The following is a 230,686-nucleotide window of genomic DNA, read 5'->3' on the forward strand; positions in this document are numbered from 1 at the left end:
TTGACCGATGACCCCGGTTCCGCATTTGCCACAGTGTGGAGCGCCGTTGTCTCCGAACTCAACGGGGAGCCCAGCACCGGTACCACCCTCACCACCCCCCTGACCCCGCAGCAAAGAGCTTGGTTGAATCTTGTGCAACCGCTCACCATTGTCGAGGGATTTGCTCTGTTGTCGGTGCCGAGCAGCTTTGTGCAAAACGAGATCGAACGTCATCTGCGCACTCCGATCACCGACGCGCTGAGCCGACGACTCGGTCACCAAATACAACTTGGGGTCCGCATCGCTCCGCCCTCGACCGACGACAGCGCGCTCTCCCAAGACAGCTCTTTGTCGCAATCCGACGCCTTCACCGCTACCGATGACGTCGGCATCGACCTGTCGACAGACACCGACGAGTTTGACGACGGGGGTGACACCTTCGGCGGTCCTCACCAGAGTTGGCCCACCTATTTCACCGAACGCCCGCAGAGCGCCGACACCGCGGCTGCCGGCGGAACCAGCCTCAACCGCCGCTACACCTTCGACACGTTCGTCATCGGCGCATCCAACCGGTTCGCCCACGCGGCTACCCTGGCCATCGCCGAAGCACCGGCCCGCGCGTACAACCCGCTGTTCATCTGGGGCGAATCCGGCCTCGGTAAGACCCATCTGCTGCACGCGGCTGGTAATTACGCCCAGCGGTTGTTCCCGGGGATGCGGGTCAAGTACGTCTCCACCGAAGAGTTCACCAACGACTTCATCAACTCGTTGCGCGACGATCGCAAGGTCGCCTTTAAGCGCAGTTACCGCGACGTCGATGTGCTGCTCGTCGACGACATCCAGTTCATCGAGGGCAAGGAAGGTATTCAGGAAGAGTTCTTCCACACCTTCAACACGTTGCATAACGCCAACAAGCAAATCGTCATCTCCTCCGACCGACCACCAAAACAACTCGCCACCCTCGAAGACCGCCTCAGAACCCGGTTCGAGTGGGGCCTGATCACCGACGTCCAGCCGCCAGAGCTCGAGACCCGGATCGCCATCCTGCGCAAGAAAGCACAGATGGAACGCCTCGCCGTGCCCGACGATGTCCTCGAACTGATCGCCAGCAGCATCGAACGCAATATCCGCGAACTCGAGGGCGCCCTCATTCGGGTCACCGCCTTCGCGTCACTGAACAAGACGCCGATCGACAAGGCGTTGGCCGAAATCGTGCTGCGCGATCTGATCGCCGACGCCAGCACGATGCAAATCAGCTCGGCGACGATCATGGCGGCCACCGCCGAATACTTCGACACCACGGTCGAAGAGTTGCGTGGCCCCGGCAAAACCCGGGCACTGGCCCAGTCGCGACAGATCGCGATGTATCTATGCCGCGAACTCACCGATCTCTCGTTGCCCAAAATCGGACAGGCATTCGGTCGTGACCACACCACGGTCATGTACGCCCAACGCAAAATCCTGTCCGAGATGGCCGAGCGCCGCGAGGTCTTCGATCACGTCAAGGAGCTCACCACTCGCATCCGTCAGCGCTCTAAGCGCTAACCCCAGGCCATTTGCCGCACCTCTTTGCAAAACTTCTCTACCTCGCGTCACACCAGTTACATGCACGCTTTGTTGGTGACGCTGTGCACAAACCACACAAACTGCCGTGGACTCCCGCGGTTGCGGTGCATACCGTGATTCATCCCCAACGGCCCAACACCGACCACACAGTTGTCAAGCCAGTCATCCACAACCTGGCGCGCCACCTAGCAGCACTGAGATCTAGCTGTCCCCAAGATCCACACCCCTTATTACTGTTATTGAGATCTCTTCGTTGTATGTTCGTTGAAATACAGCATTGGGGACACGCGTCGCCCAGCGCCGCGAGATGGCCCCACACGCGGTGGTTGTCACCGCGAAGGATTAGCTTTCAAGTTGGCCCCAGAAGCTCTACGGTTGTTGTTCGACTACCGTTACGGTCGTCGTGGCGGACTACACGTCACCGGCGTTCGTCACCGGGAGTCCCCACGCTAGCGGGGGCTAGCCACTGGATTTGATCTCACTGGTAGGTGAAGGGACGCAATGGACGCGGCTACGACACGTGGTCTCACCGACTTGAAGTTTCGTTTGGTGCGAGAGTCTTTCGCCGACGCGGTGTCGTGGGTGGCCAAGAACTTGCCCGCCAGGCCCGCGGTCCCGGTGCTTTCGGGAGTGCTGCTCACCGGCTCAGAAGACGGCCTGACGATCTCCGGGTTCGACTACGAGGTTTCCGCCGAAGTGCAGGTGGCCGCCGAAATAGCTTCTCCTGGAAGTGTTTTGGTATCTGGCAAGTTGTTGTCGGACATCACCCGCGCGCTGCCCAACAAACCTGTTGATTTCTACGTCGACGGCAATCGCGTCGCCCTGACCTGCGGAAGCGCTAGGTTTTCGTTGCCGACAATGGCGGTTGAGGATTACCCGACGCTGCCCACGTTGCCGGAAGAGACCGGGACGTTACCGGCCGAGTTGTTCGCCGAAGCGATCAGCCAAGTCGCTATCGCCGCCGGCCGTGACGACACGTTGCCCATGCTGACCGGTATCCGGGTCGAGATCTCCGGTGAGACGGTGGTTTTGGCCGCAACCGACAGATTCCGGCTGGCCGTTCGCGAACTGACCTGGACCGCGTTGTCGCCCGACATTGAGGCCTCGGTGCTGGTGCCGGCCAAGACGCTGGCCGAGGCCGCCAAAGCCGGCCCCGAAGGTTCCGATGTGCGGCTGTCACTAGGCGCCGGACCGGGGGTCGGAAAAGACGGGCTGCTCGGCATTAGCGGGAACGGCAAGCGCAGCACCACTCGGCTCCTTGACGCGGAATTTCCGAAGTTTCGGCAGTTGTTGCCCGCCGAACACACGGCAGTGGCCACCATCGATGTGGACGAGTTGACCGAAGCAATCAAGTTGGTTGCGTTGGTGGCTGACCGCGGCGCGCAGGTGCGCATGGAATTCGCCGACGGCATGTTGCGGCTGTCGGCCGGCGCCGACGACGTGGGACGAGCCGAGGAAGATCTTGCGGTGGACTACGCCGGTGAGCCGCTGACGATCGCGTTCAACCCGACGTATCTGACGGACGGCCTGGGGTCGTTGCACTCCGAGCGGGTGTCGTTTGGTTTCACGACCCCGGGTAAGCCAGCGTTGCTGCGGCCGGCGTCGGCTGAGGATGCGGTGCCGACAGGTAACGGCCCGTTCCCCGCGGTGCCGACCGACTACGTGTACTTGCTGATGCCGGTTCGGCTACCGGGCTGAGGTGTACGTCCGGCATTTGAGATTGCGTGACTTCCGTTCCTGGGCGCACGCCGACCTCGAATTGCAGCTAGGGCGAACGGTGTTCGTCGGCCCAAATGGCTTTGGGAAGACCAATCTTGTTGAAGCACTGTGGTATTCGAGCACTTTAGGCTCACATCGAGTCGGAACTGATATGCCGCTGATTCGGGCGGGCGCGGACCGCGCGGTGATCTCAACTATCGTCGTCAACGAGGGTAGAGAGTGTGCGGTGGACCTGGAGATTGCCGCGGGGAGGGCCAATAAGGCCTGGCTGAACAGGTCACCGGTACGCAGCACCCGCGAGGTGGTCGGGGTGCTTCGCGCGGTGTTGTTTGCCCCAGAAGACCTTGCCCTGGTCCGTGGCGATCCGGCCGACCGGCGACGTTACCTCGATGACCTTGCGACGGTGCGCCGTCCGGCGATCGCCGCCGTGCGTGCCGATTACGACAAGGTGCTGCGGCAGCGCACCGCGCTATTGAAAGCCGCCTCCAGTGCGCGCTACCGCGGCGATCGGGAGGGGTTGGACACACTCGATGTGTGGGACAGTCGCCTGGCTGAGCACGGCGCTGAATTGATGGCCGCCCGTATCGATTTGGTGAATCAGTTGGCTCCGGAAGTGGAGAAGGCGTATCAACTTTTAGCACCGGAATCACGGTCGGCGTCGATTGGATACCGCGCCAGCATGGACGGGTTCGGTAGCGGAGAATCTGGCGGGGCCGATCGTGAGGCTTTGGAAGCCGGGCTGTTGGCCGCGCTGGCGGCGCGGCGTAGCGCCGAACTGGAACGCGGGGTGTGTTTGGTTGGTCCGCACCGTGACGATTTGGAGTTGCGCCTCGGTGATCAGCCTGCGAAAGGCTTTGCCAGCCATGGGGAGTCGTGGTCGCTGGCGGTGGCGCTACGGTTGGCGGCGTCTGAGTTGTTGCGCGCCGACGGTGCCGAGCCGGTGTTGTTGCTCGACGACGTGTTTGCTGAGCTGGACACGAAGCGCCGGCACGCGTTGGCCACGGTGGCCCAGTCGGCAGAGCAGGTGCTGGTGACCGCCGCGGTGCTAGAGGATGTCCCCGCGAGCTGGGACGCTAGGCACGTGTACATCGATCTACACGACAGCGACAGTGGGCGCATTTCGGAGGTGCGGCGGTGACGCGCGCCGGCGACCAAGCCGGCGAGGATCGCGGTGAGCCAACCGAGCTCCGGGGGATTGATTTGGTCAGGCGGACCCTGGAGGAAGCCCGGGCCGCCGCCCGCGCTCGGGGATTAGATGCCGGTCGCGGTAGGGCGGCACCGCCGCTACCGCGCCGCGTGGCCGGACAGCGGCGCAGCTGGTCGGGACCGGGGCCCGATGCTCGCGACCCTCAACCCTTAGGCAGGCTCACGCGCGAGTTGGCAAAGAAACGCGGCTGGTCCACACGTGTCGCCGAGGGAATGGTGCTTGGCCAGTGGGCGTCGGTGGTCGGCCAGCAGATTGCCGACCACGCCACTCCGACCGCGCTCAACGACGGGACGTTGAGCGTGACGGCGGAATCAACCGCGTGGGCCACGCAGTTGCGGATCATCCAAGCGCAGCTACTGGCCCGCATCGCCGGCGCGGTCGGCAACGGTGTGGTGACAGCGCTGAAAATCACCGGACCAGTGACACCGTCGTGGCGGAAAGGTCCGCGACACATCGCGGGCAGGGGGCCGCGCGACACGTACGGGTAATCGAGCCGACAGCCCCGACCGACCAAAGATCGCGCGGCGGCTCAGAGCCATCAGAACGACCCGGACCCGCATCTCCGACGTCGGGACGCGGCTGGAATAAAGATATCGAGCGCACGGCGCAATCAGATAGGTAGAAACGCGCCCAGAGAATCGGTGCCGCCCTCCGATCACGGTAGAGTGGTGTGGTGCGATCGCTGCGGTGACTGGACCGCTCGCATGCAACCCCAAGGAGAGCATTCCGAACGTGGCTGCCCAAAAGAAGAAGCCCCAATCCGGATACGGCGCGGAACAGATCACCGTTCTCGAAGGGCTGGAGGCCGTCCGCAAACGCCCGGGCATGTATATCGGGTCCACCGGTGAGCGTGGTTTACACCACCTCATCTGGGAGGTGGTCGACAACTCCGTAGACGAGGCGATGGCGGGTTTCGCCACCCAGGTCGATGTGCGACTACTCGATGACGGCAGTGTCGAAGTCGTCGACAACGGCCGCGGTATCCCGGTTGCCATGCATGCCACCGGCGCCCCGACGGTGGACGTGGTCATGACGCAACTCCACGCCGGCGGCAAGTTCGGTGGCGAAAACAGCGGCTACAACGTCAGTGGCGGTTTGCACGGTGTCGGGGTTTCGGTGGTCAACGCGTTGTCGACCCGGCTGGAGGTCGACATCAAGCGCGACGGACACGAGTGGTCGCAGTACTACGACCACGCCGTGCCGGGCACCCTCAAACAGGGTGAGGCCACGAAGAAGACCGGGACCACCATCAGGTTCTGGGCCGATCCCGACATTTTCGAAACCACCGAATACGACTTCGAAACGGTGGCCCGTCGACTGCAGGAAATGGCGTTCCTGAACAAGGGTTTGACGATCAACCTCACCGACGAGCGGGTCAGCAACGAGGAGATCGTCGACGACGTCGTCAGCGATACCGCCGAGGCGCCGAAGTCCGCTCAAGAGAAGGCGGCGGAATCGTCTGCGCCGCACAAAGTTAAGCACCGTACCTTCCACTACCCCGGCGGTTTGGTCGATTTCGTCAAGCACATCAACCGGACCAAGAGCCCGATCCAGCAGAGCATTATCGACTTCGACGGCAAAGGCGCCGGCCACGAGGTCGAAATTGCGATGCAATGGAACGCCGGTTATTCGGAATCGGTGCACACGTTTGCCAACACCATCAACACCCACGAAGGGGGCACCCACGAAGAGGGCTTCCGCAGTGCGTTGACATCTGTGGTGAACAAGTACGCCAAAGACAAGAAGCTGCTCAAGGACAAAGATCCCAACCTCACCGGCGACGACATCCGGGAGGGCCTGGCCGCAGTCATTTCGGTAAAGGTCAGCGAGCCGCAGTTTGAGGGGCAGACCAAGACAAAGCTCGGCAATACCGAGGTGAAGTCCTTCGTGCAGAAGGTGTGTAACGAACAGCTCACCCACTGGTTCGAGGCAAACCCTTCAGAAGCGAAAACGATTGTCAACAAGGCGGTGTCCTCGGCACAAGCTCGGATCGCGGCCCGCAAGGCGCGAGAGTTGGTGCGCCGCAAGAGCGCTACCGATTTGGGCGGTCTGCCCGGCAAGTTGGCCGACTGCCGTTCCACTGATCCACGCAAGTCCGAACTCTATGTGGTGGAAGGTGACTCGGCCGGCGGCTCGGCCAAGAGCGGCCGGGACTCGATGTTCCAGGCTATTCTTCCGTTGCGCGGCAAGATCATTAACGTCGAGAAGGCCCGGATCGACCGGGTGCTGAAGAACACCGAAGTCCAGGCGATCATTACCGCGCTGGGCACCGGTATTCACGACGAGTTCGATATCACCAAGCTGCGCTATCACAAGATCGTGCTGATGGCCGACGCCGACGTCGACGGCCAGCACATCTCCACGTTGTTGTTGACGTTGCTGTTCCGGTTCATGCGTCCGCTCATCGAAAACGGACACGTGTTTTTGGCGCAGCCACCGTTGTACAAGCTGAAGTGGCAGCGCAGCGATCCCGAGTTCGCCTACTCCGACCGCGAACGCGACGGCCTGCTGGACGCGGGGCTTAAGGCCGGCAAGAAGATCAACAAGGAAGACGGCATCCAGCGCTACAAAGGTCTGGGCGAAATGGACGCAAAGGAGTTGTGGGAAACCACAATGGACCCGTCGGTGCGAGTGCTGCGGCAAGTCACCCTGGACGACGCCGCGTCCGCGGACGAGTTGTTCTCGATCCTGATGGGCGAGGACGTCGACGCCCGCCGCAGTTTTATTACCCGCAACGCCAAAGACGTTCGCTTCCTAGACGTTTAACGCGAGGAATACATGACAGACACCACGCTACCCCCAGGTGACGATTCAGTCGACCGGATTGAGCCGGTTGACATTCAGCAGGAGATGCAGCGCAGCTACATCGACTACGCGATGAGCGTGATCGTGGGCCGCGCGTTGCCCGAAGTACGCGACGGGCTCAAGCCGGTACACCGGCGGGTGCTGTATGCGATGTACGATTCCGGGTTCCGCCCGGACCGCAGCCACGCCAAGTCGGCGCGGTCGGTCGCCGAGACGATGGGCAACTACCACCCGCACGGCGACGCGTCCATCTACGACACCTTGGTGCGCATGGCGCAGCCGTGGTCGCTGCGGTATCCGCTCGTGGACGGTCAGGGCAACTTCGGCTCTCCGGGCAACGACCCACCAGCCGCGATGAGGTATTGCTGTACCGGAGATGCGTTGGTGCGCTTGCCATTTGGGCGGTCGGTGCGGATCGGCGATGTCGTTCCAGATGCTCAGCCGAATTCGGACAATGTCGTCGACTTGAAGGTCCTCGGCCGGCACGGCAACCCCGTTGCGATTGACCGCTTGTTCCATTCTGGCGAGCACCAGACCTACACGGTGCGCACCGCCGAAGGCTACGAGGTCACCGGCACCGCGAACCACCCCTTGCTGTGCCTTGTCGACGTCGGCGGTGTGCCCACGCTGCTGTGGAAGCTGATCGAGGAGATCCGCGCTGACGACCATGTTGTCTTGCAGCGCACTCCGCCAACCGAATTCGGGCCCACTGACTGGCACATGACGATGCAGGCCCGGCTGTTGGGTGCGTTCATCAGCGGGGGTTTGGTCTCCGACACGCGAGCTGAGTTGAACAAAACCGACCGTCAAAGCCTGACCGCGCTCGGTGAATTGTGCGGGCAGCGGTCGGCGGACAAGTACGTTCCCGACTGGCTATGGCAGTCCCCCGCCGCTGTCAAGCGAGCGTTTTTACAGGCATTGTTCGAGGGTGACGGGTCGTGTTCTGCGTTGCCGCGCAATACGATTCAGATCTTGTACTCAACACGCAGCGAGCAGCTAGCTGGCGACGTTCAGCAGATGCTCCTCGAGTTCGGTGTGGTATCTCGGCGGTACCTGCACGCCACGGGTGAGCACAAGGTCGTCATCACCAACCGTGCGCAAGCCGAGATGTTTGCAACACAAGTCGGTTTCGGTAGTGCGAAGCAATCCAAGCTAGCCAAGATTCTCGGTGCGATGCCACCGTGTGCCGGTTGCGATGGAGATCACGTTCCTGGACTGTCTTCGTTCATCCGTAACCATGCCAGAGGTTCGTGGGCCGACCGCGATTGGCTCAACCGCAACAACATCGATCGCATCCAGCGCTGGCGCACCCGCGGCGCGGAAATTCTGTCGCACATTGCTGATCCCGACGTGCGTGCCATCGCCACCGACCTCACCGATGGCCGGTTCTACTACGCGCGGGTCGCCTCGGTGACCGAAGCCGGTGTCCAACCGGTCTACAGCCTGCGTGTCGACACCGATGACCATGCCTTCCTGACCAACGGCTTCGTTAGCCACAACACCGAAGCACGGCTGACCCCGCTCGCGATGGAGATGTTGCGTGAAATCGACGAGGAGACAGTCGATTTCATCCCGAATTACGACGGACGGGTGCAGGAACCGACGGTGCTTCCCAGCCGGTTTCCCAACCTGCTGGCCAACGGTTCGGGCGGCATCGCGGTCGGCATGGCCACCAACATCCCGCCGCACAATCTGCGCGAGCTCGCCGACGCGGTGTTCTGGGCGCTGGACAATTACGAGGCCGACGAAGAGGCCACGCTGGCCGCGGTCATGGAACGCGTCAAAGGCCCCGACTTCCCCACTTCCGGACTGATCGTGGGAACCCAGGGCATCTCCGATGCCTACAAGACCGGCCGCGGTTCCATCCGGATGCGCGGAGTCGTTGAGGTAGAAGAAGATTCGCGTGGGCGAACCTCGCTGGTCATCACCGAGTTGCCGTATCAGGTCAACCACGACAACTTCATCACCTCGATCGCCGAGCAGGTCCGCGACGGCAAGCTGGCCGGCATCTCCAACATCGAGGATCAATCCAGCGACCGGGTGGGCTTGCGCATCGTCATCGAACTCAAGCGGGACGCCGTGGCCAAGGTCGTCCTGAACAATCTCTACAAGCACACGCAGCTGCAGACCAGCTTCGGCGCCAACATGCTGTCGATCGTCGACGGGGTGCCACGCACGTTGCGGCTGGACCAGCTGATTCGCTACTACGTGGAACATCAGCTCGACGTCATCGTGCGCCGCACCACCTACCGGCTGCGCAAGGCCAACGAGCGGGCCCACATTCTGCGCGGGCTGGTCAAAGCGCTCGACGCGCTGGACGAAGTCATCGCGTTGATCCGCGCGTCGGAGACCGTCGACATCGCCCGTGCCGGCCTGATCGAGCTGCTCGACATCGACGAGATCCAGGCGCAAGCCATCCTGGACATGCAGCTGCGCCGATTGGCGGCACTGGAACGCCAGCGCATCATCGACGACCTGGCCAAGATCGAGGCCGAGATCGCCGACCTGGAAGACATCCTGGCCAAGCCGGAGCGGCAACGAAAAATCGTGCGCGACGAACTCGGCGAGATCGTCGACAAGCACGGCGACGACCGTCGCACCCGGATCATCGCGGCCGACGGCGACGTGAGTGACGAAGATCTGATCGCGCGCGAGGACGTCGTCGTCACTATCACCGAGACCGGATACGCAAAACGCACCAAGACCGATCTGTACCGCAGCCAAAAGCGCGGCGGAAAAGGTGTGCAGGGTGCCGGGCTCAAGCAGGACGACATCGTGCGGCACTTCTTCGTGTCCTCAACCCACGACTGGATCCTGTTCTTCACCACCCAGGGTCGGGTGTATCGGGCCAAGGCCTATGAGCTGCCGGAGGCGTCTCGAACGGCGCGCGGTCAGCACGTCGCCAACCTGCTGGCGTTTCAACCCGAGGAGCGCATCGCCCAGGTCATCCAGATCCGCGGTTATGAGGACGCGCCGTACCTGGTGCTGGCCACGCGGAACGGCCTCGTCAAGAAGTCCAAGCTGACCGACTTCGACTCCAACCGTTCGGGCGGGATCGTTGCGATCAACTTGCGTGACAACGACGAGTTGGTCGGGGCGGTGCTGTGTTCGGCCGACGACGATCTGCTGCTGGTTTCGGCCAACGGGCAGTCCATCAGGTTCTCGGCGACCGACGAGGCGCTGCGTCCGATGGGCCGCGCCACCTCCGGTGTGCAGGGCATGCGGTTCAACGCCGACGACCGACTGCTGTCGTTGAACGTGGTGCGCGAAGGCACCTACCTGCTGGTCGCAACGTCGGGAGGCTATGCCAAACGCACCGGGATCGAGGAGTACCCGGTGCAGGGCCGCGGCGGCAAGGGCGTGCTGACCGTGATGTACGACCGTCGCCGCGGCAGGCTGGTCGGGGCGTTGATTGTCGACGACGACAGTGAGCTGTACGCGATCACCTCGGGAGGCGGCGTCATCCGCACGGCGGCGCGCCAGGTCCGCAAGGCGGGACGGCAGACCAAGGGCGTTCGGCTTATGAACTTGGGTGAGGGCGACACACTCTTGGCGATCGCCCGTAACGCCGAGGAAAGCGCCGACGACGTCGACAACGAGGGCGAGCCCGATACCCAATAGGCGACAATTTCCGACGGTGGACCGGCCGCGGGAAAGCCCGGGCAATTAGACTCAGCCCGACGACGATGCGAACCGCATCGCGGCCCCAGGCGGAGCCGGGCAATTAGGCTCAGCGGCCTGGGTACATATGTTAGGAGTCGGGGTGACTTCACCGAACGAGCCGGACACCTCCAATTGGTGCGACAACTCGAATGGGGATGGTTCGGTCGAGCGCGCCGGTGCTCACCGGGCGGCGACCGGACCTGGCCGCCTACCGGATGCCGGAGACTCACCGCCATGGCAGCGCGGTGCGACTAGACCGCCCCAACCGGCGCATCGCCCGGCCGCCGATCCGCCTACCGACGTGCGGGCGCCCTCCAGCGTTGATGCGCGGCTTAACCGCTTCATCACCGGCACCTCGGCACCGTCGGCAGGCCCACCCGTGAAGCCGGCACCGCCAGAGCCGGATGCTTCACCGCCGCGGGGCGAGGTCCCGCCCGCAGAGGCCTATGCCAGCGAATTGCCCGACCTGTCCGGGCCAATTCCGCGGGCCACGCTACGCAAGCCGGAGATGTCGTCGGGCCCCGCTCGTCCGGGGAGCCCCGACGCCCGAGAGGCCCGCGAATCCCGGGTCCAGGTGTCGTCCCGACGAGCCCGCGGTCCGGTGCGCGCCAGCATGCAGATCCGGCGGATCGACCCGTGGAGCACGTTGAAGGTGTCGCTGTTGCTGTCGGTGGCGCTGTTCTTTGTGTGGATGATCGCTGTTGCGTTCCTCTATCTGGTGCTTGGCGGCATGGGTGTCTGGGCGAAACTGAACAGCAATGTCGGCGACCTGCTGAACAACACCAGCGGCAGCAGCGGAGAACTTGTCTCCAGCGGAACGATCTTCGGTGGCGCTGTCCTGATCGGCCTGGTCAACATCGTCCTGATGACCGCGATGGCCACGATCGCGGCGTTCGTCTACAACCTGACGACCGATCTGATCGGCGGTATCGAAGTGACGTTGGCAGACCGGGACTAGGTTGGATGCGTGGCGACCCGCTGCGCCCGGCTGCGCCGCGCTCGCGATCGCCACTAGGGTTTGGGTGGCGGGCGGCTGCGCCCGGCTGCGCCGCGCTTGCGATCGCCACTAGGTTGGATGCGTGGCGACCCGCCGCGCCCGGCTGCGCCGCGCTCGCGATCGCCACTAGGGTTTGGGTGGCGGGCGGCTGCGCCCGGCTGCGCCGCGCTCGCGATCGCCACTATGGTTTGGGTGGCGGGCGGCGATTGCGGTAGTCTCGTCGCTCGGCCGTACGCGAGTACGGGCCTATAGCTCAGGCGGTTAGAGCGCTTCGCTGATAACGAAGAGGTCGGAGGTTCGAGTCCTCCTAGGCCCACGACCATGTACCCGTTGAGACGTTGCGTGAAGCTCGCAGTGCCGCTGGCGGCGATCGCTGCGCTGGCGGCGGTAGTGCGATCACGACGCGACGTCGAGGTGTGGCACATGGAGCCAGATCCACCCTCTGTCCATGCACCGAACCATGAAGAGGGGCCTTAGCTCAGTTGGTAGAGCACTGCCTTTGCAAGGCAGGTGTCAGGGGTTCGATTCCCCTAGGCTCCACAAGTTAAAACCGCAGGTCAAGCGCTATCTGCTGGCGGCTGCGTCGCCGTCGAATCGGTCTCGTTGACCGCATTTTGACCACAATCGCGAGTTAATGGGGCGTTGATGGCCGCGTCACCCACTTGCTCAACACCTGATACCGAGCCGCCGAGCTGGCGGATGGTGTGTTCGGGATCGAGTCGGTCAACAACGACGGCACCGTGGGCGGTGTCGCAGCAGGCGCGAGGATGGCCCGCTGGAATGTGTCAATCAACGCGATCGACGCCAGCGCAGGCGCGACGCCCGAAGCCACCACCGAGCAGATCAGCCGCGCACAAGAGATCACCGACAACGCGCGCGACATGAGCGAGTTCATCGCGGCCGTCACGCGCGACGCCGCCCACGCCTCCTGGGGGGAGACCCTCGTACATCAAATAGCCGCCGGAATCGGGGTGTTGACACGGGGATTCGGGGTCCGAAACCGAAGCCTGACGGGCTCGCGCGGCACCGAAACAGACTCGTGCACGAGCGGACCGAGGTGCCAAACGTGCCGTTCACCCGCGGTCCGAAGCTGCCGGCGCAGCGGATCAACGGCCGCCGATGGTAGCCGCGGACCCGGGCGATGTGGGCGGTCTGGTCGTCGATGCCACACTGCGTGTTGTGACCGCGGCCGACGTGGGAGTTCGCGTTCGATACCATCCGGATCGCTGGCTTGGTGCATGACAGTCAAGCGAACTTGGCCGGCGAGCTGTCGGCGCAGGAGCGGGTGTTGGGGACGACCGCCGAAGCACTGCGAGATCGGCGGATCCGCTACGTCAACGCGCCGCCGGCCGACGATTCAATGCGCCTGCAACGTTGTAGTTGGGGCTGGTGGCACGACTGATACTAACGGTCTGCTGAGCTAGGCCCATACCGCGCAGCACTAACAACAAGCAAATAATGTGATCAAAATCACACCATTGTTGGGCCAAATCGGCGGCCGCATGCGCAACAGGCCGGCCTGTAGGCGCCTCTACAAGCGCAACTAAGCGAGCTTTGCACGTTCCGAGGGTCGTTGCTTACCTCGGGACAATGCAGACGTTACTAGGCCTTTTAAAAGTCCGAGGATCGGTAAATCCGCAGGTAGATGCCAAATACGGCGTTGCGTCCATTGCGTTTGCTTCGTATATTGCAGATATGGCCACCACTAAAGAACCCCAGAAAACCAGGAAGGCCCGAGGAAAGCGGTCTAGAGGAATCGAGCAAGAGGACACCACGATCGACGCAGATCTGGCAAACCAGGCGCTGTGCGCTCTAAACCAGATCCTCGATGAGCCTACGCAGTCCGCTGAGGCTGTTGACGTGACTATCGAAGGTCACGCAAAGATTGTCAGGCTACCCCGCGGGCTCGGCGAGATTCTGCGGCAAATTCTTGCAAGCGCAGCGGCCGGCCGAGCGGTCGCAGTAATGCCTGATCACGCCGAGCTGACAACCCAGCAGGCTGCCGACATGCTCAACGTCTCGCGGCCGCACCTGATCAAGCTCGTAGAAGAGGGTGCCATCGAGTACCGAAAGGTTGGTACGCACAGGCGCATTCAGGCGGCATCTGTCCGGGAGTACCTACGACGGATGGAACTCGACACCAAGAAGGCTGCAGACGAACTGACCGAACTGACCGAGGAGTTAGGACTCTACTGACCTTCACAGTCGTCTATGACGCGAACGTCCTGTTCCCATCTGTGCTACGCGATGTCTTGATCCGCGTTGCACGGATGGGACTTAATCGTGCCCGCTGGTCGGAACTGATTTTGGACGAGGTATTCGACTCGATCAGCAAGAAACAACCTGGTTTAGACGCAAACAAGCTCGCTCGTACACGCAAATTGATGTGTCAGGCGGTCCCCGACTGCCTGGTCGAGACACAGGCTATACAAACACTTGTGCCCGCATTGACACTGCCCGACCCGGACGACCGCCATGTACTCGCCGCTGCAATTTTGGCTGGCGCCCAAGTCATCGTCACAACGAACCTCAAGGACTTTCCGCCTGACGAGCTCACGAAGTTCCGGATTGAAGCCAAGCATCCAGACGCCTTCCTGCAAGACATCTATCACCTCGACGGGGCTCTCATGCACCAGGCAGTGAGTGAAGCGGCTGCCGCCTACAAGAATCCGCCCATGACTGTTGGGGAATTGGTCGAGCACCTCGACTCCAAGGGTCTTCCCATTTCGGCGTCGTTGCTACGCCGATGACTCCGTACGACAAGAAACCCTGGCCTCGCAGACTGATGACACGCTGACCACAACTCAACCACAGTTACAGATAACTCTTGTTAACCACGGTTGTGCCCTTTCTCACCTGGACAGGACCGTAAGCGGTTGAACAGCACCATGATTCGCCTTTGCAAGGCAGGTGTAAGGGGTTCGATTCTTATCTGTAGGAAAAGGTGACGAGAGTGGGCCTGGAACAACCTATGATCGCCCTAACGCCCTTGTGGCGCAACGAAATTAACTACACATCGTAACATCCGTGACGGTCCGCCGCGCGTCACGGTGCCGGAGGCGGGCCAGGATCTCGATTCCGTACGAGCGTGCCATGGCCGCAAGGGCGGCCGGCTCCGGCGGTACTTCGTCAGGTGGCGCGGTGGTGTCGGTCGCGGGTGTTCCGACGGCGCGCGTGAATTTTGCAAACCCGGCCGGCGTGTGCAGGGTGAGGAACCAGGCATCGGGGCTGGTTACTACAAAGGCGTGCGGTAGCTGCCGGGGCAAAAAGGCGACCGATCCGGGTCCGGCGGCGTGCGCTTCATCACCCACCTCGACGCGCAGTTCGCCGTCGAGCACGAAAAAGGTCTCCTCCTCGGCCAGGTGCCGATGCAGCGGACTCCCGTAGCCTCGCTCACCCCGCTGTTCCAGCACGTCGAAGGTTCCATCGGTGGCATCCCCGGTGGCGCGGACCTGGACCAGTGCGCCCAGGAACCACACCGCCTGCTGGGCTTCCGGCGTGAGGATTGCGGGCGCACCCGGCGCGTGATGGTTCGTCTGAAAGGTCATGGGCCCAGGATTGACAACGCCTGACAGCCTCAAACGGTATGGCGCAGACGCTCAAGATTCCGTCACGGGCGAGGTTGCACACCCACGCTCGGCGGCAACGGTGACGGCTCCTTGCGCATCGAGCGCCGCACAATGCTGAATGCGACCGCCCCGCCGGCTAGTACCGCGACGGCGGCCCCCGCAATCAGCCAGGGACGCTTGCCGCGGCGCTGCTTCCGACGCGCCTCTTGAAGGACCTGCGGCAGGTTGGCGACTACTTCCTGGGCGGCGGCCAGCTCCTGGGCAATTGTGTCCTGGGCGGTCGCGATGTCACGGGCCAGCCGGCCTTCGCGGTAGCGGCGACGAAGTTGCGACGCGGTCGAGTGCGCCGACTGAACCCCGAGTCCGACAACTCCTCGAGTGATGTCCACCGGACCCACCGCCGAATAGGTCAGGCCGCGGGTCAGTCGTTCCCTTGGCGTCAATCGGGCTTCCGCCTTCTCGCTCATCTGCCGCCTTTCTCCTTCGTCAGGTCCCTCCACGTACCTAGGACAGACTGCCACCATAAAGACGCCCGCGGACCTATTGCGCAAACGCCGCACCCGGTGCGGGCGGGCCGGCGCGTAATGGCAGACTGTGATCCCGTGACTAACAGCCCCATTCAGACCGCAACTGCCACGCTGCACACCAACCGCGGAGACATCAAGGTCGCCCTATTCGGAAACCACGCGCCCAAGACCGTCGCCAACTTTGTCGGCCTGGCGCAGGGCACCAAGGAGTACTCGACCCAAAACGCATCGGGCGGCCCGTCCGGCCCCTTCTACGACGGCGCGGTCTTTCACCGGGTGATCCGGGGCTTCATGATCCAGGGCGGCGACCCGACCGGGACCGGTCGCGGCGGCCCCGGCTATAAGTTCGCCGACGAGTTCCATCCCGAGCTGCAGTTCGACCGGCCCTACCTGCTCGCAATGGCCAACGCCGGCCCGGGCACCAACGGCTCACAGTTCTTCATCACCGTCGGTCCTACCCCGCACCTGAACCGGCGTCACACAATCTTCGGTGAGGTGACCGACCCAGGGTCGCAGCGTGTCGTCGAAGCGATTTCCACGACGGCCACCGACGGCAACGACCGGCCGACCGACCCGGTCGTCATCGAGTCGATCACGATTACCTAGACACCGCGCGCGAAACCCTCACCAGGGTGCGCAAAATGCCGGCTGCGACGGCGAGCCGGCGTGCAGACACGCACGCTCGGCGCCCCGGACACGCACGCTCGGCGCCCGATGCGCCGCGCGCGCCCAAATGGATCAGTAGCCGGCGTCCTTAAGGGCGTCGAGCACCTCGAGTGGATCGGTGCCGAGATCCCAACGGGACAGGATTAACAGTCCCCCGTTGACGGTTTCGATCTCGAGCAATCGGACTTTGCGACCGAAGCGGCGGAACTCGGTGATCCGGATGATCTTGATCTGAGGACGCCGTAATAACTGCGTCTGAAACCACCCCCGGATCGCCAAGCCTTCGGCGGTAATTGCCAGCTTTGGGCGCGCGCGCCACGAGCCGCCCGCAAACAAGATCAGACCCAGCGCGGCAATTCCGGTGATAACACGCCCGGGCGGGTCTGTGACCAGGGTCACACAGGCGATAGCCATCACAACGCCCGCAGCCCCACAACCAGCGATTCCTGCCGTGCGAGGCGCCCATTCTGTTTGCTGCATTCGGTAGCTAGACCCTCCCACCACCGCGGATACAGTTATCCACAGACGCTATCAACAGTGGGGATAAATCACACGCTTGTGATTGTGTGATCTTAAGGTTGCTGCGCCAGTAACGAGCCGACCGCAAAATGAATTCATTACGCTCGCGTCAACCGTCAGTGCCACCGCATCGTGAGCAACAATCCGGTGATCATGAAAGCGAACGCGATCGCGTAGTTCCACGGACCGAGCTCAGCCATCCAATGCAGCGCCGTGGGCGCGTTGCTGCCTACGGCGGCCAACTGAAACACCATCAGCCAGATCAGCCCGATCAGCATCAGCCCGATGAACAAGGCGACGAACCACACACTCGACGGTCCCGCCTTCACCTTCACCGGCGTGCGGCTGACCGCGCTGACGGTGAAATCGTTCTTCTTGCGGACCTTGGATTTCGGCATCTGCTACCTCGGGTTACGGTTGCTGCTGCAGGCATATCTGGTTTCAGGCTTGGCTACGAGACTAACCCACCTGGCACCGTGACCAGGAAACGGAGACGCGTTGACTAGTAAGGGGATCGACCAGCGCCGCTCGCCATGGCGGTTCGGCGTGCCGCTGGTCTGCTTGCTGGCGGGGCTGCTGCTGGCCGCGACGCACGGGGTGTCCGGTGGCGCGGAGATCCGCCGCAGCGACGCGCCGCGCCTGGTCGACCTGGTGCGCCAGGAGCAGTCGTCGGTGGCCCGCCTTAACGCGCAACGCGAAGCGCTGACCCAACGGATCGACGCCGCGCACGGCCGGTCCTCGGATACAGCATTGACGGCGATGCTGCGACGAACCGCCGAACTGGCCGGTAAGGCCGATATGAACCCGGTCCACGGTCCGGGCCTAGTAGTGCGCCTCAATGACGCGCAACGCGACGCCAACGGCCGCTTCCCGCGCGATGCCTCCCCCGACGATCTGGTAGTGCATCAGCAAGACATCGATGGCGTCCTGAACGCGATGTGGAGTGCTGGCGCGGAGGCGATCCAGATGCAGGACCAGCGCATCATCGCGACCTCGGTGGTTCGCTGTGTCGGCAACACGCTGCTGCTCAATGGGCGCACGTATAGCCCGCCCTACACGATCACCGCAATCGGCAATGCCGCCGCCATGCAAACCGCCCTGGCTGCCGCGCCGCTGGTGACGCTCTACAAGCAATACGTGGTCCGATTCGGCCTCGGCTACCACGAGGAAGTCAAGCCCGACGTACAAATCGTCGGCCACTCCGAACCGGTCCAGCTGCATTTCGCAAAGCCGTCGGGGCCCTTGGGGTACTGAGACCCACCACGCTGGACGGTAGCCTGTCACGATGCGGATCCTGGTCGTCGACAACTACGACAGCTTCGTTTTCAACCTGGTGCAGTATCTGGGCCAGCTTGGCGTCGATGCCGACGTGTGGCGCAACGACGACGCCCGGCTCTTTGATGAAGCCGCCATCGCCGCCCAGTTCGACGGCGTCCTGCTAAGCCCCGGCCCGGGCACCCCGGAACGCGCGGGCGCGTCGATCGGCTTGGTCCGCGCCTGCGCCGCCGCGCGCACCCCACTGCTCGGGGTCTGCCTCGGCCACCAGGCCATCGGTGTCGCGTTCGGCGCCACCGTCGATCGCGCGCCCGAGTTGTTGCACGGCAAGACCAGCAGCGTGTTCCACACGAACACCGGTGTGCTGCAAGGGCTTCCGGACCCGTTCACGGCCACCCGATACCACTCGCTGACCATCCTGCCGGACTCGCTGCCGGTGGAGCTGGAGGTCACCGCCCACACCCGCAGCGGTGTGATCATGGCCGTTCAGCACACCGGGTTGCCCATCCACGGTGTGCAGTTCCACCCGGAGTCGATCCTCACCGAAGGCGGGCACCGGATGCTCGCCAATTGGCTGGCCTGCTGCGGGTGGGCGCGCGACGACACGCTGGTGCGTCGGCTGGAAAACGAAGTTCTCACCGCGGTCCGGGCGCAGCTCCCGACCTCAACAAACAACCCAGTCGGGGCTACTGGCCGAACTTCAGCGTGATGATGCCGTCGCGGTTGACGCCGGTACCGGCCGGCGGGCTCTGATAGACAACCCGATTGTGCTGGGAGCCACCGGCGTCCACGTCGGCTCCCTTGTCCAACACCCCGGTCCAGCCCAGAGCGCGCAACCGCGGTTCGGCGTCGGTCCAGAACATGCCGGACAAATCGGGCATGACGAACTGGTTGCCCTTCGAGACCTGCAGTTCGATGACCGAATCGACCGGAACAGTGGTACCCGCCGGCGGGTTGGTGCCGATCACATCACCGGCCGGTTTCGGGCTGTCCACCTGCGACTGACTGAACTTGGTGAAGCCGTAGACGGTGAGGTTTTTCTGGGCTAGGTCGACGGTCTGGCCGCCCACGTCGGGAATCTGCTTAGCCTCTGGCCCAGAGCCGACAATGATCGTGATCACGTTGGTGATCGCCGACGTCTGATTGGCCGGCGGATTCGTACCAATGACCTTGCCCATCAGTTCGGGGGTCGACGGCGAATTCGCCTGCTTGAACTTGCCGAATCCGGCGGCGGTCAACTTCTTGACCGCCTCGGCGTAGCTGAGCGAGGAGACGTCGGGCAGTTCACGTTGCTCAGGCCCAGTGGAAACGTTGATCGTGATCTCGTCGCCCGCACCCACCGACGAATTGGCGCCCGGGTCGGTGCCGATCACGTGGTCCGGTGGGATCGTCGAGTCAGGCTTTTGCAGGGTACGTGTTTTGAAGCCCCGGTTCTGTAGTGCGGCAATCGCGTCGGCGGAGGCTTGCCCTCGTACGTCGGGCACTTGAATATTGCGGGTGTTACCGCCGAACGTGTTAATTGCGATGAAGACGACGATGGTGAGCACCGTCAGTCCGGCGACCGCGGCCACCCACCGGCCGACGGAACCCATAGTGCGCTCGCGGTCGGTGTCGTCATACGCCTGCCGAGGTAGCGGATCGGTCCGCGGACCGCTGAGGTTTCCGGCAGTGGAGGACAGCATTGAGCGGCGCTCGGCACCGGTGAGCACCTTGGGCGCCTCCGGTGGCTCACCGTTGTGCACGCGAACCAGGTCGGCGCGCATCTCCGCCGCGGTCTGATAGCGGTTCTCCGGATTCTTGGCCAGCGCCTTGAGCACGACGGCGTCGAGGTCGGCGGAGATGCCTTCGTGTCGCTCCGACGGCGGAACGGGGTCTTCGCGCACATGTTGGTAGGCGACGGAGACGGGCGAGTCGCCGGTGAAGGGTGGCTCACCGGTGAGGATCTCGTAAAGAACACAGCCCAACGAATAGACATCGGAGCGGGCGTCGACGGTGTCACCGCGGGCTTGTTCCGGTGACAGGTATTGCGCGGTCCCGATCACCGCCGCGGTCTGGGTGACACTGTTGCCGCTGTCGGCAATCGCGCGGGCGATGCCGAAGTCCATCACCTTCACCGCGTTGGTGGTGCTGATCATGATGTTGGCCGGCTTGACGTCGCGGTGGATGATGCCGTTTTGGTGGCTGAAGTTCAATGCCTGGCAGGCGTCGGCGATGACTTCGATGGCCCGTTTGGGCGGCATTGGACCCTCGGTGTGCACGATGTCGCGCAGGGTGACGCCGTTGACGTACTCCATGACGATGTAGGGCAACGGTCCGGCGGGGGTTTCGGCTTCGCCGGTGTCGTATACCGCGACGATCGCCGGGTGATTCAGTGCCGCGGCGTTTTGGGCCTCTCGCCGGAAGCGCAGGTAGAAGCTGGGATCGCGGGCCAGGTCTGCGCGCAGCACCTTGACCGCGACGTCGCGATGCAACCGCTGGTCGCGGGCGAGATGAACTTCGGACATGCCCCCGAAACCGAGGATGTCGCCCAGTTCGTAGCGGTCGGACAGGTGCCGAGGGGTGGTCATTGCGGTGTCTCGTATCGGGCCGGCGACGGGCTGCCGTGCAGCGTCAGTGGGGCGTCGACTGGGCTGAGGTTCTGAAGTCCAGAAATACCTGCTTCTTCGCCATCCGTCCAATTGAGGCGAGGGCCCTGCCCGGCGGGGGTCTTGGTCACTGGTGGGCCGCCGGTGTCGGTAACCGTCGGCGGTGGTGATTGCTGCTGAGTCTCCGCGTTGGAATTGATGACGATAAGCACTGCGATGATGATGGCCAGCGCCCCCAACACGCCTGCGGCCCACAGCAGCGCGCGCTGGCCCGACGAGAACGTGCGCCGTACCGGGGCCTGGCGGCGACCTCCGGTCGTAGGGCGGGACCGCCGGGGCGGCGGGGTCCGGCTACTGGAGGTGGCCGCGATCCTGGCAGGGGCGCCCGAAGGTATCGCCGCCGGGGCGGCCCGGCCGGGCGGCGGTGTCTGGCTGGGCCGCGGCGGGCGGCGTCCGGCTCGGACCGCGGCAACCGCGTCAGCGAACGGGCCGCCACTGCGATAACGCATGGCGGGGTTCTTCACCAGGGTGATCTCGATGAGTTCGCGCACATTGGGCGGCAGGTCTGCGGGCAGTGGCGGCGGGGGCTCCTTGATGTGCTTCATCGCCACCGTCAGCGCACCGTCGCCGGTGAACGGCCGCTTACCCGAAACTGCTTCGTACCCAACAACTCCCAGTGAGTAGACGTCACTGGACGGGCTCGCGTCTTGACCCAGAGCCTGTTCCGGCGCGATGTATTGCGCGGTGCCCATGACCATGCCGGTCTGGGTCACCGGCGCGGCATCGACGGCCTTGGCGATGCCGAAGTCGGTAATCTTCACCTGCCCGGTGGGGGTAATCAAGATGTTGCCCGGTTTGACGTCGCGGTGTACCAATCCGGCCGCATGTGCAACTTGCAGAGCGCGACCGGTCTGCTCGAGCATGTCGAGTGCGTGCCGCAGCGACAGCCGGCCGGTGCGCTTGAGCACCGAGTTCAGCGGCTCCCCGTTGACCAGCTCCATTACCAGGTAGGCGGTGCGGCCTTCCCCGTTCAGCTGGCTTTCGCCATAGTCGTGGACGCCGGCGATCCCGGGGTGGTTGAGCATCGCGGTGGTGCGCGCTTCGGCGCGGAACCGTTCGATGAACTCAGGGTCCTGAGAGAACTCCTGCTTGAGCACCTTGACCGCGACGCGCCGCCCCAGCCGGCTATCCACCGCCTCCCAAACCTGGCCCATGCCGCCGGTGGCGATGAGGCGCTGCAGGCGGTACCTGCCAGACAGCGTCACCCCAACCCTCGGGCTCATGGTCCCCCCTGTAGTGCGGCTTCGATCACGGCCCGCCCGATAGGCGCGGCGAGCGCACCCCCGGTCGCAGACAGGCGATCGCCCCCGTTCTCCACCAGCACCGCAACGGCAACCTTCGGAGCTTGCGCGGGCGCGAAGGCGATATACCACGCGTGCGGTGGAGTGTGGCGGGGGTCGGTGCCGTGCTCTGCGGTACCAGTCTTGGATGCGATCTGCACGCCGGGGATGGCCCCTTTCTGCTGTGCGAATTTCTCGGCGCCGATCATCAGCTCTGTTAGCTTAGCGGCGATCTGCGGCGACACCGCGCGGCGCTGCTGATGAGGGGCTGTGGTGGCGATGTTCGCCAGGTCTGGCCCCTTGAGGCTGTCAATCAGGTACGGCCGCATTGTGATCCCGCCATTTGCGATAGTCGCAGCCACCTGTGCGTTCTCCAGTGGTGTCAGCGCGACGTCTTTTTGTCCGATACTGGACATCCCCAGCGCGGCGGCGTCTGGAAGCCCCCCGACCGTAGATTCGGCGACCTGTAGCGGAATTGGGCTGGGTGGGGTGTCGAAGCCGAACGACCGCGCCATGCTGCGCAGGGCGTCGGCGCCGGTGACGATGCCGAGCTGGACGAACGCCGTGTTGCACGACTTGGCGAAGGCCTCGCGCAGCGACACCGTCGGGTCGGGGCTGCACGGTTCGCCGCCGTAGTTTTCCAACGTGGCCGTGCTGTTGGGCAGCGGAATCGTAGCCGCCGCGGTCAGCTGCTCGGTCTCGCTGGCTCCGGTCGCCAGTGCGGCGGCGGTGGTGATCACTTTGAACGTGGACCCGGGCGGGTACGTTTCGGAGATGGCGCGGTTGATCAGCGGGTTATCCGGATTGTCCCGGAGGCGCTGCCACGCCAGCGCCTGCACCTCGGGATTGTGCGACGCCAGCTGGTTCGGGTCATAGGACGGCGACGACACCAGCGCCAGGATCCGCCCGGTCGACGGTTCCAGGGCCACGACCGCTCCCTTACACGGCGACCCGCCGCAGCCTTGCTGCATGGCGTCCCAGCCGGCCTGCTGGACCCGCGGGATGATCGTGGTGTCCACACTGCCGCCACGTGGGTCGCGTCCGGTGAAAAAGTCGGCTAGCCGACGGCCGAAAAGCCGCTCGTCGGAGCCGTTTAACACCGGATCCTCGGCCCGTTCCAGCCCGGTGCTGGAATAGCGCAGCGAGTAGAAGCCGGTCACCGGTGCATACATCGCAGGGTTGGGATACACCCGCAGGAACCGAAAGCGACTGTCGGTGGCCATCGAATAGGCCAGCAGCTGTCCGCCCGCGGTGATCTGTCCGCGCTGGCGCGAATACTCATCGAGTAGGACGCGCTGGTTGCGGGGGTCAGCGCGTAGTCCGTCGGCGGTGAATACCTGCGTGTATGTGGCGTTGAGCAGTAGCAACACGATCAACACCATCACGGTCACCGAGATCCGGCGCAGCGACGCGTTCATACTTTCTGGATCACCTCGGTGCTGGCCGCCGCGATCGGCGAAGCTTTACGTGCGCGGGTGCGCAGTGGACGTCGGGCACCGTGCGAGATGCGAGCCAGGATAGCCAACAACACGTAGTTGGCCAGCAGCGACGACCCACCGTAGGACATCCACGGAGTGGTCAACCCGGTCAGCGGGATGAGCTGGGTTACTCCGCCGACGACGATGAATAGCTGAATCGCCAGCGTCGAGGCCAGTCCCGCGGCCAGCAGCTTGCCAAAGCTATCCCGGGTGGCGATCGCGGTGCGCAGACCCCGCACGATGACGATCGTGTAGAGCATAAGAATGGCCGCCAAACCCACTAATCCAAGCTCTTCACCAAACGCGGCGATGATGAAATCGGTCGATGCCGCGGGCACGGTGTCGGGTTGGCCGTTCCCGAGTCCGGTGCCGAAGATGCCACCGGTAGCAAAGCTGAACAGCGATTGCACGATCTGATAGCCGCTGCCGTCGGGGTCGGCGAACGGGTCCAGCCACGTCTGCACGCGAACCCGGACATGGGCGAAAAGGTAATACGCGATGACGCTTCCCGCGGCGAACAGCGCCAACCCGATGACGACCCAACTGAATCGCTGCGTGGCCAGGTAGACCACAACCAGAAACGACGCATACAACAGCAGCGAAGTGCCGAGATCCTTTTCGAACACCATCACACCCACCGAGATCACCCAGGCCGCCAGCAGCGGCGCGAGGTCTCGCGGGCGAGGCAGCGTCATGCCCATCAGGTGCTTGCCGGCGCTGGTGAACAGGCCGCGTTTGGCCACCAGCACCGTCGAGAAGAAGATCAGGAGCAGAATCTTGGACAACTCGGCGGGCTGAATTGAAAAGCCGGGCAAGCGAATCCAGATCTTGGCGCCGTTCTGCTCGGAGAGCCATGCCGGCAGTAGCGCCGGAATCGCCAAGAACACTAAGCCGGTGAGTCCACAGATGTAGCCGTAGCGGGCGAGTTGTCGGTGGTCCTTGAGGAACGTCACCACGAGCGCGAACGAGGTCACGCCGACCAGCGTCCACAGCATCTGCTGGTTTGCGCTGGGGTGACCGTGCCGGCCAACTTCCGTGTCGACAAGATCGAGCCGGTGGATCATCACCAGCCCAAGGCCATTGAGCAATGCGACGACCGGAAGCAGGAGCGGATCGGTGTAGGGCGCGAAGCGCCTGATGGCAAGGTGCGCGATCCCGAAGAGGGTCAAGAACGCCAGCCCGTAACTGGCCAGGTCCCAGTGCAAGCCTCGCTCTTGGTTGGCCTCCACGATAAGCAGCGCGGCGATGGTGATCACGGCAGCGAAGCACAACAGCAGCAGCTCGGCGTTGCGCCGAGTCGGCAGCGGGGGTGTCACCGCTACGGGTGGCTGTAGTTGTGTGGTCATGCCGCCGCCCGGCAATCAATGCCCGGCTGCGGTGGAGGTGGCGGGAGTGCGGTCACAGTGGTCGGCGTGGGGGTACCACCCGCTTGCGGGGGACTGGTGGTGGGCGACGTGGAGGAAGGCGAGGTGGGCGAGCCGGGGGCTGCCGGAGAGGTGGTGCCGGGGGCTGTGGGGGTTTCGCTGGGAGAGGTGGTCGGACTGGTGGTGGACGTTGGCGCAGGGGGGACACTGGGTTGGGGCGGGCCGCTGGTGGTGGCCGGAGCCGGTGTTTGGGGCGGAGACGTTGCCCGCGGTGGCGGACAGGGCGGCAACAGGGAGTTGGCCGCCAGTTCCCGCAACTGCCCGATGGCGTCATCCAGGGTGCCGGCCGGAAGCCCGGCCTGCACCTGTGCGCGTTCCGGAGGTCGCAGATCGCCCAGCTTCATCAGATGGCAGTCGAGGTGACCCCCGGATTGGCCGTAACTGATTTGGGATAGTTCATTGCGTGCGTTGAGGCAGCCCAGCAGGTAGGGCTCGTGCAGGGACATACCCAACAACGACCCTTGAATTCCCCGCATGATGGAGACCGTGCCGTTGTATTCGGCGACGTAATAGTTGTTTCGGATGACTGCGCGCCCGATGAACAGGCCCGCGAGCGCTACCAGCACCACCAGCGCAACAACGAGCGCGATCCGTCGCCGCGACCACCGGGCTCGATTGAATGTCTCGACTTGCGGCGGAACGCGTTTGGCGATTTCCTTGCGGGGGCTGATCGCAGAGGCCCGGCCGGCGGCGGTGTTGGGCAGGGTCAGTTGGTCGTCGTCACCGGACACCGCCCCGGCCAGAATCGGCTGGGTCTGGCCGTACTCGTAGTCGACGACATCGGCGACCACGACGGTGACGTTGTCGGGGCCGCCACCGCGCAATGCCAGTTCGATCAGGCGGTAGGCGCTTTCGGCAACGTCGGGAATCTGCAGGGCCTCGTGGATGGTCTCGTCGCTCACCGGGTCGGATAGCCCATCGGAGCACAGCAGATAGCGATCGCCGGCGCGCACTTCTCGCATGGTCAGCGTGGGCTCGACCTCGTGTCCGGTGAGCGCGCGCATGATCAACGATCGCTGCGGGTGGCTGTGCGCCTCCTCGGCGGTGATTCGCCCTTCATCGACGAGGGTCTGGACAAAGGTGTCGTCCTTGGTGATCTGGGTCAGCTCGCCGTCGCGCAACAGGTAGCCACGCGAGTCACCGATATGCACCAGACCGAGCCGGTTGCCGGCGAACAGGATCGCGGTGAGCGTGGTCCCCATGCCTTCAAGGTCGGGTTCCATCTCGACCTGCGCGGCGATGGCCGAGTTGCCGGCTCGGACCGCGGCGTCAAGCTTGGCGAGCAGGTCGCCGCCGGGTTCGTCGTCATCGAGGTGGGCTAGGGCGGCGATGACCAACTGGGAGGCCACCTCGCCGGCCGCGTGGCCGCCCATGCCGTCGGCCAGGGCCAACAGCCGTGCGCCGGCGTAGACGGAGTCTTCGTTATTGGCACGTACCAGGCCGCGATCGCTACGGGCGGCATAGCGCAGGACCAGGGTCACGAGCGCCACTCTCCGCGGGTCACGGGCGCAACTCGATTGCCGTCTTGCCGATCCGAACCGGCGTTCCTAGTGGAACTCGTACCGCAGTGGTCACCTTTGCCCTGTCAAGGTAAGTGCCGTTGGTCGATCCTAGATCTTCGACATACCATTCCGAACCGCGCTTAGACAGCCTGGCATGTCGCGTCGAGGCGTAGTCGTCGGTCAACACCAGGGTCGAGTCATCAGCGCGTCCAATCAACACCGGCTGCCCGCTCAGCGTGATGCGGGCGCCCGTCAGCGCGCCATCGGTGACCACCAGGTAGCGGGCCTCGTCCCGGCGGTGGCGTGAGGGCAGCAGTGTGCCACGCAACGCCAAGCCCCGGCGCACCATGACAGCTCCAGTCGGTGCATAGATGTCGGTTCGCAGGATCCGTAGCACGGACCAGATGAAGATCCACAGCAGCATTAGGAATCCGGCACGCGTCAGTTGCAGAACTAACCCCTGCATCTGGCGTCCTTTCCGTCCTGGCGCTGCCCACCCACGCTCGTCATGACGAGCACATCAGCAAAGTCACGATACTTTGACAGTGGTCGACATGCAGTCAAGCGCGGCTGCTTTTGAGGCCAGAGCGTTCAGTGAATCCGGACGATGATCTCAGAATGGCCCAAACGGATCACGTCGCCGTCGGCCAACTGCCACTCCTGGACCGGTGCATTGTTGACAGTGGTGCCGTTGGTGGAGTTCAAGTCCGAGAGCAGAGCGACCTGTCCGTCCCAGCGGATCTCTAGGTGACGGCGTGACACGCCGGTGTCGGGCAGCCGGAATTGGGCGTCCTGGCCGCGGCCAATGATGTTGGAGCCGTCGCGGAGCTGGTAGGTCCGGCCACTACCGTCATCGAGCTGCAGGGTGACCGCAAGTCCGGGGGACCCATAGCCGCCCTGGCCGTAACCGCCGTAGCCACCACCGGCCGGTTGGCCGTAGTCGGCAGCGGGCGCCTGACCGTAGTCGGGTGCGGCCGGTTGGCCGTAGTCGTAGTCACTTCTGGGCGGCTCGCCATAACCGCCGCCCTGCGGGGGGTACCCGCCTGGCACAGCGGTTTCGGCGTATTGGGTGTAGTCGCTTTGCCCGTAGTCTTGCCGACCATATCCGGGGCCGCCTTGCTGGTAGCCCTGGTCGTACCCGCCGCTCTGGTCCGGGTATGCAGGCTGCTGTGGTTCCGGCGGGGCTGGGGGTGCCGACGGGGCATAGCCGCCATGGTCCTGGCGGGCGGGCTCACGGCCGTAGTCGCCGTAACCGCCGTAGCCGGACTGGCCGCCGCCCGGCGGGGGCGCGTAGCCGCCTTGGCGGTAGCCCTGGTCGTAGCCTTGGCCGCTATAGCCGGGTGGCGGGCCGGCAGGAGCGGGCGGGCGTTGCTCATACGACGGTGGGTAGCCACCACCCGGCCCGTGATCTTGGTAGCCACGCTGGTCTTGGTAGCCACGCTGGTCTTGGTAGCCGCCCTGGTCTTGGTAGCCGCGCTGGTCTTGGTAGCCGCGCTGGTCTTGGTAGCCGCCCTGGTCGGGGTAGCCGCCCTGGTCCTGGCGTGGCGGCGGCGGGTAACCCTGTTGGGGCGGGTAGCCGCCCTCCGGGGGATAGGGGGGTCCGCCTTGCGGGCCCGGGCCGTCGTGCTGGTCCTCTTGCGGACGCGCGTAGCGGTCGTCGTAATACTCGTCGGGCCGCCCCTGCCCCTGACCGCCGCGGTAGCTCGAATTGTCAGTCATTGGTGGTACTCCTGGTTCTGCGCTATACGCATGATTTGATTGTGGCCGGGCGGAATCGGTGACTGTCGGGCGGGGTTCGACATCAGGGTTGACAGCCCCGCGGGCGCGGAACTGGCCAGTATGTAAGTTCGAGGACCGCTCGAACCGGACGACCACATCACCATACGTTTGCCACCCCTGTTCTTGGATATAGTCCGCCAGGTACCGAGCAAAAACGCTGGATGTGAGATCCGGGTCGGCGCCCAACTTCTCAGAGTCGTGCACACTGAGGGTAATGATGTATTCGTTGGGTGCCAAAAGGCGATTTCCCTGGAGCGACTGGACGCCGTCGGCCGCCTCGCGGCGTAACAGGGCCTCAATCTCTTGCGGCACGATCGAACCCCCAAACACTCGGGCAAACGCGTCACCCACGGTCGCCTCAAGTTTGCGCTCGATGCGCTGAACCAGCCCTTTCTGGCTACCCATTTTTCAGCGCTCGCCCCACCCGTCCTGGAATTTTGCGGTCGCAAAACAAACGACTCGCCCGCGTGTCGTGTCAATAAGCATGCTATCGGGACACCGCGCCGGTGCGGCACCGTGAGAATGCTGAGAATCAGGTCGAGGCGGCCTATGGCAGCAGTTGGGGCGCCCGGCTACTACAGTGGTATGGTCCTGCGGTTGTCTCGGGCGAGTGGCGGAATGGCAGACGCGCTGGCTTCAGGTGCCAGTGTCCTTCGGGACGTGGGGGTTCAAGTCCCCCTTCGCCCACAAATTTGATGAGTCGACCCAGCGCTAGTGGCGCCCAGGCTGCGGTCTTTGCGTGATTTCCCGCAGAATGACGCGCTCAGCGCAGGTTCGGCGCTGCCACCGCAGATTCCCATGGCCGGGCTGCGACACCCCGTCGCCCGCAAATGTGATGCGTGCACCAACGCCAGCCTCGTCGGAGCGCGAAAAGTGTGCATATCCGCATCCCCAATCCTGAGGCCGGTTCCTCCTGCGAGCGACGCAACCTGGTGCTACACAGAGTTCGTGCATCGTTTGGATCCGCAGCCAATTCGCGCAGGGCGAAAGTTCCGCCATGTTGGATGCACCGTCGCCGAGGCGCAGATCGGCTGTCTTGATCGGCTCGGCGGTGACTCCGTCGCAGGCGTTGGGGCACCGTCGTGACGCACGGAATGGTGCTGGGGAGGTTTGTGCCGCCGCATGCCGGACACGTTTATCTATGCGAGTTTGCGCGCCGATGGGTGGACGATCTGACGATCGTCGTCTCGGTACAGGACGCAGACCCGATTTCGGGCACCCAACGCTTGGCATGGATGCGGGAGCTGTTCCCCTTCGACCGCGTGGTCCCTCTCGCCATCGAGAATTCGCAGCATCCGTCGGAGCATCGGCCGTCTTGGGACGTCTGGAAGGCGAGGTTGGAGCAAGTCCTCCCAAGGCGTCTCGACTTCGTCTTTGCTTCCGAGCCGTACGGCGCGGACTTCGCCCAAATCCTCGGAGCGCGTTTCGTGTCAGTCGATCAGGCTCGTGCCGTCGTTCCGGTCAGTGCAACGTGCATCCGCGCGGACCCGTTTGCTCACTGGCAGCACATTCCACGCTGCGTGCGGCCCGCCTTCGTGAAGCGGGTAAGCATCCTCGGCGCCGAATCCACCGGGAAGAGCGCCCTCGCAAGGGCGCTCGCGGAAAAGCTCGGAACGAAATGGGTCCCGGACTGGGGACGGACGCTCGGGGCGTTCAATGGCGACTCGCCGGCGGGACTGGATTGGACCGAAATAGTTCGCGGGCAGATCGCTTCGGAGGAAGCCTTGGCTCGTGACGCTGATCGCGTGTTGATCTGTGACACCGATCCGCTCGCCACCGCCGTGTGGGCTGAATTGCTACTGGGGAGCCGCCCTCAGGTGCTTCGCGAATCAGCTTGCCGTCCTTACGATCTCACGCTTCTCGTCGCACCCGATGCGCCCGCGGACGTGGCCGGCGCGCGTTATCCGCTCAGCGAGCGCGGTGATTTTTTCGCGCGTTGCGAGCGCGCTCTCCGCGAGGTGGGACGATCATTCGTGGTGGTCAGCGGCGGTTGGGAGGAGCAGATTGCGATGGTTCTCAACGCTGTCGAAAAGCTTGTACCTTCGCCCCGCCCGACGGGCTTGCCGTGATGCGCCGGGTGCGCGCGTCGCGCCCCGCTTTCCCCGCTCATCCGGTGAGCCCGAACGAATGCAGCTATCCGGACAAACTCGACACCAGGCTGTGGTGGATAGCAGGAGTGTGCGTCCTGGGCTCATTCATGAACCTTTTGGACACCACTGTTGTCACCGTTGCGCAACGCACATTCGTCGTCACCTTTGACTCGACCCAGGCCGTCGTTGCCTGGACGATCACCGGTTACACGCTCGCGTTGGCTGCCGTAATCCCACTGGCGGGCTGGGCAGCCGATCGGTTCGGCACCAAACGAATCTTCATGGGTTCGGTTCTCGCCTTCACACTGGGCTCGCTGCTATGCGCGATAGCGCCCAATATCACCTGGCTGATCGCCTCTCGAGTGGTGCAGGGCCTCGGCGGCGGCATCCTCACAACGCTCACCCTCACCATCGTGAACCGCGAGGCCGGTCCCAAACGGGTTGGCCGCGTGATGGCCGTGTTAGGGATCCCGGTTGTGCTCGCCCCGGCTTTCGGTCCTGTCTTGGGCGGTTGGCTGATCGACTGTTACAGCTGGCAGTGGATCTTCTGGATCAACCTGCCGGTAGGAGTGGCCGCAATCGGCCTCGCCGCGATCGTGTTCCCTCGCGATCACCCGGCACCGTCGGAAACATTCGACGTCATCGGTGTGCTGCTGCTGTCACCGGGCCTGCCGGCGCTGCTGTACGGGATGTCCGAAATCCCCGGCCGCGGCACGATAGCTGATTGGCACGTGTGGATACCCGCGGCCATCGGTATGGCGTTGATCGTCGGGTTCGTGTTTCACGCCCTCTACCGCTCGGATAAGCCCCTCATCGATCTGCGCCTGTTGACCAACCGAGCGTTCACACTCACCAATGCGGCCATGTTTCTTTACATCGTCTCAACTTTCGGCGCCGGGGTGCTGTTTCCGAGCTACTTCCAGCAGCTGCTCAACGAGACACCGTTGCAGGCTGGGATGAGCGTGGTCCCCCGAGGAATCGGTGCCGCGGTCACGATGCCGCTGGCTGGAACGTTGATGGACAGACGTGGCGCTCGCGGGGTTCTTTTCATAGGCGTCACGCTGATTGCGGTGGGCATGGGGGTCTTCGCCTGCGGCGTTGCCAACCAGCGCGAGTCCCTTCCGATGCTCTGGACCGGCCTGACGTTGGTGGGGCTGGGAATGGGCTCTACCAGGATGCCGCTAGTCGCGGTGGCAATGCAGACACTGGCCCCCAATCAAATGGCGAGAGGTTCGACGCTGATCAAAGTCAATCAGCAGGTGGCCGCCGCGGTGGGGACCGCGCTCATGTCGGTGATTCTGACCAGTCAGCTCCAAGAAAGGTCGGCGCGCAGCGGGCTAGCCGATAACCTTTCGCACGCCTACAGCGTGGCGTTTGTGGTCGCAGTCGTACTGGCAGGGTTGATCGTCATACCGCTGGCTTTCTTGTACAGAGGTTCGGGAAGCCACGGCACCGAGGCAAACATGGTCGCGCCGAACACGCCGGAACGGGGTGAGTCGAGCGGTGGGGCCGCGCAGCGCAGCGGGCAGTCGTCGACAGGTGTGCACTGATCGATTGCTGGCCAGTCGCCGCATCCAGTGTCTACCGTCCCGCGTTAGAGAGCGCGCCGATATTCTCATCGACGACTAGCGAAGGAGCCGCAGAGTTGGACATCGATCCCGCCGCCACCGCGTGGCTGCTGGCCGCCACCGCACTCGTGCTGCTGATGACGCCCGGGCTGGCGATTTTCTACGGGGGCATGGTACGCACCACGGGCGTGCTCAACATGATCATGATGAGCTTCATCTCCATACCGCTGGTCACCGTGGCATGGCTGCTGGTCGGTTACACGTTGGCGTTTTCCGACGGCGGCGCGCGCGGATACCCCGGCGGTTTCATCGGCGGATTGGCGCACGCCGGGATGCGGGGCATAGGCCCGGAGACCGCGCACGGATCGGTTCCCGAACTGCTGTACGCCACTTTTCAGTTGAGCTTCGCGATCATCACCGCGGCCCTGGTCAGTGGCGCCATCGCGGACCGTGCCAAGTTCGCGGCCTGGATGGTGTTCGTGCCCGTCTGGGCGGTTGCGGTGTATTCCGTTGTTGCGCACTGGGTGTGGGCGCCCAGCGGCTGGCTGTTCAAGATGGGAGTGCTCGACTACGCCGGTGGACTTGTTGTCGAGATCGTCTCGGGTTCCTCGGCGCTGGCATTAGCGCTGGTGCTCGGTCCGCGCATCGGCTTCAAGGTGGAGGCCATGCGCCCGCACAACCTGCCGTTCGTGCTCCTCGGGGTGGGATTGTTGTGGTTCGGCTGGTTCGGGTTCAACGCCGGTTCCGCGTTGGCCGCCAGCGGATTAGCATCCGCGATCTTCCTCAATACCCTGGTCGCCGGCTGCCTGGGCATGCTCGGATGGCTTTCGGTCGAACAGGTGCGCGACGGCAAGCCGACCACTTTCGGTGCTGCGTCGGGAGTGGTCGCCGGCTTGGTGGCGATCACGCCGTCGTGCGGGACGGTGAGCACCGTCGGCGCCGCTGTCGTTGGACTGGTGGCGGGAATCGTGTGCTCGTTCGCGATCGGTCTGAAGTTCAAACTCAACTACGACGACTCGCTTGACGTCGTGGGCGTGCACTTTGTCGGCGGAGTGGTCGGGGTGCTGTTGATCGGGCTGCTCGCCACTGCGGTGATGACCCATGGCCCGAAGGGACTTCTCTACGGCGGCGGATTGGGCCAGCTCGGCAAGCAGGCTTTGGCGATGGTCGTGGTCGGCCTCTACGCCTTCGCGGTGAGTTATGCGCTGGCCATGTTGATCGAGCGTTTCATGGGGTTCCGGGTCAGTGCCGAGGACGAGGTGAGTGGTGTCGACCTCACCCAGCACGCCGAGACGGCTTACACCGAGGGCGTCTACGGATACCAGCAGGTGCGCCGACCGTCGTTAGGGTTAGGCCAGCGGGACGAGCTTCGCCCGCGCATGAAGGAAATTGAAGACGAAGACGCGTGAATTGCCGCCGTACGTCAGCTCGGCTGCGTCTGTGCCCAGCCGCGGACCTCGGCGGTGACGGGGTCCGTGATGTCGTTGAATTCGGGATGCTTCTTGAGCACCGTGTCGACCATGGAGCACACCGGGACGATGCGTCTGCCGTCGTTGCGGGTGGCGTTGAGCGCCTCTTCGACAAGGATGGTCGCCAGCCCCCGTCCGCCGAACTGCGGATCAATCTCGGTGTGGTAGAAGACCCGCTGAGCGCCACGGTCCGCGTAGTCGGCGAGGCCGACCGTCTTGCCCTCTACGGAGATCGTGTACTTCTGGTGCTCCGCGCGGACGGTGGCTTCTGCGCCGGTCTTGTCGGTAGTCATTCGGGTTCCCTTCTGTTTGGTGACGGTCGAGGCCGCAGCCGTGCGGTGGGCAGCGGTGGGGCGGGTAGTCGGGCGACCGAACCCCGATAGCCCTGGACGGCGCCGAAGCGGTCCTCGAAACTGTCGTTGCCGTCCTGCCACAACCGGCGATAGGTGACGATGTCGTCGTGACTGCGCCCGACGAAGTTCCACCACATCACCAATTCTTCGGTGAACGGTGTGCCGCCCAGCAGCAGCACCCGCGCGGGGCGCTTGCCAAGGTTGTTGAGGCGTAACGACGGACTCCCGGGGCCCTGGTATCCGAGATCGGCCACCGCCAGGGCGATCCCGCACATCTCTATGTCGCCCGCATCGCATAGCACCCCATGTTCAAATGCCGGATCGATATCAATATCCAGCGCGGCACCCGCATCAAGGTCGATCTGGGCGCCCAGCAGCGGGGTGTGGGTCGGCAGCGGCGAGCGGCTTCCGGCAAGCTCGCCGAGAAATACCCGCGCCACCGCGCCTGGCAGCGAAACCACTGGGGGCCGGTAGTGCGCGAAGTCGCGCCCCGTATCGCGATCGGCGTCCGGCAGCGCCACCCACAACTGCGCGCCGTGGAGCACCGCACTTCGATCGGCGTCGATGGACACTTCGGAGTGACAGATACCCGCCCCCGCCGTCATGAGATTGAGCTCGCCGGGCCGGACCATTGCATGGACTCCAGCGCTGTCGCGGTGCTCCACTTCCCCACTGAACAACCAGCTGACCGTTTGCAATCCGGTGTGCGGATGCGGCGGGACGTCCATGTGTGCGGACGTCGGACCGTAATGGTCAACAAAACACCACGCCCCGATCAGCGAGCGCTGCCGCTGGGGAAGTGTGCGTTGTACCCGGATTGCTCTCGGCCCACCCAGCGGGACCTCGCGGGGCCGCAGCACTTCCACCACCGGCGAGATACCCGCATCCCACGAAGCCCTGCAGGCGACTTCGGCCGGCGCGGTCTCCAGGTTGCTCATCGCCTAAGACGCTACGCCTCATCTGCCAGGCGGCCGCAGCGCATGCATGGCGACCCGCATGATCGGTTGGGGAATCCGATCCTTCATGGCCAACGCGGCCCCGGCGGCGCGGGACCGCAGTAGGGTGCCGCGACCGAACACCCGGTTCAGCGGTCCTCCGGAGGGCTCGATCACCACGTGTAGCGGCGGGGCGTCCACGGCGGCGCCCAGCGCGTTCGAGATGACCATCCGCTGAATTTCGCTGGTGCCTTCAAAGATGGTGTACAGCTTGGCATCTCGATACCACTTCTCCACCGGGTGATCGGTGATGTAGCCCCAGCCGCCCATGGTCTGGATCGCCCGCTCGGTGGCCTTGACGGCAACCTCGCTGGCGGCGAGCTTTGCCATCGAACCCTCTGCTCGCTCGAATGCAATGCCGTTAGCCGCCATCCAGGAGGCGCGCCAAGTCAGGAGTCGGGCGGCGTCGATCTGGGTTGCCAGGTCTGCCAACGGAAACGCAATGCCTTGGTTATCGAATGATTGGCGCGCCGAACGCCTCGCGCTCCGTGGCATACGTCGTCGCGTATTCCAATGCGGCGCGCGCGATTCCGATTGCCTGGGCGGCGACCATCGGACGGGTCTGTTCGAAGGTGCCCAATGTCGCCGAGCCGGCACGCTTTCCACCGCCGGACGTTTCGCGGGCCTTGGCGAGTTTGTGTTCGAGCTTTTCTTGTCCGCCAAGTAGATTGGCTGCGGGGATGCGGACATTGTCGAACCGCAACTCGGCTGTGTGGGACCCGCGGCATCCCAGCTTGTCGAGCTTCCGCACCGTTTCCAGGCCGGGTGTACCGCCGGGCACCACGAACAGTGCCTGTCCGCGGTGCCCCAGCTCTTCGTCGACCACGGCGTTGACCACGTGCACGTTGGCGATGCCGCCGTTACCGATCCACATCTTGTGGCCGTCGATGATCCAGTCCCCATTGGCCGAGCCGTCGCGGCGGGCGTGGGTACGCAGGTTGCGCACATCGCTGCCACCTTCGGGTTCGGAAATCGCTAACGCGGCAAGTTTGAGATCGCCTGGCGTTCCGAAACATTCGGGTGCCCATTCCAACATCTGTTCTGGCGTGGCGGCCTGACCGATGGCCGACAGCGCTAATGCCGGCATGACAATCGCCAACCCGATTCCGGCGCAACCCCTAAACAGGTCCTCCATGAACATCGGCAAAGACAGGCCGGTCGGGTCGCCGATCAAATCGCGGTAGAACAGTGCGCTGTAGAACCCACGCTGGGCCGCCTCCTCCAGCACGGGCCAGGGAAATTCCTGGCTTTGGTCGTATTCGAGGGCGACCGGACGAACCACCTCTTCGGCGAACTCGTGCGTGCGCCGGGCCAGATCATGCTGCGCCGCCGTTGGTGTGAGGTCGAACGTCATGGATGTGCCTATGGTTTCCTGCGGCCCGTCTACCCCGTCGGCCGGTGGGGCAAACGAGCCATTTTCAGGCGGCCGAACGTGGGCCAATACATAGGGCTGGCAGGTGCAACACCACCGCGGTCACCGGGACAGAGCTGCTTTCGCTGCGTGCTAGAAGCGCTGCATTCTCGGGAAGTTGCCGTGCATTGATTTCACCGGCGGCGATCCGCCGCAGCACGTCGTGTGCCTGAGCCAGCTGTTCGCGCTTGCGATACTGGCCGCCGGGCAGCTTGACGCCGGCCCATACGCCGTACTCCTCCCGATGTTTGATGGCCCGTTGGGCGCAGATGCGCTGTTGTGCGAGTGGGCACCGACGGAGGCATTGAATTCGGGCCTCGGTGGCTGACCGCTCATAGGCGCGTGCCTTAGCGGCGCCGTCGCCGCCGTCGTCATCGGGGTAGCCGAACCATAGTTCAGGGTTGGCTGCGCAGGGGTTCGCCATGTCTCGGCCTCCTTGTTCGGTGAAACGTAGGCGGAAGCGTATACACAGACCTTGGAAGCGCGCAAGTAAAACGTGACAAAAACGTATATACACCGTGGTGTCATGAGGCCTGTGTAATATCCGCCTATGGCTGGAGCCTGCGGTGAGCCGTGAGTCGGCCGGCGCGGCGATCCGTGCATTGCGCGAGTCACGCGATTGGTCGCTGGCCGATCTCGCGGCCGCGACCGGCGTCAGCATCATGGGCCTTAGCTATCTGGAGCGTGGTGCCCGCAAGCCACACAAAAGTACAGTTCAAAAGGTTGAAAACGGTCTTGGCTTACCGCCCGGTACCTATTCGCGGCTCTTGGTAGCCGCCGATCCCGACGCCGAGCTGGCCCGATTGATCGCTGCGCAGCCGCCCAAGACGACGTCACCGCGACGGGCTGGAGAGGTCGTCGTCGACCGCCACAGCGACACCGATGTACTCGAAGGCTACGCCGAAGCACAACTGGATGCCCTCAGATCGGTTATCGATCGACTACCTGCGACGACATCAAACGAATATGAGACGTATATTCTCTCCGTGATCGCACAATGCGTGAAGGCCGAGATGCTGGCCGCAAGCTCATGGCGGGTGGCGGTGAACGCCGGGGCGGAGTCGACCGATCGGCTCATGGAGCATCTGCGGGCGCTCGAAGCGACGCGCAGCGCCCTGCTGGAGCGGATGCCGACCAGCTTGAGCACGCGGTTTGATCGGGCATGCGCGCGGTCGTCGCTTCCGGACGCGGTCATCGCTGCGCTCGTCGGCGTCGCCACCGATGAATTGTGGGATATCCGCAATCGAGGTGTCATCCCACCGGGGGCGCTCCCCCGCATTCGCGCGTTCGCCGATGCGGTCGAGACGCCGGACCAGGCCGAAACAGCTGAGGGGGGCCAGTGAGTCACAACGAAGTCGAGGCATTGAGCCGTGCGCATCAACTGTTCGCCGGTGGAAGTCGGCCCCCGGCTCTCGATGCGGGTACCTTGGCCTACGACGGGCCGCTGACCAGGCTTGCTGGACTGAATCTTGTTGCGGGACAAGGGCGTTATCAGGAAGTGGCTCACCACAGCCGGGCGACCCTGCTGTCGGCGGGACGCACCGATGCCGCGGTCGCGGCGGTTATCGCGGGTGCTCAACGAGACCGGGCAATGGGTCGGGAGCTAACCGGGAGTGTTCTCGAGGAGGCCCGCGCCGAAGCCGCTGTTAATCCGATGATGCCGATGGCACATCGCGAGGCGATGCGTCGCCGGGTCGCGCGGCTGCGGGCTCAACGGGCCCATGTCTTGACAGCGCGCGGACGGGCGCGACGGCATCTAGCGGTACTGCGCGCGCTGCGTTACCGGATGTCGCGCCACCGTCATGGTTCATGGCCGGTCGGACGACGGCTGCCTCCCGCGAGCGGCCGCGCAGGGATCGCCGTGCGCGCCGCGCTGTCGCGACTGGGCCGCCCGTATGTCTGGGGCGCGACCGGGCCCAATCAGTTTGACTGTTCCGGGCTGGTCCAGTGGGCCTATGCGCAGGCCGGTGTCCATTTGGACCGGACTACCTATCAACAGATCAATGACGGGATCCCGGTGCCCCGCTCGCAAGTGCGGCCAGGCGACCTCGTCTTTCCACACGCGGGCCACGTGCAACTGGCGATTGGCAACAACCTGGTCGTCGAGGCGCCCTACTCGGGTGCTTCGGTCCGGATCAGCCGGTTGGGCAGCAACGTGCAGATCAGACGTCCACTTTGATGAGAAGGTTGAACGCATGTCGGATCAAGCCGGATCGTCGGTAGCTGCCATTCAGGCACGGCAGGCGGCGCTGGCTAGACAGCACGACGCGATTGCTGAGGCCGACCGTGTGCTGGCCGAGGCTCTTGCCAGCGCCCATGCCGCGATGCGAGAGAGCGTCCGTCGGCTGGACGCGATCGCAGTCGAGATCGATCGAGCTGCAGCGGATCACGCTGAGCTGGCGGTCGATACGTCTTTGGGGGCGCGAGAGTTTCAAAAGTTTCTCATTGCTAAGCAGCGTGAGATCGCAGCTGTGGTGACAGAAGCCCAGGAGCTCGATCGCGCGAAAAGCGCAGCGCTGGAAAGCCTGCGGGCGCAGTACGAAACCCCGGCGGTTTCACCAAGCGTAGAAAGGTGAATTGTCGGCGGGACGGCGCCTGGGTACCGTCGCCGGGCATGGAGGGGTCGCGACGTCGCCCGCAGCGGGGCGCAGTGCCGTTGGTCTAGACGATGTCGACGTATGCGGACCTACTCGCCGCCATCAAGACCGTGCGGGACGCCACGGGCGACCCGAACGCGTGGCAGACCGGACTGACACCAAGTGAGGTGGCTGCCGTCGTCACGCCCACGACGCGTGCGGAACAACTGGATGCGATTGTGGCCAAGATCCGCCAACAACATCCGAACCTGTTTACTCCGGCGACCGGAACCATGCCGCAATACCCACCGGGCGCCCCGTCCGATCGACAAGAAGGCGATGCCGCCAAGGCTATTGCAGCCGCGGAAGCTGCTCTGGCGCACCAGAATTCGGTTAGTTCGCAACTTGACCTGCAAGTGATTACGGCGATCTTGAATGCTCACCTGAAGACCGTCGAAGGCCGAGAAGCGCTCAACAAGCTTCAGCAAGAAACCGAGGCCGCGGTACGTACACGATCAGACCTGGACACTCCAGCTGGAGCCCGGGATTTTCAGCGCTTCCTGATCGGCAAGCTCAGGGATATTCGCGAGGTGGTCGCGAACGCGAGCCTCGACGACACATCGAAGTCAGCACTGATGGCGGCGTGGACATCGTTGTACAACGCCTCCAAGAGTGGGTCGGTCGTTCCCAACGAGCGCCCACCGGTCGCAGCCGCCACGGAGACATCAGCACGTGGTGCCAGCCAACAGCCGGCGGTAGCGCCCGACGATTCCTACCTTGATTCGCTGTTGCTCGGCGATCCCGGGCTCCTGGGCGAGGCGCCTCCGGCGCAACCCACGGCTCCAGCGACGATGCCGATAACGCCGGCGATGCCCGGCCTTGGTGGCGCGCCGGTGCCGGGCGGTGGAACCGCACCGGCCTTTGGTCCCGGCTGGAGCGCGCCGGGTGGGCTCCCGCTCTCCGGGCTGCTGCGCGGATCCGAGACAGACCCGGCATCCAGCGGTCTCGAGGAAGGGCGACTGGACCCCAAGGATCCGAAGCCGGACGATGAGGTTTCCGACGAACCGGACGATGACAACGGCGACCGTCAACAAGACAAGGACGACGAACCCCGCAAGCCCGAATCGCCGCCGGCGGGCCCGACGACCGTCACCCTGCCCAACGGTGAAACGGTGACCGCCGCCAGCCCTCAGCTCGCGGCGGCGATCAAGGCCGCGGCCGGTGGAATCCCGATCGCAGATGCGTTCCAACAGCAGGGAATTACGATTCCGCCCCCGGGCACGCCGGTTCCACATCCAATTGACCCGTCGCGCGTCGCACCAGGAGACATCGGGATGCTTACCGAACGGCACGCGCTTGCCCTCGGCCGCAGCAGGGCCCTTCTCGACGGCCAGATCCAACACATCTCTGCCGTGAGCGGACCAAGCTTTCTAGGCTGGGAGCATCCGCCAACGCCGGCGGCCGCGACCGCGCCGGCCAGGACCGAAGTACCGACACCAAGCCGGCCGGCGGCGACGCCGACGACGACGCAAGAGTGATCTCGCCGACAGTAGCGCCGGCGCACAACGAAGGAGGCAGCCGATGGCAGATCGAATCCGTGTGGTGCCGGCGGACCTACGTGAAGCCGCTGCTCATCACCAGGAAACCTCCGACTACCTGCGAACGATGCCGTCGTCGCACGCGGCGATCCAGGAGAGTCTGGACTCACTCGGGCCGATCTTCAGTGAGCTGCGCGACGCCGGGCGCGAACTCCTCGAGCTCAGGCGGCAGTGCTACGAGCAGCAAGCCGACAACCACACCGATATCGCGCAAAACCTCTTGACGTCGGCCGCGATGTGGGAGCAGAACGAGCAGGAGGGCGCGCGCATCCTAGGCAGCGTCGTTGACCAGGACCGATGACCGGTCCCCAACATTCATGACAGACGCTAACCCCGCCTTCGACACCGTTCACCCCAGCGGGCACATTCTTGTTCGGTCCTGCCGCGGCGGATATATGCATAGCGTTGCATTGAGCGAGGCGGCTATGGAGACCGATGCGGAAAGCCTGGCAGAGGGCATCCTGCGGACCGCCGACGTCTCCTGCCTGAAGGCGTTGCTGGAAGTGCGTGATGAGATCGTTGCCGCTGGGCACACCCCCTCGGCGCAGGTTCCAACGGTCGACGATCTTGAGGCGGCGATCGAGAAGCTGCTGGCGCATCAACTGCGTCGACGCAACAGCTAAGAACCTAGAGCAGCCAGGTCTTGGCGCTCTCGGGATCCGGCGCGATATCGGTTGGCGGCTCGATGGGGTTGGCGCCGAACAACTCTCGCGCTCGGTACAGCAGAGCACGTACCTCGTCGAGTTGCTGCTGCAGCGCAGAATCGGCCATAGCCCCACGCTACCGAGGTCGGCCCAGCCACACAATTCACCACCCGCACAGGCCGGTACGCTAGCCCGGTGGCGATCTTCGGTCGGATGACGGCGCGTAGGCGCCTTCGCAGAGCGACGCAGGAATCATTGACGATTCCCACTTTCAGCTCTCCGGTCGATTGCACCCCCTGGGTGATCGGTGGGCTGTGGCCTGCGGAGCTGTCATCAAGCGATGCCGGAATATCAACGCTCGCAGCGCATCTCAACGATGACCTGCAGCGCATAGCTAGGTCTGCCAACGACGAGCTGATGATGATCAGGCGTGCCGGTTTGGTTGAATCTGCCCGCAGAGCCGAAGTGGCCAACGTGATAGACCAAGCGCGGGCGCTAGCTGTGCGACGGGTCGAGTCCGCGATGCGTCAGCGGCGCCGGATCACGCAGCAGGTGTCCCGGGGGTACGGCACAGATCTGGATACGACCCGGGTCATGCCGGCCGTCAAGGAGCCGGCCATCAAGGAGCCGCTCGATGTCGATCCGGAATCCGCCGACGAGCGGTTGCATCGGCTGCTCGCGTTCGTAGCCCGTCAAGAACCACGGCTGAACTGGGCGGTTGGCGACCACGTGGACGGCACAACGATATTGGTCACCGACCTCGCCCATGGTTGGATCCCACCAGGTATCACGCTTCCCGAGGGCGTGCGGTTGTTGGACCCGGAGCGGCGCGGCGGCTCGGCGTCGGCGCTACTGGGCGCCACGACACGCTGCGCGACCTACACTCCCGGCGACTCGACGAGCTGGACGCCACACCTCATCGCCACGAAGGCTTCGATGCGGCCACGCGAGGTGCCGGAAGTCAAAGACTTGGGCCGGGAGCTGGGCAACGCAACGACCACGCGTGACGGATTGCCGCGGATGGTGCACACGCTGGCTACGGCCGCCGCTGCTGGGACCGCCGTTGTGGACGAGGAGCTGGAGCTACTGCGGGTACATCTCGAGACCGCGCGCTACCAGGTGTTGGCCCAGTATCCCGATGTCGCGCCTGTGCTGTTGCTCAACTGCATGTTGTTGGCCGCCACCGAGGGCAGCGTCACGGCGGACCCCGTTGCGGCGAACTATCACTTCGCCTGGTTCCAGAAACTCAGTCGCTGAGTATGTTCTGTGATGAATTGACGCTGGTCGGGGGCGTGGACATACTGTCATGGTGTCGGGGTCGGGCCGCAGCGAACTTGGCGATCTCAGCGACCGGGACCTCGTCGAATCGGTTCTTCGTGAACTGAGCGAGGCAGCCGAGAAGTGGGAAGCACTTGTCGCGCAGGCCGAGACCGTCACCTACAGCGTGGACTTGGGAGATATTCACGCCGTTGCAAATTCCGACGGACGGTTGCTCGAGTTGACGTTGCATCCGAACGTAATGACCAGCTACGCCCATGGTGAGCTGGCGGACAGATTGAACCTCGCACTCGCAGCGCTGCGACAAGAGGCGGAGGCCGAGAACCAGGCACGGTACGGCGGCCCCTTGCATTGACGTCGGTGCCGATACGACAGACCGATGCGTGATCGGCACCGGAAGGAGACTGACCTGTGCCACTCAATCTGTCCAACCGGGACCAGAATTCGGGGCACCTGTTCTACAACCGACGGTTGCGCGCGGCGATCACGAGATTTTCGGTGCGGATGAAACATGACGATCGCAAACAGCAAGCGGCAGTGGCACTGTCGATCGTTCTGGTCCTTCTCGGTATCGGCTGGATGGCTTTGCTCCACTTCATGAAGCCCGCGGGTTTGATCGGTCAGTCGGCTATCGTCGGAAACCGCGACACCGGCGCCGTTTACGCGAAGATCAATGGGCGCCTCTACCCCGCGCTGAACCTGACGTCCGCGCGGCTGGCGGTGGGAAATGCCGCAACCCCGACTTGGGTCACCGCAACCGAGATCGCCAAGTACCCGACCGGACCGATGATCGGTATTCCCGGTGTGCCAGACAGCCTGCCGGTCACATCCAGCGCCATATCGGCTTGGTCGGTCTGCGACACCTCGCAAACTGGGGGAGCCACGAGGGCTAGCGGGACGACTCCGGTGGTAACCGCCATTGCGGGCCAACTCGTGCCGGTGGGCCGCGCCGCCGCGATGGGCCCGAAGCAGGCCGTCCTCGCGACGCACCAGGGTGCGACCTATGTGATCTGGGGCGGGCAGCGGTCCCGCATCGACCCGACCGACCGATCCGTGACGTTCAACCTTGGTCTTGATCCGGGGACGACGTACCCGATCGAGATTTCCAACGCGCTGTTCGACGCGATGCCGTCGACGGAACCCATTGTGCTGCCGGCAATCCCGGAAGCCGGTGCACCGTCACAATGGCTATCCGGCTCAAAGGTGGGCAGTGTGCTGGAATCCCGCGATGCGAACGGAGTCGTCAACGGCTTCTACGTGTTGTTGCCCGGCGGAGTACAGAAGATCACCGGTTTCGTCGCGGACCTGTTGCGCACCGGCGACTCACAGGGCTCGACCACACCAACCCTGATCGCTCCAGACAAGCTGATCCACATTCCCGTCGTCGACGTGCTCAACGTCGACTACTACCCGTCGGGAAAGCTGGAATTCATTGACACCGTGGCTAATCCGGTGACCTGCGTGGGGTGGGAGAAGCAGGCCGGCGACCCGCAGGCCAGGATCACCATCTTCACCGGTCGGGGCCTGCCGGTCCCGATCAGTATGGATTCGCGCCTGGTGCAACTGGTTCGCGACGACCGCAACCCTGACTCGGCCGAAGCACACCAGACGCTGGTGTTGCCTGGAGCGGCCAACTTCATCGCGACGACGAGCGGGGTGGCGACGGCCGACAGTCGGGAAAGCTTGTATTGGCTTTCGCCACAAGGCGTTCGGTATGGCATCCAATCGGATCACCAGACGCTGCAGGCATTGGCGCTGGATCCACGTTTCGCGATGCAAGCGCCCTGGCCGATCGTGCGAGCGTTTGCGCCCGGACCCGCAATCAGCCGCGGCGGGGCACTCGTTGCCCGCGATGTCGTCCCAGGAGGCGGAGTGGTGGCGCCCGTTCCCGATTCCAATCAACTGAGCGTCGGGGGTTAGGCATGTCCAAGCGAGGCTTCGTCCGCGGCAAGCGCACGCCACCGCCAGATGTTCCGCCGGTGCGATTGGCTGTCGCGGCGCCCCTGGCATTGCCAGAACGTGAACCGCGCAACATCCTGTTGATGATCGCGCTTCCAGCGCTGCTGGTGGGCATAGTCGGCACCCTGGTGGTGATGTACGCCTCGGGCATACGGTCGCTACAGTCTGGATTCTTCCCGATGATCGGCCTCGTCGGGTTCGGCGCCCTGATGTTCGGCGGACGGTTTGGCCGGGGCCGCCGAATCAGTTGGGGAGAACAAGAAAAGCAACGCCGTAGCTATTTACGCCAACTCGATGACGATCGCGACGAGGTGCAGCGCGCCGCCCAGCAACAGCGCCGCAGTCAACTCTTCGTCCATGCTGATCCGCAGCAGCTGGACACCGTGATCGGCGGCCCACGAATGTGGGAGCGACGGCCCACCGACCCTGACTTCCTCGACGTCCGTCTTGGGATCGGCGTGCAGCAGGCCAGCGAATCGGCGGTTACCTTGCAGTGGCCCGACGTTCCGATCGGAGAAGAGCTCGAACCGGTAACCGGCGGTGCGCTAAGGGATTTCATCCTCGAGCAGAGCAAGATTCGTGGAATCGGGAAGGTGCTGAGCCTGCGATCCAAACCCGGATTCAGTTTCATTGGCGACGATCCGAGCGAACTACACAGTCTGGCGCGATCGATTTTGTGCGCACTTGCGGTGTACCACAGCCCCAATGATCTCAAGCTGATGGTCGTCACCCGCCATCCCGAGCTGTGGTCGTGGCTGGTGTGGCTCCCGCACAACCAGCACGACGAGATGTTCGATGCCTGCGGACTGCGCCGGCTGGTGTTCGCGTCTCCGACCGAACTAGAAGAGGCGCTCGATGCGGAGCTGCACCGCAAGGGCCGTGGACCGTGGGCGCCGCCGGTCGGAGCCAGCCCGACGTCTATGCCGTCGCCCATGGAGTCGGCTACCGGTCTGGTACTGGGCCCGCACTGGGTGATCGTCGACGACAACGTGGGCACCCCCGAGCAATGGGAGGGCGTGACCGGTCAGAAGGGCATGGCGGGCATTACGGTGTTGCGGCTGGCGACTCGGGTCGGTGTGGGAGTCGGGTTCGCCGACGAGAGCCAGCGCTTCGCGCTGCGCGATGGCCGGCTGATGCATCGCGGCACCTTCTACGCGGTGGCGGATGTGCTCGCCGACAGCACCGCCAACAGATATGCGCGGGCGCTGGCCCGCTGGTCACCGATGAGCGCCGGGGAGTTGTCCGAAACCGACAGTCAAGGCGGCGAATTGCTGCGCGCACTGGGCATCACCGATCCACGGGAATTGGACGTTGACAGACTCTGGGCCGAAAGTCGCGGTCGGGGCGACCCGAAATGGGCGATGGTGCCGGTCGGCGTCAAGCAGGGCGGCGAGCTTCAGTACGTAATCTTGCGCGCCAAGGACTTCGGCGGTTACGGCTTTCACTCGGTAGTGATCGGGACGTCTGGCTCCGGTAAGTCGGAGTACTTCCTGTCGTTGTGCAGCGGGATCGCGCTGACCCACTCCCCGGAAACGTTCATCGTGATCTTTGTGGACATGAAGTTCGAGTCAGCGGCTCAGGATCTGCAAGGTTTCCCGCACGTCGCCGGCTCGCTGTCCAACCTCGGCAAGGACGACCGCCATTTGGCCGAGCGGATGCGCAAAGCCATTAACGGCGAGATCGCCAGGCGCTACCGGCTTTTCAAAGACGCCGGAGCCCGTGACGCCAACGAATACGAGGAGATGCGGCTCGCCGGAAGGGATCTGGAGCCGGTTCCCATTCTGCTGGTGATCATCGATGAGTATCTCGAGTTGTTCATACACCATCCGGAGTGGATCGATCTGGTAATCCACATTGGGCAGGAGGGTCGTGGCTGCAACGTCTTCTTCACCCTCGGAGGCCAGCGCTTGGATCTGTCGTCACTAAGTAAGGTGAAGAGCAACATCGCCTTTCGAGTGGCCCTGCGCGCCGAGACCGCGGAGGATTCTCGAGACGTGATCGGCAGTGACTCGGCGCTGCACCTGCCGTCGAAGGAAAACGGCTACGCACTTCTCAAAGTTGGGCCGCGTGACCTGGAGCAATTCCGGTGCTTTTACGTGTCGGCTCCGTTTGTAGTGCCGAAGCGGGTAGTGGAAGTGAACAAGACTGTGGCCGTGAGCTTTTCTCAGCCGCGTGCATACACCTGGGAGTACCAGCCGCTAAGTGAAGCGGACAGCGCGGCTTTGGCGACGGCCGACGAACCCGAAGAACCCGACGAGTTTCTCTTTCATTCCGATGGCTTCCGAAAAAAGAAGCTCGTCGACGTGATCCGGGACTCCCTTGTTTCGCACCCTGCGCGCCCGCCGCACCAGATCTGGCTTCCGCCTTTAGAAGTCAGCGAGCCGATCGACATGTTGGTGGCCCGTTGGCGCGGAAACACCTGGGATGTCGATTACGGGGAAAATCCCGGTCTGGTGTTTCCGGTGGGAGTTGTGGACATCCCCGAGGAACACACCCAACGGGTGCACGCCCTCGACGCCGAGATGGACAACATCATGGTGGTCGCGACGGCCCAGCGCGGCAAGTCCACCACGTTGATGACGTTGATGACCTCCGCGGCGTTGATGTACCGGCCCGAACGGGTGACGTTCTTCTGTATCGGGGCGTCGCTGTACCCGGTCGAAGAGCTGCCGCATGTGGCGTCGGTGGTTAGCCCGACCGACAGCGAGGGCGTGTCACGGACCATCGCCTCGATCGAGGGGCTGATCCTGGCCCGTGAGGCGTCGTTCAAGAGGTACCAGATCGACATCTCCGAATTCCGGCAACGACGATTCGGCGCAGATGGCGCGGACGGTTCGGGACGCACCGACCCGGGTGACAAGTTCGGCGACGTCTTCCTCGTCATCGACAACTTCAGCGACCTCTACGACAAAGACGCCGTGATGGGAGAGCGTGCGATCGTGATCGCGCGCCAGGGTCTGTCGTATGGGGTGCACATCATGACCAGCGCCACGGCATGGTTGGTAGGGCAGAAGCAGCAACTGGTCAACGTGTCCAACGCACGCATCCAGTTGCGATTGAGCAACCCCGACGAAACGCAGATGGGCGAAGGCTTTGAGCGAAAGAAGGCCGCGCGCAACACGCTGGACCGGCCTGGGTTCGGCGTTACCCGGGATGGCTACGAGCTGCTGGTTGGGGTGCCGGAGATCATCGGTGCTAGTGGCGAACGAGTGGCGACTCGCGAGGTCGGCCCGCTCATCGCGGGCCTGACCGGCGCCGGACGGGTGGAGAGCCTGGCGCGGCTTCCTGGGCGGGTTCAGCTCAGCGAGGTGATGGCCGCATTTGCGGGCGCTGCCGAGGCGGCCGACCCATTGAACCTTCCCTTCGGTATTGGCGAAACCGCTCTGCAACCGGCGGTGCTGCCGGCCCGAGCGGTGCCCAACCTGCTGGTGGTCGGCCGCCAGTTATGTGGGAAGACAACGACTTTGGCAGCTTTCGGCGAGGCGATCATGAGCCGTTTCACGCCCGAGCAGGCCCAGATCACGATCATCGACCCCAAGACCTCGCTCATTGGCAAGATCCAGGGTGATCATGTGCGGGCATACGCCTACACAGCCGACGATATCGACACGGTGATCGGCGAAGTGGCCCAGATTCTGCGCGATCGCCTTCCTCCCTCGGGTCTGAGCCAGGAGGAGCTGCTCAACCGTAGCGACTGGGAAGGCCCGCATCATTTCGTCCTGATCGACGATGAGCAGGAACTGCGACCCCATGGTGTGGTCGGCAAAGGCGCGGCGACGGCCCCATTGTGGGGATTGATAGAACGTGGTCGCGAGATCGGTCTGCATGTCATTGCGACGCGTTTGCCCGGGAACTGGGCGGGGGTGTCGGTGACCAATCCGTTCCTGCAGAAAATGACGGGCTCGCGCGCGCCCACGCTGTTCATGGATAACGACCCGGCCGCGGTGAAGGTGTTCGGCAGGACGAGTGCCCAGCAACTGCCGCCCGGGCGGGGACTGCTGGTCACGACCGATGGCGTGATCGAAGGAGTGCTGGTAGGCGACCCGGGAACCTGAATCGACAGCGGGCGCGGCCGACTTTAGACTCAGACAACTTCGCTTGCGGGGGCAAGCTGCGCAATCAAGTTTGGAGGCAGACATGGGTGGGCTGTTCGGCATGGTTCCAGGCGCCGTCGATTTGTCGGCGGCGGCGGAAGCGGGAATCAGCGAGGAAATGGCGGCAACGACCGCGGCTGGAGCGGCTGCGCTCACCGGGGTGATGCCAATGGCGCCCGACGCTGACTCGATTGAATTTGCGGCCGCGCTGAACGCCGCTGGAGCTGCCTACCTGGCCACGGCTGCCGAGCACGCCGGGCAGCGGGCAGGCTTCGCCGGGGCGCAGGGCCTGGCTTCCGGTGCCACAGTCGCCGCCGAGGGTGCCAACGCAGCCACTCTCGGCCTGTAGGAGGACGGGATGCCCGATCCTCGGTGGACAGGTCCGCCCGAGGTCGTCGCGGCGATCTTCGAGGCCGGTTCGCCTGCCTCGGTAATCGCCAACAACGTCGTATGGGTCACCGAGACCGCTAATAAGGAACTGTCGGCGGGCCTGTCCGCGCTTAACACCTTGGCGACGGCCGCGCAGTGGCAGGGCGTGGGTGCGGTTGCTTCGACCGTTGCGGCTACCGGACTCAACGTCGGCTTGCAGACGCTCGTCGGTTGGACCGCCGAGAAGATCAACATCACGCAAGCCGCCGTCGAAGCCTTCACGATCGCGCGGTCCTCGGTCATCCCGTCAGTGGTTTCCCAGACCAACCGGGATGAGTGGGGAGTTCTGAACGCCACCAACTTCTTCGGCATCAACACCCCGGCGATTGTCGAACGCGACTCCGAATACTTCGGCGAACACTGGCCGCACAACTCAAGCGTCGGCTGGACGTACTCGGGCGCGCTGAGCGCCTTGATCGCGGCCCTGACAGTTCCTCCGCCGATTGCGCCGATGGGTGCCTCCCCGGCCGCGCCGGCAGCTGCCGCGGAGACGGTGGCCCAAGCGGCGGCGCAGACCGGCCTGAACAATGCGGTGCAGGCGTCGAGCCAGGTTGCGCAGACGGCGGGGCAAACGACTTCCTCCCCAGCCGAAGCGACCGGGCAGGTCAGTTCACTGATGCAGCAGCCTATGCAGTTGGTGTCCAGTGCCACCGAACCGCTGAAGCAGTTAGCCCAAATGCCGATGCAAGCGATCCAGGGCTTCAGCAGCTTGCCGCAGAGCATGATGCAGGCGATGGGCGGAATGTTTCCGACGGGCGGGGCGTCGAATGCTGCGGCGGTCGTCGCCGAACCGGTGGCGGCCGTGGGTGGGACGGCAGGCGGCGCGGTGTCCGGCGGGGGTGCGAGTGGGGCCGGTGCTTTTCCCGGCGCTGGGCTGACCAGCTACACGCGCCCCACTAGCAGCTTCGAGCCGGGCGGCCGACCGACCAGCCTGCGCGCCGGTGTGCTCAACGCCGCCGAAGTCCGCGGTCCTACGGCGTCGAGCGCGATGGGCGGTGCGCCGATGCCGATGTCGCCGGCAGGGATGCTGGCCCGCGGAAGCGCCGGCGCTGCCGACAAGGAGGCGGTGGCGCGCGCACGCGTTGTTGTCGACGGCGACCCGAGGGACCAGAGATAACGGTGTTTCAGATCAGTCCGGAGCAGTGGATGCGCTCCGCGGCGCACGTGAGCGGGCAGGGCGAGGAGCTCGCAGCGGGACACTTGTTGTCCGACAAGCGGATTGAAGCTGCGCAGTCCGGATGGCAGGGGGCGTCGGCGCTGGCGATCAACGCCAAAATGGCGGACTGGCTAAAGAAATCGACCGCGCTGGTGACCGGCATCGGCAGTCACGCATATGGCCTGCAGGAGGCTGCCATCCAACATGCCGCAGCTGAGGAGGAACGGGCGCGCGCGCTTGCCAGCGTAGGTGCTGCGGCCGATATAACGGTCAGTTCCAACAAGGTTTAATTCGTGGCGTTGTCGGTGGTCGATATTGATCGGTGGAGCCCGCAAGCGGTGCGCGAGGTGTTTCATGCTGCCACTGGTCGGGCCGAGGTGACTTTCGACGTGTCGCGGGAATTGGCGTCGCTGACGATATTTGCGAACTCAGGCGGAAAGACCGCCGAAGCCGCCGGGCACCAAAATGCCGGGATTCGCCAAGATCTAGATGCACACGGCCACGAGGCGTTAGCTGTGGCGCGGGCGGCTGACAGGGCAGCTGACGGCATCGTGAATGTGCAATCCAAGTTGGCCTCGCTACGCGCGGATGCCGCTGCTGCCGAGCTGGAAGTCGATGCGGCGAGCAACCGGGTGGTGGCGATACCCCGATTGCGGTACAGCGCCGCCGAGTGGGCGCGGATGCTGGACAAGCAAGCTGAGTTACAGCCACGGCTTGACGAGATTGTGGCCGAGGCCAACGCGGTCGATGAAGTGTTGGCCTTGGCGGTCAACATGGCCGATGGCGACGTGCCCATCCCCGCCGACGCTGGCCCGCCGGTTGGCCCCGAGGGGCTAACGCCCACTCAGCGGGCAAGCGACGCCAACGAGGAACGGCTGCGCGAGGAGCGCGCCAGGCTGCAAGCCCACATCGGGCAGCTGCAGGCGCAGCATGACCAGCTAGCGACCCAGGCTGCCACGGACTACAACAATGGCGTTCTCGACGGCGACGTTATGGGCCAACTTGCAGCCCTTAGTGATCAGCTGACCGCCGCAAAAGGCCGAATGGGCGAACTTGACTCGATCGAACAGGCACTGACCAGAGCGCCAGAGACCTATCTGACCCAGTTGCGAATTCCAGATGATCCGGGTCAGCAGGTGCTCGCGGCGGTCGCTGTAGGCAACCCCGACACCGCCGCTAACGTGTCGGTGACCGTGCCCGGAGTTGGGTCTACCACGCGGGGCACGCTACCCGACATGGTCAGCGAGGCGCGGGAGCTGCGGTTGGAAGAACAGACGCAACTTCTCAAAGCCGGTAAGCCGGCGTCCGTTGCCGCGATTGCGTGGATGGGTTACACGCCGCCGCCCAATCCGCTCGACACCGGAAGCGCGTGGGATCTGTGGCGCACCATGACCGACGACCAGGCTAAAGTGGGCGCGGCCGACCTTTCACGGTACTTGCAGGAAGTTCGGGTCAATAACCCCACCGGCCACCTCACGTTGCTAGGGCACTCCTATGGGTCGCTGACCGCTTCGCTGGCATTGCAGGACCTCAATGCCATAGGGGCTCACCCGGTCAACGATGCCGTGTTCTACGGCTCACCAGGTCTGGAGCTATATAGCCCGGCTCAGCTTGGGCTCGATCACGGTGAGGCCTATGTCATGCAGGCACCGCAGGACCTGATCACGAACTTGGTCGCGCCCCTGGCGCCAGTACACGGCTGGGGTCCGAACCCCTATTCGACCCCGGGGCTAATAGAGCTGTCGTCGCACGCCGGCGTCGACGCCGGCGGCATCTGGCGTGATGGGGCTTCCGGCCATGCCGACTATCCCCGTACATTCCTGGATGCCAGCGGCCACCAGCAGTTAAGGATGTCCGGCTACAACCTGGCCGCGATCGCCGCCGGGCTGCCGGGCAACAAGGTGACGCCGTCGCTGGTGCCACCCATTCTGGGCGGCGCTTTGCCGGAATCGCCCGGAGGAGGTCGTTGATGTCGTGGCGGATGATGTTGGTGCTCACTGTGCTGTGCGCCATCATCGTCGGGTGTGGCAACACGAATGGTGGAAATGGGGGTGCTGTGAACGGCAGAGACCGGCCGGTAAGCCCCGAGCGGTTGGCTGCGCTAGAAGACGGATTGCGGTCCAAGCCGCCACTGGAGGACGCGCAGGCACAATACCGGGCTGCGGTGACCCAGATGGCCGACGGGCTCGTGGCTCTCGTCCCCGGATTGACCTGGCGTTTGGAGACAGACAGCTGGACTGGTTGTGGTGGCGACTACGAATGGACGCGCGCCAAGGAGGCCTACCTGAGGGCCGTTTTCAGCGGACCGATCCCCGATGACAAATGGCAGCGGGCGATCGAGATCGTCAATGATGGTGCAAAAAAATTCGGCGCCAACGACTTTGGTGTCTTGAAGGACAAGCCCGGCGATCATGACGTCTACTTCGCCGGCACCGACGACGTCCAATTCCGGGTGGGGACCCAGGTGGCTGCGGTTCTGACGGCAAGGTCGGATTGCCGTATCAGCCAGGCTGATACACCCGCCGCTTCGCCAATACGTCACCCGTGACCTGGACAGCGTATGCGCTGCCGGAATTCTGTGGGCACAACAAACAACGTGAGGCACAACAGAGGAATTTCGCGTTCCATCGTTCAGACCGGCGGGATTGTCGACACGCCTCGACTCGGACCAGTGGTAACCCTGTTATGCGGTGGTCGCTTGTGTGGCCGTTGGCGCTGGTGTGCGTTGTTGCGGTGGGGTGCGCGAGTTTCAAAGATCGAGGCGGAAGCATGGGCCCGTTGAGCCCCGAAAAGATCGCCGAGCTGGAGAACGGATTGCGTTCCAAACCTCCGTTAGAGTTAGAGGCCGCGCAAGCGCAGTACCGGGCCGCGGTGACGGAGATGGCCGACGCCATCAAGGCGCTAGTGCCCGGATTGACTTGGTCGATGGATATCGACAGTTGGCGCGGTTGCGGCGGTGCCTACGAATGGACCAGGGCAAAGGTGGCGTATTTCATGGCCGGTTTCAGTGGACCGATCCCCGACGAGAAGTGGTCGCAAGCCGTGCAGATCGTCAAAAATAGGGCGAAACAGTTCGGTGCTACCGGCTACGGGGTCATGAAAGACAAGCCCGGCGACCACGACGTCTACATCTTTGGTTCTGACGGTGTGGAATTCAAGCTTGGCAGTCAGGTGGCGTCATCGCTGACAGCGAGATCCGACTGTCGGATCAGCCAAACCGACACGGCGACATCGACATCGACGTCACACTCATAGGCCGAGTTGGCCCCGGCTCTCTTCGCGCGCTGGGCGCGCTCATCGCCCGGCGCCGGGCGGCCCCGCGAAGGCTTGCGCGATCGACAGCCACTTCTGCGCATCCTCCCCTACCGCCGTCACATCAAGGGAACTGAGCGCGCGTCGTTGAGTGACCAAAAAGCAGAAGTCCTCGGCTGATCCGCTGACGCGCTGGGCCGCGTCCGACGGCCCCCAGGACCAGGTATCCCCGCCGGGCCCGCGCAGCTCGACCAGGAACGGTTCGGTCGGCGGGCTCAGATTGTTGACGACGAAGGCGTAGTCGCGGGCTCGAACGCCGAGGTGCGCGATCGACCGCAGTCGGTCGGTGGCGGGCCGCGTAACACCGAGACAGTCGGCGACATCCAATCCGTGCGCCCAGGTCTCCATCAACCGCGCGGTGGCCATCGATGCCGCACTCATCGGCGGCCCGAACCACGGCAACTTGCGGCCGTCGGCAACCGTCAGCAGCGCCTCATGCAGCCGCCCCCGCGTGATTCGCCAGTCGTTGAGCAGATCGCCTGTCGGCAAAGCCGCCAACTCTTCGGCGCCGGCGTCGACGAAGCCAGCGGGATTAGCCGCGGCGGCGGTGAGCACTCCGGCGAACGCGGCCTCGTCGGTGACCGCCGTCAGCGCAACTCGGTCGGTCCACAATAGGTGACCGATCTGGTGTGCAATGGTCCAGCCCGGCGCCGGTGTCGATTCCGCCCACCGTGCGGGTGGAAGTGGCGAAACAAGCGCATCCAGGTCGTCGCTTTCGGCTCGCAGATCAGCCACGATAGGACCGGGACCGGCCATGTTTAACCTCCCTAACTATTGTTCGCGGGTTGGCCTCGCCGGCCGACGAGGGCATGAACACCGAGCCCGATCAGGTAGATCAGCGACCCGAACAACACAAACATAGGCGCGCGCCCGTCCGCGGGAATCAACGCCGCAGCAACCGTGACCGAGACGATGTACGCGACCCAGAACAACGCGTCCTGCACCGCGAACACGTGACCGCGCAGCGCGTCATCGACGTCGATCTGCATAGCCGAATCGGCGCACAGCTTGACCACCTGGCCGGCCACACCCAGCAAAAAGCCACACACCACCATCACCGGTAGCAGCAGCGCGGCGCCTGCCGTCTGGATAACGGCGGCCGCCACCAACGCGCCATTGGCCGTCGCGTAGCGCCCCCAACGCCGGATCAGGCCCGGCGTCAGCACGTTGGCCAGGAAGGCCCCTAGTCCGGTCGCGGCGAAGAACACCAGAGCGGTACCCAACCCTTCGACGTCCACATCGGCCATATGGTGGACCAACAGCAAGACGACCAACGAGTTGATACCGACCACCATGCGATGCGCGGCCAATCCCGACAGGGCGGCGCCCACCGTCGGGAGCTGGACGACCGTACGCACGCCGTGCAGCCAGCCGGTGACCACCGCGTAGACGGCGGATCCGTGGATCGCGCGTTTGGTGTCATCCGGGCCAAGCACGCGTGGGCCGAACCGCATCGACAGCAACAATGCAATCGTCACCGGGATGGCGGCGGTGAAAATGACTGCGGCGGCGCCGCGGTCGCCGCCGCCGGCGAGCCAGCGTGGCAGCAACATGAAATTGGCACCCAGAAACGCCGCGACCGCACCCGATGCGGTGGCTACCGAGTTCATCGTGACGACCTTTTCGCGCGGCACCACGTGGGGCAATGACGCCGACAGGCCCGAGGCGACGAACCGGGCCAAGCCGTTGGCCAGCAGAGCGACGCACAACAGCAGCAGATCGCCCGCTCCCAGCGCCAGAATCGTGCCAATCGCAGCGATGAACGCGAGGCGGCCGATGTTGGCACCCACGAGCACCAACCGCCGATCCCAGCGGTCCAACATCGCTCCCGCGAACGGACCCAGCAGCGAATAGGGCAGGAACAGCACCGCGAATGCGCGCGCGATCGCCATCGGATCGGCGGCCCGGTCAGGGTTGAACAGCAGCGCTCCGGCCAAACCCGCCTGGAAGAGGCCATCACCGAATTGGCTCACTATGCGCAGCTGAAGTAGTCGCCAAAAGTCGGGCAAACCACGCACCGACCGCCACAGACTGACGGGTGCGATTGCGTGCATCCGGCTTTGAACCACAGAACCCACTTCCACGATCGGGGCACGCAAGGCTCGCCGTGCTACGCCGACCTCGTCAACATTACAAATATGTATGGGCCACACTCGTTTGCCCCGGACGCAGTTGCAGTGGGTGCGATGATGTTCAGGTGGCGCCGCACGAAGACCCCGACGACTATGTGGTGCCCGCCGCGCAACGGGTGCGGGCGGGGACCTTGCTGTTGGCCAACACTGATCTTCTGGAACCGACGTTTCGACGCAGCGTGATCTACATCGTCGAGCACAACGACGGCGGCACCCTGGGTGTGGTACTCAACCGGCCCAGTGAAACCGCGGTCTACAACGTGTTGCCACAGTGGGCCAAGATCGCGGCCAAGCCCAAGACGATGTTCATTGGGGGCCCGGTGAAGCGCGACGCGGCCCTGTGTCTGGCGACACTGCGGGTCGGCGCGGATCCCGACGGCGTGCCGGGTTTACGCCATGTCGCCGGCCGGATGGTGATGGTCGATTTGGACGCCGAACCCGACCTGATCGCGCCGTTGGTGGAGGGGGTGCGGATTTTCGCGGGCTACTCCGGCTGGACCATCGGTCAGCTCGAAGGCGAAATCGAGCGCGACGACTGGATCGTGTTGTCGGCGTTGCCATCTGACGTCCTGGTTGGGCCGAGGGAAGACCTGTGGGGGCAGGTGTTGCGTCGTCAGCCGCTGCCGCTTTCGATGCTGGCTACCCACCCGATCGACGTCAGCCGGAACTAGGGCACTTCCCCGATTTCGTCGGGTTCCAAGACGGCCGCGGTCCGCGCCAGCCTGCCGGCGAGCAGCGTGCCCGCGATCAGCTGGAATTGGTGGAAAAGCATCAACGGCACCATCACCAACCCGACGGCGCTCGCGGGGAACAGCACCCACGCCATCGGCAGGCCGGACGCCAGCGCTTTGTTCGAGCCGCAGAACAGCAGCACGATCGCGTCACCGCGGCCGAGCCGGGCCATCCGGCCGATGACGGCGGTGTAGGTAAGCACCAGCGCCAGCAGGGCGGCGGCGATAATGCCCACCGAGACCAGATGCCATGGATCGACCTTGCCCCAGACCCCTTCGACCATGCCCATGGAGAAGGCCGTGTACACGGCCAGCAGAATCGACCCGCGGTCAACCAATTTGATCAACACCGCATGCCGGACAAGCACCGGCGTGAGCCACGGGCGTGCCAGCTGACCCAAGCCGAATGGCACCATCAGCTGCAGCAGTATTTCGAGAACCCCGTCGGCTTCGATTAGGTTGCCGCCGTCGGGGTTGATCAGCATCATCACCAACAGTGGGGTCAACACCAAGCCGAGGATGTTGGACAACGACGCCGTGACCATGGCGGCCGAGACGTGACCCCGCGCAATCGACGTAAACGCGATGGCCGACTGCACCGTCGACGGGACTAGGCACATGAACAGCAGCCCGGTGTACAAGTCGGGCGTCAGCACCGAGGGCACCAGCGCTCGAGCGGCCAGCCCAAGCAGCGGAAACACCACGAAGGTGGTGGCCAGCACCAGCAGATGCAGTCGCCACTGGCGCATGCCGTGCCAGGCTTGTTGCGGCGACAACCGGGCGCCGTAGAGGAAGAACAGCAACGCGATGGCCGCCTTGGCGGCGACCGACATCATGTCGGCGCCGAGCCCACGAGCCGGTAGGACGGCGGCAATCGCCAACGTCGCGGCCAAGGCCACTAGGAACGTATCGATCGGGAGCGCCTTCAGCCGCGTTAACACGACGTTCAAAGCGCAGTGTCTTGCACGCCCGCGATAAACATGCGCCCACAATACGAGTTCAGCGGATCGACGTCAGCCGGAATCGACGCACTCCCCTGGTTCGTCGGGCCCCCGCGCTGCGGCGGCCGTGGCCGCGCCGGCATCGTCGGCCGCCTCGCGCCCCAACCGGGTGGCGATCATCGAGCAGACGACCAATTGGATCTGGTGAAAGAGCATGAGCGGCAACATGATCAACCCGACCGTGGCGGCGTCGAAGAACACCCACGCCATCGGAAGCCCCGCGGCCAGGCTCTTTTTGGAACCGCAGAAAAGCAGCACGATCGCGTCGCCGCGGTCGAGCCGCGCCAGCCGTCCGATCACCGTCGTCCAGGTCAGCACCACCGCGAGCAGCACGAGGGCAACGACAGTGACCGAGACCAAATGCCTGGGATCGATGCTGACCCAGATTCCCTCGACGACACCCATCGAAAAGGCGGTGTACACGACCAGCAGGATGGACGCGCGGTCGGCCAGCTTGATCAGCGCCGCACGCTGGGCGACCACAGGTGCGAGCCATGGCCGAACCAGCTGACCCAGCCCGAATGGCACCAACAGCTGCAGCACTATTTCGCTGATCGCACGGTCATCGACGCGCAACCCGGCGCCGGTGTTCATCAGCAGCACCACCAACAGCGGCGTGAGAACGAGACCGACCAGGCTGGACAGGGAAGCGCTGACAATCGCGGCCGAGACATGGCCGCGCGCCATCGACGTAAACGCGACCGAGGACTGCATCGTCGACGCGACGAGACACAAGAACAGCACCCCGTGGTACAGATCGGTCGTGAGCAGCGACGGCACCAGCACCCGAGCGGCCAGTCCGAGTAGTGGAAAAATAACAAAAGTGGTGGTCAGCACCAAAAGGTGCAGCCGCCATTGGCGCACGCCGTGCCACGCTTGCCGCGGCGACAACCGGATGCCGTAGAGGAAGAACAGCAACGCGATGGCCGCTCTGGCTGCGACCGACATAATGTCGGCGGCGCTACCGCGAGCCGGCAGCAGGGCGGCGATGGCGACCGTCACGGCCAATGCCAAGAGGAATGTATCGACCCGGATCGCTTTCAGCCGCTTCAACACGACGAAGTGCGGTTCTAGTGGCAGGACAGGTTGCAGGCTGCGCAGGCGCCGCCGCAGCTGGGCGCGCGCGAGCGCGCCGACTCACGGCGGAGCGCGTATCGCGCGCTCTGCCAAGAGCCCGTGGCCAGTGTGCCGAATGCACCGCCAACACAGACGATCACCAGCACCAAGGCGGTGCGCGGGGAGACGGCCAGCGCCACCACTCCCCCAGCCGCCAGCATGATCGCGGCGGCCAACTGAGTGGGCGCCATCGCGCGCAGCGCCAGCTGGGTTGCGTCCCGGGTGGGTTCGTGAGCTAGCGACCAGACGCCGAATATCGCCGACGCGACCGCCGCGCACATGCACAGTACGCCCGCGATAAACATGCGCTCACAATACGAGCTCAGCGGTGAACTCGCTTGCTTGACTCCACAGATGGGCGGAAGGCTAGCGACCGGGGACAGGCGCCACCGTGGTGAGAGGCGGCGGTGCGGGTGCCAGGCTGGGCACGGGACCGAGGTTGGTCACTGGCTGTTGTCCCGGCAGGGCAAGGGGTGCCGGATGGCTTGGCGTGGCGGGCACCTGGGCAGGCGCCGTCGGTGCGGTGACCCGCGCGGGGGACCGAGCGCCCGCCGCTGGTGCCGCCACCCCGAAGCCGTTGATGATGGCGTCGGTGGCCGGGGCATCGGCAACCGCCTGGGACGCGGCCGTGGTCACCGACAACGACACCAGGTACTTGTCGGGTCCTGAGCTGGCGATGACGTGGCGCCGCGAAGTGTTGAGTGTCATGTCGTTTTCGCGGTAAGTGCCCTCGATGACTGACGACGGGAAGCTGCCGAGGTTGGCCATTGAAGCGTTGGTCGTCTGCCAGGCGAGCAGTTGCTGGCTGTCGACGTAGCCGTGGGTGATGGCCTCGGCGGGATCGAAGTCACCGACCAGCTTGTACACGACCACCTGCGCGTTCGACGTGTAGATGCTGGTGCCGCCGACCCGATCGGCGATCACGGCGAACGCGTCGGGCACGTTGGGGTCGGGCACATGCGTCCAGCGAGGGGGCATCGGCAACGTGATATCGAGCGCCTTGAACCCCTGGGGCCGCTGGGCCTCGAGCTTGACTCCTTTCGCGTGGAGGTAATCCCGCAGCGTCCCGGTGATGGCCGGAGTCATCGTGGGTGGCATCGGCGCCGCCGCGGGCGCGGTCCCGATGCCCGTGGGTGCAAGCGGCGACGTGGCCGGCGCGGGCGCCGGTGCCTGCGCCGGTGCCGGGGCGAACCTGTTGGTATTGACGCCTCCGGGGACCGCCGTAAGGTTCTGGACCGGCGGTGCCACCATCTGCGCGGGGCTTGGGGTAGGGACGGGGGGCAATGGAGGCAATGGAAACCCAGGATCTGCCGATGCTCTACCGCCCGCAATGATCATGACGCCGACGAAACCGGCGGCCATGCCCCCGGCGAACACCCGCCAGGTACGCGCGATGTGAATCATTTTCGTCGGTACCTCCACATAACTCGGGCGCCACTGCCCGCCATAGTGGGTGAATGTAACTAGTGCTCAAAGGCGCCGACCAGGCTTGAAATAGACCTGGGATGAACCTCTGATCGGTGCGCAACCCAACCGATACCAACCCGTGGCCGGCGGATTGGCCACGGCCGTTGCAGGGCCGCCCTTATACCCTGTTGGGCGTGACCGAATCGCCGACCGCACCACCTGACGGCACGTCGGGTGTCATGTCCGGTCTTCAAGACGCGGACTCCGACGCGCCGCGGTATCGCTACACCGCCGAGCTTGCGGCCAAGGTGGAACGCACCTGGCAGGACAATTGGGCCCGGTTGGGAACATTCAACGTGCCAAACCCGGTCGGATCGCTGGCCCCGACGAATGGTCGCACGGTGCCCGACGACAAGCTCTTCGTGCAGGACATGTTCCCCTATCCTTCCGGCGAGGGGCTGCACGTCGGCCATCCGCTGGGCTACATCGCCACCGACGTCTACGCCCGGTACCACCGGATGACCGGCCGGAACGTGTTGCACGCACTGGGGTTCGACGCCTTCGGGCTCCCAGCCGAGCAATATGCGGTACAGACCGGCACCCACCCGCGTACCAGGACCGAGGCCAATATCGTCAACTTTCGCCGCCAGCTGGGCCGGCTGGGCTTCGGCCACGACAGCAGGCGAAGCTTCTCGACGACCGATGTCGAGTTCTACAAGTGGACGCAGTGGATCTTCCTGCAGATCTACAACGCCTGGTTCGACCGCACAGCCAACACGGCCCGTCCGATCTCCGAGTTGATCGCCGAATTCGACTCCGGCACAAGGCGCCTTGAAGATGGACGGGAATGGGCGGAGCTGTCGGCGGGGGAGCGGGCCGACGTTATCGACAGCCGCCGGCTGGTCTACCGCGCAGACTCGATGGTGAACTGGTGTCCGGGGTTGGGCACGGTGCTGGCAAACGAAGAGGTCACCGCCGACGGCCGCAGCGATCGAGGCAACTTTCCGGTATTCCGAAAGCGGTTGCGGCAGTGGATGATGCGAATCACCGCCTATGCCGACCGGCTGCTTGACGACCTCGATGTGCTGGACTGGCCCGAGCAGGTCAAGACCATGCAGCGCAACTGGATCGGTCGCTCGACCGGGGCCTCGGCGCTATTTTCGGCGACTAAGGCCGACGGCTCGCAAGTCGACCTCGAAGTGTTCACCACCCGGCCCGACACCTTGTTTGGCGCCACGTATCTGGTGCTGGCCCCCGAGCACGACATGGTTGACGACCTGGTCGCCGCGACCTGGCCGGACGGCGTCAACCCTTCATGGACGTACGGCGGCGCCGCCCCCGCCGAGGCCGTCGGCGCGTACCGCCGTGCAATCTCGGCCAAATCGGACCTCGAGCGCCAGGAGAGCAGGGAGAAGACCGGCGTTTTTCTGGGCAACTACGCCACCAATCCGGCCAACGGCGAACCGGTTCCGATCTTCATCGCCGACTACGTGCTGACCGGCTACGGCACCGGGGCGATCATGGCTGTCCCGGGGCATGACCAACGGGACTGGGACTTCGCCCGGGCGTTGGGTCTGCCGATCGTCGAAGTCATTGCCGGCGGTGACATTTCAGAGGCGGCATACGTGGGCGACGGCATCCTGGTGAACTCCGGTTACCTCAATGGCATGGACGTCGGTGCGGCCAAGGAAGCCATCACCGCTCGATTGGAATCCGAGGGCCGGGGGCGGGCTCGGATCGAATACAAGTTGCGTGACTGGCTTTTCGCGCGGCAGCGGTATTGGGGCGAACCGTTCCCGATCGTCTACGACAGCGACGGACGCGCGCATGCACTCGACGAGGCCGCGTTACCAGTCGAGCTGCCCGATGTGCGTGACTATTCGCCGGTGTTGTTCGACCCCGACGACGCCGATAGCGAGCCGTCACCGCCGTTGGCCAAGGCGACTGACTGGGTGCATGTCGAGTTGGATCTCGGCGACGGCCTAAAACCCTACAGCCGTGACACCAACGTGATGCCGCAGTGGGCCGCCAGCTCTTGGTACGAACTGCGCTACACCGACCCGGATAACTCAGAGCGGTTCTGCGCCAAGGAAAACGAGGCCTACTGGATGGGTCCGCGGCCCGCCGAACACGGCCCCGATGACCCCGGCGGCGTCGACCTCTACGTCGGCGGCGCCGAACATGCGGTGCTGCATCTGCTGTATTGCCGATTTTGGCACAAGGTCCTGTACGACCTCGGTCACGTCAGCTCACGTGAGCCTTACCGCCGGCTGGTTAACCAAGGCTATATTCAGGCGTTCGCCTATACCGACTCGCGCGGTTCGTATGTGCCGGCCGAGAAGGTGATCGAGCGCGACGACGGGTTCTTCTATCCGGGGGCTGACGGCGAGATCGAGGTATTTCAGGAATTCGGCAAAATCGGTAAGAGCCTGAAGAATTCGGTGTCGCCCGACGAGATCTGCGACAAATACGGAGCCGACACGCTCCGGGTGTACGAGATGTCGATGGGACCGTTGGAGGCCTCACGTCCCTGGGCAACAAAGGATGTCGTAGGCGCGCATCGCTTCCTGCAACGGGTGTGGCGACTGGTGATCGACGAGGTCACCGGCGAAACGCGGGTGGGTGACGAACAACTGGACACCGAGACCCTGCGCGCATTGCACCGCACCATCGCTGGAGTAACCGAAGACTATGCGGCACTACGCAATAACACCGCGACTGCCAAGCTCATCGAGTACACCAACCATCTCACCAAGCAGCATCGTGGCTCGGTGCCCCGGGCCGCGGTTGAGCCGCTCGTATTGATGTTGGCGCCGTTGGCCCCGCACCTAGCCGAGGAGTTGTGGCTGCGGCTGGGCAACACCACCTCGTTGGCGCATGGTCCCTTCCCACAGGGCGATCCCGCGTACCTCGTCGACGACACCGTTGAGTACCCAGTTCAGGTGAACGGCAAGGTGCGAGGCCGGGTGGTGGTTGCCGCCGACGCGGACGATGAGGTGGTGAAAGCTGCTGCCCTGGAAGACGAAAAGGTGCGGGCGTTCTTGGCCGGTGCCACCCCGCGCAAGGTGATCATCGTCCCTGGCCGGCTAGTCAACCTAGTTGTTTAGGGGTGGTTTGGGCCGGATGACCACCTCATGCACCTGGCCATCCGGAGGGGTGGCGACCACGTTGGCGACGACGTTGGCGACGGTTTCGGGTCGGAGGAACTTGGCCGGGTCGTAGTCGCCACCCTCGAAAGCCACGAGTTCACGCTGCATTTCGGTATCGACGCGGCCCGGATGGATCGAGGTCACCCGCAGCGCCGGTTCATCCTGGCGCAGTGTATCGGCGAACGCGCGCAATGCGAACTTGCTGGCTGAGTAGGAAGCCATGCCCGGTGAAACATTGTGGCCCGACCCGGAATTGATGAACACCACCTGACCGCGAGCCTGCCGCAGCGCCGGCAACAGCGCTAATGTAAGAGCCACCGCGCCAAAGACATTGACGTCGAACGTAGCCCGCCACTCGTCGACGTGTGAGTCGGCGAAGTGGCCCGGGATGGACATTCCGGCGTTGTGCACCAGCACGTCGAGTTCGTCGACGACTTCACAAGCGGCCGTGATCGATTCGGTGTCGGTCAGGTCCAGCGGGAACGTTGTGGAGCCCAGCCGTTCTGCGACGGCATCCAGCCGAGCGGAGGGGCGGCCGGCCAACAGCAGGGTATGGGTCGGCGCCAGGGCCGTGGCGATGGCCGAGCCGATGCCACCGCTGGCGCCGGTGACGAATGCGGTTGGCATCACGTCAGATCAGTTGGGAGTCGAGCACTTTCATGCTTGTCTGCGTGCAGCGGAATCTCCCGCACCGCTGGTGGCCGGTTCGCCGAGGGCAAGGCGGTCCAGCGGCGCCAACGCCTTCATCAGGGTGTCCAGATCGGACTGGGGGAGTTGGTTGAGCATCGCGGCCAGGGCGGCGTGCCGGTTGGCAAGCGATTCGGCGTGAACCGCCCGCCCTTGGGGCGTGATGTCCACCAACACCGCTCGCAGATCGGACGGATCGCGCGAGCGTTTCACGAGCCCGATCTTTTCCAGCCGGCGGATCGCCACTGTGGTGGTAGGGGTCCGCACGCGTTCATGCGCCGCCAGGTCGGTCATGCGGATGGGACCGCGATCAAGCAAGGTGACCAAAATTGACAGTTGCGCCAGCGTCAATTCCCCGGCGACCGCACCGTTCGGATCGCCACGTCGCAGTATCGCGAATAGCTTGGACAGCGCACGATGCAGTCCTTCCGCCAGCTCCGTAACCTCCGGCGCAATGGATTCGCTGTCCGCCATAAGTCGGCAGTCTAACCCTACGGACCGGTAGCGGAAGACTTTGCCCAAAGACAACGTTGGATGTCGAACCGGCAAAGCCTAGTGCGTGGGTAACGATTGGTGAATGTGTTTGGCCGCCAATAAATCTTGTAGATCCCGTTCAGAAGACGATCGCCGACGGCTCGCGAGTTTCTGACTGTGGATGCTGAATGTGTGCGCTCAGGGCGGGTACCTCAAACGAGCCGGAATACACGCCATCGGGTGGGGCGAACACTCGGCGCCGAAACAATTCGGCCAGCATGGTCTGGGCCATCAGGTTAGAGCGTCCGATGCAGGCAGCCCGCGCAGCATCGGGGTCGCGCCGGTGGATTGCGGAGGTTTCCTCTTCGTAGTACGGCAGCATGTCCTCGCGGCTGTTTTGGTAAGTCATCCAGAACGTGCGGGGGATGAGGTTTTGCGACGCGCGGATGGTGGCATGTAGCCGCGGTCCCGCGTACTCGTCGTTGACCATGCGTCGGTATTCCCACGCGATCTCGGAGAAATGCCGGGCTTCCTTGGCGGCGCGGAGCGATCGCATGAGCGCGTCGAGCTCCCCCAGGATCCGCGGTGTGGGATTGGCGGCCGCGCGCGCGGAGGCGATGCCGTTGAGCAGGCCGTCGAGTTCGTGGTGCTCGAGGACGGTGGCTTCGTCGAAACGCTCGACGAACGCGCCCCGGTGATAGCGAGTCGAAACGATGCCGTCGTGTTCGAGTTGAACCAGCGCCTCTTGTACGGGGACGCGGCTAACACCCAGTCCCTGCGCGATTTCGTTGCGGTCGACACGGTCGCCGCTGCGCAATTTGCCAGTCAGGACCAGGTTGAGTATGTGCGAAACAACCTGGTCCTTTTCTTTGATCCCATATTTCTTCGGCATTTGCTGTCGTATCTCTCCCGTCGCCGCCATCGGCGATGGGCAAGTTTCTCACGGCGGGGCGGGTGGGTTCAGACATTTCGCAGATGAAGTGAGGCTCAAAGGTGATCGCGCCACCGGCACAGTGCGGCGGCCGCGCTGAGGTCGTAATCCGCGCCGTCGCAGCCGACGGTCAGGATCGTCACGCCCAGGCTGGTGAGGGCTTCAGCGTCAGCGATCAGAGCGCTGCCGTCCTGGACCGCGGCCGAGCGTTCGATGGTGGCCGGGTCCCGGCCGACGTCCTCGCAATGCCGACTGAGCACCGCAGACTTCGCCGGGAATTCGTCAGCCGAAGTGAAGCTGTGCCACATGTCGGCGTGCTCGGCAACCAGCCGCAAGGTCTTGCGTTCGCCACCGCCGCCGATCAGCACCGGGATGTCCCGGGTGGGCGGCGGGTTCAGTTTGGCCAGCCGCGACTTGATGCGGGGGAGCGCGGCCGCCAGGTCGTCGAGCCGGCTGCCTGCGGTGCCGAACTCGTAGCCGTACTCGTCATAGTCCTTGTCTTTCCAGCCCGATCCGATGCCGAGGACCAGCCGACCAGCGGAAATGTGGTCGACCGTACGGGCCATGTCGGCCAGCAGCTCCGGGTTGCGGTAGGAGTTGCAGGTCACCAGGGCGCCGATCTGGATGCGCGAGGTCTGTTCGGCCCAGGCCGCGAGCATGGTCCAGCATTCGAAATGTGGACCGTCGGGATCGCCATAGAGGGGAAAGAAGTGGTCCCAGTTGAAGGCGATGTCCACACCGATGTCTTCACAACGGCGAACCGCATCCCGGATCTGGCTGTAATGCGGGGCGTGTTGCGGCTGGAGTTGAACGCCGATACGGATCGGGAGGTCTGCAGTCATAGGACCACCGTAAGCTCAGCGTCCGTCGATCACCCCGCGCACGATCTCGATCAACGCGCGCGGTTGGTCACTTTGCACGGAGTGGCCCGAATTCTCGACGATGTGCGCGCCACGGAACTGCGTCGCGCGCCGGCTGAGCTCGACGACGTCCTCGTCATTGACGAAGCCCGATGAGCCGCCGCGAACCAGCGTGATGGGCGCGGACAACGCGTCGACGTCGTCCCACAAGCTCGCGAAGTCGGGGAAGGTGCGGATGGCGTCATAGCGCCACACCCAGTTGCCGTTGTCGAGCTGACGGGAGTTGTGGAACACCCCGCGCCGCAACGCCTTCACCTCGCGGTGGGGCGCGGCGGCGATGGTCAGGTCCAGCATGGCCTGAAAGCTGGGGAACTCGCGCTCGCCGTGCATCAACTCCACCGTGCCGCGCTGTTCGGCCGTCATTTCGGCGTGCCGCTGCAACGCCGACGGGGTGACGTCGACGAGGACGAGTTCCGGCACCAGTTCGGATGCCAGCGCGCCGAGGCGTATCGCGGTCAGCCCGCCCAGTGACATGCCGACGACGAATTCGGCGCTGGGCGCCAGCTCGCGCAGCGCCGGCGCCAGGGTGTCCGCGTTGTGCTGCGGCGAGTAGTCGCCGTCCTCCCGCCAGGCGGAGTGACCGTGTCCGGGAAGGTCCACGGCCAGCGCGGGCTCGCCGAGGCCGACGATCACGGTGTCCCAGGTATGTGCGTTCTGACCACCGCCGTGCAGGAAGATCACCCGCGGCGCGGGCCCACCCCAGCGCAGTGCACTGACGGAGCCCGCTTCGACCCGCTCGACGTCGGGAAGCGGACCCGTCACGCCGGCCTGCTCGGCGTTCTCGGCCAGCAGATCGAACTCGGACAGCCCACTGAGATCGTCGTCGGAGATCTCGGTCACGACCCCGACTCTACGGCGCGAGTTAGGTGTCCCTACGTGCCCGAGATGAACTCTTCGAGCTGCGCGCGCGCGATGTCGTCGGGCAGCTGCTCGGGCGGGCTCTTCATCAGGTAGGCCGACGCCGGAAGCACCGGTCCGCCGATGCCGCGGTCCTTGGCGATTTTGGCTGCACGCACCGCGTCGATGATGATGCCGGCGGAGTTCGGCGAGTCCCACACCTCGAGCTTGTATTCCAGGTTCAGCGGCACGTCACCAAAGGCGCGGCCTTCCAGACGCACGTAGGCCCATTTGCGGTCGTCGAGCCAGGCGACGTGGTCGGACGGGCCGATGTGGACGTTCTTGTCCTCGACCTTTCCGGCGAGCGAGCCGGTGAGGTTGGACGTGACGGCTTGGGTTTTGGAGACCTTCTTGGACTCCAGGCGCTCGCGCTCGAGCATGTTCTTGAAGTCCATGTTGCCGCCGACGTTCAGCTGGTAGGTGCGGTCCAGTGTGACGCCGCGGTCCTCGAACAGCTTGGCCATCACGCGGTGAGTGATGGTCGCGCCCACCTGGCTCTTGATGTCGTCGCCGATGATCGGCACGCCGGCATCCTTGAACTTCTTGGCCCATACCGGGTCGGAGGCGATGAATACGGGCAGCGCGTTCACGAACGCCACCCCGGCGTCGATGGCGCACTGGGCGTAGAACTTGTCGGCCTCCTCCGAGCCCACCGGCAGGTAGGAAACCAGCACGTCGACCTTGTTTTCCCTGAGGACCTGCACGACGTCGACTGGCTCGTCATCGGACAACTCGATGGTGTCGGCGTAATACTTGCCGATGCCGTCCAGCGTCGGGCCGCGCTGTACGACCACGTTGGTTGGCGGCACGTCGGCGATCTTGATGGTGTTGTTCTCCGAGGCGAAGATCGCGTCGGACAGGTCGAAGCCGACCTTCTTGGCGTCCACGTCGAACGCGGCCACGAATTTGACGTCGCGAACGTGGTACTGGCCGAAGCGCACGTGCATCAGGCCCGGCACCGTCGAGGTGTCGTCGGCGCTGTAGTAGTACTCGACGCCCTGCACCAGCGAGGACGCGCAGTTACCGACGCCCACAATGGCGACCCTGACCTCTGTCGACGTCTGTGGCGCGTTGTGCTCACTCATTACGGCGTTCTCCTAACCTCATGACTTCTGGGGTGTTCTAGGTGTTCTGTGTCGTGCAGGGTTTACGTCTGTTCCGCGTGGGGCGCTGCCCGTTCCGCGGCGATGAGCTCGTTGAGCCACTTGACCTCGCGCTCGCTGGACTCGAGCCCAAGTTGATGCAGTTGACGGGTGTAGCGATCAAACGAACTGCTGGCCCGCGCGATCGCGTCACGCAGACCTTCCCGTCGTTCCTCGACCTGACGGCGACGGCCTTCGAGAATGCGCATCCGCGCCTCGGCCGGGGTGCGGTTGAAGAACGCCAGGTGCACCCCGAAGCCGTCGTCGGTGTAGTTGTGCGGGCCGGTGTCGGCGACCAGCTCACCAAAGCGCCGGCGGCCCTCGTCGGTCAGCTGGTAAACCCGCCGGGCGCGCCGCACCGGGGTGCCCGCGGGGGCGGCATTCTCGGCGATCAAACCTTCGGCCTGCATGCGCCGCAGCGCGGGATACAACGAGCCGTACGAAAATGCCCGAAAGGCGCCGAGCAAACCCGTCAGCCGCTTGCGCAGCTCGTAACCATGCATTGGCGATTCGATCAGGAGACCCAGGATGGCGAGCTCCAGCATCGAGTCACCTCCTTCTGCCTGGCTGGTTATATGAGTCGTTACGACGGTTCGACGCCTCGCGCCATCGTATCGCCTCGATATATTAGCGACAACACCACCTGGCGTTAGTGCGCTGTTAGTCACAGTTGCGCGAGTTGACCGGCGTCGGCCGACCTACACCGCAGAAGTTACGGGTAGTTCACCTGCTTGATGGTTCCGTCGCCCGCGAATTCGATGTAGCCGCTGCCGTAATCGCTGGAGACATACAGGGTCAGCGACACCGCTCCCGGCGTGGTCGGGTCGGTGGCAGGCTCGACGATCAGGTAGGTGGACTTGACGTCGGGTTGCTTGATGCCGAGGGTTTCCGGGGCACCTCGCAGAATGCCCACGGCCGTCTTCACGTCGAACTTGCTCAGGTCTACCAGGACGCTGTCGACGCTGCTCTTGGCCGAGCTGCTGGGATCGCCCCAGCCGCCGCGATAGGTGTAGTTGAGCACCCGGCGGTCGTCCTTGGGATCCTGGCGGTCCAGCGACGCGTACTCGGGATAGATCACCAGCCGGTAGCCCATGGTGTCGCCGAATCTTTTGCGGGTTTGTTCCAGCAGGCCGGTCAGTCCACCGAGGGATTGCAGTTGCTTGGGCGGGGTGAGCACCACGGGCGCGATACCGTCGGGCTTAGCTCCGGGATCCGTGGTGAAGTCCAGCGGCGATTTGGTGTTGCCGTAGAGGCCCCAGCCAATGCCGACGCCTAGCAACACCGAAACGGCGAAGGCGGCGATCGTGATGCCCAGCCCGGTGCGCTTCGCCCGCGTTTTGAGCGCGGGCATTTGCGCGGGAGCGCTCTCGGACTGCAGATCGGATATCAGGTGTTGCAGCTCGCCCAGAGTCACGGCCTTGGTGGCCGCGCTGACCCGTTCGCGGTGCTCTTCCATCGAGATCTCGCCGTCGCCCAGGGCGTTGTCGAGAATTCGGCACGCGTCTTGCCGGTCGCTGTCTTTTGCCCGCGTCGACGTCGTGCCCGGCCATTTCGCCACGGGGAAGATCGTAGAAGTCCACCGCGCCGTCCAAGCACCCAATACCCCAGTACACGCTCAGCAACAGCGTCGGTTGCGTATCGGTGGTGGGGAAGGGGACGTACTCTGGTCAGCGTGCGACTGCAGCGACAGGTGGTGGACTACGCGCTTCGGCGGCGGTCACTGCTGGCCGAGGTGTACTCGGGGCGCACCGGCGTGTCCGAGGTCTGTGACGCAAATCCCTATCTGCTGCGCGCCGCAAAGTTTCACGGGAAACAAAGCCAGGTGATGTGCCCGATCTGCCGTAAGGAGCAGCTCACCTTCGTGTCCTGGGTGTTCGGCGAGCATCTCGGCCCGGTGTCGGGTTCGGCACGCACCGCCGAGGAGTTGGTCATGCTGGCGACCCGGTTCTCAGAGTTCGCCGTTCACGTGGTGGAGGTGTGCCGAACCTGCAGTTGGAATCATCTGGTTAAGTCCTACGTTCTGGGCGCAGCACGTCCGGCGCGTCCTCCTAGGGTCCCCACCGGTGCCCGTCCCAGGGGCACTCGCACGCGCCCGGCGCGCAACGGCGCCCGCACGGCCAGTGAATAACGAAGGGCGCCACCAGCAGTCGTCTAGTGACGCCCCAGGCGGGTCGACGGCTGACCACGTGGTCCAGCGTCGCCAGGTTCCCCCCGACGACAGGATGACCGCGATCATCCCAGCCGTGGACGATGACCGCGCACCCCGCCAGGTCGACCCCATCGAGGCGGTCAAGGCCGCTCTCGACAGTCCCGGATCGGCGCCGCCGCAGGAGCGCGACCCGCTCGACCAGGTCAAAGCTGCGCTGGACGCGCGGCCCTCCCGCCGCCATCGTTCCGGCGTCGGACGGCGACCACCGGGCGGGCCGCCGCCCGGGCCGCCCGGGCCGATTGGCTTCCGGAGCCCGCGACCGAGGCCGGACTGGACCCAGCAGATCAACTGGAAATGGGTTCGGCGCTCGCTAGTCCTGGCGGCGGCGGTGCTGATCCTGCTACCGATTGTCACCTTCACGATGGCCTACCTCATCGTCGACGTTCCCAAACCGGGTGACATCCGCACCAACCAGGTCTCCACAATCCTGGCCAGCGACGGCTCGGAGATCGCCAAAATCGTTCCACCCGAAGGCAACCGGGTCGATGTAAACCTCAATCAGGTGCCGGTACCCGTGCGCCAGGCGGTGATCGCCGCGGAAGACCGCAACTTCTATTCCAACCCAGGTTTTTCGTTCAGCGGCTTTGCGCGGGCGGTGAAGAACAATCTTTTCGGCGGTGATCTGCAGGGCGGATCGACGATCACCCAGCAGTACGTCAAGAACGCGCTGGTCGGTTCCGCGCAGCACGGGTGGAGCGGTGTGCTGCGCAAGGCCAAGGAGTTGGTCATCGCGACCAAGATGTCGGGGGAGTGGTCCAAAGACGATGTGCTGCAGGCCTATCTGAACATCATCTACTTCGGTAGGGGCGCCTACGGCATTTCGGCGGCTGCCAAGGCTTACTTCGACAAACCCGTCGAGCAGCTCACCGTCTCCGAAGGAGCACTGTTGGCCGCGTTGATCCGGCGGCCATCCACGCTGGATCCGGCCGTGGATCCCGAAGGCGCGCTGGCCCGCTGGAACTGGGTGCTCGACGGAATGGTGGAAACCAAGGCACTGTCTGCGAACGACCGTGCGGCACAGATGTTTCCCAATACCGTGCCGCCCGATCAGGCCCGCACCCAAAACCAAACCAGCGGCCCCAACGGACTGATCGAACGGCAGGTGACCAAGGAACTGCTCGAGCTGTTCAATATCGATGAGCAGACGCTGAACACCCAAGGGTTGCAAGTCACCACCACGATCGATCCCCAGGCGCAGGCGGCCGCGGAAAAGGCGGTGGCGAAGTACCTCGACGGGCAGGACCCGGACATGCGGGCTGCGGTCGTGTCCATCGATCCGCACAACGGTGCGGTGCGCGCCTACTACGGCGGATCCAATGCCAATGGCTTTGATTTCGCTCAAGCGGGTTTGCAGACCGGCTCGTCGTTCAAGGTGTTTGCTCTCGTCGCTGCGCTCGAGCAAGGGATCGGCCTGGGTTACCAGGTCGACAGCTCGCCACTGACGGTCGACGGCATCAAGATCACCAACGTCGAGGGCGAGAGTTGCGGCACCTGTAATCTCGCCGAGGCCCTCAAGATGTCGCTGAACACCTCTTATTACCGGCTGATGCTCAAGCTCAAGGGTGGACCACAGGCCGTTGCCGACGCCGCACATCGGGCCGGTGTCGCGGAGAGCTTCCCAGGTGTGTCGCACACGTTGTCCGAGGACGGCAAGGGTGGGCCACCCAACAACGGGATCGTGTTGGGCCAGTACCAAACCCGGGTGATCGACATGGCGTCGGCATATGCCACGCTGGCCGCTTCCGGCATCTATCACCGGCCGCACTTCGTGCAAAAAGTGGTCAACGCCGAAGGGCAGGTCCTCTTCGACGCCGGCACCGCGGACAGCGGTGGCGACCAGCGCATCCCCAAGGCAGTCGCCGACAACGTCACCGCGGCGATGCAGCCGATCGCCGGCTATTCGCGTGGTCACAACCTAGCCGGCGGGCGGCCGTCGGCGGCCAAGACCGGCACCACCCAGCTGGGCGACACCACCTCCAACAAGGACGCCTGGATGGTCGGGTACACGCCGTCACTGTCCACCGCGGTTTGGGTGGGCACCGTCAAGGGCGACGAGCCGCTGGAAACTGCCTCGGGCGCAGCGGTTTACGGTTCAGGTCTGCCGTCGGACATCTGGAAGGCGACCATGGACGGCGCCCTGAAGGGCACCCAGAACGAGACGTTCCCCAAGCCCACCGAAATCGGCGGCTACGCGGGTGTTCCCGCGCCGCCCCCGCCACCGCCGGTGCCACCATCGGAGACCGTGATCCAACCCACCGTCGAAGTGGCGCCCGGAATCACCATCCCGGTCGGTCCGCCCACTACCATCACCCTCGCGCCGGCGCCCCCAGGGCCGCCGTCGGTTCTGCCGCCCACTGAAAACCCCACGCCGCCGCCGTGACCCGTGCACAGTCGCAGCGCGTCGGCACCTCGCCGGCGCGGTTGGCAGCAGATCGGCGTAGCGCAGATAACCGCGATTGCCCAAGCCGTACCGACGTTTTGGGCGCCGCACTGGCCGGTGTTATCGGGGGGCCGGTCGGCCGGCACGCGTTGATCGGCCGTGCCCGGTCTCTGACCCCGCTGCGCGCGATGTTTGCGATCGCCTTGGTGTTCCTCGCGCTCGGCTGGTCGACGAAGGCGGCCTGCCTGCAAAGCACCGGTACCGGACCAGGCGATCAGCGGGTGGCCAACTGGGACAACCAACGCGCCTACTACGAGCTGTGCTACTCCGACACCGTGCCGCTGTATGGCGCGGAGTTGTTGAGCCAGGGCAAGTTTCCGTACAAGTCGAGCTGGATCGAAACCGACAGCAGCGGCACACCGCAGACCCGCTACGACGGTCAGATCGCGGTGCGGTACATGGAGTATCCGGTGCTGACCGGGGTCTATCAGTACCTGTCGATGGCGGTGGCCAAGACCTACACCGCGTTGAGCAAGCTTGGTCTGGTACCGGTAGTCGCCGAGGTGGTGATGTTTTTTAACTTCGCCGCATTTGGGCTGGCGATGGCCTGGCTGGCCACCGTCTGGGCGACCGCGGGCTTGGCGGGCCGGCGGGTCTGGGATGCGGCGCTGGTGGCCGCCTCTCCGCTGGTGATCTTTCAGATCTTCACCAACTTCGATGCGCTGGCAACGGTTTTCGCGATGGGTGGTCTGCTGGCGTGGGCGCGGCGCAGACCGGTGCTCGCCGGTGTGCTGATCGGGCTGGGTGTCGCGGCCAAACTGTATCCGCTGTTGTTCCTTGGTCCCTTGCTGGTGCTGGGAATCCGGGCGGGACGGTTACGCGATGTTGTCCGCACTACCGTGGCCACCGCGGTGACCTGGCTGTTGGTGAACTTGCCGGTGCTGGTGCTTTATCCGCGGGGCTGGTCGGAATTCTTCCGGTTGAACACCCGCCGCGGCGACGACATGGATTCGCTGTACAACGTCGTGAAGTCGTTCACCGGGTGGCGCGGGTTTGATCCCAGCCTGGGCTTCTGGGAACCGCCGGTGCTGCTGAACGCCGTTGTGACGGTGTTGTTCGGATTGTGTTGCGCGGCAATTGCTTACATCGCGTTAACCGCGCCGCAGCGGCCGCGGCTGGCGCAGCTGACGTTTTTGGTGGTGGCAGCGTTCCTGTTGACCAACAAGGTATGGAGCCCGCAATTCTCGCTCTGGTTGGTGCCGCTGGCCGTGCTGGCCCTGCCGCATCGCCGGATCCTGTTGGCGTGGATGACGATCGACGCGCTGGTATGGGTACCCCGGATGTATTACCTGTACGGCAACCCGAACCGCTCGCTGCCAGAGCAATGGTTCACCACGACGGTGCTGCTGCGCGACATCGCGGTCGTGCTGCTATGCGCATTGGTAGTCCGGCAGATCTACCGCCCCAACGAGGATTTGGTGCGCTGGCAAGGTCGGGTCGACGATCCAGCGGGAGGAGTCTACGATCGCGCGCCGGACGCCGTACCTGGCTGGTTGCCGCACTGGTTGCGTCCGACCGCGCTGAGGCAGCGGGTCGCTACTGTCCCTCTGGAGGCTTGATGCAGGTCGTGATCCCGCTGTTCCCGCGCTTCACCGCTCTGGACGCAATCGGGCCTTATGAAGTCCTGCAACGTATTCCGTCGATGGACGTGGTGTTCGTGGGGCATCAGCGCGGCGAGGTACGCACCGAAAATGGCATGCTCGGCGTGACATGCGATGCCACCTTCGACGAAGTCGGCGCGCCGGATATCGTGGTGTTCCCCGGTGGCATTGGGACCCGCGTGCTCCTCGACAACGAAACCATCCGCGGCTGGCTGCAATCGGTGCATCCGCGAACCACATTCACGACGTCGGTATGTACCGGTGCGCTATTGCTCGGCGCCGCAGGACTTCTCGATGGGCTCACCGCGACGACGCATTGGCGGGCCGCCGACGAGCTCAACCGACTGGGTGCGCGGTATGTGCCGGACCGCGTCGTCGAGCATCTCCCGCAACGAATCATCACCGCCGCCGGCGTGTCCAGCGGCATCGACATGGCCTTGCGGCTGGTTGAGCTGCTCGTCGATCGGGAGGCCGCGCAGGCCGCGCAGCTGCTCATCGAATACGACCCGCAGCCGCCGTTCGACACGGGCGCGCTGGCCAAGGCCGACGTGGCGACAAAGGCCCGGGCCGCCGAGTTCCTGCAATCTCGCAAATGACTGCTGGGAGCGCCATCAGTACGAAACTGTTGCTCACAGGGCCTCTGCCACATGAGCGGCGGTGACCGCGTGGGCTGTACTCGCGAGTTCGTCGTCGAAGAAGGCCCTTACCTTCTCGATAGGCATCAAACCGCGGCAGTAGCTATTTCTCAAGTGGGCAGACCCGGGTGATTCATACTATTTGCGGACCCCGCAGGAGCGTAGTTAGCAGCAACTAAGTGTCAGATGAGGAGTCAGCTCGTGGAGCATGGTGGTGGTGCTGGCCCCGGGTTTGTTGGTGGGTCGGCGGGGTGTGGGGGTGGTGATTTCGTCGCGATTGTGGGGATGGCGTGTCGTTTTCCGGGTGCGTCGGATTTGTCGGGGTTGTGGTGTTTGTTGCGTGATGGTGTGGATGCGGTTGATGTGGTTCCGCGGGGTAGGGGTATTGGTGTGGGGCGGGCGGGTTTGATTGAGGGTTGTGATGAGTTTGATGCGGGGTTTTTTGGGATTTCGCCGCGGGAGGCGGCGTCGATGGATCCGCAGCAGGGTTTGGCGTTGGAGTTGTGTTGGGAGGGGTTCGAGGATGCCGGGATTGTTGTTGATCGGTTGACGCCGTTGTCGGTGGGTGTCTTTTTGGGTGTGATGGCTAATGATTTCGCGGATTTGATGGGGACTGTTCCTGATGAGCAGATTAGTCCTTATTTGCATACCGGTATGGGTCGGAGTTTGATCGCTAATCGCGTTTCTCGCGCGTTGAGTTTGTCGGGGCCGAGTTTGACCGTCGATACCGGCCAGTCGTCGTCGTTGGTGGCGGTTCATTTGGCGTGTGAGAGTTTGCGGCGTCGGGAGTGTGGGGTTGCGTTGGCTGGTGGTGTGAATTTGATTTTGTCGCGCCATCACAGTCTGCGGACGGCGAAGTTTGATGCGCTTTCCCCGGACGGGCGGTGTTATGTCTTCGATTCGCGTGCTAATGGGTATGTGCGTGGCGAGGGCGGTGGGGTGGTTGTGTTGAAATCGCTGGCTGACGCTGTGCATTCGGGTGACCGGATTTATGGCGTTATCCGGGGTAGTGCGATCAATGCGGGTAGCGCTCATGCCGGTATCACGGTTCCTTCGGAATCTGCTCAAGCCGACGTGATCACACGCGCGTTGGCTAATGCCGGGCTGGGTCCTGAGGAGATTGGCTATGTGGAGCTTCATGGGACGGGCACTGCGGTGGGTGATCCTGTTGAGGCGGGCGCGCTTGGCGCTGTTTATGGAAATGCCCGGGGGCGGGGCGCGGCGTTGGGTGTTGGTTCGATCAAAACCAATATCGGTCATCTGGAGGGCGCGGCCGGAATCGCTGGCCTGATCAAGGCGGCATTGTGTGTGCAGCGGCAAGAACTTGTCGCGAGCCTGAACTTCTCGAAAGCCAATCCGCGGATCCCGTTGGATGAATTACGTCTGCGGGTGGTGACCAAGCATGAGCGCTGGCCTGCCGGCAGCGGCTCGCTGTCGGTTGGTGTGTCCTCGTTTGGTATGGGCGGCAGCAATTGCCATGTCATCGTGTGCCCGCCGTCGCGGTCGCCCGAGGCCGATGTTGTCTCGGCGCAGGTGACAGCGGCCCCGGTTGTGGCCGAGGCGGGGTTGGCGCTGGCGTGGGTGGTGTCGGCCAAGACCGAGACCGGGCTTAAAGCGCAGGCGGCCCGGTTGGGCTCGTATGTGGCCGACCATCCCGGGTTGGGGGCCGCCGATGTGGGGTTGTCGTTGGCCACCACGCGGGCGGGGTTGGAGCATCGGGCGGTGGTGGTGGGTGCCGATCGTGGCGAGTTGCTGGCCGGGTTGGCCGGGTTGGCGGCCGGGTCCCCGACACCGGGGGTGGTGACCGGGCGTGTGGCAGACGGTAAGACCGCGTTCGTGTTTCCTGGTCAGGGGGGCCAGTGGCCGGCCATGGCGGTGCAGTTGTGGGATTTCTCGCCGGTGTTCGCCGCGCAGATGCGCGCGTGCGGGCAGGCGCTGGCCCCGCATGTGGGGTGGTCGTTGGAAGAAGTGCTGCGCGGCGGGGATGAGTCGTGGTTGACCCGGGTGGATGTGGTGCAGCCGGCGTTGTTCGCGGTGATGGTGTCGTTAGCGGCGTTATGGCGGGCCTGCGGGGTGACACCTGACATGGTGATGGGCCATTCCCAGGGCGAGATCGCCGCGGCGTATGTGGCCGGCGGGCTGAGTTTAGAAGACGCGGCAAAGGTGGTGGCGCTGCGCAGCCAGGCGATCGCCGAGCTGGCCGGGTCGGGCGGGATGGCTGCGATCGGGTTGCCGGCAGCCCAGGTCGACCAGCGGCTGACGCAGTACGGCCAGCGGGTGTCGGTGGCCGCGCTCAACAGCCCGGCCTCCACGGTGGTCTGCGGCGAGCCGGCGGCATTGGACGAATTGGTGGCCGCCTGTGCGGCCCAAGGGGTGTTCGCCCGGCGTATCCCGGTGGATTACGCCTCGCATTCAGCGCAGGTGGAGGTTGTTGAGCAGCGGCTGGTGGCGCAGTTGTCGGGGATTAGCCCGCGGTCGGGCACGGTGCCGTTTTACTCCACGGTCACCGGTGAGCAGCTAAGCACCGAGGCCCTCGACGGCCGGTATTGGTATGCCAATTTGCGTCAGCCGGTCCAGTTCGAGCGGGCCACTCGCGGGCTGATCGAGCAGGGGTGTCGGGCGTTGATCGAGATGGGTCCGCATCCGGTGTTAGCGGTCGCGATGGCCGAAACGGTTGAGGCCAGCAGCGCGGGTGCGGTGGCGGTGTTGGGTTCACTGCGCCGCGACGAAGGCGGTTGGCCGCGCTTTGTCACCTCACTCGCCGAAGCAAACGTGGCCGGAGTCAGCGTGAACTGGGCAACGATATTTGCCCTGCATCACCCCACGCGAGTGCGATTGCCGACGTATGCATTCCAGCGGCAGCGGTACTGGCTGTCGGGCAGGTCGGTGGGGGATGTCGCGTCGGTGGGTTTGTCGGGGGTGGGGCATCCGTTTTTGGCCGGGGGGGTGTGTTTGGGGGGTGAGCGGGGGTGGTTGTTTAGCGGGAGTTTGTCGGTGCAGACCCATCGGTGGCTGGCTGATTATGCGGTGGCTGATGTGGTGTTGGTGCCGGGGTCGGCGTTTGTGGAGTTGGTGTTGGCTGCGGGGGCTAGGGCTGGTGTGCCGCGGGTAGAGGAGTTGGTGATTGAGGCGCCGTTGTTGTTGCCTGAGCAGGGCGCGGTGGCGTTGCAGTTGTTGATCGGCGGCCCGGATGCCGAGGGTCGCTGCGGGTTTGAGGTGTATTCACGTCCGGAGCACTCTGTTGGGCTAGCTGGTGATGGGGATGTGGGGGTGGGGTGGGTTCATCACGTTAGTGGTGTGTTGGTGGCCGGTGTGGATGGTGGGGAGTTAGAGGAGTGGTCGTCGGTGTGGCCGCCGCCGGGTGCGGTTGCTGTGGCTGGTTCGTTGTATGACCAGCCGGGCGGGGTGGGTGGTTTTCATTATGGTCCGGCGTTTCAGGCGGTGCGTGCGGTGTGGCGCCGGGGTGAGGAGTTGTTTGTTGAGGTGGGGTTGGATGCTGATCTGATCGGTGAGGCGGCGGGTTTTGGGGTGCATCCGGCGTTGTTGAACGCGGCGTGGCATGTGGCCCCGGATTTGTGGGGTGACCAGTCGGCGTCGGGTGGGTTGCCGGTGTCGTTTGCTTGGGGTGGGGTGTCGTTACGGCGCGGGGTGTTTCGGCGTTGCGGGTGGCGATCGGTTCGGTTGAGGGCGGGGGGTTGTGGTTACGGGCGGTGGATGAGGTTTGGGGCGCCGGTGGTGTCGGTGGAGTCGGTGCAGTTTCGGCGGGTGGATGCTGTGGCGTTGGGTCGGGTGGGGGCGCGGCGGCTGGATTGGCTGCATGAGGTGGACTGGGTGGCAGTACAAAGCCCGCCTGAGGGGGTGGTGCCGGGGGTGGCGGTCCTTGATCGCGGCGGGCCGATGGAGTTAGCGGGGGAGGGTGTGCGGTGTTATCCGGATTTGGGGGCGTTGATCGCCGTGGTTGGTGCGGGGGGCAGCGCACCGGAGGTGGTGTTGACCGCGGTGCCGATCGCCGCTGCTGGTGTTGGTGAGGTTCGTGGGGGGTTGTATGACACCTTGGAGCTGATTCAGGCGTGGTTGGGTGAGCCGGTTTTGGGGGGTTCGCGGTTGGTGGTGGTGACTCAGGCGGCGGTGGCGGCTGTTGAGGGTGAGGTGCCTGATTTGGCGGGTGCGCTGGTGGAGGGGTTGTTGCGCAGCGCGGCGTCGGAGCATCCGGGCCGGTTTATGTTGCTCGATCTTGATGGCAGTGCGGCGTCGTGGGCGGCGGTGCCGGCGGCGGTGGCCCAGCGTGGTGAGCCGCGGTTGGCGGTGCGCGACGGTGTGGTGTTGGCGCCTCGGCTGGTGCAGGTGAGCGAGCAAGTCGGGGATCCGGTGGCGGGGTCGGTGTTTGATCCGGCGGCGGCGGTGTTGATCACCGGGGGGACTGGGGTGTTGGGGATGGCGCTGGCCCGGCATGTGGCGGCCCGGTATGGGGTGGGGCATGTGGTGTTGGTGAGTCGGGGTGGTGCGGCGGCGGCCGGGGTTGAGCAGTTGGTTGCGGAGTTGGGCGAGTTGGGGTGTGGGGTGCAGGTGGTGGCCTGCGATGTGGGCGATCGTGAGCAGTTGGCGGGGTTGGTGGACAGCGTTTGTGGTGAGCATCGGCTGGGCGCGGTCATTCATGTTGCTGGGGTGTTGGCGGATGGGGTGATTGAGTCGCTGGATCGTGCGCGGGTGGAGCAGGTGTTGGCGCCCAAGGTCGATGGTGCGTGGCATTTGCATGAGTTGACCCGGGAGATGGGGTTGTCGGCGTTTGTGTTGTTTTCTTCGGCTGCTGCGGTGTTGGGCAGCGCGGGGCAGGCCAATTATGTGGCGGGCAACGCGTTTTTGGATGCGTTGGCGTGCTACCGGCGCGGGCAGGGGTTGGCGGGGGTGTCGTTGGGGTGGGGGTTGTGGGAGCAGGCCAGCGCCATGGCCGGCGAGATGCAGCGGATGGGGTTGGCGGGGATGTCGACCGAGCAGGGTTTGGAGTTGTTTGATCTGGCGTGTGCGCGCGGTGAGCCGGTGTTGGTGCCGGCGCGTCTGGATGTGGCCGCGTTGCGTCGCCAAGCGCGGTTGGGGTTGTTGCCGGCGGTGTTGAGTGGGTTGGTGAGTCTTCCGGTCGCGGCGGCTTCGGCTGGCGGTTCGTTGGCCCAGCGGCTGGCTAGAGCAGCTGAGGCGGACTGGGATGCGGTGTTGTTGGCGGAGTTGCGGGGTCAGCTGGCCGCGGTGTTGGGGCACTCCTCGCCGGAGGCGGTGGCGGCGGAGCGGGCGTTTAGCGATCTGGGGTTGGACTCGCGGGGCGCGGTGGAGTTGCGTAACCGGTTGGCTCAGGCCACGGGTCTGACGTTGCCGGCCACGGTGATTTTCGATCACCCCAACTTGGCTGCGGTGGCTGGGTATTTGCGGGCGCGTTTGCAGGGCGGGGCGACCGGGGTGGTGGTGCGTGCGCGGGTGCGGGCCGATGAGCCGATTGCGGTGGTGGGGATGGGGTGTCGGTTGCCGGGTGGGGTGGATGGCCCGCAGGGGTTGTGGGAGGTGGTTGTGGGGGGTCGGGATGTGATCTCGGGGTTCCCGACCGATCGGGGTTGGGATGTGGAGGGTCTTTATGATCCCGATCCTGATCGGGTGGGGGCGTCGTATACCCGGATGGGGGGGTTTGTTGAGGGGGTGGCCGATTTTGATGCGGGGTTTTTCGGGATTTCTCCGCGTGAGGCGTTGGCGATGGATCCCCAGCAGCGGCTGTTGTTGGAGACGGCGTGGGAGACCTTTGAGTCGGCCGGGATTGATCCGCGTTCGGTGCGCGGCAGTGACATTGGGGTCTTCGCTGGGGCGTATTCCTCCCAGTACGGAGGTGGGGGCGGGGCCGAGGTGGAGGGGTATTTGCTGACGGGCACTGAGGCCAGTGTGGTCTCGGGTCGGATTGCGTATGTGTTCGGGTTGGGGGGTCCGGCGGTGACGGTGGATACCGCGTGTTCGTCGTCGTTGGTGGCGGTGCATCAGGCGTGTGCGGCGTTGCGGGCTGGGGAGTGTTCGTTGGCGTTGGCTGGTGGGGTGACGGTGATGGCGACGCCGAGGATTTTTGTGGAGTTTTCCCGGCAGCGGGGGCTGTCGGTGGATGGGCGGTGTAAGTCGTTTGCGGCTGGGGCGGATGGGACGGGGTTTGCTGAGGGTGCGGGCCTGGTGTTGGTGGAGCGGCTTTCTGATGCCCGCCGCAACGGGCATGAGGTGTTGGCGGTGATCCGGGGTAGTGCGGTCAATCAGGACGGGGCCTCGAACGGGTTGACCGCCCCGAACGGGCCCTCGCAGGAGCGGGTGATCGCCGCGGCGCTGGCCAGCGCGGGGTTGGGGCCCGCGGAGGTGGATGTGGTGGAGGCCCATGGCACGGGCACGGTGTTGGGCGATCCGATTGAGGCCCAGGCGATTATCGCGACCTACGGGCAAGGCCGGGATCCGGATCGGCCGCTGTGGTTGGGGTCGGTCAAATCCAACATCGGCCATACCCAGGCCGCCGCGGGGGTGGCCGGGGTGATCAAGATGATCCAGGCATTGCGTCATGAGGTGTTGCCACAGACCTTGCATGTCGATGAGCCGTCTGCGCATGTGGATTGGTCGGCCGGTGCGGTGTCGCTGCTGACCCAGGCCCAGCCCTGGCCGCATAACGGGCGGGTACGCCGGGCAGCGGTGTCCTCGTTCGGCATTTCGGGCACCAACGCCCACCTGATCCTGGAGCAGGCCCCCGCTTCGGAGCTGCCCGCCGACGGTGAGGTCCAAAGCGTCCCGGTGGACGTGTCGGATTCGGTGCTGGCGTGGGTGATCTCGGCCAAGACCGAGACCGGGCTTAAAGCGCAGGCGGCCCGGTTGGGCTCCTATCTGGCCGACCATCCCGGGTTGGGGGCCGCCGATGTGGGGTTTTCGTTGGCCACGGGCCGGGCCGGGTTGGAGCACCGAGCGGTGGTGGTCGGTGCCGACCGGGGCGAGTTGCTGGCCGGGTTGGCCGGGTTGGCGGCCGGGTCCCCGACACCGGGGGTGGTGACCGGGCGTGTGGCAGACGGTAAGACCGCGTTCGTGTTCGCCGGTCAGGGGGGCCAGTGGCCGGCCATGGCGGTGCAGTTGTGGGATTTCTCGCCGGTGTTCGCCGCGCAGATGCGCGCGTGCGGGCAGGCGCTGGCCCCGCATGTGGGGTGGTCGTTGGAGGAAGTGCTGCGCGGCGGGGATGAGTCGTGGTTGACCCGGGTGGATGTGGTGCAGCCGGCGTTGTTCGCGGTGATGGTGTCGTTAGCGGCGTTATGGCGGGCCTGCGGGGTGACACCTGACATGGTGATGGGCCATTCCCAGGGCGAGATCGCCGCGGCGTATGTGGCCGGCGGGCTGAGTTTAGAAGACGCGGCAAAGGTGGTGGCGCTGCGCAGCCAGGCGATCGCCGAGCTGGCCGGGTCGGGCGGGATGGCTGCGATCGGGTTGCCGGCAGCCCAGGTCGACCAGCGGCTGACGCAGTACGGCCAGCGGGTGTCGGTGGCCGCAATCAACAGCCCGGCCTCCACGGTGGTCTGCGGTGACCCGGCGGCATTGGACGAATTGGTGGCCGCCTGTGCGGCCCAAGGGGTGTTCGCCCGGCGGATCCCGGTGGATTACGCCTCGCATTCAGCGCAGGTGGAGGTTGTTGAGCAGCGGCTGGTGGCGCAGTTGTCGGGGATTAGCCCGCGGGCGGGCACGGTGCCGTTTTACTCCACAGTCACCGGTGAGCAGCTAAGCACCGAGGCCCTCGACGGCCGGTATTGGTATGCCAATTTGCGTCAGCCGGTCCAGTTCGAGCGGGCCACTCGCGGGCTGATCGAGCAGGGGTGTCGGGCGTTGATCGAGATGGGTCCGCATCCGGTGTTAGCGGTCGCGATGACCGAAACAGCCGAAGCCAGCAACGCGGGTGCGGTGGCGGTGTTGGGTTCACTGCGCCGCGACGAAGGCGGTTGGCCGCGCTTTGTCACCTCACTCGCCGAGGCGCACGTAGCCGGAGTAACCGTGAACTGGGCAACGATATTTGCCCCGCATCACCCTAAGCGGGTGGAGTTACCGACGTATGCGTTTGAGCACCAGCGATATTGGTTGACGGGGACGCCGGCGGGGTCTGGGGATGTGTCGGGGTCGGGGTTGGATCGGGCTGAGCATGCGTTGTTGGGGGCGGTGCTAGCCCAGGCGGATTCGGGTGGGGTGGTGCTGACCGGGCAGCTGTCGCTGAGCGCGCAGCCGTGGTTGGCCGATCATGCGGTGGGCGGGGTGGTGCTGTTTCCCGGGACCGGGTTTGTGGAGTTGGCCATCCGTGCCGGCGACGAGGTGGGGTGCGGGGTCATTGAGGAGCTGACATTGGCGGCTCCGCTGGTGCTGCCGACTCAGGGCCAGGTGCGGGTTCAGGTGGTGGTGGGTGGGGTCGGTGAGTCCGGTGGACGCCCAGTGTCGGTGTATTCGCTTGGCGGCGAAGCTGATTCGCAGTGGGTACGGCACGCCGCGGGGATGCTCGGGGCCGGTCACGCTGGCTCCTCGGCCGATCTGTCGGTGTGGCCGCCGGTGGGCGCGCTCAGCGTGGATATCTCGGATGCTTATGCGCGGTTGGCCGAGCGCGGCTATGAGTACGGGCGTGCGTTTCGCGGATTGAGGTCGATGTGGCGGCGCGGCCAGGAAGTGTTCGTCGAAGTTGGTGTGCCTGAGGATGCCGGGGTTGACCTTGGCGGGTTTGGGTTGCATCCGGTGTTATTCGACGCGGCGCTTCATGCGGTGGCATTGGCCGCCGACACCGGCACCGCCCAGACACTGCTGCCGTTCTCCTGGCGCGCGGTGTCGCTACACGCCCGGGGTGCTTCGTGGGTACGGGCCCGCATCGCCCCGGTCGATGCCGACAGTGATGGTGGTGGTGGATTCTCGGTGGAGCTGGCCGACATCACGGGTGGGCCGGTGTTGTCGGTGGGTTTGCTGACCGCCCGCCCGATATCGGCTGAACAGTTGCGGTCGGCGGCGTCGGCCGCTGGCCGTGGCGGGTCTGGTCGGTTGTTTGAGCTGGATTGGGTGACGGCGCCGGTCCCGACCGAACCGCCGGCCGCGGTGTCGGTGCTTTCCTGGGATGGTTTCGAACAATCGGCAATGCCCGCCGACGCCCCGGATGCGCCGGACGTGGTGGTGTGGGAGCTGCCGATCTCGCCCGGTGCGGTGGTGGCGGGAGTGTATGCGGCCACCCATGCCGCTCTTGAGAGATTGCAATCGTGGCTGGCGCGGGATCGGGCGGCAGTGTTGGTGGTGTTGACCCATGGAGCGGTCGGATTGGCCGGGGAAGACGTCACCGATTTGGCGGGGGCGGCGGTGTGGGGGTTGGTGCGTGCGGCGCAGGCCGAACAACCAGGGCGGATCGTGCTGGTGGACACCGACGCGCCGGTGGACGTGGCTGTGCTGGTTGGCCTCGGGGAACCCCAGCTGCTTGTGCGCAGCGGCGGGGTGTATCTGGCTCGGTTGGCCCCAGCGCCGCCGCTGCTGCGGGTACCGCCGGGAGAGACGACGTGGCGGTTGGCCGTTGGTGGTGGGGGCACGTTTGAGGATGTGGTGGTGCAACCGTGCCCGCAGGCGCACGCTCCGTTGGGTGCCGGGCAGGTGCGGGTGGCGGTGCGCGCAGTGGGGGTCACTTTCCGGGATGTGCTGGCGGTATCGGGGATGTACCTAGGCCAGGCGCCGGTGCTGGGTTGTGAGGGCGCTGGGGTGGTGGTCGAGATCGGCCCTGATGTGGCCGGTGTGGCCGTCGGTGATGCGGTGCTGGGGTTGATAGAGGGGGTGGGTCCGCTGGCGGTGGTGGATCAGCGGCTGGTTTTCAGGGTGCCGTCGGGATGGTCGTTTGTCCAAGCAGCGGGTGTGCCGGTGGCGTTTTTGACCGCCTGGTTTGTGTTGGCGGACCTAGCCGCCCTCAGTGCTGGGGAGTCGGTGTTGGTGCACGCCGCGACCGAGGGGGTGGGGATGGCCGCGGTGCAGTTGGCCCGGTTACGGGGGGCCACGATTTTCGTCACCGCCGGCCGCGGTAAGTGGGACACGCTGCGCGCCATGGGTTTTGATGAAGAGCATATCGCTGATTCGCGCACGCTGGAGTTTGAGCAGAAATTCTTGGCGGTCACCGGAGGCCGTGGGGTGGATGTGGTGCTCAACGCGTTGGCCGGTGAGTTCCTCGACGCGTCGCTGCGGCTTTTGGCCGATGGTGGGCGTTTTATCGAAATGGGCAAGACCGACATCCGCGATCCGCAGACGATCGCCAAAACACATCCCGGTGTGTGGTATCGGGCGTTCGACTTGGCTGAGGCCGGACCGGAGCGAATCGCGGCGATATTGGTCGAATTGGGGGGGCTGTTTGAGGCCCGAACGTTACATCGGTTGCCTGTGAAGGCCTGGGATGTGCGTTGCGCCGCGGCGGCTTATCGGTATGTCAGTCGGGCCTGCCATGTCGGCAAGGTGGTGTTGACGATGCCGGGGGTGTTTGCCGATGCGTTGGCCGCGGGCACGGTGTTGATCACGGGCGGTACCGGGATGGCCGGTGCGGTGTTAGCCCGCCACGTGGTGGCTGCCTATGGGGTGCGGCATCTGCTGTTGGTGAGCCGACGTGGGATGGCCGCCGAGGGTGCCGGTGAGCTGGTGGCAGAGCTGACCCGGGCGGGGGCGCAGGTTCAGGTGGTCGCCTGCGACGTTGCTGACCGCGCGGCGGTAGCGGGGCTGTTGGACCGGTTGGCGGGGCAGTGTCCGCCGTTGACGGGGGTGATTCATGCCGCGGGGACCCTCGATGACGCGCTGATCGGTTCGTTGACGCCGGATCGGGTGGATGCAGTATTGCGGGCCAAGGTGGATGCGGCGTGGAACCTGCACGAGGTGACCTGCGACATGGGGTTGCCGATGTTTGCGCTGTGCTCCTCGATCGCGGGTGTGGTGGGCACTGCGGGCCAGGGCAATTATGCGGCCGCGAATGCGTTTTTGGATGGGTTGGCCGCTCATCGGCATGCGGCGGGGTTGGCGGGAGTGTCGTTGGCGTGGGGGTTGTGGGAGCAGGCCAGCGCGATGACCGGGCATTTGACCGATCGTGATAGGGCGCGGATGAGTCGTGGCGGAGTGGCGGCGATGACCGCCGAGCAGGCCGTCGAGATGTTCGATACCGCTCTAACGCTGGATCGCCCCACCGTGGTGGCCGCCCGCATAGACCATGCGGCGCTGGTTAACCGGGCTCAAAACGCTGAACTGGCGCCGTTATTTGGCGGGCTGATCCGCCGCCCGCTGCGACGGCAGGTCAAGGGTGCCGGCTCCGGGCCAGGGCTGATGGGAGGGCGACTGGCCGGGCTAAACGACACTGAACAACTCCGGGTGGTAAGGGAGTTGATCCTTCAGTGCACCGCAGATGTACTCGGGTGGGCGCGCGACGATCGAGCTAAATCGACTTTCGAGAATTCCGGCTTGGACTCATTGAATGCCATGGAGATCAGAAATCTGCTTAATTCGGCCACGGGTTTGAAATTGTCGCAAACGGTTATTTTTGATTACAAAACCCCTGATCTGTTGGCCCGTCACATTGTGGATAGGATCAATGAGCGTAGGAAAAATATTTCGACCGTCGATTCGCGATCCAGCGGATCCATCACCGAGGAATCGCGGTCGATTCTGATTCAGGATTCGCTTGAAGCACTATTCAAGGATGCGGTTGACGCGGGAAAAATGAGCGAAGGAATGCACCTGCTGCGCGCAGCATCGCGGCTCCGGCCGGTGTTCGGACCAGAGTGCGATGCGGACATTTTGCCGACTGCGACGAGGTTTACCGCCGGACCCAGATTGCCGCACCTGGTATTTATATGCACATCGGTATTTACCAGCGGTGTGTATGTTTATGCACGCATTGCGTCCGCATTTGAAAGCGTAAGACCTGTATCGGCTGTCCCACTTTGTGGATTCTCGGCGGGCGAACCTCTACCCAGCTCGCCCGAGGCCGCGGTGAAGTCGCTTGCGCGTGTGGTTATGGAGCTGGTAGGCGATGAGCCTTTTGTTCTTGCCGGCTATTCATCTGGTGGACATTTAGCCTATGCTCTGGGTGATTACTTTGAACACACGGAGAATGTGAGTGTGGCGGGAGTGGCATTACTGGATACCTATTCAATTGAAGATGGTGAACTATTATTGTCAACGAGTAATGATCTTTTTTACACAATGTACGAAAGAACACGCGATTGGGGGTTGTATAACGGTACTAGGCTGACCGCGATGGCGGGGTGGTCTGAACTGATGCCAAGTCTATACAAAGGGCCTCTTGAAGCAGATGTACTATTTGTGCAATGCACCAGGCCTTATCTCAAGGTGCGTTCTGAGTCTGGAAGTTTAGAGTACGCTATAGCCACGCCTTGGGCACCAAAACAGACTGTACGCACTGTACCGGCGCATCATGAATCCGTAGTATTTGAAGGCGCCGAGTTAGTAGCACAAATTCTAGAAGAATGGATTACCAGCCTCGAAATTTCACGGTAGCCCGGAGTTCTGAGGCCCCCGGAAATGGTCGCATTTCATGGCGTTTAAGCTCAGCCCCGGTCTGCAGGGTCCGCCACGCAGTGTAGAGCGGATCGGTTTGCGGCCGCGGTGTCCACAGGTGTCGAGTTGAAGACGGCGCCGGCAGGTATCCAGCGCCTCGCCGGTTAGCTAAGCCACGGACGGTTTGAAATACGGATACCGGCGTTGCGCCGCAATTACGGCAGATACAGTCAAGCAATGCGCCAGGCGGATCGGCCGCGGCGTGAGCCGAAGACCATTGCCAGCACGCACGCCACGGACGGATCGCGCCTGGACGACGACGCCCGTCCCGTCGACTATCCCACCACGCTGGATTCCAGACTCTTGATGACCATCGTGGCGTGCCTGATGCTCACGGTGATGGTCACCCTGGACACGACGGTCGTCAATGTGGCCCAGCGGACGTTCATCGACGAGTTCTCCTCGACCCAGGCTCTCGTCGCATGGACATCTACCGGCTACACGCTGTCGTTGGCCGCGGTGATTCCGCTCACCGGCTGGGCAGCCAACCGGCTGGGCACCAAACGGCTCGCGATAGCTTCGGTGCTGCTGTTCACCTTCGGATCCTTACTGTGCGGAATGGCATCAAACATCACCCAACTGGTGGCCTTTCGGGCGCTGCAGGGGCTTGGCGGCGGGATAGTCATACCGCTGCAGCTCATCATCCTGGCTCGTGCGGCTGGTCCGGCACGGTTAGCCCGCGTGATGACGATCAGCAATATCACCGCCTTGATGGCCCCGATTTTCGGGCCCGTTCTCGGTGGCTGGTTGATCAGCTCATTTGGCTGGCAGTGGATCTTCTTGATCAACATCCCCATGGGGGCGCTCGCCTTGGCACTGGCGGTATTCGTTCTCCCCAGCAATGATTCATTGCCCGCGGAGTCACTGGACGTCCTCGGCATGATCGTGCTGTCCCCGGGGCTCGTGCTGCTTCTTTATGGGCTGTCACTGTTGCCGGAGCGCGGCACGGCCAGCGATCCGCACACCTGGGTACCGATAACCGTTGGAGTGATGCTGACCGGGGCTTTCGTATTACACGCCCTGCGTCGGGCCGATCATGCGCTGATCGATCTGCGTCTATTGAAGAATCGAACAGTCGCTGCGGCCAACGGCACCAGGTTCGTGTTCGCCGTCGCCTTTTTCGGCAGCTGCCTGCTGTTTCCGGCCTATTTCCAGCAGGTCCTCGGAAAGACACCGTTGCAGTCCGGACTAGTTCTCATACCGCAATCCCTGGCCGCGGCCGTCACCGTGCCGATCGTAGGTCGACTGATGGAAACGCGGGGGCCGCGCCGCGTGGTGTTGGGCGGGACGGCCGCGACCGTCGTGGGCATGGGCATGTTTGTCTACGGCATGAGCCAAGAGCACGTACACCTAACGGTGCTGCTGGCCGGGCTCGCGACGTTCGGCGCCGGCTCCGCCTGCATGATGGTTCCGGTTTCCTGGTCGGCGGTGCACACACTCAATTCCAGCGAGGTAGCGCACGGCTCAACGTTATTCAACGTCAACCACACCGTCGCCGCGTCTGTCGGCGCTGCGTTGATGTCGGTGATGCTCACCAGCAGGTTCAACGCGAGTGCCAACATAGCCGCAGCGAGACAAGCAGATTCGATCCGCGCCGAGGCGGCCCGCCGGCTTGCGCCGCTCGACCCGGCCAAGCTGCCTTCCCAGGTTCGGCTCCCCGACTTCACCGAACACCTCACCAACGACTTGTCACTGGCCTATGCCGGGGTGTTCCTGATCGCCACGATCGTGGTCGCGGCAACCGTGGTACCCGCGTCGTTGCTACCCAAGCGGCCCGGCGGCCAGGTCGAGCTGCTACAGGTTGAGCCGTAAGAGCGAAACCGCACGCTATTCGTTGCATGCGCCGCGGGTCATGGCAACCTGCCGCAACTTCGCGATCAGCATTTTCCGGATCGACGGCTAGCAGAACATCCCCACCGGACTAAGCCACCACGCCAGACGCCCGGATCACGCCCTCGCGCTGGTGCTGACCTCAGCGAAATCTGCCAGTCAGAGTCGCTCACCAACCCTTCCGGGACTTTGGCGCCGAACTCCCTTTCTGTCGGAAGAGCCGGTTACGCTTACCAGCAGTTCGGAGAATCCCAGTCGCACACGACGATGGATGCATGAAACCCGGGATGCTGCAAGGAGTTAGCTCATGGACGACCACGCTGACGCCGAACGAGAATCTTTCGCGGATTCGGCGGGGTGTGGGGGTGGTGATTTCGTCGCGATTGTGGGGATGGCGTGTCGTTTTCCGGGTGCGTCGGATTTGTCGGGGTTGTGGTGTTTGTTGCGTGATGGTGTGGATGCGGTTGATGTGGTTCCGCGGGGTAGGGGTATTGGTGTGGGGCGGGCGGGTTTGGTTGAGGGTTGTGATGAGTTTGATGCGGGGTTTTTTGGGATTTCGCCGCGGGAGGCGGCGTCGATGGATCCGCAGCAGGGTTTGGCGTTGGAGTTGTGTTGGGAGGGGTTCGAGGATGCCGGGATTGTTGTTGATCGGTTGACGCCGTTGTCGGTGGGTGTCTTTTTGGGTGTGATGGCTAATGATTTCGCGGATTTGATGGGGACTGTTCCTGATGAGCAGATTAGTCCTTATTTGCATACCGGTATGGGTCGGAGTTTGATCGCTAATCGCGTTTCTCGCGCGTTGAGTTTGTCGGGGCCGAGTTTGACCGTCGATACCGGCCAGTCGTCGTCGTTGGTGGCGGTTCATTTGGCGTGTGAGAGTTTGCGGCGTCGGGAGTGTGGGGTTGCGTTGGCTGGTGGTGTGAATTTGATTTTGTCGCGCCATCACAGTCTGCGGACGGCGAAGTTTGATGCGCTTTCCCCGGACGGGCGGTGTTATGTCTTCGATTCGCGTGCTAATGGGTATGTGCGTGGCGAGGGCGGTGGGGTGGTTGTGTTGAAATCGCTGGCTGACGCTGTGCATTCGGGTGACCGGATTTATGGCGTTATCCGGGGTAGTGCGATCAATGCGGGTAGCGCTCATGCCGGTATCACGGTTCCTTCGGAATCTGCTCAAGCCGACGTGATCACACGCGCGTTGGCTAATGCCGGGCTGGGTCCTGAGGAGATTGGCTATGTGGAGCTTCATGGGACGGGCACTGCGGTGGGTGATCCTGTTGAGGCGGGCGCGCTTGGCGCTGTTTATGGAAATGCCCGGGGGCGGGGCGCGGCGTTGGGTGTTGGTTCGATCAAAACCAATATCGGTCATCTGGAGGGCGCGGCCGGAATCGCTGGCCTGATCAAGGCGGCATTGTGTGTGCAGCGGCAAGAACTTGTCGCGAGCCTGAACTTCTCGAAAGCCAATCCGCGGATCCCGTTGGATGAATTACGTCTGCGGGTGGTGACCAAGCATGAGCGCTGGCCTGCCGGCAGCGGCTCGCTGTCGGTTGGTGTGTCCTCGTTTGGTATGGGCGGCAGCAATTGCCATGTCATCGTGTGCCCGCCGTCGCGGTCGCCCGAGGCCGATGTTGTCTCGGCGCAGGTGACAGCGGCCCCGGTTGTGGCCGAGGCGGGGTTGGCGCTGGCGTGGGTGGTGTCGGCTAAGACCGAGACCGGGCTTAAAGCGCAGGCGGCCCGGTTGGCGTCGTATGTGGCCGACCATCCCGGGTTGGGGGCCGCCGATGTGGGGTTGTCGTTGGCCACCACGCGGGCGGGGTTGGAGCATCGGGCGGTGGTGGTGGGTGCCGATCGTGGCGAGTTGTTGGTGGGGTTGGCCGGGTTGGCGGCCGGGTCCCCGACACCGGGGGTGGTGACCGGGCGTGTGGCAGACGGTAAGACCGCGTTCGTGTTTCCTGGTCAGGGGGCGCAGCGGGCGGCGATGGGCGCCGAGTTGTACCGGTGTTATGGGGTTTTCGCTGAGGCGATCGATGTGGTTTGCGCCGAGTTGGATCCGTTGTTGGGCCGGTCGTTAAAAGAGTTGTTGTTCGCCGCCCCAGGGACTTTCGAGGCGGGATTGCTCGATGAGTCCACTTTCACCCAGCCTGCGTTGTTCGCGGTGGAAGTGGCGCTGTATCGGCTTGTTGAGTCTTGGGGGTTAAAGCCGGATTTCCTGATTGGGCATTCGATTGGGGAGTTGGTTGCGGCGTATCTGGCGGGGGTGTTCTCGCTAGCTGATGCGTGCGCGGTGGTGGCGGCGCGGGGACGGTTGATGGGTGGGCTGCCGGCTGGTGGGGCGATGGTGGCGGTCGCGGCCAGCGAACACGAGGTGGTTGCTTCGTTGGCGGGTTATGAGGGCCGTCTTTGTGTGGCGGGGGTTAACGCTCCGGGGTCGGTTGTGGTCTCTGGTGACGGCGACGCTATCGAGCAGTGGGTCGGGGTGTGGCAGCAGCGGGGCCGCAAGACCACCCGGTTGAAGGTGAGTCACGCTTTCCACTCGGCGCGGATGGAGCCGATGCTCGAGGAGTTCGGCGCGGTCCTTAAGGGCGTGTCCTTCGGGCAGGCGCAGCTTGCGGTGGTTTCCAACCTGACCGGCAGGGTTGCCACCGCCGAGGAGTTGGGCTCTGCGCGGTATTGGGTGCGTCATGCCCGCGAGGCGGTGCGGTTCATGGACGGGGTCGGGTCCCTAGCCGGTATGGGGGTGACCCGGTTCCTTGAGCTTGGCCCGACCGGGCCGCTCAGCGCGATGGTGGCTCAGTGCCTGGCAGAGCACGGCGATGACAAACCGAGCTTGTGTGTTGCGGTGTTGCGTGTCGATCAGCCCGAATCCGAGGCGGTGATGGGGTTTTTGGCGCAGGCGCATGTGGCGGGGGTGGGGGTGGATTGGGCGTCGGTGTTGGGGCCGTGGGGGCCGCGGCGGGTGGAGTTGCCGACGTATGCATTCCAGCGGCAGCGGTACTGGCTGTCGGGCAGGTCGGTGGGGGATGTCGCGTCGGTGGGTTTGTCGGGGGTGGGGCATCCGTTTTTGGCCGGGGGGGTGTGTTTGGGGGGTGAGCGGGGGTGGTTGTTTAGCGGGAGTTTGTCGGTGCAGACGCATCGGTGGCTGGCTGATTATGCGGTGGCTGATGTGGTGTTGGTGCCGGGTGCGGTGTTTGTGGAGATGGTGTTGGCTGCGGGGGCTAGGGCTGGTGTGCCGCGGGTAGAGGAGTTGGTGATTGAGGCGCCGTTGTTGTTGCCTGAGCAGGGCGCGGTGGCGTTGCAGTTGTTGATCGGTGGCCCGGATGCCGAGGGTCGCTGCGGGTTTGAGGTGTATTCACGTCCGGAGCACTCTGTTGGGCTAGCTGGTGATGGGGATGTGGGGGTGGGGTGGGTTCATCACGTTAGTGGTGTGTTGGTGGCCGGTGTGGATGGTGGGGAGTTAGAGGGGTGGTCTTTGTCGTGGCCGCCGGCGGAGGCGGTTGCTGTGGCTGGTTCGTTGTATGACCAGCCGGGCGGGGTGGGTGGTTTTCATTATGGTCCGGCGTTTCAGGGTGTGCGTGCGGTGTGGCGCCGCGACCAGGAGTTGTTTGTTGAGGTGGGGTTGGATGCTGATCTGATCGGTGAGGCGGCGGGTTTTGGGGTGCATCCGGCGTTGTTGAACGCGGCGTGGCATGTGGCCCCGGATTTGTGGGGTGACCAGTCGGCGTCGGGTGGGTTGCCGGTGTCGTTTGCTTGGGGTGGGGTGTCGCTACATGCTCGGGGTGTTTCGGCGTTGCGGGTGGCGATCGGTTCGGTTGAGGGCGGGGGGTTGTGGTTACGGGCGGTGGATGAGTTTGGGGCGCCGGTGGTGTCGGTGGAGTCGTTGCAGTTTCGGCGGGTGGATGCTGTGGCGTTGGGTCGGGTGGGGGCGCGGCGGCTGGATTGGCTGCATGAGGTGGACTGGGTGGCAGTACAAAGCCCGCCTGAGGGGGTGGTGCCGGGGGTGGCGGTCCTTGATCGCGGCGGGCCGATGGAGTTAGCGGGGGAGGGTGTGCGGTGTTATCCGGATTTGGGGGCGTTGATCGCCGTGGTTGGTGCGGGGGGCAGCGCACCGGAGGTGGTGTTGACCGCGGTGCCGATCGCCGCTGCTGGTGTTGGTGAGGTTCGTGGGGGGTTGTATGACACCTTGGAGCTGATTCAGGCGTGGTTGGGTGAGCCGGTTTTGGTGGGTTCGCGGTTGGTGGTGGTGACTCAGGCGGCGGTGGCGGCTGTTGAGGGTGAGGTGCCTGATTTGGCGGGTGCGCTGGTGGAGGGGTTGTTGCGCAGCGCGGCGTCGGAGCATCCGGGCCGGTTTATGTTGCTCGATCTTGATGGCAGTGCGGCGTCGTGGGCGGCGGTGCCGGCGGCGGTGGCCCAGCGTGGTGAGCCGCGGTTGGCGGTGCGCGACGGTGTGGTGTTGGCGCCTCGGCTGGTGCAGGTGAGCGAGCAAGTCGGGGATCCGGTGGCGGGGTCGGTGTTTGATCCGGCGGCGGCGGTGTTGATCACCGGGGGGACTGGGGTGTTGGGGATGGCGCTGGCCCGGCATGTGGCGGCCCGGTATGGGGTGGGGCATGTGGTGTTGGTGAGTCGGGGTGGTGCGGCGGCGGCCGGGGTTGAGCAGTTGGTTGCGGAGTTGGGCGAGTTGGGGTGTGGGGTGCAGGTGGTGGCCTGCGATGTGGGCGATCGTGAGCAGTTGGCGGGGTTGGTGGACAGCGTTTGTGGTGAGCATCGGCTGGGCGCGGTCATTCATGTTGCTGGGGTGTTGGCGGATGGGGTGATTGAGTCGCTGGATCGTGCGCGGGTGGAGCAGGTGTTGGCGCCCAAGGTCGATGGTGCGTGGCATTTGCATGAGTTGACCCGGGAGATGGGGTTGTCGGCGTTTGTGTTGTTTTCTTCGGCTGCTGCGGTGTTGGGCAGCGCGGGGCAGGCCAATTATGTGGCGGGCAACGCGTTTTTGGATGCGTTGGCGTGCTACCGGCGCGGGCAGGGGTTGGCGGGGGTGTCGTTGGGGTGGGGGTTGTGGGAGCAGGCCAGCGCCATGGCCGGCGAGATGCAGCGGATGGGGTTGGCGGGGATGTCGACCGAGCAGGGTTTGGAGTTGTTTGATCTGGCGTGTGCGCGCGGTGAGCCGGTGTTGGTGCCGGCGCGTCTGGATGTGGCCGCGTTGCGTCGCCAAGCGCGGTTGGGGTTGTTGCCGGCGGTGTTGAGTGGGTTGGTGAGTCTTCCGGTCGCGGCGGCTTCGGCTGGCGGTTCGTTGGCCCAGCGGCTGGCTAGAGCAGCTGAGGCGGACTGGGATGCGGTGTTGTTGGCGGAGTTGCGGGGTCAGCTGGCCGCGGTGTTGGGGCACTCCTCGCCGGAGGCGGTGGCGGCGGAGCGGGCGTTTAGCGATCTGGGGTTGGACTCGCGGGGCGCGGTGGAGTTGCGTAACCGGTTGGCTCAGGCCACGGGTCTGACGTTGCCGGCCACGGTGATTTTCGATCACCCCAACTTGGCTGCGGTGGCTGGGTATTTGCGGGCGCGTTTGCAGGGCGGGGCGACCGGGGTGGTGGTGCGTGCGCGGGTGCGGGCCGATGAGCCGATTGCGGTGGTGGGGATGGGGTGTCGGTTGCCGGGTGGGGTGGATGGCCCGCAGGGGTTGTGGGAGGTGGTTGTGGGGGGTCGGGATGTGATCTCGGGGTTCCCGACCGATCGGGGTTGGGATGTGGAGGGTCTTTATGATCCCGATCCTGATCGGGTGGGGGCGTCGTATACCCGGATGGGGGGGTTTGTTGAGGGGGTGGCCGATTTTGATGCGGGGTTTTTCGGGATTTCTCCGCGTGAGGCGTTGGCGATGGATCCCCAGCAGCGGCTGTTGTTGGAGACGGCGTGGGAGACCTTTGAGTCGGCCGGGATTGATCCGCGTTCGGTGCGCGGCAGTGACATTGGGGTCTTCGCTGGGGCGTATTCCTCCCAGTACGGAGGTGGGGGCGGGGCCGAGGTGGAGGGGTATTTGCTGACGGGCACTGAGGCCAGTGTGGTCTCGGGTCGGATTGCGTATGTGTTCGGGTTGGGGGGTCCGGCGGTGACGGTGGATACCGCGTGTTCGTCGTCGTTGGTGGCGGTGCATCAGGCGTGTGCGGCGTTGCGGGCTGGGGAGTGTTCGTTGGCGTTGGCTGGTGGGGTGACGGTGATGGCGACGCCGAGGATTTTTGTGGAGTTTTCCCGGCAGCGGGGGCTGTCGGTGGATGGGCGGTGTAAGTCGTTTGCGGCTGGGGCGGATGGGACGGGGTTTGCTGAGGGTGCGGGCCTGGTGTTGGTGGAGCGGCTTTCTGATGCCCGCCGCAACGGGCATGAGGTGTTGGCGGTGATCCGGGGTAGTGCGGTCAATCAGGACGGGGCCTCGAACGGGTTGACCGCCCCGAACGGGCCCTCGCAGGAGCGGGTGATCGCCGCGGCGCTGGCCAGCGCGGGGTTGGGGCCCGCGGAGGTGGATGTGGTGGAGGCCCATGGCACGGGCACGGTGTTGGGCGATCCGATTGAGGCCCAGGCGATTATCGCGACCTACGGGCAAGGCCGGGATCCGGATCGGCCGCTGTGGTTGGGGTCGGTCAAATCCAACATCGGCCATACCCAGGCCGCCGCGGGGGTGGCCGGGGTGATCAAGATGATCCAGGCATTGCGTCATGAGGTGTTGCCACAGACCTTGCATGTCGATGAGCCGTCTGCGCATGTGGATTGGTCGGCCGGTGCGGTGTCGCTGCTGACCCAGGCCCAGCCCTGGCCGCATAACGGGCGGGTACGCCGGGCAGCGGTGTCCTCGTTCGGCATTTCGGGCACCAACGCCCACCTGATCCTGGAGCAGGCCCCCGCTTCGGAGCTGCCCGCCGACGGTGAGGTCCAAAGCGTCCCGGTGGACGTGTCGGATTCGGTGCTGGCGTGGGTGATCTCGGCCAAGACCGAGACCGGGCTTAAAGCGCAGGCGGCCCGGTTGGGCTCCTATCTGGCCGAGCACCCGGGGTTGGGGGCCGCGGATGTGGGGTTTTCGTTGGCCACGGGCGGGCCGGGTTGGAGCACCGAGCGGTGGTGGTGGGTGCCGACCGGGGCGAGTTGCTGGCCGGGTTGGCCGGGTTGGCGGCCGGGTCCCCGACACCGGGGGTGGTGACCGGGCGTGTGGCAGACGGTAAGACCGCGTTCGTGTTTCCTGGTCAGGGGGCGCAGCGGGCGGCGATGGGCGCCGAGTTGTACCGGTGTTATGGGGTTTTCGCTGAGGCGATCGATGTGGTTTGCGCCGAGTTGGATCCGTTGTTGGGCCGGTCGTTAAAAGAGTTGTTGTTCGCCGCCCCAGGGACTTTCGAGGCGGGATTGCTCGATGAGTCCACTTTCACCCAGCCTGCGTTGTTCGCGGTGGAAGTGGCGCTGTATCGGCTTGTTGAGTCTTGGGGGTTAAAGCCGGATTTCCTGATTGGGCATTCGATTGGGGAGTTGGTTGCGGCGTATCTGGCGGGGGTGTTCTCGCTAGCTGATGCGTGCGCGGTGGTGGCGGCGCGGGGACGGTTGATGGGTGGGCTGCCGGCTGGTGGGGCGATGGTGGCGGTCGCGGCCAGCGAACACGAGGTGGTTGCTTCGTTGGCGGGTTATGAGGGCCGTCTTTGTGTGGCGGGGGTTAACGCTCCGGGGTCGGTTGTGGTCTCTGGTGACGCCGACGCTATCGAGCAGTGGGTCGGGGTGTGGCAGCAGCGGGGCCGCAAGACCACCCGGTTGAAGGTGAGTCACGCTTTCCACTCGGCGCGGATGGAGCCGATGCTCGAGGAGTTCGGCGCGGTCCTTAAGGGCGTGTCCTTCGGGCAGGCGCAGCTTGCGGTGGTTTCCAACCTGACCGGCAGGGTTGCCACCGCCGAGGAGTTGGGCTCTGCGCGGTATTGGGTGCGTCATGCCCGCGAGGCGGTGCGGTTCATGGACGGGGTCGGGTTCCTAGCCGGTGTGGGGGTGACCCGGTTCCTTGAGCTTGGCCCGACCGGGCCGCTCAGCGCGATGGTGGCTCAGTGCCTGGCAGAGCACGGCGATGACAAACCGAGCTTGTGTGTTGCGGTGTTGCGTGTCGATCAGCCCGAATCCGAGGCGGTGATGGGGTTTTTGGCGCAGGCGCATGTGGCGGGGGTGGGGGTGGATTGGGCGTCGGTGTTGGGGCCGTGGGGGCCGCGGCGGGTGGAGTTGCCGACGTATGCCTTTGAGCGGCAGCGGTACTGGCTGTCGGGTAGGTCGGTGGGGGATGTGGCGTCGGTGGGTTTGTCGGGGGTGGGGCATCCGTTTTTGGCCGGGGGGGTGTGTTTGGGGGGTGAGCGGGGGTGGTTGTTTAGCGGGAGTTTGTCGGTGCAGACGCATCGGTGGCTGGCTGATTATGCGGTGGCTGATGTGGTGTTGGTGCCGGGTGCGGTGTTTGTGGAGATGGTGTTGGCTGCGGGGGCTAGGGCTGGTGTTTCGCGGGTAGAGGAGTTGGTGATTGAGGCGCCGTTGTTGTTGCCTGAGCAGGGCGCGGTGGCGTTGCAGTTGTTGATCGGTGGCCCGGATGCCGAGGGTCGCTGCGGGTTTGAGGTGTATTCACGTCCGGAGCACTCTGTTGGGCTAGCTGGTGATGGGGATGTGGGGGTGGGGTGGGTTCATCACGTTAGTGGTGTGTTGGTGGCCGGTGTGGATGGTGGGGAGTTAGAGGGGTGGTCTTTGTCGTGGCCGCCGGCGGAGGCGGTTGCTGTGGCTGGTTCGTTGTATGACCAGCCGGGCGGGGTGGGTGGTTTTCATTATGGTCCGGCGTTTCAGGGTGTGCGTGCGGTGTGGCGCCGCGACCAGGAGTTGTTTGTTGAGGTGGGGTTGGATGCTGATCTGATCGGTGAGGCGGCGGGTTTTGGGGTGCATCCGGCGTTGTTGAACGCGGCGTGGCATGTGGCCCCGGATTTGTGGGGTGACCAGTCGGCGTCGGGTGGGTTGCCGGTGTCGTTTGCTTGGGGTGGGGTGTCGCTACATGCTCGGGGTGTTTCGGCGTTGCGGGTGGCGATCGGTTCGGTTGAGGGCGGGGGGTTGTGGTTACGGGCGGTGGATGAGTTTGGGGCGCCGGTGGTGTCGGTGGAGTCGTTGCAGTTTCGGCGGGTGGATGCTGTGGCGTTGGGTCGGGTGGGGGCGCGGCGGCTGGATTGGCTGCATGAGGTGGACTGGGTGGCAGTACAAAGCCCGCCTGAGGGGGTGGTGCCGGGGGTGGCGGTCCTTGATCGCGGCGGGCCGATGGAGTTAGCGGGGGAGGGTGTGCGGTGTTATCCGGATTTGGGGGCGTTGATCGCCGTGGTTGGTGCGGGGGGCAGCGCACCGGAGGTGGTGTTGACCGCGGTGCCGATCGCCGCTGCTGGTGTTGGTGAGGTTCGTGGGGGGTTGTATGACACCTTGGAGCTGATCCAGGCGTGGCTGGGTGAGCCGATTTTGGTGGGTTCGCGGTTGGTGGTGGTGACTCAGGCGGCGGTGGCGGCTGTTGAGGGTGAGGCGCCTGATCTGGCGGGTGCGCTGGTGGATGGGTTGTTGCGCAGCGCGGCGTCAGAGCATCCGGGCCGGTTTATGTTGCTCGATCTTGATGGCAGTGCGGCGTCGTGGGCGGCGGTGCCGGCGGCGGTGGCCCAGCGTGGTGAGCCGCGGTTGGCGGTGCGCGACGGTGTGGTGTTGGCGCCTCGGCTGGTGCAGGTGAGCGAGCAAGTCGGGGATCCGGTGGCGGGGTCGGTGTTTGATCCGGCGGCGGCGGTGTTGATCACCGGGGGGACTGGGGTGTTGGGGATGGCGCTGGCCCGGCATGTGGCGGCCCGGTATGGGGTGGGGCATGTGGTGTTGGTGAGTCGGGGTGGTGCGGCGGCGGCCGGGGTTGAGCAGTTGGTTGCGGAGTTGGGCGAGTTGGGGTGTGGGGTGCAGGTGGTGGCCTGCGATGTGGGCGATCGTGAGCAGTTGGCGGGGTTGGTGGACAGCGTTTGTGGTGAGCATCGGCTGGGCGCGGTCATTCATGTTGCTGGGGTGTTGGCGGATGGGGTGATTGAGTCGCTGGATCGTGCGCGGGTGGAGCAGGTGTTGGCGCCCAAGGTCGATGGTGCGTGGCATTTGCATGAGTTGACCCGGGAGATGGGGTTGTCGGCGTTTGTGTTGTTTTCTTCGGCTGCTGCGGTGTTGGGCAGCGCGGGGCAGGCCAATTATGTGGCGGGCAACGCGTTTTTGGATGCGTTGGCGTGCTACCGGCGCGGGCAGGGGTTGGCGGGGGTGTCGTTGGGGTGGGGGTTGTGGGAGCAGCCCAGCCTCGCGCCATGGATCCGGCGCGGATGCAGCGGATGGGGTTGGCGGGGATGTCGACCGAGCAGGGTTTGGAGTTGTTTGATCTGGCGTGTGCGCGCGGTGAGCCGGTGTTGGTGCCGGCGCGTCTGGATGTGGCCGCGTTGCGTCGCCAAGCGCGGTTGGGGTTGTTGCCGGCGGTGTTGAGTGGGTTGGTGAGTCTTCCGGTCGCGGCGGCTTCGGCTGGCGGTTCGTTGGCCCAGCGGCTGGCTAGAGCAGCTGAGGCGGACTGGGATGCGGTGTTGTTGGCGGAGTTGCGGGGTCAGCTGGCCGCGGTGTTGGGGCACTCCTCGCCGGAGGCGGTGGCGGCGGAGCGGGCGTTTAGCGATCTGGGGTTGGACTCGCGGGGCGCGGTGGAGTTGCGTAACCGGTTGGCTCAGGCCACGGGTCTGACGTTGCCGGCCACGGTGATTTTCGATCACCCCAACTTGGCTGCGGTGGCTGGGTATTTGCGGGCGCGTTTGCAGGGCGGGGCGACCGGGGTGGTGGTGCGTGCGCGGGTGCGGGCCGATGAGCCGATTGCGGTGGTGGGGATGGGGTGTCGGTTGCCGGGTGGGGTGGATGGCCCGCAGGGGTTGTGGGAGGTGGTTGTGGGGGGTCGGGATGTGATCTCGGGGTTCCCGACCGATCGGGGTTGGGATGTGGAGGGTCTTTATGATCCCGATCCTGATCGGGTGGGGGCGTCGTATACCCGGATGGGGGGGTTTGTTGAGGGGGTGGCCGATTTTGATGCGGGGTTTTTCGGGATTTCTCCGCGTGAGGCGTTGGCGATGGATCCCCAGCAGCGGCTGTTGTTGGAGACGGCGTGGGAGACCTTTGAGTCGGCCGGGATTGATCCGCGTTCGGTGCGCGGCAGTGACATTGGGGTCTTCGCTGGGGCGTATTCCTCCCAGTACGGAGGTGGGGGCGGGGCCGAGGTGGAGGGGTATTTGCTGACGGGCACTGAGGCCAGTGTGGTCTCGGGTCGGATTGCGTATGTGTTCGGGTTGGGGGGTCCGGCGGTGACGGTGGATACCGCGTGTTCGTCGTCGTTGGTGGCGGTGCATCAGGCGTGTGCGGCGTTGCGGGCTGGGGAGTGTTCGTTGGCGTTGGCTGGTGGGGTGACGGTGATGGCGACGCCGAGGATTTTTGTGGAGTTTTCCCGGCAGCGGGGGCTGTCGGTGGATGGGCGGTGTAAGTCGTTTGCGGCTGGGGCGGATGGGACGGGGTTTGCTGAGGGTGCGGGCCTGGTGTTGGTGGAGCGGCTTTCTGATGCCCGCCGCAACGGGCATGAGGTGTTGGCGGTGATCCGGGGTAGTGCGGTCAATCAGGACGGGGCCTCGAACGGGTTGACCGCCCCGAACGGGCCCTCGCAGGAGCGGGTGATCGCCGCGGCGCTGGCCAGCGCGGGGTTGGGGCCCGCGGAGGTGGATGTGGTGGAGGCCCATGGCACGGGCACGGTGTTGGGCGATCCGATTGAGGCCCAGGCGATTATCGCGACCTACGGGCAAGGCCGCCCGGGGGATCGGCCGCTGTGGTTGGGGTCGGTCAAATCCAACATCGGCCATACCCAGGCCGCCGCGGGGGTGGCCGGGGTGATCAAGATGATCCAGGCATTGCGTCATGAGGTGTTGCCACAGACCTTGCATGTCGATGAGCCGTCTGCGCATGTGGATTGGTCGGCCGGTGCGGTGTCGCTGCTGACCCAGGCCCAGCCCTGGCCGCATAACGGGCGGGTACGCCGGGCAGCGGTGTCCTCGTTCGGCATTTCGGGCACCAACGCCCACCTGATCCTGGAGCAGGCCCCCCCCACCCACCACCAGTGCGGGTGCCCCGACACCGGCCCCGACCCCGGTGCTGGCGGAGGCGGGGGTGGTGCTGGCGTGGCCGGTGTCGGCCAAGACCGAGGCCGGGTTGGAGGCCCAGGCGGCCCGGTTGGGTGCCTATCTGGCCGAGCACCCGGGGTTGGGGGCCGCGGATGTGGGGTTTTCGTTGGCCACGGGCCGGGCCGGGTTGGAGCACCGAGCGGTGGTGGTGGGTGCCGACCGGGGCGAGTTGCTGGCCGGGTTGGCCGGGTTGGCGGCCGGGTCCCCCACACCGGGGGTGGTGACCGGGCGTGTGGCAGACGGTAAGACCGCGTTCGTGTTCGCCGGTCAGGGGGGCCAGTGGCCGGCCATGGCGGTGCAGTTGTGGGATTTCTCGCCGGTGTTCGCCGCGCAGATGCGCGCGTGCGGGCAGGCGCTGGCCCCGCATGTGGGGTGGTCGTTGGAAGAAGTGCTGCGCGGCGGGGATGAGTCGTGGTTGACCCGGGTGGATGTGGTGCAGCCGGCGTTGTTCGCGGTGATGGTGTCGTTAGCGGCGTTATGGCGGGCCTGCGGGGTGACACCTGACATGGTGATGGGCCATTCCCAGGGCGAGATCGCCGCGGCGTATGTGGCCGGCGGGCTGAGTTTAGAAGACGCGGCAAAGGTGGTGGCGCTGCGCAGCCAGGCGATCGCCGAGCTGGCCGGGTCGGGCGGGATGGCTGCGATCGGGTTGCCGGCAGCCCAGGTCGACCAGCGGCTGACGCAGTACGGCCAGCGGGTGTCGGTGGCCGCAATCAACAGCCCGGCCTCCACGGTGGTCTGCGGTGACCCGGCGGCATTGGACGAATTGGTGGCCGCCTGTGCGGCCCAAGGGGTGTTCGCCCGGCGTATCCCGGTGGATTACGCCTCGCATTCAGCACAGGTGGAGGTTGTTGAGCAGCGGCTGGTGGCGCAGTTGTCGGGGATCTGCCCCCGCGCGGGCACTGTGCCCTTTTACTCCACAGTCACCGGTGAGCAGCTAAGCACCGAGGCCCTCGACGGCCGGTATTGGTATGCCAATTTGCGTCAGCCGGTCCAGTTCGAGCGGGCCACCCGCGGGCTGATCGAGCAGGGGTGTCGGGCGTTGATCGAGATGGGCCCCCATCCGGTGTTAGCGGTCGCGATGACCGAAACAGCCGAAGCCAGCAACGCGGGTGCGGTGACAGTGTTGGGTTCACTGCGCCGCGACGAAGGCGGATGGCGCCGCTTTGTCACCTCACTCGCCGAGGCGCACGTAGCCGGAGTAACCGTGAACTGGGCAACGATATTTGCCCCGCATCACCCCACGCGAGTGCCATTGCCGACGTATGCGTTTCAGCGGCAACGGTACTGGCTGTCGGGGACGCCGGCGGGAGGTTCGCTGCGGCGGTCGGTGGTCGGGGACCGCGATGCGGCTATGTCGGGGTCGGCGCGAGGGCAGCGATGGGCCGGGCTCTCCGATGAACAGCAACAGTCCATGCTCTTGCAGCTGGTATGCGCCCATGCCGCGACCGTCCTAGGTGCTGATCCCGCCGCCATCGAAGCCGACCGCGTGTTCCAGGATCGGGGTTTTGATTCCCTGACCGCCGTCGAACTGCGCAAGCGGCTGCAAACCGCGACTGGGCTGGCGTTATCACCTACCGTCGTCTTCGACCATCCCACACCGGTCGCCCTCACCCAGCACCTGCGGGAAGAGATCACCAGAACGGCTCAAGAGAATCCACGTGCGCGTACCCTGTTCGACGCGCCGGCGATTGACCAGTTGACATCCCATATCGAGGAGCCAGTTGCGGGGCGGTTCAAGCCCTTGGCGCCTGTTGCGCGACCCGCAGTGGTTCCGTTGTCGTTTGCGCAGAGCCGGCTGTGGTTCATCGATCAATTTGAGGGGCCCTCACCCACCTACAACATCGCGGTCGCTTTGCAGTTGCGCGGTGAACTCAACGCCGATGCGTTAGGCGCGGCGTTGGCCGATGTGGTGGGCCGTCATGAGAGCCTGCGTACGGTATTCCCCGCGGTCGAGGGAATACCGCAGCAGGTGGTTGTCCCCGCCGTGTGGGCAGATTTCGGCTGGGATGTCGTCGACGCGACCGGATGGCCGGCCAGCCAGCTGCGCCAGGCTATCGACTCCGCGGCGCGTTACACATTTAAGCTGGCAACCGAAATCCCGCTGCGGGCAAAGCTTTTCACCGTTGCCGACGGGGAACACCTATTGCTGATCACCGTGCACCATATCGCCGCGGATGGCTCGTCGTTCACCCCCCTGTTCGACGACTTGGATGCCGCCTATGCCAGCCGGTGCGCGGGGCAGGCTCCGGTCTGGGTGGGATTGCCGGTGCAGTATGTCGATTACACACTGTGGCAGCGGGAAAACCTCGGCGATCTAGCGGACAACCACAGCCTCGTCGCCACCCAGCTGGCCTATTGGGAGCATGCCCTGGCCGGGATGCCCGAACGCCTCGAGCTTCCCACCGATCGGCCGTATCCGCTGGTTGAAGATCACCGCGGCGGCACCGTTGCTGTCGAGTGGACGGCGGGACTGCAAGAGCGTGTGGCCCGTGTTGCTCGCGAGCACAATGCGACCAGCTTCATGGTGGTCCAGGCGGCCCTCGCCGTGCTGCTGTCGAAGGTCAGCGCGAGCACTGATGTGGCGGTGGGCTTCTCGACCGCTGGCCGCGGCGATAGCGCACTGGATGGGCTGGTGGGGTTTTTCCTCAACACACTGGTGCTGCGCACCGACCTGTCCGGTGATCCCACCTTCACTCAACTGCTCGCCCAGGTGCGAGAGCGTTGCCTGGAGGCCTACAAACACCAAGACGTGCCCTTTGAGCTGCTCGTTGAACGGCTCCAACCGGCCAGATCGATGACCCATTCACCCCTGATCCAGGTGATGTTGACCTGGCAGAACTTCGCCCGGCAGATCAATGAGCCCGCAGCCGGGGTGGTCTTGGGTGATCTAGAGGTCACGTATACGACAGTGGACACCCAGACCGTCGTGATGGATCTGGTGTTTTCTCTCACTGAACTCTGGACGAGTGCTGGTGAGCCCGCCGGCATTGCGGGAGGGGTGGAATTTCGCACCGACGTTTTCGATACGGCAAGCATTGAGGCGCTCATGGTTCGGTTGGAGCGGGTGTTGGTGGAGATGACCGCTGATCCGGGGCGGCGGTTGTCGTCGGTGGATCTGCTCGACGCCGATGAGCACGCTCGGTTGGACCTGTGGGGCAACAGCGCCGTGTTGTCCGCCGTCTCGTCGGCACCGGTGTCGATTCCGAGCGTGTTTTCCGCGCAGGTGGCGCGCAGCCCGTCGGCGGTGGCACTGAGTTACCAGGGGGACGCGTGGAGTTACCGCGAGCTTAATGAGGCGGCCAACCGGTTGGCGCACCTACTGGCAGGCCATGGTGCGGCCCCGGGCGAGTGTGTGGCGCTGTTGTTGGAGCGTTCCGCGCAGGCCATCATCGCGATCCTGGCGGTATTGAAGACCGGGGCGGCCTATCTGCCCATCGACCCGGCGCTGCCGCCGGCCCGGGTCGCGTTCATGATCGAGGACGCGGGGCCGGTGGCGGCTATCACCACCGCCAGCGTGCGTCCGCAGCTGGACGAGCACAACATGGCGGTGATCGATGTCGACGACCCCCGGATCGACACCCGCCCGTGCACCGAGCTGGCGGTGCCAGCCGCCGACGACATCGCTTACATCATCTACACCTCGGGCACGACCGGCGTACCCAAGGGTGTGGCCGTCACCCACGGCAGCGTGACCCAGCTGTTCGACTCACCGTTCGACGGCCTGCCACCGGGGCCGGAGCAGGTGTGGTCGCAGTGGCACCCCTATAGCTTCGACTTCTCGGTTTGGGAGATCTGGGGTGCGCTGTTGGGCGGCGGACGGCTGGTTGTGGTGCCCGAGTCGGTGGCGCGGTCGGCGACCGACTTTCACAGCCTCCTGGTCTCCGAACGAGTCAACGTCTTAAGTCAAACGCCGTCAGCGCTGGGCATGTTATCGCCTGAGGGTTTGCCGTCGGTGGCGTTAGTGGTGGCCGGTGAGGCGTGCTCGGCCGAGCTGATGGATCGGTGGGCACCCGGACGGGTGATGATCAATGCCTACTGAGACGACGGTGTTTGCGACGATGACCGCGTCGCTGGTGGCGAGTTCGGGGGTGCCGCCGATCGGTTCGCCGGTGCCTCGGGCGGCGTTGTTTGTGCTGGACAGATGGTTGCGGCGGGTGCCGGTTGGTGTTGCCGGCGAGTTGTATGTGGCGGGCAACTTGCTGGGTTGTGGGTATGTGCGTCGGGCTGGGTTGACGGCGTCCAGGTTTGTGGCCTGCCCGTTCGGCGGCGCGGGAGCGCCAGGAGAACGTATGTATCGCACCGGGGACCTGGTGCGCTGGCGCCGCGATGGACAGCTCGAGTTTCTCGGCCGCACTGATGAGCAGGTCAAGATCCGTGGGTATCGCATCGAGCTGGGTGAGGTGGCTGCCGCGCTGGCAAACCTCCCGGGGGTGGGGCAGGCGGTGGCGATCGCCCGTGAGGACCGCCCCGGCGACAAGCGTTTGGTGGGCTATGTCACCGCGGTCACCGGGACAGTGGATGGTGAGGGGATACGCAAGGCGCTGACCGCTGGGCTGCCCGAGTACATGGTGCCGACGGCTGTGGTGGTTTTGGAGGAGCTGCCGTTGACAGTCAACGGCAAACTCGACAAGCGGGCCCTGCCGGCGCCGGAATACCGCGATCGCGGTTACCGGGCCCCTACCACCCCGGTCGAGGAGATCCTTGCCGACATCTACGCCCGGGTGCTGGGTGTGGACAGCGTGGGTGTCGACGCGTCGTTTTTCGACCTCGGCGGTGACAGCATTTCGTCGATACAGGTGGTGGCGCAGGCCCGCGCCGCCGGTGTTGTGTGCAAGCCGCGCGACATTTTTGTTGAGCAGACTGTTGCTGGGGTGGCCCGGGTCGCCAGTTCCACGCGTGGTGATGGCGCGGTGATTGATGAGGGTGTCGGGCAGGTGTTGCCCACACCGATCATGTGCTGGCTGGCCAGTGTCGACGGCCCGGTTGGGCAGTTCAACCAGACGATGACGGTGCAGGCTCCCGCGGGGGTCACAACCGACGACGTCGTGGTCTTGCTTCAGGCGTTGTTGGATCGGCATGCGATGCTGCGGTTGCGGCTTGATGACTACGGTGCCGGAGGTTGGTTGTGGTTTGTGACCGAACCCGGTTCTGTGGATGCGGACAAGTGCCTGCAGCGGGTGGAGGCGTTGTCCGACGACGCTCTAGTGGAGGCCCGGTCCCGATTGGATCCGGCCGCCGGGGTGATGCTGAGCGCACTGTGGGTCGCCCCCGCCGCTCAACTGGTGCTGGTCATTCATCACCTGGCCATCGACGCGCTGTCCTGGCGGATTTTGCTGGACGACCTTAACGTCGCCTGGGGCCAGCGTCGCGAAGGGCGGGACGTGGCGTTGCCGGTGACAGGGACGTCGTATCGCCGGTGGGCGTCGCTGCTGCGTGAACACGCGCGCAGTGCGGCGGTTGTCGACCAGGCGGGCGCGTGGCGGCGGAAGGTGGCGGTTCGGCCGGCGCTGCCCGCGGTGCGTCCCGCGGTGGATACGTTGGCCACCGCCGGGCAGCTGTCGGCGGTGCTGGACGCGGAGACTTCCCGAATGCTCCTTGATGAGGTGCCGGCGGCATTTCATGCCGGGGTGCACGACATCCTGTTGATCGCGTTCGCACTGGCGTGGGCGCAGTTTCTGGACGATACCGCCGAGCCGATCAGCATCGACGTCGAGGGCGATGGGCGCCGCGAGGAACTGTTCCCGGGCATTGACCTATCGCACACCGTGGGGCGGTTCACCGCCAAATACCCGGTGTCGGTAACTGTGGGCGCTATCGGCTGGGAACAGGTGGTGGCCGGTGCGGCGGCGCTGGGGGCGGTGGTCAAGGGTGTTAAAGAGCAGCTTCGAGCCCACCCCGACGGCCTGACGCACGGCTTGTTGCGCTACCTCAACACTCACGTTGAGCTCGCTGGATCCGACCCGCAGATCGGATTCAATTACCTGGGACGTTTGGGCGGACCGGCCGAGTGTTCGGCCGCCGGTGATAGGTGGCGGATCGGTGGCGAAGGCTTGTCGTTGACCGCCTCCAGCGCGGCTGTGCCGATGCCGCTGACGCACACCGTAGAAGTTAGCGCCGTCACCGTCGACACCGACGCCGGTCCACGACTGCACGCCGACTGGATGTGGGCCTCGTCCGCGGTTGATCGTGCCCAGATCGCTCGGCTGGGGCAGCTGTGGTTTGACGCCCTCGGCGGCATCTGCGCTCATGTCCGCCACGGCGGGGGCGGGTTGACCCCTTCCGATCTCAGGCCCGCCCGCTTAAGTCAGGACGAGATCGACGAGTTCCAACTGCGATACCGGATCGCTGACATTTTGCCGCTGACACCCTTGCAGCAGGGACTGCTCTTCCACGCCAGTTGCGCGGAGTCCCCCGCCGATCTGGGCGACCTGTATTCGATGGACCTCAATATCGGCGTGACCGGCCCGCTCGATCACAACCGCCTGCGCGATGCCGTGCAGATGGTGTTCAACCGCCATCCGCAGCTGGTGGCCCGGTTCGTCTATCTGCAGTCGGGCGAACCGGTGCAGATCATCCCGGATGGTCCGGTGGCGCCGTGGCGGTATGTTGACCTGAGTAGCGGCGATCTTGACCCCGATGAGCAGGTCGAGCGGCTGTGTGTCGCCGAACGCGCCGCTGTCTGCGATTTGGCTCACCAGTCACCCAGTCGCGCTGTTTTGATCCGAACTGCTGAAGACCAGCACCGGCTCGTGCTGACCAATCACCACATCGTGCTAGATGGCTGGTCACTGCCGATCCTGCTGCGGGAAATATTCGCCAGCTATAGCGGGGAAGACCTGCCTGCGGTCGGGTCGTATCGCCGATTCTTCGCCTGGCTGGCTAATCAGGATCACCAGGCTGCCCACACCGCCTGGCGTGAGGTGTTCGCCGGCTTTGACGCCCCGACACTGGTCAGCCCGGCGGACCGGTTAGGGCTCGGGCAGCGAGACGTTCAGTCGTTTCTGGTTCCTGCCGAGACCACCTTGGCGCTTACCCAGCTAGCGCGCTCAAGCCAGACCACCGTCAGCACTGTGCTAGAGGCCGCCTGGGCGCAGGTGCTGACGTGGCTGACCGGCCACCATGATGTCGCATTCGGCATCGCGGTCTCGGGCAGGCCAGCCGAATTGGCCGGCGTGGAATCGATGGTCGGCCTATTCATCAACACGGTGCCGGTCCGAGCGAGCATCACGGCGGCAACCACCACAGCAAGCCTTCTCGACCAACTGCAAAGCGCCCACAACGACACCCTCGAGCACCAGCACCTGGCGCTAACCGAGATCCACCGCCTCACCGGCCGAGATGTGCTGTTCGATACCGTTTTCGCTTACGAAAACTTTCCGATCGACACCGTCGTGCCGCAGGGCGCCCACGAACTGACCATCACCGACATCACCAGCCACGTAGCCACCCACTACCCGCTTGTCCTGCAAGCCCTGCCGGGCCGGGAGCTCGAACTTCGCATCCAATTCCGCACCGACGTTTTCGACACGGCTAGCATCGAGGCGCTCATCGAACGGCTAGAGCGAGTGTTGGCTGCGATGACCGCCGACCCGGGGCGGCGGTTGTCGTCGGTGGACCTACTCGACGCCGGTGAGCACGCTCGGTTGGATCTGTGGGGCAACCGAGCGGTGTTGTCCGCCGTCTCCGCGGCACCGGTGTCGATTCCGAGGGTGTTTTCCGCGCAGGTGGAGCGCAGCCCATCGGCGGTGGCGGTCGGTTGGGACGAGTTTTCACTGACCTACCGCGAGCTTGACGAGGCGGCCAACCGGTTGGCGCACTTGCTGTCTGATCACGGTGTGGGCCCGGGCGGGTGCGTGGCCCTGCTGTTTGAACGCAGCGGTCAAGCCGTCATGGCGATGCTGGCGGTGCTCAAAACCGGGGCAACCTACCTGCCCATCGACCCCGCACTGCCGGCGGCGCGGATCGCGTTCATGCTCGCCGACGCAGCCCCGGTTGCCGCGATCACCACTACCCATCTGGCCGACCGGCTGAACGGCCATGACGTGATGGTCATCGACGTAAACAATCCCGTTGCCGACACCCAACCCAATACAACGCCACCGGCGCCAGCCCCAGATGAGATCGCCTACATCATCTACACCTCAGGCACCACCGGGACCCCGAAAGGGGTTGCCATCACCCACCACAATGTCACCCAACTGATGGGATCACTGGACGCACCCGTACCGGTAGGCGGAGTGTGGACACAGTGCCACTCGTATGCTTTCGACATCTCGCAGTGGGAGATCTGGGGGGCGCTCTTGCACGGCGGGCGGCTGGTGGTGGTGCCCGAGTCGGTGACGGGCTCAGCGCAGGATCTTCACGCCCTGCTGGTTTCTGAGCAGGTCAGCTTCTTGTGCCAAACCCCGTCGGCGGTGGCGATGTTGTCGCCCGAAGGTTTGGATTCGGTGACGTTGGCGGTGGCCGGTGAGGCCTGCCCGGCCGAGCTGGTAAACCGTTGGGCACCCGGACGGGTGATGATCAACGGCTACGGCCCAACCGAGACCACGATGTGTGTATCGATGAGTGCGCCGCTGAGGCCGGGGTCGGGGGTGCCGCCGATCGGCTCACCGGTGGCTGGGGCGGCGTTTTTTGTGCTGGATGAGTGGCTGCGGCCGGTGCCGGTGGGTGTGGCCGGCGAGTTGTATGTGGCCGGCGATGCGGTGGGGTGCGGGTATTGGCGCCGCCCGGGTTTGACCGCGTCGCGGTTTGTGGCGTGTCCGTTCGGCGGCGCGGGAGCGCAGGGAAAACGTATGTATCGCACTGCGGATCTGGTGCGCTGGCGCGCTGATGGCCAACTGGAGTATGTAGGGCGGACGGATGAGCAGGTCAAGGTCCGCGGGTTCCGCATCGAACTAGGTGAGGTGACCGCGGCGCTGGCCGGGCTGGACGGGGTGACCCAAGCGGCGGTGGTCGTCCGCGAGGACCAGCCCGGCGACAAACGCCTGGTGGGGTATGTCTGCGGGGCGGTGGATGCGACCGGTTTGCGTGCGGTGCTGGCCGAGCGGCTGCCGGCACACATGGTGCCGGCTGCGGTCGTGGCGATCGACGAGTTGCCGTTGACCGTCACCGGCAAACTCGACAAGCGGGCCCTGCCGGCCCCCGATTACAGTGCCGCTGGCCGGTATAGGGCCCCTGCCACGCCCACCGAGGAGGTCCTCGCCGACATCTACGCCGAGGTACTGGGCTTAGACCGGGTCGGTGTCGACGACTCGTTTTTCGACCTCGGCGGTGATTCGCTGCTGGGGATGCGGGCGATCGCCGCGATCAACGCGTCCCTTGGCGCCCACCTGCCGGTGCGCATCTTGTTCGACGCGCCCACTGTTGCAGGCTTGAGTCAGCAGTTGCGCACACATGTCAGTTCGGTAGATATCGTTCCGGTCGAGACACTCAAGCGCGGTACTGGCGTTCCGTTGTTCTGCATTCACCCCGGTGGTGGCATTAGCTGGGCGTATCGGGCTTTGGGTGATTATTTGGACGGTCCAATCATTGGCATTCAACAAATCTTTCAAAGCGCGGAAATTCAACCTAGATCAATACGTGATATGGCAAAGGCCTATTCGGAGAGGATTAAAGCGAATTACCCTGGCGGACCCTACAAACTCCTCGGCTGGTCTCTGGGAGGTGTAATTGCCCAGGAACTCGCGATTGAGCTTTCTCGCCAGGGATTCGAGATCCAATGCCTGGTGCTCCTTGACGCCGTGCACTTTGCCGATACCGGCGGCGCCGTAAGGGACCAGGCTTTGGACGAGAATGAAGTTGTCCAAGATTTCGCGCGCGAAATGCTGGAACGTTACCTGACGGACGGTCGGACAGATATCGCAGATCAGTCCACGACTCTTGCCGACGACCCTGCAGCGGAACTACATGACCAACGAGAAGAAGAGCTAGGACCTGACGCCGCATCCAAACAGCTCTTGGAGTTCATGGTTGAAAATCTTAAGACTGTTGAATCGTATCTATCAGAGCACACGCCGGGCGTATTCGCTGGTAATGCGATCATATTTTCGGCTGCGCGGAGTGCGGTCGATCGAACTTCGTCTCTATTGCAATGTTGGCGACCTTATGTTGCGGGAGACATTGCAGAATATTCGGTCGACTGCACGCATGACGACATGTTGACTACCGAATCGCTCAGTATGTACGGCGAACAGCTCAGCGGATTGTTAGCGCTGACTTCCGAGGTAGCCGGTTAGGCGCAACCTCCCAGTGTTGGGTCTGGGCGTCGGCACCGACTACTGACCAACCAACTTCCAGTCCTCGAGTCCCTCATAGAGCGGGTATTCCCTGGCTAGCCGTGTCACCCGCTGCCGCAGCGTGGGCAGATCGGCCGCAGCGCCGGCCATCAGGGTGGTGGCGATGATGTCGGCGACCTCGGTGAACTCGGCGTCCCCGAAGCCGCGGGTCGCGAGCGCCGAGGTCCCCACCCGCAGACCAGAGGTCACCATCGGTGGCCGGGGGTCGTTTGGCACCGCGTTGCGGTTGACGGTAATGCCGATCTCTTCCAGTAGATCCTGGGCAACCTTGCCATCCAACGGGGAGTCGCGCAGGTCGACCAACACCAGGTGGACGTCCGTGCCGCCGCTGACCACCGACATGCCTGCCTTGGCGACGTCTGGCGCCATCAGGCGGTCCGCAATGATCTTGGCGCCGGACAGGGTGCGTTGCTGACGTTGCGCGAACTCGGGTGTCGCGGCGATCTTGAGTGAGACCGCCTTGGCGGCGATGACCTGCATCATCGGTCCGCCCTGCTGGCCGGGGAACACCGCAGAGTTGATGGCCTTGGCGAACTCTTGTTTGCCCAGGATCAGGCCCGAACGGGCACCGCCGAGCGTTTTGGTCACGGTCGTGGACACCACGGCGGCATGCGGCACCGGGGATGGGTGCAACCTCGCGGCGACCATGCCCGCGAAATGCGCCATGTCTACCCATAGCGTGGCGCCAACCTCGTCGGCAATCGACCGGAACGCCGCGAAGTCCAGAATCCGGGGGTAGGCGGACCAACCGGCGATGACCACCTTGGGGCGGAATTCAAGCGCCTTCGCCCGCACGGCATCCATGTCGATCAGGTGGGTCGTCGGATCGACGCCGTAGAAGCCAACGTCGTAAAGCTTGCCGGAGAAGTTCAGGTGCATACCGTGGGTCAGGTGGCCGCCGTTGGCGAGATCCAACCCGAGCAGCCGTTCCCCCGGGTTCATCAGCGCTTGCAGCACTGCGGCGTTGGCCTGGGCACCCGAGTGCGGCTGAACGTTGGCGAAATCGGCGCCGAACAGCGTCTTGGCGCGGTCGCGGGCGATGTTCTCCACGACGTCGACGTGCTCGCAGCCACCGTAGTATCGCCGGCCGGGCAATCCCTCGGCGTACTTGTTGGTCAACACGCTGCCCTGGGTTTGTAGTACTGAGCGTGGTACGAAGTTCTCCGAGGCGATCATCTCCAGGGTGTCCCGCTGACGGCGAAGTTCCTGGTCTAACAGGTCTGCGATCTCGGGGTCAACCTCGGCGAGTGGAGCGGACATCACCGAGGGCGCGGTGGGCGCATTAGGGAACGCAGTCACGGCGCACCAGCTTATGGGTTGACCCATGCCGGGGTGAAGCGAGTCCTCGGGTCCGAGGCCGTTCCTGTGGGAGTTCGATGCCCAGAATTTGGGCGAGGAGGACTCGATTGATGGCATGTCGACGGCGTACACCCGAGCCGGTGGTCCGCAAACTGTGATTAGTACGAAGCCGTCGCTTCGAGCGACTCCGCCACGTGAGCGGCCGCGACTTCACGGGCCGTCCTATCGAAATCGTCGTCGAAGAAGCCCCTGTTTTCCAGATGGGCCTCGATCCGCGGTAGCAGGTATTTCTCGAGCGGGCAGTCCTGCAGCACGTGGCTGTCGAAATGGCGCGCGATCGGGCTGGTGTCGCACGGGCCCAGGAAAGGACAGTCGCCGCAGATCGATTCCTTGAGACGTGTCTCCTCGACGATCAGATTGCGGTAGGTGATGCCATCAACGATGTCCTTGATGGGGGTTTTAGTGACATTGCCGAGGATCCCGTGCTCGCGATACGAGTCGCAGGCCAGCGTGCCATCGCGGTCGATAACAAGGACGTCGTTGCCCAGCAGCGCACGGTTTTGCCGTGGGCGCCCCAAGTTCAATCGCTTCAGGATTACCGTTTGCATGCACTGATTAAGAGGATCCACTCGCGGGCCCATACCGGCCGAGAGCCACCGATCGAAGAACACCATAATCGCGTCGAGTATGTCGGGCAGGCCGACCGTGACGCCTTCCATCGAACGCGTCGGCGGACCGCCGAACAACGGAAGCAGCCGCGACGGCTTATTGATTCGAGTGATCTCCTCGAATATCTGCTCAATCTGGCTTACCGTGTGCCCGGCCAGCACGGTAATGAGGCTGAACGGTAAGCCCCTGTCCTGTAGTCGGCGTATGTTCGCACGTACTGCCGATTCGGTCGCACGACCTCCTGCGGTCAAGCGCACGCCCTCGGCGAAATCGACCGAGACGCCAAGTGTGATTCCATGTTCTTCGAATACATCGAGGTGCTCGTCGCGAACGGAGTAGAGATTCGTTTGCAGACAATTTCTCACCCGGCGGCTTTCAATCCATTCGCTAGTACTGCAGCCGTAGATCGAGATCATTGGTGTTCGCGGCGTCGGTAGTGGGATTGTCGGGCTCGGTATTGGTGTCGTCTTCGCCATCGTGACCAGGCCAGCAGGCTTGTTAGGGTGCGGTGGGTGACGAGCAGCAGTGCGTCGAAGAGGCGTCGAAACTCGTTGACGGTCAAGGCGATCAGGCCCTCGGGGGTGGGTGCGGTATCGCGTTCGATCGCTGTGGCTACGGCCAGGAAGGCATGGGCGAGCATGGCCAGGGTGGTCCAGCGGTGCCAGGAGCGCCAGCGCCGCACCTGGTGCTGATCCAGTCCGACCAGTCCTTTGGCGGCTTGGAACGATTCCTCGATGCGCCAGCGCTGACCGGCGATGGTGACCAGGGTGCGCAGCGGAACGGGTCGGGGGCTGTAGCAGCGCAGGTAGGCATGCTCGCCGGTGGCATCGTTGCGGCGGATCAGCAAATGATGGTACCCGGTGTCGGTGTCGTCTTCGGCCAGCAACCGAAACCATGCCCAGGAGTACAGCCGTGGCCCGTGCGCGCCGGCGCCGGCGGAGTGTTTCTGCCAGGCATGTGCCGGGATCAGCGCGGGCAGCGCATCGACGCGGATCGGGCCGGCATGGGTGGGCACGCGCCGGTTGGCCGCAACCGCCATCACGTAGCCCAGTCGGTGGCCTCGAATGGCTGCGCGCAGTCGTGGGTCGGCTCCATAGACTTCGTCGCCGGCCACCCACCCCGCGGGTACTCGGGCGGCCACCGCGCGCTCGATCAGTGTTGCCGCCAGCGTTGGTTTGGTCGCGAAACCCCGCTTGTTGGCGGGGATTCCGGCATCGGCGCAGCGTTCATGGTCGTCGGCCCAGCTGCGCGGAAGGTACAGAGCCCGGTCGATCAGCGCGTGCCCACGCGGGGCCGCATACGTCAGATACACCGCCACCTGGGAGTTCTCGACGCGGCCCGCGGTACCGCTGTACTGGCGCTGCACCCCGACGCTGTGCACGCCCTTCTTGACGTCACCGGTCTCGTCGACCACCAAGATCGCACCCGGGTCACCGAACGCATCGACGACGTAATCGCGCAGATCGTCGCGGACATCGTCGGCGTCCCAGCTGGCCCGTGCCAACAGATGCTGCAACCCATCGGGGGTGGTATCACCGCGGTGCTCGGCGATCGTCCAGCAATTCTTGCGGTCCAAGCCCGAGACCATCCCGGCCATGAGTTCACCGGCACGGCGCAACGGTTCGTACCGGGCGAAACGCGGCGCGATCCGATCCAGCACCGCCGAGAACTCCGACTGCCACCGATCAGGGTCTACGCTATGAGCCGCGGCGACCGCGGCATATTGAGAAGTTGTCACAAACTCCGAACAATGCCGCGGTCACCGCGCCTACCAGCGCAGACACGCCAGCATCAGCAATCCCTATCTACGGCTGCAGTACTAGGAAAGATCTCCCGCTGAAGTGCGAACACGGACTCGAAATAGCTACGCGGTAACAGCGTCGGTTCGCCACCGTGCCAAATGATGTCCACGGGTTGGTCGTACCCGCAGCGCTGGTTCGCCAGCTCGGCGTAGTCGCGGATGGCGACCAAGGCGTCTCTCCAGACGCCCTCCGACATCCTCGTCGGGTCCGACAGGTGCTCCCACTCGTAGCAATACTTGCAGCGCAGATTGCACAGCTTGGTGGTCTTAATTACCCATTGCATCGTGGCAGCACTCCGCCGGTACCTTCCGAGGATTGACGACTTCGTGTTGGGCTATCGAGCCAACTCAAGATCCGATGAGAGCAGGAAGAAGACCCCCCGTGCTGCGGTACTTGGGCTCGCTGACTCCAAGGCCTCTGCGATCACCTTGCGGACGTCTATGTGCGGCTTCTCGAGCAAGATTGTCATATTGCATTCCTTAGATATGTGGCAGCCGTCTTTTTCGGCTGTTCGACACGCGAACGGTACTCGACAACAATTCGCATGGGAACTGTGTGCATTGTCTCATATTGATGCCGGCGTTGGACAATTTGTCTCATCGGCAGATGCCCGCGAGCGACGATCGAGGCGTTGCGATTGCCCGGATTTTCCAGGCCAGCCGGCATCCGGTAGCCTGGGGCGGTTGCCGACGCAGGCGACCCTCCTGCCACGGAACGACCGTGGCCGCGTAGACCAGAGGAGGTGATGAGGTTCCCATGCGTCCATACGAAATCATGGTCATCCTTGACCCCACCCTTGACGAACGCACCGTCGCCCCATCCTTGGAGACGTTTCTCAACGTCGTCCGTAAGGACGGCGGAACGGTCGAAAAGGTCGACATCTGGGGTAAGCGCCGTCTGGCGTACGAGATCGCCAAGCATGCCGAAGGCATCTACGTGGTGGTCGATCTAAAGGCCGCCCCCGCCACCGTGTCCGAACTCGACCGTCAGCTGAGCCTGAACGAGTCGGTGTTGCGCACCAAGGTCATGCGCACCGACAAGCACTAGCTGTCAGCGCTGTTGCGTACGCTCGCTGATGACCATCCACCTGGCGAGGAACAAGCGGAGCAAGGAGAACTATTGTGGCTGGTGACACCACTATCACCGTCGTCGGAAACCTGACCGCTGACCCCGAATTGCGGTTCACACCATCGGGTGCTGCCGTCGCGAACTTCACGGTGGCATCAACACCGCGGATCTATGACCGCCAGACTGGCGAATGGAAGGACGGCGAGGCGCTGTTCCTGCGCTGCAACATCTGGCGTGAGGCGGCCGAGAACGTGGCCGAGAGCCTCACCCGGGGAGCGCGGGTGATCGTCAGCGGGCGGCTCAAGCAGCGTTCGTTCGAAACCCGCGAGGGTGAGAAGCGCACCGTTGTCGAGGTCGAGGTCGACGAGATCGGGCCTTCGCTTCGGTACGCGACCGCCAAGGTCAACAAGGCCAGCCGCAGTGGCGGCGGCGGGGGCGGTTTCGGCGGCGGAGGCGGCGGACCGCGTCAGGCCCCGGCTGCCCAGCCAAGCGGCGGATCCGGTGACGACCCGTGGGGCAGCGCCCCGGCGTCGGGCTCGTTCGGCGGCGGCGACGACGAACCGCCATTCTGATTTCAAGTAGGAAAAGGAAAGAAAGACAACCATGGCCAAGTCCAGCAAGCGGCGCCCGGCTCCGGAAAAGCCGGTCAAGTCGCGTAAATGCGTCTTTTGCGCCAAAAAGGACCAACAGATCGACTACAAGGACACCGCGTTGCTGCGGACCTACATCAGCGAGCGCGGCAAGATCCGGGCGCGCCGGGTCACCGGCAACTGCGTGCAGCACCAGCGCGACATCGCACTCGCGGTAAAGAATGCCCGCGAGGTTGCGCTGCTGCCTTTCACCTCCTCGACGCGGTAATCGCCGGCCCCCCAACGGAAAGTACGTAAACGATGAAGCTGATTCTGACGGCCGATGTCGACCACCTCGGTTCGGTCGGCGACACTGTCGAGGTCAAGGACGGGTACGGACGCAACTTCCTGCTGCCGCGCGGGTTGGCGATCGTCGCCTCACGCGGCGCCCAGAAGCAGGCCGACGAGATCCGACGGGCCCGCGAAACCAAGATGGTGCGCGACCTAGAGCACGCCAACGAAATCAAGACGGCGATAGCCGCGCTTGGTCCAGTCTCGCTACCGGTCAAGACGGCCGGCGATTCTGGCAAGCTGTTCGGCTCCGTCACTGCCGGTGATGTTGTCGCCGCCATTAAGAAGGCGGGCGGCCCCAACCTCGACAAGCGAATCGTCCGGTTGCCCAAGGCGCATATCAAAGCCATCGGCACCCATCCGGTGGTGGTGCATCTGCACCCGGAAATCGATGTCGAGGTTTCACTCACCGTCGTCGCGGAGAGCTAACTTTTAACGTTCGTTACCCTGGTGTGGCCGCGCTCGGCCACACTGGCGGTTCCGGCCGTCCTGACGTGGCTGTGAGCGGACCGTGGTGCTGGCGAACTATTCTGCGCGAATTGTTGCAGAGCCTGCGTAACCAACCCTTTACGCGACGAAAATCTCGGGGAAAACCAACACGCCCGGCGCGGTAACCTGGCCCGACACGCCGAAGAGATTGTTGTCCACACCGAATGCCTCGCGTTGTACGACGATTAGCAGCAGTGATGTCGTAACGCTTCGCATTAATCCACAGGTTCTCCACACCCCGCTCAACACAGGCGTCGACGGTAATGCACACACGATGCACAGCTTCATGAACAACGGCCCTTGGAGTACTCGCCAGCAACGCTTACGGTCGTCCCGGCGCAAGCCGATGTGGGTGATTTCAAACGGCGACGATGCGGGCTGTGCAGCGGCCTCGCGGGGAGCCGGTCCGTTGGGGAGCGGGGTGTCAGAGGCTTGACTTACGCTCTTGATATGGCTTTCGAATGTATGTTCGTATGCTCGTGTCGGAGGAGGTGACAGGCCATGGCGGTTGTCGACGATCTGCCGCACCCAGGTATGGATGCCCCACCCCCCAGTGAAGACTTTGGCCGCCAGCCCCCGCAGGACCTCGCTGCCGAGCAGTCCGTACTCGGCGGGATGCTGCTGAGCAAGGACGCCATCGCCGATGTATTGGAACGGCTTCGTCCAGGCGACTTCTACAAGCCGGCCCACCAGAATGTCTACGACGCGATCCTGGACCTCTACGGGCGGGGGGAGCCGGCCGACGCGGTGACGGTGGCCGCCGAGCTGGACCGCCGCGGACTGCTTCGCCGAATTGGTGGGGCGCCATACCTGCACACCCTGATTTCGACGGTGCCGACCGCCGCCAACGCGGGCTACTACGCGGGTATCGTCGCCGAGAAGGCACTGCTGCGTCGGCTGGTGGAGGCCGGCACGCGAGTGGTGCAGTACGGCTATGCCGGCGCCGAGGGCGCCGATGTCGCCGAGATCGTCGATCGCGCCCAGGCGGAAATCTACGATGTCGCGGATCGACGGCTGTCCGAAGACTTTGTGCCCCTCGAGGATCTGCTGCAGCCGACGATGGACGAGATCGACGCCATCGCCTCCAACGGCGGCCTGGCGAGCGGCGTGCCGACCGGCTTCACCGAACTCGACGACGTGACCAATGGTCTGCATCCGGGCCAGATGATTATCGTCGCGGCGCGTCCGGGTGTGGGCAAATCGACGCTTGGATTGGATTTCATGCGGTCGTGCTCGATCAAGCACCGCTTGGCCAGCGTCATCTTCTCGCTGGAGATGAGCAAGTCAGAAATCGTCATGCGGCTGCTGTCGGCGGAGGCGAAAATCAAGCTCTCCGATATGCGTTCGGGCCGGATGAATGATGACGACTGGACGCGGCTGGCGCGGCGGATGAGCGAAATCAGCGAGGCGCCACTGTATATCGACGACTCGCCAAACCTGACCATGATGGAGATCCGGGCCAAGGCACGCCGGCTGCGACAAAAGGCGAACTTGCGGTTGATCGTGGTCGACTACATGCAGCTGATGACCTCGGGTAAGAAGCACGAGTCGCGGCAGGTCGAAGTATCCGAATTCTCAAGGCATCTGAAGTTGTTGGCCAAGGAGCTTGAGGTTCCGGTGGTGGCGATCAGCCAGCTCAACCGTGGGCCTGAGCAGCGCACCGACAAGAAGCCGATGTTGGCCGACCTGCGCGAGTCGGGATGCCTTACGGCCGCTACGCGAATCCTGCGCGCTGACACCGGCGCAGAGGTCACCTTCGGTGAGCTGATCCGGACCGGCGAGCGCCCGCTGGTGTGGTCGTTGGACGAGCAGCTGCGCATGGTCGCCCGGCCGATGACCAACGTGTTCCCGAGCGGGCGCAAGGAAGTCTTCCGGCTTCGGCTGGCCTCCGGACGCGAGGTCGAGGCCACCGGTAACCATCCCTTCATGAAGCTTGAGGGCTGGGCTCCTTTGGAGGAGCTGAAGATTGGTGACCGGATTGCGGCACCCCGGCGGGTGCCCGAGCCCGTTGACACGCAGCGGATGCACGATTCCGAGGTGATGCTGCTTGCTCACATGATCGGCGACGGGTCGTGTGTGACGCGTCAGCCGATCCGGTATGCGTCGGTGGACGAGGCCAACCTTATCGCCGTGTCGGTCACAGCGGCGCATTTCGGTGTCACCGCGGTCCGCGACGAGTACCCGGCGGCGCGCGTGACCACGCTGCGGTTGCCCGCCCCGGAGCGATTGACACATGGTAAGCGGAATCCGATCGCGGCATGGCTCGATGGACTGGGGCTTTTCGGCAAGCGCAGTCACGAAAAGTTCATACCGGAAGCTGTTTTTCGGGCGCCCAATGATCAGGTGGCGTTGTTCTTGTGTCATTTGTGGGCGACCGATGGTTCTGTTCGGTGGGACGCCAAGCTAGGCCAGGGGCGGATCTATTACGCGTCAACCAGCCGGCGTCTCATCGACGATGTCGCCCAATTGCTGCTTCGGGTTGGGGTTTTTGCGCGGATAAAGCGTGCCCGAAAACTTGGCTACCGCGATTCGTGGCACCTGTACATCTACGGTGCGGAGAATCAGGCGAGGTTCCTTCGCCACGTCGGTGTTCACGGCGTCAAAGCGGTTGCGGTGCAAGAGGTGCTCTCGCACCTTGAGGATCTGGTGCGCAATCCGAACCTGGGCACCGTGCCGAAAGAGGTATGGACCCAAGTCCGCCAGGCGCTGTCCGCGAAGCGGATGAGTCATCGCAAGTTTGCTTCCGCCATGGGTATCCAGTTCTGCGGATCGACGCTTTGGAAGCACTCGCCGAGCAGGTCTCGACTGCATCGTGCGGCGGCGCTGCTTGAAGATCGAGACATTCATGCGCTGGCGACCAGCGACGTATACTGGGACACGATCGTTGAGATAACGAGCATTGGCGAAGATGATGTCTACGACGGAACCGTAAGCGGCACACATAATTTCGTAGCCAACGGTATTGCGGTTCACAACTCGCTCGAACAGGATGCGGACGTCGTAATTCTTTTGCACCGGCCGGATGCATTTGAACGTGATGATCCGCGTGGGGGAGAGGCGGATTTCATTCTCGCCAAACACCGCAACGGCCCGACCAAGACGGTGACCGTTGCGCATCAGCTGCACTTGTCGCGATTCGCGAACATGGCGAGGTGACACGCCCGCCTTGTAGGTTCTCAAGTTTGACTGCATTTTCTCAAGATCGGCTGCATCAAGACTGAATTTGTGCAAGTGAACGTGAGACACACGGACCCGAACCGAAGACATGCGAAGTTCAGGGGCAGCGCGACTGGCGTGGCGGTACCACGCTCGCTACGTCTAGGAAATGCAGCGGTCCGTGAGACAAAGCGAAACGGAATCGGCTGTGAGACAGCCGGAGAAGCGGCAGGTTGGTGGATGTCGGAGATGCAACCGAACGTGAGAACCTACACCGCCGCAACGCAATAACGCCGCAACGATGGCGTCATTGCTACTCCGGCCCGGGCCCCACTTTCAACCTCGGCGCAGCAGCGGTGGCCGGGCCAACGATGCCGTCCACCTTAAGGCCACGGGTCCGGCGCTGGAACTCCCTAACGGCGGCTTCGGTGTTCGGGCCGAAGATCCCGTCGACCACCAGACCTGCGCCTTGCTCGTTGAGCCGGCGCTGAAGTTGGGCGACCTGCGGCCCTTCGGAGCCGCGGAACAGCAGAATGTCGGCGTACTCACCCACCGGCAAGGGCGGTCTCGGCGTCGGGGCCGGCTTGGCAACACGGCCGATCTGGTCCTGGATGTCGCGACGCAGGATGTCCATGTCGATGGCGCCCGGATCCCACTTGCCCTGGGCGCGACCGGCATACTCCTTATGCCCGATCGTGCGGGCAGAAGTCTGGGCCAGCCGACGGTTGATCGCCGCACAGCAATTGACCATTGCGAAATACTGTGCGTCGGGCCAGTTCTGGCGGTGTGGAGCGGTGGGGCTAGTACCGGTGTTGGCGCATTCGATGCCGATCAGGTGCCAATTGCCCATGTTGGTCGGCAACCACGGGTACATGCCAACGCCCGCGTGCCACGCAACGCCGACCGCTACCACGGTCACCGTGCCGTCCCGCGCGATGTGCAGCTGCGACAGCGGCCCCGCGAGGTCAGGACGGCCTTGGGCGATCGAGGCGGCGCTCGCGCTATCCGATCCGGTGTGGTGCACCATGACGCCGCGGATGTCTTTGAAGTCACCATGCCCGCGGTCGCGCCAGCCGGGATATTCGATGGGGTTGACGCCCTCGGCGCGCAGGACGTCGACAAGCCAGACCGGATCGCCGGTCCAAGTTCCTGTCTGCGGCATTGAGGAGTCCTTATCTGTGTCGGGGACCCCCGTAAAGGTGGGGATCCGTTGGTCGTTGTTTTGTGGTTTTGCCTCGTTTCCCATCCCCGGCATTGGTCGGTGGAGCGGAGTCGGGGTCAAGGTGGAGCGCCCGCAGCGCAGCGAGGACGAACGACCTTGAGGCCGAGGAGGATCCGCCGCATACTCCCGGTCGGGTGGGACGAGGCTAAGACGTTGTAGTTCAAGCCATCTGCTGCCTCCCGTGCGTGAATGTGGTGCGCGAGACGACAGTCGGGCGTGCCGGCGCCCAGCCTTATCTGGGTCCACGGACGAGGTCCGGTGACATGATGATTGATGGGGTGCCCGGCGTGCGGGCTGGCGAGGATGTGTGGCCGCTGAGTCGGGTGAGCCCTGCCGCGACAGGTGCCCCGGGGAGCGTTTGGCATCCGAGGAATGCACGGTGACATCCAGCCCGGCGTCGCGCACCAGCTGATCAGAACTGGTGAATCGGCGCGCATCACCGATCTCGGCCCACATGATCGCCGCGCATAACCAGCCGATGCCGTAGTGGCGCTGCAGTGCCCGACATCCGGCTTGGCGCCGGGCGAAGTCCACCAATTGGGTTCGCAGCGCGTCGATCTCCGGAGTCAGCTCATCAATGCGGCGCAGGGCAGCATCGACGTATTGGCGTCCCGCTGGCGATAACGGCGCGCTAGCGAGCGCCTCCCGGCCCCGCGCCGACAGCAGTGCTTTGACCGGCGGGCAGCCCTGATGGAACAACTGGGCATGAATGCGCTGCTGCCAGGCGCGCCGCTCATCCATCAAGGTGCAATACAGCCGTCCCAGATTGCCGATCTCCAACACATGCGCCGGCGGGATCCACGACTCGGGAAACCGGCCCTGCAACAGCAGCGTGCGCAGCAACCGGGCATCGGCACGGTCGGTCTTGGCCCGCTTCTTGCGCCCCCGCAACGCCGCGATCTCGGCCGGATCCCCCACATGCACACGCACTCCCGCAGCCGCCAGCTCCTCGCTGACATACCGCCACCCGGTGCAACCCTCCAACGCGAACTCCGCGTCCCCATCCGGGCACCGCTCGCTCAACCAGCGCCGCAACGTTGACAGGGTCGCCGGCCGGATCTGACCCCAACGCACCAACCCGTCGTCATCGACGTAATCGAAAGTGATCTGCTGCCGATGCACGTCAAAACCGCCTACCATCGTCATCAGCGGGACCTCCTCGAGCTGCTGAAAAATTACCGACGCATAGATCATCGAGCGTCTGTGCCGAGGGGGTCCCCATCACATGTCATCTTTCTCGTGTCACTACCAACAGTGGAATGCAACCTCAGCGCGGTCGAACGCGCGGCGCGGACGCCGAACGCCGGTACGTACCGAATCCTACGTGGGCTCAGACAACGACCGCCGCGGCAACGCCAGCCGTGAGAATGGCTATTACATAAGCCTTTTGCCGACGCGGCATTGGTAAACACGGGCGGTGGCCTGGCGGTGGCAGCGTTTGACCTCGGCGGGATCTTGGAGCGCGATCGCGACCTTAACGCCGCCCGCAGGCGCTTCGAGCAGGTGCTGGTCGGTCGGACACGGCGTGGCTGCAAATTCATCGCGGCGCTCGACGAGAGGTAAGCAAGACAGGGGCAGCGACACAACCACCTCGATGGGCTGCACCTGGCCGCCGAGACCGGCAGGCCCGCCGATTTCAGGATCGTCGGCGCCGGGTCGATACGGAGTGGCAAAGTCCAGGGATGTCTGTAATGCCTTGTAAGTCAATCGTTTCACGCTTTTGCGCGCCTACAATTGGTGGTGTCAGCGCAACCGTCTTCACTAGCGAAAGCTGGCGCCAGTGCGACTGAAGGGGTGAACGCATGGTCAGAACACATACGGTTGTGGCGGGGGACACGCTGTGGCAATTGGCGTTGCGCTTCTATGGTGACGCGGAACTGTATCGGTTGATCGCGACCGCCAGCGGGATCGCCGATCCCGGCGCGATCGATGTGGGGCAGCGGCTGATCATTCCCGACTTCACGAGATACACGGTTGTCGCGGGGGACGCGCTGTCGGCGTTGGCTACGCGTTTCTATGGTGACGCGCAACTGTATCGGTTGATCGCCACTGCCAGCGGGATCGCCGATGCCGGCGCGATCGATGTGGGGCAGCGGCTGATCATTCCCGACTTCACGAGATACACCGTTGTCGCGGGGGACACGCTGTTGGCGTTGGCTACGCGTTTCTATGGTGACGCCTCGTTCTATCCGCTGATCGCCACCGTCAATGGCGTCGCCGATCCCGCCGTCATCGACGTCGGGCAGGTACTGGTCATATTCCTCGGGCGCAGCGACGGGTTCGGGCTGCGTATCGTGGACCGCAACGAGAATGACCCTCGCATGTGGTACTACCGGTTCCAGACCGACGCGATCGGCTGGAACCCCGGCGTCAACGTCCTGCTGCCCGACGACTACCGCACCAGCGGACGCACCTATCCCGTCCTCTACCTATTCCACGGCGGCGGCCCGGACGCGGACTTCCGCCAGTTCGACTTTCTAGGCATCCGAAACCTGACCTCCGGAAAGCCGATCATCGTTGTGATGCCCGACGGCGGGCACGCGGGCTGGTACTCCAACCCGGTGGGTTCGTTCGTCGGCCCGCGAAACTGGGAGACATTCCACATCGCCCAGCTGGTCCCGTGGATCGACGCGAATTTCCGAACGTATGCCGAGTACGACGGCCGTGCGGTCTCGGGGTTTTCGATGGGTGGGTTCGGTGCGCTGAAATACGCAGCCAAGTACTACGGCCACTTCGCCTCGGTGAGCAGCCACTCCGGCCCGGCGAGTCTGCGCCGCGACTTCGGCCTGGTCGTGCATTGGGCAAACTTGACCTCGGCGGTGCTGGACCTGGGCGGCGCCACGGTCTACGGCGTGCCGTGGGACGAGGCCAGGGTCAGCGCCGACAACCCGGTCGAGCGTATCGACAGCTACCGGAACAAGCGGATCTTCCTCGTCGCAGGCACCAGCCCGGACCCGGTCAACTGGTTCGACAGCGTGCAGGAGACCCAGGTGCTTGCCGGCCAGCGGGAGTTCCGCGAACGCCTCGGCGCCGCCGGCATCCCGCATGAATCGCATGAGGAGCCCGGCGGCCACGTCTTCCGGCCCAACATGTTCGTGCTCGACCTCGACGGCATCGTCGCCCGGCTGCGCCCAGCAAGTGCCGGTGTAGCACTATAAGAACTCGCCGATAGCCTGGCACTGCCGCAGGCACTTGCCCGACGGTTAGTTAAGACGGCCTTCTGCATTTTGAGCTTCCACTCACCCGTGACAGTCAAAGGTGCATCGGGAGGCGGATCGGTCAACGCGACGACATCGCCCGCCTGGTGCACGATGCCGCGCCCTTCGAAGCGTGCGACACAGACCTTGCCGTGCAACCGGGACGGAAACTGCACAGCGGCAGCGCCGCGGTCGAACAGATCACTGGCAATCGTCTGTGTGACCTTGCGTCGTTTCGTCGCAATCTCGCTCAGATCGAGATGCTCTAGGCCGCACTCGACCAATAGTGCCGCGTTGCGGTCCTCAAGCTCTTGGCGGGTATCAGCGTCGAACAGGTCAATCACCGGTCCATCCAGCTCCAGCCTTGCCTGGACGAGCACATTTTCCCGACGCCACTTCGCCGTCACAGGCGCGACTGGAAAGTCATCGGCGGCCTCGGGTCCGTAACGTTCGATGTGGCGTTGACGTGCAGCCAGATTCGGCCGGAAGTCCGCTAGCACCTCGCGCAGGCTCGTCACCTCGAACTCGGGTAGATACAGTGTTCGGAATCGCTGGTCGACATCGTCGAACCGGTGCGAGAATCCGTACAGGTCCAGCGGAGTGAAATCAACTGGTGCGCGGTGATATCCGACTCGCCACAATAGGCCGTCGACCGGGCTGCCGCTCACGCCTGAAAGGTAGCCACCTGGCGCGCTGCTTGTATCACCATTGTGAAATCCGCTGTTTCAGTCGCGGCGCCTAGGACCTCGATCGGAGCTTGATCGTCCAGGCGCGTGTTTGTGCCGAACAGCCATGCTTTGGCGGTCTCGTCGTCGTACACGTCGACAAGCATCCGGACTACCTTGTAGCCCTCGCGCAGCCGACGGTCGGTCGTCGCGTGCGGTTGCGGGCCGTCCTCGCGGGTACAGCGGCCTATCTGTTTGGCGTCGGCCAAGCCAGCGATCGCCGCCGAGACGCGCTGGCCAACGGTGTCCTGCAAATACGTGGCGATCTCACGGATCGACATCGAAGCCGCGTCGATTTCGAGCCTGTGTGCAGCTGAAGGGGTCAGAAGGGGCATCCCGCGCCTCCATCGCATGTAAAGCGGAAGATCCATACAAACAACACCGCACTCCATCTGGGGACGCGCGGCGACTGATCAGGCTCAGGCCGGGTACACCAGCCGTTCAGACTATGTGTATATTTGTGTGTATGGCAAGGCTGAATGTGTATGTACCGGATGAGCTGGCGCAGCGTGCTCGGGCGCGGGGGTTGAATATTTCGGCGCTGACGCAGGCGGCAATCAGTGCCGAGTTGGAGAACTCCGCAACTGATGTGTGGCTTGAGGGGTTGGGGGCCAGAAACACTGGTGCTCGGCATGACGACGTGTTGGCCGCGATTGATGCCGCTCGCGATGAGCTTGGCGCGTGAGCCAGGCCGCGTCCTCGCCGCCGGCAGAGCCTGTGGTCGTCGATGCCAGTGTGATGGTGGATTTGGTTGCACGCACTGATGATCGGTTCGCGCCGGTGCGTGCGCGGCTGGCTGGAACGGTGATGCATGCTCCGGCGCATTTCGATGCGGAGGTGCTGTCGGCGCTGGGGCGCATGCAGCGCGCCGGCGTGCTGACTGTTGCGCAGGTTGATGTGGCACTGGATGAGCTGCGTCAGGCGCCGGTGACTCGTCACGGCCTGCCGTCGTTGCTTGCCGGGGCGTGGGCGCGGCGCGAAACCCTAGGTCTGGCCGATGCCCTCTACGTCGAGCTCGCCGATACGGCGGGTCTGGTGCTGCTGACCACGGATCACAGGCTAGGCCGCGCGTGGCCCTCAGCCGAGGTCATCGCCTAATCGCAGCTTTCGCTGGCCGGAAGTAGATGCAGCAGGCCGACTGACGGGCAGCGCTTAACCATATTGGTAATCTATTGGCTCGATAGCCCCAATCCGACGGAATGCCGGGCGCGCAGCGGCGGACCTGGCCCTGTTTGAAGTTCACCGCCCGATCGCTGGCTGAGCCTCGGACCGACCCACGACCCCGCGACATCAAATAGCAACGGCCCTAATGAATTTCCTGCTGCGTTTGATGGTGGATCCGTAGCCAAAGGGCGGACAACTCTGTGCGGTTGATTCGAAATAACCTGTAAGACAGCGTAATTCGTGTCATCCCGTGATGTAGACCAAGAACGCGACCAGCGCAACGTCAACCGCGAATCGCCCGGCACCATGCTCGCCGGGACGACCACCCGGTACCCGTGCCGATCGGGTCGTAAAATGGATCGGCATGCTGCGGCTGGTCTTCACCGCCAACGATTTCGCGTCGACGCAGTTCTTGGCTCAGCCCGCCCCGGCTTTGGAATTGAAGTTCGCGGCGCGTGCGTTGCGCCAAGGCATTTCGACACCGTGGGGTGCGCGGTGGCGATGTAGTGCGCTTGCCGCATCGCCCACGTCGTCAGCATCGGTGCGGACGTTGACGGGCCCCTTCACGTGGTCGATTTCGCCGACCGTGATTGCAGCCGACCTCGACGAGAGTCTGGAGGCGGTGTTGAGGTTGAGTGCACGCCAGCTGCGCGCTGAGCTGAAACAGTTTCGTAGCTGTCCCTACGTCGGAGTTCCGCCATTCCTTCGGTGCGCCCTCGAGGGCGATCGACAAGCCACGTTGTCGTTGTGCCGCGGGACGAGGAACCTGTTCACCGCGGTGCTCGAGCCGCACTGGCCCGATATTCGGGCCAACCACCGCAGCGAGCGTGTCCGGCGCAGTGTCCTCGTGGCAGACCGTGGTCTGCGCACTGCGTTGACCGCCACCGTCCCCGGCTCCCGGTGGAGCGGCGACTGCCTGGAAATCGATACTCCGCCGGAGCGCACGGTGCGCTTGGCCGGCCGGGGTGTGGTGTTGACGCCTGTCGTCTTCTGGACGGGACCACCAGTGGTCGGCGACCTCGGCGATCATCCGGTCGTGCTCGCCTATCCGGCGCCAGCCGAGTTGACCTTTCGCGTCGGCAGCGAATCCGACACGCTCGCCGCCATTCTCGGATCCACCCGCGCGGCAGTGCTGCGCTTGTTGGCCGATGAACACACGACCGGTGACGTCGCGCGAACCCTCGGTATCAGTCCAGCGTCGGCGTCCGAACACACCTCGGCGCTACGGGCCGCTCGCCTGGTCAACAGCCGCCGCGACGGCAAAGCCGTCGTCCATCACGCCACCGGTCTCGGCGTCGACCTGCTCGATGCGAACCGCCGCCAGCCCGGCGTGAGGTTTCGGCCGTCCCCGAAACGATTGCACAACGCCATCGCAAAGTCGCAGAGTCGGCGGTAACGCGTTGCCGGGAGGCGAGTCGTGGTTTCGGATGTAGTGATTGTCGGAGGTGGCCCGGTCGGGTTGATGTTGGCCTGCGAGCTGAGCTTGGCCGGTGTGCGTCCCGTTGTGCTGGAACGGCTCGCCCAGCCACCCGACGAGACCCGTGCAAACGGGTTGGTCGGTCAGGTGGTCCGGATGCTCGACCGGCGAGGCCTGTATCAGCGGCTGACCGGGGATTCCGAGATACCCCAGCCGGCCCCGACGTTTTTCTTCGGGGCCCTGCCTCTGGATCTGGCCGCACTCGACGACAACCCTTTCTATCTTCTGCCGGTGCCGCAGCCACGCATTCAGCAAGTCCTGGACGAGCGTGCCGCCGAGCTGGGGGTGGAAATCCGCCGCGGTCATGAGCTCACGGGCCTGTCACAACGCGCCGATGAGGTGATCATCGACGTCAACGGTCCCGAGGGCCGCTACGAGATGCGCTGCCGCTACGTCGTCGGGGCCGACGGCGGCCACAGCACGACCCGCGAGTTGGCCGGTATCGGCTTTCCGGGCACGACAAACGACGACGTGGTAGCCCGCACCGTCGAGGGTGCGGTGCCCGCCGACCTGGTCGATGCCGCCACCGGTGGGCTGAATGTGCCTGGCCATGGACACATCCCGCCGTTCATCTCGCAACGCACCGACACCGGGCTGTTTGCCTTCGGGAATCTACCGTCACGTCCTCCGTTGATGTTCACGGTTGAGTGGACCGCCGGCGGCGTCGACGAAACGGTGCCGTTCACGCTTGGCGAATTCCGCGAGAGCGTCCGCCGAGTGCTGGGCGTCGATCTGCCCCTACAGCCGCCGGCGCATCGGCTCACCCGCACGACCGGTGTCAATACCCGTCTGGCCGAGCGTTTCTCCGATAACCGCGTGCTCTTGGTGGGCGATGCCGCCCACGTTCAGTTCGTGCTCGGGGGCCCGGGACTGAATCTCGGCCTGCAGGATGCGATCAACGTCGGTTGGAAACTCGCAGCGTCGATACGCGGCTGGGCGCCGCGACGCCTGCTGGACACCTACCACGCCGAGCGCTGGCCGGCCGCGCGCCGGGCCGCCTTACACACCCAGGCACAGCTCGCGCTGCTGGCACCCGGCGCCGAGGTCGCCGCGCTGCGGGAACTGTTCGCCGAATTCCTCGATGACGCGCACAATGTCGCCCACATCGCGAACCTGATGACCGGCGCCGACGTTCGCTACGAGATGGGCGCCGCTGGCGCCCACCCACTCGTCGGCCGCTGCGCCCCGGACCTGGTGCTCGATACCGGCCACGGCACGCTGCGACTGGCCGAGCTGACCAGGACCGCCCGACCACTCCTGCTCGACCTCACCGAAGACGCCTGCTACGCAAGCGAAGTCGACGCGTGGCGGGACCGCGTCGACACCGTCACCGGCAGCACACGCGACTCCGACGCGTGTGCCCTGCTGTTGCGCCCGGACTGCTACGTCGCCTGGGCCACCGACACAGCTCGGCCAGATCGAGCACTTCGGGAATCGTTGCGCGCTGCACTCACCACCTGGTTCGGAGCTGTGGCGTGACCAGTTCGTCGTCAGCTCTCGTGCGCCGCGATCCGGTCGAAATCGATTCCGTACTAGTACTTTTCGCCGGGAATCGGCTATTGGGACACGTAGCCGAGGGTGCCCTTGACCTCCAGGTACTCGTCGAAGCCGAACTCACTCCATTCGCGACCATTGCCGCTGCGCTTGTAGCCACCGAAGGGTGAGTTCAGGTCGAACGCGTGGTTGATCGCGACCTGACCGGCACGAATCCTGCGGGCCACCGCACGCGCCGCCTCCAGGTCGGCGGCCGAAACATAGCCGGCCAGGCCGTAGTCGGTGTCGTTGGCGAGCTCCACGGCGTGATCGACGTCGTCGTAGTCAAGGATGCACAGCACCGGCCCGAAGATCTCCTCGCGCGCGATCGCCATGTCATTGCTGACGTCGGCGAACACCGTCGGCCTGACGTAGTAGCCGGTGTCTAGCCCGTCTGGTCGGCCGAGGCCGCCGGCAACGACGGTGGCGCCCTCGTCAATGCCCGACTGGATCAGGCGCTGGATCTTGTCGAACTGTGCCTTCGAAGCCACCGGACCGATCGCCGATTTGTCATTCGGGTCGCCAACCTTCACTTGTTCGGCGGCGGCCCGGGCGGCGGCGAGGGCCTCGTCCTTGCGCCGCTTCGGCACCAGCATGCGCGACGGCGCGTTACAGCTCTGACCCGAGTTCGGCATCATCGCCTTCACGCCGATCGCGACGTTCCGCACGAAGTCGTCGTCGTCGAGCACGATGTTGGGGCTCTTTCCGCCCAGCTCCTGTGTCACGCGCTTCACCGTCGCCGCGGCGTGCTTGGCGACGTCGATGCCAGCTCGCGTCGAGCCGGTGAACGACACCATGTCGATGCCCGGATGGCTCGACAGCGCGACGCCGACACCGGCGCCGTCACCGAAGATCATGTTGTAGACGCCCGCCGGTACCCCTGCCGCCTCCATCACCTCGGTGAAGATCTGCCCCGAGTACGGCGCGACCTCGGACGGCTTGAGGATCATCGTGCAACCGGTCGCCAGCGCGGGGAACACCTTGCAGGCGATCTGGTTGAGCGGCCAGTTCCACGGCGTGATCAGGCCGCACACCCCGATCGGCTCCTTGGTCACCAGCGTCGACCCGCGCGACTCCTCGAACGAGAAGTTCTTCAGCGCGTCGATCGCATTGCTGAGTTGCCCGAGGCCGAGGTAAACCTGGGTGCCCGAGCCGAGTGACGGCGGCGCGCCCATCTCCTCGGAGACCGCCTCGCCGAGGTCGGCGGACCGCTTCTGATACTCGGCGAGGATCGCCTGCAGCAGGTCAAGGCGCTCTGCCCGGCTGCTCAACGACCAGGTGGCGAACGCCTTCCTGGCGGCTTTGACGGCCTTGTCGACGTCGGCCGCCGAACCCAGCGCGATCTTGCCGCTGACCTGCTCGGTGGTTGGATTGTCGACGTCGAGGGTCTTGGGCTCGACCGGATCGACCCACATGCCATCGATGTAGAACTTCAGATATTCGCGCATGGCTGTACTTTTTCACCACTGCGTGTCGCACACCAGGTTCGGAATTCGGTGAGGGCTTGACAATATACAACCGATCGGTTGTATGTTTGACGAGTGACCGAGCACGACGAGGACCGGGCGGACGCCCTGTTCCACGCGCTTGCCGACCGGACCCGGCGTGACATCATGCGCCGGGTGCTGGCTGGGGAGCACTCGGTTTCCACGCTCGCAGTGAAGTACGAGATGAGCTTTGCGGCGGTGCAGAAACACGTCGTCGTGCTGGAAAGGGCCGGGCTGCTCACCAAGCGACGCAGCGGTCGCGAGCAGCTGGCCAGCGGCGATGTGGCGGCGGTGCGGTCGGTGGCGTCCATGCTTACTGAGTTGGAACAGGTTTGGCGTGGTCGCATCGCACGCATTGACGAACTCATCTCATCCGACTCAATCAAGGAGGACTGAACCATGCCGGTGACCGACGTCCAGCAGGATCTTGACAACCTAACCCTGACCATCACCGCCGACTTCGCGGCGCCGGTGGAGCGGATCTGGCAGGTCTACGCCGACCCGCGTCAGCTGGAAAAGGTGTGGGGGCCGCCGACCTATCCGGCGACCGTGGTCGACCACGACCTCAGGCCAGGTTGCCGCACAACGTATTTCATGACCGGCCCGGAGGGCGACAAGCATGCGGGATGGTGGCAGATCACGGCCGTGGACGAGCCGACGAGCTTCTCCTTCGACGATGGCTTCGCCGACTTGGACTTCAACCCGCTCCCCGGAATGCCGGTCTCCCGGAACGTCTACACCTTCGTCGAGCACGACGGCGGCACTCGCGCGACCTATGTGAGCACCTTCGAGTCCGCCGAGGCGCTTCAGCAGGTGCTGGACATGGGCGTGATCGAGGGCGCCTCAGCGGCGATCAACCAAATCGACGACCTGGTTGCCTCCTGAATCGCGCCGACGGGCGTGCCGGACCAGGGACGCCAGATCAGCGGAAGCGGACGTTCATCGTAGCCAAGCCGAAGATCTTCCGGCCACCGGACTTGGCGGCAAGAACGACGACACCGGTGCGCGTGGCCGGGTCTAGTGACTTGATCCGGCCGCTGAATTCAATGTCGGCGCCGTCGATCGCCGGCACGATTGCGGGCGCGGACAGCCGCACCGCGTAGCGGGTGACCGCGCCGGGGTCGCCCGACCAGGCGGAGGCGAATCCGGCACCCAATCCCATGGTGAGCATTCCGTGGGCGATCACGTCGGGCAGTCCGGCCAGCTTGGCGAGGTTCTCGTCCCAATGAATGGGGTTGGCATCGCCCGCCACGCCGGAATAGTTCACCAGGTCGCCGCGGGAGAGTCGGGCGTGGCGGACCGGTAGTTCGTCACCTACCCGCACGTCATCGAAGGACGGTGTCCCTGGCGTGCGGGTAGTGCCGCCCTCGGCAATCCGAACTTCGCCATCTGGGCGCACCGTCTTGTGATAGGCGGCATCGGATTCGCCAATCGGGAGCGCGTACGCATCGTGCATCATCGCGTTCTGCACGGCGGACTTGATCGCCGGATCGACATCCTCGGCGGTGAGGCCGACGACGGTGGTGTGCAGGGTGTGCACCCGCTCGCCGGCAGTGTCGGTGAAGGTGTTGGTCACGGTGATCAGGTCTCTGCCAGCAATCCTGCGAACCGACGTCAGTTCGACGTCAACGTGCAGCTCATCGCCGGCCAGGATCGGGCGGTGCTGCTCGAAGACCTCTTCGGTCTGCACGTAGGTGTCGTAACCGACGACCACCGACTCGAACATGAGGCGATTGCAGGCCATGCCGGGGACCGACGTAAACGTGAGCGGCGCCACCAGGCCCGAATATCCCAGTTCTGCGGCGGCGGCGACATCCCAATGTGCTGGGTGGCTATCCTGCACTGCCCGGGCGTACTCGCGTACCTTCTCGCGGCCAACCAGGTAGGTGTCATCCATCTGGTAGTAGTGGCCAACCCGCGATTCGATCGCCGACGCTTCTGTTGTGGTCATGAATGTGCTCAACTTTTCTATCCGCCTGTTCACCGAGGCGGACCAAAGCACACTAACGTGCGGACCCCGTAGCCGTATGGCCGACGCTGCGGTACAGCTTGACCGAGACGGCCGTTAGCCACGCCCAGACCACCACGACGGCCGCGGTGAACGCCAAAATCGAAGCGGTGCTGCCGGAGGACATCGCGAGGAAGCTTCCCGCGAACAAAAACCCGGCGATGCGCGAAAACCACGCCCAGTCGGCGCCGCCGGGTCCTCGCGCAAACCATCCGCCAAGCACGAAACACGCGGCGACCAGGCAGATGAAGCCCACCGTAGCGACGGCGAAATGGGTCATGCAGTGCCAGCTCGGATGACCAACGCCCGGCGGTGTGCCGGGCGGGAAACCATCCGACGGGTCGGCGCGGAAAGCCGCCGCGATCATCAAAGCGAGTCCATAGCCACCCAGCAGACCGGCCGCCCACGCTGAGCGACGTCCCGCACCGAGTGCGCGGCGGAACCCCACGGCTGCCGCGATCGTCATCGCGCCGGTGATCAGAAAGGTCGCGATCTGGATCCACCCGAGGTCTCCGTTGGCGAGTTGGCTGGCGGCGTGTCGGGTCGGGTCGAACCCATCACGAGTGGCCGCCTGGGCGCCAACCGACAGCACATAGATCGGGCCAGCGATGACGCCGTATCCGAGAAGCGATTTGGTAATGCGGTCCGAAAGGGGCGGGCAATCGGTGGTGGTCAAAGCGGGCCTCCATGTCACTATGGAACTAGACCGTACAGTACTAAAAACTAGACTGTCCAGTACTCTCCGGAGGTGACATGACCGAGCCACTGGGTCGTTCCGCCCGCAAACGAATGACCATCCTGTCCGCGGGTCGGGAACTGTTCCTGGGCAACGGTTATCAGGGCACCAGTGTTGATGCGATCGCGGCGTCGGCCGAAGTGTCCAAACAGACGGTGTACAAACACTTCGGCGACAAGCATGAACTGCTGATGGCCATCGTGAACGAGGCCTTGGAGACCACGGTCTCCGCGTTCGTGGCCCGCGCGTCGATGCTCGCGGAAACCACCGATCTGGAAAAGGACTTGATCGCACTGGCCGGCGACTACCTGCGCGCGGTCCTACAAGAACCCGTGGTGCAGCTGCGCCGGTTGGTGGTCGGTGAGGCCAACCGCCTACCCGACCTCGCTGCGCTCTACTACGACCGAGCCCCGAGCAGGATGCTGTCGGCGTTCGCCGACTGCTTTGCCCGGCTGGACCAGCGCGGCCTGTTGGAGGTACGTGAACCAGACACTGCCGCAGAGCATTTCGCGTTCCTCGTGGTCGGCCGATGCATCGACCAGGCACTGTTCTACGGCGGCCCACGAGTGGAGTCCGCCATCGACGTCGACCGCCACTCGCAGTCCGCCGTACGGGTGTTCCTCGCCGGTTATCGGCCTGCCGGAAAGGCGCGCCGACGCTAGGTTCCCGACGTGGTCGCTGGGTCGACGCCTTAGCCGGGTATAAGACCTATATGCAATCCGTTAGCGGGATCAATGTCCTAGTCACCGGGGCGGCCATGGGCCTCGGCAAGCTGTTCGCCACCAAGGCCGTCAAGGAGGGGGCCGCGGCGGTGGTCCTTTGGGACGCCAACGAAGCCGCGCTGAAGGAGACCGCTGCCGAGTTAGAAGCCGAGTTGAAAGCTGCTGGGGGCACGATCCATTGCGAGACCGTCGACGTCACCTCGAGGGCCGGGGTGGCCGAGGCCGCCGAGCGGGTCCGCGCCACTGTCGGCACGATTCATGTGCTGTTCAACAACGCTGGGATCGTGCGTGGCAACGGCTACTTCTGGGAGAATCAGCCGCGCGATTTCACGCTCACCATGGAAGTCAATTCCATTGGCCCCATGCTGGTGGCACGGGAGTTCCTGCCGGCGATGATCGAGTCGGGCGCGCAGTGTCGCGTGGTCAATATCGCATCGTCGGCCGGGCTGAACGCCATCCCCCGCATGGCCGCGTACGCCGCTTCCAAGTGGGCGGCGATCGGCTTTTCTGATTCCGTTCGGCTGGAGCTTGAACAGGCCGGTCACGAGGGGGTCAGGGTCACGACCGTCTGCCCTACCTACATCAACACCGGCATGTTCGACGGCGCTAAGGGCATCCTGTTCACTCCGATGCTCAAGCAGGAAGACGTTGTCGAGCAGACATGGACAGCGATGTTGGAGGGCCGGCCGTTCGTCGTCATGCCGTGGACGTCGAAGATGAATAGGGTGCTGTCGGCTGTGCTGCCTACCCGGCTGCGCGATGTGTACCTCCGGCGCGTCGGCGTATACAACTCCATGGACGAGTTCCGCGGGCATTAGGTCCGAGCCGCAACGGGCCACCGCATGCCATGCGGATATCCACCTCCACCGAAGCGAGAAGGCTTGGGCCATAAGTTATTCCGTGACGGCCAGGTCGTCGTGATCCCCTACCGCCGATAGAAGACGTCGCCCGCGACGGTGATCGTCGACTGGTTTACCCATACGACGTTGAAGTAGACCGGGACGGCCGACGTGTTTGGCTGCTTCGACCGCGATGATCACCGTGCCGCGGCGACGGTGTGGGTAGATCGACCTCGTTCATCCGATGAATTTAGTTGGGGTAGCAGATATTCCAGCTGACCAACCTCTTCGATGTTGTGCCTGATCCAGGCATGGAGCATGTCGTCGGGGAAGCGTCTGCAGGCGATGCGGTTGATCGGCGCGAACAGCGGCGTGCGCGCCCCGACGTCGAGCACGGTGACGTAATGGACGCCATCCGGCCCCGCCGACCAGGTGTGTTCGAGCTGAAAGACGATGACGCCGGCAACCCGCTCCACCAGGCGAATGCCCGTCTCGTCCAGCTTTTCTACGCGGTCGACGACGTCGACTTTGAACCCTGGCATAGCGCCGAAGGCTTCGACGATGCGAAAGCGGGCGCCCTCGGCTGCGCCGCCCCCTGGCGCCGGCTTCGCCAATTCCCAGTGAATGTGATCGATCGGGTGCCACGCGAGGTAGCGGGGGATGGTCTCGTCGCCGTACGGCATCGTTCCGTCCAGCTGGGTGAACCAATCGAAAAGCATCGTCGGGGTGACGTTAGCTACTTCGACCTGAAAAAGTCGGCGCGTTGATCCGCGGGTTGATGGTGCTGAACAGGAAAGATGGCCTCAAGCCCTTGTTGCGGAAGGGATTGAGGCCATCGTGTTTCGTACTGTAGGCGATCAGGTGTCGCTTTGGGAGGCAGTGCTTCCCGCGGAGTTGTTGAAGTTGCCCGATGAGTTGGCGCGGGTCGATGGGCTGCTCGATGATCCGGTGTTCTTCGCCCCGTTCGAGCCGTTCTTCGATACACGGATCGGGCGTCCGTCCACGCCGATGGAGACCTATCTGCGGTTGATGTTCTTGAAGTTCCGTTACCGGCTGGGCTATGAGTCGCTGTGCCGAGAAGTCGCGGATTCGATCACTTGGCGCCGGTTCTGCCGGATCGGACTGGATGGGTCGGTGCCGCATCCGACCACGTTGATGAAGCTGACCACCCGGTGTGGCAGTGCGGCGGTCGACGGGCTCAATGAGGTGCTGTTGGCCAAGGCGGCTGAGGCGAAGTTGTTGCGTACTAATCGGATTCGGGTGGATACCACGGTGGTGCCGGCTAATGTGGCCTATCCGACCGATTCGAGTCTGCTGGCCAAGGCGACGCGCCGGATCGCCGGGATCGGCAAGCGGATCCAGGCCGCTGGGGGCGCGGTGCGCACCCAGCTGCGGGACCGCTCCCGCGCGGCGGGCAAGCGCGCGCACGCGATCGCGTCGAAACTGCGCTCTCGCGCCGCGCTGGGCCGCGACGAGGCCAAGGCCGCGGTGCTGACCAGCACCGGGGAGCTGGCTGTGCTGGCCAAAACCGCGGCGCGCGAGGCCGAGCGGCTACTGGTCAACGCCAAGCGGGCGGTGCGCCGGGCCCAGGTCAAAGCTGCCGACCTGCGCGCCCGCGGCGAGCATGATGCAGCAGCCGGCCGGCGACGTGGCCGGCTGGTGCGTGCGGTCAACGACCTGGCCAAACTGCTGGAAGCGACGCGGCAGATCGTGGCGCAGACCCAGCAGCGCGTCGCCGGGCACATCCCGGACGGGGCGAGTCGGCGGGTCAGCCTTCACGACGGCGATGCCCGCCCGATCGCCAAGGGCAGGCTGGGCCGGCCGGTCGAGTTCGGGCACAAGGCCCAGATCGTCGACAACGACGACGGCATCGTCCTGGACCACCGTGTGGAGCAAGGCAATCCACCCGACGCGCCGCAACTAGCGCCCGCGGTCAAACGGGTCACCAAACGCGCCCGGCGTACCCCGGGCACCGTCACCGCCGACCGCGGCTACGGCGAGGAACGCGTCGAAAACGACCTGCACGACCTCGGTGTACGTACGGTCGTGATACCGCGAAAAGGCAAACCCGGCAAGGCTCGGCAAGCCGAGGAACACCGGCCAGCCTTCCGACGAACAATCAAGTGGCGCACCGGCAGCGAAGGCCGCATCAGCACTCTCAAACGAAACTACGGTTGGAGCCGCTCCTCCATCGATGGCACCGAAGGAACCCGAATCTGGACCGGACACGGCGTCCTCGCCCACAACCTAGTCAAGATCAGCGGCCTCGCAGCATGACCCGACGCCCCAAAGCACGGATCTCTGCCTCCACAGTCACGCGGTATTCGCGCACCAACAGCAGACTCAGGGGCCGTCACTTTTTCAGGTCGAAGTAGCTAGCACTCGATGGTCGATGGTGACGCGACGGCGGTGATGCGCAAATCTGGTGAAGCGCACAGTCGCGGTGTCTACCGAGCGCAGCGGGTACAAAACCGGTCGTGCCTGCATGAGGACCTCCAAGATACGGTACCGTTTCTTGCAACAGAGAGTACGAGTCGGGGCTAAGAAACGCAATCGTTTCTTGAAAGGATCTTCGATGCGGCGACGCCACGGTCAGGAACTCGATGCGGCGATCAGGGACGCGGTGCTCCGGCTCGTCGTTGAGCACGGCGCGGCCAGTGTCACCATGGAGGCCGTCGCGAGCGCCGCGGGCACCAGCAAGGCGGTGCTCTACCGGCGCTGGCCCGACAGCCCGGCGCTAGTCCGAGACACTCTGCTACGCATAGCTGTCGCAGCGATCCCACACGAGGACACCGGGAGCTACCGCCAGGACATGCTGGCGGTACTTCGCGGCTGGGCTGACCTATTCACCGGTCCACAAGCCGCCGTCATCCAGGCCGGGATCGCCGCGGCCGCACACGATTCCGAACTCGCCGAAGCCTTCCGCACCGACGTAATCGGCTGGCGCAAAAAGGAGATGGCTGATCTGCTGGCTCGTGGTGTCGCCCGTGGCGACGTGCGCGCAGACGTGCCGGTCGAGATCGCCCGCGAGCTCGGTCAGAGCGTGCTGTGGCACCGGCTGCTGGTGACCGGCGACCCGATCAACGACGAGCTGATCGTGCAACTCGTCGACGAGGTGCTCGTACCGTTCGTCACGCCTCGACCGTCGTGAGGACAATTTTGTTATCGATAACGTATCGTTAATAAACTACGCTGGCGGCATGCACAACCCTGAGGTTCTGGTCGTCGGCGCGGGTCCGACGGGTCTGACGCTGGCCTGTTCACTGCGGTTGCACGGGATTTCGGTAGGCGTCGTCGATCGTGCACCGGGCCCGGCTAGGACGTCGCGGGCGAATTTCATGCACGCCCGCGGGTCCGAGGTGCTCGACCGGCTGGGCGCGCTGGGCACCCTGCCGGGCGAGTCGCTGCGCGCGATGCGGGTCACGACCTACCTCGGCGACCGCCCGATCATGAATCTGAAGTTCGGCGATCCCGGATTGCGAACCGCCGGGCCGCCAATGGTGGTGTCGCAGGCCAGGGTCGAGGCGGCCCTTCGCGCTCGGTTGGCCGAACTCGGTGGCGCCCCGCAGTGGAATAGCCCGCTCGTCGGGGTCCAGCAGGACCACAACGGCGTCACCGCCGTACTGGACAACGGCCGCTCGGTGCGCACCCGATGGCTTGTCGGCTGTGACGGCACGAGCAGCACCGCGCGCGAGCTCGCCGGCATCGGATTTCCCGGCGTCAAACTCACCGAACGCTTCCTGCTGGCTGACCTGCACCTGGACTGGGACCTGGATCGCGGCGGGACCACCGGCTGGATTCATCCGACGGGCATGATTGGCGTGATGCCGATGCCCGACCCGGATGGACGAAACGACCTGTGGCGGGTCATCGCCTATGACCCCGGCTACGACGAAAAGCCGAGCGACCAAGACATTCTCGACCGACTTCGACAGATCCTGCCCGAGCGAACCGAGCGCGATGTTCTCATCGGCGGGGCCGAGTGGGTTTCGCTCTTCTCAGTGCATCGCCGGCTTGCTGACAGCTACCGTCGAGGTCGGATCCTGCTCGCGGGCGACGCAGCCCACGCGCACGCGCCGTTCGGCGGGCAGGGAATGCTCACCGGTGTTGGGGATGCGGAGAATCTGGCGTGGAAACTCGCTCTCGTCGTGCGCGGCAAGGCGACCGAGTCGTTGATCGACACGTACCAAGCCGAACGCCGGCCGCTGGCTGCCGAGGTGCTGCGGGGCACCAGCACGGTGACCCGAATCAACATCGCGAGCAGCTCGGTGGGTCGCTTTCTGCGGGACCGAGTTGTCGCCCGGCTGTTCAACGTCCCCGCAATCCAGCGCTGGGCTACCTACACCACCTCGCAGCTATGGGTGAGCTACCGCAAGGGCCCGCTTGGCGGACGCGGGCGCAAGCCGCGTCCCGGTGATCGGATCGCCGACGTTGAATGCGAACGCGAGGACGGGTCGCCGTCGCGACTGTACGCAGAGCTTGGCGGCCATTGGGCGCTATTGGTTCCGAAGGGCGTCGAGCCCGTCTGCGAACCAGCCGCCCGCCGGCGCATCGGTGAATATCTCGGAGTACTGCGCTACGACGGTAATCAAGCGATGCTGGTGCGTCCGGACTCCCACCTAGCCTGGCGGGGCGAGCCAGACGATGCCGCGGGCCTTGACCGCTGGCTGGCGAATGCCTTGTCGGAACCTTCAGTTCGATGACGCAGAGCCGAAGCCGTGGCCGACCACGGAACCCCGCCACCGATGACGCGATCCTGCGCGCTGGCCTCGAGCTCTTCATCGAACGCGGCATTGACGGTGCCAGCATCGAGCAGATCGCCAAGCGCGCCGGTGTCGGCAAGCTCACCATCTACCGCCGGTGGTCCAGCAAGGAGGAGTTGATTGCCGCGGCCATCGAAACGCAGGTAGCGCACGAGGTTGAGTGGCCCTCACCGGACGTCATAGACCAGGTTTCGCCACATCAACTGGTCGAGGCCGCGCTGCCGAAAGCGGCCGAAACCGGCGCGGCGCTTGAGTTTCGGGCACTCGTCGCACGGATTCTGGGCTCTTCCGTCAGTCATCCATCGCTGATGGCGACCTATTGGAAACATTACGTGCTGCCGCGCCGCGACCTCGTCGCGCGGCTGCTCGAGCGGGCACGCAACGCCGGGACCGTAGCGGCCGAGGCAGATTCAGATGTGCTGATCGACATGATGGCCGGCGCGGTGATGTACCGGGTGCTCCAGCCCGATCCGCCCGATGTACCCGAGATGGTCGCCTACCTCAAGGCGATCTACCGTCAGGTCGGCCTCCTTCCGCCGGCGCAGGACGGCGGGCTGCAAGACTAGATTCCATCAAGCGCGCTTGATATTCTCAAGCAAGAATGAGTCGAAGGTACGGCCAGTACTGCGGTCTCGCTCGGGCGCTCGATGTGGTGGGCGACCGGTGGAATCTGCTGGTCGTTCGCCAGCTCCTGATGGCACCCGCCCGCTTCCGCGAGCTGCTCGACGGGCTCCCCGGCGTGGCCACCAACCTGCTCGCCGACCGCCTCCGCGGCCTCGAGACCGCCGGCGTGGTCGAGCGACGGCTGGCCGAGGAGGGCAATGCCATCGTGTACGCGCTCACCCCGTGGGGCGCTGAGCTGCGTGAGCCGATTGAGGGCCTCATCCGCTGGTCCGCGCCGCTGATGGAACGCGGCCCAGGCGGCGACGTCCTGCAGCCTCGCTGGCTGGCTGTGGCGCTCCCGGCGCTGCTCCGCGGAAGGAGGGCAGAACCTCCGGCTGAGCTCGGTATCGAGGTCGGCGGTGTTTGCATGACACTTCGGATCGGCAAGGACGGTCCCCACGTGAGCGTCCAACCCGCCCGGCGTCCCGACACGGTCCTGGTAGCAGAGCCCGAGGAGGTCCTCGGACTCGCGGCCGGTGCGATCACCATCGATGAAGCCCTGCGCCGATCAAGCGTCGACGGCGACCCGCGAGTCGTTACCGCGGTGCTGGGCGCGGCACAGACATGAGCCGGCTGCTCGATGAGGTCCTAACCGCCCATGGCGGCCTTGAACGCTGGCGCGCTGTGACCGCCCTCACCGCCCATGGCAGATTCCGTGGCCTGCTGCGCTCGCGCTTCCCGGGCAACCGAATGGCCAGCGTGAACGTGCGTGTCCAGCTGGCAGCACAACACACCGTCTTTTATGGCTTCCCACAGCAGGACCAGCAAGCGGTGTTCGATCGCGGCGACGTACGGATCGAGACCCGCGATGGCGAACTGATCAGCGCCCGGCGTAACGCCCGCGCCGCGTTCGCTGGCCTGGGCGCGCTCCGTCGCAACCTCCACTGGGACGCTCACGATGCCGCGTACTTCGCCGGATACGCATGGTGGAACTACCTCTCGCTGCCCCTGCTTCTGACGCGCGACCGAGTGTCCGTCACCGAAGGAGACCCCTGGCTGGAGGCAGGAGAGCGGTGGCGACGCCTCGAGGTCGGCTTCGCACCCGACATTCACACCCACTCCCAACGACAGACGTTCTACGTGGACGACGCCGGCCTCATCCGTCGGCACGACTACGTTGCCCAGCCAATCGGTCGTTGGGCGCACGCCGCCCACTACTGTGACGACCACCGACACTTCGCCGGACTCGTCTTCCCCACCCGCCGCCGGGTGCGCCCGCGAGGACCCGGCGGGCGAACTCTCCCGTATCCGATCCTCGTCGCACTCGACATCGACCAAGTCGAAATCGAGACATGACCGGCAAGCGCGCCGCTGCCCTCATCGGAGGTTCACTAACGAGAGGAGTTCCAATGTCTGTCTCCGGTCCCCCCGCCACTTCCACCTCGGCGATCGCAACGGCGATCACCGCGCTGCGCGCCGCCGGGGAACGCCGCGATCCCGGTGCCGTCGCCGAACTCTTGGCGCCCGACGTCGTCTTCCACTCCCCAATCACAGAGCGATTGCGGTTCGAGGGCAGGGAGGAGGTCGCCGCCCTGCACCGCGACATCTTCGCCGTTCTGGAGGACATCAACACCACCGAACCGCTCGCGCTCGGTGATACGCGATCGTTCTCGTTTCGTGCGCGCGTTCGCGGGGTGGAACTCGAAGCCATAAATCTGGTGCGGTTCAACTCGTACGGGCAAATTGTTGACTTCAAGGTCTTCGTCCGCCCACTCGCGGGCCTCGCGACGTTGTTCGCGGCGCTCCCGCCGAGGGTTGCTGCGCGGCGTCGTGGACGGTTGCATGGCGCGTTCGTGGCAGCCTTCGCCCGGCCTGTCGCCCTTGTTTTGCGCGCCGCCGATCGCCTGACGCCCAGATTGATCTAGCAGCCGGATTGGGTAAAGGTTCGGGCACGTTTCAGGTGTCACGCAGCACGGCACCGCGATATTTGTCGTCCAGTCATTGACGATGCAGGGCGTGACGCAATCTCGGGCGTTGGCGCGTGAAATCTCACGCCAGACGTTTCTGCGGGGTGCCGCCGGAGCGTTGGCCGCTGGCGCGGTTTTCGGCCCGGTCCGGGCTACCGCCGATCCGAATACCTCCGGCTTGGACAGTCTTTCCGCCACCCTCGGCGGACGCGTGCTACAACCGGACGACCCCCAATTCGCAACGGCCAAACAAGTTTTCAACACCAACTACAACGGATTAACACCGGCGGTGATTGTCACCCCCACATCGCCGGCGGACGTGCAAAAAGCGATGGCATTCGCTACCGCCCACAACCTCAAGGTCGCGCCGCGCAGTGGTGGCCACTCCTATACAGGGGCATCCACGGCGAACGGCGCAATGGTGCTCGACCTGCGCCTGCTGCCCGGCGAAATCAACTACAACGCAGGCACCGGGCAGATCACGGTGACTCCCGCGACCAGTTTGTACGCGATGCACGAGGCGCTGGCTGCGGCCGGCCGGGGCATCCCGACGGGTACCTGCCCGTCGGTCGGTGCCGCTGGGCACGCCCTGGGCGGTGGAATGGGCGCCAATTCCCGGCACGCGGGCCTGCTCTGTGACCAATTGACCTCGGCCTCGGTGGTGCTGCCCAGCGGTCAGGCGGTCACCGCATCTCCCGCCAGCAATCCCGACCTGTTCTGGGCCCTGCGCGGCGGCGGCGGCGGCAACTTCGGGGTCACAACCTCGCTGACGTTCGCCACCTTCCCCGCTAAGGACGTCGACGTCGTGAACCTCAATTTCCCGCCGCAGTCGTTCGCCCAGGTCCTCGTCGGTTGGCAAAATTGGCTGCGCACCGCCGATAGAAACAGCTGGGCACTGGCGGACGCCACCGTCGACGCGCTAGGTACGCACTGTCGAATTCTGGCGACCTGCCCGGCCGGTTCGGGGAGCAGCGCGGGGGCCGCCATCGTCTCAGCCGTGGGAGTGCAACCGACCGGTACCGAGAACCACACGTTCAACTACATGGACCTGGTGAGGTATCTGGCCGTCAATAACCTCAACCCGTCACCGCTGGGATATGTCGGCGGATCGGATGTCTTTCCCACCGTCAACTCGGCCGTCGCTGCGGGGATCGCCTCGGCTGTCGATGCCTTCCCCCGCGGGGCTGGCCGCATGTTGGCAATCATGCATGCGCTCGACGGCGCGCTCGCCAGTGTGGCGCCGGGAGCTACAGCCTTTCCGTGGCGTCGGCAGTCCGCGCTAGTGCAGTGGTACGTGGAGACATCCGGTGACCCATCGGCAGCGACCGGCTGGCTCAACACGGCACATCAAGCGGTGCAAGCGTATTCGGTTGGCGGCTATGTGAATTATCTCGAAGCGAATCAGCCGCCGTCGCGGTACTTTGGCCCGAATCTCTCCCGACTTAGCGCGGTGCGGCAGAAGTACGATCCCGGCCGGGTCATGTTCTCGGGGCTGAATTTCTAGCCGCCGTGCTCTTCGAAAACTAGTTGACTCCCCGCCGGCCAGGTGCGACGGTGATCGGTTGCCCTACCACCGACCACGACAAGACCATGCCCCTGACCGACAACGAACTGACCGATCTAACCGCCGGACCGACCGACGGCAATGCCGCACACCGCCGGCCCATCGCCGACATCGGTGCCTGGCTGGATGGCCTCGACTACGGTGTTCGTCCCGCGTTGCGCGCACTCGGCGAATTGCTGGTCGGGGTCGCCGAGCGCGAAAGTGCCGAAAGCGCAGAGCGATTCACCGCCCGCTGCTTGGGTGTGCCGGACGCAGGGCACCTGGTCGATGAGGAACGCGAACTCAATCCAGTATCCCGATTGACCGCTGCGCTAGCGCTGGCGGAGTGGATCGATGAACACGCGCACGTCTGCGAGATTGGCCCGGGCGAGTGCGCCAATCCGCCGAAGTGGACGCAGACCGAGATCGGCGGCCAACGGTACCGGCACCCATTGTGCTTGCGCGTGCATTTCCCCGCCGGGACCCTCCTGGATGACACGGGATGCGTCATCCACATTGAGGCGCGCGAGACCGTCATGCACGAGGCCCTAGTCAGTGCGTACGTGACACCGGACTACCAGGCCCATGCCCGCGCCGTGCTCGACCGGCTCGCCGAACGAGCCAACGAGCTGAACCCGTACCGAGGCCGGGCGGTGCGCGCCGTCAACAACCGCGGATTGAGCTTCACCGTCATCGAGCTGCCGTCGACCGCGACCCGTGACACCGTTATCGTCCCCAACGACGTGTGGACCGAAGTCGACCTCGGCGTCACCGGCGTGCGCGACCGCCACGAGCTGCTCAACGCCCACGGTCTCGGCGCGCGGCGCGGTGTCCTCCTGTGCGGCCCGCCCGGCACCGGCAAGTCGGCGGTGAGCGAGGTCGTGGCCCGGGAGGTCCTCGGGGAGTTCACCGTCATCTACGTCGAGGCCAGGGTGGGGGCCGAATTGCTGACCGTCGTGGTCGAGGAGGCCCAGCGCCTCGGCGGTCCCGTGCTGATCGTGCTGGAGGACGTCGATCTGTGGTGCCGGGACCGCGCTGCCGGCGATGCCGGGCTGTCGGAGCTGTTGCAGGCCATGGACGTCAAGGCCGATGCCCGCATCCTGACTTTGGCGTCCACCAACGACGCCGCGACGTTGGACAAAGCGGCGATCCGCACCGGTCGGTTCGATTCCGTCGTCGAGGTCGGCTACCCCAACCGCGCTGACGCGGCCCGCATCCTGGCGACGCTGATCCGCGACATCCCCGGCGGCCACGCGGTCGACACGGCGGCGGTGGTGGCCGCACTGCCCGAACAGACGAGCGGCAGCGACATCCGTGAAGTCGTGCGCCGCGCGGTGCTGGCGGGGGACGGCGGAACCGTCAGCACGGCAACGTTGCTGGCCGAGGTGAGCAGCGGCCGGTACCAGGCCACAGTTGCGGGAGGGATGTATCTCTGAAATCGACGGCCGTGCGTGACCGTCGGCGCGCGGCGTATGCAACGATCGACGACATGACTGACTCGCTTGTCGAGATGATGAATGCCGGCATGGCATCGACCATTCCGACCGCAGACCAGATGGGTGTGCGGGTGCTCGAGGCGGGACGAGGCTTTGCTGCGGCCAGCGTTCCGGCCGAGGGCAATGGCAACCACTTCGGTGTCATCTACGCCGGCGTTCAGTTCACCGTCGCCGAAATCCTCGGTGGCATCATCGCTTTGGCGACGTTCGACGCAAGCAGGTACTTCCCGTTGGTGAAGAAAGTCGATATCACGTTCGTCGGTATGGCTACCACCGCGCTACGGGCCGAGGCGAGGATGGACGACGAGACGATCGCCCGCGTTGAAGCCGAGGCCGCCGCGCAGGGTAAGTCCGACTACACGCTCGATGCGGTGGTCACCGATGCCACCGGGGCGGTCGTCGCCACCACCCAGGGGCTGTATCAACTACGCGCACACCGTAGTTGAGGCGTTAATGGCAGCGGTTCCAACGCCTAGAATTCGTCGGAGAAATCGGCGCTGAGCCAACGGTCGGGACGGATCGTGAACAGCACGCTTTCCTGGCCGGCGAGACTACGGACGAAGGCGCGTCCACCTTCCTCACCGAGGTATCGGATGGCAATGGCCTCCTGAGCATCTACCGGGGCGGGTGTGATGGTCTCGACGAGGGTGCCCTCCACGACGACATATTGGTATGGCGGCTCTTCGCGTTGCACCACCAACGTCACCGCACCGGCTCGCTCGATGAGCCTGGCCTTGCGTGTTGATGGGCCGGTGTTAATCCGGATGTGCCCACCGGGGGTGTAGTCGTACCAAATCGGGGCGCTGGCCGGTGGGCGGCCGTCGGCGGAATCGATCGATAGCACGGCGACGTGCTGTGCTGCTAGGAACTCTTGACGCTCGGCCTCGGTGAGAGCTTTCATGTGCGGCTCAACACGGCGAGCCTGCAGGGATATTCCCGAGCGCAAAGTTTTACGCGTCGATCAGTCGAAGATGTTGTCGCGCGGAGGTCGCGATGGAGCTGCCGGATCGACGAACCATTCATGGCTGAAGATCAAGCCGAGTACTCGGGGCGGCAGGCGAAGCAACACGCCGAACATCCGCGCATTGAGCCCGTCACCGATCTGCGATCGATGGGCCGCGAAAGCATCGCGCTTCTGCTGCGCGAACCGGCGCACGTCGATCCGATGGGTAATGGTGGCCCGCGGCGTGTATGCGATGCGCAGCACGTCGGGGTCGTAGGGCGCCGGCAGTCGCAGCAGGCGGGCAACATCCCCGATGCGGGTGAGCAGTTCCCGCGGCATGGTCGCTTCGAGTACGCGCGGAGTCGCGGCCAATTCAGCGGCCCGCTTGCCGACATGATGCACCTGCACGTGATCCCGGTGGCCGTACCCGCCGTTGCTCTGATAGCTGAGCAGTAGTTGCGCATCTTCGGCGCGAAGTATCGAGGCGAGCCGCCGGGCCGCCTCGTCGACATCGGCGCGGCCGAACCGGACCCGTCCAGGCGGATTCGGGTAGAAGTCAGGCCCGTAGCCGCTATCGGCGTAGTCAAGGCACTCGAGGCGATGCACTCCGAGAATGCTTGCGCTCGCCCGTAATTCATCCAGCCGCGGGTCGTCGGTTTCGTTTCCCATGCGTCCGTCTGTTGCTGTGACGACAACAACGCGATGCCCCGCGGCCGCCGCTTTGGCGAGCGTGCCGCCGGTGAGGATCACCTCGTCGTCGGGGTGTGCGTGGAAAGCAACGACCGTGGCCATGAATTGCAGTATGCAAGGTTAAGTTAAGCCAGGCCGGCGGCGACCCGCTCCAAGGCAGCGAGGTGGTCGTCGACATTAGCCAGGCCAGCCTTCATGGTGTTCACCGACACATGCGTTGCCCCCGCCGCTTTCCAGGCGGCGATGTCGGCCGCGATCTTGTCCGCATCGCCGGTCCAACTAACCCGGCCCTCCATCCCGAGGTCATTGGCGTCGCGGCCCGAGGCTGTTGCCGCGCGCGCTACCTGCTCGAGGGCGTAGTCGAGGCCGGGTCCGGGCTCCATCATCGGAAACCACCCGTCGCCAAGCCGTCCGGCGCGTTCGTAGGCGCGCTCGGACGCCGCGCCGAACCACACCGGGATGGGTCGCTGCGTAGGTAGCGGGGCTAGGCCCGCTCCGGTCACCGTGTGGTACTTCCCGTTGAAGGTCACCGACCGCTCGGTCCACAGCTTGCGCATGACCGCGACCTGCTCCTCGGAACGCCTGCCGCGGTTGCTGAACGTCTCTCCGAGCGCCTCGTACTCGACGGCGTTCCAACCCAACCCGATACCGAGCCGAAACCGCCCACCGGTGAGCAAGTCAACCTCGGCGGCCTGCTTCGCCACCAACACAGCTTGTCGCTGCGGCAGAATGATGACGCCGCTGACCAGCTCTAGCGAGGTAATGGCGGCCAGGTAGCCGAACATGACAAACGGCTCGTGAAACGTCGAGTCGATGTTATAGGGGCCCCACCAGCCCTGATGGATGTCCGGGTCGGCGCCGACGACGTGGTCGTAGGCGAGGATGTGGGTAAACCCGAGTTCTTCGACGGCCTGCCCATACGCGCGTACCACTGCGGGGTCGCCGCCAAGCTCGGTCTGTGGGAACACAACTCCAATGCGCATTTAGCCTGCAACCATTCGGCACCGCAACTGCTTCCCGCATCCCGTATTCGTGATCACCCAGCGTTACCTTTCAGGCAAGTCGAAAAGGCGTGCAGCGTTGTCGTGGAACACCTTTCGCAGCCACGCGTTCAGAGAAGCGATGTGCCGCAGCATCCGCATGGCGGAATCGCCCGCCCGCAGGGATACTCGCGGATCGGTGCTCATCTTCAGCTGGAACAGTCCACCGCCACCTCGAGGGCGGCGCAGATGTCGCGCATTCGATCATCGCCCAATCGGCCGAGGCGGCTGACCAGGACCGCGACTGAGACGCTCTCCAGAGAGTCGAGGTTGACCGCGGAACGGCGGGGCACCGGGTCGGCATCGGGTTCAAGAACGACCTCGCTGGCCAGTCCCCGGATCGTGGTCGTACATGGCGCGACGAGCGTGCGCCGAAGCCGGGGGATGGCCGTGTCCCGCGACATGACGACGACTGGACGGCGACCGACCTCAGGCAGTTCGCACCACCAGATCTCACCGCGAGCCGGAAGCCCGCTCATGAGGCGCTTGCCGCGCGCCGCCACGATGCCAGGTCGCCCCAGGCGTCCTGCTCCTCAGGGGGGTGCTCGTCATAGGCGGCGTAGCTCGCGTCCACCTCGGCGGATCGGTGACGAGCCAACAGCGCCGCGAGAGCCTCGTCGATGAGGGCGGCGTCGGTGAGCCCAGATCGCAGTCGGCGCGCGCTGCCAAGGAGATCCATGTCGACGGTGGTGCTCAACCGTATGCGATTCATGCCACAACTATGCCACACACGGGATGGGTCCACTCAGCATCCGTGGGCGCTGCCCGGCATCGCGTGAACCCGGCCCGTGCCTGGTCACACGTGAACTTCGGCGAGCCCGGCCAAGGCTTGCGGCAGCGGGCCGAGGTGCAGCACACCCAGGCGCTGCGTCGCGCGGGTGAGCGCGACGTAGAGATCGGCCGCACCGCGTGGGCCTTCGGCGATGATCCGCTCCGGTTCCACCACCAGCACGGCGTCGAACTCGAGGCCCTTGGTTTCCGGACGGCAGCACCGTGCCCGGCACGTCTGCCGGCCCGATGACGACGCTGGTTCCTTGACATCGAGGGGGCCTCGCAGCGCCGCGCTGTAGTTAGCCTGCAATCGCACGCGCTCGGCGTCGAGCCGCGTGTACAGCCCGGCCACATAGCTTCGCTCGGACCGCAATTCGTCTTCATACCATTGAGCTGACACTTCCCCCCATTCCGCAGCTGCTGGCCCAGGTCAGCGATTGTGCAGCATGGCCGGGGTCTTGCCGCAACCCCCCGGGTCCGATATACGGTGGAATGAGAACAATCAGTCCACCGTGTCGCGACTCGTTACAACGTCCACGTGTCATAAGGTGGCAATCCAAATGGATCTCGACCGCATCACCCATCCGTTGCGACTGGCTCGCGGATCCCACCGGCCCGGATCCGCTAAAGGGTGTGCTATGAACGCGATTTCATACATCAACGGCGACGCGCACATCACCGACTTTCCGGCGACTTCGGCGCGCCCGCTGGCCGCGTTCGTTCAGTTGTGCAATGACACGCTGGCCGGGCCCGACGGCTACTTGTCGCCAGCTGATAGCTTGCTGGCACTCGACCTGGGTTGGCTGACGGTGGGAACAGCCGAATTCACCGACCAGGTCATGCACACCTGGGTGGACAAACTGTTGACCAGTCCACCGTGGGGTGTCGTTCGCTACGCCACCAATGCCGCGGCCGAAGCGATCAACGATATTGCCGAACTACATCGCAGGCTTGCCCCCGGCGACATGCCGTCGATCGCCACATGGGACCGCGCCGCCCGCACCGCACGCGACATCAGTGCGAAGCTGCCCGTGGGTGCGGAACGCTATGCCGTCCGAGCGGCATACCAGTCAACCGCACTTGTTGACGCCGACGACTCAGCCACGCTCGATGCCGTAACCGGCAACGCGCTGCGTGCCCACCGACTGGCGGTCGCGGAAACCGATCCCAGGCGGATCGTCGAAGTCACGCGCCAAGCTATCCGCTCGTGGCGCCGCCTGGCCGGCCTCAGCGTGGTCAGCAACACTCCGATACCGGTCACGGGTGCCGTGCGGCGCGTCGGGATCGCGGCATAGTCAACCCTTCCAGCAGATCGCCGGCTGTGGCAACGCTTTTCGCGGGAACGGTCATCTGGGCGGCCACCTCACGGGCCTTAGCCACGCATGCCGGAGCCAAAATGGCACGCAGATCCGCCACCAGTGAATCCTGGGTGGTGGCTGAAAAGGGCCGCCCGGCACCGACTTCCAGTCGTGTGACCGCGGCCGCCCAGATTGGCTGATCGAGCCAGAGCCACAGGATCAACATTGGTATCCCCGCCCGCATGCATGCGGCGGTGGTGCCGGCACCCCCATGGTGGACGACCGCGCGGCACTCCGGAAGGATGGCCGCGTGGTTCACCTCGGCGACCATCTTTACGCTGTCGGAATGCGGGAGCCCGTGGAAGTCGTTCGGCCCGCAGCAAATTAGCGCGCGCTCGCCCAGCCGCGCACAGGCCCCGCTGATCATGGCAACCGTATCAGCGGCCGACGCGATCGGCGTGCTGCCGAAGCCGAAGTAGATTGGCGGCGTTCCGGCGGCAATCCAGGACAGCACCTCATCGTCGGAATCCGTCGGCAACTGCAGCGTCAGCGCACCGACGAAGGGCCGTCGACGGTTCGGTTCCACCCATTCGAATGCCGGTCCCGGCAAGCAGAGTTCGTCATACGCCTGGATCTCCAGCGGTGGTGTCACCGGTCCGGTTGCCTCCGGCAACCCCAGTGCGCGGCGCTGCGCATCTTCAGCCGCCTTCATTATGAGCGTTGCCGGGCCTCCAGATGCCCAAATCCGCGCCGGGAAGAAGTGCAGTGCCGCGAGCGGAATGCCGTGGTACTCAGCAACATTGGCGGCTAGTCCCTGCTCGTTGAAGCTCGTCACTAGCAGATCGGCCCCGTCCGTCAACGACGTCAGCGCCGTGCTCTTCTCCGCGTGGACGTGGCTAACGTGCTCAACAACTTCCGTGAGCACGCTGATCGGGTTCTGGATCTTCGTCGCTAGATTGCGGACTAGATCGGATGCCGGGTTTAGCTGCTCCCGGGAGTCTGGCCCATACGTGGCCGCAGCAAGACCCGCCGATTCGACGAAGCCAACCATGTTGGGCGGCACCGCCATGCGCACGGCATGACCTCGGCGCAGTAGCTCCCGGCCGACGGCGGCGCAGGGTTCGACGTCGCCGCGGCTTCCGTAGCCTGCCAGCACAACTTTCATCGGCTTACGCACACTACAGTGCACGCTGGGCGCGAGCTGGCGCACAAGAAACTGGTCCCGTCCACCGAGCAAGGGCTGCGTTCCATGCGGCCCGATCAGCCGAGTCGCCGGCCCACGCGATATAGCCGTCGGGCCGCACCAGCACCGCCGGTCCGCTGTCGGCCCGCTGCGCCTGCAGCAGCCAGGCGTCAACCGCAGGTGCTCCCTGCTCGCGCACTAGAACGAAGACCGGAGCAAGACGGCCTTGCGCCAAGGGAATCTGGGTCGCACGGGTGCCTACGAGAGAATTTTCGTCCGCTTGGCGAGCATACCTTAGCGTCGTTCCCGCGAAGCTCCCGGCAACGGCGTCGCGCACAATGGGCACACGAAGTAACCTGGGCGCCAAAAGATTTCGCAGCAACCGAGCGCCCCGCGGATGAAGCGTAACGCCACGCGCCATGAGTCCGGACTGCAGCAGCACCCGCTTGCCAATCGGATGACGTTCGTCGTGGTAGCTGTCGAGCACCGCGTCGTCGGCACCCCCGAGCACCGCGTCGATCTTCCACGCGAGGTTCGCCGCGTCCTGAATGCCCGTGTTCATGCCCTGCCCGCCCATGGGGGAGTGGACGTGGGCCGCATCTCCGGCCAAGAACACCCGACCATGCCGGTATTGCGCGACTTGTCGTTCTTCGCAATGGAATCGCGACTTCCATCCCACGTCGCGTACACCAAGATCGGTATCAAACGCCCGCGTCAAGATGCCGACGATCTCGCCTTGATCCACCGGATCGCTGTCGGGCACTTGGTGGTTGCGGTCCCACACCATCGTGCGATGCCATCCGTCGGTGTGGTACGGAGCCAGGAAGGCGAACACGTCGCGAGTGCTACCCAGTGTGAGACCGCCGCCGGACGGCCCGTGCGCCAGGTTGACATCTGCGAGCACGATCGACGAGAGGATGGTCTTGCCCGGAAAATCCGCTCCTACCAACGCCCGAACCGTGCTGTGCGCGCCATCGGCGCCGATCAGATACCGCGCCCACCACCGGTCTGCCTCGCCGGCGGTTATCGTTACCCCGTCAGCATCCTGTTCGAGATCAGTGACCTCGATACCGCGCCGGATATCCGCGCCATGCGCAACGGCGTAATCAGCCAGTGCCCGATCGACATTCGTCTGCGGAGTGATCATTACGAAGCGGTAGGGCGAATCGAGGTGGGTGAGGTCAATGCGGGCGCCGGCGAAGATTGTGACCCCCGGCGCCTGGTGCGAATGCTCTAACAGGTCGTCAGCGAGTCCGCGGGCGTCGAGAACTTCGAGGGTGCGGGCCATCGTGGCAAACGCGCGGCTGGACGGGTTGACCGTCGGCCGGCGTTCCAGGACGGCGACCGAGCGACCCGCCCGTGCAAGGTCACCGGCGGCCGTCAGCCCCGTCGGGCCCGCGCCGACGACAACAACGTCAACTTCGTGTGTGGTCATCGCGTCACCGCCTCCGGATGTGGATACCAGCGGCGGATGTCGTCGGGGGTCGCGGTGGCCGCTCGATTGAAAACGAAGCGGCAGCCGGGCTGAGTGGTGTGCGCGGCGTTGACGATCGACTCGAACAGCAGCGTGTTGCTCGCGACCAGCCGCACGCCGGCGCCGATGAGCACCGCGTCATACCGTCTGGCGCCGAGCCATCGGCGGGCCTTCTCGGCACCCGCTTCGCCGAAGTCGATAAGGCAGTTGTCGACGTGATAGCCGGCCGCGCGCAGCGCCGCGACGTTGTCGTCGTTGGCGGCGCGCAGCTTCTCTTTGGACAGGCCAGGGAATTGGGCGAAGTCGGCGGACGAGTAGTCGATGACGTCGGGGTCGAGGCCGATCTGGATGGCTGTGACGGTCATGATCGACCTCCTGCCAGGGAGTTCAACAATTGTTGAACTCCACCATACGACCCAGGCGACGCGGTGTCAACAGTTGTTGAATACACTGCCCGACATGGCGGCAAAGGTACGTGATGGCGAGACCACCCGAGCGACGATCCTGGCTACCGCGCGAGCGCAGTTCGGCAACCGTGGCTTGGAGCGCACCACCATTCGTTCGGTCGCGTCGGAGGCCGGCGTCGATCCCGCGCTCGTCATGCACTACTTCGGCAGTAAGGCAGAACTGTTCGCGGCGGCCTCTCGATTCGACATCACATTTCCGGATCTCTCCGATGTCGCGCCGGACAGCATTGCCGACGTGCTCCTTCCGATGTTCGTCGGCGTGTGGGGTCCGCAGGGGCCTTTTCTTCCGCTACTACGGGCGGCCGCGACGAACCGCGCCGCGGCAGATGCCCTACTTGCGGTGTTTGTCGACCGGGTAGCCCCCGCGTTGGCCGTGGTCGTCTCCGACCGCGCTGCGGAGCGTGCAGCCCTCGTGGGCTCGCAACTGCTTGGCCTCGCGGTGGCTCGCTACATTCTGTGCATCCCTGCGCTCGCCGAGATGGACGACGCAGCGCTCATTGACTGGCTGCGACCAGTGCTCGCCCACTACCTCGCTGGCCCGGCACCCTAGCGAATCTCAAAATGTCCCAGCCGCTAGCTGCTTTCGGGCTCGGGTCATGATCGTTGCGGCGGTGCTGACATGACGAATGCTTCGCCTGAGTCATGGCGGTGCCGACGTTCGATGACGGTTAGCGCATGTTCGGCCCACCGAATGTTCTCTTGCTCGAACGAGATTCCGCGTTGCAGCGTCAGGTAGGGTCCCACCCGTTCGGCTTGGGCCAAGAAGGCTTGCTCGGTGCGACCGTCGAGCATGCGGTCCCGGATCCGTTCGTAGCGTTGCAGTTTGGCCGTGGCCCATTGCAATCGCTCGGCGATGAACTCGCGGACGGCCTGCTCATCGCCAGCGTCGGTGGCCTGGACTTTGACCAGCAGCTCATCGCGGATCACCGATGGTTTGGGCGGCCGGGCAGTGAACTGCCGGATCGCTTCGTGGCCCGCCTCGGTCAGCGAGAACATGCGCTTGTTGGGTCGGCGTTCTTGGTGAACGACGCGCGCTTGAATGAGTCCTTGGTCGGCAAGCCGGTCGAGTTCGCGATACAGCTGCTGCGGGGTGGCCATCCAGAAGTTCGCCACCGACGCATCGAAGACCTTGGCCAGGTCGTATCCCGACGACTCGCCCTCCAGTAGTGCGGCCAACACCGCGTCTCGGACTGACATCGGCCGATCGTACAACAACACTATTAATCAACAAAGTGATTAAGCATCTATAGACGTAGCCGTGAAAGCCCTCTAGCGTCAATAACGCCTACTCAACAAATTGACTATGCGAGGTGTGCCGATGCATCCCTGCCGCAAGGCTGTCGAGGATCGCGATGGGGCTGCCATCCAGGCCCGATTCGATCGGATCCAGCGAGTAGCCGTGGTACTAGCCCAAGAGTTCGTCCATGCGAAGGCGGGTTGACCATGCGGATCGGATTGGCCATCAACTATGCAGGTGGCTTCAAAGACGTGGCTGCCGAGGTGGCCGAGCTTGAGCGCGCCGGTTTGGATATTGTCTTTGTCCCCGAGGCGTATTCGTTCGACGCGGTGAGTGCGCTGGGCTATCTGGCCGCCAGCACTGAGCGGCTACAGCTGGCCTCGGGCATCCTGCAGCTGTACACCCGAACACCCACGTTGACCGCGATGACCGCGGCCGGGCTCGACTACGTTTCCGACGGCCGCTTTACGCTCGGTCTGGGCGCCTCCGGCCCGCAAGTCATTGAGGGCTTCCACGGTGTGCCCTATGACGCGCCGATCGCCCGCACCCGCGAAGTCATCGAGATTTGCCGTCAGGTGTGGCGCCGCGAGAACGTGCAATACCGGGGCAGGCATTACACGATTCCGCTGCCCGCCGACCAGGGCACCGGCCTGGGCAAACCGCTCAAGATCATCAATCGCCCTGTCCGGGAACGCATCCCGATACTCGTTGCCGCGCTCGGTCCCAAGAACGTCGAGCTGGCCGCTGAGATCGCCGAGGGTTGGCAACCGATGTTCTTTCTGCCGGAAAAGGCGCAGCAGGTGTGGGGCCAGGCGTTGGCCGCAGGCGGGGCCAAACGCGACCCTGCGCTGGGGGAGCTCGACGTGTTTGCCGGACCGGTGCTGGCGATCGGCGAAAACGTCGAGCCGCTACGCGAATTCGTCAAACCACACCTGGCGCTCTATATCGGCGGTATGGGAGCCAAGGGTAAGAACTTCTACCACGCTCTGGCCACCAAGTATGGCTACGGCCCGGAAGCCGACCGGATCCAAGAGCTTTACCTGGCGGGCGATAAGGACGGCGCCGCCAAGGTCGTGCCCGACGAACTCGCGCGAGACGTCAACCTGATCGGCGCGCCGGGGTTCGTCAAGGAACGGGTGGCGGCGTTCCGTGAGGCCGGGGCGACCACGCTGAACGTGGCGCCCATCGCGGCAACACCCGCCGAGCGGGTCAAGCTGATCGGGATGCTGCGCGAACTGATCGACTAAAACGACTGCGAGGCCGCCGCCAGGGCCGTGTTAAACGTCTTGCTAGGCCGCATCACCGCCGCGGTCTTGTCAGGGTCCGGTGCGTAGTAACCGCCGATGTCCACCTTTTCGCCCTGCGCCTCATTGAGTTCGGCCACGATGACCTCTTCGTTCTTGGTCAACTCATCGGCCAGTGCGGTGAAGTGCTTCTGCAGCTCCTCGTCCTCGGTCTGCGCCGCGAGTTCTTGCGCCCAGTACATGGCGAGATAGAACTGGCTTCCCCGGTTATCCAGCTCACCGGTCTTGCGCGACGGGCTCTTGTTGTTGTCCAGCAGCTTGCCGGTTGCGGCGTCTAGCGTCTTGGCCAGGATCTTGGCCCGCTTGTTGTCGGCTTTGATGCCCATGTCTTCCAGGCTGGCGCCCAGAGCGAGGAACTCACCAAGTGAATCCCAGCGCAGATGGTTTTCCTCCACCAGTTGCTTGACGTGCTTGGGCGCCGAACCGCCCGCCCCCGTTTCGTACATGCCCCCACCGGCCATCAGCGGCACGATGGACAGCATCTTGGCGCTGGTGCCCAGCTCCAGAATGGGGAACAAATCGGTGAGGTAGTCACGCAGGATGTTGCCGGTGGCGGCGATGGTGTCGAGCCCGCGCATCAAGCGTTCCAGGGTGTACCGCATGGCGCGCACCTGCGACATGATCTGGATGTCGAGGCCCTCGGTGTCGTGATCCTTCAGGTATGTCTTGACCTTCTTGATCAGCTCGTTCTCGTGCGGTCGATACGGGTCCAGCCAAAACAACACCGGCATGCCCGACAGACGTGCACGCGTAACCGCCAGTTTGACCCAGTCGCGGATCGGCGCGTCTTTGACTATGGGCATGCGCCAGATGTCGCCGGTTTCGACATTCTGTGTCATCAGCACTTCGCCGGTGGCCAGGTCGACGATGTTGGCGACGCCGTCCTCGGGAATCTCGAAGGTCTTGTCATGTGAGCCGTACTCTTCGGCCTGCTGCGCCATCAGGCCCACGTTGGGGACGGTGCCCATGGTGACCGGATCGAAAGCGCCGTTGGTCTTACAGAAGTTGATGAGTTCTTGGTAGATGCGGGAGAAGGTGGACTCCGGCATTACAGCTTTGGTGTCCTTGGGCCGCCCGTCGGCGCCGTACATCTTGCCGCCCGCACGGATCATGGCGGGCATCGAAGCGTCCACGATCACGTCACTGGGCGAATGGAAGTTCGAGATTCCCTTGGCCGAATCGACCATCGCCAGCTCGGGGCGGTGCTCGTGGCACGCGTGCAGGTCCCGGATGATCTCGTCGTGTTGCGACGCGGGCAGTGCCTCGATCTTGTTGTAGAGATCGACCAACCCGTTGTTGACGTTTATGCCCAATTCGTCGAATAGTTCCTGGTGCTTAGCGAAGGCGTCCTTGTAAAAGACCTTCACGGCGTGGCCGAAGACGATGGGGTGGCTGACCTTCATCATGGTCGCCTTGACGTGCAGCGAGAACATCACGCCGGTCTTGCGGGCGTCCTCCATTTGCTCTTCGTAGAACTCGCACAAGGCTTTCTTACTCATGAACATGCTGTCGATGATGTCGCCCTCGTGCAGCGACACCTCCGGCTTGAGCACGATCGTCGCGCCGCTCTTGGTCACCAGTTCCATCTTCACGTTGCGTGCGCGGTCCAGGGTCAGCGACTTTTCACCGTGATAGAAGTCGCCGTGCTTCATGGTCGCCGCGTGTGTGCGCGAAGCCATTGACCACTCGCCCATGCTGTGTGGGTGTTTACGCGCGTATTCCTTTACCGCCTTAGGAGCACGGCGGTCCGAGTTACCTTCCCGCAGTACGGGATTCACTGCGCTGCCCAGGACATTGGCATAGCGCTTGCGGAGCTCTCGTTCTGCGTCGGTCTTCGGATTCTCCGGATAGTCCGGTAGCTTGTAGCCCTTGCCCTGCAGTTCCTTGATGGCAGCCACGAGCTGCGGCACCGACGCGCTGATGTTCGGCAGCTTGATGATGTTGGTGTCGGGTGACTGCGTTAGCCGGCCCAGTTCGGCAAGGGTGTCGGGCACCCGCTGCTCCTCGGTCAGGCAATCGGGAAACTCGGCCAGGATACGGGCGGCCAGCGAGATGTCACTGGCCTCGATCTTGATGCCCGCCGGCTCGGCGAAGGCGCGCACTATCGGCAGAAAGGCGTAGGTCGCCAGCAGTGGCGCCTCGTCGGTCAGCGTGTAGTGGATGGTCGGCTGCTCGGCGCTCATGGTTGTTCTCCCGGCGTCACTGTCGGTCAGATTTCGAAGGGCTCTGTGCTGCGATGACGACTATCTGACATCGATAGGCCATTGCGTACTCGACCTTACTGATGGCGGTGCCGTCGGGCACGTGCGCCGTCGGGTCGGCTTTCAGAGCGGCTTCCCCGAAGGCCGTCGAGGGCGACATCGGTCACCCGCTCGGCTATGTCAGCGTTATAGCCCTGCATCGCTTGACACCCGACCAGCAGTGCCTTGACCTCTTGCACGCCCACGTCCCGCCGCGCGGTGCCGGCATCCTGAGCGGCGTGCAGCAGATCCGCGAGCAGACCCAAGAAGTCGTCCTCAGCCTGGGGGACTGCGGTGCTGACATCGATCCCGACACCAGCCAATGCCTCGACGAGGCCGCGGTCTGCTGCGCCCCACTGCAACACCATCGACTGGAGGAACGTAAACAGCGCCTCACCCGGCAGCTCGGAGTCAAGCAATGCGTAGCCTTCGTCGATAATGCGGCGCATCCGGTCGGCAATCACCGCCTGAAACAGGGCTTCTTTGGTCGGGAAATGCCGGTACACCGTGCCGGCGCCAACTCCTGCACGCCGGGCGATCTCATCGATCGGCACCGATAAACCCTCGGCGGCAAACGTCTCGTAGGCAACCTCTAGCACGCGGGCCCGGTTACGAGCCGCGTCGGCGCGTACCGGCCGATCGCGCTGCACCAAGTCACAACCTCCTGACGCATTGCTAAACGGCGCATTGCTAAACGGGGCGTTCGTTCCGTATAGTCGGGAGTCAAGCGGAGCGCTCGCCCCGTTTAGTGAATCATAGCGAGGAGTCCCTCATGGCCGAATGGACCGCCAACGACATTCCCGACCAAACCGGCCGCACCGCCGTCATCACCGGAGCTAACACCGGCCTCGGCTTCGAAACCGCAGCCGCGCTCGCTGCCCACGGCGCGCGCGTCGTGCTGGCCGTGCGCAATCTCGACAAGGGTAAGCAGGCCGCGGCGCGCATCGCCGCGGCCACTCCGGGCGCCGAAGTGGACCTGCAAGAGCTCGACTTGACCTCGCTGGAATCGGTGCGGGCCGCCGCGGCGCAGCTGCGGTCCGATCATGAGCGCATCGACTTGCTAATCAACAACGCGGGCGTGATGTACACACCAAAGTCGACGACCGCAGACGGTTTCGAGATGCAGTTCGGCACCAATCATTTGGGCCACTTCGCCTTCACCGGACTACTTCTGGATCGCCTGTTGCCGGTTGCGGGTTCGCGGGTGGTGACCGTCAGCAGCATTGGCCACCGCATCCGCGCCGCAATCCATTTCGACGACCTGCAGTGGGAACGCCGCTACAGCCGGGTCGGGGCCTACGGGCAATCCAAGCTTGCCAATCTGCTGTTCACCTATGAGTTGCAGCGCCGACTGGCCCAGGGCGGACGCACCATCGCGGCGGCGGCTCACCCGGGTGGCTCAAACACCGAGCTGATGCGTAACCTGCCCCGCTTCCTCGCCGCGGCGAGCGTGCTCCTGGAGCCCTTGGCTCAAGACCCCGAGATGGGGGCTCTGCCGACCTTGCGCGCCGCCACCGACCCGGCGGTGCGCGGCGGGGAGTACTACGGACCTGACGGATTCGCGGAGATACGCGGCTACCCAAAGGTCGTGACATCCAGCGCCCAGTCTCACGACGCCGGGCTGCAGCGACGGCTGTGGGCCGTCTCCGAAGAACTCACTGGGGTGGTCTATCCCGTCGGGTGACGTCAGGCGGCGGGCCCCGCGTGAATGTTTCGAGCGCCCTTGACGTCCCGTCGTCCCGATTTGGCTCACGGTTCGCAGTTCGGCATCGCTGGAGCCCGCTGACTTGTGAGTCTGCTTCGGGACGCGTCGAGCGTTGCGCACTAAACCCAGACCTGCGGCGCGGCTGCTGGAGTCTTCCTGGCGTGCCAGCCACTCAAGCGCACCTGGACGCGAAGCAGCGAGCCGCGGCTGCTCCGAACTGTGTTGGCGCGCACCATGACTCAAATTTGGCGCGAGGTTCTGCTCTGGCTGTCTGTATTGCTCTGTAGTCACATCTGAAACTCTGGCCTGTGCCGGAGGCTATGGTCTCGCTGCCCATCTAATGGGAATGGATCGGCTGTAGTCGTTGACCGTGCTTTATGGATGGTCATCGGCGAGGCTGATTGGTGAGCCGCCGGCCGGTGAGCACTATTGCCCACCAGGAACGATTGATTCCTTCGGCGTAGACCGTTGCCCCGGTCCGGTCGTGGGTCACTTGTAGCGCTACTGGGATGTTGTGCCATGCGAGCACTGGACCATTAGGCCGCAGCCGGGTGGCTTCAGGCTCGAACAAAGAGTAGTTCGATCCAGTGAGGAGAAGGTGGTGAGGTGATGTTGTTTGTTGGCGATGACTGGGCCCAAGACCATCACGACGTGTATCTGATGGACGAGGCTGGCGCACGTTTGGCCGCAACGCGATTACCTGAGGGGTTGACCGGGATCGGGCAGTTCCACGAGTTGCTCGCCGAGCATGCCGACGATCCCGGCGAGGTGATCATCGGGATCGAGACCGACCGCGGCATGTGGGTGGGTGCGCTGGTCGCGGCCGGTTATCAGGTGTACGCGGTCAATCCGAGGTCGGTGGCCCGGTACCGGGACCGCCATGGGGTTTCGGGCGCGAAATCCGATGCCGCTGATGCGAAGTTACTGGCCGATCTGGTCCGCACCGACCGCCACAACCACCGCCCACTCAGCGCCGATAGTTCGCAGGGCGACGCGATCCAGGTGCTGGCCCGTGCCCATCAGGGCCTGATCTGGACGCGGGCGCGCCAGTCGGCCACACTGCGCGCCAACTTGTTGCAGTACTATCCGGCGGCCCTAGAAGCGTTGCCCAGTCTGGGCGACCGGGATCGCGACCGCGACGCGCTGGCAGTGCTGGGCCGAGCTCCCACCCCCACACAAGGTGCCCGGTTGAGTCTTAGCAAAATCGGATCGGCGCTTAAAGCCGGTGGGCGCCAACGCAACATCGACGAACGCGCTCGCCAGATCCAAGCGGCCCTGCGCACCGAGCAACTGGCCGCCCCCGAGGCCGTCACACAGGCCTGCGGCGCCATCACCAGCGCCACCGTCAACGTGCTGATCGAACTCACCGATCAGATCAGCCAGTTGGAAACCACGCTGGCTGAGCATTGTGAAAAGCACCCGGACGCCGACATCTACCGCTCCCTGCCAGGACTTGGTGTCATCCTCAGCGCCCGGGTGCTCGGTGAGTTCGGGGACGCCCCGAACCGCTACACCACCGCCAAGTCTCGCAAAAACTACGCCGGCACATCACCGTTGACCGTCGCGTCGGGAAGACAAAAACTGGTGCGGGCCCGCTACGTCCGCAACGACCGCCTCTACGACGCCATCGACCGCTGGGCGTTCGCCGCCCTGCAATGCAGTCCCGGTGTGCGCGCCTACTACGACCAACACCGCGCCGCCGGCGACACCCACCACCAAGCCCTACGGGCCTTGGGTAACCGCCTCGTGGGCATCCTGCACGGTTGTCTACGTCACCAAACCCTCTACAACGAAGACACCGCCTGGGCCCACCGACAACTCACCGCCGCTTGACTCTTCCAACGTACCCGCGACAACTGGGGTTTCTGCAGGTCATTCCCGAAAGTTGAGGGCCGCGCGGTCAAGACCCCACGGCTGCGTTTGTTTTTGCTTGTTTTGAAGCTTCCTGGTCCTGGCTGGGCGGCGTCGAAGTCGGCGTCGGGGTCAAGGTTCGGGCGCAGCCCGACCGCGTAGCGGCCGTAGGGCCTTGACGGCGGCGCCGTTCGGCGCATGCTGTTCAGGGCAAGGGAGATCGAGATCGCTTGTGCTGCTTTCGGCTTTTGGGGTTGACGATATTGGTCGTTGACGCTCTTCAGTGCCCGGTTTGCCGGGTTGCGGCCCAAACCGACAACCCACCGCCGCTTGACTCTTCCAACGCTGGGATGTCTACCCGCGACAACGCGGTTTGTGCAGGTCAACGCCACCTTGGGGCCCGCACGGCCACCACCAACGCGGGCACAACACCGCAGCTCAGGAGATTGTCGCTGCGAGCCGGGCGCATCGGGTGTCCACCGGGCACAGCGACACATGTGACTGTTGTGACGCTGCGATGCGCCCGATCTATGGTGCGCACCAATTTAGGCCAAGACAGGTCTCACGACGCCGGGCTGCAGCGGCGGCTGTGGGCGGTCTCCGAAGAACCCACCGGGGTGGTCTATCCCGTCGGGCGACGTCAGGCGGCGGGCTCCGCGTGAATGTTTCGAGCGCCCTTGACGTTCCGTAGTCCGGAACAATTCACGCAGCCAATGCACCCCACACAGTCGGTGCAGCGTACGCACCCGATGCAGGCGACACATCGTGTGCAGGTGACGCATGCCAGGCATGCCACGCATTCGCGGACCATCACGCATAAGACGGTCAGCAGGCTGCCGATCACCGCGACGCTGCCCGCGGTGGCTGCCGAGCCCGCGACCGCGACGCTGCCCGCGGTCGCGATTGAGCCCGCCACCGCGACGCTGCCCGCGGTGCTGGCCGAACCGGCCACCGCGACGCTGCCCGCAGTCGCCACCGATCCCGCGACCGCAAGACTGTCCGCGGTGGCTATGGAGCCCGCGACTGAGTGGCTGTCGACGACGCCAACCGCCGAACCCAACTCCGAATCCAACGCAACTGTCATAGGCCTCATCATCTCAACCGGATGCCGTCTGAGCGGCGTGCGTCCCGGCACGTCGCCCGGCGAAGACGCAGTCGGCCAGCGATAGCCCGCTGACGTAGGAATTCGAGCAGATCCCGATTGCGGTGCGTCCCGCGCTGAATAGGCCAGGAATCGGCGCGCCGGATTCGTTGACCACAGCTCCAGTGGCCTCATCGACTCGGATACCGCCGAGGGTGAGCATCGGCGTGGGATTGAGCAGGCTTCGCCGCACCGAGATGTTCAGGAGCGTATAGGGTGGCTGCGATATCGGGCGAACAAATTCGGCAGGTTTCCCGGCTGGGTCCGGCGCCTCGGAGTCAAAGGCATCGTTGTGCGTTTTGACCGTCGCCGAGAGTCCTTCTGGATCAATGCCGGCAGCCAATGCGACTCCACGCACAGAGGAAGCCTTTACCGAGTCCGCACACATCAGCGCCGCGGACTGCGCGCGCTGAAACCACAATGGCTGCCTGATCATTTGGCGTCGAGCCGCTCGCATCAGCGCGGCATCGGCGAGCAGCCATCCCTTACCGTTGTGGTTTCGCAGCATGGCCTGCCCGACCGCCGCGCCGTATCGGCTCTCGTCGATGATGCGCTGCCCCCGCTCATCGACGATGATGGCGCTGATGAATGCGCTCGGCGGCGTGATGAAGCGCCAAGCCGAAATGTTGTTCATCCGCTCTACGACCGCACCGGCGCTCTGCGCAAGCGCGATGCCGCTGCCATCGTCACCGCTGGTCCCCAATTGGAGCCCATTGACGTATTGCGGCGCAAACCGGTGGATCCATTCGGTGTTTGCGATAAAGCCGCCGGCGCAGATGATTACCGCGCGTCGCGCGTGGACCCGCACCGGCCGCGCGTAGCGTTGCTCGAGCCTACGGAGGCGGTGTTCCATCAACCGGCGCAGCGGTGGGTAGTAGATGCCGGGTTTGGCCGAAAGGGCCGCCAGCTCGGCGTACCACCGGCGGATACGCGGCGGAGCGTAGTTCATTGTGATCGTGTCCACCCCGGTGACCCGGCCGGACGAATCCTGGACCAGCCGCGTCACGACGGTGTGCGGGCGAAACCGAACACCAAGGGCCAGTGCAGATTTAGCCAGCGGCCCGTACAGCTTCTTACCGGAGGTGCCCCTTCCCTTCACACGGTGTCCGCGCTGCACGGGCGGGGTGTGGCAGCGGAATGCTCCGGCATTTTCGTTGCCCGAGTGATACAGGTAGTAGCGATTGTTGGGAAAGGATGTCTTGTAGGGACACAACGTGGAATCGAATGGGACGCCGTATTTGATCAGCCAGTCAATCATTTCCGGGCTGTCGCGCACGAATGCTGCCAAGGTCTCGTCGCTGACGGCGTCGCCCACTTCGAGGCGAAGGTAGGTCAGCATCTGCTCGAAGTTATCGCTGACACCGGCCTGGTTCTGAACTGTCGTGCCGGCGCCGGCGTAGATAATTCCGCCCGACATTGCGGTGGCACCGCCGCCGTTGGCACGGTCTAGCGCGACGACGTCGGCGCCCTGTTCGCGGGCGGCGATGGCCGCGCATGCACCCGCCGCGCCAAAGCCGACCACCACAACGTCGGCGGAATCTTCAACGGTCACGGGGTCTAACTGTAGACCGCTACCTACGCCGGCACCGAGGGTCCGCCGTCGGCCATCCGCTCGGATACGGGTAGGTCGAGGTAACGCTCGAGGTTGCGGTGCATGTTGATCACGCGTCGCTCCTCACTGGACAGCATCAGGTGGGTGAAGCCGGGTTGGTGCAGGCCGCGCTGTAAGCCCGGGAGCACCTGGATGTCTTGTGTAAGAACGACACCCGGCTCTGCTTCCGCGGCGGACATTCGCAGGTCCGTCGGCTTGTGGCGCGGCGCGCCGGGCGGCAGCCGTGTCATCAGGAACATGACCAGCTCGCCATGATCGGGATCGGGGCCGGGCCTCGAGCACATGATCGTCAAGTGGTCGGCGTTGGCCAAAAAGGTCATGTTGGGGAACACATTGTACTGGTGCAGCCGGGTAATCCGGTCGGTGTCGGCCCAGTCGAGATCGACTCCGCGGGTAGCCGCAAACGCTCTGGTGCGTGCCGCAATCACGTCCTGAACCGTCTGCCCGGGACGGCGTTCGTCCGCGGGGAACGGGGTGCCTTCGGCTGTACCCATGAGCGCGCCTTGCGTGTAAACGTAGGCGTCCCACACTTCTTCGTCGCTCAACGCGCCGTCAAAGCGTGGGCTCTGGACGCCGTACGGCTGATCGGACTTGCCGGTGTGGCCCCAGATCCGTTGTGGTGCATGGACATCGTCGACGCAGCGCAGCAACTCCGGATGCAGTGTTTGAATATGGTAGGTCTCGCTGTAGCCATCCGCGATGGTCTTCCAATTGGCCTCGACCTCGACCGTAAGCGTGGCGTAGCAGCGGAATTCGCCGAGTTTGCACCAGGCGATGTCGTCGGGCACCTCCTCCAGGTACTCGAGCAACGGCATCGCGTTGACGTCGAGGTTGACGAAGACAAGACCCTCCCACACCTCGACCCGCGCCGGCACCAGCGGGAAATCGGACATTCGCAGTGAGCCGAAGCCCTTGCGGTTAGGCACTCGTCTAAGTACACCCGCCAGATCCCACGTCCAGCCGTGGTAGCCGCATTTGATCTCGCGCAGTCCCGAGCCCGAGCCCACGCATAGCGAATTGCCGCGGTGGCGACAGGCATTCTGGAATGCGCGCAGTGCACCGTCGTCATCGCGGACGATCAGGACTCCGTATGGCCCACAGCGGTATTCGAAGTAGTCACCCGGTTGCCCAACGTGGTCGACCATGCAGGCGATCTGCCACACCTTCGGCCACATCCGTTCGACCTCCAGCGCGGCGAACGCCGGAGAGTAATAGCGCTCGGCCGGCACCAGCGTCGGCGATGCGGGCGGGGTGCCGATCGCGTCCTCGTCGCGGGTGCGGGTCGGATTGCCGGCAGCTGCTTTCATGGGCGTTCCATGGCGTGCCGTTAACGCGCCCCGCGCACCAGACGGCCGGGACGTGCCCCGGTGTCGACACCGTTGCGGCGGGTAACCGTTCCGCTGACGATCGTCGCCGCGTATCCGCTTGCGCCCTGCAGGATTCGGCGCCCACCGGCCGGCAGATCGTAGGCCATGGCCGCGGGATGCAGTGTCAATGCGTCCATGTCGATCACATTGATGTCGGCCTTCTTGCCGACCTCGATCGTGCCCCGGTCGGTGAGACCGAACAGCTGGGCCGTGTCGTGGGACTGTTTGCGGATCACGTATTCCAGCGGCAGCTTCTCGCCCCGGTGCCGGTCCCGCGCCCAGTGAGTCAGCAGGAACGTGGGATAGGAAGCGTCACATATCATTCCGCAATGCGCGCCCCCGTCGGACAGCCCCAGCACGCCGGCGGGATGCAGCATCATCTCCCGGATCGCGTCGTGGTTGCCGTCGGCGTAGTTGAACAGCGGCAGCATCAACATGGCGGTGGCGTTCGACTCGAGCATGAGGTCGTAGAGGGTCGCCAGCGGATCTTCGCCGCGCGCCCTGGCGATCGCGGCAACGGTGCGATCGGGTGTCGGCTCGTAGTCTGGCGGGTCACCGAGCGCATAGAGACGATCCAGCGAGTGCTGCACGAAGGCGAACATGCCGTCGAACAGCACGGTTGGGTCGATGGGCAGGTCGTCTTCGGACAGGATCGCGGCCTTGACCGTGGGGTCTGCGAGGCGCCGCGCGAGCTCTTCGCGGCCGCATTCTTCCTTGAGCCGACGGTAGGTGGGCCGATGGCTGAAGCCGTGATGACCGGCAAATCCGATCATCATTCCGAAGGGACGCGCCGCGATCTGCGGATACAGCCGACTGCCTGCCGCATGTGCGTCGGCCGAGAGGTCCAGCTGCTCTCGCCAGAGGTTCGGGTCGGCATCCACTTGGATGAGAGCGAACGAGAGCGGTCGGTCGATTTCACCGCCCAACCGGCGCATCCATTCCAGTTCCTTTTTCGGGCCGACGATGTCCTCGCCAGCGGCGCCTTGTGGGGCGAGCTCGAAGACGCCCTGTCCACCGGCCGCCATGGCGCGGCCAAGGCCGAACAACTCCTCCTCGGCGGCGAACGTGCCGGGCACGGGTTCGCCGTCCATCGCCCGGTGAGCCAGCGTGCGGGACGTCGAAAACCCAAGCGCGCCAGCTTCCATCGCTTCGGTAACCAGCCGGCTCATTGCGGCAATGTCGTCGGGCGTAGCGGGTTCGTTGCGGGCGCCGCGCTCACCCATCGCGTAGCCGCGAACCGCGCCGTGGGCGATCTGGCTGCCGACGTCGATCGAAAACTTCTGGTTGCCAATAGCATCGAGGTACTCGGGATAGGTCTCCCAGCCCCAGGTGATCCCCTCGGTGAGTGCGGTACCCGGAATGTCTTCCACACCTTCCATCAACTTGATCAGCCACTCCTCGGTACCGGGCCGCACCGGGGCAAAACCGACGCCGCAGTTGCCGGTGACCACTGTCGTGACCCCATGACCGCTGGAGGGCTCCAGCATGCTGTCCCAGCTCACTTGACCGTCGTAGTGGGTGTGAATGTCGACGAAGCCGGGCGCCACCACATGACCGGTGGCGTCGATTGTCTGCGCCGCCTCGCCGGCCATCGTGGGGTCGTTGGCATCGCGGCGGCCGACCTCGACGATCGTGCCGTCCTTGATTCCGATGTCGGCTTGAAAGCGCGGCGCGCCGGTGCCGTCGACGACAGTGCCGCCGATGATCTTCAGGTCGAACATGATTTCCTCTGAATCGTTATTACGCTACGCGTAGTAGCGTATGTCTTAACCGTATGCGCCGCCGGCGATCGAGTCAATGAATCGCGAACTGCTATTGCTGCACAGGGGGTACCGCGATTGGAGCGTGGATGCGTGAACACGCTGTAGTGATCGCAGGCGCCGGCCCGACCGGGCTGATGCTGGCCGGCGAACTGGCACTCGCGGGAGCCGACGTCGCTGTGGTCGAGCGACGCACCGCGCGCGATCTGACTGGTTCGCGCGCTGGTGGCCTGTCGCCGCGAACTATCGAGGTGCTCGATCAGCGTGGCATCGCCGACCGGTTTCTCGCCGAAGGCACTATCGGCCAATATGGCCACTTCTCAGGGATATTCTTTGACGTCTCCGACTTGCCGACCCGGCACAATTACGGGCTCGGACTGCTGCAATACCGCGTCGAGAACATCCTTGCCGAGTGGATCGCCGAGCTGGGCGTGCCCATTCACTACGGCCGGGTGGTCACCGGCTTCACCCAAGACTCCGCCGGTGTCGACGTCACAGTGTCGGACGGGACGACGCTGCGAGCCACATACCTCGTGGGGTGCGACGGAGGCCGCAGTTTGATTCGTAAGACGGCCGGCATCGCATTCCCCGGATGGGATCCCTCCACCAGCTGCCTGGTCGCCGACGTCAAGATGACCGAGAAGCCACCCTTGGGGCTGCATCGGGACGGCGGATTTCACTCGTTCTTCGAATTCGAAGGCGAAGACACCATACGGGTGATGGTGACCGAACCGCACGTCGGAACCACCGGCGAACCCGCTCTGGCCGACATTAGCAACGCGCTCACCGCTGCGCGTGGCACCGATTATGGATTACGCAGTGCCACTTGGATTTCCCGTTTCACCGATGCAACACGGCAGGCCGCAACCTACCGCGATCGGCGGGTGCTGCTGGCCGGAGACGCTGCACATATCCACTTTCCGATCGGCGGGCAAGGTCTCAACACGGGGATACAGGACGCGGTGAACCTGGGGTGGAAACTGGCTCAAGTCGTCAACGGCACGTCCGGTGCCGAACTGCTCGACACATATCACGCCGAGCGACATCCCGTCGCCGCCCGGGTGCTGCACAACACCATGGCCCAAACCGCACTCAACGGGCCCGGTGAACGCATCGACGCACTGCGCGACACCGTGGCCGAACTTCTCGGCATGAAGGAACCTCGCACACGGATCGCCGAGATGATGTGCGGCCTTGACATCCATTACGACTGCGGCGCGGGCCACCCGCTCCTTGGTCGCCGCATGCCGGACCTCGACCTGGGAACCCCCGACGGTTTCACGAGGCTGTTCACGCTCCTGCATCAGGCCCGGGGGCTACTTCTGAACTTCGGTTGCCCGTGGGATTTTGACGTCACGCGCTGGGCCCATCGGGTATCGGCACTCGACGCCCACTACACCGGAGGCTGGCAACTCCCGGTGTTCGGCGAGGTCGCAGCCCCCGATGCGGTGTTGGTCCGACCCGACGGTTACGTCGCTTGGGTGGGCGACAGTACCACCTCAGGACTGCCTGAAGCGCTCGAGACGTGGTTCGCGTAACCCGCACCGTGGTCGGCGGGCATCGCGGGTAATGCGCTCCGATGCAGCGGTTTTGGCGATGGCGCGGCCACTGTCACCGCGACGGAGGTCCGGAAGATCTATGCCCAGTTCCATACCGACATGTCGCCCGCGGGGTAGTTGTTGCAGGCCTCGGTGGACTTGGCGACGACGCCCTTGTTATTGAAGAAGATTTTCATGTGGTTGGGCCACGCGAACCACAGTGGGTCGCCGTTGTAGAAGTGTTCGGAGTAATCCCGGCGGTCGGCGGCGGACAGCGAGAAAAACCAGTGCGCCTTGTCTTGGACGGCTTGCTGGACGTTGGGGTGGTTGTTGTAGTCGATCATGTAGCGCTGGTAGTAGACCGGGCTGGTGTCCCTGGTTGCCGCCAGGATCTGTTCGGCGTCGCAGGTGGTTGCGATCATCCTGCGGGGAATCGGGAAGTCCTCCGTGGAATCGGCGGCGGCGATCTTAGGTTCGGCCGTGGCGCCGATGACGAGGATCACCAACAGGGCCCCAAGCAGGGCTACATAGCGGGCTATGGATATCGGGCCGGATCGCGACCCCAAGACTTTATTGCACACGGCAGGAGATTCCTCTCGGCCAAACTGATTGGGGGCTTAATAGTTTTCGGTTGACCGAAGTCAGTTCGCAGGTTTGTGAGCTGAATTTAGCCTTGTGATCGCGGCGAGGCCATGGACACAATCGCCGGTTCAACCCCGCTGCGTTCGACAGTCTGCACAAGCCGGCAACGGGCTCACCACGGCGAGGACTGCTGGGTCAAGTTTACAAACACGTATGCCATGCAGAACAGGAAGTTCAGCACCACGAGGACCAGGCCCGCGAATATCGCCGAGCGTGTGCTGCGGCGTTTGAGTTGATTGAATTTCGCGACGCGCTTTTCATGCAGGAGCCGGGTCGCTATGAACGCGAAATTGACGTCGGTCAATTCGCAGGCGGAGGCGGGCATTCCCGCCAACATCTGTTGCAGGCGCTTCGGCGGGACTTTGACGCCGACGCCAACGAAGCGCCGGCTAAGCCTGCGGGCCTGCCTGTGACTAAGAAGCTGATCTCGCATGCGCAGCTGATGCGAGAGATACCTTCGTTCGTCGCCCCAGGGGTTCGACGGGGTCGTCACACGGGGATTCTAGTTCTCTCGGGCGCAATTCGTGCGGTCCGCGACGATTTCCGAACATGCCGTCGAAAAATTTCGAACCGCACAACAAGCCGCGTGGGCTGCACCCTGTGATCGAGTTGATCCCCGGGTGGTCGCGGCTCGCTGCTACTCAACCGGACAGACTTGCCCGAAACGAGGTAGGCGTTGGTAGCGTCGGGGAATGCTGTTTGCTGCGTTGCGTGACATGCAATGGCGAAAGCGCCGCCTCGTCATCGCGATCGTCAGCACCGGACTGATCTTCGGGATGACGCTCGTATTGACTGGACTCGCGAACGGCTTTCGGGTCGAGGCCCGGAACACCGTCGATTCGCTGGGTGTCGACGCATTTGTGGTCAAAGCCGGCGCTGCCGGACCATTCCTGGGTTCGACACCGTTCCCAGACGTCGACCTGGGCCGGATAGCCGCCACTCCCGGTGTCGTTGCTGCGGCCCCACTGGGCTGCGTGGGCACGATCATGAAGGAAGGCATGTCGGGGCGAAACGTCACGGCCTTCGGCGCGCCTGAGCACGGACCCGGAATGCCGCAGGTCTCGGAGGGCCGGGCGCCGTCGGGGCCGGGAGAGGTCGCGGTGTCCAGCACGCTGGGCCGGCGCATCGGCGACACCATTCAGATCGGCGCGCACACGTTACGGATCGTCGGTATCGTGCCGAATTCGACTGCGTTGGCCAAAATTCCGAATGTGTTCCTCACGACTCAAGGCCTCCAGCAGGTGTCGTACAACGGCCAGCCGATGGTTACCTCGATCGGCATCGTCGGCACGGACCGACAGGTGCCGGACGGCTACCAGACCTACGATCGAGCGGGCGCTGTTAGCGACCTGTTGCGCCCGCTGCGGGTTGCGGTGAATTCGATTTCGATCGTCGCTGTCTTGCTGTGGATCGTGGCGGCACTGATCGTCGGATCGGTCGTGTACCTTTCCGCGCTCGAGCGTCTGCGCGACTTCGCGGTGTTCAAGGCGATAGGCACGCCGACGCGTTCGATCATGGCTGGACTCGCGTTGCAGGCATTGGTCGTCTCGCTGGTCGCTGCGATCGTGGGCGTCGTCCTATCGAAGCTGCTCGCGCCGCTGTTCCCGATGATCGTCGCGGTGCCGGTGGGTGCGTACCTAGCGCTGCCGGGGGTCGCGATCGTGATCGGTCTGGTCGCCAGCCTTGCGGGGCTAAGACGCGTCGTGGCGGTCGATCCCGCGCTCGCGTTCGGAGGTCCCTAGCCGTGGGGGATCTCAGCATTCAGAACCTCGTCGTCGAGTACTACAGCGGCGGATACGCACTGCGGCCGATCAACGGTTTGAACCTCGACGTCGAAGCCGGGTCGTTGGTGCTGTTGCTCGGGCCCAGCGGCTGCGGGAAGACCACGCTGCTGTCCTGCCTCGGCGGCATCCTGCGGCCAAAGTCCGGGGCGATCAAATTCGAGGACGTCGACATCACGACTCTGGAGGGCCCCGCGCTGGCGAAGTACCGGCGCGACAAGGTGGGCATCGTCTTCCAGGCGTTCAATCTCGTGCCCAGCCTCAGCGCCATCGAGAACGTGATGGTTCCACTGCGCTCGGCCGGGTGGTCGCGCTCGGCCTCGCGCAAGCGAGCCGAGGAATTGCTGAACCGCGTGAATCTTGCGGAGCGGATGAAGCATCGACCGGGCGACCTCAGCGGCGGGCAGCAACAACGCGTCGCGGTCGCACGTGCTATCGCACTGGATCCTCCACTGATCCTCGCCGATGAACCCACCGCACACCTCGACTTCATCCAGGTCGAGGAGGTGCTGAGGCTGATCCGCGAACTCGCCGACGGTGACCGTGTGGTGGTGGTTGCGACCCACGACAGCCGGATGCTGCCGATGGCCGATCGCGTCGTTGAGCTGGCACCCGATTTCGCCGACACGAATCGAGAGCCCGAAACGGTGCAACTGAAGGCCGGTGAAGTGCTGTTCGAACAGAGCACGATGGGCGATCTGATCTACGTGGTGTCCGACGGCGAGTTTGACATCGTGCACGAATTGGCTGACGGCGGTGAGGAATTGGTCAAAGTCGCCGGGCAGGGCGATTACTTCGGTGAGATGGGCGTGCTATTTCACCTGCCTCGCTCGGCGACCGTGCGCGCCCGCACCGACGCGACAGCCGTCGGCTACACGGCACAGGCGTTTCGTGAGCGACTCGGTGGAGGAGGTCTGCGCGATCTGATCGAGCACCGCGCGCTGCCAAGCGACTAATCCAGCACCGGCCGCACGAGTTGCGGCCGACTACGATCGGCAATGCCACACGGGAGCGGAGAATTCCATGGCGAACGAAACGCAAGCGGACCGGATGACGTCGGGCAAGGGATTCATCGCAGCGCTCGACCAAAGCGGTGGCTCGACGCCAAAGGCGCTGCGCCTGTACGGCATCGAAGACAACGCGTACTCCTCCGAGAAGGAGATGTTCGACCTCATTCACCAGATGCGATCGCGGATCATCACCTCCCCGGTGTTCAACGGCGACCGGGTGCTCGCATCGATCCTGTTCGAGCAGACCATGGACCGCGAGATCGGGCGCCAGCCGTCGACCACCTACCTATGGGAGACCAAGGGGGTGGTGCCTGTCCTCAAAATCGATAAGGGACTTGCCGAGATGTCCGACGATGTGCAGCTGATGAAGCCGATACCTGGGCTGGACGAGCTGCTGGAGCGGGCGGTACGCAAGGGCGTTTTCGGAACTAAGGCACGGTCGGTGATCGGCGGCGCCAACGCCGCCGGCATCGCGGCGGTGGTCGCCCAGCAGTTCGAGGTAGGCCGCCGGGTGCTGTCGCACGGACTGGTACCCATCCTCGAGCCCGAGGTCACCATCTCGATCGCCGACAAGGCGCAGGCCGAGGACATCTTGCGCGATGAAATCACCAAAAAACTTGAAGCCGTGCCGCACGGGCAGCGCGTGATGCTCAAGTTGAGTTTGCCGAGCGAGGTCAACCATTACCGTTCTCTGGTCGAACATCCGAAGGTGATGCGGGTGGTGGCGCTCTCCGGCGGCTACTCGCGGGAGGAGGCCAACAAGCTGCTGGCGAAGAACACAGGAGTGATTGCCAGCTTCAGCCGTGCGTTGACCGAGGGACTCCTCGTCGGCCAGTCAGATGAGCAGTTCAACGCCACCCTGGACCAGGCGATCCAGTCGATCTACGAGGCCTCAGTCGCCGGCTGAAACCACAGCGCAAGTGGCAGAAGACGTTTCGGGCCGTGTCTGTGCCAACCAGCAACGCCCGACGTCTGGCGAGGCTTCGCCGAACGTACACCGATCGCGAAAAATAGGCCGAGATTTCGCGGTGAGTGCACGCTGGGCGCGCTGAGGGCCTCGGTCACCAGCGTCACCGATCATGCCCAGCCGGCCCGGCCGGTGCTTTCAGTGCTTTCGGCGTCGGCCTTGATCCTCCTCAACGTTGCCCGCATGATGTGCCCCACGAAGGGGCGGATCAACCACCAGTAGCGCCGGAAGTGCCGCCGTGATTCGGGATCCGTTGTGACGGTGCGGCATTCGTAGCTGAGCAGGGTGGAGTGCTCCCCATAGGGCCGTACGGAGAAGTTGGCGGCGATCTTGGCCCAGCCGGGTTCAGCGAAGCTGGCGAAGTCGTTCAGGGGAATGTCGCGCCATTCGATGACCGGCCGCCAGAACCGCCAGAACCGCCCGACGGCGCCGAAGGCGACCTCGCGATCGGGGTGTGCGCCGAGTAGTAGCCAGCCGGGCAGACCCAGCCCCTCGCCGATGACGAGTCGGAGCACAGGTGGCGTTGCGGTCCCGAATATGCGTATCGGCAAGCTGCGGACCCAGAACGACACCGCCACCAGCGGCGTGCGAACGGTGAGCAAGTCCAGTGTTTTCGCGGCATCGAACGTGGTGGCCGGGTCGGCATCGACCACCATGTGCTCGGTGATCACTGTGTCGAACGTCGGCAGTGCCGATTCGATGAGCGTGCGATGCGTGTCGGTCGTCGTCATGATGCGATCGTGCTCGTGACCCGGCTGGGTGCGTAGGGTCCTGGGCCCTTCCGTTTGAGGACTTCCGCCCCTCGTGCCGAGTTCACCGAGGGTTCACAGTGTTGGTATGGAGCACCTGTCAATGCTTGATGCGGGATTCCTCGAAGCGGAGGACTCCGACCGACACATCAGCCTTGCGATCGGTGCCCTCGCTGTCATCGCCGGACCGATGCCCGACTTCGACGCGCTGGTCGCGGGCCTGTCCGACCGAATACTGTCGGTGCCACGATTCAGGCAAGTGCTGCACACGCAGCCGCTCGATCTCGGCGCGCCAGGCTGGGTCGACGACCCCAACCTCGACATCTCCCATCACGTACGCCGTGCGGCCCTGCCGCGTCCCGGCGCCGATGCGGCCTTGTTCGCGTGGATCGCCGAGGTCATGGAGCGGCGCCTCGATCGTAACCGCCCGCTGTGGGAATGCTGGATCGTCGACGGCTTGACCAACAACCGGTGGGCGATCTTGATGAAGATCCACCACTGCATCGCTGACGGGATCGCGGCGACCAACATCCTCGCGCGGCTCTGCGACGACGCGGAGGGCGGCACGTTCGCGACAAAGATCCGTGCGGCCCAGGAGTCAACACCGGCCGATCGGTGCCGGCCGACGCTCACTCTCAATCCGATCGACTGGATCACGCAGGCGTGGAACTTTTCGCTCGGGGCAGCGACCGCTGTGCTGCAGGCCATGCACGGCGCGATCGAAATCACCGGCGGCCTCCTTCGCCCGGTGTCGTCGTCGTTGACCGGGCCGGTGACCGATATGCGCCGGTACGCCGCGGCGGAAGTATCTCTCGCCGATGTGGCTCAAGTGTGCGAGAGGTTCGAGGTAACAGTTAACGATGTTGCCCTGGCCGCGGTCACCGACAGCTTCCGCAACATCCTGATCCGTCGTGGTGAAAAGCCCCGGCGGAACTCCCTTCCCACGTTCGTGCCGGTTTCGGTGCGGTCCAACGACGCCGCCGACAAGACCGACAATCGGGTCTCGATCATGCTCCCGTACCTGCCCGTCGAACAGGTCGATCCGGTAGAGCAACTGCGCACCGTGCACAAGCGATTGGCGAAGGCCAAGTCGAGCGGGCAACGTGAGGCGGGCAGCGCATTCATCTCGGCGGCCAACGCAATGCCGTTCGCCTTGACAGCATGGACGGTGCGGGCGTTGACCCGGTTGCCGCAACGCGGTGTTGTTACCTTGGCGACGAATGTGCCAGGTCCGCGAAAGCGGTTGCGCATCACCGGGCGAGAGGTTATCCGGTTGCTGCCCGTTCCGCCGATCGGACTTCAGCTGCGGATCGTCGTCGCCATCCTGAGCTATGCCGAACATCTCGTCTTCGGTATCACCGCTGACTATGACGGTGCACCTGACGTCGACGAACTGGCACGCGGCATTGAGCGCGCGGTAGCGCGTTTAGCGGCCATCGGCAAGGCCGCGACCCGCTCCACCCCGAACACGACGCTGGCGCTAGTGCAAGGACACGGCGATGGTGCAGCGGCAAGAGCTTGAGGTCCTCGACCGTCGGCAATGCCTGGAGCTATTGCAGACGGTACGGGTAGGCCGTCTCGTCTTCACCGAGGACGCCCTGCCGGCGGTGCAGCCGGTCAACTTCCGATTGTTCCGAGGCCATGTGGTGATCCGGGTTGCCGACGGGGCGAAGCTGACCGCCGCCACCAGGAACTTCGTGGTGGCTTTCCAGGCCGATCAATTGGACCCCGACCTGCGCAGTGCGTGGAGCGTTACCGTTGTCGGGCACGCGGAGCCGATCACCGATGTCGACGAGTTGGTTGAGGTGTCGGGCAACTTCATAGAGCCATGGATTGACGGCCGGCTCGACCACTTCGTGCGGATTCGAACCGAGAGGGTGACCGGGCGACGTCTGAAGGCACCGGCCGAGCCGTCGCGTCCCCCGTGCCCATCCCCGGCCGCCTAACTGCAATCGCGGCCGCGATGGGCGCTCACCACCCGCGGCGCTGCGGGTGCGATCCAACCAACTCATCCTTGGTCGCCACCTCTCGGCTGCGATACACGACGTAGGGCCGGAACAGATAGCCGATCGGCGCGCTGAACGCGTGCACCAATCGGGTAAACGGCCACAGCACGAATAACGCCAGCGCGATCAGCACGTGGAACTGGTAATAAAGCGGCGCCTCGGCCATCAGTTCACCGCGTGGCTGCAGCACCCAGATGGAGCGGAACCACACCGACACGCTCTCCCGGTAGTTATAGGCGTCACCGACGGCGCCGGAGCCCAGTGCGGTCGCGTACAACCCCGCAACGATTGCGAGCACCAACACCAGGTACATCACCTTGTCGTTGACCGTGGTGGCCATGAACACCGGTCCACGAGTGCGACGCCGGTAGATCAGCAGCGCCGCGCCGGCCAGCGTGGTTACGCCGGCAATCGAGCCCAGGACCACCGCCTGCACGTGGTATGCCTCATTGCTGAGACCGACCGCATCGGTCCAGGATTCGGGTATGAGTAGTCCGATGACGTGGCCGACGATGACCACCAGAATGCCGAAGTGGAACATCGGGCTGCCGATCCGCAGCAACCGCGATTCACACAACTGCGACGAGCGGGTAGTCCAACCGAACTTGTCGTAACGGTATCGCCACCAGGTTCCGACCACGGCGATCGCCAGCGTTACGTACGGCACCACATTCCAGAACATCTCGCCGAGCATCTCAGCGGCCTCCTGCGGTCCGTCGGGGCGGCACCGTCAACGTGAATGGCTGCAGCCCTACGGCTTCGGCAGGAGGGCCCACCTGCGCCAGCCGCCGTGCTCGTTGCACGTCCAGGTCGGCGGCGGCGGGCAGCGTCTCGCGCACCGCGGCAACGGCATGTGCGTAGGGCGAGGCGATCTGGGCCAGCGCTGCGCGCAGCACATCGATCGGCACGCGATGTTCGATGAGCAGCCGCCGGCCCGAATCGGGCTCGACGGTGGCGGCGAACTCCAACACCACCGGCAGGAAATCCGGTGCTTCGTCGTGGGGTGGCTCAACGTCGGCGTTGCGGTATGCCCGGACGAACGCCAGCATGGCGTTGCCCCGCTGCCGGGTGTCGCCGGCGGTCCAATACGTCAAGTACATGGTGGCGCACCGCTGCAGGTCGAACGTGGCAACGTAGTCGGCGGCGGCCTGGATAGGATCGCTGGCCCGCAGCGCGGCGGCGGTATGGCCGAGCAAGTCCGCGGCATCGCCGTCGAGACCGGCCAGCAGGCCTTCGGCGGTGTCGAGCAGGCCGGGTTCCGGATAGCTCAGCAGCAACGCGGCGCACTGCCAAATCATCCTGTCGCGCAATGCATTTTGCCGTGTGCGGGCCCACAACTTCATTGCGGATCTCCGGGTGGGAACATGCTGGCCGGTACACCGCGACCATCCCAGTTGAGCAGATTCACCCGGGACGGGCGCTCGGCGTTAGCGGCCATCCCCTCAGCGGTCTGCCGGTGGCGAAGTGCGTGGAAGGTCTCCACCGCCACCGGCACCGGCCCACCGCTGGCCTCGCCGAACGGGCCGGACGCATACATTCCGGGTCCACCGTCGAAGGACAGCGCGCAACCTGGCTCTTCCGCCCCATGCGCTTCAACGGCGTACGTGGTCGGAATGACATAACGTTCTTCATATTTCGCCAGTGCCAGCAGTCGGTACATCTGATAGATCTGCCCTTCGGTCATGTCGACCGACGCGGGAATGTGGGGCTGGGTTTCGCGGCCAAGGTTGATGTCGCGCATGTAGGACCGCATTGCGGCCAGCCGGCGCAGCACACCCGCCACGACCGCGGTGTCACCGGCCGTGAACAACTCGGCCAGGTACGCCAGCGGGATGCGCAAGGCTTCCAGCGCGCCGAACAGGTTCCCGAGATCCTCCCCGTCATGCCCGTCGCGGGCGACCGCGTCGACCACTGGAGACAGCGGCGGGATGTACCACACCATCGGCACCGTCCGGAACTCGGGATGCAGTGGCAGCGCGACCCGGTAGGTGTTGATCAACGCGTACACCGGGGAGCGTTGCGCGGCTTCGATCCACTCGTCGGAAATGCCCTCGGCGTGCGCCCCGGCGATCACCGCCGGATCGGTGGGGTCAAGCAGGATCCGCCGATGCGCCTCGTAGAGATCCTTCTCGTCTTCCACCGAAGCCGCCGCCAGCACCCGGTCGACGTCGTAGAGCACCAGGCCCAGGTAGCGCAGCCGGCCCACACACGCCTCAGAGCACACCGTCGGCAGGCCGACCTCGAGCCGCGGATAGCACAGCGTGCACTTCTCGGCCTTGCCGGTCTTGTGGTTGAAATACACCTTCTTGTAAGGACATCCGGACACACACATCCGCCAGCCCCGGCAGCGGTCCTGGTCGACGAGCACAATGCCGTCCTCGGTTCGCTTGTACATCGCGCCCGACGGACACGATGCTACGCACGACGGGTTCAGGCAGTGCTCGCAGATCCGCGGCAGGTAGAACATAAAGGTCTGTTCGAGCTCGAGGCGGATCCGTTCGCTCACCTTCTGTAGAACGGGGTCAGCTGGCACGATTTCCGGTGAGCCGGCCAGGTTGTCATCCCAGTTCGCCGACCAGGACACCTTCATCGGCTTACCGCTGATCAGGCTGCGGGGCGAAGCGACCGGCATCTGCTCGCCTAGCGGCGCCGTCGTCAGGTTTTGGTAGTCGTAGGTCCACGGCTCGTAGTAGTCCTCGATGCTCGGCAGCTTCGGGTTGGCGAAGATCCGTAGCAGCTTGTGCAACCTGCCGCCGTCGCGCAGCCGCAGCCGTCCCCGGCGATCCCGCCGCCACCCGCCGCGCCACCGGTCCTGATCCTCGTATGTGCGCGGATACCCTTGCCCCGGGCGGGTTTCGACATTGTTGAACCACACGTACTCGGTGCCAGCCCTGTTCGTCCAGGCCTGCTTGCAGGTCACCGAGCAGGTGTGGCAGCCGATGCACTTGTCGAGGTTCATCACCATCGCCATTTGCGCCATGACCTTCATAGGTAGGTCACCTCCTGGGAGCGGCGCCGCACGACGGTCACCTCGTCGCGCTGATTGCCGGTGGGCCCGAGATAGTTGAACGCGAACGCGTGTTGCGCGTAGCCGCCGGCCAGGTGGCTCGGCTTGATCAGCAGGCGGGTCAGCGAATTGTGAATGCCGCCGCGGTTTCCGGTCGTCTCGGACAGCGGTACATCGATGGTGCGTTCCTGTGCGTGGTAGACGAACACCACGCCCGCGGGCATGCGGTGCGAAACGATCGCTCGGCACACCACCACCCCGTTGCGGTTGACCGCCTCGACCCAATCGTTGTCGCGCACTGCGATCTTCGCGGCATCCGCCGGGCTCATCCACATCGTCGGCCCGCCCCGCGACAGCGACAGCATCAGCAGGTTGTCCTGGTATTCGGAGTGGATCGACCACTTCGAGTGCGGCGTCAAATACCGTACCGTCAGCCCGATTCCGTCGCTGCCGAGCGTCGGCTCCCCGAACAGCCGCGACATGTCCAGCGGCGGCCGATAGGTGGGCAGCTGTTCACCGAGCTCTTCCAGCCAGTCGTGGTCGAGGTAGAAGTGCATCCGCCCGGTGAGCGTGTGAAACGGCTTGAGCTGCTCGATGTTCACGGTGAACGGCGCATACCGGCGCCCACCCGTTTCGCTGCCAGACCATTCCGGGCTGGTGATCACCGGGACTGGCCGGGCCTGGGTGTCGGCGTAGGTGATGCGGCGTTCCTCGCTGCCCTCGGCAAGATGCACCAAGCTGCGGCCGGTGCGGCGCTGCAGCTCCCGGAAACCCTCGACGGCCAGCCGGCCATTGGTCGTGCCGGACAGGGCAAGGATAACGTCGGCCATCCGTTCCGCGGACGTGATGGCGGGACGCCCTTGGGCCGGACCGGAATTCAGCACGCCGAACTTGGCGGCCAGCTCGTCGACCTCCTTGGCAGGATGGGTGGTGATGCCCTTGGTGGTGACGCCGAGCGTATCCACGAGGGGCCCCAGCGCGGCCCACTTGTCGGCGATCGCGGAGTAGTCGCGGTCCACCACGGCCAGCGGGCCCATCGTCTTGCCCGGCACCGGAGTCTGGCCGGCCGCGCGCCAATCATGTTGGGAGCCTGCGGGATATGCCATCGCGCCGGGAGTGTCATGCTGCAAAGCGCCGAGCACGACGTCGGTGCGGGTGCCCAAATGCTTGGCCGCCAGCCCGCTGAACGTTCGCGCGATAGCGCCGAACGCCTCATAGTCAGACCGGGTTTCCCACGGCGGATCAATCGCGGGGCTGAACGCATGCACGTACGGATGCATGTCCGTGCTTGACAGGTCGGCCTTCTCGTACCATGTCGCCGCCGGGAGCACCACGTCGGAAAGCAGTGTTGTCGATGTCATCCGAAAGTCGATCGACATCAACAGATCGAGCTTGCCTTCCGGGATGCCGTCCGGCCAGGCAATATCGTTGGGCCGCAGTCCTGCCCGCGTCGGTACGGCCGTCACATTCGAGGTCGTTCCCAGCAAGTGACGCAGAAAGTACTCGTTGCCCTTGCTGGACGAGCCGAGCAGGTTAGCCCGCCACACGTTGAGCACCCGGGGCCAGTTCGCCGGGTTGTCGGGGTCGGTGACGGCAAGCTTCAGCTTCCCTGACGCCAATTGCTCGGTCACATACGCGGAAATCCCTGAACTTGTACAGCCGGCAGCCAGCGCCTCGTCGGCGATGTCGAGGCTGGACCGGTCGAACTGCGGATAGAACGGCGTCCAGCCCATCGCCACCGCGCAGGCCAGCACATCCATGGTGTGCTGGTTGCGGAACCGGCCGCGGCCCAAGGGGCTGGCCAGCGCGTCGGCGCGGTAGCCGTCGTAGCGCCACTGGTCGGTGTGTGCATACCAGTACGAGGTGCCCGCCATCTGTCGTGGGGGCCGCGACCAGTCGGTAGCCATCGCCATCGTCGCCCAGCCGGTGACCGGCCGGCATTTCTCCTGGCCGACGTAGTGCGCCCAGCCGCCGCCGTTGCGGCCCATCGACCCGGTCAGCAGCAGCAGCGCCAACACCGCGCGATAGGTGGCGTCGCCGTGGAACCACTGACAGATGCCGGCGCCCATGATGATCATCGACCGCCCGCTGGACTCTTCGGCGTTGCGGGCGAACTCCTTGGCGACCCGGATCGCCTGCGCCGCGGACACTCCGGTGATCGGCTCCTGCCATGCCGGGGTGCAGGGCTGACTTGCGTCGTCGTAGCCGGTGGGCCAGTCACCGGGCAGTCCGGGCCGGGCCACCCCGTACTGGGCCAGCATCAGGTCGAACACCGTGCACACCAGGTGTTCACCGACACGCAGCACCGGCACGCCCCGTTGCAGCCGCTCGCCGTGGCCATCGACGGTGTCGAAGCGCGCTAGCTGGATCAGTGCGGTCTCGCCCTGATCACCCTGCCGCGGCGCGACCGTCAGCGCTGGCACCAGGTCACCCAGGTCGAGGTTCCACTTGCCGACGCCGTTGTCGCCGTAGCGGAACCCCAATGACCCGTGCGGCACGGCCGGAGTCCCGGTGGCGCCGTCGAAGAGCACGGGTTTAAAGGACGCATTCTCGACCACATGGCCGAGATCGGCTGCGGTGAGATTCTTTCCGGGCGTAAGGGCACCGTCGCGCTCTTCGAGCTTCACCAGGAACGGCAGGTCGGTGTAGCGGCGAACGTAATCGACGAAGAATGGAACACGTTGACGCACAAAGTATTCCGACAGGATCACGTGACCCATCGCCATCGCGAGCGCACCGTCGGTGCCCGCCGCGCACGGCATCCACTCGTCGGCAAACTTGGTGTTATCGGCGTAGTCGGGGCTGACGGTGACGACCTTGGTGCCGCGGTAGCGCACCTCGGCCATCCAGTGGGCGTCCGGTGTGCGGGTGACCGGAACGTTGGAGCCCCACAGCATCAGGTATGCCGCATCCCACCAGTCCCCGGACTCCGGCACGTCGGTCTGGTCACCGAACACCTGCGGCGAGGCCACCGGCAGGTCGGCATACCAGTCGTAGAACGACGTCATCACCCCGCCGAGCAGCTCGACGAATCGGGACCCCGCGGCGTGGCTGACCATCGACATGGCCGGGATCGGCGAGAAGCCCGCGATGCGGTCGGGCCCGTACTCCTTGATGGTGTGCACGTGCGCGGCCGCGATTATCTCCACCGCTTCGGCCCACGTCACGCGCACGAGCCCGCCCTTGCCGCGGGCCCGCTGGTAGCGGCGGCGGCGCTCGGGGTCGGCTTGGATGGCCGCCCACGCCAGCACGGGGTCGCCGTGGTGGGCCTTGGCTTCCCGGAACATCTCGACCAGCACGCCACGGGCATACGGGTGGCGCACCCGCGTGGGCGAATAGGTGTACCAGGAGAACGCCGCGCCGCGCGGGCAGCCGCGGGGTTCGTACTCGGGACGGTCCGGGCCCACCGACGGGTAGTCGGTCTCCTGGGTCTCCCAGGTGATGATGCCGTCCTTCACGTAGATCTTCCACGAGCACGATCCGGTGCAGTTCACCCCGTGCGTGGAGCGCACCACCTTGTCGTGACTCCACCGATCCCGGTAAAACACGTCACCTTGGCGACCGCCGCGTCGGGTGACAGTGCGCAGGTCATCGGAGACGTCGGCCCGGGTGAAGAACCGGCCGGTCCGAAGCAGGGCATCGGTGAGTTCGTTGTCCAGACCCGTGTGTGGATCGGTGCCGGTGCTCACGGTGCCACTCCTCCTGCAATCGCGGGGCTGGGCTTGATTGGCAGGACTTCCCCGACCCTACTTGTCGCGCACCGAACGGCGCACGATGGTCGCGCTGAAGATCAGGGTGGCGGCGGCGACGACGGCCAGCGCGGCCAACCCGAGCCCGTAGCTCCCGGTAATTCCGTAGACGGTGCCCATCACCAGTGGCGGGACGAACCCGCCCAGGCCACCGGCGGCGCCGACCACCCCGGTGACGGCGCCGACCTTGTTAGCCGGGGCGAGCAACGCGACCAGAGCGAACACCGCACCGCTGCCCGCGCCGAGCACGGCGGCCATGGATAGGAACGCGATCGTGCCCAGCGGCAGCAGCGGGGGCGTGAACGCCTGCACCGCGGCGCCGACGGCGACGACGGCCATCGCCACGGCCATTACGTGCGAGGGTCCGCGCCGGTCCGACAACCAGCCGCCGACCGGTCGCATCAGAACGGCGAGGAGGACGAACCCGGCCATCCGGTTGGCGGCATCGGCCTGAGCCAGCCCGTAGGCGGTCCTCAGGTACGCGGGCAGGTAGACCGAAAACGCCACATAGCCGCCGAAGGCGACCGCGTAGAGCGCCGCCGCCTGCCAGGTCGCCGGGAGCTTGACGGTGTCCAGCAGGCGTCGGGATAGCGGTTCGGTCGGCACCGTCCTGCCCGGAGCATCCCGGAGAAGCGCGATAGCGACGAACGCGTAGACCGCCAACACAACCGCGGTCACCACGAACGGCGTCGCCACCCCGGATGTGTCCACCAGCCGTACCGTGGTCAGTGCACTGATCGCGGTCCCGCCCATGCCTACGCCGAAGATCCCGATCGCCAGGCCCCGGCGCTCCGGGGGGAACCAGGCGTTCACGACGGGCACCCCGACGGCGAACGCGGTGCCAGCCAGCCCCAGGAAGAATCCGCCGATCAGCAGCCCGGCCAGCGTCGCGCGGCCGGTGAACCCCAGGAACAGCACCGGCACGATGGTGATCGCCGAGATGGCGGGAAACATCACCCGCCCGCCGAACCGGTCGGTCAACGCTCCCACGGGGATCCGGCCCAGCGAGCCCACCACGACCGGAACCGCGACCAGCAACGCCTGCTCAAGCGAGCTCACCCCCAGCGAATCCTTGAACAGGGGGCCGAGCGGGCTCAGCAGCGCCCATGCCCAGAAGTTGATGGCAAAGCCTGTGGTCGCCAGGCTCAGCATTAGCATGCGCCGGCTAGTCGTCACCTGCGGGTTCCATTGCAACACTGTCGGTTTCGGATTCGTCGGGTAGTGCAGCACAGACATCGGATCCTGCCCGTCAATCAGGTGTTCCCGCCCCGGCGGCGGGCACACACCGATGGTGTGTCAATCCTGGGCAACGCCGATAGGGGCGATGGCCTCCGCGCCTCGGGACCAACGTCCCTAGTCGTTGGATCACCGGCCGTGGGGCGCAGGGTGACGGCCAGGTGATGCAGCATGGCGAGGAAAGTGATGGTCCACACCGCCAATGCGATCCAGCTCTCTAAGTCGCCGATCTCTTCGACGATCGGCAGTTGATCGGCTTGACCGAGGTAGTGTGCGCCCACCCCGTACATGCCGAGGGGGAACACGACGCTCCACAGCGTTGCCTCGTAGCGCAGCGGGACGCGATGGACCCCGTGCCGCCAAATACTGCCGGCGATGAGCGGCGGGATCAGCCAGCTACCGAATGCCCAGAACAGCACCGATGCACCCGCGATGAGTCCCCGGGTGGCCAGGACCATTGGCGCATCGGCCATTTCGGCGATACGGGCACCCGCGAGGACGGTGATCGCGGTGGCACCCATGGCCACCCAGTACGGCGGGGTGAGATCTGCGGGCCGCAGCGGGTAGAGCAAGAGGCGGGCCACGACGAGGATGGCCACAATGGCGTAGAGGAACACGCCGACCGACCAGGAGAACACGGCGACCAGCGCCAATTCCCGGCGGCCCGAGTCAAGTTCGGGTTGCAGCACGGCGGCCAGCACCGCGACGGACTGGGTAGCCACCACCCAGATAAACCAGGTGCCGTTGGCACTCTGCAGGATCGGCCGGCGCGTGTGGCCCAGCGCGGCGGTCCAGGGCACGAGGTAGCCGAGGATGAGCCAGGCGAGCACTCCGACGGCGAGCAACGCGATCGCGGCCCGGTGATGGAGGGCGATGGCCAATCGGGTGCCAAGTACGTCTGTTGCGGCGACAAACGTGAACATGCCGAACCCGCGGCGCGGATCGGCCAGGTCGGCGGCGAATTCTTTGCGGAAGGCGATGATTCGCACCATGCTCACGGTGACCACGGCGAAGTAGGCGGTGCCGGCCAGCCACAGCAGGACATCGGAGAGCGCGTACAAGCGGTGGTCGTGCATCGCGATCGAAACGATGCCGGTCGCCATGACGAGTGCGAAATAGCCGGGGTGGAGGGTGCGTACGGCCTCGCGGGCACCGGTCGGCGGGAACGGTGCGGTGCGCGTACGGGACACAGATCTTGCGCCACTTGCGCGTTCACTTACCCACGGATGCGTCCAGGTCATCGCACCCTCCAATACAAATGCCAGTACCACTGTCCGCCCGCGTCGGCGTGCAGCGGCAGGGCCAAAAGTCCTGTGATCGCAGAGGGGTCATGCGAACTCGATCCATGAGTCGGAGCTCGCGGCGCGGGGACGATGGGACTTTCGTCCCCGAAACCGGTGGCATGATGCCCTTTCCGAACTAGCCCGGCACGTATGCACGATCGACAGGACGGAATGAGGTGAGTGAGCGATGCAAGCCAAGGTTGGCGACTGGCTGGTGATCAAGAGCACAACCATGGGTGAATCCGATCGGCGTGGCCTGATCACGGAAGTGCACTCGGCCGACGGATCGCCGCCGTATCTAGTCCGGTGGCTCGACACCGATCATGTGGCGAGCAGACGCAAACTCCCCAATTTCTACGGCGTGTCGGGTGATCCTGTGTCTGCTCGCCGGGGCGGTGGCCAAGGACCCATCCGGCATGGGACTTCGGTCCCTATCCGCTATCCGCGATCAGTGGTGGGCTGGAACGAACCCGAAAGGGTAAGTCCCCACAACAAACCCGACAACGCAGGAGCATCATGAACACTCTTTCAGCGCACCGGCCCCACCGATCGTTCCTTCCCCACCTATCGGAACTGTTCACCGGGCTTCCGTCGTGGGCGGAGGTGACCTCGGCGTTCGACGGCCGTCTGATTCCACTCGAGGACGAAGTGCAAGACGGCCACTACGTGGTGCGCGCCGAACTACCCGGCATCGATCCAGGCAAGGACGTCGACATCACCCTTCGCGACGGACAGTTGACGATCAAGGCCGAGCGCACCGAAACGAAGGAATCCAAGGGCCGGTCGGAGTTTCGATACGGCTCGTTCGTTCGCTCGGTCACCCTACCGGCGGGAGCCAAGGAGGACGACATCAAAGCCACGTATGACAAAGGGATCCTGACCGTGTCGGTGGCTGTCTCCGACGAAGCTGCCCCGACTGAAAAGCACATCGCGGTGCAAGCCGCCAATTGATCTACCTTCCTGGCGGCCCCGGAGTCCCTAGGCGCTCCGGGGCCGCCGCCATGTCGTCAACCTTTCACCACTCCCAGCGGGACGAGCCGGGCGACCTTATCGGCGAGCCCGGCGTGGTGGCTGACCTCAACGACGGCGTCAATGTCCTTGTACGCCTCCGGCTTTTCCTCAGCGAGCCCCCGCGTGGAGCTGCCGCGGACAAGGATCCCGCGTCGCTCGAGGATGCCGCGAAGTGCCGCGCCGCTGGTATGGCGCGCGGCCAGGTGGCGGCTCTGCAACCGGCCGGCGCCGTGAGCGGTGGAATAGAACGCCGGGTTGTCGGGGACTCCCGCGAGCACGTAGGAGGCGGTGCCCATCGTGCCCGGGATCAGCACGGGTTGACCGACTTCCGCGAGGGCGGCCGGTAGCTCGGGGTGGTGCGGCGGCAGCGAGCGGGTTGCGCCCTTCCGATGTACGCACAAGGTACGCGACCGGCCGTCGACAGGATGTGCCTCGATCTTGGCGAGGTTGTGTGACACGTCGTACAAGAGATCCAGCGATGCGCCGGTGTGGGCTTCGAACACGCGGCGCGTTGCCTCGGTCAGTAGTTGGCGATTGGCGCGTCCGTAGTTCGCCGCCGCGGACATCGCTGCCAGATACGCCTGGCCCTCGGGAGATCGGACGGGCGCGCAGGCAAGCTGGCGATCGGGCACCGCAATGTTGTAGCGGCTCATGGCTTTTTCCATCTTCTGGACGTGGTCGGTGCAGATCTGGTGCCCCAGGCCGCGCGAGCCGGTATGGATCATCACACAGACGGCGCCGTCGGCCAGGCCCATCTGGGCGGCCGCGTCCCTGTCGTAGATGCGGTCCACGGCTTGGACCTCCAGGAAATGGTTGCCCGATCCTAGGCTGCCGATCTGCCCGAGCCCGCGTTCGACGGCCCGGTCGCTGATCGTGGCGGTGTCGGCACCCTCCAGCGCGCCGCCGTCCTCGCAGCGCTCCAAATCCCGCGCCACGCCGTGGCCTTGCTCCACGGCGAACCGGGCGCCGCCGATCAGCACGGCTTGCAGCGCAACGCGGTTCGGCAACCGCCACACACCTCCAGAGCCCACGCCACGCGGTATTGCACGGTCAAGATCATCCAGTACTGCGCGGATCCGCGGCCGCAGCCGATCTCGGTCCAGATCTCGGCACACCAGCAGACGCACACCGCACGAAATGTCAAAGCCCACCCCGCCGGGTGAGACGACCCCACCGGCATCGATGTCGGTTGCTGCCACGCCGCCAATCGGAAAGCCGTATCCCCAGTGCACGTCGGGCATCGCGTACGAGGCTCCGACGATTCCGGGCAGCGCGGCGACATTGGCGACCTGAGTCAGCGCCATATCGCCGGGTTGGTCCGGCAGGATCGATTCCGACGCGAACACGATCCCGGGCACTCGCATGCTGCCTTCTTGCGCTATCCGGAATCGATATGGAGTCTCCTGGACAATCTTCATGGGTCCGCCTCAATCACACATCAAGGGTTACCGAGCACCGCCAGCCGTCTTGGCCTGACGTCAGGCAAAGATCGTTGAGCGACACCGCCTTGGGTACGGCACCCACTTGCGGAAGGGTGCCCGCATCCGCCATCGCGAAACACACCTCGACGCCATTGTCGAAGTCCTGAAGCTCGACGTCGACCGGGGCTTCACAGGCGGTGTCCAGGAGGTAGATGACCTCGTCGAGTACCGCGACCAGCAGGTCGTCGTCGCGGTCGGCGGCCAGCCGGCATCCGCGAGTGCGTTGCGGACGAGCCGAGGACATGTCTAGGAAGCTTTCGACGGCGCCAAGTACCGCCTGCCTGATGCAGCTGTCGCGGGTAGGCGCCCACGCTTCGATCCTCAGATCCGCCGTTTGCGGAACCGTTCGATGTCCGGACGCCGTGTTCGCCATGCCCTCCACTGGTCTACCGGTCTGGCACCCTGATATTCAAGAGTTCGGCGAACCAGTCACGAACGGTGACGGTACAGCGTGGCACCGGCGCCGATGCCCGCGCCGGCGACAACGAAAAGTCTTCCGCCGCACGGGGTTCTATCTGCGGTTCCAGGTCGGCGGATGCGCCGTCATGTTCAGGTCGACGAATGTGGACGCCATCGATCAACGAGCCCCGACTGCACAAGCGCATCATCGATGAACCGTTGCACCGGTCGGGAGCGGAAGAATCCGGTGTGGCCACCCTGGTACCACACGATTTCCGGTTTGCCCCAGTGCTCCCACAGCCGGACGACTTGCTCACGTGGATGCACGAGTTGGTCGGCGACCCCGGCGTAGATGAAGCGGCTACGCATCGGCACCCGGGGAGTAAGCGATAACGGCGACAGCATCCGCCCGATGGGTCCGGCCATCGCGACCGTGTCAAGGCGCGGGTCGTCGTGACTGAGGTCGGCGTGGCGTGCCAGGATTTCGACCAGATCGGCCACCGGAATCCCGAGAATCGCGCACGTGAGGCCATCTTCGACACTGGCGACCAGTGCTGCGATGTAACCCCCGAGCGACATGCCATTCAAGCCAACCGGCGATTTCGGCTGCTGCGAACGTATCCATGACAGCAACCGCCGGATGTCCCACACCGCCTGAGCGGCCGCGTGGGCGTCGTCCAACACATCCTCGCCGGGGAAGGCCGCGCCCTTCGGCAAGCCACGTGCGCGGGGTCCGTGCATGGGAAGGACGGGCAAGACGACGTTGAGGCCGAGATCCTGATGTAGGTGCCAGGCCCGGAATAGCGTCAGGTCGAGGCCGCCCCGGCCCATTTCGGCCCCGTGCACGCACACCAGCCAGGGTCGTGGCTCGCGGTGTCGGAGCATTAGCGCGTACTCGCGGGTGTTGGCGGCGTAGCTCAACCACCGTTCGCGCCCCGGTTCGCCCATTCCCGGTGCGTAGCCACTGTCGAACACGATGCGTTCAAACGAGCGTCTGCCGTGCTTCACCGGCCGGATCGTGACGCTGGTCAGCAGCGGAGGTGCTGTGAAGAACCGTTCCGGGTGATCTAACCACCCCTGGCGCCCGTAGAACCGCAGCGCCGCAACCACTTCGTCGGTGATTCGTTGGAATACGCGGGGTTCGCTGATCGGCCGATGAACCCGGAGCCCAAGTAGGGCGATCTCGTCGCGGAACGCTTGAGCGGCAAGCGCGATGGACGGTCGCGCAATCGGAAGATCACTTGGCTCGTGGCCGAGATAATCGCGCCACGATCGCGCGTAGTAGCGGCCGGTCTTGGTGAACGGCCTGATAAGACTTGCCAATGGCGCCAACACCGGGGTGTGCTGACGCATGTCGCCCGTCCATCGTTGGACAGCGTCATCGCGGATCGGTGCTGCCATGTTCGCCGACGCTATGAGCAGCGCAGGCCAGTCCCTAGGGGCTTAGGTCCCAGTCGGGGTCGCCGAAGTGCCTTAACTCGAACGGCATGTGCTCCCGTTGTCGCGTCGACTTGTCCTCCGGATTGACCGGTATTTGTGCTGATCAAGCCGACGTCATGGCCGTCATCGCCGTGCGACGGGTGGCTAACGGCGTTCGTCGAGTTATCATTTGACCCATATCAAGCGTCGGGGAACCTGTGCCCACAACACGTCTTTCGAAATCCGTGGGAAGGAGCAGGCAATGAAGGCTGACGTTGGCGACTGGCTGGTGGTCAAGGGCACAACAACCGAGTTGGCCGATCAGCGTGGGCTGATCATCGAGGTGCACGGGGAAAACGGTTCACCGCCGTACGTGGTGCGGTGGCAGGCTACCGGGCACGAGGCCACCGTGTTTCCTGGCTCGGATGCGATTGTCGTCACGGCCGCCGAACAGCAGCAGGCTGACACGCGGCCGAAGTCCCGGTTCGCGTAGGCGAGATCCGGGTCAACACTTCGTCGGAGCGCGTCGGGCAGAGACTGCCAGCCATCCATCTGGCGCTGCCACAACGTCGATTGCGAATCGGCGGCTGATCTGCACCAAGGTTGCGCGCAGCCACTCGGCGTCGGTCCCGAAGACACGCTCGAGGCGCATCTTCCGTACGCGCAGCGGCAGCATCCGCAGCGCGGCGAGTTCCCCACCTCCGAGATCGATCGAGATCAGATATAACAGCCTCAAGTCGGAGCGGTAGGACCCATATCCGCCGATGCCTTCGTAGTCATCGATGACATCGCCGCAGCCGTAGAGAATCGGTTTGCCGCGATATATCTCGATCGGCCGCGGGTGATGTGAGGAATGCCCATGCACGATGTCGATACCGGCGTCGATCAGCCCGTGCGTGTACCGAAACGACCACGACATCGCCGGTGCGCTTGAGCGGGAGTAGCCGTGCCGCGACATCGTCGGCGCTGCTACGCGTCACCGGATCCCGGATCAGCCACACCCCCGGCTGGTCGGTGTGCGCCGCCCACGATTCGGGAACTCCACAGGACTTCATGCAAACCGAGCCGATGATCACCCGTTGGTTGCCGTGCGGCGTGATCACCGCGAAGCGCTGAGCGGCTGCCAAGTCGGGGCCCGCCCCGGCCCCGTGGATCCCGGCCGCGGCGAGAGCGTCGCAGGTGTCGGCCAAGCCGCGGCGACCGAAATCGAGAATGTGGTTGTTGGCCAGGGCGCACACATCGGGCCGGATCGCGGTCAACGCGGGAAGATTGTCTGGATGCAATCGATAGTGAATCCCCTTGCGGTCCGCGAATTCCCCGCCGGCGGTGACCGTGGTCTCCAGATTGATCAGCCGCACATCGGGTGCAAGCTCTTCGAGGATCTCCGCGGCGTCGCCCCAGGGCCACCACCAGTCGACGGGACGGGAGATCGGGCCGTTGGCCAACTCGGCCAGCTCGACATAGCGGCGTGCATCGTGGACATAGGGTTCACGTAACGCCGGGTCTCCTGGATGCGGAAGGATCTGATCGACGCCGCGCCCGAGCATGACGTCGCCCCCCAACAGGACTGTCATCACATTGGGGTGATCGATCACGGTTGCAAGTCCCGTACCAGCCGCCCAAAGTCACCGGCGCCGAATTTAGGTGCGCCGTTAGTAGTCCGCATCCTCGATGATGTGCACCGCGGCCTCCTCGGCGGACGCGGCGCCTCCGTTGATTCCGACGTCCTCGGCCAGCAGCTCTGGCTCTACGTGTTCGCCGAACCCGTGGTCCGGTGCGATAAGTCGACCCGCACGCGCGCGTCCCACCTCGCCTTGCTCTGGAAACTCGGCGTCACGTTCGGCCTCGTCGGAGCGTTGTTGCTCATTTTGGTCGAACAGAACGTTTAGCCGCGTTGCAGGATCCGGTACTTCCTCCGCAAGCAGCTGGTCCAAACTTTCACGCGAAGTGCCGATGGAGCCACGTCCGTACGGTCGTTCGGGCGGCGAATAACCCTCGTCGAGTACGTCGTCGACGCCGCCGTCGATGAGGGTATCCGCTGGCTGGAGTTGGTCGTCGTCTTCCACGCTGTATTCACCTGTCGACGACCCCATACCATTATCCGCAGTGCTCATGACTCAATGATTCCCCTCGTCGTACCGGGCTGCTTCCAGGAGTTCTCACTCGTCGGCAACGATGCGCATACCGGTGACGATTTGGGGTTCGATCGCGATCACCGTGTCCATCACCTTGTTCACCCATGGACGCAACAGCTGCGCATAGCGGGCAATCTGTGCGGGGTCGTCGACGATTTTCGCCAGCCCGGTGATGACGACACTCCAGCCCACCCGCCGCTGTGGGTCGAGATTGTCGGCCTGGTAAGCCACGACCTCGCCGGCATCGGCGCTGAATCGTACGGCCGTCGCGACCTTGGCGGTGAGCCGAGTGCGCACGATCACCCTACCGTCGTCGACGAGGTGGTTGACCGGCCGAATCGCAGGTAACGCCTTGTCAGTGAACACCACTCGTCCGTGGTCCACGCTGGCTAGCAGACGCATAGCATCGGTCCGATCGAGGTCGACAACCTCGCGGGCCGTCACGTTGAACCGCCCTCAATGTCGACGGTTATCGGAGTGATGAGCCCGAGGTTGCCGTCGTAGCGGCGGTACAGCAGCCGACCCCGGCCGGTGGCCGCGTCGGTGAAGAACAGAAACGCCGGACCGTAGGCGCGCATCCGATCCATCGCGGCGGTTTCGGTGAGAGTCGGTGTGGGACGCGGATTCACGATGAGTGGTACGAATGTCGAAGAATCGCCATGCGACAAGACCGGTGGATGCATCCGGCGCTGACGTGCCAGCCTTAGCCCCGACGGCCCGGCCCGGTAGACGACGGCATCCTCGCCGGAGTCGGCATCGGTGAATAAGTGCGCGTCGTAGTCCATAGCGTCCATGACGGCCACGGCCTGGATCGGCGTGGCGCGCTGCAACTCGTACGCCTTGCGGCGGGTGATCACACCGTCGCCGGCACCTGCCAACGCGCGGCGAGTCCGGTCGGGCCAGGGTCGAGGACGCCATGGCTCCGACAACCGCCCGATCTGACGATCCAGCCTGGCGATCGCGGGCAGCACCTCCTGTTCTCTCGACGTGACCGCCTGTACACGGGCGGCGGTGCCGCCCACTTGCAGGTTCACTTGCACCACTATCGGTCCGCGATCGCAGTTTCCCCCGGTCACCCGTACACGGGCGCCGCCGGTGATACCGCGCAGCGTCAACAGACCGCTGATCGCATCCTTCAGGCGATCGGCCTCCAGCGCGGTGATCCGCCCGCGGGATGCCACAACAACGTCGGGAGACTCTTCTACCGACGGCGGCTCGGGTGCAGCCACAGTGGATAGCCCCGCTTTCTTCAGTCGCAGCAACGTGCCCCTATCTTCGCCATGCGCGTCCAACCCGATCTAGGGCCGAAAGTCCATATGCCAGGTCATGGTTGCGCGAGGACTCCCTTGCGCAGAGCGGGACCGATGTTGTCCATCACGCTCTCCAACAGAGCGTCGTAGACGGTTCCGTCGTTCATGATGTTGGTCAACCCATGGTGCAGCAGGTAAGCATCCACCCGTCGATCGATCGGCCAGTCTGCGTAAAGACACTCGGCGAACCTCGAACCCAGAAACTTCCACGCAATCCTGTCCAGCTCGTGCCGGGTCAGTTCGCCTGGGCCGGTCGGCGTCATTGCATCCCTCTCGGTCGCGGGTAACACCTCCATCGTTTGTGGACCGAGTTGCCCACAATAGGGACGAAAGTCATCAACACCGCTACCGTCGTCACCGCCGTCGGACCTCATCGACCGAGCGGCGGCGACGTGCGAATCGAGTAGTCGCTTGGCTATCGCAACTGCTGGGTCCGCACTCCGTACCGGTTCTGACAAGCGCTCACCCGCTCGCGTACCGCAGCGGCATTCAGTCCGGTGTCCGACCAGGTGTAGCGGTTGGCTATGCGGTGGATCTCGACGATTGCATCAGGTGGATCCAGGTCAAGGTGACTTGGGTTCCGTGTGGTGTGGCGTCGATGGTGGCCTCGTCGGCGAGCGCCCGCATCAACGGGATACCGCGGCCCCGGATCGAATATGGGGACGTTCCCACCGTGGGCAGCTCGGGAACCCGCCAGCGGCCGTGATCACTGACGGTCACCGCGAGGGTGTCGGAATCGAAGTCGTAGGCTGCGTTGACATCCATTGTTCCGCCCCGCGGGGCGTCGGCGTATGCGAATTCGGCGGCGTTTGCAAGCGCTTCGTTTACCGCCAGCAGCAGGTCGCTAAAGCGTTCCGCGCTGAGCGTGAAATGTCTTTGCAGCCAACTGCCGAACTCGACTCGGGTCCGAGTAGCGGTGAGCGCGTCCGCGGCAACGCGCGTCCGCGAGAACCGAGAAGAGTCATCGAGGTAGGAAACCATGTACGGTCGATCATTACAGCGTCGCATCGTGTCATGCCGTATACCCGCCAGGGCGTGATTCACGCGTAATCGGTGTTGCCGCTTAGCGCGCTATCGAGTTCGCGGTACAGCGGGACCACCGCGTCGATTCCCATGAGTTTGATCGGCCGGCTGGTGGCCGCGGCGTCCGCGACGACCGCGAATCGAGTCCGCGGCAGCGCCTCAGCGTGAGCAGCTACCAGGACACTTATGCCGGCCGAGGCGAGGAATTCCACTTTCGAGAGATCAACGATCAGGGTTGGGGGCTTGGCGGCCAGCGCCGTGTGTATCGCCGCGTCCAGCCGCGGCGCAGTCAGCATGTCCACCTCACCTGAGACGGTGAGCACTATCGCGCGATCTACCTGGCGTTCCGCGATTCCAAACGCTCTCGAGTCGCCTGGAGCGCCGGACTGTTCAATCATGCCGTACCTCACATCCGTCGCTGGCGCAAAGCGCCAGTTGGCAGTTGACCACTGCCGATCGAAGGGCTGTTAACTCAACCCTGTGGGAATCGCATGGCTCTGGTGGAAACCCACTGCCGTCGATCCTGCGCACCTGAGTCGAGGGGTAACGGCATCCCTTTGACACTAATACGCGTCTCGCGTATGCCGCTCGGCAGGTCTGGCGCGGCTCGCCACTATCATGTGATGATCAGCAACACGCTTTCGGGCTACTGATCATCAACATGATCAGACACGGGATGTTCAGGGCCGCAATGACTTTCGGCGCCAACTGAGCATTCGGGGCGCGGATCCGGGTGTGTGCTGATAGGGTCCGCGAGGTGGGCTGGTACGAGTGGTTGCTCATCGTCGGGGTTCTCTACACCGGGGTCGGGTCCGATCTGGGCCTCAATTGGTTTGCCGGCCTTATCACTGGCAAGCGGCTAATGCCGGATGCTGGAAACGTTTTCGAGCGGCTGTATTACCGGGCTCACGCAGTCAATGACCCCAATATGCGAGGAACCCAGCCGCTTGCCGGCCCGGCCGACAGGATCCCCGCATGGAACCATGCGCTCGCGGTTGGCAACGGCACCATCGTGATTGCGCTCGAGGTCTTAATAGTGATCGGCTTCTTCCGTATGGCCGAGACCGGTGTGGTGCCCAAGTTCGCGCTGCTGGCAGCGTTCGCGTGGCTAATGCGTAGCACCTGGGGCGAGATCGCATACTGGCATGAACTGACCCGCAATCAGGTGGCACCACTGCGGGGCCGTGCGCTCGTGTGGTACTGGACGATCGGCATCCCGCAGGCTTTCTTCCCCTTCCTTGTCGCCGAGCGCTTCTACGGTGGGACGCTTTACTACGCCGTCGAGCCGTTACGGATCGCGGCGTTCCTCGCGGTCCCGGTCGGCCTGATGGTGTTGACCCGGATCTCCTACCGCGGCCGTGTCTGGTGAAAGCAGTGGGTTAGGCGGACACCGCGATTGTCGACAGCAGATCGGCGAGTCGGTCGGGCTGGTCCACCATCGAGAACGTCCGAGCTCCCTCAATGACCTCGAGACGGGCGTTCGGAATGGTCGCGGCCAGTCGTTTACCGTCGTCGAGCGCAAAGAACACGTCGTCGGCAGACCATGCGATAAGCGCCGGCTTGTCGAACTCAGGCAACCGGGCGGCGACGCCCATGGTGACTTCCCGGCGCAGCGACAGCGTGAACTGGCGTAGGTCCTCGGCAATCGAGGGATCGGATAGGCCCGGACGCACCCAGGTCTGGACGAGATCGTCGATGTCGCGGTGGGCGAGGCCGGCATAGGCGCGCCGGCGCGCGGTCGGCACCCGCATCGCCTGGCTCACGGCCCGGAACAGCGTCTTCGATTTGGCTGCCACGATCACCGGTTTGAGAATTGGTGGCGGAAAGTGTTCAAACGCATCGCAACTCGTGAGCACCAGCGCTCCAAGACGCTCGGGGTGGTGCACGGCGACCAGTTGGGTGACGACGCCGCCGGTGTCGTTGCCCACCAGTACCACGTCATCGAGGTCGAGCGCGGCCAGTACCTCGGCGACGATGCGGGCGACGCCGGTGATGGTTCGGTCGGTGCCTGGGCGTAGCGGTTGTGGATGGGCGCCGAGTGGCCACGTGGGGGCGATGCAGCGCAAACCGCGCCCCGCGAGTCGTTCGCTGACCTGCCGCCACAGCTGACCACCCATCAGGTACCCGTGGACGAACACGACAGGTCTACCGTTCTCGGGTCCGGTTGCTTCGTAATGGATGGTTCCGGCACTAATGTCGATCGTCGACATAGATATCCCCCAGCTCGATGTACAGTTACAAACAGTCTGCCCGTAACTTACCAACAGGTTGTATGGAAATCAAGAGGCGCACCCAGGTCGAGCGCTCCGCGGCAACGCGTGAGGCGTTGATATCGGCTGCCCGCAAGCTGTGGGGCCTACGTGGATATGCCGAGGTCGGAACGCCCGAGATCGCCAAGGAAGCCGGGCTGACCCGCGGTGCGATGTATCACCAGTTCGCCGACAAGGCGGCGCTTTTCCGAGGTGTGGTCGAGGCGGTGGAGCAGGACGTAATGGCCCGCATGGCCACCTTGGTGGCCTCGTCGGGAGCGGCGACGCCCGCCGATGCGATCCGGGCCGCGGTCGACGCGTGGCTTGAGGTGTCCGGCGACCCCGAGGTGCGTCAGCTGATCCTGCTGGACGCCCCCGCCGTGCTCGGCTGGGCCGGTTTCCGCGAGGTCGCCCAGCGCTACAGCCTGGGCATGACCGAACAGTTGCTTGCCGAGGCCATCCGGGCGGGCCAGTTGGCACGTCAACCGGTGCGGCTGCTGGCAACCGTGATGATCGGCGCGCTCGACGAGGCGGCCATGGCCATCGCCACCGCCGACGATCCCAAGCGGGCCCGTCGCGAGATCAGGCAAGTGCTGCGCCGGCTTATCGACGGGATGCTCGACGACTAACGTCGTGGGATGGCGATGCCAGTTGCGGGTAGTGCTGGTTGAGATCGCGCAGGTACTCCGGTGACGCCTGCGTAGCTACGTCGAGAAAGCAACGCACGCTTGGCGATTGGTTGGCGGTGCGCCATACCAAGGCCAGCGGACGGTACGGAAGCGGCCCGTGTAGTGGCACGAACCGGACGCCCTTGCGATTGAGGTTGATGAACGACGTTGGTAGTAGCGCGATTCCGGCCCCAGCTGCCACCAGCGCGAGAATCGTTTGGACGCGCGGAACTTCGTCGACGATGGGCGGCTCAATGTCGTGTAGGCGGAACAACTCGACAACATCGGCGTAGGTGGTGGCCGCCGCGGCGCGCGTCCACAGGATGATTGGCTGATCTTTCAGCCGGGCCGGGTGGATCCGCTGGTGGGTCGCGAATTCATGGTCCTCACAAACCACCGCGACAAGCGGGTCATCAATCAGGGTCTGGATGGAGAGCGACGCCTCATCGACGGGCCCGCGCAGGAAGCCGACATCGAGGCGGTGTTCGACCAGTTGACCGACCTGTTCGGCGGTGCCCAATTCAGTGAGCTCGAGTTTGACGTCGGGGTACTTTCGGTGATGCGCCCGCATGACATACGGCAGGACGCCATCGACGGCGGCTTGCAAGGCGCCGATATGCAGATGGCCGAGATGACCGGTGGCCGCCTTGCGTGCGGCGGCAAACGCCCGCTCGGCATGGGTGAGCGCGAGCCGCGCCTCTTCGAACAGTGCGTTGCCCGCATCGGTGAGTTCGATCGGACGCCGGGTTCGATCGATGAGCTCGGCTCCCAGTTGGCGTTCGAGTTTTTGAATCTGCTGGCTCAGCGGTGGCTGGGCGATGTGAAGCCGCTTGGCGGCCCGGCCGAAGTGTTGTTCTTCGGCGACGGTCACGAAGTACCGAAGCAGGCGCAGTTCCGGATCAGTCATATCTGCAGAATATAATAGCGGTCTCAATATGTCTTGGACTATGAAGATGTAGCGACCTACGGTTGTCCCCACGAGCAACGTAGGAGGCAACCAGATGACCGCTGTGATCACCGACGAGTGCGATCTTGTCGAGTACTACTTCGACCAGCCGTGGAGCGACGGCTTGCCCGTGGTCCCACCTACGCCCGAGCGTGTCGCGGCCGTGTTGGACGTCCTGGGTGGTCACCCGAAGGAACTCGTGGCGCGCATTCCACCGCGCTGGGGGAGCCTTACCCGCGAACTACTGGCCGTGAACATGGTGATGGCCGGCTGCAAGCCCGAGTATGCGCCCGTCGTGCGCGCCGCGATCCTCGCGCTGGCCGACGCCCGGTTCAACCTCAACGGCATTCAGGCCACCACGCACGTCGTCTCGCCCCTCGTGGTCGTCAACGGTCCGATCGCGCGGCAGATCGGAATGAACTCCGGCGGAAACGTTTTCGGCTCGGGAAACCGCGCCAACGCCACCATCGGCCGCGCCGTCCGGCTGATCCTGCTCAGCGTCGGCGGCGGCATTCCGGGTGAGCTCGACAAGAGCACGCTCGGGCATCCGGGCAAGTACACGTTCTGCATCGCCGAGAACGAAGAGGCCAGCCCGTGGGCGCCGTATCACGTCGAGCACGGCTACGCACCCGAAGACAGCACCGTGCTGGTGATCGGCGCCGAAGCGCCGCACAGCGTCACCAACCATATTTCCGATGACCCACAAGGGATTCTGGACTCCATCGCCTCGGCGATGAGCACCATCGCCCACAACAACGCGGTGCTCGGCGGGTCGTGCACCGTCGTCATCGGAGTCGAACATGCGCGCACCATCGCGTCCTTCGGCTGGACCCGCGACGACGTCCGCCGCTATCTGTGGTTCAACGGCACCAACGACTGGGACGAGGTGAGTTACGGCAACCGCTACGCACCTCCCGGGGGGCGCACCTATAACCGCAACCTGCCGAAGTGGTATCCGCGCGTACCGGGCAGGAAGCTGCCAATTGTGTTCACACCCGACGACATTCACCTGTTCGTTGCCGGCGGGGCTGCCGGTCGATTCTCGGCGTTTCTGCCCGGGTGGAGCACCGCGACGACTCCGGTGCTGCGTGCCATTAATGATGACGTCGCGGGCCGCGGGGGCGGCGTGCGCGAGCTTGACTGCTCCGACGGCGCCTGCCGCCTGTGAGAGATCTCGAATCAATTGAGGAGAAAGCGATGAACTTCACCTATGACCCTTGCGGTGTGATCGAAGTAGCGGCGATCCCGATGGCTCCCCGACCTCGGAGCACCGCGGGCCTCCGCTTAGGGGTGCTGAGCAACACCAAGTGGAACGCCGCCAAGTTGTTGCGCGCCACGGTTCGGGAGGTGGCAGCTCTCGGGTTGACCTTCGCCTCGGTCACCTACTACGACAAGCACCACTTTTCCTCGGACGCCAGTCCGGAGTTGATCATGCAGATCGCGGCCGAAAACGACGTCGCGCTAACGGCCATCGGTGACTGCGGCTCGTGCTGCTCGGCATGTGTCAACGACGCGGTGCGTCTTGAAGAGGCCGGGTTGCCCACCGTGGCCATCGTGACGACCGAATTCGAACTTGAGGCTCGCTTGCAGCGCGAGTCGCGCGGAATGGCTGGTCTAGAACCCGCCGTCGCGACCCATCCGATCAGCAGCCTGACCCTGGAACAGCTCGACAGTCGTGCCGCCGAGATAGCGCCGCAAGCTTGGCGCATTTGGTTCGGTGCCGACGCGGCACCAAACGGAAACCCGCTCGAGGCCGTCGCCAAGTGATGAATCACGATGCACCACCGCCACTTTCGCCGTTACTGGTCGCCGACTTCTCCCGGATACTGGCTGGGCCATACTGCACCATGACCCTCGCGGACCTGGGTGCCGACGTCATCAAGGTCGAGCGACCGGAAGGCGATGACACCAGAGCCTGGGGACCTCCATTCGTCGACCACGAGAGCACCTACTATCTGGGCGTCAACCGCAACAAGCGCAGCATCGTGCTGGACCTACGCGACGACGACGACCTATTGCTGGCCAAGACCTTGGCCGAACACGCCGATGTTCTGGTGGAAAACTTCCGCCCCGGCACGATGGCGCGATTCGGCTTGGATGAGCCCACAATTCGCCAGGCCAACCCCGCGCTGGTGTACTGCAGCATCTCGGCCTTCGGGCCCGGCGCAGGCCGTCAGCTCGCCGGCTACGACCTCCTGGTTCAGGCACTGGGCGGCCTCATGAGCGTCACCGGACCCGACTCCGACACCCCAACCAAAGCCGGCGTGGCGCTGGTCGATGTGCTGGCGGGGCTGTTCGCGACAGTCGGCATATTGGCGGCGCTGCGTGAGCGCGACCGATCCGGACGCGGCCAGCACGTCGAGATCAATCTGATGTCGACGCTGCTGTCGGCCCTGGCCAATCAGTCCGCCAGTTATGTGCTCGCCGGTCAGATCCCGCACGCGATGGGCAACGGGCATGTCAGCATCGCCCCCTACGACACCTACCCGACCGGCGACGGAATGATCGTGTTGGCGGTGGGAAACGACAAGCAGTTCGGCCAACTCTGCGACGCCCTGAGAATTTCCGCCCTGGCACGTGATCAACGATTTCGCACCAACGAACTGCGGGTGCGCAACCGAGCTCAGCTGCGCGAGCACCTAGAACGCGCGCTAGCGTCCAGCTCGGCCCGGTATTGGACGAAGTTGCTACCCGCGTTGGGCATACCTGCCGGCGCGGTCAACAACATCGCTGACGCTTTCGCGTTCGCCGAACAGCTTGGCCTGCAACCGATCCAGAACACCGAAGACGGCGATAACCGACTCGGCCGCCAGGTGGCCAGTCCAATAACTTTGTCCGCCACACCGGTGTCCTACCGGACCAGGGCACCGCTGCTGGGGGAACACGGCACCGACATCCGTAGCTGGCTGGCCAGTCTTGCGCGACAAGGAGATCCCGATGACCACAACCCCGGACACTTGCACAAACCGAACACCGTTGAGCGCGCGCGACTTCTTGGCGATCGACAACGGCTTGTCCGATGCGGAACGGCTGACCCGCGACACGGTTCGTGCCTTTGTCCGCCGGGATCTACTGCACCGGCTTCCCGCGGCCTACGCCCAGGGACAGCTACCTGACGGGTTCCCCACCGCCGCAGGCCAACTCGGTCTGCTCGGCATGCACTTGCACGGTTACGAGTGTCCCGGTATGAGCGCGGTCTGCTACGGGTTGGCGTGCATGGAGCTCGAGGCCGGCGACAGCGGTCTGCGCAGCTTCGTCTCGGTTCAGGGATCGCTGGCCATGTTCGCGATCTGGCGCTACGGAAGTGAACGGCAGAAGGAAACATGGTTGCCCTCCATGGCGAAAGGCGCGGCCATCGGATGCTTCGGACTGACCGAGCCCGACGCCGGTAGTGACCCCGCCCGCATGCGGACGACCGCGCGACGGGACGACGACCAGTGGGTACTCAACGGCACCAAGATGTGGATCACCAACGGCGACACCGCCGACGTGGCCGTGATCTGGGCCAAGACTGCGGACGGAATCCGAGGATTTGTGGTACCGCGCAACACACCTGGCTTCGTCGCACACAACATTCGGCACAAACAGTCCCTACGTGCATCGACCACCGCTGAGCTGGTCTTCGACGACTGCCGGCTTCCGCTGGATGCGATGCTTCCCCAAGCCAACGGTCTGCGAGCACCGCTATCCTGCCTCACCGAAGCCCGATTCGGAATTATTTGGGGAGCGGTAGGCGCTGCCCGGGCATGTTACGAAGCCGCACTCGACTATGCGTGCACGAGAACGCAATTCGGGCGTGCCATCGCGGGTTTTCAGCTCACGCAGGCCAAGCTTGTCGAGATGCTCACCCAAGTCAACACGTGCTATCTGCTGGCGCTGCACCTCGGCCGACTCAAAGACTCCGGCCAGCTGCACCCAGAACAGGTCAGCTTCGGCAAGCTGCATAACGTGCATAGTGCGCTCGGGGTTGCACGCGCGGCGCGAACAATTCTGGGCGCCAACGGAATAACGCTCGCATACCCGGTGGCGCGTCACATGGCCAACCTCGAATCGGTGCTGACCTACGAGGGAACCAGTGAGATCCACACGCTGGTGGTGGGCCGGGCAATCACCGGCATAGCGGCATTTCATTAAGTGGGCGATCGGGTGACGATCATCGGCTAGGCTGCCTGGAGTCATGGCATCCCGGATCGGTACGAGCAGCGCGGCATGTGTGTTGGCATGCACCGCTCTCGTGGGTATGCCGGCGGCACAGGCAAACCCCGACGTCACGCTGCCCCCGATCGCATCGACTGGAGGCGGGCCGATCATCGGCGGCGGTGACGAGGCCGCCCAGTACCGGATCTCGCGGCAATTGAGCAGCCTCGGCAATCCCGACGTCCAAGAGGGGGACGGAGCGGATGCGGCGGCGTTCATCATGGACTCAGCCGCTGTGCCCAGCAGCGGGGCCAACGCGCGCCTGGCCGCTGCCTTCGTGCCGTTGCAGCGGGCGTTGGGATGCCAGCGGGACAACACGTCGTTCGGCGCGCGTGCCTACCGGCGGTCCGACGGACAGTGGGGCGGCGCGGTGCTTGTCATCGCCAAGAGCGCTACGTCGGATATCGACGCTCTGACGAGCTGTGTCAAGTCGGTATGGCCGGCACCCACCGCCGGCGGGTCGACGTCCATGTGTGCCAGCGGGTGGACCTATCCGACCTCCGGCGAGAACCACCGCCCGGAGACGTATTACGTCTTGCTCGCCGGCACCAATGGCGACTTCTGCAGCGCGCCCAATGAAAACTATGCCAACTACGCCACGCGGTGGCCGTAACCGCGAGGCACGCTGTGCTGCAGTTGGTTTCGATCAAAGTCGCAAAGCAGCTTCGAACGAAACCGGGTGCCTCGGCTTAATGGCCGGTTTTCGCAAATGGCGTTGGGGGAGAGTGGACGGACGCTACGATTCGCCTTATCGACTGCTCGGCCGTCGCCGGGGCCCGGGTTGTCCAAACCTGGTGGGAGGTGCGGGATGACGTTTGTGATCGCGATGCCGGAGGCCATGGTGGCGGCGGCTTCGGATTTGGCCGGAATTGGTTCAATGATCAACGCCGCAAATGCCGCGGCGTCGCCCCTGACGATAGGCGTGCTGGCGGCGGGTTCGGACGAGGTGTCGACGCAGATCGCGGCGTTGTTTGGCGCGCACGCCCAGGAATATCAGGCGCTGAGCGCCAAGGCGGCGGCCTTTCATACCCAATTTCTGCAGGCGTTGACCGCGGGTGCGCGGTCGTATGCGAGCGCCGAGGCCGCCGCCGCCTCGCCGTTGCAAGTCGTGGAACAAAGTGTGCTCGGTGCGGTGAATGCGCCCACTCAGGCGTTGTTGGGGCGTCCGTTGATCGGTAATGGGGCCGATGGGCAAACTGTCGGCGGGGTGGGACAGCCGGGCGGGGCCGGCGGGATCTTGTACGGCAACGGCGGCAACGGTGGTACCAGTACCGCCCCCGGGGTGGCCGGGGGCGCCGGCGGTGCCGCCGGGTTGTGGGGCAATGGTGGGGCCGGCGGGGCCGGCGGGGGCGGTGCGGTCGGCGGCGTCGGCGGGGCCGGGGGCTGGCTGGTCGGTAACGGCGGCGCGGGCGGGGCCGGTGGCACCGCGGTGCCGGGCGTTAACGGCGGCATCGCCGGGGCTGGGGGGAACGGCGGCAACGCGGTCGGTCTGTTCGGCGATGGTGGGCCCGGCGGACCCGGCGGCACCGGCCTGGCCGGAGCGGACGGCGTCGATCCCATCCCAGGTCCCCCAGCGGGCACCGGCGCCGCCGGCAGTGACCAAATTGGGCCCGATGGTCCATTTGTCGGCGGCGATGGCGCTACCGGCGGCAACGGCGGGACCAGCGGGACCGGCGGGACCGGCGGGGCCGGCGGTGCCGCTGAGGTCCTCTTCGGGGGTACCGGCGACGCCACCGGCGGTGCAGGTGGCAACGGGGGTGCCGGCGGTACCGGAGGTGCCGGCGGGGCCGGCGGCAACGGCCAAGCCAACACCGGCACCGGCGTCGGCGGCGCCGGCGGTCACGGGGCTGACGGCGGGGTCCCCGGTGGTGCGGGTGGCGCCGGCGGCCCCGGCGGATCTGGGAGTGCGTTTTTCGCCGGTGCTGGGATCGCGGGGGCCAGCGGCAATGGCGGCAATGGCGCCGCAGGCGCGTCCGGCGGTGCCGGTGGCACCGGAGGCGCCGGAGGTAACGGTGGAGCTGGCGGGCTGTTAGCCGGCAATGGCGGTGCCGGCGGTGCCGGCGGCACCGGGGGGGCCGGCGGCGACGGTGGCAGCGGCGGAGCGGGTGGCGACGGCGGCGGCAACGACCCCAACATGCAAACCAGTTCCGGAAGCACCCTGTCTCAGGGGAGCGCGGGCGGTAACGGCGGTGCGGGTGGCGTCGGCGGGTCCGCAGGTGCGGGTGGCGTCGGCGGTGCAGGTGGCGCCGGCGGCGCCTCCTCGCGGTTGTTCGGCGTCGGCGGTGCCGGTGGCGTCGGCGGTGCCGGTGGCGTCGGCGGCGGCGGCGGTGTCGGTGGCGTCGGCGGTGTGGGTGGCGACGGCGGCGGCGCTGTTACGGGCACCAGCGCCGCTCCGGTCATTGGCGGTGCTGGTGGTCTCGGCGGTGCTGGCGGTGCGGGCGGTGACGGCGGTAACGGAGGTGGTGCGGGCGTCGGAGGCGCGGGCGGTCCGGGCGGGCTCCTGATGGGCCGGCCGGGCGTCAGCGGTACCGCCGGCACTGGCGGTGGCGGCGGTACCGGCGGGGGCTTGGGCACCGGTGGCACCGGCGGCGCAGGAGGCACAGCTACCTCCTTCGGATCCGGACCGAAAATCCCCGGCATCGCCGGCGCCGACGGCACGGACGGCGCACCCGGTACCGACGGCGCACCGGGTTAGCCCGCCGCGGTCGCCGCGTAGTGATCGCCGGCTGCTGTGTGGGCGGTCATTTGGCGGCCGCGATCGATTGGCGGGATAGCTCGATCGCGACGTCGCACAGATTGCGGTCCGGCCTTCTCGTGAATTGGATTGACCACTCGAAGAAGTCGGCGTCGTACTGGATGGCGACGTCACAGAGCCTGTTGCCGAGTCGCGGGTCGGAGGCTACCGCGACAAAGCCGTCGTGCCCATCAAGGTTGATGTCGGTGACGGTGCTGCGCATCCGCTCCTCGTTCTTGCGTTCGCGGCTGATGGGGCTGCCTCGAAACCAGCTGAACGAGATCCACGGCCCGATGATGGCACCCGCGACCAACCACTGACACCCCACCGAGTTGCGGGCCGTCACGACCAGCCCGCTAACCCCGGTTAGCTGGCCGACGGTCTGATCACTGATACCACCGCATTCCGGGAAGAAGGGGCCATGCGCCACGTTTGGCGTGGCAGACGGGGACGCGGGCTGAGCCGGTTGCTTGCCCGATCCCGGCGAGCTACCCGAGCACCCCGCCAGCAGCGTGGCCGCGAGAGCCAGCACCAGCAGCCGTGTCGGGAGTCGCCGGCTCATCACAACCCACGCTCAGCGGACGGCGCGTTTGATACGTCGTTTGAACGCATCATCGAAACGCCGGTAGGTGCTACGCAACGTGTGCCCCGGCCAGTCGTCCTCATTGAGCTCGGGAGGCAGCAGTGGGTCCAGTTGAAGATGGCGGACCACCGCGATCGATAGGGCGAACTCATAGATGAAGCTCTCGGCCGAGTTGTCACGTTCGCCGGTGGTGAGCGCGACATTCATCGCATTGATGAGAGCCCGGGCGTCGTCTGTCCACCCATCGAGGGAAAACAGCGCGCGCATCTTGTCTGCGGTGATGTCTGTGGCGGCGCCGTGAAAGTGGGTGCATTGCCGGTCCAGCACCGCCCGGGATGCCGGAAGCCGTTGTGGGTCAAGGTTGTCCGGGCGTATCCACACGCCCTCCCGAAGTTCGGCGAGATGCAGCGCCGTCGCCGCCTTCCTCAGCTCGAGGCGGTCGGCGGCCGAGCGGCGATCCAGCGAGACAATCGCCAGCTCCCACGTTCCGTCCCAGTTCGCCGCGTCATCGATCCGGGATGCCGCATCGACACGCTCGCGGCGTTCCAAAAGATGCCCGGCGAGCGTGTAGCTGCCGCCGTCACCGATGAGTTCGCCATTGGAGACCATCCGCCAAAGACAGGTCCGCGCCGCGCCGTCGCTGATGCCGAACAGGGAGGCCACCGCAATCAATTCCGCCACCGTAAGCCGGGCCTCGTCGGCACCCAATAAGGCCGACGCGAGAACCGAACGCGCGCTAAGCGGTCGGTTGCCGATCAGGTCGCTAACCCGGGGTCGGGGAACTGTGGGCACCCATCCATCTTCCCCGAATACCCTCGATATCACCAATCTATTGACACGTGACTGCTGCAGCGTGATACTTGTACTCATGAACTCCCCAACGAAGTCGTTGGTGGCTGATGATTTCTAAAGACGCTGAGATCGTTCGGCGGGTGCTGGCCCATATCGACGCCGGTACTACCGATGAGGGTGCGCCATGGCGAGAGCCCGTCGAAAACTACTTGAACCCAAGCCGATTCGCCGCAGAGCTTCGGCTGTTGCGCGCGATGCCAAGCGTGTTCGTTCCCTCCGCTGCGATTCCGAATCCGGGCGACCATGTGCAACGATCCACGTTCGGGGTGCCGCTCTTTGCCGTGCGTGGCCGCGACCGGCAGGCGCGGGTTTTCCGCAACGCCTGTCGACACCGTGGCTATGCCCTTGTCGATGGCGCCGGATGCTCCCACGCGCTGGTATGCCGCTACCACGGTTGGACATATCGACTGGACGGTTCGCTTGCGCACGTGCCGCACGACGACGCATTCCCCGGTCTGGACATGTCGGCGCGCGGTCTGGTCGAGGTCGCCAGCCGGGAAGTGGATGGGCTGATCGTCATCGGGCCACTGGGGGCCCCGCAAGACGCTGGTGACGAGCCGATGCGGTGGTTGGGTGACGGAACCCCGTGGCGCGACAAACTTCTCCGCGCGCAACGGCTTGTGTACGTGGATTCCACTGTGCGAGCGATAAATTGGAAGGTGCTCGTCGAGCAGTTCCTGGAAGGTTACCACATCCGCTCGACGCATAAAGACACCTTCTACCCGGTACAATATGACGACCTTAACGTGGTCGAAAGGTTCGGACCCAATTGCCGAATCACGTTCCCATACCGCAATATTGAGCGGCTCCGCGACCGTCCGGAGGCATCCTGGACGGTCGATGCGCGAGTCACGTACCTGTATCAGCTGTTCCCCAACGTCATGCTGGCGACGTTCCCGGACCTGCTGTTCATGATCGTGATCGACCCGGTGGACGTCGAGCACACCACGGTCACCATTTACGCGATGGCCAAACACGACCTCGCCGAGCCGGCGTCGCGTGACGCGGCGAACTTCATCGCGCGTGGCGGGGTGGAGGACAACGAGATGTCGGCGGGTGTGCAGCGGGGCCTGCACTCCGGTGCCAACGAATTCGTGGAGTTCGGGCGGCACGAGAGCGCGATCGGCCATTTCCACGCCAACCTCGAGGAACGGCTCGCCGGGTTTACGGGATCGACACTACGAATATAGAGTAAACTTTCCTGCACGATCGTCGTCGCCACGAAGGTTTCCTGATGGCCCGCCGAAAGCCCAACCCCGCCGAGCGCCGCCGCGAACTGTGTGATGCGGCAATTGCGCTATTGGCCATCGATGGCGCTAAGGGATTGAGCCATCTGAAGGTTGACCGGAAGGCCGCCGTGGCCGACGGCACGACGTCGTTCTATTTCCGTACCCGCTCGGCACTACTGCGCGGTGTCGCCGAGAGATTGGCCGAGCTGGATCTGGCGAATTTGCAGTCTGTTGCCGACAGCGCCGGCGCGGTGCATTCCTCGCCATCGCAGCTGTCTGTCATGGTTATCCAATCCGGTATTGAGCCGCGGTTGTCGCTAACCAAGGCCCGGTACGAGCTGACGATGCACGCCACTCGCGACCCGAAGTTGGCTGCGATTCTGCAGCAAAGCACGGACGCGTTTGCCAAGCTGCACCGTGACATCCTGGTGCGACTAATGCCGCACGGCGCGGACCTGGAGCCGGCCGTCGTCGCGGATCTGAGCAACGTCACGCTGACGTTCATCAACGGTCTGTTGCTGCGATTCGCGCATGGTGACCGGATTATCACGAGCCCCGAGCAACTCGACGACATCCTGTCAGCCATCGCGACCGGCATTCTCAAGAGTTCGAAGAAGGGGCGGCTAACGTGACGGTGAGCACCGATAGCCAAGTACTCACCAACCCGTCGGGAATGCTCGTTCGCGAGTTGTGCGCGCAACCATCGGATCCATTGGTTGACCGGCCGGGTCGAAGGCGTCAACAAGAGAAGCGGGAGAGAACTCATGCCTGAATACGACTACGAAGAGATGAAGAAGGAAGCCGAGCCGTACATCAAGTTCGAGAAGGACGTCAAAAACCGAATCGCCTACATCACGTTCGACCGTCCCGAAGCGCAGAACTCCACCACGTTGGGGATGCGGCAGAACTATGCCGATTTGATCCACAAGTGCAACGTGGACGACGAGGTCAAGGTCGTGGTAATCCGGGGCGAGGGCCAGGATTTCGGCAGCGGCGGAGACTTGCCGGAACAGCGGGCCATGCTGGAGAACCCCGGGATGCCGCTGCTGCATGAGCTCGCGATCAACGACGACAATGTCAAGTACCCGCAGGGCGGATCGTACCGTTATCTGTCCACCGTCACCGATTTCTACGCCAAGGCGCGTGCGGGAAACCGTCCACTGCAAGAACTTCGGAAGATCAGCATCATCGAGGCCAAGGGCTACTGCTATGGGTGGCATTTCTATCAGGCCGGCGACGCGGATCTGGTGATTTCCTCTGACGACGCCCTGTTCGGCCATCCCGCCTTCCGCTACGTGGGCTGGGGACCGCGATTGTGGTGGTGGGCGGAGACCATGGGTCTGCGCAAGTTTTCCGAAATGCTGTTCACCGGGCGACCATTCAGCGCGAAGGAGATGTACGACTGCGGTTTCGTCAACAGCGTGGTGCCGCGCGAGAAGTTGGAAGAAGAGACGTTGAAGTATGCGATGGCATGCTCGCGGTCGCGGCCCACGGACACGGTCGCGGTGCAGAAGACGTTTCTCGAGCTCTACAAGCAGCACAAGGGCGAATACTTCGGCAGTCTGCTCACCGGCATGATCGAAGGCATGCTACCGATGATCACCAACGATCAGGACGACGAAGTCGACCTCACCGAGGGCACGTTCGGTAAAGGTCTCAACAATGTGGTCAAAGATAACGACATGAACTTCCCGCCGGAATGGCGGCTCAGCCGCTCGGGTCGCACGAAGCCCTGATCACGTTGGGAGCAGGGGCATGTCGGCGCTGAGTGGCATCAGGGTGGTGAGCCGGCCGTCCGTTTCATCCCAGAGGTACTACGGTGTTTTGAGGAATACGTCGTTGAGGGTGACGGTGCGAAGATTTCGGGCGCGGATGATCTCGACAAGTTGCGGGTAGACGTGGGTGACCGGCAGGTGGTTGAGGTGGCCGATCACGATCGCCTGCGGGGTGAAGTACTGATCGGCCATCTTCACGATGTATTCCTCGGTGATCAGTGTCGAATCCGACAGTGTGCCCGACCATAGGACCGGGACGGTATAGCCGAGATCGGCGGCGACGGCGTCAACCACGGCATCGTGCTTGGCATACGGTGGTCGCCAGTACGGTTTCGCCCCAACGTCGTAGGTCTTCTTCAGAAAGTCGTCGTTCCGCTTAAGCTGTTGTGCAATATCGGATTTCGTCAGTGTGGTCAAGTCCGGATGCGACCAAGTATGGTTGCCGAGCTGGATCTGCCCGGAATCGACCAACGGTCGCAGGATTTCGCGGTTGTCGGTCCAGGAGCCGTAGGTTCCGTTGACAAAGAACGTCAGCCGCACACCGGTGTCCTTGGCGAACTGTGTGTAGGCCCGCACTACGTCGGTGTTGACGCCATCGTCGACGGTAAGCGCCAATAGATCACCATTGCCCGGCAGTCGGGATAACACCCCACCGCCGGGCAACCGAATGCGCGCACTCGGTGGTGGCGGCGGCAACAGCCCAGCGACGGTCGGTCCGGAAGCCGGAGCGGCCGCCGGCGTCTGTGCGAATGTGCGCGGTTGCGGGCCAACCATGCACCGGGCCGCGCCCACCCCGACAACGGTGGCGGCAGCAAGAGACCCGAGGAAACGGCGCCGGTTCAGATCCGACATCAGACTGGCAAACCCCCGCTGGGTAAGCCTGTGTTGAATAATGACGCCACCACAGCAGCGAACCGTATCATTACCAGGGCCGATATCCCGTGTTGATCGCGGGAGCGTCGGCTGTCTGTTTTCTGTCAAGGCTGCGGCGAACACGACCAGCTCCCGCGAGCAGACGCAAAGGTCCCCAAAACCGGTTGGTTTTGGGGACCTTTGCGTCTGCTCGCGGGAGAACAGGGCGGGCGCGTAGATTCGATCCTGAGCGCCTACTCGATGGGGAACCAACGCGAAGGGGTATGCCGTGACTGTGATCGTTGTCGACAGAGGACCCAGGCGAGTCAGCCGGAGGGTGGAAGTGGCCGCGCCGGCGGCCGAGCTTTTTGCGATGGCGGCCGATCCCCGGCGCCACAGTGAGCTGGACGGATCGGGGACGGTCCGCGACAACATCGATGCTCCGGCGAATTTGGTTGAGGGATCCAAGTTTTCGACGAAGATGCGGATGTTCGGCCTGCCGTACCGGATCACCAGCACCGTGACCGCCTTCAAACCCCACGAATTGATCGAATGGCGCCACCCCTTAGGCCACCGCTGGCGATGGGAATTCGAGTCGCTCTCACCGACTCTGACCCAGGTCACCGAGACGTTCGACTATCACGACGCGGGTTCGCTCAAGAACACGCTGAAGTACTACGAGCTGATGGGTTTCGCAAAAGCCAATGCGAAGGGTATCGAGGCGACATTGGCCAAGCTACGCGACCGCTACGCCGCAACGTAGCTCAGCACGGATCCTCGGCGTCCCACGGCACCACGCCGGATACCCAGTGGCTCAGTTGTTGCACTTGGTCGTTTCGGTGTAGGTGGCGCGGCGGCGTCGCGAACGTCGCATAGGGCCGGCAACGGATCACAACTCGGTTTTCTCGCTCGCATATTGCTTCAACCGATGCGCGTGCCTCGTGGCCCAGCGGCTGGCCCGACATTCGACCGGCTACCGCCATCATCACGTCCACCGCCACTTCACGGTCTCGATCGAGGGTCGCGTCGGCGTAGACCTGCACGTAGCTAAACGGCCACCGCTCGTCGAGGACACACAGACTGATCTTGCCGTCACGTTCAATGACGCGGGCCTTGCCGCGGCCCGCCATGGTCGACACCAGCAGCTCGTCGTCGTCGGTTGGGATGTAGTAGACGATCGACATGCCCGGGCCGTCATCGCGGCGGCGGTAACCGAACACACAAGTGCGGTGCGTACGGACGAACTCGCGTCGCTCGGAGGGGAGCATGTCGCGATCGGTCGGAGCCGTGAAGGGCTCTGCCTCCAGAGGGAGAAACAGCACGAAACATCCTTGCTATCAGAGGCGCCGGTTTAGAGCTCATTGTCGCAGGGCGGCAGAGACTACATCCGTACGTAGGGGAGGACGTCGTCGGCAAGCAGGTGCAGACTGGCCCAGCCGACGTCGATGGGCAGCCCACCGAGAAGCGGGTTCATCACAACTTCCCTTCTGCCACAGCGGATTTGATCGAGCAATTGCGAAGGCGTGAGGATCTCAACGTTGTTCAGGCGCCGTAGGTCCTCGATCGAGGCGGCGGGAGTTTCATTTGGCCGCGGTACTCCAGCACGTTTCCAGGCACTGTATTCCGCGGCTTCGTTCATGAGGAATTCTCCATAACGGGACCAGGCTTCGTCGGGGTCGGCGTGCAGCAGGGTGACGGTGCTGCCGTTTTCGGGGTGATAGACGAAGCCGGGCTTACCCTGTCGGCGCAGTTCCTGCTCGTAGAGCGCCTCCACTTCGGGCATGGCCATCGGCGGTGAGAATGGGAGCCCGAATCGCGCCGCCCGCCGGGCCGCCGCGGCGGTCATGCCGCCGACGAACACGATCGGATGCGGGCGGGTATGCGGTTTCGGTGTGACGTTGATGAGTCTGTCGTCGTACTCGAAGGGCTGATCGCTCCAGGCCTTGAGCAGCACCGACAGGCAGTGATCCATCAGCGAGCCGCGCTGCGACCAGTCTTTGCCCGCCGCGTGGTATTCCTCGGGCCGGTAGCCCATTCCGGCCACGAAGCTAAAGCGGCCCTCGGCCAGGTTGTCCAGCACGGCGATGTCCTCGGCGAGCCGAATTGGATCGTAGAGCGGAACGATGAGGGCGTTGATGCTGATTCGAACGCTGCGGGTGCGCCCCGCGATGGCGGCGGCCAGAATCAGCGGCGACGGTAGCCAACCCGTCGCGGCCAAGTGATGTTCTTCACCGCTGACGGCGGTGAATCCGCGCTGATCGGCGTACTCCGCCATCTCCAGCGCCGCTCGATAACGTCTCGCGTGGCGTGCCGCCGGGTCGGCGATGTTGGTCATGTTCAGCCGCAATGCGGTGAGCAGACTCATCGTCATGCGCTGGGCTGGAGACCAGCGAACAGCGTTCCCCTGACGAGCTTTTTCACCGAACTCAAAGATGCTTCGTAGGCCTCCGGGGAGAGACTGGCCGCTTGCTCCGACAGACCGCGCGTAAGCGCACAGATGGCCTCCACCGCGGCCACTGATCCACTTTCGGGGCTGTTGTCGGAGGACAGCACGCCCTGCGTCCGGGCGTCCTCGATGATCTCGCTGACGACTTCGCGTAGTGCCTTGGAGCCTGGGTAACTGGTGCCACCCCGCCGTGACTCGACAGCGCCCTCGGCGCGGACCGCCCGCAGGAATGCGGCTAGGTGAGGATAGTCGCGCATCAACTGCTTTGACTCGTCCAGTACCGCTTCGAGCCGGTCGATAACGTCATCGGACCGCGCCGCGGCGGCACGCAGTCGCGGCAACACGATGTCCTCGATTTCCTCACCGGTCGCCTTGAGCAGCTCGGATTTGTTGGGAAAGTAGTGATACAGGCTGCCGCTGGTCATGTCGGCTGCGCGGGCGATCTCGCGGATCGTCGCCTGTGCATAGCCGATCTCGGCCACGCAACGCATCGTTGCGACGATGATCCGTCGGCGGGTTTGCTCACCGCTGGCGCCAACGGGGCGGCCGAGCGGCGGGCCCGATTGCGACGCAGTCATGCCGCCCGGCGCCGGCCGTCGGCTTGTCGGACCCCCACCACGCACCCCCGTCGACGCCAAAATCAACTGATCAGTCGAATATATTCGACCATATTGGTGACCGCGATCAAGAGCGGGCAACCGCGCGAGTGAGGAAACGAGCCAATGACCCAAACGCAGCTGGGCCGCCCGGTTGGTGCCAGCGGCGAGGAAACCCGTCAGCGCATCATCGTCGCAACGATGCGCTGTGTGTCCGAAGTTGGCTATTCGCGAGCCACAATCCGCCAAATCGCCCGTACCGCGAACGTGACCAGCGCGAGTCTGTACAACTACTTTCCGAATAAGTCGGAATTGATCAAGGCGACGATCGCGGCCAGAGCCGACGCTGCTATGCCGCGGCTTCGACAGGCCGCGGCTATCGACGGCAACATCATCGACCGGATCGAAGCAATCCTCGATGAATGCGGCCGTTTGATCAGTGCGTACCCGGACTTGGCCGCCTTCGAGTGGGCGATCCGGGCGAACAACGCCATCGACTCGGACGGGCTGGAAGCACCCGGGGAGCCAGCCCCGCAAGTAGAACCCGCGTTTGCGAATTTCCGCGAGATCATCGAGGGCGTCGTGGATGAGGCCTGCCGGCAGGGCGATCTCGGTGACCACCCGGATCGGCGCGGCACGGTTGAGGCGATCTATGCGCTCATGTATGGCCTGACAGAGCTGGCAGCCACGATGCCGCTAGAGGCATACCAGGCTTCGCTGAACTCTTCGAAGGAATTGGTTAGGGGCACCCTGTTTCGCCGTTCCCCTTGATATGATCAGGCGTTTAATTACGAGTTCGCCGGCGGTGAAGTCGGCGTAGGCGCCCAAGGATGTCACCGTGCCCGTAGCGCGTGGTGGTCATTTTGCCGACAAGTAGTTGACCTGACAATCAATCGATTGATTATATATATCGACCAAAGGCGACCGGCGGAAGGATGGCAATGGCGTATCTGGTGGCGGTCCCGGAATTGTTGTCGTCGGCGGCCAGGGATTTGTTCGGCATCGGCGCGGCGCTCGGTGCCGCGAATGCAGCGGCGGCGGTTCCCACGACCGAGATTTTGGCCGCCGCTGAGGATGAGGTGTCGGCGGCGGTGGCGTCGTTGTTCGCGGGAAACGCCCGGCAGTACCAGGCGCTGAGCGCTCAAGTCGACGCGCTTCATCAGCAGTTCGTGGAGTCGTTGGCGGCGAGTTCGGGATTCTATGCGGCCGCTGAGTTGGACAATGCCAATCCACTACAGCAGGCGGCGCTCAACCTGATCAACGCGCCCACCCGGACATTGCTAGGCCGCCCGCTGATCGGCAACGGCGCCGACGGCACGCCTGGCACCGGCGAGGACGGCCGACCCGGCGGTTTGTTATACGGCAATGGTGGCAACGGCGCTTCCGGCGCGGCTGGCCAGGCCGGCGGCGACGGCGGCAGTGCCGGGCTGATAGGCAACGGTGGCGCCGGTGGCCAAGGCGGCATCGGTGGCCAAGCCGGGGCCGGCGCAACCGTCGGCGCGCCCGGTGGTCGCGGTGGCAACGGTGGGCTGTTGTGGGGCGACGGCGGAAACGGTGGGACGGGCGGGTCAGGACCCAATCCCGGGCCGGGCGGAGCCGGCGGCGCCGGCGGGCAACTGGCCGGCCACGCCGGTGCGACCGGAGCGCAGGGCGCAAAGGTCAACGGTCCAAGCGATCCTGGCAGTCCAGGCGACCCGGGCGGGCCGTCGCAGCCACCAGGACAGAATGCGGTCGACGCGGCCCGTGACGGTGACCTCGCGTCCTCCAACGGAGGAACCATCACGAATGGCGATCTCGAGGAGATCTCCGGCATTGATGCCGGCATCAACAACCCCAATGTCCATTGGGTGCACAACGATTCGGGCGACTCGGCGCGAATCTTCGCGATCGACTCAACGACGGGCCAAACGCTGGGTACCTACAATCTCGGTGGTGCAACGGCTGTCGACTGGGAGGACATCGAGGTCGCCAAGGGGCCGGACGGAAAGTCCTACATCTATGTCGGGGATATTGGCGATAACGGACACTCGCGAAGTGATGTCGTGATCTATCGAGTCCCCGAGCCGATTGTCACGGGCACCGCGTCCAGCCCAACCAACACCACATTGACCGGAGTCGAGCGGCTGCGCGTGACGTATCCCAACGGCGAAAGGATCAATTCCGAGTCACTCGCGGTCGACCCACGCACGGGCAACGTGATGCTCGTCGAGAAGACCGATGCCGATGTCTCTCGCGTCTACGTGGCGCCGGTAAGCGCGTGGGGCGGCAGCGCCGACACGACACTTCAACAGGTTGCCACGCTGGACTTGTCGGACGCCCACTCGCAGCTGACCACCAGTGCCGATTACTCGGCAGACGGTTCGCAACTGGTGGTGCGCACCTATGACGATGTGCTGCTGTGGAACCGCGCCGAGGGAAGTAGTGCCTGGTCGCCGTTCAGCCAGCAGCCAGTTGACGGGCCGCTGGTTGACGAACAGCAGGGTGAAGCGATCGCCTTCCACCCAGACGGGACGGGCTACGTCACGGTGAGTGAAGGTTCCAACCAAACCCTGCACAATTACGGCCCGCGAACCACGTGATCCGTCTATGTTGTGGGGCCACCGGCCTTTGCGGCCGCGACGACTCCGCCGTCGACCAGTAGGTCGGTGCCGGTGATGTAGGTGGCGTCGGGGCCAAGGAGGAAGGCGGTCGCCGCGGCGATGTCGTCGGGGGTTCCCATTCGACCCGTTCCCGACATCGCGATCATTGACCGCATCCCGTCGCCGACAGTGGAGGCAAGTTCCTGCAGACCCATTGGCGTCGAGATGATTCCGGGACTGATCGAGTTGATTCGGGCGCCCCGCCGGCCCCACTGCGTGCTGGCGGCGCGGACCCGAATATGGTTGGCCTGCTTGGCGATTGCATATGCGATACCCGGATTATCGAGATTCCTAACGAAATCCAACTGCAACAGCTCGGGGGCCGGGCTGTGGGCCAGCGCTCGTTGCTGTTCCGCGGTCAGTGGGGGGAACAGGTGCCCGGCCATGCTGGCGATGACGACGCCGGCGCCGCCCGGCGCGATGACTTCGCCGAACTCGTGCAGCACCAGCGAGACGCCGAAAAGATCGACAGCAAGGATTGCCTCGGCGGAGGCCTGCGCGGGGGAGAGGCCGGCGGTATGTGCGACCTGGGTGACATTGCCGAGTGCGGCCGCGTATTCGGCAAGTGCGCGAACCGATTCCGGCGCCGAGACATCGACGTGACGGCTTTCGACGTGATGGCCTTCGGTGGACAATGATTGGGCCACCGCCGTTAGTGTCCGTTCGGTGTTGTCGGCCAACAGCACGGTCTTGCCGGACCCGAGCCGCCGGGCGATCGCCTGCCCCATGCCGCCGACACCGATAACGGTTAATACTTCAGTCACGCCATTGCCTCAGCCCAGGCGATATGCCCCTGCCAATCGAGCGAGTTGGCCATCGCCCGATAGCGGTCGCGATAGTCGCGATAAGCCGCCTGGTCGCCGCGTGCCTGGGCCAGCAGCGTGCGCATCCGTAGCAGCCAGATTTCGTGCACGACGAATTCGGGTTCGGTCACCACCGCCGCCAGCCGGTCGATGGCCGCGTGTGCCTCGTCAAGGTCGGTGGGCCCACCTCGTTGCAGCAGCGCCTTGACCAGAGTTGAGACGCTCCCCGCAAGGTAGATCATGTCGCCGCAGACGTACTCTTGCTCGACGGCAGCGCGTGCCAGGTCGATCGCCCCGTCGAGATCGCCGGCGCGGGCCAGCTCGGCAGCTTGCCACGCGTCAACGACGGTAGCCGCGACAAGGGTGTATTGCCCTTGCAAGGCGGCTTCACGGGCCGCGGCAAGCAGGGCGAGGCCCTCTTCGCGTTGCGGACCGTTGTTGCAGGTGAGCACGAGACCGCGCACGTGGCGGGCGCAGGCCAGCGTGAGATTGTCGCCCGACCGTTCCGCATCCTCGAGCAGCTCCGCTGTCTGCTGCACGGCCGCTGCGTCCGGTATCCAGACCCCGTTCGCGATCACAACGTATTTGAAGAGCAGCATCAGCGCACGCATCGTGGGATCGAAGGTCTGGACCATTGTGGTAGCCCGGTCGACATCGGCTTTCCAACCTGGATCGCCGAGCAAACATCGTGCACAACCTCTCAGCATGGTCGCGCCCACCAGCGGAGAGCCGATGATGAGATTGCCCTTGGTGGCGTCGCCGTCGGCCAGGTCGATCATTCGTTGCGCGAGCCGCAGGACTTCGGTCATCTCGGCGCGCTGGTATTTGGCGGCGAGCGCACCGTAGAGCAGTCCGAGAGTCAACGTCGGGTCGCCGATTGACTCGAGCAGGCCGGTGAGTTCGGATGCCAGTCTTGATGCTTCGAGGAATCGGGCGTGAACGACCAATGCCGGCAGCCACCCCGCCATCCCCATCGCCAGCGACACCTTGTCGCCGGCCGCGCTGGCAAGCTCGCACAGTTCGTCGAACCCGGTGTCGGCCATGCTGCCGCCGGCCAACCACGCGCTGGCGCACAGCAGCGTTCGTGGGGCGATCCGCATGGCTTCGCGGTCGGTATCGGCATCGGGCAGTCGGTCGGCGATCTGTCGCGCGTGTCGCCAGCTCGCACGTGCCGCGGAGATGTCGCGGTGGGTCAGCCAGCCGCCCGCGCGCATGTGCCAGGTGAATGCGGCGTGCAGATCGCCTGCCGCTTCGAGGTGTTCGGCGATCAGGGCGGCGTTGTCGTCGGCGGATTCCGGCTCGCGCTGTTCGATCGCGGCGGCCAGCCGCCCGTGCAGCACGGCTCGATCCGATTTCAGCTGCGATTCATAGGCCACGGCGCGAATTAGCGGATGTCTGAACGCATACTCGACGCGCGGGGTGAACGCGACCTGGTCTATGAGTTCACCCTTTACCAGCTCGTCGACAACCGGGTCGGTCCCCAGGACGGTCACCAGCTCGGGGCTGAATCGGGATCCAATGACCGCCGCGGCGCTCAGCGTGCGCTTGGCCGCAATGCTCAAGCGATCGACGCGCGCGGCAATGGCGGCCTGAAGGGTGGCCGGCACAGTGATGTCGGCGACCTCGCCGTGCAGTAGGTAGGAGCCTTGCGCGCCGTGGATCGCACCACGTTCGGACAGGTCTCGGACGATTTCTTGGGCGAAAAATGGGTTGCCGGCGACACGTTCGGTGATGACCTCCGTCAGCCCGTGCACCGAGGAGTCGGTGCCGAGCAGCTCACCGACAAGCGCTTCGGTCTGCGCCGTGTTGAGCGGTCGTAATGCGATCGTCTGCGCACCGGGCACCGTGGCCAGGGCGCCCCGGTACTCCGGGCGATAGGTAATCAGCACCATCGAGCGGGTCCGTGGGATCACCGCCAGGAAGTCGGCCAGCATCGACTCGCTGACGTCGTCAACCCAATGGGCATCCTCGATCACGTATAGCGCGGGCTCGGTCCGGGCCGTCGATGCGACATTGACTAGCGCGGTGAGGCGCCGCCGACGCGCGTCGGCATCGACGTTGGGCGCCTCGACGTCGGACTCGGCGATACCGAGTAAGTCGTCGAGCAGCTGTAGATCTTCAGGGTCGGCGTCCGAGAATCGGGCGCGGACCTGTGCCCTGGCGGCCTCGCCGTCGAGGCCCTCGACACCAAGGCCGGTGCGTAGCAGGCCCGTCACCGCGTGAAAGGGGAGGTCGCTGGTATGGGATTCGCAGTAGGCGGTGAACACATCGACGCCACGGCTTTCGGCCAGCGCCGCTGATTCGCGAACGATCCGGCTCTTGCCCATGCCTGGCGGTCCCATGACACCGATTACGCATCCGGTGCCACCGACTGCTTCGTCGAGCAGCGCGCTGATCGTGGCGAGTTCCCAGGTGCGCCCCACCAGTCGCGGGTCGCTGCGCGTGCGATGGCCGCTTGTCGTCGCAATCAAGCGGCGTGCGGGCACTGGATCGGTCGCTCCCTTGACGTGTACCAGCTCCGGTTCTGCCAGCATTGCCGTATCCTCGACCAGCCGGGCGGTTGACTCGTTGAGCATGACTCCGCCCGGGGGCGCAACCGATTCCATCCGCTGGGCCATGCCGACCTGCTCACCGATCGCGGTGTAACCCAAAGCGCCGGAGCCGATTTCGCCTGCGATCACCTCACCCGAATTCAGGCCCACCCGCAGCCGAAGCTCCACCCCGTCGTGGCGCACGACCTCACCGGCCAGCCGCTTCGCCTCTTCCTGAATCGCCAGAGCGGCGAGACACGCACGAAAAGCGTGATCCTCCAAAGCAACCGGTGCGCCGAACACAGCCATGATTCCGTCACCGGTGAACTTGTCCACCGTGCCGCCGAACCGCTGCACCACTGCCGCCGCAGCCCCGACGAGCTCGGTCATGATCTCGCGCAACCGCTCCGCACCCACCGCGGCGGCGATGTCCATCGAATGCACGACATCGGCGAACAGCACCGTCACCTGCTTGTACTCGGCCAACGATCCCGAGGCCGTGGCCGGCGATCCGCATTCATCGCAGAACTTCGCGGCGGCCCGCAGTTCGGTGCCGCATGTCGTGCAGGCGAATCCTGCAGCAGTCATGTGAGCGCCACCGATTCAGGATTCCACATGATCTGGTATGACGGCAGCCGTGGACCGACCGTGGAACATCAACATCCACTACGACGGGCTGCTGGATTCCAGCGTCCCACCCGATGCCCGGCGCGTTCTCGACGTCGGTTGCGGCGACGGGTTCCTGGCCGCTCGGTTGGCTCGGCGCATCCCGGATGTCACCGCACTCGACGTCGACGCGCCGGTACTGCGACGCGCACGGTCCCGGTTCACCGACGCACCGGTCCGATGGGTGCACGGGGATGTCATGACGGCCGAGCTGCCCCACCCGGATTTCGACGCCGTGGTCTCAAACGCCGCACTGCACCACGTCGAGGACACCCGCGCGGCACTGCGTCGGCTTGCCGACCTGGTGTGTCCTGGCGGGACGCTGGCGGTGGTGACCTTCGTCAGGCCGTCGCTGCGAAACATCGTGTGGCACGCGACAGCATGGTTGGCGTGCGGTGTGGTCAATCGCGTCAAGGGCCAGTGGGAGCACACGGCGGTCATCAAATGGCCGCCGCCGGATACCTTGTCTCAGCTACGCGCTCACATCTGCGCGGTGCTTCCCGGCGCCCGCGTCCGCCGGTTGCTCTACGGCCGCGTACTGATCACCTGGCACGCACGCGACGTCTCGACGCCCAGCAGGCTTCGGTTCTGAAAGAATGATCGGCGCATTCTGGCAGCGAAGGAGCGCAAGTGGCCAAGCGTCAAAATCGTGGCACCAACCGGTGGGAGCTGATTACCTGCGCACTCAGCGGGCACGCCACCTATGCACCCGATGACGAGGCACTCGCTGAACGACTCAGCGCAAACACGAATCTTGGTGAAGTGTGGCGCTGCCTGCGCTGCGGCGATTTTGCCCTTGGCGAGCCACACGGCCGAGGTTGCCCTGAAGATGCGCCAATGATCATGCGCGGCAAGGCGTTACGTCAGGCGATCATCATTCGTGCGCTCGGGGTTGAACGCTTGTTCCGGGCGCTCGTGCTGGCGCTTGCCGCGTGGGCGGTATGGGAATTTCGCGGTGCGCGAGGCGCAATCCAAGCCACCCTGGACCGCAACCTGCCGGTCTTTCGCGCCGCCGGTTTCAAGGTCGATCAGATGTCTGCGATACACGAGCTGGAAAAGGCGTTGGCGGCAAAGCCGTCGACATTGGCCCTGATAACCGCCATGCTGGCTGCCTATGCGGTGCTGCAGGTCGTCGAAGGCGTCGGCCTATGGTTGCTGAAGCGCTGGGGTGAGTACTTCGCGGTGGTGGCCACCTCGATCTTCCTGCCGCTGGAGATCCATGACCTAGCCAAGGGCATCACGATGACGCGGGTGGTGACCTTCACCATCAATGTTGCCGCGGTGATCTACCTGCTGGTCTCGAAACGGCTGTTCGGTCTGCGGGGTGGCCGCAAGGCATATGACGAGGAACGCCATGGCGAGCAGCTGCTCGACCTCGAGCGGGCCGCCATGACGGCGGACGTGAACTAACCAACATCACGTGCTCACCCGCCGCGGGTCGCGACCTGTTTCCGGCAGCGGATTCCTGTGACGCCCCAGTCACACCCGCCTTTAGCTGTGACTGACGCCACAAAGTAGCTTTTCGCGCCGTTTACCCACCAGCGGCGTGCTCGCAATAGCGCCACAGTGAAATGTGAGTCAGGCGGCGCACTGTCGCCGGATTGACGAAGGACCGAAGCCGTGTCAACACTGCCGCCCTGGATCAGCAACAGTACTAACAACTTCGATGTCGTCGCTCCGATTAAGGCGCGCGCCTGCGACGCGCTATACGTCGTATTGAGAAACAGGCGCTATCAGGTCGCCGATGGCCCACGGCTCATGCGTCGGGGCGCGGAGCGCTGCTAACAACCAAAATCGTCGACTATGGATACAATCTCGCGGGTGACGATCGGCATCATCTGTGCGCTCCCGCAAGAGTCGTCCTACCTGCGCGGCCGCCTCCGTGACGCCGAACGCACAAAAGTCGCCCAGATTGCCTTCGATACCGGCGAACTCGAAGCGCGCCGGGTCGTAGTGGCCACCGCGGGTATGGGCAAAGTCAACGCCGGCTTGGTCGCAACGCTGATGGTCGACCGATTTCGTTGTAGTGCAATTGTTTTCACTGGCGTGGCCGGCGGACTGGATCCGCAACTGCGCGTCGGCGACATCGTCATCGCCGACAGGGTCGTGCAGCACGACTTCGGCCTGATCGAGAATGAGCGGTTGCGTCCGTATCAGCCGGGACACCTTCCCTTCATCAACCGCACCGAGCGGCTCGGCTATGAGATCGAGCCCGAACTGATAACTCGCGTCAAAGGCCGTCTTGACGGCCTTACCCTTGCGCCCCTGTCGACGGACGTAAATGGTCGACCGCCGCGAATCCACTACGGCACCATCCTGACCGGAGACCAGTACCTGCACTGCGAGCCGACGCGCATCCGCCTTCACAACGATTTTGGCGGTGTCGCTATTGACATGGAAAGCGGTGCGCTGGCGCAGATCTGCGAATCGTTCGGCATCCCTTGGCTGGTCATCCGCGGGCTTTCTGATGGTGCTGGCGCTGAATCTGGGCCGGACTTCCGTCGCAATGTCAGAGAGGTGGCGGCCAGGTCGGCCCGCATTCTGCCGGAAGTACTGCCCGCGGTGGCCTAAAAGGCTTGGATTGGGATGTGTCTGAACGTATCGTGAGCGCCACCCGCGAAATTGCGGCCAGCGCGGACCGAATCTTCGAGCTGATCGCGGACCCGTCTCGCCAGCCGAGCTGGGACGGCAACGACAATCTGGCGGCCGGGGCTCCGGGACAGCGGGTCCGTCGGGTTGGGGACATCTTCAGCATCACGCTGACCATGGGCGGCGTACGGGAAAATCATGTGGTGGAGTTTGCCGAGGGTCGCCAAATTGCTTGGCGTCCTGCAGAACCCGGCAAGCAACCGCCGGGTCACCTGTGGCGCTGGGAGCTAACGCCGGTGAGCGAAACCCGTACCCGCGTGACCCATACCTACGATTGGACGGCGCTGACCGACGCAAGTCGCCTCGACCGGGCCCGGGCAACGACTGCCGAGATGCTGCGTGCCTCGATGGACCGCCTCGCCGCGATGGTGGAGGATCATCGGCTTACTTAGGTCGCAAACAGCATGGTGGCGAACATGGTCGCCACCCCGGCGGCCATCATCGCCTCAACCGCGCAAGCCAGCGACTTGCGCGATGCGCGGGTCCCTCGGCCGGAACCGCGCTGCGTGACCAATCGGAAGCCCCAGACGAGGGCGGCAAGCACGAAAAAGACGGTCCATATCCAGTTGCCGGTCGCGATCCAGCCGGGCAGCGCGCTGCCTGTTGGCGTGTTGGTCGCAGTCATGTCCAGGTCCGGCATCGACATTCCCGGCGGCATGTGGTGTTCCGCGAGCGGTCGGTCGGTCGGCACGTGCCGATTCATGGCGGCATACATCCAGGCCATGGCCGCCATCGTTGCGGCGTGATACCCGCGCACCACCCGTTGCGCGATCCTGCGGGCCGCTGCGGCGGCCATCACCACGAACCAGACACCCGCTGCCAGGAAAAACAGCGCCGGTAGCGTTGCCGGCAGCGGGACTGCCCGCGGCCATGCCATCACTGCCATCGCGATTGCCATGACGACATGCAGTCCGTGGCCCACGATCGAGGTCCAGGATCGGCGGTCGATAACGAGGACGAACCCGGCGGCGCTAAGCAGGAACAGGCCGGTGAGCAGCCAACGAAGCGGTAGGTCAGCGATCATGCGGTGCCCACGTCTCCCAGCTTCCTTCACATTCGCAAATGAACGGTCACCGAAGACTATGCGCTCAGTGACCGACAGATGCACGGCCGTAAGCTGCAGGGATGAAAACCAACGGGCCGATCGCGGCGACGACGTCGCCCGCACCGGTCGCCCGACCGAGGTCCAGGCGAGCAGCCAGGCTCTGTCTGATAGGTGGCTTTCTCGCCGTCTCGGCAGCGCTCGCCGGGCACGGCTTGATCTCAGGCCCACGTCGCTTTGCCGAGGCCGGCAATCCCTATCCGGGTGCGTTTACGAGCGTTGCCGAGCCGGTTGGGTACTTCGTTGGCTCCCTCCTAGGTGCCATCTGTCTTGGTGCATTGGTCTACGTCGCCATGACGTCAAGGCCGGCGGCCGATGGCTTGATTGACGCCGCGGCATTTCGGATTCACCTTGTGGCAGAGCGAGTTTCGATTGTCTGGCTGGGAATTTCCCTGGTAATGGTGTTAATTCAGGCTTCGCATGACTCTGGGGTAGCGCCGGTGCGGCTGCTGACCAGTGGAGCGCTGAGCGATGCCATCGACGCATCCGAAACCGCACCCGCGTGGTTCGTGGCGGCGATCTGTGCGCTGCTGGTGGCGGTAACGTTGCGCCTCAACACTCGTTGGCTCGGTCACGTTGTGCTGCTGGTCCCCACCGTGATTGCTGTCGTTGCGCCGGCAGTGACCGGTAATGCGGGACAGGGACCCGACCATGACTACGCGACCAGCGCTGCCATCGTCGTCGCGGTCGCGGTCGCCACACTGACCGGCCTTAAGACCACCGCCGCGTTGGTTGGGGCAACGCCCAATCGCGCCGTACTGCTGACGCAGGTAGTCAGCGGTGCAATCGTGCTGGTGTACGGGGCGGTCCTGCTCTATCTATTGATCCCGGGCTGGAACCTCGGTTCGGACTTCGGTCGCCTTGGCTTGATCGCGGGCATTCTCGTGGCCTGGGTGTGCTTGTCGGACTGCTGGACACTGTTGGGTGGTCGGGCGCGGTCCGGCCGTGCTGAGACGCTCGCTGCCCTGGCCATGACCGCCGCTCTGGCGGCGATAGCCGCGATGGCGGTTACGACCGCGCCGCGACTACTCGCCCACCAATTCACGGCCTGGGATGTCTTGCTCGGCTATGAACTGCCACACCCGCCGACCATCACAACGGTGCTTACCGTCTGGCGGTTCGACAGCTTGGTCGGAGCGGTTGGCGTGGTTCTCGCCATCGCATATGTGGTCGGATTTGTGCGGTTGCGACGCGCGGGCAACTGGTGGCCCGTCGGGCGCCTGGTGGCGTGGTTGACCGGTTGTGTCGTGCTGGTGTTCACCAGCAGTTCGGGGGTACGTGCCTATGGATCAGCCATGTTCAGCGTCCATATGGCTGAGCACATGACGCTGAACATGTTCATCCCGGTTCTGCTGGTGCTTGGTGGACCGGTCACGCTGGCGCTGCGGGCACTGCCCGCTGCCGGTGATGGCCAGCCGCCCGGTCCCCGGGAATGGTTGACCTGGCTGCTGCACTCGCGGGTCACTGCGTTCTTCTCGAATCCGATCGTCGCATTCGTTCTCTTTGTGAGCTCGCCCTACATCGTTTACTTCACACCGGTCTTCGATACCTTGGTCCGCTACCACTGGGGCCATGAGTTCATGGCCATCCATTTCCTGTTAGTCGGATATCTCTTCTACTGGGCGATCATTGGTATCGACCCGGGGCCGCGCAGGCTGCCGTACCCGGGGCGGATCGGGCTGCTCTTCGCGGTGATGCCGTTCCATGCTTTCTTCGGTATCGCCCTGATGACCATGGCATCGGCGGTCGGTGGCACGTTCTACCGGTCCGTCAATCTGCCCTGGCTGTCGAGCGTCATCGCCGATCAACATCTCGGCGGCGGAATTGCTTGGAGTTTAACCGAATTGCCGGTCATCATCGTAATTGTGGCGTTAGTGACCCAGTGGGCACGCCAAGACCGCCGAGTCGCATCCCGTGAGGACCGGCACGCCGACAGCGACTACGCCGATGACGAACTGGACGCCTACAACGCGATGCTGCGGGAACTGTCGCGGATGCGTCGATGAAGCGCGTGCGCCTGTGGCTCTCCTACCCTCAATCGGGTTCGTCGTCGCTGTCGCATAGGAATCGTTCCGGATGGTGGAAGGGGTTTGCTCGGGGCTGTCCGTGATCTAGGTGTGCCAGGGGCATCCCTAGCCGCACGGAGACCGACAAGCGATCTGCGGCCTATAGCCCTCGCCGATCTCGCGAAACCTTTGGAGTTACCCGACTTTGACCGGTTTCTTAACTCCGTCCATGCTTTCAATTCAATCAGCGCCCCCAGGGTTGACCCGGCGGACTCAACGACCTGAGCGGGGAAACCCGCGCTGGGCCTTCCGTCGGATCGTTCATAGCAGCCGCGAGAGGCAAGAAGCCAGAAACTTCTCAGTTCCGCTGTCTGCTCAAGGCCTCCTGATACGCATGGCGGATCTCTCCGGAGATCCGGCCGCGGTCACCGACCTCGATCTTGTTGCGCCGGGCCCACGCCCGCTCCGTTTCCCCGTCGCGGGGCGGGGACAGGTACGGTCTGGCCGGCGATGTCGGTGTCGGCGGGTTCTTGCCGTTGCGACCAAAATCCCAGTCACCGCGCATCTGTCGCAGCACCCTCCCGAGAAACTTTGCGTGGCCCTCGCTGGGGTTGTTCATCGCGTTGAACAGCCGGACCATCTCGGGGGAACGGTAGAGCCATACACTCTCGCCACTACCGACGACGGCTAGGCGTGGATAGACCCGTATACCCTCGTTTAGCAGGGCTTCCTCGATACGTTCGGCCAAGCCACTCTTGATCTTGGCCTTCGGTATCCCAGAAATATTGCGGTACAGTTCGGTGAAGTCGGCGCGAGCCGTCATTTGAAAATCTCTGGAACCCATGCGCTTACGCAGTTCGTGAGCGACGTTGGTGACGTGATCGATGGTTGTGCTCATATTATTCTCCAAATAATTTAAATCAATCTGATTTCATGTTTGCACAGCTCATTGCTGCTGCAGTAAAGCAAGTTTACAGGGTGAAAATTAATAACATCAAGACTCGGCTGGCCGGCAACCGAAGGGATAGCGCGCCACCCCTGGCTCTTGCCTTCGCCTGCTACCACTTCCAGTAGATGTGTACGGTGGCCGGGTCGATTTCCTCCCGGTGACCGGGTTCCGCTTCAACCGGCCCTTCGGCTGGCGGTGCAACCGCACTACGCAGAGCGCGTCGATAACCGCCCGCTGAGCCATCAGCGATGCCTCCCGGAAGGCCGGAGCCGGGTCGCGTGATTCGGCGATCTTGCCCAGGATCACAGACGGCAGAATCCCGGCGCGAACCGCTCACGGCAAACGCCTTGGTAGGTGCGCTGCTAGCAAAGTCATAACTGCCACGCGGCCTGCAGCTTTCCTGCGGCTAGCCCACGCGTACGGGAGGGCCATGGTACGGAAAGGGTACTGGCCGATATAGCCCGCGGTCGCCGGGTGACGCCAGGGCTGGCCGGTGCTGACGGTATGTCTGGGGCCAATGGGATACTGCGTCAATGGCTGACGACGCCGAACCGATCCCGCGCAAGCGGACCTGGGCCTATCGGCTTGGCGCTCTCGCTGTACTCGCCTTCGCGGGATGGAGTATCTGGGCGGGCTTCACCGCTACCAACGTGAAGCTGTCTTACTTCTGCCAGAAGGTCGCGACCCCAATCGCGACGACGATGGTTGGGTGGCTGGCAGCGGACTACTACTTCCGCCGCGAGGCCAACAAGAAGATAGAAAAGGACGTGAGCAAGGCCGCATACTCCACGCGCATAATGTTGCAAGGGATGTACGAGGTAGATGCCAGGATGTCCAACGCGTCGAACCACCTGAACGAGGGGAAGCGCGTCGCGGCTACCGCAGAGCTCTCCGTCGCGGTCGCGGTGACGCGATTGGTGTTGTGGCAAGTCGCTCAGAGCCTCCGCGAGTGGGAGCACCTCTCGAAAGCTGGAGCAGATGCGGCGAAGAAGATGTCAGACGCCGACAAGAGGATGATCGTGACGAGACAACAGATCAAGCTGGACGCTGGTCAGACTGCGGGAGACGCAACATGACTGAACGATCCGACGCGATGCGCGAGCCCTCACCGCCTGCCGACCAAGCGGCTCCTCAAGAAGCGCAAGATCATTTAGCCGGGGAGGCCATGCCTGCCGTGGACACCGAACTGACGGGTCCTGCGAAGAAGTCCGCAGGTCGAATCACTGGTGCGGTTGCAGACATTGAGGATCGCTACACACTGATCATTAACAAGGGCGAAAAGGCCGGGGTTAAGCCGGGGATGATCTTCGCAGTGGTGGGTGCCGCCGGCAAACACGTCATTGACCCCATAACAGGAGAAGACCTAGGAGCACGCCCAGGTGTGAAGTTGCGGGTCAAGGTGACCGAGGTTTTCGAGAAGTTCGCGCGAGCAGAGACCTACGTCATAGTACCGCCATTTCAGAGCTTCGGCCTTGGCGGAGTTGCGAGCTCAACTATGCAGGACCTTATTGATGCTCGTGAGCTTTCACTCTTAGGTGGCGGGCGACAACGCATGGCCGGGTACGGCCGACGCAGAGAAGAAGAGGAACCGCCTGCTGAGGCCGTAGTACCAGTGCGCATCGGCGACGAGGTTAAGCAGGTCGGCTAACCCGAACGCCGCGGTCGCCCAGTTCGTTATGGATCACGCGGAGCGCGAGCGCCGGCCATTAGGCCACTGGTATGGCGAGCGATCTGGTCCCACCGATAAAATCCCCGCGTTGTGGCCACTCAAGCCACAGTGACACAAGGGATTACAGAGATCGGTGGCCCGGCTCTAGGCAATTACCGAAAAATTTCCGTTACCGGTGAGCGCCGCCTGCACCTGCTCACGCGTCAACTCGACGTCGCTCGAAATCCGTACTGTGGAAGCCCCTTCGGTGTCCAGGTCTATGCTCACGGCGCTGACTGGGTCCAACCCAGTCAGCGCGTTGGTGATGGTTGCTACTCACCCGTCGCAGTGCAGTCTGTCGACGGCGAAAGTCTGTTCGGCCATGGGTCACGTTCTACTGAGAGCCAACCTTACGCAGCCGCAAGCTGTTTGAGACTACAAAAAACGACGAGAACGCCATGGCGGCACCGGCGATCAGCGGATTGAGCAGGCCGGCGGCCGCGATCGGGATTGCGGCCACGTTGTAGCCGAACGCCCAAATCATGTTCATCCGAATTGTCCGCATGGTTGCCCGCGCCAGGTCCAGCGCCTGCGGGACGATGTGCAGATCGTCGCGAACCAGGATGATGTCGGCCGCACCGATCGCGACGTCGGTGCCGCGCCCGATCGCCAACCCCAAGTCGGCACAGGCCAAGGCGGGGCCGTCGTTGATGCCGTCGCCGACCATGGCGACGGTGTGGCCCGCCTCGCGGAGCCGTTGGATCACTTCGACTTTGCCTTCGGGCAGCACGTCGGCAATCGCGGTGTCGATACCGACCTGTGCTGCCACCGCGTCGGCCACGGCCTGGTTGTCTCCGGTGAGCAGAACCGTGCGGAGCCCCCGGCCGCGCAAAGCGGAGACG

General features: G+C 64.6%; 182 protein-coding genes, 3 tRNA genes and 19 pseudogenes (1 of these 204 cut by a window edge). 110 read left to right on the forward strand and 94 right to left on the reverse strand.

Annotated elements, in window-relative coordinates; genetic code table 11:
- The 9 genes from dnaA to AADZ78_RS00045 all read left to right on the forward strand — a co-directional run bounded on the left by dnaA (nucleotide 1) and on the right by AADZ78_RS00045 (nucleotide 12,476).
- On the forward strand, nucleotides 1-1,524 hold the full coding sequence (gene dnaA / locus AADZ78_RS00005; RefSeq protein ID WP_085253042.1) for a chromosomal replication initiator protein DnaA: 1,524 nt from the start codon (nucleotides 1-3) through the stop codon (nucleotides 1,522-1,524).
- A gap of 522 nt (nucleotides 1,525-2,046) precedes the next feature.
- Nucleotides 2,047-3,243, forward strand: a complete 1,197-nt coding sequence (dnaN, locus tag AADZ78_RS00010; protein ID WP_085252983.1) for a DNA polymerase III subunit beta — start codon at nucleotides 2,047-2,049, stop codon at nucleotides 3,241-3,243.
- 1 nt (nucleotide 3,244) lies between these two features.
- Nucleotides 3,245-4,402, forward strand: a complete 1,158-nt coding sequence (recF, locus tag AADZ78_RS00015; RefSeq protein ID WP_085252984.1) for a DNA replication/repair protein RecF — start codon at nucleotides 3,245-3,247, stop codon at nucleotides 4,400-4,402.
- Entirely contained in the window at nucleotides 4,399-4,959 is a 561-nt protein-coding gene (locus AADZ78_RS00020; protein ID WP_085252985.1) for a DUF721 family protein, read from the forward strand. The genes recF and AADZ78_RS00020 overlap by 4 nt, the downstream gene beginning before the upstream one ends.
- A 244-nt stretch (nucleotides 4,960-5,203) precedes the next feature.
- Nucleotides 5,204-7,237 carry a DNA topoisomerase (ATP-hydrolyzing) subunit B gene (gene gyrB, locus AADZ78_RS00025; RefSeq protein ID WP_085253043.1) on the forward strand — a complete coding sequence of 678 codons (2,034 nt, stop codon included), beginning with the start codon at nucleotides 5,204-5,206 and terminating at the stop codon, nucleotides 7,235-7,237.
- 12 nt (nucleotides 7,238-7,249) lie between these two features.
- Nucleotides 7,250-10,897 (forward strand): intein-containing DNA gyrase subunit A, encoded by a 3,648-nt coding sequence (gene gyrA / locus AADZ78_RS00030; protein WP_085252986.1) that lies wholly within the window; start codon nucleotides 7,250-7,252, stop codon nucleotides 10,895-10,897.
- A gap of 142 nt (nucleotides 10,898-11,039) precedes the next feature.
- Nucleotides 11,040-11,897 carry a DUF3566 domain-containing protein gene (locus AADZ78_RS00035; RefSeq protein ID WP_085252987.1) on the forward strand — a complete coding sequence of 286 codons (858 nt, stop codon included), beginning with the start codon at nucleotides 11,040-11,042 and terminating at the stop codon, nucleotides 11,895-11,897.
- A 281-nt stretch (nucleotides 11,898-12,178) separates the two neighbouring features.
- Nucleotides 12,179-12,252: transfer RNA gene (locus AADZ78_RS00040), tRNA-Ile, on the forward strand.
- A 151-nt stretch (nucleotides 12,253-12,403) separates the two neighbouring features.
- Nucleotides 12,404-12,476: transfer RNA gene (locus tag AADZ78_RS00045), tRNA-Ala, on the forward strand.
- A 91-nt stretch (nucleotides 12,477-12,567) separates the two neighbouring features.
- On the opposite strand, the gene AADZ78_RS00050 is transcribed toward AADZ78_RS00045, so the two are convergent.
- Complete coding sequence (locus AADZ78_RS00050) at nucleotides 12,568-12,843, reverse strand: hypothetical protein (RefSeq protein WP_085252988.1); 276 nt, start codon at nucleotides 12,841-12,843, stop codon at nucleotides 12,568-12,570.
- 324 nt (nucleotides 12,844-13,167) lie between these two features.
- Between AADZ78_RS00050 and AADZ78_RS00055 the strand changes: the two genes are divergently transcribed.
- From AADZ78_RS00055 to AADZ78_RS00065, 3 genes are all read left to right on the forward strand, one after another.
- Nucleotides 13,168-13,338, forward strand: a complete 171-nt coding sequence (locus AADZ78_RS00055; RefSeq protein ID WP_204080509.1) for a hypothetical protein — start codon at nucleotides 13,168-13,170, stop codon at nucleotides 13,336-13,338.
- Nucleotides 13,339-13,631: 293 nt separating this feature from the next.
- Complete coding sequence (locus tag AADZ78_RS00060; protein WP_085252989.1) at nucleotides 13,632-14,132, forward strand: helix-turn-helix domain-containing protein; 501 nt, start codon at nucleotides 13,632-13,634, stop codon at nucleotides 14,130-14,132.
- A complete protein-coding gene (locus AADZ78_RS00065; protein ID WP_085252990.1) occupies nucleotides 14,129-14,686 on the forward strand; it encodes a PIN domain-containing protein in 558 nt (185 codons plus the stop codon). Before AADZ78_RS00060 ends, AADZ78_RS00065 begins: the two co-directional genes overlap by 4 nt.
- A gap of 255 nt (nucleotides 14,687-14,941) precedes the next feature.
- Here AADZ78_RS00065 and AADZ78_RS00070 read toward each other — a convergent pair whose 3' ends face one another.
- Together AADZ78_RS00070 and cwsA are read right to left on the reverse strand one after the other, a co-directional pair.
- Nucleotides 14,942-15,484, reverse strand: coding sequence for a cupin domain-containing protein (locus AADZ78_RS00070; RefSeq protein ID WP_204903500.1), 543 nt, complete (start codon nucleotides 15,482-15,484; stop codon nucleotides 14,942-14,944).
- A gap of 62 nt (nucleotides 15,485-15,546) precedes the next feature.
- Nucleotides 15,547-15,972: a cell wall synthesis protein CwsA gene (cwsA, locus tag AADZ78_RS00075; RefSeq protein WP_085252991.1), complete on the reverse strand. Its 426-nt coding sequence runs from the start codon at nucleotides 15,970-15,972 to the stop codon at nucleotides 15,547-15,549.
- Between the two features lie 117 nt (nucleotides 15,973-16,089).
- On the opposite strand from cwsA, the gene AADZ78_RS00080 reads away from it, so the two are divergent.
- A complete protein-coding gene (locus AADZ78_RS00080; protein ID WP_085252992.1) occupies nucleotides 16,090-16,638 on the forward strand; it encodes a peptidylprolyl isomerase in 549 nt (182 codons plus the stop codon).
- A gap of 132 nt (nucleotides 16,639-16,770) precedes the next feature.
- Here AADZ78_RS00080 and AADZ78_RS00085 read toward each other — a convergent pair whose 3' ends face one another.
- A complete protein-coding gene (locus AADZ78_RS00085; RefSeq protein ID WP_085252993.1) occupies nucleotides 16,771-17,178 on the reverse strand; it encodes a PH domain-containing protein in 408 nt (135 codons plus the stop codon).
- A gap of 155 nt (nucleotides 17,179-17,333) precedes the next feature.
- On the reverse strand, nucleotides 17,334-17,615 hold the full coding sequence (gene crgA, locus AADZ78_RS00090) for a cell division protein CrgA (RefSeq protein ID WP_085252994.1): 282 nt from the start codon (nucleotides 17,613-17,615) through the stop codon (nucleotides 17,334-17,336).
- Between the two features lie 100 nt (nucleotides 17,616-17,715).
- Here crgA and AADZ78_RS00095 point away from each other — a divergent pair, with 100 nt between their 5' ends.
- Nucleotides 17,716-18,471, forward strand: a complete 756-nt coding sequence (locus AADZ78_RS00095) for a DUF881 domain-containing protein (protein ID WP_139829037.1) — start codon at nucleotides 17,716-17,718, stop codon at nucleotides 18,469-18,471.
- 31 nt (nucleotides 18,472-18,502) lie between these two features.
- Nucleotides 18,503-19,201, forward strand: a complete 699-nt coding sequence (locus tag AADZ78_RS00100; RefSeq protein ID WP_085252995.1) for an aminodeoxychorismate/anthranilate synthase component II — start codon at nucleotides 18,503-18,505, stop codon at nucleotides 19,199-19,201.
- On the opposite strand, the gene pknB is transcribed toward AADZ78_RS00100, so the two are convergent.
- The 7 genes from pknB to AADZ78_RS00135 form a co-directional block, all read right to left on the reverse strand.
- Nucleotides 19,179-21,059 carry a Stk1 family PASTA domain-containing Ser/Thr kinase gene (gene pknB, locus AADZ78_RS00105; protein ID WP_085252996.1) on the reverse strand — a complete coding sequence of 627 codons (1,881 nt, stop codon included), beginning with the start codon at nucleotides 21,057-21,059 and terminating at the stop codon, nucleotides 19,179-19,181. The genes AADZ78_RS00100 and pknB overlap by 23 nt on opposite strands.
- Nucleotides 21,056-22,360 carry a serine/threonine-protein kinase gene (locus tag AADZ78_RS00110; RefSeq protein WP_085252997.1) on the reverse strand — a complete coding sequence of 435 codons (1,305 nt, stop codon included), beginning with the start codon at nucleotides 22,358-22,360 and terminating at the stop codon, nucleotides 21,056-21,058. Before AADZ78_RS00110 ends, pknB begins: the two co-directional genes overlap by 4 nt.
- Nucleotides 22,357-23,835: a D,D-transpeptidase PbpA gene (gene pbpA, locus AADZ78_RS00115; protein WP_085252998.1), complete on the reverse strand. Its 1,479-nt coding sequence runs from the start codon at nucleotides 23,833-23,835 to the stop codon at nucleotides 22,357-22,359. The genes AADZ78_RS00110 and pbpA overlap by 4 nt, the downstream gene beginning before the upstream one ends.
- Nucleotides 23,832-25,241 (reverse strand): FtsW/RodA/SpoVE family cell cycle protein, encoded by a 1,410-nt coding sequence (locus tag AADZ78_RS00120; protein WP_085252999.1) that lies wholly within the window; start codon nucleotides 25,239-25,241, stop codon nucleotides 23,832-23,834. The genes pbpA and AADZ78_RS00120 overlap by 4 nt, the downstream gene beginning before the upstream one ends.
- On the reverse strand, nucleotides 25,238-26,800 hold the full coding sequence (locus tag AADZ78_RS00125; protein WP_085253045.1) for a PP2C family protein-serine/threonine phosphatase: 1,563 nt from the start codon (nucleotides 26,798-26,800) through the stop codon (nucleotides 25,238-25,240). The genes AADZ78_RS00120 and AADZ78_RS00125 overlap by 4 nt, the downstream gene beginning before the upstream one ends.
- Before the next feature lie 19 nt (nucleotides 26,801-26,819).
- A complete protein-coding gene (locus AADZ78_RS00130; protein WP_085253000.1) occupies nucleotides 26,820-27,287 on the reverse strand; it encodes an FHA domain-containing protein FhaB/FipA in 468 nt (155 codons plus the stop codon).
- Nucleotides 27,288-27,412: 125 nt separating this feature from the next.
- Nucleotides 27,413-29,005, reverse strand: coding sequence for a DUF3662 and FHA domain-containing protein (locus AADZ78_RS00135; protein WP_085253001.1), 1,593 nt, complete (start codon nucleotides 29,003-29,005; stop codon nucleotides 27,413-27,415).
- 199 nt (nucleotides 29,006-29,204) lie between these two features.
- On the opposite strand from AADZ78_RS00135, the gene AADZ78_RS00140 reads away from it, so the two are divergent.
- The 4 genes from AADZ78_RS00140 to AADZ78_RS00155 all read left to right on the forward strand — a co-directional run bounded on the left by AADZ78_RS00140 (nucleotide 29,205) and on the right by AADZ78_RS00155 (nucleotide 33,667).
- Nucleotides 29,205-29,287 (forward strand) — tRNA-Leu (locus AADZ78_RS00140).
- Between the two features lie 395 nt (nucleotides 29,288-29,682).
- Nucleotides 29,683-30,669 (forward strand): AAA family ATPase, encoded by a 987-nt coding sequence (locus tag AADZ78_RS00145; protein WP_085253002.1) that lies wholly within the window; start codon nucleotides 29,683-29,685, stop codon nucleotides 30,667-30,669.
- Nucleotides 30,669-32,240, forward strand: coding sequence for a DHA2 family efflux MFS transporter permease subunit (locus tag AADZ78_RS00150; protein WP_085253003.1), 1,572 nt, complete (start codon nucleotides 30,669-30,671; stop codon nucleotides 32,238-32,240). The genes AADZ78_RS00145 and AADZ78_RS00150 overlap by 1 nt, the downstream gene beginning before the upstream one ends.
- Before the next feature lie 95 nt (nucleotides 32,241-32,335).
- Nucleotides 32,336-33,667 carry an ammonium transporter gene (locus tag AADZ78_RS00155; RefSeq protein ID WP_085253004.1) on the forward strand — a complete coding sequence of 444 codons (1,332 nt, stop codon included), beginning with the start codon at nucleotides 32,336-32,338 and terminating at the stop codon, nucleotides 33,665-33,667.
- 14 nt (nucleotides 33,668-33,681) lie between these two features.
- Here the strand turns inward: AADZ78_RS00155 and AADZ78_RS00160 are convergent, their stop codons facing one another.
- The 4 genes and pseudogenes from AADZ78_RS00160 to AADZ78_RS00175 all read right to left on the reverse strand — a co-directional run bounded on the left by AADZ78_RS00160 (nucleotide 33,682) and on the right by AADZ78_RS00175 (nucleotide 36,910).
- A complete protein-coding gene (locus AADZ78_RS00160; RefSeq protein WP_085253005.1) occupies nucleotides 33,682-34,020 on the reverse strand; it encodes a GNAT family N-acetyltransferase in 339 nt (112 codons plus the stop codon).
- Complete coding sequence (locus tag AADZ78_RS00165) at nucleotides 34,017-35,018, reverse strand: pirin family protein (protein ID WP_085253006.1); 1,002 nt, start codon at nucleotides 35,016-35,018, stop codon at nucleotides 34,017-34,019. Before AADZ78_RS00165 ends, AADZ78_RS00160 begins: the two co-directional genes overlap by 4 nt.
- 18 nt (nucleotides 35,019-35,036) lie before the next feature.
- Nucleotides 35,037-36,429: pseudogene (locus AADZ78_RS00170) on the reverse strand (acyl-CoA dehydrogenase family protein).
- Between the two features lie 64 nt (nucleotides 36,430-36,493).
- Nucleotides 36,494-36,910: a WhiB family transcriptional regulator gene (locus tag AADZ78_RS00175; RefSeq protein WP_085253007.1), complete on the reverse strand. Its 417-nt coding sequence runs from the start codon at nucleotides 36,908-36,910 to the stop codon at nucleotides 36,494-36,496.
- A gap of 142 nt (nucleotides 36,911-37,052) precedes the next feature.
- On the opposite strand from AADZ78_RS00175, the gene AADZ78_RS00180 reads away from it, so the two are divergent.
- The 6 genes from AADZ78_RS00180 to AADZ78_RS00205 all read left to right on the forward strand — a co-directional run bounded on the left by AADZ78_RS00180 (nucleotide 37,053) and on the right by AADZ78_RS00205 (nucleotide 41,283).
- Entirely contained in the window at nucleotides 37,053-37,829 is a 777-nt protein-coding gene (locus AADZ78_RS00180) for a helix-turn-helix domain-containing protein (protein WP_085253008.1), read from the forward strand.
- Nucleotides 37,826-38,665: a C40 family peptidase gene (locus AADZ78_RS00185; RefSeq protein ID WP_085253009.1), complete on the forward strand. Its 840-nt coding sequence runs from the start codon at nucleotides 37,826-37,828 to the stop codon at nucleotides 38,663-38,665. The genes AADZ78_RS00180 and AADZ78_RS00185 overlap by 4 nt, the downstream gene beginning before the upstream one ends.
- A gap of 16 nt (nucleotides 38,666-38,681) precedes the next feature.
- Nucleotides 38,682-39,062, forward strand: a complete 381-nt coding sequence (locus tag AADZ78_RS00190) for a DUF4226 domain-containing protein (protein WP_085253010.1) — start codon at nucleotides 38,682-38,684, stop codon at nucleotides 39,060-39,062.
- Nucleotides 39,063-39,154: 92 nt separating this feature from the next.
- Complete coding sequence (locus tag AADZ78_RS00195) at nucleotides 39,155-40,600, forward strand: DUF4226 domain-containing protein (RefSeq protein ID WP_085253011.1); 1,446 nt, start codon at nucleotides 39,155-39,157, stop codon at nucleotides 40,598-40,600.
- 43 nt (nucleotides 40,601-40,643) lie between these two features.
- The gene (locus AADZ78_RS00200; protein WP_085253012.1) at nucleotides 40,644-40,961 is read left to right on the forward strand and encodes an ESX-1 secretion-associated protein; all 318 of its coding nucleotides are present in this window, start codon (nucleotides 40,644-40,646) and stop codon (nucleotides 40,959-40,961) included.
- A gap of 16 nt (nucleotides 40,962-40,977) precedes the next feature.
- Nucleotides 40,978-41,283, forward strand: coding sequence for a DUF2694 family protein (locus tag AADZ78_RS00205; protein ID WP_085253013.1), 306 nt, complete (start codon nucleotides 40,978-40,980; stop codon nucleotides 41,281-41,283).
- A gap of 4 nt (nucleotides 41,284-41,287) precedes the next feature.
- Here AADZ78_RS00205 and AADZ78_RS00210 read toward each other — a convergent pair whose 3' ends face one another.
- Nucleotides 41,288-41,431 (reverse strand): hypothetical protein, encoded by a 144-nt coding sequence (locus AADZ78_RS00210; protein ID WP_169726412.1) that lies wholly within the window; start codon nucleotides 41,429-41,431, stop codon nucleotides 41,288-41,290.
- A gap of 68 nt (nucleotides 41,432-41,499) precedes the next feature.
- On the opposite strand from AADZ78_RS00210, the gene AADZ78_RS00215 reads away from it, so the two are divergent.
- The 10 genes from AADZ78_RS00215 (at nucleotide 41,500) to AADZ78_RS00260 (ending at nucleotide 53,475) form a co-directional block, all read left to right on the forward strand.
- The gene (locus AADZ78_RS00215) at nucleotides 41,500-42,561 is read left to right on the forward strand and encodes a DUF5631 domain-containing protein (RefSeq protein WP_085253014.1); all 1,062 of its coding nucleotides are present in this window, start codon (nucleotides 41,500-41,502) and stop codon (nucleotides 42,559-42,561) included.
- 49 nt (nucleotides 42,562-42,610) lie between these two features.
- Nucleotides 42,611-42,937 carry a DUF2710 family protein gene (locus tag AADZ78_RS00220; protein WP_085253015.1) on the forward strand — a complete coding sequence of 109 codons (327 nt, stop codon included), beginning with the start codon at nucleotides 42,611-42,613 and terminating at the stop codon, nucleotides 42,935-42,937.
- A 56-nt stretch (nucleotides 42,938-42,993) separates the two neighbouring features.
- Entirely contained in the window at nucleotides 42,994-44,502 is a 1,509-nt protein-coding gene (gene eccB, locus AADZ78_RS00225; protein ID WP_085253016.1) for a type VII secretion protein EccB, read from the forward strand.
- Nucleotides 44,503-44,504: 2 nt separating this feature from the next.
- The gene (eccCa, locus tag AADZ78_RS00230; protein WP_085253017.1) at nucleotides 44,505-48,596 is read left to right on the forward strand and encodes a type VII secretion protein EccCa; all 4,092 of its coding nucleotides are present in this window, start codon (nucleotides 44,505-44,507) and stop codon (nucleotides 48,594-48,596) included.
- Nucleotides 48,597-48,678: 82 nt separating this feature from the next.
- A complete protein-coding gene (locus AADZ78_RS00235) occupies nucleotides 48,679-48,984 on the forward strand; it encodes a PE family protein (protein WP_224770099.1) in 306 nt (101 codons plus the stop codon).
- Between the two features lie 9 nt (nucleotides 48,985-48,993).
- Entirely contained in the window at nucleotides 48,994-50,181 is a 1,188-nt protein-coding gene (locus tag AADZ78_RS00240) for a PPE domain-containing protein (RefSeq protein ID WP_085253018.1), read from the forward strand.
- Between the two features lie 2 nt (nucleotides 50,182-50,183).
- Nucleotides 50,184-50,510: a WXG100 family type VII secretion target gene (locus AADZ78_RS00245; RefSeq protein WP_085253019.1), complete on the forward strand. Its 327-nt coding sequence runs from the start codon at nucleotides 50,184-50,186 to the stop codon at nucleotides 50,508-50,510.
- A gap of 3 nt (nucleotides 50,511-50,513) precedes the next feature.
- Nucleotides 50,514-52,190 (forward strand): alpha/beta hydrolase family protein, encoded by a 1,677-nt coding sequence (locus AADZ78_RS00250; RefSeq protein ID WP_085253020.1) that lies wholly within the window; start codon nucleotides 50,514-50,516, stop codon nucleotides 52,188-52,190.
- Complete coding sequence (locus tag AADZ78_RS00255) at nucleotides 52,190-52,768, forward strand: LppA family lipoprotein (RefSeq protein ID WP_085253021.1); 579 nt, start codon at nucleotides 52,190-52,192, stop codon at nucleotides 52,766-52,768. The genes AADZ78_RS00250 and AADZ78_RS00255 overlap by 1 nt, the downstream gene beginning before the upstream one ends.
- Nucleotides 52,769-52,905: 137 nt before the next feature.
- The gene (locus AADZ78_RS00260; RefSeq protein ID WP_085253022.1) at nucleotides 52,906-53,475 is read left to right on the forward strand and encodes an LppA family lipoprotein; all 570 of its coding nucleotides are present in this window, start codon (nucleotides 52,906-52,908) and stop codon (nucleotides 53,473-53,475) included.
- Between the two features lie 39 nt (nucleotides 53,476-53,514).
- Here the strand turns inward: AADZ78_RS00260 and AADZ78_RS00265 are convergent, their stop codons facing one another.
- Both AADZ78_RS00265 and AADZ78_RS00270 read right to left on the reverse strand, forming a co-directional pair.
- Complete coding sequence (locus AADZ78_RS00265; protein WP_085253023.1) at nucleotides 53,515-54,288, reverse strand: TIGR03084 family metal-binding protein; 774 nt, start codon at nucleotides 54,286-54,288, stop codon at nucleotides 53,515-53,517.
- 11 nt (nucleotides 54,289-54,299) lie between these two features.
- Complete coding sequence (locus tag AADZ78_RS00270; RefSeq protein WP_085253047.1) at nucleotides 54,300-55,586, reverse strand: MFS transporter; 1,287 nt, start codon at nucleotides 55,584-55,586, stop codon at nucleotides 54,300-54,302.
- Nucleotides 55,587-55,729: 143 nt separating this feature from the next.
- Here AADZ78_RS00270 and AADZ78_RS00275 point away from each other — a divergent pair, with 143 nt between their 5' ends.
- Entirely contained in the window at nucleotides 55,730-56,335 is a 606-nt protein-coding gene (locus AADZ78_RS00275; RefSeq protein WP_085253024.1) for a YqgE/AlgH family protein, read from the forward strand.
- On the opposite strand, the gene AADZ78_RS00280 is transcribed toward AADZ78_RS00275, so the two are convergent.
- From AADZ78_RS00280 to AADZ78_RS00295, 4 genes are all read right to left on the reverse strand, one after another.
- A complete protein-coding gene (locus AADZ78_RS00280) occupies nucleotides 56,332-57,336 on the reverse strand; it encodes a bile acid:sodium symporter family protein (RefSeq protein ID WP_085253025.1) in 1,005 nt (334 codons plus the stop codon). The genes AADZ78_RS00275 and AADZ78_RS00280 overlap by 4 nt on opposite strands.
- 72 nt (nucleotides 57,337-57,408) lie before the next feature.
- Nucleotides 57,409-58,449: a bile acid:sodium symporter family protein gene (locus tag AADZ78_RS00285; RefSeq protein ID WP_372510603.1), complete on the reverse strand. Its 1,041-nt coding sequence runs from the start codon at nucleotides 58,447-58,449 to the stop codon at nucleotides 57,409-57,411.
- Nucleotides 58,450-58,466: 17 nt separating this feature from the next.
- Complete coding sequence (locus AADZ78_RS00290) at nucleotides 58,467-58,817, reverse strand: hypothetical protein (RefSeq protein WP_085253027.1); 351 nt, start codon at nucleotides 58,815-58,817, stop codon at nucleotides 58,467-58,469.
- 61 nt (nucleotides 58,818-58,878) lie between these two features.
- The gene (locus AADZ78_RS00295) at nucleotides 58,879-59,916 is read right to left on the reverse strand and encodes an LpqN/LpqT family lipoprotein (RefSeq protein WP_085253028.1); all 1,038 of its coding nucleotides are present in this window, start codon (nucleotides 59,914-59,916) and stop codon (nucleotides 58,879-58,881) included.
- Between the two features lie 197 nt (nucleotides 59,917-60,113).
- Between AADZ78_RS00295 and leuS the strand changes: the two genes are divergently transcribed.
- Nucleotides 60,114-63,026 carry a leucine--tRNA ligase gene (leuS, locus tag AADZ78_RS00300; protein ID WP_085253048.1) on the forward strand — a complete coding sequence of 971 codons (2,913 nt, stop codon included), beginning with the start codon at nucleotides 60,114-60,116 and terminating at the stop codon, nucleotides 63,024-63,026.
- On the opposite strand, the gene AADZ78_RS00305 is transcribed toward leuS, so the two are convergent.
- The 8 genes from AADZ78_RS00305 to AADZ78_RS00340 form a co-directional block, all read right to left on the reverse strand.
- Entirely contained in the window at nucleotides 63,015-63,695 is a 681-nt protein-coding gene (locus AADZ78_RS00305) for an SDR family oxidoreductase (protein ID WP_085253029.1), read from the reverse strand. The genes leuS and AADZ78_RS00305 overlap by 12 nt on opposite strands.
- A 30-nt stretch (nucleotides 63,696-63,725) precedes the next feature.
- Nucleotides 63,726-64,229 (reverse strand): MarR family winged helix-turn-helix transcriptional regulator, encoded by a 504-nt coding sequence (locus tag AADZ78_RS00310; protein WP_085253030.1) that lies wholly within the window; start codon nucleotides 64,227-64,229, stop codon nucleotides 63,726-63,728.
- A 139-nt stretch (nucleotides 64,230-64,368) separates the two neighbouring features.
- Nucleotides 64,369-65,121 carry a GntR family transcriptional regulator gene (locus AADZ78_RS00315; RefSeq protein WP_085253031.1) on the reverse strand — a complete coding sequence of 251 codons (753 nt, stop codon included), beginning with the start codon at nucleotides 65,119-65,121 and terminating at the stop codon, nucleotides 64,369-64,371.
- 95 nt (nucleotides 65,122-65,216) lie between these two features.
- Nucleotides 65,217-66,002 carry an LLM class F420-dependent oxidoreductase gene (locus AADZ78_RS00320; RefSeq protein ID WP_085253032.1) on the reverse strand — a complete coding sequence of 262 codons (786 nt, stop codon included), beginning with the start codon at nucleotides 66,000-66,002 and terminating at the stop codon, nucleotides 65,217-65,219.
- A gap of 15 nt (nucleotides 66,003-66,017) precedes the next feature.
- On the reverse strand, nucleotides 66,018-66,920 hold the full coding sequence (locus AADZ78_RS00325) for an alpha/beta fold hydrolase (protein WP_085253033.1): 903 nt from the start codon (nucleotides 66,918-66,920) through the stop codon (nucleotides 66,018-66,020).
- A 32-nt stretch (nucleotides 66,921-66,952) separates the two neighbouring features.
- The gene (locus AADZ78_RS00330; RefSeq protein ID WP_085253034.1) at nucleotides 66,953-68,062 is read right to left on the reverse strand and encodes an inositol-3-phosphate synthase; all 1,110 of its coding nucleotides are present in this window, start codon (nucleotides 68,060-68,062) and stop codon (nucleotides 66,953-66,955) included.
- Between the two features lie 62 nt (nucleotides 68,063-68,124).
- Nucleotides 68,125-68,664, reverse strand: coding sequence for a PadR family transcriptional regulator (locus AADZ78_RS00335; RefSeq protein WP_085253035.1), 540 nt, complete (start codon nucleotides 68,662-68,664; stop codon nucleotides 68,125-68,127).
- Between the two features lie 167 nt (nucleotides 68,665-68,831).
- Nucleotides 68,832-69,686: a DUF1707 SHOCT-like domain-containing protein gene (locus AADZ78_RS00340; protein ID WP_085253049.1), complete on the reverse strand. Its 855-nt coding sequence runs from the start codon at nucleotides 69,684-69,686 to the stop codon at nucleotides 68,832-68,834.
- Nucleotides 69,687-69,791: 105 nt separating this feature from the next.
- On the opposite strand from AADZ78_RS00340, the gene AADZ78_RS00345 reads away from it, so the two are divergent.
- From AADZ78_RS00345 to AADZ78_RS00405, 13 genes and pseudogenes are all read left to right on the forward strand, one after another.
- Nucleotides 69,792-70,247 carry a DUF5318 family protein gene (locus tag AADZ78_RS00345; RefSeq protein ID WP_085253036.1) on the forward strand — a complete coding sequence of 152 codons (456 nt, stop codon included), beginning with the start codon at nucleotides 69,792-69,794 and terminating at the stop codon, nucleotides 70,245-70,247.
- Nucleotides 70,240-72,708: a transglycosylase domain-containing protein gene (locus AADZ78_RS00350; protein ID WP_139829041.1), complete on the forward strand. Its 2,469-nt coding sequence runs from the start codon at nucleotides 70,240-70,242 to the stop codon at nucleotides 72,706-72,708. Before AADZ78_RS00345 ends, AADZ78_RS00350 begins: the two co-directional genes overlap by 8 nt.
- Complete coding sequence (locus tag AADZ78_RS00355) at nucleotides 72,705-74,327, forward strand: glycosyltransferase family 87 protein (protein ID WP_085253038.1); 1,623 nt, start codon at nucleotides 72,705-72,707, stop codon at nucleotides 74,325-74,327. Before AADZ78_RS00350 ends, AADZ78_RS00355 begins: the two co-directional genes overlap by 4 nt.
- On the forward strand, nucleotides 74,327-74,965 hold the full coding sequence (locus AADZ78_RS00360) for a DJ-1/PfpI family protein (RefSeq protein ID WP_085253039.1): 639 nt from the start codon (nucleotides 74,327-74,329) through the stop codon (nucleotides 74,963-74,965). Before AADZ78_RS00355 ends, AADZ78_RS00360 begins: the two co-directional genes overlap by 1 nt.
- Before the next feature lie 225 nt (nucleotides 74,966-75,190).
- Nucleotides 75,191-80,410 (forward strand): annotated as a pseudogene (locus tag AADZ78_RS00365) (type I polyketide synthase); the annotation flags it as partial.
- A gap of 21 nt (nucleotides 80,411-80,431) precedes the next feature.
- Nucleotides 80,432-86,686 (forward strand): annotated as a pseudogene (locus tag AADZ78_RS00370) (type I polyketide synthase); the annotation flags it as partial.
- Nucleotides 86,687-86,905: 219 nt separating this feature from the next.
- A pseudogene (locus AADZ78_RS00375) lies at nucleotides 86,906-87,538 on the forward strand (thioesterase domain-containing protein); the annotation flags it as partial.
- A 237-nt stretch (nucleotides 87,539-87,775) separates the two neighbouring features.
- On the forward strand, nucleotides 87,776-89,410 hold the full coding sequence (locus AADZ78_RS00380) for a DHA2 family efflux MFS transporter permease subunit (RefSeq protein ID WP_085249966.1): 1,635 nt from the start codon (nucleotides 87,776-87,778) through the stop codon (nucleotides 89,408-89,410).
- Between the two features lie 325 nt (nucleotides 89,411-89,735).
- Nucleotides 89,736-94,472 (forward strand): annotated as a pseudogene (locus tag AADZ78_RS00385) (SDR family NAD(P)-dependent oxidoreductase); the annotation flags it as partial.
- A gap of 315 nt (nucleotides 94,473-94,787) precedes the next feature.
- Nucleotides 94,788-97,687, forward strand: a pseudogene (locus tag AADZ78_RS28845) (type I polyketide synthase); the annotation flags it as partial.
- A gap of 45 nt (nucleotides 97,688-97,732) precedes the next feature.
- Nucleotides 97,733-99,934, forward strand: a complete 2,202-nt coding sequence (locus AADZ78_RS28850) for a type I polyketide synthase (RefSeq protein WP_423752188.1) — start codon at nucleotides 97,733-97,735, stop codon at nucleotides 99,932-99,934.
- Nucleotides 99,856-103,018, forward strand: a pseudogene (locus AADZ78_RS00400) (type I polyketide synthase); the annotation flags it as partial. The gene AADZ78_RS28850 and the pseudogene AADZ78_RS00400, both read left to right, overlap by 79 nt.
- Before the next feature lie 57 nt (nucleotides 103,019-103,075).
- Nucleotides 103,076-111,890, forward strand: a pseudogene (locus tag AADZ78_RS00405) (amino acid adenylation domain-containing protein); the annotation flags it as partial.
- Nucleotides 111,891-111,929: 39 nt separating this feature from the next.
- On the opposite strand, the gene glyA reads toward AADZ78_RS00405, so the two are convergent.
- The 4 genes from glyA to AADZ78_RS00425 form a co-directional block, all read right to left on the reverse strand.
- On the reverse strand, nucleotides 111,930-113,210 hold the full coding sequence (glyA, locus tag AADZ78_RS00410; RefSeq protein WP_085250924.1) for a serine hydroxymethyltransferase: 1,281 nt from the start codon (nucleotides 113,208-113,210) through the stop codon (nucleotides 111,930-111,932).
- Between the two features lie 197 nt (nucleotides 113,211-113,407).
- Nucleotides 113,408-114,334, reverse strand: coding sequence for a radical SAM protein (locus AADZ78_RS00415; protein ID WP_239656811.1), 927 nt, complete (start codon nucleotides 114,332-114,334; stop codon nucleotides 113,408-113,410).
- Complete coding sequence (locus AADZ78_RS00420) at nucleotides 114,331-115,575, reverse strand: IS701 family transposase (RefSeq protein WP_085251499.1); 1,245 nt, start codon at nucleotides 115,573-115,575, stop codon at nucleotides 114,331-114,333. The genes AADZ78_RS00415 and AADZ78_RS00420 overlap by 4 nt, the downstream gene beginning before the upstream one ends.
- Before the next feature lie 134 nt (nucleotides 115,576-115,709).
- The gene (locus AADZ78_RS00425; RefSeq protein ID WP_338101342.1) at nucleotides 115,710-116,003 is read right to left on the reverse strand and encodes a radical SAM protein; all 294 of its coding nucleotides are present in this window, start codon (nucleotides 116,001-116,003) and stop codon (nucleotides 115,710-115,712) included.
- Between the two features lie 473 nt (nucleotides 116,004-116,476).
- Here AADZ78_RS00425 and rpsF point away from each other — a divergent pair, with 473 nt between their 5' ends.
- From rpsF to rplI, 4 genes are all read left to right on the forward strand, one after another.
- Nucleotides 116,477-116,767 carry a 30S ribosomal protein S6 gene (rpsF, locus tag AADZ78_RS00430; protein ID WP_085250975.1) on the forward strand — a complete coding sequence of 97 codons (291 nt, stop codon included), beginning with the start codon at nucleotides 116,477-116,479 and terminating at the stop codon, nucleotides 116,765-116,767.
- A gap of 74 nt (nucleotides 116,768-116,841) precedes the next feature.
- Complete coding sequence (locus tag AADZ78_RS00435) at nucleotides 116,842-117,360, forward strand: single-stranded DNA-binding protein (RefSeq protein ID WP_085250976.1); 519 nt, start codon at nucleotides 116,842-116,844, stop codon at nucleotides 117,358-117,360.
- A 31-nt stretch (nucleotides 117,361-117,391) separates the two neighbouring features.
- The gene (gene rpsR, locus AADZ78_RS00440; protein ID WP_085250977.1) at nucleotides 117,392-117,646 is read left to right on the forward strand and encodes a 30S ribosomal protein S18; all 255 of its coding nucleotides are present in this window, start codon (nucleotides 117,392-117,394) and stop codon (nucleotides 117,644-117,646) included.
- 32 nt (nucleotides 117,647-117,678) lie between these two features.
- A complete protein-coding gene (rplI, locus tag AADZ78_RS00445) occupies nucleotides 117,679-118,137 on the forward strand; it encodes a 50S ribosomal protein L9 (protein ID WP_085250978.1) in 459 nt (152 codons plus the stop codon).
- 138 nt (nucleotides 118,138-118,275) lie between these two features.
- Here rplI and AADZ78_RS00450 read toward each other — a convergent pair whose 3' ends face one another.
- Nucleotides 118,276-118,413 (reverse strand): hypothetical protein, encoded by a 138-nt coding sequence (locus AADZ78_RS00450; RefSeq protein ID WP_169726323.1) that lies wholly within the window; start codon nucleotides 118,411-118,413, stop codon nucleotides 118,276-118,278.
- A gap of 285 nt (nucleotides 118,414-118,698) precedes the next feature.
- On the opposite strand from AADZ78_RS00450, the gene AADZ78_RS00455 reads away from it, so the two are divergent.
- On the forward strand, nucleotides 118,699-121,353 hold the full coding sequence (locus AADZ78_RS00455; protein WP_085250979.1) for a replicative DNA helicase: 2,655 nt from the start codon (nucleotides 118,699-118,701) through the stop codon (nucleotides 121,351-121,353).
- A gap of 313 nt (nucleotides 121,354-121,666) precedes the next feature.
- On the opposite strand, the gene AADZ78_RS00460 is transcribed toward AADZ78_RS00455, so the two are convergent.
- The 3 genes and pseudogenes from AADZ78_RS00460 to AADZ78_RS00470 form a co-directional block, all read right to left on the reverse strand.
- Nucleotides 121,667-122,515: a peptidoglycan recognition protein family protein gene (locus tag AADZ78_RS00460; protein ID WP_085250992.1), complete on the reverse strand. Its 849-nt coding sequence runs from the start codon at nucleotides 122,513-122,515 to the stop codon at nucleotides 121,667-121,669.
- Between the two features lie 393 nt (nucleotides 122,516-122,908).
- A pseudogene (locus AADZ78_RS00465) lies at nucleotides 122,909-123,769 on the reverse strand (IS110 family transposase); the annotation flags it as partial.
- Between the two features lie 180 nt (nucleotides 123,770-123,949).
- Nucleotides 123,950-124,282 (reverse strand): hypothetical protein, encoded by a 333-nt coding sequence (locus tag AADZ78_RS00470; RefSeq protein WP_139828763.1) that lies wholly within the window; start codon nucleotides 124,280-124,282, stop codon nucleotides 123,950-123,952.
- A 95-nt stretch (nucleotides 124,283-124,377) separates the two neighbouring features.
- Here AADZ78_RS00470 and AADZ78_RS00475 point away from each other — a divergent pair, with 95 nt between their 5' ends.
- A complete protein-coding gene (locus AADZ78_RS00475) occupies nucleotides 124,378-125,733 on the forward strand; it encodes an alpha/beta hydrolase-fold protein (protein WP_085250981.1) in 1,356 nt (451 codons plus the stop codon).
- Between the two features lie 176 nt (nucleotides 125,734-125,909).
- Here the strand turns inward: AADZ78_RS00475 and AADZ78_RS00480 are convergent.
- Nucleotides 125,910-126,440 (reverse strand): annotated as a pseudogene (locus AADZ78_RS00480) (RES domain-containing protein); the annotation flags it as partial.
- Complete coding sequence (locus tag AADZ78_RS00485) at nucleotides 126,437-126,868, reverse strand: XRE family transcriptional regulator (protein WP_239656810.1); 432 nt, start codon at nucleotides 126,866-126,868, stop codon at nucleotides 126,437-126,439. The gene AADZ78_RS00485 and the pseudogene AADZ78_RS00480, both read right to left, overlap by 4 nt.
- Nucleotides 126,869-126,945: 77 nt before the next feature.
- On the opposite strand from AADZ78_RS00485, the gene AADZ78_RS00490 reads away from it, so the two are divergent.
- From AADZ78_RS00490 to AADZ78_RS00505, 4 genes and pseudogenes are all read left to right on the forward strand, one after another.
- Nucleotides 126,946-127,182, forward strand: coding sequence for a type II toxin-antitoxin system CcdA family antitoxin (locus tag AADZ78_RS00490; protein ID WP_085250983.1), 237 nt, complete (start codon nucleotides 126,946-126,948; stop codon nucleotides 127,180-127,182).
- Nucleotides 127,179-127,595, forward strand: coding sequence for a type II toxin-antitoxin system VapC family toxin (locus tag AADZ78_RS00495; RefSeq protein WP_260860890.1), 417 nt, complete (start codon nucleotides 127,179-127,181; stop codon nucleotides 127,593-127,595). The genes AADZ78_RS00490 and AADZ78_RS00495 overlap by 4 nt, the downstream gene beginning before the upstream one ends.
- 430 nt (nucleotides 127,596-128,025) lie before the next feature.
- A pseudogene (locus tag AADZ78_RS00500) lies at nucleotides 128,026-128,982 on the forward strand (ArsR/SmtB family transcription factor); the annotation flags it as partial.
- Between the two features lie 96 nt (nucleotides 128,983-129,078).
- Complete coding sequence (locus tag AADZ78_RS00505) at nucleotides 129,079-130,617, forward strand: FAD-dependent monooxygenase (protein WP_085250985.1); 1,539 nt, start codon at nucleotides 129,079-129,081, stop codon at nucleotides 130,615-130,617.
- 77 nt (nucleotides 130,618-130,694) lie between these two features.
- Here the strand turns inward: AADZ78_RS00505 and AADZ78_RS00510 are convergent, their stop codons facing one another.
- Entirely contained in the window at nucleotides 130,695-132,119 is a 1,425-nt protein-coding gene (locus tag AADZ78_RS00510) for an aldehyde dehydrogenase family protein (protein ID WP_085250986.1), read from the reverse strand.
- 93 nt (nucleotides 132,120-132,212) lie between these two features.
- Here AADZ78_RS00510 and AADZ78_RS00515 point away from each other — a divergent pair, with 93 nt between their 5' ends.
- Both AADZ78_RS00515 and AADZ78_RS00520 read left to right on the forward strand, forming a co-directional pair.
- Nucleotides 132,213-132,554 carry an ArsR/SmtB family transcription factor gene (locus tag AADZ78_RS00515; protein ID WP_085250987.1) on the forward strand — a complete coding sequence of 114 codons (342 nt, stop codon included), beginning with the start codon at nucleotides 132,213-132,215 and terminating at the stop codon, nucleotides 132,552-132,554.
- A 3-nt stretch (nucleotides 132,555-132,557) separates the two neighbouring features.
- The gene (locus AADZ78_RS00520) at nucleotides 132,558-133,043 is read left to right on the forward strand and encodes an SRPBCC family protein (protein WP_085250988.1); all 486 of its coding nucleotides are present in this window, start codon (nucleotides 132,558-132,560) and stop codon (nucleotides 133,041-133,043) included.
- Between the two features lie 37 nt (nucleotides 133,044-133,080).
- On the opposite strand, the gene AADZ78_RS00525 is transcribed toward AADZ78_RS00520, so the two are convergent.
- Both AADZ78_RS00525 and AADZ78_RS00530 read right to left on the reverse strand, forming a co-directional pair.
- On the reverse strand, nucleotides 133,081-134,109 hold the full coding sequence (locus tag AADZ78_RS00525; protein ID WP_085250994.1) for a fused (3R)-hydroxyacyl-ACP dehydratase subunits HadA/HadB: 1,029 nt from the start codon (nucleotides 134,107-134,109) through the stop codon (nucleotides 133,081-133,083).
- 52 nt (nucleotides 134,110-134,161) lie between these two features.
- The gene (locus AADZ78_RS00530; protein ID WP_085250989.1) at nucleotides 134,162-134,842 is read right to left on the reverse strand and encodes a DUF998 domain-containing protein; all 681 of its coding nucleotides are present in this window, start codon (nucleotides 134,840-134,842) and stop codon (nucleotides 134,162-134,164) included.
- Between the two features lie 77 nt (nucleotides 134,843-134,919).
- Here AADZ78_RS00530 and AADZ78_RS00535 point away from each other — a divergent pair, with 77 nt between their 5' ends.
- Nucleotides 134,920-135,564 carry a TetR/AcrR family transcriptional regulator gene (locus AADZ78_RS00535; RefSeq protein WP_085250990.1) on the forward strand — a complete coding sequence of 215 codons (645 nt, stop codon included), beginning with the start codon at nucleotides 134,920-134,922 and terminating at the stop codon, nucleotides 135,562-135,564.
- Nucleotides 135,565-135,614: 50 nt separating this feature from the next.
- The gene (locus AADZ78_RS00540; RefSeq protein ID WP_085250991.1) at nucleotides 135,615-136,442 is read left to right on the forward strand and encodes an SDR family NAD(P)-dependent oxidoreductase; all 828 of its coding nucleotides are present in this window, start codon (nucleotides 135,615-135,617) and stop codon (nucleotides 136,440-136,442) included.
- A 218-nt stretch (nucleotides 136,443-136,660) separates the two neighbouring features.
- Here AADZ78_RS00540 and AADZ78_RS00545 read toward each other — a convergent pair.
- Nucleotides 136,661-137,203: pseudogene (locus AADZ78_RS00545) on the reverse strand (hypothetical protein); the annotation flags it as partial.
- Nucleotides 137,204-137,300: 97 nt separating this feature from the next.
- On the opposite strand from AADZ78_RS00545, the gene AADZ78_RS00550 reads away from it, so the two are divergent.
- The 10 genes from AADZ78_RS00550 to AADZ78_RS00595 all read left to right on the forward strand — a co-directional run bounded on the left by AADZ78_RS00550 (nucleotide 137,301) and on the right by AADZ78_RS00595 (nucleotide 147,281).
- On the forward strand, nucleotides 137,301-138,740 hold the full coding sequence (locus AADZ78_RS00550; protein WP_085251832.1) for an ISNCY family transposase: 1,440 nt from the start codon (nucleotides 137,301-137,303) through the stop codon (nucleotides 138,738-138,740).
- A 298-nt stretch (nucleotides 138,741-139,038) separates the two neighbouring features.
- Nucleotides 139,039-139,614, forward strand: a complete 576-nt coding sequence (locus AADZ78_RS00555; RefSeq protein ID WP_085251474.1) for a TetR/AcrR family transcriptional regulator — start codon at nucleotides 139,039-139,041, stop codon at nucleotides 139,612-139,614.
- Between the two features lie 49 nt (nucleotides 139,615-139,663).
- On the forward strand, nucleotides 139,664-141,166 hold the full coding sequence (locus AADZ78_RS00560; RefSeq protein WP_085251473.1) for an FAD-dependent monooxygenase: 1,503 nt from the start codon (nucleotides 139,664-139,666) through the stop codon (nucleotides 141,164-141,166).
- Nucleotides 141,163-141,792 carry a TetR/AcrR family transcriptional regulator gene (locus AADZ78_RS00565; protein ID WP_085251472.1) on the forward strand — a complete coding sequence of 210 codons (630 nt, stop codon included), beginning with the start codon at nucleotides 141,163-141,165 and terminating at the stop codon, nucleotides 141,790-141,792. Before AADZ78_RS00560 ends, AADZ78_RS00565 begins: the two co-directional genes overlap by 4 nt.
- 35 nt (nucleotides 141,793-141,827) lie before the next feature.
- A complete protein-coding gene (locus AADZ78_RS00570; RefSeq protein ID WP_085251471.1) occupies nucleotides 141,828-142,457 on the forward strand; it encodes a winged helix-turn-helix transcriptional regulator in 630 nt (209 codons plus the stop codon).
- Nucleotides 142,454-143,185, forward strand: a complete 732-nt coding sequence (locus AADZ78_RS00575) for a hypothetical protein (RefSeq protein ID WP_085251470.1) — start codon at nucleotides 142,454-142,456, stop codon at nucleotides 143,183-143,185. Before AADZ78_RS00570 ends, AADZ78_RS00575 begins: the two co-directional genes overlap by 4 nt.
- Nucleotides 143,186-143,238: 53 nt before the next feature.
- Nucleotides 143,239-143,754, forward strand: a complete 516-nt coding sequence (locus tag AADZ78_RS00580; protein ID WP_169726348.1) for a nuclear transport factor 2 family protein — start codon at nucleotides 143,239-143,241, stop codon at nucleotides 143,752-143,754.
- Nucleotides 143,755-143,863: 109 nt separating this feature from the next.
- Nucleotides 143,864-145,300, forward strand: coding sequence for an FAD-binding oxidoreductase (locus AADZ78_RS00585; protein WP_085251481.1), 1,437 nt, complete (start codon nucleotides 143,864-143,866; stop codon nucleotides 145,298-145,300).
- Nucleotides 145,301-145,386: 86 nt separating this feature from the next.
- The gene (locus AADZ78_RS00590) at nucleotides 145,387-146,775 is read left to right on the forward strand and encodes an ATP-binding protein (protein ID WP_085251480.1); all 1,389 of its coding nucleotides are present in this window, start codon (nucleotides 145,387-145,389) and stop codon (nucleotides 146,773-146,775) included.
- 53 nt (nucleotides 146,776-146,828) lie between these two features.
- Nucleotides 146,829-147,281 (forward strand): PaaI family thioesterase, encoded by a 453-nt coding sequence (locus AADZ78_RS00595; protein WP_085251479.1) that lies wholly within the window; start codon nucleotides 146,829-146,831, stop codon nucleotides 147,279-147,281.
- Nucleotides 147,282-147,307: 26 nt separating this feature from the next.
- Here the strand turns inward: AADZ78_RS00595 and AADZ78_RS00600 are convergent, their stop codons facing one another.
- The 6 genes and pseudogenes from AADZ78_RS00600 to AADZ78_RS00625 form a co-directional block, all read right to left on the reverse strand.
- Nucleotides 147,308-147,736 (reverse strand): pyridoxamine 5'-phosphate oxidase family protein, encoded by a 429-nt coding sequence (locus tag AADZ78_RS00600; RefSeq protein ID WP_085251468.1) that lies wholly within the window; start codon nucleotides 147,734-147,736, stop codon nucleotides 147,308-147,310.
- Nucleotides 147,737-147,796: 60 nt separating this feature from the next.
- Nucleotides 147,797-148,570: a PIG-L deacetylase family protein gene (locus AADZ78_RS00605; protein ID WP_085251467.1), complete on the reverse strand. Its 774-nt coding sequence runs from the start codon at nucleotides 148,568-148,570 to the stop codon at nucleotides 147,797-147,799.
- A gap of 23 nt (nucleotides 148,571-148,593) precedes the next feature.
- Nucleotides 148,594-149,451, reverse strand: coding sequence for an LLM class F420-dependent oxidoreductase (locus tag AADZ78_RS00610; RefSeq protein WP_085251466.1), 858 nt, complete (start codon nucleotides 149,449-149,451; stop codon nucleotides 148,594-148,596).
- Between the two features lie 206 nt (nucleotides 149,452-149,657).
- Complete coding sequence (locus AADZ78_RS00615; RefSeq protein WP_085251465.1) at nucleotides 149,658-149,987, reverse strand: type II toxin-antitoxin system PemK/MazF family toxin; 330 nt, start codon at nucleotides 149,985-149,987, stop codon at nucleotides 149,658-149,660.
- Nucleotides 149,984-150,238: pseudogene (locus AADZ78_RS00620) on the reverse strand (antitoxin); the annotation flags it as partial. The gene AADZ78_RS00615 and the pseudogene AADZ78_RS00620, both read right to left, overlap by 4 nt.
- A 66-nt stretch (nucleotides 150,239-150,304) precedes the next feature.
- A pseudogene (locus AADZ78_RS00625) lies at nucleotides 150,305-150,545 on the reverse strand (helicase); the annotation flags it as partial.
- Between the two features lie 372 nt (nucleotides 150,546-150,917).
- Here AADZ78_RS00625 and AADZ78_RS00630 point away from each other — a divergent pair.
- Nucleotides 150,918-151,574, forward strand: coding sequence for a hypothetical protein (locus tag AADZ78_RS00630; protein WP_204079477.1), 657 nt, complete (start codon nucleotides 150,918-150,920; stop codon nucleotides 151,572-151,574).
- Here the strand turns inward: AADZ78_RS00630 and AADZ78_RS00635 are convergent.
- The 3 genes from AADZ78_RS00635 to AADZ78_RS00645 are packed head-to-tail and all read right to left on the reverse strand — an operon-like array spanning nucleotide 151,537 to nucleotide 154,599.
- On the reverse strand, nucleotides 151,537-152,742 hold the full coding sequence (locus AADZ78_RS00635; RefSeq protein ID WP_085251477.1) for a glycosyltransferase: 1,206 nt from the start codon (nucleotides 152,740-152,742) through the stop codon (nucleotides 151,537-151,539). The two genes, AADZ78_RS00630 and AADZ78_RS00635, sit on opposite strands and share 38 nt — an antisense overlap.
- Nucleotides 152,743-152,755: 13 nt before the next feature.
- A complete protein-coding gene (locus AADZ78_RS00640; protein WP_085251463.1) occupies nucleotides 152,756-154,195 on the reverse strand; it encodes an FAD-dependent oxidoreductase in 1,440 nt (479 codons plus the stop codon).
- Complete coding sequence (locus AADZ78_RS00645; protein ID WP_085251462.1) at nucleotides 154,192-154,599, reverse strand: hypothetical protein; 408 nt, start codon at nucleotides 154,597-154,599, stop codon at nucleotides 154,192-154,194. Before AADZ78_RS00645 ends, AADZ78_RS00640 begins: the two co-directional genes overlap by 4 nt.
- 94 nt (nucleotides 154,600-154,693) lie before the next feature.
- Between AADZ78_RS00645 and AADZ78_RS00650 the strand changes: the two genes are divergently transcribed.
- Nucleotides 154,694-155,251, forward strand: a complete 558-nt coding sequence (locus AADZ78_RS00650) for a TetR/AcrR family transcriptional regulator (protein WP_085251476.1) — start codon at nucleotides 154,694-154,696, stop codon at nucleotides 155,249-155,251.
- 44 nt (nucleotides 155,252-155,295) lie between these two features.
- On the opposite strand, the gene AADZ78_RS00655 is transcribed toward AADZ78_RS00650, so the two are convergent.
- A complete protein-coding gene (locus AADZ78_RS00655) occupies nucleotides 155,296-155,898 on the reverse strand; it encodes a PadR family transcriptional regulator (protein ID WP_085251475.1) in 603 nt (200 codons plus the stop codon).
- 246 nt (nucleotides 155,899-156,144) lie between these two features.
- Here AADZ78_RS00655 and AADZ78_RS00660 point away from each other — a divergent pair, with 246 nt between their 5' ends.
- A complete protein-coding gene (locus AADZ78_RS00660) occupies nucleotides 156,145-157,185 on the forward strand; it encodes an LLM class F420-dependent oxidoreductase (RefSeq protein WP_085251461.1) in 1,041 nt (346 codons plus the stop codon).
- On the opposite strand, the gene AADZ78_RS00665 is transcribed toward AADZ78_RS00660, so the two are convergent.
- Nucleotides 157,182-159,425: an NADP-dependent isocitrate dehydrogenase gene (locus AADZ78_RS00665; protein ID WP_085251460.1), complete on the reverse strand. Its 2,244-nt coding sequence runs from the start codon at nucleotides 159,423-159,425 to the stop codon at nucleotides 157,182-157,184. The genes AADZ78_RS00660 and AADZ78_RS00665 overlap by 4 nt on opposite strands.
- 95 nt (nucleotides 159,426-159,520) lie before the next feature.
- Nucleotides 159,521-160,135: a TetR/AcrR family transcriptional regulator gene (locus AADZ78_RS00670; protein WP_085251459.1), complete on the reverse strand. Its 615-nt coding sequence runs from the start codon at nucleotides 160,133-160,135 to the stop codon at nucleotides 159,521-159,523.
- A gap of 119 nt (nucleotides 160,136-160,254) precedes the next feature.
- Between AADZ78_RS00670 and AADZ78_RS00675 the strand changes: the two genes are divergently transcribed.
- From AADZ78_RS00675 to AADZ78_RS28855, 3 genes and pseudogenes are all read left to right on the forward strand, one after another.
- Complete coding sequence (locus AADZ78_RS00675) at nucleotides 160,255-161,166, forward strand: SDR family NAD(P)-dependent oxidoreductase (protein WP_085251458.1); 912 nt, start codon at nucleotides 160,255-160,257, stop codon at nucleotides 161,164-161,166.
- Between the two features lie 630 nt (nucleotides 161,167-161,796).
- The gene (locus AADZ78_RS00680; RefSeq protein WP_204080099.1) at nucleotides 161,797-163,020 is read left to right on the forward strand and encodes an IS110 family transposase; all 1,224 of its coding nucleotides are present in this window, start codon (nucleotides 161,797-161,799) and stop codon (nucleotides 163,018-163,020) included.
- A 575-nt stretch (nucleotides 163,021-163,595) separates the two neighbouring features.
- A pseudogene (locus AADZ78_RS28855) lies at nucleotides 163,596-163,700 on the forward strand (hypothetical protein); the annotation flags it as partial.
- Here the strand turns inward: AADZ78_RS28855 and AADZ78_RS00685 are convergent.
- The 4 genes from AADZ78_RS00685 to AADZ78_RS00700 are packed head-to-tail and all read right to left on the reverse strand — an operon-like array spanning nucleotide 163,679 to nucleotide 168,879.
- Nucleotides 163,679-164,122, reverse strand: a complete 444-nt coding sequence (locus AADZ78_RS00685; RefSeq protein WP_239655294.1) for a hypothetical protein — start codon at nucleotides 164,120-164,122, stop codon at nucleotides 163,679-163,681. The pseudogene AADZ78_RS28855 and the gene AADZ78_RS00685 overlap by 22 nt on opposite strands.
- A 13-nt stretch (nucleotides 164,123-164,135) precedes the next feature.
- Complete coding sequence (locus tag AADZ78_RS00690; RefSeq protein ID WP_085250353.1) at nucleotides 164,136-165,731, reverse strand: FAD-binding protein; 1,596 nt, start codon at nucleotides 165,729-165,731, stop codon at nucleotides 164,136-164,138.
- Between the two features lie 23 nt (nucleotides 165,732-165,754).
- Nucleotides 165,755-167,098: an aromatic ring-hydroxylating oxygenase subunit alpha gene (locus tag AADZ78_RS00695; protein WP_085250354.1), complete on the reverse strand. Its 1,344-nt coding sequence runs from the start codon at nucleotides 167,096-167,098 to the stop codon at nucleotides 165,755-165,757.
- A 20-nt stretch (nucleotides 167,099-167,118) separates the two neighbouring features.
- Nucleotides 167,119-168,879 (reverse strand): N-acyl-D-amino-acid deacylase family protein, encoded by a 1,761-nt coding sequence (locus tag AADZ78_RS00700; protein ID WP_085250355.1) that lies wholly within the window; start codon nucleotides 168,877-168,879, stop codon nucleotides 167,119-167,121.
- Nucleotides 168,880-169,007: 128 nt separating this feature from the next.
- On the opposite strand from AADZ78_RS00700, the gene AADZ78_RS00705 reads away from it, so the two are divergent.
- On the forward strand, nucleotides 169,008-170,456 hold the full coding sequence (locus tag AADZ78_RS00705) for an FAD-dependent monooxygenase (protein ID WP_085250356.1): 1,449 nt from the start codon (nucleotides 169,008-169,010) through the stop codon (nucleotides 170,454-170,456).
- Nucleotides 170,457-170,554: 98 nt separating this feature from the next.
- Here the strand turns inward: AADZ78_RS00705 and AADZ78_RS00710 are convergent, their stop codons facing one another.
- Both AADZ78_RS00710 and AADZ78_RS00715 read right to left on the reverse strand, forming a co-directional pair.
- Nucleotides 170,555-170,995: a DUF5078 domain-containing protein gene (locus tag AADZ78_RS00710; protein WP_085250383.1), complete on the reverse strand. Its 441-nt coding sequence runs from the start codon at nucleotides 170,993-170,995 to the stop codon at nucleotides 170,555-170,557.
- A gap of 215 nt (nucleotides 170,996-171,210) precedes the next feature.
- Nucleotides 171,211-171,591 (reverse strand): hypothetical protein, encoded by a 381-nt coding sequence (locus tag AADZ78_RS00715; RefSeq protein WP_085250357.1) that lies wholly within the window; start codon nucleotides 171,589-171,591, stop codon nucleotides 171,211-171,213.
- A 199-nt stretch (nucleotides 171,592-171,790) separates the two neighbouring features.
- Here AADZ78_RS00715 and AADZ78_RS00720 point away from each other — a divergent pair, with 199 nt between their 5' ends.
- The 3 genes from AADZ78_RS00720 (at nucleotide 171,791) to AADZ78_RS00730 (ending at nucleotide 174,796) form a co-directional block, all read left to right on the forward strand.
- Nucleotides 171,791-172,840 (forward strand): ABC transporter permease, encoded by a 1,050-nt coding sequence (locus AADZ78_RS00720; protein ID WP_085250358.1) that lies wholly within the window; start codon nucleotides 171,791-171,793, stop codon nucleotides 172,838-172,840.
- Nucleotides 172,841-172,842: 2 nt separating this feature from the next.
- Nucleotides 172,843-173,835: an ATP-binding cassette domain-containing protein gene (locus AADZ78_RS00725; RefSeq protein WP_085250359.1), complete on the forward strand. Its 993-nt coding sequence runs from the start codon at nucleotides 172,843-172,845 to the stop codon at nucleotides 173,833-173,835.
- Nucleotides 173,836-173,902: 67 nt separating this feature from the next.
- Nucleotides 173,903-174,796, forward strand: coding sequence for a fructose bisphosphate aldolase (locus AADZ78_RS00730; protein ID WP_085250360.1), 894 nt, complete (start codon nucleotides 173,903-173,905; stop codon nucleotides 174,794-174,796).
- A 170-nt stretch (nucleotides 174,797-174,966) separates the two neighbouring features.
- On the opposite strand, the gene AADZ78_RS00735 is transcribed toward AADZ78_RS00730, so the two are convergent.
- Entirely contained in the window at nucleotides 174,967-175,587 is a 621-nt protein-coding gene (locus tag AADZ78_RS00735) for a hypothetical protein (RefSeq protein WP_085250361.1), read from the reverse strand.
- Between the two features lie 106 nt (nucleotides 175,588-175,693).
- Between AADZ78_RS00735 and AADZ78_RS00740 the strand changes: the two genes are divergently transcribed.
- Both AADZ78_RS00740 and AADZ78_RS00745 read left to right on the forward strand, forming a co-directional pair.
- Nucleotides 175,694-177,127, forward strand: a complete 1,434-nt coding sequence (locus AADZ78_RS00740) for a WS/DGAT/MGAT family O-acyltransferase (RefSeq protein ID WP_085250362.1) — start codon at nucleotides 175,694-175,696, stop codon at nucleotides 177,125-177,127.
- Nucleotides 177,105-177,551 (forward strand): pyridoxamine 5'-phosphate oxidase family protein, encoded by a 447-nt coding sequence (locus AADZ78_RS00745; RefSeq protein WP_085250363.1) that lies wholly within the window; start codon nucleotides 177,105-177,107, stop codon nucleotides 177,549-177,551. Before AADZ78_RS00740 ends, AADZ78_RS00745 begins: the two co-directional genes overlap by 23 nt.
- A 25-nt stretch (nucleotides 177,552-177,576) precedes the next feature.
- Here the strand turns inward: AADZ78_RS00745 and narI are convergent.
- The 6 genes and pseudogenes from narI to AADZ78_RS00775 all read right to left on the reverse strand — a co-directional run.
- Nucleotides 177,577-178,305, reverse strand: a pseudogene (narI, locus tag AADZ78_RS00750) (respiratory nitrate reductase subunit gamma); the annotation flags it as partial.
- 1 nt (nucleotide 178,306) lies between these two features.
- Nucleotides 178,307-178,954 (reverse strand): nitrate reductase molybdenum cofactor assembly chaperone, encoded by a 648-nt coding sequence (narJ, locus tag AADZ78_RS00755; RefSeq protein WP_085250365.1) that lies wholly within the window; start codon nucleotides 178,952-178,954, stop codon nucleotides 178,307-178,309.
- Complete coding sequence (gene narH, locus AADZ78_RS00760) at nucleotides 178,951-180,600, reverse strand: nitrate reductase subunit beta (RefSeq protein WP_085250366.1); 1,650 nt, start codon at nucleotides 180,598-180,600, stop codon at nucleotides 178,951-178,953. The genes narJ and narH overlap by 4 nt, the downstream gene beginning before the upstream one ends.
- Complete coding sequence (locus tag AADZ78_RS00765; RefSeq protein WP_085250384.1) at nucleotides 180,597-184,277, reverse strand: nitrate reductase subunit alpha; 3,681 nt, start codon at nucleotides 184,275-184,277, stop codon at nucleotides 180,597-180,599. The genes narH and AADZ78_RS00765 overlap by 4 nt, the downstream gene beginning before the upstream one ends.
- An 87-nt stretch (nucleotides 184,278-184,364) precedes the next feature.
- The gene (locus tag AADZ78_RS00770; RefSeq protein ID WP_085250385.1) at nucleotides 184,365-185,603 is read right to left on the reverse strand and encodes an MFS transporter; all 1,239 of its coding nucleotides are present in this window, start codon (nucleotides 185,601-185,603) and stop codon (nucleotides 184,365-184,367) included.
- A gap of 17 nt (nucleotides 185,604-185,620) precedes the next feature.
- Entirely contained in the window at nucleotides 185,621-186,844 is a 1,224-nt protein-coding gene (locus AADZ78_RS00775; protein WP_085250386.1) for a tellurite resistance/C4-dicarboxylate transporter family protein, read from the reverse strand.
- A 229-nt stretch (nucleotides 186,845-187,073) separates the two neighbouring features.
- On the opposite strand from AADZ78_RS00775, the pseudogene AADZ78_RS28860 reads away from it, so the two are divergent.
- Together AADZ78_RS28860 and AADZ78_RS00785 are read left to right on the forward strand one after the other, a co-directional pair.
- A pseudogene (locus AADZ78_RS28860) lies at nucleotides 187,074-187,304 on the forward strand (DUF1918 domain-containing protein); the annotation flags it as partial.
- Nucleotides 187,305-187,399: 95 nt separating this feature from the next.
- Nucleotides 187,400-187,837 carry an Hsp20/alpha crystallin family protein gene (locus AADZ78_RS00785; RefSeq protein ID WP_372510522.1) on the forward strand — a complete coding sequence of 146 codons (438 nt, stop codon included), beginning with the start codon at nucleotides 187,400-187,402 and terminating at the stop codon, nucleotides 187,835-187,837.
- Between the two features lie 56 nt (nucleotides 187,838-187,893).
- Here AADZ78_RS00785 and AADZ78_RS00790 read toward each other — a convergent pair whose 3' ends face one another.
- The 3 genes from AADZ78_RS00790 to AADZ78_RS00800 all read right to left on the reverse strand — a co-directional run bounded on the left by AADZ78_RS00790 (nucleotide 187,894) and on the right by AADZ78_RS00800 (nucleotide 191,178).
- The gene (locus AADZ78_RS00790) at nucleotides 187,894-189,315 is read right to left on the reverse strand and encodes an RtcB family protein (protein WP_085250369.1); all 1,422 of its coding nucleotides are present in this window, start codon (nucleotides 189,313-189,315) and stop codon (nucleotides 187,894-187,896) included.
- 13 nt (nucleotides 189,316-189,328) lie between these two features.
- Nucleotides 189,329-189,751, reverse strand: a complete 423-nt coding sequence (locus AADZ78_RS00795; RefSeq protein ID WP_085250370.1) for an archease — start codon at nucleotides 189,749-189,751, stop codon at nucleotides 189,329-189,331.
- A gap of 176 nt (nucleotides 189,752-189,927) precedes the next feature.
- The gene (locus tag AADZ78_RS00800; protein WP_139828681.1) at nucleotides 189,928-191,178 is read right to left on the reverse strand and encodes an alpha/beta hydrolase family protein; all 1,251 of its coding nucleotides are present in this window, start codon (nucleotides 191,176-191,178) and stop codon (nucleotides 189,928-189,930) included.
- A 280-nt stretch (nucleotides 191,179-191,458) separates the two neighbouring features.
- On the opposite strand from AADZ78_RS00800, the gene AADZ78_RS00805 reads away from it, so the two are divergent.
- The gene (locus tag AADZ78_RS00805; RefSeq protein WP_085250371.1) at nucleotides 191,459-191,689 is read left to right on the forward strand and encodes a DUF1918 domain-containing protein; all 231 of its coding nucleotides are present in this window, start codon (nucleotides 191,459-191,461) and stop codon (nucleotides 191,687-191,689) included.
- A gap of 12 nt (nucleotides 191,690-191,701) precedes the next feature.
- On the opposite strand, the pseudogene AADZ78_RS00810 reads toward AADZ78_RS00805, so the two are convergent.
- From AADZ78_RS00810 to AADZ78_RS00840, 7 genes and pseudogenes are all read right to left on the reverse strand, one after another.
- Nucleotides 191,702-192,770, reverse strand: a pseudogene (locus AADZ78_RS00810) (CapA family protein).
- A gap of 78 nt (nucleotides 192,771-192,848) precedes the next feature.
- The gene (locus tag AADZ78_RS00815; protein ID WP_085250372.1) at nucleotides 192,849-193,310 is read right to left on the reverse strand and encodes a DUF5709 domain-containing protein; all 462 of its coding nucleotides are present in this window, start codon (nucleotides 193,308-193,310) and stop codon (nucleotides 192,849-192,851) included.
- A 45-nt stretch (nucleotides 193,311-193,355) separates the two neighbouring features.
- The gene (locus tag AADZ78_RS00820) at nucleotides 193,356-193,775 is read right to left on the reverse strand and encodes a pyridoxamine 5'-phosphate oxidase family protein (RefSeq protein ID WP_264033246.1); all 420 of its coding nucleotides are present in this window, start codon (nucleotides 193,773-193,775) and stop codon (nucleotides 193,356-193,358) included.
- Nucleotides 193,772-194,560 (reverse strand): sigma 54 modulation/S30EA ribosomal C-terminal domain-containing protein, encoded by a 789-nt coding sequence (locus AADZ78_RS00825; RefSeq protein WP_275579111.1) that lies wholly within the window; start codon nucleotides 194,558-194,560, stop codon nucleotides 193,772-193,774. Before AADZ78_RS00825 ends, AADZ78_RS00820 begins: the two co-directional genes overlap by 4 nt.
- A gap of 95 nt (nucleotides 194,561-194,655) precedes the next feature.
- The gene (locus AADZ78_RS00830) at nucleotides 194,656-194,904 is read right to left on the reverse strand and encodes a hypothetical protein (RefSeq protein ID WP_085250390.1); all 249 of its coding nucleotides are present in this window, start codon (nucleotides 194,902-194,904) and stop codon (nucleotides 194,656-194,658) included.
- Between the two features lie 259 nt (nucleotides 194,905-195,163).
- Entirely contained in the window at nucleotides 195,164-195,622 is a 459-nt protein-coding gene (locus AADZ78_RS00835) for an ATP-binding protein (protein WP_085250373.1), read from the reverse strand.
- 59 nt (nucleotides 195,623-195,681) lie between these two features.
- Nucleotides 195,682-196,062 carry an STAS domain-containing protein gene (locus AADZ78_RS00840; RefSeq protein ID WP_085250374.1) on the reverse strand — a complete coding sequence of 127 codons (381 nt, stop codon included), beginning with the start codon at nucleotides 196,060-196,062 and terminating at the stop codon, nucleotides 195,682-195,684.
- A 359-nt stretch (nucleotides 196,063-196,421) separates the two neighbouring features.
- Between AADZ78_RS00840 and AADZ78_RS00845 the strand changes: the two genes are divergently transcribed.
- Nucleotides 196,422-197,033, forward strand: coding sequence for a hypothetical protein (locus AADZ78_RS00845; protein WP_085250375.1), 612 nt, complete (start codon nucleotides 196,422-196,424; stop codon nucleotides 197,031-197,033).
- 10 nt (nucleotides 197,034-197,043) lie between these two features.
- On the opposite strand, the gene AADZ78_RS00850 is transcribed toward AADZ78_RS00845, so the two are convergent.
- Nucleotides 197,044-197,874: an alpha/beta fold hydrolase gene (locus AADZ78_RS00850; RefSeq protein WP_085250376.1), complete on the reverse strand. Its 831-nt coding sequence runs from the start codon at nucleotides 197,872-197,874 to the stop codon at nucleotides 197,044-197,046.
- A 62-nt stretch (nucleotides 197,875-197,936) separates the two neighbouring features.
- On the opposite strand from AADZ78_RS00850, the gene AADZ78_RS00855 reads away from it, so the two are divergent.
- Complete coding sequence (locus AADZ78_RS00855) at nucleotides 197,937-198,542, forward strand: TetR/AcrR family transcriptional regulator (RefSeq protein WP_085250377.1); 606 nt, start codon at nucleotides 197,937-197,939, stop codon at nucleotides 198,540-198,542.
- Here AADZ78_RS00855 and AADZ78_RS00860 read toward each other — a convergent pair.
- Nucleotides 198,517-199,488: a LysR family transcriptional regulator gene (locus tag AADZ78_RS00860; protein WP_085250378.1), complete on the reverse strand. Its 972-nt coding sequence runs from the start codon at nucleotides 199,486-199,488 to the stop codon at nucleotides 198,517-198,519. The genes AADZ78_RS00855 and AADZ78_RS00860 overlap by 26 nt on opposite strands.
- A 94-nt stretch (nucleotides 199,489-199,582) precedes the next feature.
- Here AADZ78_RS00860 and AADZ78_RS00865 point away from each other — a divergent pair, with 94 nt between their 5' ends.
- The 6 genes and pseudogenes from AADZ78_RS00865 (at nucleotide 199,583) to AADZ78_RS00890 (ending at nucleotide 206,419) form a co-directional block, all read left to right on the forward strand.
- A complete protein-coding gene (locus tag AADZ78_RS00865; protein WP_204079608.1) occupies nucleotides 199,583-200,695 on the forward strand; it encodes a hypothetical protein in 1,113 nt (370 codons plus the stop codon).
- Between the two features lie 29 nt (nucleotides 200,696-200,724).
- Entirely contained in the window at nucleotides 200,725-201,294 is a 570-nt protein-coding gene (locus tag AADZ78_RS00870) for a UGSC family (seleno)protein (protein ID WP_085250379.1), read from the forward strand.
- A pseudogene (locus tag AADZ78_RS00875) lies at nucleotides 201,294-202,409 on the forward strand (CaiB/BaiF CoA transferase family protein); the annotation flags it as partial. The gene AADZ78_RS00870 and the pseudogene AADZ78_RS00875, both read left to right, overlap by 1 nt.
- Before the next feature lie 55 nt (nucleotides 202,410-202,464).
- Nucleotides 202,465-203,661 (forward strand): acyl-CoA dehydrogenase family protein, encoded by a 1,197-nt coding sequence (locus AADZ78_RS00880; RefSeq protein ID WP_085250380.1) that lies wholly within the window; start codon nucleotides 202,465-202,467, stop codon nucleotides 203,659-203,661.
- A gap of 43 nt (nucleotides 203,662-203,704) precedes the next feature.
- Complete coding sequence (locus AADZ78_RS00885; protein WP_085250381.1) at nucleotides 203,705-204,337, forward strand: hypothetical protein; 633 nt, start codon at nucleotides 203,705-203,707, stop codon at nucleotides 204,335-204,337.
- A 195-nt stretch (nucleotides 204,338-204,532) separates the two neighbouring features.
- The gene (locus tag AADZ78_RS00890) at nucleotides 204,533-206,419 is read left to right on the forward strand and encodes a PE family protein (RefSeq protein WP_204804823.1); all 1,887 of its coding nucleotides are present in this window, start codon (nucleotides 204,533-204,535) and stop codon (nucleotides 206,417-206,419) included.
- A 46-nt stretch (nucleotides 206,420-206,465) separates the two neighbouring features.
- Here AADZ78_RS00890 and AADZ78_RS00895 read toward each other — a convergent pair whose 3' ends face one another.
- Both AADZ78_RS00895 and AADZ78_RS00900 read right to left on the reverse strand, forming a co-directional pair.
- Nucleotides 206,466-207,020: a DUF3558 domain-containing protein gene (locus tag AADZ78_RS00895; protein ID WP_085250430.1), complete on the reverse strand. Its 555-nt coding sequence runs from the start codon at nucleotides 207,018-207,020 to the stop codon at nucleotides 206,466-206,468.
- 12 nt (nucleotides 207,021-207,032) lie between these two features.
- On the reverse strand, nucleotides 207,033-207,833 hold the full coding sequence (locus AADZ78_RS00900; RefSeq protein WP_239656808.1) for a PaaX family transcriptional regulator C-terminal domain-containing protein: 801 nt from the start codon (nucleotides 207,831-207,833) through the stop codon (nucleotides 207,033-207,035).
- A 107-nt stretch (nucleotides 207,834-207,940) separates the two neighbouring features.
- On the opposite strand from AADZ78_RS00900, the gene AADZ78_RS00905 reads away from it, so the two are divergent.
- The 3 genes from AADZ78_RS00905 (at nucleotide 207,941) to AADZ78_RS00915 (ending at nucleotide 210,858) form a co-directional block, all read left to right on the forward strand.
- On the forward strand, nucleotides 207,941-209,083 hold the full coding sequence (locus AADZ78_RS00905) for an aromatic ring-hydroxylating oxygenase subunit alpha (RefSeq protein WP_139828696.1): 1,143 nt from the start codon (nucleotides 207,941-207,943) through the stop codon (nucleotides 209,081-209,083).
- Between the two features lie 41 nt (nucleotides 209,084-209,124).
- Nucleotides 209,125-209,754 carry a TetR/AcrR family transcriptional regulator gene (locus AADZ78_RS00910; protein WP_139828695.1) on the forward strand — a complete coding sequence of 210 codons (630 nt, stop codon included), beginning with the start codon at nucleotides 209,125-209,127 and terminating at the stop codon, nucleotides 209,752-209,754.
- Nucleotides 209,755-209,886: 132 nt separating this feature from the next.
- Nucleotides 209,887-210,858, forward strand: a complete 972-nt coding sequence (locus tag AADZ78_RS00915; protein ID WP_085250428.1) for an enoyl-CoA hydratase/isomerase family protein — start codon at nucleotides 209,887-209,889, stop codon at nucleotides 210,856-210,858.
- A gap of 78 nt (nucleotides 210,859-210,936) precedes the next feature.
- Here the strand turns inward: AADZ78_RS00915 and AADZ78_RS00920 are convergent, their stop codons facing one another.
- Entirely contained in the window at nucleotides 210,937-211,740 is an 804-nt protein-coding gene (locus AADZ78_RS00920) for a polysaccharide deacetylase family protein (RefSeq protein WP_085250437.1), read from the reverse strand.
- Between the two features lie 298 nt (nucleotides 211,741-212,038).
- Between AADZ78_RS00920 and AADZ78_RS00925 the strand changes: the two genes are divergently transcribed.
- Entirely contained in the window at nucleotides 212,039-212,512 is a 474-nt protein-coding gene (locus AADZ78_RS00925) for an SRPBCC family protein (protein ID WP_085250427.1), read from the forward strand.
- Between the two features lies 1 nt (nucleotide 212,513).
- Here the strand turns inward: AADZ78_RS00925 and AADZ78_RS00930 are convergent, their stop codons facing one another.
- From AADZ78_RS00930 to AADZ78_RS00940, 3 genes are all read right to left on the reverse strand, one after another.
- On the reverse strand, nucleotides 212,514-213,068 hold the full coding sequence (locus AADZ78_RS00930; RefSeq protein ID WP_085250436.1) for a pyridoxamine 5'-phosphate oxidase family protein: 555 nt from the start codon (nucleotides 213,066-213,068) through the stop codon (nucleotides 212,514-212,516).
- 62 nt (nucleotides 213,069-213,130) lie between these two features.
- The gene (locus AADZ78_RS00935) at nucleotides 213,131-214,114 is read right to left on the reverse strand and encodes an LLM class flavin-dependent oxidoreductase (RefSeq protein ID WP_085250426.1); all 984 of its coding nucleotides are present in this window, start codon (nucleotides 214,112-214,114) and stop codon (nucleotides 213,131-213,133) included.
- Between the two features lie 2 nt (nucleotides 214,115-214,116).
- Nucleotides 214,117-214,773, reverse strand: a complete 657-nt coding sequence (locus AADZ78_RS00940; protein WP_085250425.1) for a TetR/AcrR family transcriptional regulator — start codon at nucleotides 214,771-214,773, stop codon at nucleotides 214,117-214,119.
- Nucleotides 214,774-214,917: 144 nt separating this feature from the next.
- On the opposite strand from AADZ78_RS00940, the gene AADZ78_RS00945 reads away from it, so the two are divergent.
- Both AADZ78_RS00945 and AADZ78_RS00950 read left to right on the forward strand, forming a co-directional pair.
- Nucleotides 214,918-215,562, forward strand: coding sequence for a TetR/AcrR family transcriptional regulator (locus tag AADZ78_RS00945; RefSeq protein ID WP_085250424.1), 645 nt, complete (start codon nucleotides 214,918-214,920; stop codon nucleotides 215,560-215,562).
- 170 nt (nucleotides 215,563-215,732) lie between these two features.
- The gene (locus AADZ78_RS00950; protein ID WP_085250435.1) at nucleotides 215,733-217,370 is read left to right on the forward strand and encodes a PE family protein; all 1,638 of its coding nucleotides are present in this window, start codon (nucleotides 215,733-215,735) and stop codon (nucleotides 217,368-217,370) included.
- Nucleotides 217,371-217,375: 5 nt separating this feature from the next.
- Here the strand turns inward: AADZ78_RS00950 and AADZ78_RS00955 are convergent, their stop codons facing one another.
- Complete coding sequence (locus AADZ78_RS00955; RefSeq protein WP_204800925.1) at nucleotides 217,376-218,194, reverse strand: SDR family oxidoreductase; 819 nt, start codon at nucleotides 218,192-218,194, stop codon at nucleotides 217,376-217,378.
- Complete coding sequence (locus tag AADZ78_RS00960; RefSeq protein ID WP_085250423.1) at nucleotides 218,191-221,352, reverse strand: AAA family ATPase; 3,162 nt, start codon at nucleotides 221,350-221,352, stop codon at nucleotides 218,191-218,193. Before AADZ78_RS00960 ends, AADZ78_RS00955 begins: the two co-directional genes overlap by 4 nt.
- A 49-nt stretch (nucleotides 221,353-221,401) precedes the next feature.
- Between AADZ78_RS00960 and AADZ78_RS00965 the strand changes: the two genes are divergently transcribed.
- The 4 genes from AADZ78_RS00965 (at nucleotide 221,402) to AADZ78_RS00980 (ending at nucleotide 224,471) form a co-directional block, all read left to right on the forward strand.
- Nucleotides 221,402-222,022, forward strand: coding sequence for a class I SAM-dependent methyltransferase (locus AADZ78_RS00965; protein ID WP_239655396.1), 621 nt, complete (start codon nucleotides 221,402-221,404; stop codon nucleotides 222,020-222,022).
- Between the two features lie 38 nt (nucleotides 222,023-222,060).
- A complete protein-coding gene (locus AADZ78_RS00970; RefSeq protein ID WP_085250421.1) occupies nucleotides 222,061-222,840 on the forward strand; it encodes a DUF2127 domain-containing protein in 780 nt (259 codons plus the stop codon).
- A gap of 411 nt (nucleotides 222,841-223,251) precedes the next feature.
- Entirely contained in the window at nucleotides 223,252-224,001 is a 750-nt protein-coding gene (locus AADZ78_RS00975) for a 5'-methylthioadenosine/adenosylhomocysteine nucleosidase (protein ID WP_085250433.1), read from the forward strand.
- Between the two features lie 17 nt (nucleotides 224,002-224,018).
- Nucleotides 224,019-224,471, forward strand: a complete 453-nt coding sequence (locus AADZ78_RS00980) for an SRPBCC family protein (protein ID WP_239655291.1) — start codon at nucleotides 224,019-224,021, stop codon at nucleotides 224,469-224,471.
- Here the strand turns inward: AADZ78_RS00980 and AADZ78_RS00985 are convergent.
- Nucleotides 224,468-225,103: a DUF5134 domain-containing protein gene (locus tag AADZ78_RS00985; protein ID WP_085250419.1), complete on the reverse strand. Its 636-nt coding sequence runs from the start codon at nucleotides 225,101-225,103 to the stop codon at nucleotides 224,468-224,470. The genes AADZ78_RS00980 and AADZ78_RS00985 overlap by 4 nt on opposite strands.
- Nucleotides 225,104-225,204: 101 nt before the next feature.
- On the opposite strand from AADZ78_RS00985, the gene AADZ78_RS00990 reads away from it, so the two are divergent.
- Nucleotides 225,205-227,187, forward strand: a complete 1,983-nt coding sequence (locus AADZ78_RS00990; RefSeq protein ID WP_085250418.1) for a cytochrome c oxidase assembly protein — start codon at nucleotides 225,205-225,207, stop codon at nucleotides 227,185-227,187.
- 358 nt (nucleotides 227,188-227,545) lie between these two features.
- Here AADZ78_RS00990 and AADZ78_RS00995 read toward each other — a convergent pair whose 3' ends face one another.
- A complete protein-coding gene (locus tag AADZ78_RS00995) occupies nucleotides 227,546-228,085 on the reverse strand; it encodes an Lsr2 family DNA-binding protein (RefSeq protein WP_085250417.1) in 540 nt (179 codons plus the stop codon).
- 584 nt (nucleotides 228,086-228,669) lie between these two features.
- On the opposite strand from AADZ78_RS00995, the gene AADZ78_RS01000 reads away from it, so the two are divergent.
- Nucleotides 228,670-229,212 (forward strand): hypothetical protein, encoded by a 543-nt coding sequence (locus AADZ78_RS01000; protein WP_085250416.1) that lies wholly within the window; start codon nucleotides 228,670-228,672, stop codon nucleotides 229,210-229,212.
- A gap of 98 nt (nucleotides 229,213-229,310) precedes the next feature.
- Nucleotides 229,311-229,784, forward strand: coding sequence for a hypothetical protein (locus tag AADZ78_RS01005; protein ID WP_139828692.1), 474 nt, complete (start codon nucleotides 229,311-229,313; stop codon nucleotides 229,782-229,784).
- A 165-nt stretch (nucleotides 229,785-229,949) separates the two neighbouring features.
- Here the strand turns inward: AADZ78_RS01005 and AADZ78_RS01010 are convergent, their stop codons facing one another.
- Nucleotides 229,950-230,072, reverse strand: coding sequence for a hypothetical protein (locus AADZ78_RS01010; RefSeq protein WP_264033245.1), 123 nt, complete (start codon nucleotides 230,070-230,072; stop codon nucleotides 229,950-229,952).
- A 106-nt stretch (nucleotides 230,073-230,178) separates the two neighbouring features.
- On the reverse strand, nucleotides 230,179-230,686 hold the final stretch of the coding sequence (locus AADZ78_RS01015; RefSeq protein WP_085250414.1) for a heavy metal translocating P-type ATPase. 1,727 nt of this gene lie beyond the right edge of the window; only the last 508 of its 2,235 coding nucleotides appear in the window; its start codon lies beyond the right edge, outside the window; it ends in the stop codon at nucleotides 230,179-230,181.

Source organism: Mycobacterium riyadhense (assembly GCF_963853645.1).
GTDB lineage: Bacteria > Actinomycetota > Actinomycetes > Mycobacteriales > Mycobacteriaceae > Mycobacterium > Mycobacterium riyadhense.

What these genes read in the sequence shown, in the direction of transcription:
- dnaN (WP_085252983.1), top strand. Translation starts at nt 2,047, where the DNA reads ATGGACGCGGCTACGACACGTGGTCTCACCGACTTGAAGTTTCGTTTG.
- gyrA (WP_085252986.1), top strand. Translation starts at nt 7,250, where the DNA reads ATGACAGACACCACGCTACCCCCAGGTGACGATTCAGTCGACCGGATT.
- AADZ78_RS00060 (WP_085252989.1), top strand. Translation starts at nt 13,632, where the DNA reads ATGGCCACCACTAAAGAACCCCAGAAAACCAGGAAGGCCCGAGGAAAG.
- AADZ78_RS00070 (WP_204903500.1), bottom strand. Translation starts at nt 15,484, where the DNA reads ATGACCTTTCAGACGAACCATCACGCGCCGGGTGCGCCCGCAATCCTC.
- cwsA (WP_085252991.1), bottom strand. Translation starts at nt 15,972, where the DNA reads ATGAGCGAGAAGGCGGAAGCCCGATTGACGCCAAGGGAACGACTGACC.
- AADZ78_RS00080 (WP_085252992.1), top strand. Translation starts at nt 16,090, where the DNA reads ATGGCAGACTGTGATCCCGTGACTAACAGCCCCATTCAGACCGCAACT.
- AADZ78_RS00085 (WP_085252993.1), bottom strand. Translation starts at nt 17,178, where the DNA reads ATGCAGCAAACAGAATGGGCGCCTCGCACGGCAGGAATCGCTGGTTGT.
- crgA (WP_085252994.1), bottom strand. Translation starts at nt 17,615, where the DNA reads ATGCCGAAATCCAAGGTCCGCAAGAAGAACGATTTCACCGTCAGCGCG.
- AADZ78_RS00100 (WP_085252995.1), top strand. Translation starts at nt 18,503, where the DNA reads ATGCGGATCCTGGTCGTCGACAACTACGACAGCTTCGTTTTCAACCTG.
- pknB (WP_085252996.1), bottom strand. Translation starts at nt 21,059, where the DNA reads ATGACCACCCCTCGGCACCTGTCCGACCGCTACGAACTGGGCGACATC.
- AADZ78_RS00110 (WP_085252997.1), bottom strand. Translation starts at nt 22,360, where the DNA reads ATGAGCCCGAGGGTTGGGGTGACGCTGTCTGGCAGGTACCGCCTGCAG.
- pbpA (WP_085252998.1), bottom strand. Translation starts at nt 23,835, where the DNA reads ATGAACGCGTCGCTGCGCCGGATCTCGGTGACCGTGATGGTGTTGATC.
- AADZ78_RS00120 (WP_085252999.1), bottom strand. Translation starts at nt 25,241, where the DNA reads ATGACCACACAACTACAGCCACCCGTAGCGGTGACACCCCCGCTGCCG.
- AADZ78_RS00130 (WP_085253000.1), bottom strand. Translation starts at nt 27,287, where the DNA reads ATGCAGGGGTTAGTTCTGCAACTGACGCGTGCCGGATTCCTAATGCTG.
- AADZ78_RS00135 (WP_085253001.1), bottom strand. Translation starts at nt 29,005, where the DNA reads ATGGGTAGCCAGAAAGGGCTGGTTCAGCGCATCGAGCGCAAACTTGAG.
- AADZ78_RS00150 (WP_085253003.1), top strand. Translation starts at nt 30,669, where the DNA reads ATGCGCCGGGTGCGCGCGTCGCGCCCCGCTTTCCCCGCTCATCCGGTG.
- AADZ78_RS00160 (WP_085253005.1), bottom strand. Translation starts at nt 34,020, where the DNA reads ATGACTACCGACAAGACCGGCGCAGAAGCCACCGTCCGCGCGGAGCAC.
- AADZ78_RS00165 (WP_085253006.1), bottom strand. Translation starts at nt 35,018, where the DNA reads ATGAGCAACCTGGAGACCGCGCCGGCCGAAGTCGCCTGCAGGGCTTCG.
- AADZ78_RS00175 (WP_085253007.1), bottom strand. Translation starts at nt 36,910, where the DNA reads ATGGCGAACCCCTGCGCAGCCAACCCTGAACTATGGTTCGGCTACCCC.
- AADZ78_RS00190 (WP_085253010.1), top strand. Translation starts at nt 38,682, where the DNA reads ATGTCGGATCAAGCCGGATCGTCGGTAGCTGCCATTCAGGCACGGCAG.
- AADZ78_RS00195 (WP_085253011.1), top strand. Translation starts at nt 39,155, where the DNA reads ATGTCGACGTATGCGGACCTACTCGCCGCCATCAAGACCGTGCGGGAC.
- AADZ78_RS00200 (WP_085253012.1), top strand. Translation starts at nt 40,644, where the DNA reads ATGGCAGATCGAATCCGTGTGGTGCCGGCGGACCTACGTGAAGCCGCT.
- AADZ78_RS00205 (WP_085253013.1), top strand. Translation starts at nt 40,978, where the DNA reads ATGACAGACGCTAACCCCGCCTTCGACACCGTTCACCCCAGCGGGCAC.
- AADZ78_RS00210 (WP_169726412.1), bottom strand. Translation starts at nt 41,431, where the DNA reads ATGGCCGATTCTGCGCTGCAGCAGCAACTCGACGAGGTACGTGCTCTG.
- AADZ78_RS00220 (WP_085253015.1), top strand. Translation starts at nt 42,611, where the DNA reads ATGGTGTCGGGGTCGGGCCGCAGCGAACTTGGCGATCTCAGCGACCGG.
- eccCa (WP_085253017.1), top strand. Translation starts at nt 44,505, where the DNA reads ATGTCCAAGCGAGGCTTCGTCCGCGGCAAGCGCACGCCACCGCCAGAT.
- AADZ78_RS00235 (WP_224770099.1), top strand. Translation starts at nt 48,679, where the DNA reads ATGGGTGGGCTGTTCGGCATGGTTCCAGGCGCCGTCGATTTGTCGGCG.
- AADZ78_RS00240 (WP_085253018.1), top strand. Translation starts at nt 48,994, where the DNA reads ATGCCCGATCCTCGGTGGACAGGTCCGCCCGAGGTCGTCGCGGCGATC.
- AADZ78_RS00255 (WP_085253021.1), top strand. Translation starts at nt 52,190, where the DNA reads ATGTCGTGGCGGATGATGTTGGTGCTCACTGTGCTGTGCGCCATCATC.
- AADZ78_RS00260 (WP_085253022.1), top strand. Translation starts at nt 52,906, where the DNA reads ATGCGGTGGTCGCTTGTGTGGCCGTTGGCGCTGGTGTGCGTTGTTGCG.
- AADZ78_RS00265 (WP_085253023.1), bottom strand. Translation starts at nt 54,288, where the DNA reads ATGGCCGGTCCCGGTCCTATCGTGGCTGATCTGCGAGCCGAAAGCGAC.
- AADZ78_RS00270 (WP_085253047.1), bottom strand. Translation starts at nt 55,586, where the DNA reads ATGCACGCAATCGCACCCGTCAGTCTGTGGCGGTCGGTGCGTGGTTTG.
- AADZ78_RS00290 (WP_085253027.1), bottom strand. Translation starts at nt 58,817, where the DNA reads ATGTTTATCGCGGGCGTACTGTGCATGTGCGCGGCGGTCGCGTCGGCG.
- AADZ78_RS00295 (WP_085253028.1), bottom strand. Translation starts at nt 59,916, where the DNA reads ATGATTCACATCGCGCGTACCTGGCGGGTGTTCGCCGGGGGCATGGCC.
- AADZ78_RS00305 (WP_085253029.1), bottom strand. Translation starts at nt 63,695, where the DNA reads ATGCCAACCGCATTCGTCACCGGCGCCAGCGGTGGCATCGGCTCGGCC.
- AADZ78_RS00310 (WP_085253030.1), bottom strand. Translation starts at nt 64,229, where the DNA reads ATGGCGGACAGCGAATCCATTGCGCCGGAGGTTACGGAGCTGGCGGAA.
- AADZ78_RS00315 (WP_085253031.1), bottom strand. Translation starts at nt 65,121, where the DNA reads ATGCCGAAGAAATATGGGATCAAAGAAAAGGACCAGGTTGTTTCGCAC.
- AADZ78_RS00320 (WP_085253032.1), bottom strand. Translation starts at nt 66,002, where the DNA reads ATGACTGCAGACCTCCCGATCCGTATCGGCGTTCAACTCCAGCCGCAA.
- AADZ78_RS00330 (WP_085253034.1), bottom strand. Translation starts at nt 68,062, where the DNA reads ATGAGTGAGCACAACGCGCCACAGACGTCGACAGAGGTCAGGGTCGCC.
- AADZ78_RS00335 (WP_085253035.1), bottom strand. Translation starts at nt 68,664, where the DNA reads ATGCTGGAGCTCGCCATCCTGGGTCTCCTGATCGAATCGCCAATGCAT.
- AADZ78_RS00360 (WP_085253039.1), top strand. Translation starts at nt 74,327, where the DNA reads ATGCAGGTCGTGATCCCGCTGTTCCCGCGCTTCACCGCTCTGGACGCA.
- AADZ78_RS00380 (WP_085249966.1), top strand. Translation starts at nt 87,776, where the DNA reads ATGCGCCAGGCGGATCGGCCGCGGCGTGAGCCGAAGACCATTGCCAGC.
- glyA (WP_085250924.1), bottom strand. Translation starts at nt 113,210, where the DNA reads ATGTCCGCTCCACTCGCCGAGGTTGACCCCGAGATCGCAGACCTGTTA.
- AADZ78_RS00415 (WP_239656811.1), bottom strand. Translation starts at nt 114,334, where the DNA reads ATGATCTCGATCTACGGCTGCAGTACTAGCGAATGGATTGAAAGCCGC.
- AADZ78_RS00425 (WP_338101342.1), bottom strand. Translation starts at nt 116,003, where the DNA reads ATGCAATGGGTAATTAAGACCACCAAGCTGTGCAATCTGCGCTGCAAG.
- rpsF (WP_085250975.1), top strand. Translation starts at nt 116,477, where the DNA reads ATGCGTCCATACGAAATCATGGTCATCCTTGACCCCACCCTTGACGAA.
- rpsR (WP_085250977.1), top strand. Translation starts at nt 117,392, where the DNA reads ATGGCCAAGTCCAGCAAGCGGCGCCCGGCTCCGGAAAAGCCGGTCAAG.
- rplI (WP_085250978.1), top strand. Translation starts at nt 117,679, where the DNA reads ATGAAGCTGATTCTGACGGCCGATGTCGACCACCTCGGTTCGGTCGGC.
- AADZ78_RS00450 (WP_169726323.1), bottom strand. Translation starts at nt 118,413, where the DNA reads ATGCGAAGCGTTACGACATCACTGCTGCTAATCGTCGTACAACGCGAG.
- AADZ78_RS00455 (WP_085250979.1), top strand. Translation starts at nt 118,699, where the DNA reads ATGGCGGTTGTCGACGATCTGCCGCACCCAGGTATGGATGCCCCACCC.
- AADZ78_RS00460 (WP_085250992.1), bottom strand. Translation starts at nt 122,515, where the DNA reads ATGCCGCAGACAGGAACTTGGACCGGCGATCCGGTCTGGCTTGTCGAC.
- AADZ78_RS00475 (WP_085250981.1), top strand. Translation starts at nt 124,378, where the DNA reads ATGGTCAGAACACATACGGTTGTGGCGGGGGACACGCTGTGGCAATTG.
- AADZ78_RS00485 (WP_239656810.1), bottom strand. Translation starts at nt 126,868, where the DNA reads ATGGATCTTCCGCTTTACATGCGATGGAGGCGCGGGATGCCCCTTCTG.
- AADZ78_RS00490 (WP_085250983.1), top strand. Translation starts at nt 126,946, where the DNA reads ATGTGTATATTTGTGTGTATGGCAAGGCTGAATGTGTATGTACCGGAT.
- AADZ78_RS00510 (WP_085250986.1), bottom strand. Translation starts at nt 132,119, where the DNA reads ATGCGCGAATATCTGAAGTTCTACATCGATGGCATGTGGGTCGATCCG.
- AADZ78_RS00520 (WP_085250988.1), top strand. Translation starts at nt 132,558, where the DNA reads ATGCCGGTGACCGACGTCCAGCAGGATCTTGACAACCTAACCCTGACC.
- AADZ78_RS00525 (WP_085250994.1), bottom strand. Translation starts at nt 134,109, where the DNA reads ATGACCACAACAGAAGCGTCGGCGATCGAATCGCGGGTTGGCCACTAC.
- AADZ78_RS00535 (WP_085250990.1), top strand. Translation starts at nt 134,920, where the DNA reads ATGACCGAGCCACTGGGTCGTTCCGCCCGCAAACGAATGACCATCCTG.
- AADZ78_RS00540 (WP_085250991.1), top strand. Translation starts at nt 135,615, where the DNA reads ATGCAATCCGTTAGCGGGATCAATGTCCTAGTCACCGGGGCGGCCATG.
- AADZ78_RS00555 (WP_085251474.1), top strand. Translation starts at nt 139,039, where the DNA reads ATGCGGCGACGCCACGGTCAGGAACTCGATGCGGCGATCAGGGACGCG.
- AADZ78_RS00560 (WP_085251473.1), top strand. Translation starts at nt 139,664, where the DNA reads ATGCACAACCCTGAGGTTCTGGTCGTCGGCGCGGGTCCGACGGGTCTG.
- AADZ78_RS00565 (WP_085251472.1), top strand. Translation starts at nt 141,163, where the DNA reads ATGACGCAGAGCCGAAGCCGTGGCCGACCACGGAACCCCGCCACCGAT.
- AADZ78_RS00570 (WP_085251471.1), top strand. Translation starts at nt 141,828, where the DNA reads ATGAGTCGAAGGTACGGCCAGTACTGCGGTCTCGCTCGGGCGCTCGAT.
- AADZ78_RS00575 (WP_085251470.1), top strand. Translation starts at nt 142,454, where the DNA reads ATGAGCCGGCTGCTCGATGAGGTCCTAACCGCCCATGGCGGCCTTGAA.
- AADZ78_RS00580 (WP_169726348.1), top strand. Translation starts at nt 143,239, where the DNA reads ATGTCTGTCTCCGGTCCCCCCGCCACTTCCACCTCGGCGATCGCAACG.
- AADZ78_RS00590 (WP_085251480.1), top strand. Translation starts at nt 145,387, where the DNA reads ATGCCCCTGACCGACAACGAACTGACCGATCTAACCGCCGGACCGACC.
- AADZ78_RS00595 (WP_085251479.1), top strand. Translation starts at nt 146,829, where the DNA reads ATGACTGACTCGCTTGTCGAGATGATGAATGCCGGCATGGCATCGACC.
- AADZ78_RS00600 (WP_085251468.1), bottom strand. Translation starts at nt 147,736, where the DNA reads ATGAAAGCTCTCACCGAGGCCGAGCGTCAAGAGTTCCTAGCAGCACAG.
- AADZ78_RS00605 (WP_085251467.1), bottom strand. Translation starts at nt 148,570, where the DNA reads ATGGCCACGGTCGTTGCTTTCCACGCACACCCCGACGACGAGGTGATC.
- AADZ78_RS00610 (WP_085251466.1), bottom strand. Translation starts at nt 149,451, where the DNA reads ATGCGCATTGGAGTTGTGTTCCCACAGACCGAGCTTGGCGGCGACCCC.
- AADZ78_RS00615 (WP_085251465.1), bottom strand. Translation starts at nt 149,987, where the DNA reads ATGAGCGGGCTTCCGGCTCGCGGTGAGATCTGGTGGTGCGAACTGCCT.
- AADZ78_RS00630 (WP_204079477.1), top strand. Translation starts at nt 150,918, where the DNA reads ATGAACGCGATTTCATACATCAACGGCGACGCGCACATCACCGACTTT.
- AADZ78_RS00635 (WP_085251477.1), bottom strand. Translation starts at nt 152,742, where the DNA reads ATGAAAGTTGTGCTGGCAGGCTACGGAAGCCGCGGCGACGTCGAACCC.
- AADZ78_RS00640 (WP_085251463.1), bottom strand. Translation starts at nt 154,195, where the DNA reads ATGACCACACACGAAGTTGACGTTGTTGTCGTCGGCGCGGGCCCGACG.
- AADZ78_RS00645 (WP_085251462.1), bottom strand. Translation starts at nt 154,599, where the DNA reads ATGACCGTCACAGCCATCCAGATCGGCCTCGACCCCGACGTCATCGAC.
- AADZ78_RS00650 (WP_085251476.1), top strand. Translation starts at nt 154,694, where the DNA reads ATGGCGGCAAAGGTACGTGATGGCGAGACCACCCGAGCGACGATCCTG.
- AADZ78_RS00655 (WP_085251475.1), bottom strand. Translation starts at nt 155,898, where the DNA reads ATGTCAGTCCGAGACGCGGTGTTGGCCGCACTACTGGAGGGCGAGTCG.
- AADZ78_RS00660 (WP_085251461.1), top strand. Translation starts at nt 156,145, where the DNA reads ATGCGGATCGGATTGGCCATCAACTATGCAGGTGGCTTCAAAGACGTG.
- AADZ78_RS00665 (WP_085251460.1), bottom strand. Translation starts at nt 159,425, where the DNA reads ATGAGCGCCGAGCAGCCGACCATCCACTACACGCTGACCGACGAGGCG.
- AADZ78_RS00675 (WP_085251458.1), top strand. Translation starts at nt 160,255, where the DNA reads ATGGCCGAATGGACCGCCAACGACATTCCCGACCAAACCGGCCGCACC.
- AADZ78_RS00680 (WP_204080099.1), top strand. Translation starts at nt 161,797, where the DNA reads ATGTTGTTTGTTGGCGATGACTGGGCCCAAGACCATCACGACGTGTAT.
- AADZ78_RS00685 (WP_239655294.1), bottom strand. Translation starts at nt 164,122, where the DNA reads ATGACAGTTGCGTTGGATTCGGAGTTGGGTTCGGCGGTTGGCGTCGTC.
- AADZ78_RS00695 (WP_085250354.1), bottom strand. Translation starts at nt 167,098, where the DNA reads ATGAAAGCAGCTGCCGGCAATCCGACCCGCACCCGCGACGAGGACGCG.
- AADZ78_RS00700 (WP_085250355.1), bottom strand. Translation starts at nt 168,879, where the DNA reads ATGTTCGACCTGAAGATCATCGGCGGCACTGTCGTCGACGGCACCGGC.
- AADZ78_RS00705 (WP_085250356.1), top strand. Translation starts at nt 169,008, where the DNA reads ATGCGTGAACACGCTGTAGTGATCGCAGGCGCCGGCCCGACCGGGCTG.
- AADZ78_RS00720 (WP_085250358.1), top strand. Translation starts at nt 171,791, where the DNA reads ATGCTGTTTGCTGCGTTGCGTGACATGCAATGGCGAAAGCGCCGCCTC.
- AADZ78_RS00730 (WP_085250360.1), top strand. Translation starts at nt 173,903, where the DNA reads ATGGCGAACGAAACGCAAGCGGACCGGATGACGTCGGGCAAGGGATTC.
- AADZ78_RS00735 (WP_085250361.1), bottom strand. Translation starts at nt 175,587, where the DNA reads ATGACGACGACCGACACGCATCGCACGCTCATCGAATCGGCACTGCCG.
- AADZ78_RS00740 (WP_085250362.1), top strand. Translation starts at nt 175,694, where the DNA reads ATGGAGCACCTGTCAATGCTTGATGCGGGATTCCTCGAAGCGGAGGAC.
- AADZ78_RS00745 (WP_085250363.1), top strand. Translation starts at nt 177,105, where the DNA reads ATGGTGCAGCGGCAAGAGCTTGAGGTCCTCGACCGTCGGCAATGCCTG.
- narJ (WP_085250365.1), bottom strand. Translation starts at nt 178,954, where the DNA reads ATGAAGTTGTGGGCCCGCACACGGCAAAATGCATTGCGCGACAGGATG.
- narH (WP_085250366.1), bottom strand. Translation starts at nt 180,600, where the DNA reads ATGAAGGTCATGGCGCAAATGGCGATGGTGATGAACCTCGACAAGTGC.
- AADZ78_RS00770 (WP_085250385.1), bottom strand. Translation starts at nt 185,603, where the DNA reads ATGTCTGTGCTGCACTACCCGACGAATCCGAAACCGACAGTGTTGCAA.
- AADZ78_RS00775 (WP_085250386.1), bottom strand. Translation starts at nt 186,844, where the DNA reads ATGACCTGGACGCATCCGTGGGTAAGTGAACGCGCAAGTGGCGCAAGA.
- AADZ78_RS00790 (WP_085250369.1), bottom strand. Translation starts at nt 189,315, where the DNA reads ATGAAGATTGTCCAGGAGACTCCATATCGATTCCGGATAGCGCAAGAA.
- AADZ78_RS00795 (WP_085250370.1), bottom strand. Translation starts at nt 189,751, where the DNA reads ATGGCGAACACGGCGTCCGGACATCGAACGGTTCCGCAAACGGCGGAT.
- AADZ78_RS00800 (WP_139828681.1), bottom strand. Translation starts at nt 191,178, where the DNA reads ATGGCAGCACCGATCCGCGATGACGCTGTCCAACGATGGACGGGCGAC.
- AADZ78_RS00805 (WP_085250371.1), top strand. Translation starts at nt 191,459, where the DNA reads ATGAAGGCTGACGTTGGCGACTGGCTGGTGGTCAAGGGCACAACAACC.
- AADZ78_RS00815 (WP_085250372.1), bottom strand. Translation starts at nt 193,310, where the DNA reads ATGAGCACTGCGGATAATGGTATGGGGTCGTCGACAGGTGAATACAGC.
- AADZ78_RS00830 (WP_085250390.1), bottom strand. Translation starts at nt 194,904, where the DNA reads ATGACGCCGACCGGCCCAGGCGAACTGACCCGGCACGAGCTGGACAGG.
- AADZ78_RS00835 (WP_085250373.1), bottom strand. Translation starts at nt 195,622, where the DNA reads ATGGTTTCCTACCTCGATGACTCTTCTCGGTTCTCGCGGACGCGCGTT.
- AADZ78_RS00840 (WP_085250374.1), bottom strand. Translation starts at nt 196,062, where the DNA reads ATGATTGAACAGTCCGGCGCTCCAGGCGACTCGAGAGCGTTTGGAATC.
- AADZ78_RS00850 (WP_085250376.1), bottom strand. Translation starts at nt 197,874, where the DNA reads ATGTCGACGATCGACATTAGTGCCGGAACCATCCATTACGAAGCAACC.
- AADZ78_RS00855 (WP_085250377.1), top strand. Translation starts at nt 197,937, where the DNA reads ATGGAAATCAAGAGGCGCACCCAGGTCGAGCGCTCCGCGGCAACGCGT.
- AADZ78_RS00860 (WP_085250378.1), bottom strand. Translation starts at nt 199,488, where the DNA reads ATGACTGATCCGGAACTGCGCCTGCTTCGGTACTTCGTGACCGTCGCC.
- AADZ78_RS00865 (WP_204079608.1), top strand. Translation starts at nt 199,583, where the DNA reads ATGACCGCTGTGATCACCGACGAGTGCGATCTTGTCGAGTACTACTTC.
- AADZ78_RS00870 (WP_085250379.1), top strand. Translation starts at nt 200,725, where the DNA reads ATGAACTTCACCTATGACCCTTGCGGTGTGATCGAAGTAGCGGCGATC.
- AADZ78_RS00880 (WP_085250380.1), top strand. Translation starts at nt 202,465, where the DNA reads ATGACCACAACCCCGGACACTTGCACAAACCGAACACCGTTGAGCGCG.
- AADZ78_RS00885 (WP_085250381.1), top strand. Translation starts at nt 203,705, where the DNA reads ATGGCATCCCGGATCGGTACGAGCAGCGCGGCATGTGTGTTGGCATGC.
- AADZ78_RS00890 (WP_204804823.1), top strand. Translation starts at nt 204,533, where the DNA reads ATGACGTTTGTGATCGCGATGCCGGAGGCCATGGTGGCGGCGGCTTCG.
- AADZ78_RS00895 (WP_085250430.1), bottom strand. Translation starts at nt 207,020, where the DNA reads ATGAGCCGGCGACTCCCGACACGGCTGCTGGTGCTGGCTCTCGCGGCC.
- AADZ78_RS00905 (WP_139828696.1), top strand. Translation starts at nt 207,941, where the DNA reads ATGATTTCTAAAGACGCTGAGATCGTTCGGCGGGTGCTGGCCCATATC.
- AADZ78_RS00915 (WP_085250428.1), top strand. Translation starts at nt 209,887, where the DNA reads ATGCCTGAATACGACTACGAAGAGATGAAGAAGGAAGCCGAGCCGTAC.
- AADZ78_RS00935 (WP_085250426.1), bottom strand. Translation starts at nt 214,114, where the DNA reads ATGAGTCTGCTCACCGCATTGCGGCTGAACATGACCAACATCGCCGAC.
- AADZ78_RS00940 (WP_085250425.1), bottom strand. Translation starts at nt 214,773, where the DNA reads ATGACTGCGTCGCAATCGGGCCCGCCGCTCGGCCGCCCCGTTGGCGCC.
- AADZ78_RS00945 (WP_085250424.1), top strand. Translation starts at nt 214,918, where the DNA reads ATGACCCAAACGCAGCTGGGCCGCCCGGTTGGTGCCAGCGGCGAGGAA.
- AADZ78_RS00950 (WP_085250435.1), top strand. Translation starts at nt 215,733, where the DNA reads ATGGCGTATCTGGTGGCGGTCCCGGAATTGTTGTCGTCGGCGGCCAGG.
- AADZ78_RS00960 (WP_085250423.1), bottom strand. Translation starts at nt 221,352, where the DNA reads ATGACTGCTGCAGGATTCGCCTGCACGACATGCGGCACCGAACTGCGG.
- AADZ78_RS00985 (WP_085250419.1), bottom strand. Translation starts at nt 225,103, where the DNA reads ATGATCGCTGACCTACCGCTTCGTTGGCTGCTCACCGGCCTGTTCCTG.
- AADZ78_RS00990 (WP_085250418.1), top strand. Translation starts at nt 225,205, where the DNA reads ATGAAAACCAACGGGCCGATCGCGGCGACGACGTCGCCCGCACCGGTC.
- AADZ78_RS00995 (WP_085250417.1), bottom strand. Translation starts at nt 228,085, where the DNA reads ATGAGCACAACCATCGATCACGTCACCAACGTCGCTCACGAACTGCGT.
- AADZ78_RS01000 (WP_085250416.1), top strand. Translation starts at nt 228,670, where the DNA reads ATGGCTGACGACGCCGAACCGATCCCGCGCAAGCGGACCTGGGCCTAT.